The following is a 228,261-nucleotide window of genomic DNA, read 5'->3' as shown; positions in this document are numbered from 1 at the left end:
TTCGGCACGCCAGACCGAGCCGGCCGGCCAGGCCCGTCGCTCCCGGTCGGCGACCGAAAAGGTGGCCGGCAGCGCGGCGTCCGGCGTATGCAGCTGCAGCCGCTGCGCATCGAAGCGGGTCGAGATCAGGCCGTAATGGGCCAGACCGATTACCTGCAGCTCGACCGACTGCGAGCGGTTCTCCCAGGCCGGCGGCAGCATGTCATCCAGCCGCAGCCGGATGCGCAGCGCGCTCAATGCCAGTCCGGCGCACAGAGCGACCAGCAGGCCGGTGCGCCAGCCAGGCCAGCGACCGGACAGCGCCAGTACGGCCACGGCTGCCGGCGCATGCCACGGCAGCGGCGCCGGCAGCCACGGCGGGATGGCCATGCCGAGCGTGAACAGCAGCAGGGGATACATGCCGTGCTCCGGGCAGAAACATCGCTCCATTTCACGCCAGCGATCGCCGCCCGCCTAATCGGCTTTGCCTGCACTGTGGCTTTCCCGTCACAATGCCGGCCTTACGCCATTCCCGCCTCCCCCATCATGTTCCACGGTCTGTATGCCCTTCCCGACGCCGACGCCGCGCGCGCCGACGACCTCGCCGCCCGCTTCGCGCTGCCGCGCCTGAGCGCGCCGCCCGCCGACGGCTACTGGCTGGCGCTCGGCGACACGCGGCTGGAACTGGTGACGGCCCATGGCCATGGCGCGGTCTACGCCGATTTTGTCGAGGGTGCCGCCCGGCACCGGCGCGAGCACGGCGGCGGCAGCGGCCAGCCGGTGGCGCGGGCGATCGGCATCAAGGGCGGAAATCGTCCGAGCGTGGTCGATGCCACTGCCGGTCTTGGCCGCGACGCGTTCGTGCTGGCCACCCTGGGCTGCGAGGTCACGCTGCTGGAACGCTCACCGGTCGCCGCCGCGCTGCTCGACGATGCGCTGTCGCGCGCCGCCGCCGACCCGGCCACCGCCGCGATCGCGGCGCGCATGCGGCTGGTGCATGCCGATGCCGCCGACTGGCTGGCCGCGCTGGACCCGGCGGTGCGCCCCGATGTGGTCTACCTCGATCCGATGTTCCCCGATACCGGCAAGAGCGCGGCGGCCAAGAAGGACATGCAGGCCTTTCAGGTCGTGATCGGTGACGATACCGATGCCGGCAAGCTGGTCGCCGCCGCACGCGGCGCGGCGAAAAAACGGGTGGTAGTCAAACGGCCGCGCCTCGGCGTGCAGCTCGGCGACGACAAGCCGTCGACGCAGCTGGTCGGCAAGAGCACCCGTTTCGATCTCTATACGCCGTCGCGCTGAACCGTCCGGCCGACGCGGTCGAGGCGGAATGATGCCAGCGCCCAGGCCCACAGCTCGTCCAGCCCGGCGCAATCGGCCGGCGGCCGGTGATTCAGCCGGCACAGCGCCCGGCGCAGCTCGTCCGCGGCATGGTCGATGGAAATGGCCGGCGCCAGCGTCTGCTTGGACAGTTTCTCGCCCTCGGCATTGCACACCAGCGGCAAATGGGCATGGCGGGGTCGCGAATGGCCGAGCGCGTCGATCAGCACCAGCTGACGCGGTGTCGAATCGAGCAGGTCGGCCCCCCGGACCACGTCGGTCATGCCCTGTGCGTGGTCGTCGACCAGCACCGCAAGCTGGTAGGCCCAGAAACCGTCGGCACGCTTGAGCACGAAATCGCCGACCTCCTGCGCCACGTCCTGCTGCTGCAGGCCGAACACGCGATCCTCGAAGCTCACCTCGCCCGCCGGCACCCGCAGCCGCCAGGCGCGCGGCTGGCGACCGGCCGGCAGCCCGTCACGGCAGGTTCCGGGATACACATGACCGTCCACGCCGCGTCGGGCGACGGCGGCAATCTCCTTGCGCGTGCAGGCGCACGGATAGGCATCGCCGCTGGCGACCAGTTGCGCCAGCGCAGCGGCGTAGCGCGGATGGCGGTCATGCTGGTAGACCACTTCGCCATCCCACTCGAAGCCGAAGGCTTCCAGCGTGCGCAGGATGTCGGCGCTGGCACCGGGCATTTCGCGCGGCGGGTCGAGGTCTTCGATCCGCACCCACCACTCGCCGCCCTGGACGCGGGCATCGAGGTAGCTGCCGACGGCGGTCAGCAGGGAGCCGGCGTGCAGCCGGCCGGTCGGGCTGGGGGCGAAACGCCCGCGGTAGGCGGGCGTCATCGGCTGCCGCCCCCGTTCACCCGGGGACGAAGGCAACGGCAGCCGCCACGCGGGCGGCTACACTGTCTGGGAAGGTGAGTCACTTTAGTTGTTCCGGTCACGGCGTGCGGCAGGATGCCCGCACGCGAGAACGTAAAGGATACGCAACCATGGCCTATGTCGTCACCGAAGCCTGTATCCGCTGCAAGTACACCGACTGCGTCACGGTCTGTCCGGTCGACTGTTTCCACGAAGGGCCCAATTTCCTCGTCATCGACCCGGACGAGTGCATCGACTGCATGCTGTGCGTGCCGGAATGCCCGGTGGACGCCATTTATGCCGACGACGATGTCCCGGCCGACCAGCGCCACTTCATTGCGCTGAACGCCGAACTGGCCGCCAATCCGAAATGGAAACCGATCACGCTGCAGAAGCCGCCACTGCCCGACGCCGCGCAGTGGGCACAGGTCAGGGACAAGTTCGACCAGCTCGACCGCGGCTGAGACTCACTGGCCGACAGTGAATGGCAGGCGGTATTCGTGCCCGTCTACCACGAAGCTGCCGATCCAGTCGCTGGAGCCGGTCACGCAGACCGGCAGCGTGATCCTGGCGCGCCAGCGACCGTCTCCCGCCGGCACGAAGCGGTAGCGGGCAACGCCCATGCTCATGCCGACCATGTCGAAACCGGCGGTCGGCGTCGCGTCGGCGCCGGCGATCTCGACCACGAACGGCGCGCTGTGCTGTGGCGGCGACACGAAGGTCAGGGTTGCGCCGCTGTCCCCCAGCGCACAGGCCTGCGCAAGATCCGGGCAGCGCAGTTCGACCGCAGCGACCGTGTCGGTGCGGTTGTGCCACCAGTACCAGGCGACACCGGCCTTGATCAGCGCCAGCACGATCAGGGCCAGCGCGACCAGCAGCAGTTTGCGTCTCGGAACCGGGCCGCTCATCGCCAGGCACTCCGCATGCAGGCGACGCCGTGCGCGCCCGCTTCGCGGGCACGATCGAGGTCCGTGACGGACAGACCGCCGAGCGCGTAGACCGGCAAGGGCCAGCGGCCGCCGGCCAGTTCGGTGAAGCGGTCCCAGCCCAGCGGCGGCAGGTCCGGGTGCGAGGGCGTCGGCTGCACGTGGCCGAGCATCACGTAGTCCAGTCCCAGGCCGACAGCCTGTTCGATATCGGCCTGACCGTGTACCGAGGCGCCGACCCAGTCACCGGCCGGACGCGCGTCGAGCGCATGCAGCTGGCGGCTGTTCAGGTGCAGGCCGTCGAACGGCCCCGCATCGCTGGCCCCGGCCAGCAGCACCCGTCCGCCGTGCGGGCGGATCAGGGCGGCCAGCTCGGCGGCCAGTGCATGCTGCTGTGCGGTACTCCAGCCGGGTTCGCGCACCACGATCAGCCCGAATGCGGCCGGGTCGGCCGCGACGCGGGCAATCACGGTGTCACGGCCAAGTTCCTGCGCGCAGGTGATCGCCAGCGTGGCCGGCAGTGACAGCGCGCGAAAAATCGGCGTATTGGCCGGCAGCACCGGCGACACGCTCAGCGCATCGGCTGCCCGTTGCCAGGCCCAGGTCTGCCCTTCGCGCGCCTGCGGCTCGCCGCTCCAGCCGGTCACCCGGTGGAAGTCGAGCCGGACATCGGCGTGTTCATAGTGAAAATGCTGGGTCAGCCACGGTGTGGCGTGGGTGACGGTCAGGCCGAGTTCCTCGTCCAGCTCGCGGCACAGCGCCGCGTACGGGGTCTCGCCGGCTTCGATCTTGCCGCCGGGAAACTCCCAGTACCCCGCATACGGCTTGCCTTCGGGGCGGCTGGAAAGAAAAAAGCCGCCGTCGGGCCTGACCAGCACCCCGGCGACGACCTGTGTCCATTTGCGCATGCTGCTTACTTGCCCTCGAGCCGGCGGCGCTCGTATTCGCGCAGCCGCAGGTAAACCGGTTCCGGCACGTACTGGTGGATGACGTCTTCCCAGCCCTTCGGGCCGACCAGTCCGCGCACCATGGTCGAGCTGACCTCGGCGTATTCGCGCGGCGGCAGCAGGAAGATGGTGGTGATGTTCGGATACAGGTCCGAATTCACATAACGCATCGCACGTTCGTATTCGTAATCGCTTGCGGTACGGATGCCGCGCACGATGTAGTTGGCACCGATGGATTGTGCGTAATTGACCAGAAACTGGTTGTCGAACAGCTCCACCCGCAGGTTGTTGTACTGGCGGGTGGTCTCGCGCAGCATGGCCGCGCGGTCCTCGGCGCTGAACGTGCAGAACTTGTCCGGGTTGACCCCGATGGCAACGACCAGTTCGTCAAACAGCTCGACCGCCTGCTCGATCATCCACAGGTGACCATTGGTCACCGGGTCGAAACTGCCCGCATAGACGGCGCGCTTCAATGGACGCTTTCCTTTATGTGACATACGCAACAATCTGCAAAATGTAATCGCTTCACAGGGTCAGCGGCAAAGAATTTTTTGCATTGCGTCATAAGACGCCAGCCGGAAAACCCGAAAGGAATGCCGTCAGCCGCGCCGCAACGCGGCACGCAGGGCGGGAGAATCGGGAAAGGCCTGGTCCTGGGACGGCAGCGACCACCAGGCCCCGCGACGTTCCAGCGCCACAACGAGGCGGGCGCCGACCTGCGGCGCGCGATCGCCGCCGAAGCCGCTGATCTGGATCACGTCCCCGCGCCGCAGCGGCGCGCGAAAGACTTCGTCCACGGTCGCCCAGATCGTCCATGACGGACCGTCGCGGCGAACGGCATCGAGGCGAACGGCCACGACGGCGTCGGCGCCGACATTGAGCAGCTGCCCCGCCTGCGGTGGCGGCAAGGCCTGCGCCGGCAGGGCCAGCCCGCCAGCCAGTGCGGCAATCAGCAGCATGAATCGGGCGCGAGTCGCTATCATCGATCAATCTCCGGGGGACGTCAGGGTCGTGCCGGCAGTTCCCGGCGACGACGGATTCCGCATTATCACGGAGGACGCGGATACAGACAAAGCAGGCTTCCGGACTGCTCATGGGCAGGAGGCAGGTGGTCAGCGCAGCGCCGGGACTCGGGATGGCGTGCAAACGGCAGCCCGCCGGATGGAATTCCGTCCTTTCCGTCCCCGCCGTCGCAGGGCCAGGACCAGTCCGGACCGGCGCTTCCCCCCTGCCGTTTTCTGCTGACGGTGACCCGGCTTCACGCAAAGGGTAGGCAGTCGCGTCATTTTTCACCACAATCCGTCTCTGTCCGATGCGGTCGCCCTGAACACAGGCCTCATCCCATGACATTATCGTGACAAATCCGTTCCGCGCCCGGCACTCTGGAGGAAAGCTATGTTAGATGTCTCGCAGGCCATGCGACGCTGTTGTCTCGCCGTCCTGTCGACTCTGTCCACCCCGGTTTTCGCCGACGATTTGTCCACTGCCCCCCTGACCACATGGATCTCGCTGTCCGCCGTTCTCGCCCTGCTGCTGGCCGCCACGCTGCTGTACCTGCGCCACCAGGGGCAGCGGCTGGGCGATTTGCAGACCAACCATGACGCGCTGATCGAGCAATCGCTGGCCGGCATCTACATCGTGCAGAACGAAATTGTCGTCTACTGCAACCCGCGCGCGGCCGACATGCTCGGCTATACCCAGGACGAAATGACCGGCCTGCCGACTTCCGCGCTGCTGGACGCGGAAGAGCGCGAACGGGTCCGCCTCCAGCTGCAGCGCCGCCGGCGGGACCAGATCATCGACATGCGCTTTCAGCTCCGCCTGCGTCATCGCAATGGCCGCCGCATCGACACCGAGGTCCACAGCCGGCTCGCACCATACCGCGGCGCCGACGCCACCATCGGCATCATGATCGACGTCAGCGACCGGACCGAGGCCGAGCACAAGCAGCGCCTGTCCGACATCGTGTTCGACAACGCCGCCGAAGGCATCCTGCTGACCGATGGCGATGCACGCATCATCGCCGTCAACCGCGCGTTCACCCGCATTACCGGCTACGAGGCCGACGAGGTGGTCAACCGCCGTTCGCGCCTGTTCCGCGTCGACCACATGGGCCGGGCGATCAACCGCCAGATGCTGCAGTCCCTGGATGAGCAGGGCTGCTGGCAGGGCGAGTTCCTCGATCGCCATCGCAATGGCCGCCTGTATCCGGTCCGGCTGTCGATCAGCGCCGTGCATGACCCGGAAGGCGAGCTGATCAACAACGTCTGCGTATTCAACGACATCAGCCAGCACAAGGACGCCGAGGACCGGCTGGTCTTCCTCGCCACCCACGACCCGCTGACCCGGCTGACCAACCGCGCCGAATTTCTCACCCGGCTGCAGACCACCTGCGAAGGGACATCGGCCACGGCATTCGCCCTGCTGTTCATCGATCTCGACCGCTTCAAGCTGGTCAACGACGGCTTCGGCCACAGCGGCGGCGACGACCTGCTGCGCGTGATCGCCGCCCGGCTCAACTATGCGGTCGGCAAGGATGCGCTGCTGAGCCGGGTCGGCGGCGACGAATTCACCGTGCTGACCAATACCGGCGATCGCGCGAAGCTGGCGCTGCAGGTCGAGCACCTGCTGGACGAACTGGCCCAGCCCAGCGTGCTCGACGGCAAGGAACTGACCGTCACCGGCTCGATCGGCATCGCCGTCTACCCCGAGGATGGCCACAACGCCCAGACGCTGCTCCGCCATGCGGAAGTGGCGATGTACCGTGCCAAGACCGCCGGCAAGAATACCTATGCGTTCTTCAATGCCAGCATGGTCAGCCAGGCCAGCGAGCGGCTGACCATGGAAAATGCGCTGCGCAACGCCATCACCCGCCAGCAGCTCGAACTCCACTACCAGCCGCAGGTCGATCCGGACTCCGGGCTGATCGTCGCGGTCGAGGCGCTGGCGCGCTGGCACCACCCGGAATGGGGCATGATCCCGCCGTCGCGCTTTATCCCGCTGGCGGAAGAAACCGGCCTGGTGCTGGTGCTCGGCCACTGGGTGATCCGTGCCGCCTGCGAACAGATCGCCCGCTGGGACGCCGCCGGCATTCGCGTGCCCCGGGTGGCGGTCAACCTGTCCGCACGCCAGTTTGCCGACTCCTCGCTGTGCCAGGTCCTGACCGACGCGCTGACCAGTGCCGGCATCGCCCCGCAGCGGATCGAGCTGGAAGTGACCGAAAGCGCGCTGATCGAACAGCCCGACGCGGCGGTCGCCCTGCTGAACGAATTGAAAGCACTGGGCGTGCATCTGGCACTGGACGACTTCGGTACCGGCTACTCCAGCCTGTCGCAGCTGAAGAACCTGCCGCTCGACGCGCTGAAAATCGACCGGACCTTTATCGACGGCGTGCCGAACGACCCGAACGATGTCGCCATTACCGAGGCCATTGTCGCCATGGCCCGGAAGCTGGCGCTGACCGTCGTGGCCGAGGGGGCGGAAACCATCGAACAGCGCGATTTCCTCGCCGCCTGTGGCTGCGATCTGATCCAGGGTTTCTACTACAGCCGGCCGCTGCCGCCGGAAGCGCTCGCCGCCTATATCCGCAGCGGCACCTCGCGGCACAGTGCCACCCGGATGGATCTCTGAGCAACGGCCAGCCGCAGCACGTACAATGCCGGCTTTACCGCCCGGCGGGGCCCCGCCCCGCCGGCCATCACGCAGGATCGTCCGCCCATGTCGCAGAAAAAACTCATTCACGGCTTCCACGCCGTCAACGCCCGGCTGTTCCAGTCGCCGAAAAGCCTGGTCGAGCTGTTCGTCGCCGCCGGCCGTGACGACCGTCGCATGCAGGACGTGCTCGACAAGGCCGCCAGCGAGAACGTGCGCGTGATCAGCGTCGATACCGCCCGGCTCGACGCCATGACCGGCCGCGCGCGCCACCAGGGCGTGGCAGCGGTCATCGACGTCAGCCACCGCATCGTCAATGTCGACGACGTGCTCGACACGCTGAACGAACCGCCGCTGCTGCTGATCCTCGACGGCGTGACCGACCCGCACAATCTCGGTGCCTGCCTGCGCGTGGCCGATGCGATGGGCGTCCACGCCGTCATCGCGCCGAAAGACCGCTCCGCCGGCCTGAACGCCACCGTCAGCAAGGTGGCATGCGGCGCGGCCGAGGTCGTGCCGTACGTGCAGGTGACCAATCTGGCCCGCTGCCTGCGCGACATCAAGGACCGCGGCATCTGGATCGCCGGCACCGACATGGACGCCAGCACCGACCTCTACCACTGCGATGCCGCCGGTCCGCTGGCCTGGGTCATGGGCTCGGAAGGTGAAGGCATGCGCCGCCTGACGCGCGAACATTGCGATCTGCTGGTCAGCATCCCGATGTTCGGCACGGTGGAAAGCCTGAACGTGTCGGTCGCCACCGGCATGGTACTCAGCGAATCGCGCCGGCAGCGCGTACTGGCCGCCGGCTGAGCCATACTGAAGCCATGAAACGCCTTCTCGATCCCGTCATGCTGCTGGCCGCCATCGTGTGGCTGGCGGCGCTGGCCATCGCGCCCGACGCGTTTGCCGGCATGCAGCCGATGCCCCGCGCATCGGTGTCGACGCAGATCGGGCACCCCCAGGCCGCCGGCCGCTGCCACAGCCCGTCGGCCATGGCGGCGGACGACACCACGCCGTCATCCTGCGCGCCCCATGCCGGTGGCGGCACCCACGCCTGCTGCCCGCAGGCGGTACCGATGGCGGGCGGCATGGCCGTCTCGCTGCCCTTCACCCCGCAGCGGCGCACGGCCCCGACCCCGCCGCTGCGCTCGCGCGCGCTGCCGCCGCCGGACGAACCGCCCCGCGCCTGATCTTTCCTGCCTGCCACTGCCTGCCGTCCTGACGGCAGGGATTCGACTCTGAAAGGAATGATCATGCAAAGACGCACTCTCCTCGCCGCCCTGGCGAGCGCCCCGCTGTGGCCGCTGGCCGCCCGCGCCAATCCGCACGCCGGTCACGGCATGCCGATGCACGACAGCATGCCGATGAACGGCATGGCCGCCATGCATGCCCCCTCGTCGTCGCCGGACGCCCTGCCGCCGGCGGGGCAGCCACTGGCTACCCTGCCCCGGCTGGCCAACCGCAGCACCGAGGCCGGCACGTTCAGCGGCGTCATCGATATCGCGGAAACCCGGCATGCACTGCTGCCGGGTGCGCCGACCCGGCTGTGGAGCTACAACGCCGGGCCGCTTGGCCCGCTGATCGAGCTGAATGCCGGCGACCGGGTCGCCATCACGCTGAACAACCGCCTGCCCGAAGAAACGACCGTGCACTGGCACGGTCTGCCGGTCGATCCGCGCGTCGATGGCCATCCGCGCGATGCCATTGCACCGGGCGGCTCGTTCCGTGCCGGATTCACCCTCCCCGACGACCTGTCCGGCACCTTCTGGTATCACCCGCATCCGCATGGCCTGACTGCGCGCCAGGTGGCGATGAGCCTGGCCGGTCCCGTCATCATCCGCCATCGCAACGATCCGTTCGCCGGCCTGCCGGAGTCGCTGCTGGTCATCAGTGACCAGCGCTTCGATCGCGACAACCAGGTGGCCGCGCACACGCCGGCCGACTGGATGGACGGCCGCGAAGGCGAAGTGGTGCTGGTCAACGGCCAGTACCGGCCGCGACTCGATGTCGCGCCGAACGAAACCCGCCGCCTGCGCGTGCTCAATGCCTGCGCGGCACGCTATCTGCTGCTGTCGCTGCCCGGCGCGACCCTGACCCGGGTCGGCACCGATGGCGGCGCGCTGGCCCGGCCGGAAACCGGTCTGTCGCAGTTGCTGCTGACCCCGGGCGAACGCACCGAACTGCTGGTGACCTTCCCGGCCCGGGTCGGCCAGTCGCTGCAACTGGTTTCGCTGCCGTATGCGCGCGGCAAGATGATGCAGCCGGAGCAGACCGCGGCACTGCCGCTGATGACCGTCGCCGTCGCCGACCGTGCGCCGGCAGCGGCCTTCAGCCTGCCGGCGCAGCTGGCGACGATCGTGCCACTGGGCCGGCCGGACATCCGCCGCCGCGTTGTGCTGTCGGAGCGGCCGATGGACCACCGCATGGCCGGTGGCGGCATGATGGCCATGATGAAAAACATGTTCCTGATCGACGGCAGAACCTACGACATGAACCGTGTCGACCTGAGCGGCAAGGTCGGGCAGATCGAGGAATGGGAGGTGGTCAATGACAGCCATATGGATCATCCGTTCCATCTGCATGGCGGCCAGTTCCAGCTGATCGCCCGCAACGGCAAGCCACAGCCGCCGAGCTGGCGCGATACGGTCAATCTGGCACCGCGCGCCAGCCTGACCCTGCGCGTGCGCTTCGACACCCCGGGCGAGCGCCTGTACCACTGCCATATCCTCGAACATGAGGATCTCGGCATGATGGGCACGCTGGCCGTGCACGCGTAAACCGGAAACGGCTGAACTTCCCCGCGCGGGAGTCGATAAACTACCGGGAAGGCCGCCTGCGCGGCGGCCTCTCCCGATACCCGTCGTCCGCCCCGGGGTTAGCCGCGGACCGCCCGGACCAGTACAATCCCGGCACCTGACTCTGACCGCCCGCCATGCTACCGATCCAGCCCACCCTGACCATCCGGGACTTGTCCCCGGGCCAGCTCGGCCAAGTCCTTCGCGACGTCCGGCCGATCCTGGAGGTCAATCCGACGCCGGCCCGCCTGCCCGACCTGAAACCGGGCGAGCAGGTATCGGCACGCGTGGTGGACAACCTCGCCGGCAACCGTTTCCTGGTGCTGGTCAAAAACCAGTTACTGACCCTGAACCTCGGCCGCGGCCAGATGCTGGCGGCCGAACCGGGCGCCACGCTGAAACTGACCGTGGCGCAGGTCACGCCGCGGCTGTCATTCCGGCTGGAAAGCGAACCGGTCCAGGAGCAGAGCGACCGCCAGCTGTCGCGGGTGACCCTGTCCGGCGCCTCGCGCTATCTGGGTGCCCTGCTGACCCAGGCCAGTCGTGGCGCCGAACCGGCTGTGCGCGAACCGTTGCTGCCGCAACCGGGCCAGCGCCCGGCGGCCGGCGGCGCCAATGCCGCGCCAACGCCGGCAGCCACGCAACTGGGGCCGATCATGCTGGCCAACGGCCAGGTCAACACCCGGGCACTGGCCGGCGCGCTGCAGCAGATGCTGTCCGGCAGCGGCACCTTCTACGAGGCGCATCTGGCCGAGTGGGTGCAGGGCAAGCGCACGCTGGAGCAGGTCCGGGCCGAGCCGCAGGCGAAGCTGGAACTGCCGAAGGCCACACTGGCACTGCTGCACCAGCAACGCACAGACGACGATCCGGCCCAGGCCACCGGCAAGGCCGGCGATGAGGTCGACAGCGCCCGCCACCAGAACGCCAATGCCGCACTCGGGCAACTGGTCGCACGCCAGCTCGACACACTGGAACACCGCCAGGTGCTGATGCAGGGCGCGGCCTGGCCGGAGCAGCCGTTCGAGTGGCTGATCGAGGAAGACAAGACCGCGCCGGACCGCGAAGCCGACGGCCGCGAGGAGGCCCCGCGCCGCTGGGTCAGCCGGCTGGCGCTGAACCTGCCGTCACTCGGCGCCATCGAGGCACGCATCACGCTGGACGGTCAGGGTGTACAGATCCGCATGGATGCGCTCGACCCGCGCACGGCAGCCCGCATCGCCGCCGAGCGCGACCGCCTCCAGCATCAATTGAGCGAAACCGGACTTACCCTGCTGCAGTACTCCGTGAACCGGGAGGCAACATGAGCCGCCGCGACGCCGAACGCCAGAGCGCCGTGGCGCTGGCCTACCGCCAGGGCTCGGTCGCGCCGCGCGTGGTGGCCAAGGGCCGGGGCGAGATGGCCGCCCGCATCATCGAACGCGCCAGGGCGTCCGATGTCTTCGTCCACGAGTCGCCGCAACTGGTCAATCTGCTGATGCAGGTCGATCTCGACAGCCAGATCCCGTCCGAGCTGTACCAGGCTGTGGCGGAAGTACTCGCCTTTGTCTACTACCTGGAACGGCAGGCGGCCGGTGCCGACGAAGAAAACCCGCCGCAACTCCCCGACTGGATATCTCCGCCGACGACCCCATGATGTACTGGTCCGATGCGCGGTCGCGGGCGACCGCATCGGTATAATCCCCGCTTCGTCCGCCCCACCCGGTCCAGAATCGCAGCCCATGTCGTCAGTCCTTCCCGTTCCCGGTCAGAAACACTCCCTTGGTCATCTGCCTCCCGGCGCCGACAGCGCCCGGCTGGCGGCCATCGCCCGCGATGGCGGGCGCCCGCTGCTGGTCCTGACCGCCGACGCGCACAGCGCACGCCGGCTGGCCGACGAAATGCTGTTCTTCGCGCCGTCATTGCGGATCGCCTATCTGCCGGACTGGGAAACCCTGCCGTACGACCACTTTTCGCCGCACGCCGATCTGGTGTCGGAACGACTGGCGACACTGTGGAAACTGCGCCAGGGTCAGGCCGACGTAGTGGTCGCCTCGGCCGCCACGGCGATGATGCGGCTGTCGCCGTTCGAGTACCTGGCCGGACGCACCTTCTTCCTCAAGGTCGGTGACACGCTCGATGTCGAGCGCCTGCGCGCCGACCTGACGCGGGCCGGCTATACCCATGTGACCCAGGTCTATGCGCCGGGCGAGTTCTCGATTCGCGGCGGGCTGGTCGACCTGTTCCCGACCGGCAGCAATCTGCCGTACCGCATCGACCTGTTCGGCGACGAAATCGAAACCCTGCGGACCTTCGACGTCGACACCCAGCGCACCGTTTACCCGGTGCAGGACATCCGCCTGCTGCCGGCGCGCGAGTTCCCGACCGACAACGACGGCGTCACCACCTTCCGCCAGCATTTCCGCGAAACGTTCGAGGGTGATCCGTCGCGCTGCCGGCTGTACAAGGACATCTCGGCCGGCAGCGTGCCGGCCGGCATCGAGTACTACCTGCCGCTGTTCTTCGACACCACCTCGACGCTGTTCGACTATCTCGGCGACAACGCCGCCATCGCCATGCACGCCGACACGCTGGCGACCGCCGAGGGCTTCTGGCGCGAGGTACAGAGCCGCTACGACCTGCTGCGCGGCGAAACCGCCCGCCCGTGCCTGCCGCCGGACCAGCTTTATCAGCGCCCCGATGCACTGATGAGCGCGCTGAAGCCGTATCCGCGGCTGGCCATCGACACCGAAGGCGCGCTGCCGGACGATGTCGCCCTGCTGCCGGACCTGAACGTCGACCGCCGCGCCGACGTGCCGGTCGCCCGCCTCAAGCAGTTCGTCGACAGCACCGACACCCGGGTACTGCTGATCGCGGAAAGCCTGGGCCGGCGCGAAACCATTTACCAGTTGCTGGCCGAATACGGGCTGAAGCCGACCCCGCTGGACAGCCTGGCCGACTTCGTCGACGGCAACGTCCGTTGCGCGCTGCTGGCCGGCACGCTGACGCGCGGCTTTGTCGACCGCGCGGCCGGTCTGTCCTTCATCACCGAATCCGACCTGTACCAGACCGTGGCACGCACGCCGCGCCAGCAGCGCAAGCGCAGCAACACCGACGCCATGCTGCGCGATCTGGCCGAGGTCAAGGTCGGCGATCCGGTCGTGCATGAAACCCACGGCATCGGCCGCTACCTGGGGCTGGAGTCACTCGATCTCGGCGAAGGGCTGACCGAGATGATGACCATCGAGTACGCCGACAGCGCCAAGCTGTACGTACCGGTGGCGCAATTGCACATGATCAGCCGTTACGCCGGCTCGGCCAGTGACAATGTCCAGCTGACCCGGCTCGGCAGCAGCCAGTGGGACAAGGCGCGCAAGCGCGCGGCCGAAAAGGCGCGCGACACCGCGGCCGAACTGCTGAATCTGTACGCCCAGCGTGCCGCCCGCGCCGGCCACGCCTTCACCATCAGCCCCAACGACTACGACGCCTTCGCCGCCGGCTTCGGCTTCGAGGAAACCGCCGACCAGCAGGCCACCATCGAGGCTGTCATCGCCGACATGAGCGCGGAGAAGCCCATGGACCGGCTGGTCTGTGGCGACGTCGGCTTCGGCAAGACCGAAGTCGCGTTGCGCGCCGCCTTTATCGCCGCCATGGCCGGCCGCCAGGTCTCGGTACTGGTACCGACCACGCTGCTGGCCGAACAGCATGCACAGAGCTTTGCCGACCGTTTTGCCGACTGGCCGGTCAAGGTCGCCGAACTGTCGCGCTTCCGCTCGGCCAAAGAGCAGAAGGCCACCCTGGCCGGGCTGGCCGACGGCTCGGTCGACATCGTCATCGGCACCCACCGGCTGGTCCAGCCGGACGTGGTGTTCAAGCGCCTGGGGCTGGTCATCATCGACGAGGAGCACCGCTTCGGCGTGCGCCAGAAGGAACAGCTGAAACGGCTGCGCGCCAATGTCGACGTGCTGACGCTGACCGCAACGCCGATTCCGCGCACCCTGGCCATGTCGCTGGAGGGGCTGCGTGACTTCTCGGTCATTGCCACGGCGCCAAGCCGCCGGCTGTCGGTCAAGACCTTCGTCAGCCCGCTGTCCAATGGCGTGATCCGCGAAGCCGTGCTGCGCGAACTCAAGCGCGGCGGCCAGGTGTTCTTCCTCTACAACGAGGTCGAAACCATCGAGAACATGCGCGAGAAGCTGGTCGAGCTGCTGCCCGAGGCCCGGGTCGGCGTCGCCCACGGCCAGCTGCGCGAGCGCGAGCTGGAACAGGTGATGCGCGACTTCAACCAGCAGCGCTTCAACGTGCTGCTGTGCTCGACCATTATCGAAACCGGCATCGACATCCCGAATGCCAACACCATCCTGATCCACCGCGCCGACAAGTTCGGTCTGGCGCAGTTGCACCAGCTGCGCGGCCGGGTCGGCCGCTCCTACCACCAGGCATATGCCTACCTGCTGACACCGGAGAACATCAGCCGCGATGCGCAGAAGCGGCTGGAGGCGATCCAGGCGATGGAAGACCTCGGCAGCGGCTTCTACCTGGCCATGCACGATCTGGAAATCCGCGGCGCCGGCGAAGTGCTCGGCGAAGGCCAGTCCGGCGAAATGCAGGAAGTCGGCTTTGGCCTGTACACCGAGATGCTGAAGGCGGCGGTCAAGGCGCTGAAGAAGGGCCAGGAGCCCGATCTCGACCAGCCGCTGGGCGTGACGACCGAGATCAATCTGCACGCCCCGGCACTGCTGCCGGACGACTACTGCCCGGACGTTCATGAACGGCTGGTGCTGTACAAGCGGCTGGCCAGTTGCGACACCGGTGCCGACATCGACGAAATCCACGAGGAGCTGATCGACCGCTTCGGCCTGCCGACACCGCCGGTCAAACTGCTGATCGACAGCCACCGCCTGCGCCTGCTGGCGCGCGATCTCGGCGTCAGCCGCTGCGACGCGTCGGACACGGCGATCCAGCTGACCTTCTCCAGCCAGACGCCGGTCGAGCCGATGAAGATCATCGGTCTGATCCAGAGCAAGCGGAACTACAAGCTCGCCGGCCAGGACAAGCTGCGGGTCGAAGCCACGCTGAACGACCCGGCCATGCGTGCGGTGCGGGTCAAGGAACTGCTGAAGGAACTGGCGGCGTAACGCCACCAGCGCCCTGCACGGCTACGCCGCCGCAAACACCCAGCAGTCGTTGGCCGGAAACTCGACCCAGTACTCTCCGGCCTCTCGTGGCATGTGGCCAAAGGCGCGGAAGCGCAGATCGCCACGGTCGAACAGATACTCCCAGCGGTCGCCGAGGTACATGGCCGTCACCAGCCGGGCGCGGACCCGGTTGTCTCCGGGGCCGTCAGCCACGCTGACGCGTTCGAGCCGGATCACCGCCTGCGCACCGGCGCCGACGGTGACATGGTCGATCGCCTGCCCGGACAGCTCCCAGTCCGCGCCGGCAATGCGCACCCGGTGGCCATCGACCGCGGCCACCCTTGCTGTCAGCTTGTTGTTGCTGCCCATGAACTCGGCGCTGTACAGCGATTTCGGCGTGGCATACAGCTCGGCCGGCGTGCCCTCCTGCTCGATGCGGCCGTTCTTCAGCAACAGGATGCGATCGGACATCGCCATCGCCTCGGTCTGGTCATGGGTCACGCACAGCGCCGACAGCCCGAGTTCGATGATCAGCGCGCGCAGCCAGGCACGGGCCTCCTCGCGCAGCTTGGCGTCCAGGTTGGACAGCGGCTCGTCGAGCAGGATGACCGGCGGGTTGTAGACCAGCGCACGGGCAATGGCGACCCGCTGCTGCTGGCCCCCCGACAACTGGAACGGAAAGCGCCCGGCCAGTTGCGCCAGCCCCAGCTGCGTCAGCACCTGGTCGACGCGCTGGCGGATTTCGGCCGTGCCGACCCGGCGCAGTTTGAGGCCATAGGCCACGTTGTCGAATACCGAACGGTGCGGCCACAGCGCATAGAACTGGAACACCAGCCCGAGTGCGCGCTGCTCGACCGGCAGGTTGTGCGCACTGGCGCCGTCATACAGCAGTTTGCCATCGAGCAGGATCTTGCCATCCGACGGTTGTTCCAGCCCGGCCACGGCGCGCAGCAGCGTGGTCTTGCCGCTGCCGGACGCGCCGAGCAGCGACACCACTTCTCCGGCCTTGAGCTGGAATGACACGCCATTGAGAATCGGATGGGCGTCGTAGCTCAGGTGCAGATTTTCGACAACAAGCTTAGTCATGAAGTTTCACTCCGAAACGCAGGGCGACCGCCAGACCGGCGCCGACCATGGCAATGTTGATGACCGACAGGGCCGCGACCTGATCGACCGCGCCGGTTGCCCACAGCGACACCAGCAGCGAACCGATCACCTCGGTGCCCGGCGACAGCAGATAGACCGCCGTCGAGTATTCCCGCTCGAAAATCATGAAGATCAGCAGCCAGCTGGCCAGCAGCCCGTAGCGGATCAGCGGCAGCGTGATATCGCGGCTGGTTCGGCCGCGGCTGGCGCCGACGCTGCGCGCGGCCTCCTCCAGTTCGGGCCCGACCTGCATCAGCGCGCCCTGGACCAGCCGCATCCCGTAGGCCAGCCAGACCACGGTGTAGGCCAGCCAGATCGAGAACATCGAGTTCCGCAGCTCCTTCAGCCCCGGCACGAACAGGAACACCCACAGGAAGGCCAGGCCGGCGAGGATGCCCGGCACTGCGCGCGGCAGCAGCACGATGTAGTCGAGCAGCCGGCTGCCGCCATCGGCACGCCGGTGGCCGGCAAAGCCGATCGCGGTATACGCGGCCACCGCCACCAGCCCGCCGATCACGCCGACCCCCAGGGTATTGGTGATGGCGCGCACCATATTGTCCTGCTCGAACAGGTCGGTGAAATTGGACAGCGTCAGCGAGTCGAGCAGCGATACGCCATCGCCCCAGTGGCTGACGAAAGCGCGCAGCACGATGCCGGACAGGGGCACCAGCACGGTCACTGCCAGCCACAGGCCGATGATGGCGAATGCCAGCCAGCGCCAGTTGCCGAGCGGCAGCGGCTGCTGGCGTGCGGCCTTGCCCTTGATCGACACATACTTGCTGGCGCTGCGCAGCAGCCGGCGCTGCAACAGCACCAGCGGGAAAGTGGCCGCCACGATGCACATCGCCACCGCCGCCATCAGGTGATAGGACGGAATGCCGAGCTTGTTGGTCAGCTTGTACAGATAGGTCGCCAGCACCAGGTGCCCCTCGGGGTCGCCGAGCACCAGCGGCAGGCCGAAAATCTCGAAGCCGAGGAAGAACACCAGCACACCGGAGAACATCAGCGAGGGCATCACCATCGGCAGGCTGACATCGCGCGCCACCCGGAACGGCGTCGCTCCGGAGATTCTCGCCGCCTCCTCGACATCGGCGCCGAGATTGCGCAGCGCGGCCGAGGCATACAGGTACACGTGCGGAACATGGGTCAGGCCGGCGATCAGCGCAATGCTGGACAGGGTGTAGATGTTCCACGGCACATCGCCGAACAGATTGCGCCACCACAGCGAGTAGAAGCCGACCGGACCGGTGGCGACCACATAGCCGAATGCCAGCACCATCGGCGACACGAACACCGGCGTCAGCAGCAGCGGTTCCAGCCAGCGACGGCCGGGCAGATTGGTGCGCACCATCAGGAAGGCCAGCAGCCCGCCCAGCGGCACGGCGATGACCAGCATGCCGGCGGCAATGGCGACCGAATTGCCCAGCGCCGACCAGAAGTCCGGGTCATCGAAAATGAAACGGTAGGCATCGAGACTCAGTGTCTTGTCCGGCATGAAGAACGGTGCGGACAGCAGGCTCTGGTACACGATCAGCGACAGCGGCATCAGCACCGCCACCAGCACTAGGCCGATGGTCAGCCAGCGCGAGGGGGTCAGCTGCCGCAGAACGGGCGGCAGGCGCAGCGGGGCCTGCGCAGGCGCCAGGGTCGGCGCCGACGGGAGAGGGGAAGTCATGGGTGTGTTCCTGGTGGACGCCGCCGCGGGCATCCGGCCGCGCGGCGGGCGTCGATCGGTGTTACTTGGCGAGAGCCTGCTTCCAGGTCTTCAGGAATTCCAGACGCTTGGCCTGATCCAGATACACCAGCAGTCCGGTGCCGACCTGGATCGGCTTGAGGCTGTTGCCAAGCTGGCGCGTCAGGCCCGCCATCGACGTCTCGCCGGTCACGTCGGCACGGATGGCAAACAGGTCGGCCTGGTTGGCGAGCAGGGTCTGTCCGCGCTTCGACAGCAGGTAGTCGGTCCACAGCCGCGCCGCATTCGGCGAGCGTGCGCTCTTCGAAATCACCGACAGCCGGCTGACCACCAGCGTGTAGTCCTTCGGATACACATAGCCGATCGACGGGTCCTTCTTGGCCTTGGTGAACGCATAGGAGCCAATGATGTTGTAGCCGATCAGGTTCTCGCCGGACGAGATGCGTTCCAGCATCGCCCCGGTACTCGACTGCACCTTGAGACCGGTCGCCCCCAGCGCGCGGATCAGATCCCAGGTGGCATTGCCGGCCACGCGGTAGTCCTGGGTCAGGTAGTTGAAGCCGACGCCGGACTTCTCGATATCGTAGGTGGTGACCTTGCCGGCGAATTTCTTCGGATTGGCGCGGACAATGCGGGCCAGATCGGCATGGGTCTGCGGAATTTCGGCAGCGGTCAGCAACCGCTTGTTGTAGACGATGGCAATCGGCTCGAAGGTGGTGCCATAGGCAAGGCCCTGGTAATGCGCCCAGCCCGGCAGGTTTGCCACTTCCGGCGACGCATAGCTGGCGGCAAAACCGTCATTGACCAGCTTGACCTGCAGGTCCATCGCCGAACTCCACAGCACGTCGGCGGAGCCGCCGCCTGCGGCAGCCCCGCTGATGAAGCGGTTGTACAGCTCGGTGCTGTTCATGTCGTTGTATTCGACCCGGACGCCCGGATAGAGCGCTTCGAAGTCCTTGATCAGCGGGCGGACGGCGGCGGTATCGGTCGTCGAGTAGACCACGACCTTGCCTTCCTTGCGCGCGGCGGCAATCTGGTTGCTGTAGCTGGCCGGATAGCCGGGCGGCAGCGGATCGGCCAGGGCAGTGGCGGCGGTACAGGCCAGCGCAGCGGCCAGCGCGAGTTGCTTGAATCGCTTCATGCAGAATCTCCTTGTGGGCTGACGACCGGCCGCCGTTGTGCCCGGCGATCGCGGCCCCGGCGGCACCAGCGCCGCCCGGAATGTCAGTTGTGTGACACGAGAATAGGCAGTCGCCGCTTTCGATTCGCTTTCAACCCGGCCCGCCTGCGGATTATTTTCATTGTGCATTGCGGGAGTCGCTACACTGGATTTCCCGTTTTTCCATCGCTCCGTCACCATGCGCATCCTGCTTGTCGAAGACCACCTGCCACTGGCCGAATCGCTGACCCGCGCCCTGAGCCAGGCCGGCTTCAGTGTTGACTGCATGCACAACGGCGCCGACGCCGACCATGTACTGCACACCCAGGACTACGCACTGGTCATCCTCGATCTGGCGCTGCCGCGGCTGGACGGCTGGGAAGTGCTGCGCCGGCTGCGCGCACGTCGCAACCGGGTGCCGGTCATGATCCTGACCGCACACGGCGCGGTCGGCGACCGGGTGCGCGGGCTGGACCTCGGTGCCGACGACTACCTGCCCAAGCCCTTCGAGCTGGCCGAGCTCGAAGCGCGCGCCCGGGCACTGATCCGCCGCAGCCATGGCCAGGAAAGCAATGTCCACCACTGCGGCCCGCTCAGCTACGACAGTGCCGGCCGCCAGTTCACGCTGGCCGGTGAGCGACTGCAGCTGACGCCGCGCGAACATGCGGTACTGGAAGTGCTGATCCTGCGCGACGGCAAGGCGGTCAGCAAGGACACGCTGTCGGAGAAGATCTTCGGACTGGACGAGTCCAGCAGCGCCGATGCCATCGAGATCTACATCCACCGGCTGCGCAAGAAACTCGGCCACGCCCCGGTCGCCATCGTCACCCTGCGCGGCCTCGGCTATCTGCTGGAAGCGAAATGACACTGTCCAGCCTGCGCCTGAAGCTGGCGGTCTGGCTGCTGCTGCCACTGCTGGCCCTGCTCGGTTTCGACGCCTGGCTGACCTACCAGCGCGCCATGGGCACGGCAAACATGGCTTTCGACCGCACGCTGTTCACCTCGGCCAAGGCCATCGCCGAGGGGGTGCGGCTGGATGGCGACCGCCTGCAGGTCGATCTGCCCTATCTGGCGCTGGAGCTGTTCGAAGCCAATTCCCAGGGGCGGGTGTTCTACCGGGTGGCCGAGGGCAACGGCAGCACGCTGACCGGCTACGCCGACCTGCCGCTGCCGGCCGGCAACGGTCCGCCCGACTTCCGCCCGCAGTACTACGAAGCCCCGTTTCGCGATGACACCCTGCGCCTGATCGCGCTGCGCCAGCCGGTCTACGACGTCAGCCGCGGCAGCCATCGCAGCGTGTGGGTGCTGGTCGGCGAAACCCCGGAACTGCGCCGCCAGCTCGCGCGCGAAATCCTGATCGGCTCGCTGCAGCAGGAAGTGGTACTGGTCTCACTGGCGCTGGCCATCGTGCTGTTCGCCATCGGTCATGGCCTCAAGCCGCTGGACCGGCTGTCGGCAGCGCTCGGCGCGCAGCGGGGCGACAGGCTGCAGGCACTGGACACCCGCGATCTGCCGACCGAAATCCGCCCGCTGGTCACCGCGCTGAATCGGCATGTGGAACGGATGCAGCAGATGCTGAGTGCGCGCCGGCGCTTCTTCGACGATGCCGCCCACCAGCTGAAGACACCGCTGGCCGTCATCCAGGCCCAGACCGAACTGGCACTGCGCGAACAGGACCCGGCCGTGCTGCATCAGCGGCTGCGCGGCCAGCTGCACACGCTGCATCAGGCCTCCCACGGCGTCCAGCAACTGTTGTCGCTGTCACGACTGGAGCCGGACAGCGGTCTGGTGGCCACCAGCGAGCCGGTCGATCTGGCGGCGCTGGCGCGCGACGTGGCACTGGAATGGTCGCCGGTCGCCCGCCGGCATGGCATCGACCTCGGCTACGACGGCGCGCAGCACGCCTGGATGGAGGGCCAGCCGGCCCTGCTGCAGGAAATGATCGGCAACCTGATCGACAATGCCATCCGCCACGCCGGCCCGCGCCTCACCGTCGCCGTCACCACCAGTTCCGACGGACCCCGGCTGGCCGTGATCGACAACGGCCCCGGCATCGCGCCGGCCGAACGCGACAAGGTCTTCAGCCGTTTCTACCGCGTGGCCGGCACCCGGGCCGACGGCAGCGGACTGGGGCTGGCCATCGTGCGCGAAATCGCCCACCGCCATGCGGCCCGCATCCGGCTCGACGATACGCCAGGTGGCGGGCTGACGGTGCACGTCAGCTTTGCCGGTCATCCTGCGCCGCCCTGACCCCTGCGGCCGACAATGGCAATCGGCATGCAATCCGGTCCGGACATGGCACAATGCGCGGACCTCAATCCAAAAGTCATTACGCCATGCGCCGTCTGCTCGCCATTGTCCTGTTCGCCACCTGCCTGATCCGCCCCGCGCTGGCCGCCACGCCCAGTGTCGAGTCCATCGACACCCTGCTGGATGTCACCGGTGCCAGACAGCTGGCCGTGCAGATGTCCGACCAGGCCGGCCAGGTGCTGGAAAACATCAACCAGGAGCTGATCACGGAAATGCAGCTCGATGCCGACCAGCAGAAAGCACTGCGCCTGTATGCCAGCAAGTCGCTGGAAACGATCCGTACCGAACTGAGCTGGGAGGCGCTGCGCCCTGGCTATGTGAAGCTGTACCAGGAAGTGTTCACCCAGGACGAGATCGACCAGCTGATCGCCTTCTACCGCACGCCGACCGGCAAAATGCTGACCACCAAAATGCCGGAAGTCTCGAAGCGGACCACGGCGCAGATCCAGGAGCGCATGAGCGTCATCGTGCCGCGCCTGCAGGCCGCGCTGGCCGAGTCGGTCAAGCAGATGCAGGAAGACAAGGCCGCCCGCAAGCACTGAGCGTCATCGCCGGCCCACGCAATAACGCCACCCCGAGGGGTGGCGTTTCTGTGTCAGGACATGGCAGTTGCCCGCTTACACCTTGTCGTACAGCTTGCCGCCGCCCTTCTTGAACTCGATGGCCTTGGTCTCCATGCCCTGGCGCAGCGCGTCCTGTTCGGCGATACCCTGACGGGCGGCGAAATCGCGCACGTCCTGGGTGATCTTCATCGAGCAGAAGTGCGGGCCGCACATCGAGCAGAAATGCGCGACCTTGGCACTGTCCTTCGGCAGGGTTTCGTCATGGAACTCGCGGGCGCGGTCCGGGTCGAGGCCGAGGTTGAACTGATCTTCCCAGCGGAACTCGAAGCGGGCCTTGGACAGCGCATTGTCGCGGATCTGCGCGCCGGGATGGCCCTTGGCCAGGTCGGCGGCGTGCGCGGCGAGCTTGTAGGTGATGATGCCTTCCTTGACGTCGGCCTTGTTCGGCAGCCCCAGGTGCTCCTTCGGCGTCACGTAGCACAGCATCGCCGTGCCATACCAGCCGATCTGCGCGGCACCGATCGCCGACGTGATGTGATCGTAGCCGGGGGCGATATCGGTGGTCAGCGGGCCCAGGGTGTAGAACGGCGCTTCGTCGCACCATTCCAGCTGCTTGTCCATGTTCTCCTTGATCAGCTGCATCGGCACATGGCCCGGGCCTTCGATCATCACCTGCACATCATGCTTCCAGGCAATCTGCGTCAGTTCGCCCAGTGTCTTCAGTTCGGCCAGTTGTGCCTCGTCGTTCGCATCCTAGACCGAGCCCGGACGCAGGCCGTCGCCAAGACTGAAGCTGACGTCGTAGGCCTTCATGATCTGGCAGATATCGTCGAAGCGGGTGTACAGGAAATTTTCCTGATGGTGGGACAGACACCACTTGGCCATGATCGAGCCACCGCGGCTGACGATGCCGGTCATGCGGTTGGCGGTCAGCGGCACGTGGGCCAGGCGCACGCCGGCGTGGATGGTGAAATAGTCGACCCCCTGCTCGGCCTGCTCGATCAGCGTGTCGCGGAACAGCTCCCAGGTCAGGTCCTCGGCCTTGCCGTTCACCTTTTCCAGCGCCTGATAGATCGGCACCGTGCCGATCGGCACCGGGCTGTTGCGGATGATCCACTCGCGCGTTTCGTGAATATGCTTGCCGGTCGACAGATCCATGATGGTGTCCGCCCCCCAGCGGATGCCCCAGGTCATCTTGTCGACTTCCTCGTTGATCGACGACGTGACGGCCGAATTGCCGATATTGCCATTGATCTTCACCAGGAAATTGCGGCCGATGATCATCGGTTCGACTTCCGGGTGATTGATGTTGGCCGGGATGACGGCGCGGCCGCGGGCGATCTCGTCGCGCACGAATTCCGGCGTGATCTCGGCCGGAATGCTGGCGCCGAAGCTTTCGCCCGGGTGCTGGCGGGTCATGAAGGCCGCCATTTTTTCGCCCTGCGGGCCGCTGGCGCGCAGGCTTTCCAGATACTCGCGGCGACGCAGGTTCTCGCGGATGGCGACGAATTCCATTTCCGGGGTGACGATGCCCTGGCGCGCATAGTGCATCTGGGTGACATTGCTGCCGGCGCGGGCGCGGCGCGGCGTGCGCACCAGTTCGAAGCGCAACGGATCGAGACTGGCATCGGCCAGCCGGCTGCGGCCGAAGGCGCTGGTCAGTTGCGCCAGCCGCTCGGTGTCACCGCGCTCGTCGATCCACGGTGCACGCAGCTCGGGCAGCCCCTTGCGGATATCGATGCGCGCATCCGGATCGGTATAGAGCCCGGACGTGTCATAGACCGTCACCGGCGGATTGGCTTCGACGCCACCGTTCAGCGTGGTATCGGTCAGGCTGATCTCGCGCATCGGCACACGCAGGTCGGGACGCGAGCCCTGCACATAGATTTTCTTCGACGCGGGCAGCGGCTGGATGGCGGCCTGGTCGACATGGGCGTCGTCGGCACGGAAATCGCGGGCGGTCATGGGCAGTTCTCTCTCGGTTTCTGGGTGGCGTTCAGGCCACCCGGTTTGCAGACGCCAGCAGTTCGCGATGCGCTGTCGCGCGGCCGGCCGGGCGTCGGAATGGCGTTACCACCAGGCATGGAAATGATGGACCGGGCCGATACCGTGTCCGACCTGCAGCCGGTCGGCCGCTGTCAGCGCCTCGGTCAGCCAGTGCTTGGCGTCGTGAACGGTCTCGGCCCAGTTGCGTCGCTGCGGCCGCAGCGCCGTCAGCGCGGCGGACAGGGTGCAGCCGGTACCGTGGGTATTGCGGGTGACAACGCGTACCGCCGGGAAGCGTTCGGCGCCATCGCGGGTCACCAGCCAGTCCGGGCTGTCCGCCGTGTTCTCCAGATGACCGCCCTTCATCAGCACCGCGTCAGCCCCCAGCGCCAGCAGGCGCTCGGCCTGGGCCAGCATGCCGTCCTCGTCGCGCACCACCGGCTCGCCCAGCAGCGCGGCGGCCTCCGGCAGGTTCGGGGTGATCAGCGATGCCAGCGGCAGCAGTTCGTCGCGCAGCGCCGCCACGGCATCGGCGGCCAGCAGCGGATGGCCGCCCTTGGCGATCATCACCGTATCCAGCACCAGCCACTTCGGCCGGTACTGGCGAACGCTGGCAGCAACGGCATGGATGATGTCGGCCGTGGCCAGCATCCCGCACTTGGCGGCGTCGATGCGGATATCACTGAACACGGCGTCAAGCTGGGCGGCGACAAAGGCCGGCGGCACCGCGTGCACGCCGGTGACACCGCGCGTGTTCTGCGCGGTCAGCGCGCTGATGACCGACAGGCCATAGGCGCCAAGCGCGGAAAAGGTTTTCAGGTCGGCCTGGATGCCGGCGCCGCCGCCGGAATCGGAGCCGGCGATGGTCAGGGCATGCGGAATGAAGGCGGGATGTTCGGGCAGGGACATCAGGACTCGCTGGCGGACGGGGTGGCGGAAACGTGGCTCAGCGCCCGCAGGGCGGCAGCAGCGGCACGCGGGTCGGCAGCGGCACAAATGGCCGACACCACGGCAATGCCGTCGGCACCGGCCGCATAGACGGCAGCAGCATTCGCGGGGCCGATGCCGCCAATGGCGACCGCCGGCAGCGTTTTCTGCCGCATCAGTTCGCCAAAACCGGCCAGGCCGATCACCGGCGACGCATCCGGCTTGGTGCCGGTCGGGTAGACCGGACCGACGCCCACATAGTCGACCACCCCGGCGTCGACGGCGGCCAGCTGGGCGGCGTTCGACGCCGACAGGCCGACAATGCGCGACGGACCGAGCAGGCGCCGGGCTTCTGCCGCCGGCAGGTCCTGCTGGCCGACATGGACGCCGTCGGCGTCGACCGCCAGCGCCACATCGACCTGGTCATTGATCAGCAGCGGGACATTGGCACAGCGGCACAGCGGCAACAGCGCGCGCGCGGCGTCGACCCACTGCCGTTTCTTCCACTGCGGCGCACGCAGCTGCACCATGGTGACGCCGCCTTCCAGCGCGCTCTCGGTCACCCGGCACATGCCGTCGATGCCGCCGCACAGGTCGGGGTCGAGTACCAGATAGACGGTCAGATCGAGTTCGCGCCTCATGCCGGCAACCTCCGTTCCAGGGTCGGGGCATCGAGTCCGGCCAGCGCATCGAGCAGCGCCACGGCGAAACTGCCGGGACCGGCGGCCTGTTCGGCAGCCTGCTCGCCGGCAATGGCCATCCATGCGCAGGCACTGGCGGCGGCATGCAGCCGGTCCGGCGCCCCGGCCATGCTGGCGGCGACCAGCGCCGACAGCGAGCAGCCGGTACCGGTCACCCGTTGCAGCAGCGGGTGGCCATTGGCGACCGACAGCAGTCGTTCGCCATCGGTAATGTAGTCGGTGGCACCGGTCACCGCGACGACGGCGCCGGTCCGGCGCGCCAGTGCCACGGCGGCACTGACCGCCTCGTCGCTGCCGGCGGTGCTGTCGACGCCGCGGCCGCCATGACCGAGTCCGGCCAGCGCGATGATTTCCGACGCATTGCCGCGGATTGCCGCCGGCGCAAACGCCAGCAGCTCATGGCTGAATGCCGTGCGATAGGCCAGCGCGCCCACGGCGACCGGGTCCAGTGTCCACGGCGTACCGGCCTCGGCAGCGGCGCGAACCGCCAGCAGGATCGCCTCGGCCTGGTGCGAATCCAGCGTCCCGACATTGACCGACAGTGCCGAGGCCACGGCGGCGAACGCGGCAACCTCTTCGCGGGCAACCACCATGGCGGGCGCACACCCGCACGCCAGCAGCACATTGGCGGTAAACGGGGTGACCACGGAATTGGTCAGGCAATGGACCAGAGGCGCCGCGGCGCGGACACGGGCGATCTCGTGCGCGGCACGGGAGGAAGTGAGTGGCGTCGATTCCGACATGCGGTCCCTTCGGGCAGCATGACAGCGGAAGCGCGAGCGGCGCACGGGCGAAAGCCGGCGCGGCATCGTGACCTCCCTACGCTGGCATGACCCAGATCAGGTGATTGCGGGACTATCTCAGCCGACGACAAACGCCGTCGACACCCCGAGTCACGGTTGAAACGAGCGCCGATTGTGCGGCCAGCGGCGCGGGCCGTCAATGCACTGCCGGCGCCGGCCGTCGTCGCAGCGGCCTCAGTCGGCCGGGCTTTCCAGCGCTTCCAGATCGATGCGGATGCGGATGGTGTCACCGACGAAGGGCAGGCCATACTTCATGCCGAACGCCGAGCGCCTGAACTCGGTCGTGACCTTGGCGCCACAGGCATTGCGGCCCCAGTACGGATGCCGGCCGCAAGTCAGCCGCTCGATTTTCAGCGCGACCGGCAGGGTGATGCCGGTCAGGGTCAGCTCGCCGTCCGCGGCCACCGGCTGATCCTTGTCGAAGCGCAACTGCGTGGAATGAAAGCGCAGCACCGGATACTGGCTGACCTGGAAGAAATCCTTGCTGCGCAGTACGGTATCGCGCGCCGGCAGGCCGGTGTCGATCGACGCGGCGTCGATGCTCACCTCGATCTCGCCGCGCTGCGCCTCGCGGTCGAGCACGATAAAGCCCTGGGTCCGGTTGAAGCGCCCGATCAGTTCGGAAAAGCCGAAATGGCTGACGGCGAAAGTCGGATAGCTGTGCGTCGATTCGATGTCATAGCGCACCGGCGCGGCCGCGGCCGCCAGTGGCAGCAGGCAAAACAGCAGCGCGTATTTCATGATGGTCTCCGGGCGACAACGATAAGTGAGTTATACCGTTGCCGCCCGCTGCCTGTCAGCGCATGGCGAAAAATTCGCGATGGAAATGCGCCGGAGGCAGGCCAAGCGCGGCCAGTCCGTTCTGCAACTGCTCGGCAAACGGGGCCGGTCCACAGAACCAGACCGGCGGCCGCTCGCCATCCCGCCAGCCGCTGGCGATATGCGTGGCATCCAGCCGCTGACCGTCGCCGGCAATGCACAGGTGCAGGTTCACGCCGGCAGCCCGGCAACGCGCATCGAGATCCGCCGGCCACATCTGTTCGCGGCTGCGGCAGCAATAGTAGAAATCGACCACTCCCTGACTGCCGCCTTCGCGGGACAGCGCCTCCAGCCGTGCCAGGAACGGCGTGATGCCCACGCCACCGGCCACCCACACCTGCCGGGCCGGACCGCTGAAATCGAAGCCGCCATACGGGCCTTCGACCTCGACCGGCTGGCCGGGGCGAATCCGGTCCGACAGTGTTCCGGTGTAGTCGCCGAGCGCCTTGATGCCGAAGCGCAGCCGGCCGTCCTCACGGGTTGCCGATGCAATCGAGAACGGGTGAGCACCCTCGGCCGGATCGAAGGTCACGAAAGCGAACTGACCGGCCGCGTGAGCGAATGCCTGCGAGTCCAGATCGACCTCGACCTCCAGCATGCCGGCCGCCGGGGCATGCCGCACCGCGACCACCTGGCCGGCATGACGACGCTGGCGGCCGATACGGCCGGACAGCGACAGCAATGCCGCCACCGAGCCCGCCAGCGCACAGGCCAGCGTCCACAGGCCGGCCGGCTGGCTCCACCACGCCGACGGCATCAGTTCAAGCCCGTGCAGCACGAAGGCAATGAACACCAGCGGAAACACCTTGTGCACGTAGCGGAACCAGCGGTACGGCACCAGCTTCAGCAGCGCGATCAGCAGCAGGGCGGCAACCAGATACAGGCCCCACTCGCCGATGCCCTTGGCCAGTTCGTGCAGCAGCGCCGGTTCGCCACCGCCGCCCTTTTTCGCCGGACGGAACAGCCAGCCGGCCTGCACCATCCACTTGGGAAATTTTTCCGCGCCCCAGTGCAGGAACAGCAGCACGGCACAGCCGATGCCGGTCCACTTGTGCAGCCGGTAAATACGGTCCAGCCCGCCGACCTGGCGCTCGAGCCAGCGCGAACGCACGGCCAGCACCAGGCTGAAGGCCATGGCGGAGAACAGTACCAGTCCGCTCAACAGCACCGCCTGCTTGCGCCAGGCCCAGAAATCAGCCGCCATCAGCACGGACCAGTCCACACTGCCCGCCCACATCGCCACACTGATGGCGATCAGTCCCGCCAGCCACTTGCCCATGGGATCCTCCCGTCGGTCATCTCATTGTTGATGCCGACATTAACGCGCGGGGGATTTAACCATGGATTAATCGCGCGCCGTCTCAGCAGCCGGTCAGACCCGCCATGTCCAGCAGATTGAAGCCGGACGGGGTATCGACTTCGACCTTGGCCGTGACCGTGCGCGCCTTGTCATCGACGATCCCGGTCGGCGTCAGCGTCAGGTGGACGCTGACCATGCCGGTTGCATCGACGAACGACTGCCGTTCGCGCTGACCACCCGGCAGCGTGTCGCCGTCAGCCGACTTGCGCTTCAGCTTCAGCAGTTCCTTGCCCAGACGGATGCGCGCATCCCCGCTCTGGCTGACCACGAACAGCGTGCCGCCCTTGGGCTGGGTCAGCGTCAGCCCGCAACCCTTGACATCGATGTCCTTCGCCGCCAGCGGCATCACCTGCGCGGAAGGCCCGCTGTCGGGCGTGCTGGCGCAGGCGCCCAGCAACAATACGGTCAGGGACAGGCAGATTCGCGATAGCGGCTTCATGGACAGCTCCGGTTTGACAGCAAACCCGGATTTTCGCACAGCCGGGAAACGAAGAGCAGACGAGCGAAGCGAGGTTTCCCCGCGGCGGCGGGGACGGAAGGGGCAGGATTCAATCGGGCAGACTGCCGTGCTCACGACAGCTCCTGTCAGTCGGGCGTGCACCGACGCCACGCTGACCGTCGGAGCCCACCCTTGCCAGCAGTCTGAAACGAAGAAAGCCCCAGTCGGAGGCTTTCCCAGACTGCCCGCGAAGAACGGACGAGCGTAGCGAGGTTTCCCCGCGGCGGCGGGGACGGAAGGGACAGGATTCAAACAGGCAGACTGCCGTGCTCACGGCCCATTCTGTCAGTCGGGCGTGCACCGACGCCACGCTGACCGTCGGAGCCCACCCTTGCCAGCAGTCTGAAACGAAGAAAGCCTCCGGTCGGAGGCTTTCTCTGTACTGCCCTGCCGCCTTACTTGCCGGCGGCGGCTTCCCTGGCCAGGTACAGCCAGGTTTCGACCACGGTATCCGGGTTCAGCGAGATGGTCTGGATGCCTTCATCCATCAGCCACTTGGCCAGATCCGGGTGATCGGACGGGCCCTGACCGCAGATGCCGACATACTTGTCCAGCTTGTTGCAGGTGCGGATCGCCATCGACAGCATGGCCTTCACTGCCGGGTCGCGTTCGTCAAAGGTCGACGCAATCGGGCCACCGGAGTCGCGGTCCACGCCCAGCGTCAGCTGGGTCATGTCGTTCGAGCCGATCGAGAAGCCGTCGAAATGCTCGAGGAACTGTTCGGCCAGCACGGCATTGGTCGGCAGTTCGCACATCATGATCAGGCGCAGGTCGTTCTTGCCACGCTCAAGGCCGAAGCCCTTCATGATGTCGACCACGGTCGACGCTTCATTCAGCGTGCGAACGAACGGGATCATGACTTCGACGTTGGTCAGGCCCATCACGTCGCGCACCTTGCGGATCGCACGGCATTCCAGCTCGAAGCAGTCGCGGAATTCCGGAGCGACGTAGCGTGCGGCACCGCGGAAGCCCAGCATCGGGTTTTCTTCATGCGGTTCGTAGCGGCTGCCGCCGATCAGGTTCGCGTACTCGTTCGACTTGAAGTCGGACATGCGCACGATCACCTTCTTCGGGTAGAACGCGGCAGCGATGGTGGCGATGCCTTCGGCGATCTTGTCGACATAGAAGTCGACCGGGCCGGCGTAACCGCCGATGCGATCGGTGATGGTCGCCTTCAGGTCAGCCGGCAGGCTGTCGAATTCGAGCAGCGCCTTCGGGTGGATGCCGATCTGGCGGTTGATGATGAATTCCATCCGTGCCAGACCAACGCCATCGTTCGGCAGCTGGGCGAAATCAAACGCCAGTTCCGGGTTGCCGACGTTCATCATGATCTTGACCGGGCTCTTCGGCATCGAATCCAGTGCCAGATCGATGATTTCGATGTCGAGCAGGCCGTCATAGATGTTGCCGGTGTCGCCCTCGGCGCAGCTGACCGTCACCTTCATGCCTTCCTTCAGCACGCTGGTGGCGTCGCCGCAGCCGACCACGGCCGGTATGCCGAGTTCGCGGGCGATGATCGCCGCGTGGCAGGTACGGCCGCCACGGTTGGTGACGATGGCGGCGGCGCGCTTCATGACCGGTTCCCAGTCCGGGTCGGTCATGTCGGTCACCAGCACGTCGCCGGCCTTGACGCTGTCCATTTCGGACGCATCGCGCACCAGACGCACCACACCCTGGCCGACCTTCTGGCCAATGGCGCGGCCTTCGACCAGCACGGTGCTCTTGTTCTTCAGGCGATAGCGGCGCAGCGTATCGACACGGCCTTCCTGCGACTTCACCGTTTCCGGACGGGCCTGCAGGATGTACAGCTTGCCGTCGATGCCGTCACGGCCCCACTCGATGTCCATCGGACGACCGTAGTGTTTCTCGATGATCAGCGCGTAACGGGCGAGTTCTTCGATCTCGGCATCTTCCAGCGAGAACACCGCACTCTGTGCCGGATCGACATCAATGGTGCGCACCGAGCGGCCGGCCTGCGACGCATCGGTGAATTCCATCTTGATCAGCTTGGAGCCGCGGTTCTTGCGCAGGATGGCCGGGCGGCCGGCGCGCAGCGTCGGCTTGTGCACGTAGAACTCGTCCGGGTTCACGGCGCCCTGCACCACGGTTTCGCCCAGGCCGTACGACGACGTGACGAACACGACGTCCTCAAAGCCCGATTCGGTGTCGATGGTGAACATCACGCCGGCGGCGCCACAGTCCGAACGGACCATGCGCTGAATGCCGGCCGACAGCGCGACCACGTCGTGGGCAAAGCCCTTGTGGACGCGATACGAGATGGCGCGGTCGTTGTACAGCGACGCGAACACATGCTTGATGGCGTCCATCACGTGTTCGAAGCCACGGATGTTGAGGAAGGTTTCCTGCTGACCGGCAAACGAAGCGTCAGGCAAATCCTCGGCAGTCGCCGACGAGCGGACAGCGACCGAGATGTCGCTGCCGGCATCTGCCAGCATCTTTTCGTAGGCGGCCCGGATCTCGTCTTCCAGCTTGGCAGGGAACGGGGTGTCGACGATGAGCTGACGGATCTGCTTGCCAACGCGGGCGAGCTCGGTCACATCATCCACATCCAGTTTGGCCAGCGTCTCATTGATGCGATCGGACAGGCCGTTATGGGCGAGGAAATCGCGATAGGCCTGTGCGGTCGTCGCAAAACCACCGGGGACACGCACGCCGGACTCCGCCAGTTGGCTGATCATCTCGCCAAGCGACGCGTTCTTGCCGCCAACGTGTTCGACGTCGGTCATGCGCAGCTTGTCGAACCAGACAACGTAATTCTCTGCCATTACTGAAAATTCCTGTTGGGAGGGGTGGGAATCGGTAAAGGCCGGATTCTAGCCGAAAGATGACAAAAAAAATATTGCTCTGCCGCAGCGCAGCACGTTCGCGGCGACAGGCGTACAGTCCGGCCCAGCACAATGACGACGTTCTGACCGCCGCCGGCAACATGCATCGCTAGCGTTTCGCGGCGCACGGCGTTCGTTATACTCCCGACCATCGCCACACGGAGATTGTTTCCATGCCGCACCGTCGTTCCGCCTTCTTCATCTCCGACCGGACCGGTATCACCGCGGAGTCCCTGGGCAATGCCCTGCTGACCCAGTTCGACATGCTGGAGTTCAAGCGCGAGACCATACCGTTCATCGACACGATAGAAAAAGCCGAAGAAGTCGCCCGCCATATCTGCGCACGGGCGGAGAGCGACCAGCACCAGCCGATCGTGTTCATCTCGGTGGTCAATGCCAAGGTGCGCAGTTCGCTGCACGTCGAGGACAGCGCGCTGGTCATCGATTTCTTCGACTCGTTCATCGGTCTGCTGGAAACCGAGCTGGGTCACAAGGCCACGCAGACGGTCGGCAAGAGCCACGGCATCGTCGACAACGAGCAGTACGACCACCGCATCGAGGCAGTGAATTTCTCGCTGAACCACGACGACGGCGTCAAGCTCAAGGACCTCGACGAGGCCGACGTGATCCTGGTCGGCGTGTCGCGTTCGGGCAAGACCCCGACCTGCCTGTATCTGGCGCTGCAGTACGGCGTCAAGGCCGCCAACTACCCGCTGACGCCGGAAGACCTGGACAGCCCGACGCTGCCGCGCATCCTGCTGCCGTTCAAGCAGAAGATTTTCGGCCTGACCATCGATCCGCAGCGCCTGCACCACATCCGCAGCGAACGCCGGCCTGACAGCCGCTATGCGTCGATCGACAACTGCCGGCGCGAAGTCAACGAAGCCGAGTCGATGTTCCGCCACCACGGCGTGCCGTTCATCAGTACCACGCACAAGTCGATCGAGGAGATCGCCAGCACCATTCTGCACAAGACCGGCATCTCCCGTCGTTTCTGACGGTTGACAAGCCGGGCGGCGGGCGCGACGATGCGGCCATGACTACCGCATTGCAACGCACGTTCCATTGGTGGCGCCGTCCCTGACAGCGGCGTGCGTTTTCGTGCATCAAAAACCATGCCGCCGCGAAAGGCGGCATTGTTTTTTTCCCCTCTCGCGGCGGCTCCCCCTTTCTACCCGGAGCAAGCCCATGACAGATTCCCGCCCCATCGTCCTGACCGGTGACCGGACCACCGGCCCGCTGCACCTCGGCCACTACATCGGCTCACTGGTCAACCGCGTCGCGCTGCAGGACAGCCATCGCCAGTTCCTGCTGCTGGCCGACGCGCAGGCGCTGACCGACAACATGGGCAACTACCTGAAAGTGCGCGACAACGTGCTGCAGGTCGCGCTCGATTACCTCGCCGTCGGCATCGACCCTGCCAAAAGCACGATCTTCATCCAGAGCCTGGTGCCCGAGCTGTCGGAGCTCGCGTCGTACTACCTGAATCTGGTGACCGTCGCCCGTCTGGAACGCAATCCGACCATCAAGGACGAGATCCGCCTGCGCGGCTTCGAGCGCGACATCCCGGCCGGTTTCCTCACCTACCCGGCGGCACAGGCCGCAGACATTACGGCGTTCAGGGCCACCGTGGTGCCGGTCGGCGAGGACCAGATCCCGATGATCGAGCAGACCAATGAAATCGTGCGCCGCTTCAATGCCAGTGTCGGCCAGGAAATCCTGGTCGAGTGCAAGGCCGTGGTGCCCAGGGTCGGCCGCCTGCCCGGCTTCGACGGCAAGGCCAAGATGAGCAAGTCGCTCGGCAATGCACTGCCGCTCGGTGCCAGCCCGGATGCGATCCGCCAGGCAGTGAAGATGATGTACACCGACCCCAATCACCTGCGGGTCGAAGACCCGGGCCAGGTCGAGGGCAATGTGGTGTTCACCTATCTGGACGCGTTCGAACCGGACACGGCCATGGTCGAGGACCTGAAGGCACGCTACCGTCGCGGCGGCCTGGGCGACATGGTGATCAAGAAACAGCTCGAAGCCCGCCTGCAGGCACTGCTGGAACCGATCCGCACCCGCCGCGAAGACTATGCGCGCGACCCGGCCCAGGTGATGGCCATCCTCAAGGACGGCACCGCCCGCGCCCGCGAGGCCGCCGCGCAGACGCTGGGCGACGTCAAGCGCGCCATGGGACTCAACTACTTCTGAGCCAGCGCTTTCAGCCCTTTGCAGTGACCGGCGCCACGGCGCCGGTCGGGCTGTCATACACCGCCAGATCCAGTTCACCCTCGCTGCGGGCGACCAGCACCGCGGCCAGGGTATCGCCGGAAACATTGGTCGGGGTATTGGCCATGTCGATGATGCGGTCGACGGCCGCAATGGCGGCGATGACTTCCAGCGGCAGCCCCACCGAGCCCAGAACCATGCTCATCACCACCAGCCCGGTGCCGGGCACGCCGGCCGCACCGATGGCCGACAAGGTGGTGGTCAGCACCACGGTCACCTTCTGCATCAGACTCAACTCGATCCCGTAGGCATTGGCGGCAAAAATCGCCACCGCCCCCAGATAGGTCGCCAGCCCGTTCATGTTGATGGTCGCCCCCAGCGGCAGCACGAAGGACGCAATGCTGTTGTGGACGCCGAGCCGCCTTTCCGCCGTGTCCAGCGCCAGCGGCAGGGTCGCGTTCGAACTGGTGGTCGAGAAGGCGAACAGCTGCACCGGCAGCATTTTCTTCAGGAACGGCCAGGGCCGCAGTCCGGCCAGCATCAGCAGCAGGCTGTAGCACACCGTCAGCAGCAACAGGCAGGACAGCCAGATCGAGCCGACCAGGGCCGCCAGTTGTTCGATGACGGCAAAGCCGTTGTCCGCGGTCACATAGGCCATCAGCGCGAAGACGCCGTAGGGCGCAAACGCGAGCACCATGCTGATCAGCCGGAACACGACCTGGTTCAGCGAATCGAACAGGCGCCGGACCGGCTCCCCCGCCTCGCCGGACAGGTTGATCGCCATGCCGAAGAACAGCGCAAACACGATCACCTGCAGCACATTGCCGTCGACGAAGGACTTGAACGGGTTGGCCAGAAACAGGTTCAGCATCGTGTCGAGCATCGACGGCGGCGTCGGTACGCTGCCGGCCGTGCTGCCGAGGCTGTAGTTCAGCCCGGCGCCGATATTGAGCAGATCGGCCAGCAGCATTGAACTGCTGGCAGCGAACGCCATGGTCAGCATGTACAGGAACAGGGTCTTGCCGGCCACGCGCCCCATCTGGCGCACATTCTTCATCGCCGTCACGCCACAAACCAGCGAGACGAAAATGACCGGCATCACCACCATGCGGATCAGGGTGATGAATATCGTGCCGACCGGCTGCAACAGCCGGGCCGACTCGCCCAGCGCCAGGCCGGCCAGAACGCCCAGCAGCAGCCCGATCAGGATCTTGTGCCACATCTGCAGCGGAAAGGGGATACGCGCGACCATCTGCCTCCGGAAGTATCAATTGCGAACAACCGGTAATTCTTTGGTCAAAAACATCGCCAAGTCAAACAACAACAGTTTAATTTATTGCATTCGCGCATTTTTTAACGAATTTGCACCGAATCAATACAAAAAAGGAGGCCGAAGCCTCCCTTGTGTGCAGGAGCGGGTCGAACCCGCCCGGCTGACCGGTCCTACTTCAGCTTGATCTCCGACCACATGCGGTTCAGGTCGCGACGCTGCTTGGTGTTCAGGTCCTTCAGCTGCTGCAGGCGCCCCAGCGATGCCTTGTCCGGGAAGATGGCCGCGGTTTTTGCCAGGTCCTTCTTCACATAGGCCATCGCTGCCTGGTTCGGCGAACCGGTGCCCATCTCGTTCGACAGCTCGGCGCCGTTCTTGCCTTCCAGCATGAAGTTGATGAACTTGTACGCCAGGTCCTTGCGCGGCGCGTCCTTCAGCACCACGAAATTGTCGATCGACATCGTGTTGCCTTCCTTCTGCAGACCGAAGCCGATCTTGAACGGGCGCCGGGCCTTCAGCGCATCCTGTTCCGCCTGGTACAGGTCGTTCGAGTAGCCGAGCGCGACCCACATGTTGCCGACCGTCAGTTCCTTGATATAACTCTGGTTGTTGAACGCGGCCCAGTACGGCTTCGCCTTCAGGATCACGTTGCGGGCAGCGGCCCAGTCCTTCGGATCGGCCGAGTTGGCCGACTTGCCGAGATACATCAGCGCAGCAGCCATCAGTTCGCGCTGCGAATCGAGCACGATGACCTTGCCCTTGATCTTCGCCAGCACCGCCGGATCGAAAATCAGCGCCCAGCTGTTGACCTTGTCGGCCACGCCGGCCTTCTTCAGCGCGGTTTCGTTGTAGCCGAGCACCGTGGTCGTCACTGCGTACGGGATCGAGTACTGGTTCTTCGGATCGAAGAAGCCGCCCAGATAACCCGGGTTCAGGTTCTTGAAGTTGCTGATCTGCGCACGGTCGAGCGGTTGCGCCGCTCCCTTGCCGATCAGCGTCTGCACCGCGAAGCCGGTCGGCACGACCAGGTCGTAGCCCTTGGCGCCGGCGGCGAGCTTGGCGAGCATTTCTTCATTGTCGCCGTAGTAGTCCTGCACCAGCTTGCACTTGCACGACGCCTCGAAACGCTTCGCCGTCGCATCGGACAGGTAGTTGTTCCAGTTGTAGAGATGCAGTTCGTTCGCGGCAAAAGCAGTCGAGCTTGCCGCGAGCGACGCGGCCATCACCAATTTTTTCCACATGTACATTTCCCCCTTGCATTGGGTGGAAGGAAAACCGCGCGGCGTCGTGGCCGCCGCACGGGGCGACAGCGGGCCTTTTTCACCCCGCGCCCGTCAGGGGCGAAGCGGCTTGTTGTGACGATCACCGGTTTCCCGACGCTCGCGTTTGTAGCGGCCCTTGAAAACGGGGTGTCCTGTCTGGCCACCCCGTGTACTGCACCGGCCCGCAGCGGGGCCGAATCGTCATCCGTCAGGCGTTGGTCTTCATGGCCGACGGAGACAGTTTGGTCGCGATTGCAATCAGCGCCAGCGTCAGCAGCATCAGCAGCGTGCTGATCGCGTTCACTTCCGGCGTCACGGCAATCTTGATCATCGAGTAGATCTGCAGCGGCAGCGTCGAGGCACCGACCCCGGCTACAAAGAAGGTGATGACGAAGTCGTCGATCGACAGCGTGAACGCCATCAGCGCACCGGCGATGATGCCGGGCAGGATCTGCGGCAGCGTGATCAGCCGGAACGCCTGCCACGGCGACGCGCCGAGGTCGCGTGCGGCTTCGACCAGGCTGTCATCCATGCCCTGCATCCGCGCCCGCACCACGATGGCGACAAAGCCGATGCTGAACGCCACGTGGGCAATGATGATCGACACCAGGCCCAGTGTCATGTTGATCAGCACGAAGAAGATCAGCAGCGACACGCCAGTCAGCAGCTCGGGAATCGCAATCGGCGTCAGCACCAGGAACGGCAGCAGCCGCAACCTGAAGCGATGCATGGCGATGCCGGCCAGCGTGCCGAAAATGGTGGCGAAGAAGCTCGACACCAGACCGATCATCAGCGAGTTGCCGGCCGCCTTCAGCATGGCCGCGTCCTCGAGCAGCATCACGTACCACTTGGTAGTGAAGCCGACCCACTCCGCATTGAGCTTGGAGTCGTTGAACGAATACACGACCACGATCACCAGTGGCAGGTACAGGAACAGGTAGGCCGCGAACGCCGCGCCCCACAGCCATAGCGATTGCTTTCTAGCCATGTTTCTTCTTTCCTCCGCGCGCCACCGCCATGCCCAGCCCGGCGATGACCAGCACGCCGACCGTCAGCATGATCGACAGCACCGAACCGAATGGCCAGTCACGCGTTTCCAGGAACTGCTGCTTGATCAGGTTGCCGATCATGATGCCTTCGGTACCGCCAATGATGTCCGGAATGGCAAACATGCCGAGCGCCGGAATGAACACCAGCGCCCCGCCGGCATACACGCCGGGCAGGCTCAGCGGCCAGGTGATGCGCCAGAAGCGCTGCCAGGCCGACGCCCCCAGATCCTGCGCCGCATCGAGCAGCGCCATGTCGTGCTTTTCCAGATTCGCGTACAGCGGCAGCACCATGAACGGCAGGTGCACGTAGACCAGGCAGAGGATCACCGCGAACGGCGTGAACAGCAGCGACACCGGTCCGGCGCCGAATACTGCCAGCACGGCATTGATCGCCTTGGTGAACGCCGACGACGGGCCAAGGATGATCATCCACGCATAGATGCGGATCAGGAAATTCGACCAGAACGGCAGGATCACCAGCAGCAGCAGCAGGTCGCGGTATTTCTTCGAACTGCGGGCGATCAGCCACGACAGCGGATAACCGATCACCACGCATGCCACGGTGGTCACGGCAGCGTACAGCGCCGATTTCAGGAACAGCTCCAGATACAGCGGTTCCTCGAACAGCCGGCTGAAGTTGTCCAGCGTGAAGAAGTCGTGCCAGTTGTCGCGGTTGATCAGCACGGTGGTCACACCGGCGTCGTCCGTGCTCCACAGCGGATACAGCCCGCCGTAGTCGCCCGGCCAGCGGAATGCCGCCAGCGCCATGATCACCGACGGGACCAGGAAGAACACGACCAGATAGACGAGCGGCGGCCAGCTGAGCAGCCACTTGCCCAGATTCCTTTTAACCCAGTTCATTGCTTACTCCGCCAGGAAGCTGCCGGCGTCGTAACGCCAGGTGATCTCGACCGGATCGTCGTCATCAAACAGTTTGGCCAGGCCGGGTGCCGAGTTCGGCAGCATGGCCTCGATCTTCACGCCATCCCCGACCTCGACGATGTAGATGGTCACGTCGCCAAGATACAGGCAGTCATGCACGCGGCCCTTGAAGTGCGCTTCGCCATCGACGCCGCCCGGCAGTTCGCGGTCGAGCTTGATCTTTTCCGGGCGCATCGAGAACCAGCCCTTCTGGCCAACGGTCAGACCGTCGCGGGCCAGGGCCTTCATTTCCCCGCAGCCGTTGATGGCGATGGTCATGGTGCCATCACCGTGCAGGGCGACGATCTCGCTGGCCAGCACGTTGCACTGACCGATAAAGTCGGCCACGAAGCGGTTGTTCGGGTACGAATAGATGGTTTCCGGGATGTCGAGCTGTTCGACCTTGCCGGCGTTCATCACCGCGATCCGGTGCGACAGCGCCAGCGCCTCGCCCTGATCGTGGGTCACGTAGACGAAGGTCACGCCGACTTCCTTCTGCAGGTCGATCAGTTCGATCTGCATCTGCTCGCGCAGCTTGGCGTCCAGTGCGGACAGCGGCTCGTCGAGCAGCAGCAGGCGCGGACGGTCGACCAGGGCACGGGCGATCGCCACGCGCTGACGCTGGCCACCGGACAGCTCGTGCGGGAAACGGGCGCCAAACTGGGTCAGGCGCACGTCCTCCAGCAGTTCGTCGACCTGGGCCTGCAGCTTGTCGGCCGGCCACTTGGCCATCTTGAGCGGAAAGGCGATGTTGTCGCGCACCGTCATGTGCGGAAACAGCGCATAACTCTGGAACACGGTATGCACCGGGCGCTTTTCCGGCGGCACGGTCGACACATCCTGGCCGTCGAGCAGGATCTGCCCGGCATCGGGTTGTTCAAAGCCCGCGAGCATCCTCAGCAAGGTGGTCTTGCCACATCCCGACGGACCCAGCAGCGTGAAGAATTCGCCCGCTTCCACCGAGATGCTGACGCCATTGACTGCAGTAAAGTCGCCAAACCGTTTGACGACGTTGCGGATCTCAAGCAGAGCCATGTTTTCCCCCGCCCAAAAAGGTCGAAATTGTAGGCAAAAACCCCCGCGGATGAAACCGCAAATTTATTGCAATTCCATTGATTTACACTTTATTTTCCCATTACCCCATGGATTCGCACATTTTTCCTGCCGCGACACCCTGCCGGACGACGCCAGAGCACGAATCGCAGGCCGGAAATGCACGGCGTGCTCAGCCCTTTTCGTACAGCGGCCGGCCCGCCTCGATCCAGCCACCGGCCTGGCGCATGGTCAGCCGGTACAGTGCACAGTTGTGCTCGCCCAGCCGCTCCAGGTCCGCACGCGCCATCCGCTCGAACGCCGCACGGTCCTGCGCCGGCACCGCCACCTCGTCCACCGCCTGCGACAGCGCAACGCGGTCGCGCACCACCCTGCGCACGACCTCGCCGGCCTGCTCGCGGTACCCGGCCCGGAACGGGTCCGGCTGGCCGATGGCAGCCATCAGGGCCGCATACTTGCGAATCGAACGACGATAACTGCGGGTGAACAGCTCGCCAGCGGCGGACGGGTCCTGCTGCTCGCGGATCGCCACCATCGCCTGCGCGTAGTCATGCGGGGCCACGTCCAGAAACGCCTGCGGCGCACAGTTGCACAGCATCAGCGGGATATTGGCGGCCAGCCGGCTGGTACGCTCGTTGCCATCCTCGAACGGCAGCAGATAGGCCAGCGACACCCAGAGGAAAAAGGCGGCTTCCACCGGGTTGCGGGTACGCCGCGCCTTTTCCAGGATCTGCTCGAACATCTCGCCGAGCAGCAGCGGCGCATGCGACGGAATGTACACGCTATCGCCGATGCAGATCACTTTCTCGCGAATCGTGCCGAGCCCGTCCTCGTCGGCCAGCAGCCCCTGCATCAGTACCGCGTGCAGATTGCGCACCACCAGCGTGGTCATGCCGTAGCGCGGGACGCTGTCGACCAGGAACTCGATGGCCGCCTTGTGGTTGAGCAGCATGATCGTGTCGCGATCCAGCACGTCGGGCCGGACCGCCCGGAACAGCGCCTCCGTGGCCGGCAGCGTGTGCCGACCGCCATCGAGCCGGGATGACGAGCAGGACAGATCGGTCAGCAGCGGACCGAGCACGGCGCTGGCATAGGTGCCGGCCGGCTGCCGCCCCGTCAGTCTCGCCTCGTCGTACAGGGTGCCGGCCAGGCTTTCCGGCAGCAGGAAGGTCTGGTTAGGCTGGTAGTCGTCGATAAAGCGCCGCTGGAAGGCGACCGGAGCGCGCGCACCGGGCGATGCCGGCAGGCGGTAGCGGGTCGCCGCAGTCCGCCCGTGCCGTTCGACCAGGCCCTCGTCGACCAGGCGGTCGAGATAGCGGCGAACCGTCGCGGCGGATGCGCCGACCTGGAAAACGATTTCCCGGGGCGTGACATCGGGATGGCCTGCCGACGCCAACTGGTGCAGCAGACCGAGGATCGTGTTACGGAGATGGACCTTGGCCATTATTCACTCGAAAATGATGCAAAACCGGCGCGACCCCCATCCTAAACCAGAAAGCATGAAAAACAAAAAATTGCTGCAAACCTGAGCGAAAATTGAGCGCAGATTGCCGCAACAGGAAAAGTGCCGGGCGGCGACATGACGCTGCCCGGCCGGTCCGGTGGCTCAGCCGTCCCACTCGCCGGTGGTAAAGAAGCGCTGATAGCGCTCGACCCACGGCGCAATGTCGATCCCCTGCGCGGCCAGCCAGTCCGGATTGAAATAGCTGTCCAGATAGCGTTCGCCGGAGTCGCAGATCAGCGTCACGATCGCGCCTTCACGTCCGTTGCGGTGCATCCCGGCCGCCAGTTCGCAGACGCCGAACAGGTTGGTGCCGGTCGACCCGCCGCATTTGCGCCCGAGCACCGACTCGAGAAAATGGATGGCACCGTAGCTGGCCGCATTGCGCACCTGGATCACCCGGTCGACGACTTCGGGAATGAACGATGGCTCGACGCGCGGCCGGCCAATCCCCTCCACCCCAGAGCCGCCTTCGCAGGTCAGGTGGTCGTCGCCGGTGTAGTAGCTGTCGTAGAACACCGAATTTTCCGGGTCGACCACACAGATCTGCGTCGAACACTTCTGGTAGCGCACATAGCGGCCAAAGGTCGCCGAGGTGCCACCGGTACCGGCGCCACAGACGATCCAGTCCGGCACCGGGTGCGGCTCCAGCGCCATCTGATGGAAGATGGTGTCGGCGATATTGTTGTTGCCGCGCCAGTCAGTAGCGCGTTCGGCATAGGTGAACTGGTCCATGTAGTGGCCGTTCAGTTCCTGTGCCAGCTGGCGCGAGACGGCGTAGATCGACTTCGGATCGTCGACCAGATGGCAGCGCCCCCCCTGAAACTCGATCGCCCGCACTTTCTCCGGCGAGGTGCCGCGCGGCATCACGGCAATGAACGGCAGGCCGAGCAGCCGGGCGAAATACGCCTCGGAAACTGCCGTCGAACCGCTCGACGCCTCGATGATGGTCGTACCTTCGCGCACCCAGCCATTGCACAGCCCGTACAGGAACAGTGAGCGCGCCAGCCGGTGCTTCAGGCTGCCGGTCGGGTGGGTCGACTCGTCCTTGAAATACAGGTGGATGCCCGGCAGCGCCGGAATGGCGAGCGGAATCAGGTGCGTATCGGACGAACGGTTGAAATCCGCTTCGATCTTCGACAGCGCGGCATTGACCCAGGCGTTCATGATTCAGCGTTCTCTTATATTTCAAAAAACGCTATTCTAATACCCGTCAACGCAATTGGTAGTAATGAATGCACGCCGTTTGTCCGACGTCGTGCCGGCCGCCGGCCGCTGGCGGTCAGCCATAAAAAACGGCGCAGGAATGCGCCGGAAAGGACAACACGAGAGGAACCGAATATTCGGTTGACGGACCGGCGCAAGGCCGGCCCAGGGCGGTGTTCGGCGAGCATTGCGAACAGGTCCGGCAGCCCACCGTCCCTGCCCTGTCGCCGGCACCGCCGTTGAATCAGAACTTCATGCCAACGCCGAGACCGAACACCCACGGGTTGATGTCCAGGGTGCCGAGCTTGACGCCATTGATCGCGCCGCTGGTGCCACGCACGTCGGTGCTGATCCACAGCTTCTTCACGTCGACGTTGATGAACACATTCTTGGCGATCGGGAAGTCGGCACCAACTTGCAGTGCACCACCCCAGCTGTTGCGGTCCACGTCAACGCGGCCCACTTCGGTGTTCAGGCCGACATTGTAGAAGCGGGTGTAGTTCACACCGGCGCCCACGTACGGACGGAACACATCGTGTTGCGGCATGAAGTGCCATTGCAGGGTCAGGGTCGGCGGCAGCACGCTGACCTTGCCGATATCGCCGCTACCACCACCAAGGGCGGTACGGTTGGCCGAAACCTTGTGACGCGACGTACCCAGGATCAGTTCGGCGCCGATGTTGTTGGTGATCATGTAGGTGAAGTCGAGTTCCGGGACGGTTGCGTCCTTGACATCGGCATCAAGCGGGTTGCTCAGCAACCCGGAGGTGCTGACGTCCGGGTTCACATTGATCGCACGGAAACGGGCAATGATGTCGCCCGCATCGGCCATCGCCACCACCGGCGCGAACGCCGCCCCCACCAAAAGCGCAATCGCCAGTTTTTTCATGGCTTTATCTCCAGGATAAGTCTGCAAAAAAAGAAGTGTCGTGCCGTCGCAAAACGGCTTTTTTCTTAATATTCGCGCAATCTACCCCATGGTTTTCAAAACGGAAACATCCCATGCGCACATCATGGTCCTGATCTGCGATTGTTCTGATCCCAGTCAAATACAATTCTGTTTTCCGGCGCACCGGCCGCCGATTTCTGCCTTCGCCGGCGGCAGCGGCACGGCGTGAATTGACACACCCGCACCCGAGCGCCTAGCCTCCCGCGCATTCCGAAATGACACCATTCCCATAAGGTTCGGCATGCAATACCGAGATCTGCGCGACTTCATCACCACGCTGGAACAGCGCGGCGAACTCAGGCGCATCAGCCACCCGGTCTCTCCGCGACTGGAAATGACCGAAATCTGCGACCGCACGCTGAAAGCTGCCGGGCCGGCGCTGCTGTTCGAACACCCTGAACATGACGGCCGGCGCTACGACTTCCCGGTGCTCGGCAACCTGTTCGGCACGCCGCAGCGGGTGGCGCTGGGCATGGGCGCGGACAATGTGCTGGCGCTGCGCGAGATCGGCAAACTGCTGGCGATGCTGAAGGAGCCGGAGCCGCCGAAGGGGCTGCGCGATGCGTGGGACAAGTTCCCGCTGTACCGGAAGGTGCTCGACATGGCGCCGAAGCAGATCCGCCATGCGCCCTGCCAGCAGATTGTGGAAGAAGCCGGCGACGTCGATCTCGGCCGCCTGCCGATCTGGCACTGCTGGCCCGGCGATGTCGCTCCCCTGGTGACCTGGGGCCTGACCGTCACCCGCGGCCCGCACAAGAAGCGGCAGAATCTCGGCATCTACCGCCAGCAGGTCATCGGCCGGAACCAATTGATCATGCGCTGGCTCGCCCACCGCGGCGGCGCACTGGATTTCCGCGACTGGCGCCGGGTGAATCCGGGCCAGCCGTATCCGGTCTCGGTCGTGCTTGGCTGTGATCCGGCAACCATCCTCGGTGCGGTCACGCCGGTGCCGGACACGCTGTCGGAATACCAGTTCGCCGGCCTGCTGCGCGGCGCACGCACCGAGCTGACCACTTGCATCGGCAATGACCTGTCGGTACCGGCCTATGCCGAGCTGGTGCTGGAAGGCGCGCTGACCCCGGCCGAACCCGGCCATGCCGGTGTCAGCGAGCACGGCATTCCGGTCAAGGAAATCGACGGCTATCTGCATGCGCTGGAAGGCCCGTACGGCGACCATACCGGTTACTACAACGAGCAGGACTGGTTCCCGGTCTTTACCGTCGACCGTATCACCCGACGCGAGAACGCGCTGTACCACAGTACCTATACCGGCAAGCCGATCGACGAGCCGGCCGTGCTCGGCGTGGCGCTGAACGAAGTGTTCGTGCCGATCCTGCAGAAGCAGTTCCCGGAAATCGTCGACTTCTACCTGCCGCCGGAAGGCTGCAGCTACCGGATGGCGGTGGTGTCGATCAACAAGCAGTATGCCGGCCATGCCAAGCGGGTGATGATGGGCTGCTGGAGCTTCCTGCGCCAGTTCATGTACACCAAGTTCATTGTCGTGGTCGACGACGACGTGAACACCCGCGACTGGAAAGAAGTGATCTGGGCCATCACCACCCGCATGGACCCGGTCCGCGACACGGTGCTGGTCGACAATACGCCAATCGACTATCTGGACTTCGCCAGCCCGGTTTCCGGCCTGGGGGGCAAGATGGGACTGGACGCGACCAACAAGTGGCCGGGCGAAACCGCGCGCGAATGGGGCACGCCGATCGTCATGGATGCGGCGGTCAAGGCACGGGTCGACGCCATGTGGCGCGACCTCGGCCTCTGAGCTACAGCATCAGCCGCGCCCCCGAGTGCGGATTGTGCTTTTTCATCGCCGGCACCATCGCTGCCAGGTCCAGGCCAACGGCAGCGCCGGCGGCCTGCGCCCGCTCAGTCAGCGCATCGAAGCGCAATGCATTGCCGGAAAGGCCACCCAGCGCGAAGGCGACGATATTGCCGTGCGTTTCTGCCGGCAGCGTCAGCACCTTGCCGTCGAACGCCAGCCGCATCGCCTCGACATGCTCGTGGAAGCGCGGATGGCGGCTCCACAGGTTCACCGCCAGCACCCCGCCTTCGCGCAGCGCCATGCGGCAATCGTGCAGGAACGGCTCCGCCACCATGGCGGTAATGATGTTGCGACCATCGAAGGCATCGATAACGATGACGTCGAATGCCTGTGTCTGCCGGCTGACATAGTCGATGCCGTCGTCCACCACCACCTGCATGCGCTCGTCGTCCGGCAATGCGAACTGCGAGCGGCACAGTGCCACCACCTGCGGATTGATCTCGACCGCGACGTTCTCCGCCCGCGGCAGCCTGGCATGGCAGAAACGCGGCAGCGAGCCGCCGCCGAGCCCGACATGCAGGATGCGGCGCGGATCGGGCTGGAACAGCAGGAATGCCATGGTCGCCCGGGTATAGGCCAGCACCAGATCGCACGGGTCCTTGACCCGCATGGCCGACTGCATGGTGTCGGAGCCGAGATACATCGCCCGGATGCCGTCGGCCTCGCTGACCATCACCTCGGCCAGGTCCGCCTGCGCGGGGCGCGCCTTGCGCCGCCGCAACGCCAGGAAATCACTCACCACAGCCCCCGGCAACGCGCGTATCGAGAATATTGATGACCGGCCGGCGCACGGTGGCCGGCGCCGCCTCCTCGTCATCGAACACCGGAGCGGTCGGATCGCTGAAGGTTTCGCTGTCGAACGCGGTGTCACCGCCCTCGTCCGGCAGGGCTGCGCCGACACGCAGGCCGGCGAAATCGTACAGCCGGGTATCGGCCAGATGCGAGGGCACCACATTGCGCAGGCTGCGGAACATGTTCTCGATCCGGCCGGGGAAGCGACGGTCCCAGTCGTTGATCATGTCGCGGATCACCTGCCGCTGCAGGTTCGGCTGCGAGCCGCACAGATTGCACGGGATGATCGGGAACGCCTTCTGCTCGGCGTAGCGGATCAGGTCCTTCTCGCGGCAGTAGGCGAGCGGGCGGATGACGATATGCCGGCGGTCGTCGGAAATCAGCTTCGGCGGCATCGCCTTCAGCTTGCTGCCGTAGAACATGTTCAGGAACAGCGTGTGGACAATATCGTCGCGGTGATGGCCGAGGGCGATCTTGGTCGCGCCCAGCTCGTCGGCCACCCGGTACAGGATGCCGCGCCGCAACCGCGAACACAGACTGCAGGTGGTCTTGCCTTCCGGCACCAGTCGCTTGACGATGCTGTAAGTGTCTTCCTCGATGATGCGATACTCGACCCCGAGCGATGCCAGATAGCGCGGCAGCACGTCTTCGGGGAAGCCCGGCTGCTTCTGGTCGAGGTTGACCGCCACCAGCGAGAAATCGATCGGCGCGGACTTCTGCAGCCCGAGCAGGATGTCGAGCAGCGCGTAGCTGTCCTTGCCGCCGGACAGACAGACCATGACACGGTCGCCCGGTTCGATCATATTGAAGTCGTTGATTGCGTCGCCGACTTCGTGCCGCAGCCGTTTGGCGAGTTTGAGCGCGTTGCGCCCGGCTTTCTGCGCCGGCGTGTCCGCCGCGGAGAGTGAGGTATCAGTCATGTCCAGCCACCAGCAAATTCAGCGAATTGCGCGATTTTACCGTGAAACCGCTGGTCGCGCCGGACCGTTCCCCTTGACGTCGACGACGGCTGCGCGCCTAATTTCGGGTATCATCGAATAATTACTCTAATTTTCTCCTTGCCAAGAAGACCTATGACCGAGACCCCGTTATCCCCGTTGGTACTGAAAAGCCATTCGCTCAAGCCCGTTGTCCAGGGGGGCATGGGGGTGGGTATTTCCGCCCACAGGCTGGCCGGTACCGTGGCGCGGGAGGGTGCGGTCGGCACCATCGCCAGTGTCGACCTGCGTCACCTGCACGAGGACCTGGTCGAGGAATCGAAGCATGCGACCGGTACCGAGGACTATGACCGTCTGAACCTGATTGCGCTCGACCGCGAGATCAAGCAGGCGCTGACCTTGGCCGACGGCAACGGCATGGTGTCGGTCAACGTGATGAAGGCGGTCGACGCCCACGCCAAATATGTGCGCCAGGCGTGCGAGTCCGGCGCCCAGGCGATCACCATGGGCGCAGGGTTGCCGCTGGACCTGCCTGACATGACCGCCAACCACCCGGACGTCGCCCTGCTGCCGATTCTCAGCGAATCGCGCGGCATCGGCATCGTGCTCAAGCGCTGGATGAAGAAGAACCGCCTGCCCGACGCCATCGTCATCGAGCACCCGGGTCACGCCGGTGGTCACCTCGGCGCCGCCCGCAAGGAAGACGTCAATGACGCCCGCTTCGATTTCGCCCGCGTGCTGGAAGAAACCTTCGAAGTGTTCAAGAGCCTCGGCCTCGAACGGGAAAAAGTCCCGCTGATCGTCGCCGGCGGCATCAACAGCTTCGAGAAGGTCAAGCACTACCTCGGCCTCGGCGCCAGCGGCGTCCAGGTCGGCACCGCCTTCGCCGTCACCACCGAGGGCGATGCGCACGACAATTTCAAGAGCGTGCTGGCCGGTGCCAAGAAGGAAGACATTGTCGAATTCATGAGCGTGGCCGGCCTGCCGGCACGCGGCGTGATGACGCCGTTCCTGAAAAGCTACCTGAAGCGCGAATCGACCCTGCAGGCCAATGCCAAGGCCGATCCGGCCCGCTGCACCCAGGCACTGAACTGCCTGTCGGTATGCGGCCTGCGTGACGGCCTGTCCAAGGTCGGCCAGTTCTGCATCGACCTGAAGCTGGCCGCTGCCTACCGCGGTGAAGTCAGCAAGGGCCTGTTCTTCCGCGGCTCGGAAGCGCTGCCGTTCGACAGTGCAATCCGCTCGGTCAAGGAGCTGCTCGACTACCTGACCACCGGCCTGCGTCCGGCCGACCTGCCTCAGCGGGCCTGAGCGCCAGATACCGGGGGGTGCCGGCGCACGTTGAGAGTGCGGCAGGCTTCCGGCCTGGCTCCGGCCCCCGCCGTCCCCGCAGCAGCAAAGAGACCTTGCTGACGCTTTTCCATGTCGGGCCGCAAGGTTTGCGGACAGTCTGAAAGACGCCCCAGGCGTCTTTTTTCATGCCCGCGCCCATGGATTCCCCCTCCCCGCGATGGCGGCGGAACGGTACACTTTCGGCATGGAATTCCTAAGCTGTGATCCGTCGACCGGCGAAACGGTCTACACCCGCCCCGGCTGGTCTGTCGACCGGCTGCAACAGGCGATATCCCGACTCCGGCAACACCAGCACGCCTGGCGCGGCCGGCCGATTGACGAGCGCGTCGCGCGCATCCGCCGGCTCGGCGAACTGATCGAGGCCAATGTCGACCGGCTGGCGCCGGTAATCACGCTCGAAGTCGGCAAGCTGATCCACGAGGCGCGTGCCGAGCTGGAAAAGACCGCCCGCCTGTGCCACTACTACGCCGATCTGGCCCCGACCCTGCTGCTGCCGCAGACCATCCCGACCAGCGCCAGCCGCTCCGGCGTCAGCTTCGAGCCTCTGGGACTGGTATTCGCGGTCATGCCGTGGAACTACCCGGTCTGGCAGGCGCTGCGCTTCGCCGTGCCGGCGCTGGCCGCCGGCAACGGCTGCCTGCTGAAGCCGGCCCCGACCGTGCCACAGTCGACCGCGCTGCTGCTGGAGCTGATGCAGGAAGCCGGCATCCCGGTGTTCGATGTGGCATGGATCGATGTCGATGCAGTCGAGGCCGCCATCGCCGGCTGCGATGCCGTCGCGTTCACCGGTTCGACCCGCACCGGCCGCCTGATCGCCAGCCTGGCCGGCAAACACATCAAGAAGACCGTGCTGGAACTGGGCGGCAGCAACCCGGTGCTGATCCTGCGCGATGCCGATCTGGCCACGGCCGCCCAGGAATGCGCAATGAGCCGCTTCCGCGATGCCGGCCAGTCGTGCAACGCCGCCAAGCGCCTGATCGTGGTGCCGGAAATCGCTGACGACTTCCTGCAGGCGTTCATGGCCGAAGTCACCCGGCTGACGCCGGGTGACCCGCGACAGCCCGGTACCACGCTGGCCCCGCTGCACCGCGCCGATCTGCGCGACCAGTTGCATGACCAGGTCACCGATGCCTGTCGGCACGGCGCCCGCTGTCTGAGCGGGGGGCAAGTGCCGGACGGTCCCGGTTTCTACTATCCGGCCACGGTGCTGGACCACGTCAGCCCGGCCTGTCGCATCTATCATGAAGAAGCGTTCGGTCCTGCCGCCAGCATCCTGCACGCCGAGAACGAAGCCAATGCGGTCCGGCTGGCCAACGATACCCCGTTCGGCCTTGGCGCCGCAGTCTATAGTCAGGATCTGCCCCGAGCCGAACGACTGGCACGCGATATCGAGGCTGGCAGCGTGTTCATCAACCGCCATACCAGCTCCGACCTGCGCCTGCCCTTTGGCGGCGTCAAGGCGTCCGGCTACGGGCGGGAGCTGTCCGAGTTCGGGCTGTATGAATTCGTCAATGTAAAGACATTCTGGCAACGATGAGCACTCTGACTCGCGCGGCCGATATCGTCGGCGCCGCCCATCTGCTGACCGACACGGCCGATACCGCCGCCTATACCACCGACTGGCGCCAGCGCTTCCATGGCCGGCCACTGGCAGTCGCCCTGCCTGCCACCACCGGGCAGGTCGCCGCCCTGGTGCAGCTGAGTCGCGACACCGGCACGCCGCTGGTGCCGCAGGGCGGCAATACCGGTACCGTCGGCGGCGCAACGCCGGATGCCAGCGGCCGGGCCCTGGTCATCGTACTGCGGCGCATGAACGCCATCCGCACCGTCGACCGCGACAATGCGACCGTGACTGCCGAGGCCGGCTGCACGCTGGCCGAGGTCCAGGCCGCCGCCGCCGGACACGGCCTGCTGTATCCGCTGAGCCTCGCCAGCGAGGGCAGCTGCCAGATTGGTGGCAATCTTGCAGCCAATGCCGGCGGCCTGGCCGTGCTGCGCTACGGCAACACCCGCGAGCTGACACTCGGTATCGAGGCGGTGCTGCCTGACGGCCAGGTCATTCATGCCCTGAAGGGGCTGCGCAAGAACAACAGCGGCTTTGACGCCAAACAGCTGTTTATCGGCACAGAAGGCATTTTCGGCATCATCACCGCAGCCACACTGAAGCTGTATCCGCAACCGAATGCCCGTGCGACCGCACTGGTCGGCATCGACTCCCCGGCAGCGGCCGTTGCCCTGCTGCACGAACTGCATGATCGCTTCGGCGACCGCCTGACCACCTTCGAGCTGATTTCCGGCCAGTGCCTGAGCCTGGTCGCCCACCATGTTCCGGAGGTGCGGCTGCCGTTCGATTGCGCCTGGTCAGTGCTGTTCGAACTGTCCGACGGCGGCGAGCAGGCCGCGCTCGACGCACAACTGTTCGACTGGCTCGATGGCCGCGACGCCTTTGTCGATGCCGTGCTGGCGCAAAGCGGGCGGGAGCGGCGCGAACTGTGGCGGCTGCGCGAGGAGATTTCCGAAGCACAGCGGCGCGATGGCCCGAGCATCAAGCACGATATCGCCGTGCCGGTTTCGGCAATCCCCGCCTTTCTCGACAGTTGCGGCCGGCAGCTGGAAACGGCTTTCCCCGGCTGCCGCATCGTCACCTTCGGCCACCTCGGCGACGGCAATCTGCACTACAACATCAGCCACACCCGACCAGGCAACACCGCGCTGTTCGACGACGAGCAGCGCGTGAACGAAATCGTCTTCTCGTGTGCCTATGCATTCGACGGTACGCTGTCGGCCGAACACGGCGTCGGCCAGTTGCGCCGGCACTGGCTGGCCCGCTTCCACGACCCGGCCTCGATGAGCCTGATGCGCACGCTGAAAACCGCGCTCGACCCAGCCGGCCTGATGAACCCCGGGAAACTGCTATGAACATGTTGCGCTGGCCCTACCCGCACCTGATCGCCCATCGTGGCGGCGGGCGCTTCGCGCCGGAAAACACCGCCGCCGCCCTGCTGGCCGGCTCGGTGTTCGGCTACCGGATGGCGGAATTCGACGTCAAGCTCAGCAGCGACAATATCGCTTTCCTGCTGCACGACGATACGCTGGACCGCACCACCAACAGTTGCGGCCCGGCGGCAGACTGGCGCTGGGCCGAGCTGGCCACCCTTGATGCCGGCAGCGGTTTCGATCCCCGCTTTGCCGACGAGCCGCTGCCGACGCTGGCCGATGCCGCGCGCATCTGTCTTGAGCACGGCATCCACGCCAATGTCGAGATCAAGCCCTGCCCCGGCCGCGAAGTGCAGACCGGCAAGCTGGTCGCCCAGGAATGCCTGCGCCGCTGGGGACGCGCCACCATCCCGCCGCTGCTGTCGTCATTCTCGGCTGACGCACTGTCAGCCGCGCGCGAGGCCGCGCCACCGCTGAACTATGCCTGGCTGATCGAGGACACGCTGCCGTCCGACTGGCTCACCACTGCGCAACAGCTCGGCGTGATCGCACTGGACATCGACCACACCCTGGTCGATGCCGACCTTGTCACAGCCATCCACGACGCCGGGCTGGCCCTGATGTGCTGGACCGTGGACGACCCGGCGCGGGCCGCCAGCCTGTTCCGGCTGGGCGTGGACGCCATCTGCACCGATGCGCTGGATGCACTGCAGCCCTGAGAGGGCATCGCCATTCCCTCCGAAAGCAAGAGCGCTGCCCGGCCAAAACCGGACAGGCTTGATATGCTGTTCATTTCACCCCCGACAGACAAAGCAGACTAGTGAAACTCGCCACCTGGAACGTCAATTCCCTGAAAGTGCGCCTGCCGCACGTCATCGACTGGCTCGCCGACAACCCGGTCGACGCGCTGTGCCTGCAGGAGCTGAAGCTCGACCAGGACAAGTTTCCGGTCGCCGAACTGGAAGCCGTCGGCTATCACGCCGCCTGGTCCGGGCAGAAGACCTACAACGGTGTCGCCATCCTCACCCGCGCCCCGCAGCAGCCGCAGGACGTGATCGCCGGCATTCCCGGCTATGACGACCCGCAGCGCCGCCTGCTCGCCGCCACCGTCGGCGACGTGCGCGTCATTTCGGCCTACTGCGTCAATGGCGAGTCGCTGAGCAGCGACAAGTATGCGTACAAGCTCGACTGGTATGCACGGCTGGCAGATTTCGTTGCCGACGAGCTGAGCCGGCATCCGCGGCTGGCGCTGGCCGGCGACTTCAATATCGCACCGGACGATCGCGATCTGTACGATCCGGCCGGCTGGGCCGGTCAGGTGCTGTGTTCGGACGCGGAGCGGGCCGCCTTCCAGCGCCTGCTCGGTCTGGGACTCAGTGATGCGTTCCGGCAGTTGAACGACGAGGCCGGCTGCTACTCGTGGTGGGACTACCGCCAGGGCATGTTCCGCCGCGACAAGGGGCTGCGCATCGACCATGTGCTGCTGTCGGCGCCGCTGGCGGCCGGACTCGACGCGTGCGTGATCGACAAGACGCCGCGTCGCTGGGAGCGCCCCAGCGACCACGCGCCTGTCGTCGCCTCGTTCTAGCGGAACAGGGCGAAGTCGATGCCGGCCGGCCGGCCACTGATGATGTCGGCCAGCAGGCGGCCGGACCCCGGGCCCTCGGTCCAGCCGAGCGTGCCGTGGCCGGTATTCAGGAACAGGTTGCCATAGCGGCGCACCCGGCCGATCAGCGGCACATTCGATGGCGTCGACGGCCGCAGTCCGGTCCAGTACTGCGGCCGGGTGTAGTCCGCCGCATCCGGGAACAGCGCCTGCGCCCGGGTGGTCAGCGCCGCGCAGCGCACCGGGTCCAGGTGACTGGAGTAACCGCTGAGTTCTGCCGTGCCGGCCACGCGCAGGCGGTCGCCAAGCCGCGAGAACACGATATGGTGGGATTCGTCGGTGATGCTGAGCTGCGGCGCCCGCGACGGGTCGCTCACGGCAAAGGTGGCCGAATAGCCCTTGGTCGGATACACCGGCAGGTGCACGCCCAGCGGCTGCGCCAGCAGCGGTGAATGGCTGCCCAGCGCCAGCACGTAGGCATCGGCATGTTCGCTGCGATAGAAGCCGTCCGGCCCGGTCACCGACACGCCGGTCAGTTGCTGCCCGTCATGCTCCAGCGCATTGATGCGGGTGTTGAACAGGAAGCGGACCCCGTTGTCGGCACACAGGGCAGCCAGCTTGCGGGTGAACAGACCGGCGTCGCCGCTCTCGTCGTCCGCACAGTAGGTCGCGCCGGCCAGGGTCGGTGCAACGTTCGCCAGCGCCGGGTCGAGCGCGGCCAGTTCCCCCGGCTCGACCAGGCGGCGGTCGATGCCGAACGGGCGCATCCACTCGGCGCATTCGGCGGCGTGGTCCAGTTCCTTGCGGGTCTGGTACAGGCAGACAATGCCCCGGGTGCACTGGTCATAGTGGATGCCGGTTTCCTCACGCAGCGCCTGCAGGCTCTGCCGGCTGTACAGGCCGAGCGCCAGCATCTGGCTCATGTTCCGCCGCAGGCGGCTGTCGCGGCACTCGAGCAGGAAGCGCACGCCCCAGTCCCACTGCCGCGGGTCCGGCTTCGGCCGGAACAGCAGCGGTGAATCAGCCCGCCCCAGCCAGCGCAGGATCTGCAGCGGCGCGTCCGGCGAGGCCCACGGCACCGACTGGCTGACCGAGATCTGGCCGCCATTGGCAAAGCTGGTTTCCAGCGCGGCGTCGCCCTGGCGGTCGATCACGACCACCTCGTGCCCGGCCCGGGACAGATACCAGGCTGTGCATACGCCGACCACGCCGGCGCCCATCACGATGACTTTCATTCCTTGTCCGTAAACCTTGTCCGCGTTACCGGGGGGCACTGCCCGCCGCCGGCTCCAGCGAATACACGGTCTTGCCGCGCAGACGGAAGCGCGGATTGGCCTGGTGGAAATTCTCCGAGTGGCCGACAAACAGCAGGCCATCCGGGCGCAGCAGCGGCGCAAACTTGTTAAGGACTTCCAGCTGGGTCGCGCGATCGAAATAGATCATCACGTTGCGGCAGAAGATGGCATCGAAGCCGCTCTTCAGTCCCCAGCTCACCGGTGATTCGATCAGGTTGATGCGGCAGAAGCGCAGGCGCTCGCGCAGCGCCGCCTTTGCCTTGCCACGGCCATCGGGCAGGCGGTCGAAGTAGCGGGCCGACAGCCCCGGCGGCAGCTTGGCCAGCACGTCGGCGGCATACACGCCTTCCGCTGCCGTCTTCAGCACCTGGGTATCCAGGTCAGAGGCGACCACTTCGATGCGCGGCGCCCGCGCCATGCCGGAGACGGCTTCCAGCGCGGTGATGGCGATCGAGTACGGTTCCTCACCGGTCGACGCCGCGCTGCACCAGATGCGCAGCTCGGTGGCGCCGGCGGCCGCACGGGCCTTCAGGTGTTCGGCCAGCAGCGGGAAATGATGCTCTTCGCGGAAGAAGTAGGTCAGATTGGTCGTCAGCGCGTTGACGAACAGCTCCAGTTCGCTACGACCGGCCGGCGATTCCAGCAGATCCAGGTAGACGGCAAAGCCGCCGAGCCCGAGGCTGCGGATGCGCTTGACCAGCCGGCCATAGACCATGTCCTTCTTGCTGACGTTCAGCGAAATGCCCGCATAGTGGCGAATGGCGTTGCGGATGCGTTCGAAATCACGCTCGGTAAAATCGAACTCACGCGAAAAAGCGGACGAGGCGGACGGCAGGGAAGAGGCATTCATACAGGCGGTTCGATCCCGGTTAGACAACGATCACAAACGAAAAGCCCAAGCAAGCTTGGGCTTTGCTAAAGGGAATATCGACCACGAATGATATCCCCTTGATGTCCAGTCAGTAAGAGGCTTACACCGAGAACGACGACCCGCAACCGCAGGTCGAGGTGGCATTCGGATTCTTGATCACGAACTGCGAGCCCTCGATGCTTTCCTGATAATCGATTTCCGCGCCGACCAGATACTGGTAGCTCATCGGATCGATCAGCAGCGTGACGCCACCCTTCACGAACTGGGAGTCGTCTTCGTTGGCGATTTCGTCAAAAGTGAAACCGTACTGAAAACCGGAGCAACCGCCGCCGGTCACGAAGACGCGCAGCTTCAGATCAGGGTTGCCTTCTTCTGCGATCAGTTCGCTCACCTTGGACACCGCGCTGTCGGTAAAAACGAGCGGCAGCGGCATTTCGGTTACAGCGTTCATGTGTTCCATCTCCAGTAAACGTCAAGATGGATTATCCGCTGTCGATCTGGCAAAAGCAACGAGGCCGGCAGTAGGGTTTTGCCATCAGGACAACGGCTTAGCGCCGTAGCCCCGATGGTGCCCCGGCTCAGGGCATCAGCGGCACGATATCCAGCCCGGCCGCCTCGTCGAAGCCGAACATCAGGTTCAGGTTCTGCACTGCCTGCCCGGCCGCGCCCTTGACCAGATTGTCGATGACGGACAGCACCACCACGGTATCCCCGCCCTGCGGCCGGTGCACGGCAATGCGGCACAGGTTGGCGCCGCGTACCGAACGCGTTTCCGGGTGACTGCCGGCCGGCAGTACGTCGACGAACGGTTCATCGTGATAGCGCAGCTCGAACAGTGCCTGCAGGTCGATGTCCCGGTCCAGCCGGCCGTACAGCGTGGCGTGGATGCCGCGCACCATCGGCGTCAGGTGCGGCACGAAGGTCAGCCCGACCGGCGCGCCCGACACCCGCGACAGGCCCTGACGGATTTCCGGCAGGTGGCGGTGCCCGGCAACGCCATAGGCCTTGAAGCTGTCGGTCGACTCGGCAAACAGCGCGCCGACCTCCGCCTTGCGCCCGGCGCCGGACACGCCGGACTTGCAGTCGGCGATCAGCGTCGCGGTATCGATGACGCCAGCCTCGATCAGCGGCAGGAAGCCCAGTTGCACCGCCGTCGGGTAACACCCCGGGTTGGCAATCAGCCGCGCATCGCGGATGGCCTCGCGGTTGACTTCCGGCAGCCCGTACACGGCCTCGGCCACCAGCGACGGCGCAGCATGCGTCATGCCGTACCACTTTTCCCATTCAGCGATATCGCGAATGCGGAAGTCGGCAGCCAGGTCGATCACGCGCACGCCGGCATCGAGCAAGGCCACCGCCTCGTTCATGGCGATGCCGTTCGGCGTGGCGAAGAACACCACGTCGCACTGCGCCAGCCCGGCCGACTCCGGCGCCGAAAACGCCAGATCGACCCGGCCGCGCAGGCTCGGGAACATGGCATCGACTCGCAGGCCGGCTTCCTTGCGCGAGGTAATGGCTTTCAACTCGACCCCGGGGTGCCTGGAAAGCAGGCGCAGGAGTTCGACTCCGGTATACCCGGTGCCGCCGACGATGCCGACCTTGATCATCTGATGTCCTTGAAAAGTAAATTTGCGTCGTAAAAAAGCAATAGTAACGCGCAATCGGCAATGAAAAAAGCCACCCGGAGGTGGCTTTTCTGGTGTCCCGCATTCTGCGAGCGATTAACGCTTGGAGAACTGTTTGCGGCGACGGGCCTTGTGCAGACCGACTTTCTTCCGTTCAACTTCACGAGCATCGCGAGTCACGAAGCCGGCGGCCGACAGGGTCGGCTTGAGTTCGGTCGAGAAGTCGATCAGAGCACGGGTGATGCCGTGACGCACAGCACCGGCCTGACCGGTTTCGCCACCACCGACGACGTTGACAAGGATGTCGAACGAGTCGAGATGTTCGGTCAGGGTCAGCGGCTGGCGGATCACCATGCGGCCGGTTTCGCGGGCGAAGTATTCGTCAACCGGCTTGCCGTTGACGGTGATCTTGCCCGAACCCTTGATCATGAACACACGTGCTACCGCGCTCTTGCGGCGGCCAGTGCCGTAGTAGTATTTGCCGTTCATTTACTGAGCCTCAGATTCAGATTGCCAGCGCCTTGGGCTGCTGCGCGGTGTGCGGGTGCTCGGTACCAGCGTACACCTTGAGTTTCTTGATCATTGCGTAACCAAGCGGACCCTTCGGCAGCATGCCCTTGACGGCTTTTTCCAGAACGCGCTCAGGGAACTGGTTTTGCAGTTCGGTGAAGTTGCGCTCGTAGATGCCGCCCGGGTAGCCGGTGTGACGGTAATACTTCTTGTCGAGTGCCTTGTTGCCGGTCACACGCAGCTTGTCAACGTTGACGACTACGATGTAGTCGCCGGTATCGACGTGCGGAGTGTATTCCGGCTTGTGCTTGCCACGCAGGCGGTGGGCGATCTCGGCGGCCAGGCGGCCGAGCACCAGGTCAGTAGCGTCGACGACGAACCAGTCGCGCTTCACCTCATGCGGCTTGGCAGAGAAGGTCTTCATGGATCTCTTCCAGTCGAAATTCTTGAAAGCTGCCGATTCTATACAGCCGCCCTGCCACTGTCAAACCGCGACGAGAGAAGGAAACAGGGAAATTGCCCGAAAAATCGCGGGCTTGCGGGCGATCGCCCGTCAACGCCGCCCGCTGGGCGCTTTCGCGACGCAACATCGTCGATACCGCAGCATGACCGCCCCGGAATGGCGGGAAAAAAAAGCGCAACCGGCGTTGCCAGCTGCGCATAAGTTCCACCTAAATAAGGAGGATGGAGGAGACAACACCAAAACGCCATATTGCATGGAACGTCTTGATGCACTGCAAATTATGGTAATGCCTTACGCACTTGGCAAGGCTTTTTTGTGCAGTGCAGTATAACTGTCTCCGTTTCACCGGATTCGTGCCCTTTGCCGGCTCAGACCCGCCTGGCCTCCAGCACGCCGGGCACGTCCTGCACCCGCGCCAGCACCCGTTGCAGATCCGCCACCTGCCTGACTTCCAGCGTGAACCGCATGCGGGCGTGGTGGTCGCGGCTCAGCGTGTTGACCGCGGTGACATTGAGTTTTTCGCGCGACAGCACATCGGAAATGTCGCGCAGCAGGCCGGAGCGGTCCATGGCCATGACTTCGAGGTCGATGGCGAACACGCTGCCTTCCTGACGCCCCCAGTCGGCGGCGATCAGCCGCTCGGGCACGCTGGCCGACAACCGCTTCAGGGTGACGCAGTTGGCGCGATGGATGGACACCCCGCGTCCGCGGGTCACGAAGCCGACCACCGGGTCCGGCGGAGCCGGCTTGCAGCATTTGGCCAGTACCGTCATCAGGTTGTCGACGCCCTCGATCAGGATGCCGCCGGCGTCATGCTCGGCCCGGCTCTTGTGCACCAGGTCTTCCGGCGCCATCTCGCCCGGCGTTACCGGCACGAAGGCATTGATCGCGTTCTGCACCGCGCGCATCGACAGCTCGCCATGACCGAGCGCGGCGTACATCTCTTCCGGATGGGCAAAATTCAGCCGGTCGGCCACAGCCTCGATATTCGGGTTGACCGCCGGCGGCAGCTTGGACAGTTCCTTCTCGAACAGCGTGCGCCCGGCGTCGATCGCCACGTGCGCGTTCTGCTGGCGAATGTACTGGCGGATCTTGCCGATCGCCTTGGAGCTCTTGACCCAGCCATCGTGCAGCCAGTTGATCGACGGCCCGCCTTCCTTGACCGTCATGATCTCGATGCGCTGGCCGTTTTCCAGCGGCGTCGACAGCGGCACGATCTGGCCGTCGATCTTCGCCCCGCGGCAGCGGTGGCCGAGGTCCGAATGCACGGCATAGGCAAAGTCGATCGGCGTCGCACCGGCCGGCAGGCTCAGCACCCGCCCCTGCGGGGTCATCACATAGATGGTGTCGGAGAACAGCGCAGTCTGGAAGGCATTGGCCAGCCCTTCTTCCTTCTCGCCGACTTCTTCCCGCCAGTCGAGCAGCTGGCGCAGCCAGGCGATCTTGGCCTCGTACTGCGCATCGCCCTGCCCGCCCTCCTTGTAGCGCCAGTGCGCAGCCACACCGAATTCGGCATGCTCGTGCATGTCGAAGGTCCGGATCTGCACTTCGACCACCTTGTCCTGCGGGCCGATCACGGCGGTATGCAGGCTCTTGTAGTCGTTCGCCTTCGGGTGGGAGATGTAGTCGTCGAACTCGCCGGGAATCGGCTGCCAGATACTGTGAATAAGACCGAGCACGGTATAGCAGTCGACGGTACGGTCGACCAGCACCCGCACGGCGCGGATATCGTACAGCTCGCTGAAATCCAGATGCTTCTTGCGCATCTTCTTCCAGATCGAATAGATGTGCTTCGGCCGCCCGGCGACGTCGGAATGGGTAATGCCGGCCTTCTGCAGTTCCTGCCGCAGGGTCGACAGCACATCCTCGATATACTGGATGCGCTCGACCCGGCGCTCGTCGAGCAGCCGGGCGATCTTCTTGTAGTTGTCCGGTTCCAGGTGACGGAAAGCCAGATCTTCCAGTTCCCACTTGATCTGCCAGACCCCGAGGCGGTTGGCCAGCGGCGCGAAGATATCGTAGGTTTCCTGGGCGATCAGCCGGCGGGAACGTTCGTCCGCTACTTTGGACAGCCAGTGCATGGTCTGGGTGCGCCAGGCCAGCTTGATCAGCACGATGCGGATGTCGGCCACCATCGCCAGCAGCATCTTGCGCATGACCTCGGCCTGCTGCGAGCGCGCCTCGGGCGACACGTGCTCGTCGCGGCGGCCCAGCTCGGCAATGCGCGACAGGCGGCCGACACCGTCGACCAGATCGGCAATCTCCTTGCCGAATTCCCGGGTCAGCCATGGCAGGCAATCGTCGCGATACTGGGGTGCACCGGCCAGCAGGGTGGCGGCGATGGTCGAGGCCGGCAGGTTGAGGTCGGCGATGATCGCGGCGGACGACACCGCATGACCAAAGGCATCCTCACCGGTCAGCGGGATGATTTTGCCGGCGTACAACTCGCGGGCGGCGCGGAAGGCGCGTTCGAGGACCACCAGCTCGTCGGGAGACAGTCCGGACTTGACTCCGGCCAGCCAGGCGTTGGGATCGGCGGCATCGGCTAAAGAATCTGCAAGCGGGCGTGTGACGGAAACCATAGAGTGCTTATGCGTATCCTGCGCAAATCAGGCATTGGCCCTGGGTACAACGCAGCCGGCCGGTGCGGGCGCCGTTTCCGGTCGCGCCGCAAGCCCACCACGTTAGGTAAAAAAGGTTGCCATTGTAGGACGGGAATCCCGCTTCCGGCAGTTTAATCCCTTTGGCGGTTCATGGCCCGCACCACGCCAGACGGTGTCAAAACAGCATGCCGGATGGCGCATCAAGCAGGCGGCGTACCGGCGCCGGCAGGCCCATGGTCAGCGCTTCCGCCGGCAGGAACCAGCCCTGCCGCCCATCCTGCCGTTCTCCGTGTGCGGCAACCCGTACCGGCAGCGGCAAGGCCAGCAGGCGGAAATGGGTGAACACATGCTCGATTTCGTGCCAGGCCGGTTCGATCTGATCGACTTTAAAATCATACTGCGCGGCAGCTGCGTCGACGGCATCGCTGGACGCCAGCTCCGGCAGGCTCCACAGCCCGCCCCAGATGCCGCTTTCAGGCCGCCGTTCCAGCAGAACGCGTCCGCGGCTGTCCCGCGCCAGCAGCCACACCGCATCCCGTGTCGGCTGCGCTTTCTTCGGTCTGGGCGTCGGCAGGCTGCCGACCCGGTCATCCCGCAGCGCGACACAGTCGGCCGCCAGCGGACAGCGGCCACAGGCCGGCTTGCCCCGGGTGCAGACCAGGCTGCCCAGGTCCATCAGGCCCTGGGTATAGGCCACCATATCGGCCGATGCCGCAGGCAGCAGCGACTCCGCCAGCGTCCACAGCCGGTTTTCGACCGCCTTTCCGCCGGTAAAGCCTTCGATGCCGCCCCAGCGTGCCAGCACGCGACGAACGTTGCCGTCCAGAATCGCGCGCCGCTCACCCCGGGCAAACGCGCAGATCGCCGCCGCGGTCGAACGGCCGATACCCGGCAGATCGAGCACCTGCTCGAAGCGCTGGGGAAATACGCCCTCATGCTCGGTCACGATGCGCTGCGCCGCCTTGTGCAGATTGCGTGCGCGGCTGTAGTAGCCGAGTCCGCTCCACAGCGCCAGCACTTCGTCCAGTGCCGCACGGCCCAGCTCGCCCACGGTCGGGAAGCGCGCCATGAAACGCGGGTAGTAATCGAGCACGGTTGCAACCTGGGTCTGCTGCAGCATGATTTCCGACACCCAGACCCGGTACGGGTCGGCGACCTGCCATGGCAGCCCGCTGCGGCCGTGCCGGCGCTGCCAGTCAACAAGACGGGTGGCGAAGGCGCTCATGATTCAATCCCCAGTGCGCGCAACAGGCCGCGCGCCTTGTGCCGCGTCTCGTTCAATTCACGTTCCGGATCGGAATCGGTGACGATGCCGCCGCCGGCCCGGAAGCGCAGCCGGTCGCCTTCGCGCATGAAGCTGCGGATCAGGATATTGCAGTCGAGGCTGCCGTCACGATTGATGTAGCCGAGACTGCCGGTATAGGCGCGGCGCGGCGCGGTTTCCAGTTCGCGGATGATCTGCATGCAGCGCACTTTCGGGCAACCGGTGATGGTGCCGCCGGGAAACAGGGCGCGAAATACGCCGGCCGGTCCGACCGCATCACGCAGGCGGCCGCGCACGCTGGATTCAATATGGTGGACAGTCGCGTAACTGGCCACGCTCATCAGCTCGTCGACCTCGACACTGCCCGGCACGCAGACCCGGCCCAGATCGTTGCGTTCAAGGTCAATCAGCATCACATGCTCGGCGCGCTCCTTGCGGTCGGCAATCAGCCGCGCCTTCAGCGCGGCGTCCTCGACCGGATCGGTCGCGCGCGGATGAGTGCCGGCAATTGGCCGGGTGTCGATGACCCGTTGCGGCGACACCCGGGCCAGCCGTTCCGGTGACGAGCTGACGATCTGCCAGTCGCCAAAATCGGCCAGTGCTGAGAACGGCGCCGGATTGGCCTGGCGCAGTGCGGCAAACACGTCGGCCGCACTGGCACCGGCATTCAGGCGGGCACGCCACTCGCGCGACACATTGACCTGGAAGACATCGCCTTCACGAATATAGTGTTTGATGCGTTCGACCGCATCGACATAACGCCCCGGCGCATCCTCCTCCAGCGCCAGCAGCTGCAGCGGGGCGGGCTGCCAGGCCGGCGCCGCGTCGACCTGTGCGGCCAGCTCGGCCAGTTGCGCAGCAGTTTCCGCCACCAGCGTCGCCGTGCCGGCGGCACGGTCGACCACGATGGCGGCAGGCACGCGCACCAGCGCCGCCAGCGGGAAGGCATCGGCAATCGGTGCCGGCACGCGGGGCTCGAAGGTGTGCAGCATTTCGTAGCCGAGATAGACGAACCAGCCACCGACAAACGGCAGGCGCGGGTCCGGCCGTTCGATCGCCCGCAATTCCAGCGCGGCCAGATCGGCGAGCAGGCGGGCGCCGTCACCATCAAAATACAACTGCTGCGCCTGCGGCAATGCGAACAGAATATCGAAGCCGCTGTCGGCGGACGACTGCAGCAGGAAAGGAAATGACTGCGGTGCGCCAGCGGTCAGCGCGAGCAGGTCCGGCACGGCCGGCAGAGAACGGGTAAGCAGCATGTCCTCATCCACGATGGCAGGCCCTGAAGAAAACGGCCGAGCCTATCATGGCATGCGCTGCTGTCAACGGCTGCGGACGCATGCCGTCAAGGCAAACGGCACCACAAAGGGTGCCGTCAGTCTGCCCGCACCTCCCGCGATGAAGAGCGGATGGGCGAAGCGGGGGCGGAGGGTGCCGGGGTCACGGTGCCCGCCTTTATCCGCTTACAGGCCGGCGTCGGCGCGCAGCGCGGCGGCCTTGTCGGTTGCTTCCCAGGTGAATTCCGGCTCTTCACGGCCGAAGTGACCATAAGCGGCGGTCTTGGTGTAGATCGGGCGCAGCAGGTCCAGCATCTGCACGATGCCCTTCGGGCGCAGGTCGAAGTGGCGCTTGACCAGTTCGACGATCTGCTCGTTCGGGATTCGGCTGGTGCCGAAGGTGTCGACCGAAATCGACGTCGGCTGGGCGATGCCGATCGCGTAGGACACCTGGACCTGGCACTGGCGGGCCAGACCGGCGGCGACGATGTTCTTCGCCACGTAGCGACCGGCATAGGCGGCCGAGCGGTCGACCTTGGACGGATCCTTGCCCGAGAACGCGCCGCCACCGTGCGGCGCAGCGCCGCCGTAGGTATCGACGATGATCTTGCGGCCGGTCAGGCCGCAATCGCCCATCGGGCCGCCAATGACGAAACGGCCGGTCGGGTTGATCAGGAATTTGGTGTCGCGGGTCAGCATTTCAGCCGGCAGCACCGGCTTGACGATGTCCTCGATAACCGCTTCGGTCAGCATGGCATGATCGATATCCGGCGAGTGCTGGGTCGACAGCACCACGGTGTCGATCGACTTCGGCAGGCCGGTCTCGCTGTCATAGACGCAAGTGATCTGGCTCTTGGCATCCGGACGCAGCCACGACAGGCGGCCGTCCTTGCGCAGTTCGGCCTGACGCTGCACCAGACGGTGCGCGTAGTAGATCGGGAACGGCATCAGCGTTGGCGTTTCGTCGCAGGCATAGCCGAACATCAGCCCCTGGTCACCGGCACCCTGGTCGAGATCGAGGCCCTGGCCTTCATTCACGCCCTGGGCGATATCGGGCGACTGCTTGTCGTAGGCGACCAGCACCGCGCACCCCTTGGCATCGAAGCCGAGATCCGAGCTGTTGTAGCCAATGCGACGGATGGTGTCGCGGGCGACCTGGATATAGTCGATGTTCGCATGCGTGGTGATCTCGCCGGCCAGCACTACCAGCCCGGTATTGACCAGGGTTTCGGCCGCGACACGCGCGTGACGGTCCTGGGTAAAGATCGCGTCCAGGATCGCATCGGAAATCTGGTCGGCGACTTTGTCCGGGTGTCCTTCGGAAACGGATTCAGAGGTAAAGAGGTATTCGCTCACAAGGATTTCCTGAAATCGGGAGATCGGAACGTTTAGAATACGTGGTTTGATTCGTATCCGTCACGCTCCCCTATCATGTCAAACCTGCTCTCTGCCCTGGTCTGGCTGATCAGCCGTCTCCCGCTGGGTGCGCTTCAGCGCATCGGTTGGGTCAGCGGAAGACTGGCACTCGTCCTCTCTCCGCGCTTCGGACAGAAAACCCGCAACAGTCTGAAACTGGCGGGTTTCGCAGAAAATGCGCCCGATTATAGGCGTTTAATTCGCGACAGTGCAGCCCATACCGGCATGTCGGCGCTGGAGCTGGCAGCGGCCTGGTGCCAGGACACGCGCCGGGTCGCCGGCATGGTCCGTGCGTGCCAGGGCTGGGACGCGGTCGAGGCGTCGATCGCCGCCGGTCGCGGTCTGCTGTTCATCACCCCGCACCTCGGCGCCTACGACATCGCCGGCCGCTATCTGGCCAGCCGGCTGCCGGTGCCGCTGACCGCCATGTTCCGTCCGCCCAAGGTCAAGTGGCTGCAGCCGCTGATGCAGCGTGGCCGGATCCGCGACAACGGCAATACCGCACCGGCCACGCCGGCCGGCGTGCGCCAGATCATGAAGGCGCTGAAGCACGGCGAGGCGACCATCGTGCTGCCGGACCAGGTGCCTGGCAGCGGCGAAGGTCTGTGGGTGCCGTTCTTCGGCCAGTGGGCCTACACCATGACGCTGGCCTCGCGCCTCGGCGAGATGAAAGACGTCGACACCTATTTCTTCTACGGTCGCCGGCTGCAGATCGGCGAAGGCTTCGAGGTCCGCATCCGGCCGCTGAGCGTGCCGTTCACCGGCGACCGCTACCAGGACACCCGCCGCATCAATGCCGAGGTCGAGGCGCTGGTGCGTGAAGCGCCCGAACAATATTTGTGGGGCTACAGTCGTTTCAAACACCCGGCCGGCGCCGACGAGCGCCCGACCACGGACGTCCCTCTGGAGTAACCGCCACGTGCGTTTTGCCTTTTTCATTCTCTGGCTGCTGCATTTTCTGCCGCTGTCCGCCATCAATGCCATCGCCCGGCCGGTCGGCTGGCTTGCCTACCACCTGGTCGCGCCGCGTCGCCGCGTCGGCCGCCGCAACCTGGAGGCCTGCTTTCCCGACTGGACCCCGGCTGCACGCGACCGCCTGCTGCGCGATCACTTCCACGCCATGGCGCGCTTCATGCTCGAATACGGCATCGTCTGGTACTCCCCCGATGCACGCTTCAGGGAACTGGTCAGCTACAAGAACCTGCACTACCTGACCGACCTGAAGGACGAGAACGTCATCATCCTGTACCCGCACTTTGTCGGTTTTGAAATGTGCGTCTACCGACTGAACCAGGATGTGCCACTGGTCAGCATCTACGCGCGGCAGAAGAACGAAGTGCTCGACCGGCGCATCTACCAGGGCCGGCAGCGCTTCAGCAACGCCAAGATCATTTCCCGCACCGAAGGGCTGCGCCCGCTGCTGAAGGCGATGAAGGACCACACGCCACTGCTGTACCTGCCCGATCAGGACATGGGCGCCAAGGAAGCGGTTTTCGTGCCATTCTTCGGCGTACCGGCAGCCACCATTACCGCGATGAGCCGCATCGCCCGCCTGACCCGGGCCAGGATCGTGCCGGTCATCCCGCGCCGGGTCTCGCCGGACCGGTACGAACTGGAAGTCTTCCCACCGTGGGACGACTTCCCGTGCGGCGACGAGACCGAAGACGCCGCCCGCATGAATGCGTTTATCGAAGCGCGCGTCCGCGAGCAGCCGGAGCAGTACTTCTGGCTGCACAAGCGCTTCAAGACCCGGCCGGACGGCGACAAGCCGTTCTACTGACATCACGCCCCGCAAAACGGAAGCCGCCATGATCGACCTGTACTACTGGACCACCCCGAACGGCCACAAGATCACCCTGTTCCTCGAGGAAACCGGTCTCGACTACACCATCAAGCCGATCAACATCGGCGCCGGTGAGCAGTTCGCGCCCGACTTCCTCGCCATCGCCCCGAACAACCGCATTCCGGCCATTGTCGACCACGCACCGGCCTTCGGCCGCGGCCCGGTCAGCGTGTTCGAATCCGGTGCGATCCTGATGTACCTGGCGGAGAAAACCGGCCAGCTGCTGCCGGCCGACCCGCACCGGCGGCTCGCCGCGACCGAATGGCTGTTCTGGCAGATGGGCGGCTTCGGGCCGATGCTTGGACAGAATCACCATTTCAGCCAGTTCGCACCCGAGAAAGTGCCGTACGCCATCGAGCGCTACCAGAAGGAAACCGAGCGCCTGTACGGCGTTCTCAACCGGCGTCTGGCACTGCACGAGTTTCTGGCCGACGAGTTCTCGATCGCCGACATCGCCTGCTACCCGTGGGCCGTGCCGCACCAGAAGCAGCACATCGATCTGGCCGACTATCCGCACGTGCAGCGCTGGTTTGACGCCATCGCCGCCCGACCGGCCACGGCCCGTGCCTACGCCCTGGCCGAAAAGGTGAATCCCGCCCGTTAGCTCTTGTATTCAAACCCGATAAGTGGCTATTGAAAACCGTTCTCACTCATGCAAGAATGAGAACGTATTTCATTCACTGGGTGACCTCCATGTACGTGTGCGTGTGCAAAGCGGTAACCGATCGCCAGATACACAGGGCAGTCGAGAACGGTGCGTCCACCTTGCGCGAACTGGCCCAGGATCTCGGCGTCGCCACCCAGTGTGGAAAATGCGCGAAATGCGCCCATTCGGTGCTGTGCGAAGCGAAAGCGCAACAGCAATCGTCACGCCAGACTGTTCTGCTGCAACCCATGGGCGCCCGCCTGCCACTGGCTGCCTGATCCCGCCCGCGCCCCCCATTCCTGTGCCCGCACTGACCCTTCGTGAGTGCGGGCATGGCTGTGTGTGCCGTAATGACTGATAATGCATGCTGGATTTCCGGATGGGAGAACACTATGCAAGGCAACCCGCAAGTCATTGCCGCCCTCAACGGCGTGCTCAAGTACCAGCTCACGGCGATCAATCAGTCATTCCTGCATGCCCGCATGGGCCGCAACTGGGGCTACAAGCTCCTCGACCGCGCCGAATACAAGTGGTCGATCAAGGCGATGAAGCACGCCGACGAAGTGATCGAACGCATCCTGTTCCTCGACGGCCTGCCCAACCTGCAGGAACTCGGCAAGCTGTTCATCGGTGAAACCGTGCCGGAAATGCTGTCCTGTGACGAGAAGCTGATCCACGGCGGCCTGGCCGACATGCGCAAGGCGATCGCACTGGCGGAAAGCGAGCAGGACTACGTGACCCGCGACATCGTGACCGAGCTGCTGGAAAGCGAAGAAGAGCAGCTGGACTGGACCGAAACCCATCTGGGCCTGATCGGCGCCGTCGGCCTGCCGAACTTCCTGCAAAGCCTGACCGGCGACAACGAATAAGGAGAACACCATGCAAGGCAGTGCAAAAGTCATTGGCGCCCTCAACCACCTTCTGGTTGGCGAGCTCGCCGCACGCGACCAGTACTTCATTCACTCCCGCATGTATGAGGACTGGGGCTACGGCAAGCTGTTCGAGCGCATCGAGCACGAAATGCAGGAAGAAACCGAGCATGCGGCCTGGCTGATCCGCCGCATCCTGTTCCTTGGCGGCACGCCGGCCATGGTGCCGTCGGCACTGAATATCGGCAGCGATGTGCCGTCGATGATGAAAAGCGACCTCGAACTCGAATACCAGGTCGTCCGCGATGTCCGCGCAGCCATGGGGACCTGTGAGCAGGAACATGATTACGTGAGCCGCGACATTCTGCTGAAGATGCTCGACGACACCGAAATGGACCATGCCCGCTGGCTGGAACAGCAGCTGCGCCATATCGACCAGATGGGTCTGGAAAACTATCTGCAGTCGAAGATCTGAAACGCAGTCATGGAAAAAGCGCCCCGCGGGGCGCTTTTTTCAACTCCGCCAGAGGCGGACAGGTCAGCCCAGGCGCATGCCACGGCGGTGCCAGAAATGGCGGCCGACAAAGCCCGGGAAAGCGAACACCAGGAACAGCGCCAGATTGGTTACATAGAACTGCCAGTTTTGCGGATGCACGGCCGATTGCCGGGCCTCGAGACCATAGGCCAGTACGGCGACCACGCCGAACATCACCAGCAGTTCCAGCGCCTGCCAGCCGGCATGCTTGGCCCTGGCCAGCGTCACGACGCCAAACAGTTTCCTGGAGACAAAGGGAAGATTCGCCGCCAGAAAGGCAACCAGCAGCAGCGCGACAACGTTCCAGTTCATCGGGGGCAGCCCAAAATGAAAGCAGCCGCCATCATGCCATAGACGGCGGCGTTCGGTGAGACGGGATCAGGCGGCGCCGAGGTTGCGGCCACCGCCGACAATGCTCTGCTTGCCGCCATCGCGGCCATAGGACAGCGTGCTGCCCTCGGACGACATCAGCGCCGAAAGCGCCTGATTGACATTCAGCAGGCGATCCGAGATCAGCTTGCCGTTCAGGTCATTGGCGGCACGGGCTTTTTCCGACACCAGTTCCAGGTGCTGCCAGATCGACAGCAGTTCCAGCCGGTCGGACAGCCAGCGGTACAGTGCCGTACGGCTGTCGATGCCGAAGGCGCGCAGTGCCTCGGCACGCAGACGGGCACTGTGATCGATCTGCTCAAGCAGCTCCAGCTTGCCGGAGGCGAACTTCTCGATATCGGCGATGTTGCCGCCGATCAGCGCACGCTGCTCTTCATCCAGCAGTTCGAGCATCTGTTCGAACTGCCGGGTTTCGGCAACGACCAACTCGGTCAGTGACTGGATCTGGGTATCGGTCATGAAGTGGACAACTTACAAAAAACGGAACGCTGTCAGCCCTGACTCTGCGTGGACAGCAGTTCCTGCGAGCTGCGGACCAGACCGTCGGCGATGCCTTCCGGATTGATCTTGTACTCGCCATTCGAAATGGCGGCTTTCAGCGACGCAACCTTCGCAGCATCAAAAGTCATTTCGCCGGCGCCGTCCTGGGCCAGCGACTGAATCTGGCTGGCAAGCGGGTTGATGGCCACACTCTCGCCGGCAGCAGACGGCGTCGTCAGCGACGGCTTGACCGGCTTGCTTCCGGCGTTGCCGCTCGGGGGTGCAGTATGCACCATGTTGGATTGGATTTTCATCGCATTGAGTCCGTGTATCGCCCTTGTTACAGCAGTTATCGGCGGATTGTCATCCAGCTTTAGCCTTTATTGTCTTGCCGTTACACAGTAGATCATTTCTTCAATACCTGATGGCAACGCTGCCGTCCGCGCGTGCCGTCCCGCGCAGAATCCGGCCGTTCGGCATGCGCACGCCGACCGACTGGCCCTCGCTGCCGGCGGTCATTGCCACCCCCTGCGCGGACACATTGAATGCCGGGTTGTCCGCCACGATGCGGACCGGCTGCCCCTGGCGAACAACCAGCGGCAGGGCCAGCATTTCCCGCCGCAGCATGAGGCCCGGCACGACCGTGCGCGCCATCGGCTTGCCGACCACGTCCTCGATCCGGGCGAACGCGCCGAGCGGCACATTGCCGTCGCGCGATTCGACCAGCTCCAGGTCCTCGGCGACCAGCTTCTGCCCGGTGGCCACCGTGCGCTTGATCATGACCACGGTCTGGCTCGGAATCGCCCGCACCGGCAGCCGGATCGACCACTTCGGTGACACGCAGGAAATTTTCACTCCACGGGCGGCCTCGCGGCCGGGACCATCCCAGGCATAAACCGGCGACGGGCAGGCAGGCAGGCCCAGCCTGCGGTCAAGCTGACCGTAGCTGAGCCGCACCGCCGCGCCCTGCCAGCCCTGCAGCGCGAACGCGCGCGCCTGCGCCTCGATCAGGGCGATGTCCTGGCGCGAGGCCAGGACCGGAAGCGCCGGGAAAACCGACAACAACAGAAACAGCGACAATCTGGACATGCGCGGATTGTAGCGTTCGAGCCGCCGCAGACTCAAACCCGCGACGGCCGGTCAGGCGTCGATGTGTTCGGACAGGTAGCGCTTGATCAGCTCGGCACTGGCATCGACCACCTCGACCCGCTTCGGCAGGGCTTCGATATTGTCCAGCCCGGCCGGTCGAGCCGGCTTGCGCCCCAGCGCCTCGACGATGGTGTCCTCGAACTTCGCCGCCTGCGCGGTTTCCAGGCACACCATCGGCACGCCGCCCTCCCGCCATTCCTCACCGACCTTCAGCCCGTCGGCGGTATGGGTGTCGATCACCACGCCATAGCGGGCATCGGTGCGACGAATGGTCTCCAGCCGGTCGGCATGCGTGCTCTTGCCGGACAGGAAGCCGAAGTCGGCAATGCGGGCGAATGCCGGCGTGCCGGCCAGATCGAACCCTTCACCGGCATCCACCCGCGCCCACATCCCGGCTACGGCCTTCGGATCGCGGCCGACCAGATCGAACACGAAGCGCTCGAAGTTGCTGGCCTTGGAAATGTCCATCGACGGGCTGGACGTGATATGGGTATCGGCCGTGCCACGCGGACGGTAGCGGCCGGTACGGAAGAATTCGTCCAGCACGTCGTTTTCGTTGGTGGCAACCACCAGGTGGCGGATCGGCAGCCCCATCATCCGCGCAATGTGACCGGCGCAGACATTGCCGAAGTTGCCCGACGGCACGCTGAAGCTGACCTGCTCGTCGTTGCCGGCCGTGGCGGCGAAATAGCCCTTGAAGTAGTACACCACCTGCGCCACGACCCGCGCCCAGTTGATCGAATTGACCGTGCCGATCTTGCGCCGGGCCTTGAACACGTGATCCCGGCTGACGGCCTTGACGATATCCTGGCAGTCGTCGAATACGCCGCGCACCGCCAGATTGTGAATGTTGTCATCCTGCAGGCTGTACATCTGCGCCTGCTGGAACGGGCTCATCAGACCGTACGGGCTGAGCATGAACACGCGGATATTGTGCTTGCCGCGCATCGCGTACTCGGCGGCCGAACCGGTGTCACCGCTGGTGGCGCCGAGAATGTTCAGCGACTCGCCGCGCCGGCCGAGCACGTACTCGAACAGGTTGCCGAGGAACTGCATCGCCATGTCCTTGAACGCCAGAGTCGGGCCGTTGGACAGTTCGAGAATGCACAGGCCCGGTTCCAGCACTTTCAGCGGCGTGATGTCGGCCGAGCCGAACACGTCTTCGCGATAGGTGTCGAGCACGATGCGGCGCAGGTCGTCGGCCGGAATGTCGTCGGCAAACAGGCGGATGATCTCGAAGGCCAGTTCCGGGTAGGACAGCGCACGCCATGTGTCGAGCGTCGCCCGGTCCACTTGCGGGTAGCTTTCCGGCAGGACCAGCCCGCCATCCGGGGCCAGGCCCATCAGCAGGATGTCGGAGAAAGGGGCCGGCGCCATGCCGCCACGGGTGCTGATATATTTCATGATGTCTGACTAAGGTTTGGGCTGCGGCAGCGCCAGCCCGAGGATGACGAGCGAACGGCGGACACCATCGAGTTCCGCCACATCGGGAAAGTGACCCCAGGTACTGAAGCCCCGGCGCTCGAACAGCGCCATGCTGGGGGTATTGTGCGCGAAGATGAAGCCGAGCAGCGTGCGGATGCCGAGCGCCGGACAGGCTTCGAGCGCGTAGTCGAGCGCCAGCCGGCCGAGACCGCGGCCGCGCGCGCTTTCGGCCAGATAGATGCTGACCTCGGCCGTCGCCGCGTAGGCCGGCCGGCCGTAGAACGCGCTGAGGCTGATCCAGCCCAGCATGACGCCGGCGGCGTCCTCCAGCACCCACAGCGGATAACGCGCCGGCGAATGGGCGTCGAACCACGGCTCGCGCGATGCGACCGTCACCGGCTCGGTATCCGCCGTCACCTGGCGGGACGGCACCGTGCTGTTGTAGATGTCAACGATGCCGGGAAGGTCGGCACGCACCGCGTGCCGGACACGCATCCCGGCGCCGGTGTCAGCCATTGAGCGCCTCCATGCGCAGCCGCACCACCTTGTCGGTCACGCTGGCGAGCGCCTCGATGCGCGCAATCGCCGACTGCACGCGTCGTTCGACCACGCGATGGGTCAGCAGCACGATCTCCGCCTGACCGTCACGCTCGCTGCCCTTCTGGATCAGCGCTTCGATCGAGATCGACTCGTCGGCAAGGATATGGGTCAGTTCGGCCAGCACGCCCGGCTTGTCGATCACGCACACGCGCAGGTAATAGCTGCTTTCGACAGCCTCGATCGGCAGCAGCGGCAGGTCGGCGATCCGGTCCGGCTGGAAGGCCAGGTACGGGACGCGGTGTTCCGGGTCGGCCGTGGCCAGGCGGGCGATGTCGACGATATCCGCCACCACCGCGCTTGCGGTCGGCAGGGCGCCGGCGCCGGCGCCGTAGTACAGGGTCGGGCCGACCGCATCACCCTTGACCAGCACCGCGTTCATCACGCCATTGACGTTGGCGATCAGTACGCTTTCCGGAATCAGCGTCGGGTGCACGCGCAGCTCGATGCCGGCAGCGGTACGGCGGGTGATCCCCAGCAGCTTGACCCGGTAGCCGAGTTCCTCGGCGTAGCGGATGTCCTGCGCGGTCAGCGTGCTGATGCCTTCGAGATAGCACTTGTCGAACTGCATCGGGATGCCGAAGGCCAGCGCCGCCATGATGGTCAGCTTGTGGCCGGCGTCATGGCCCTCGATATCGAAAGTCGGGTCGGCTTCGGCATAGCCGAGGCGCTGTGCCTCGGCCAGCGCATCGGCGAACGGCAGCCCCTTCTCGCGCATCTCGGTCAGGATGTAGTTGGAGGTCCCGTTGATGATGCCGGCGATCCATTCGATATGGTTTGCCGCCAGCCCTTCGCGCAGCGCCTTGATGATCGGGATGCCGCCGGCCACCGCGGCCTCGAACGCGACCATCACGCCCTTTTCGCGCGCCCGGGCAAAGATTTCGTTGCCGTGCTCGGCCAGCAGCTTCTTGTTGGCCGTGACCACGTGCTTGCCATGATCGATGGCGGTCAGCACCAGGTCCTTGGCGATGCCGGTACCGCCGATCAGTTCGATCACGATGTCGATATCCGGATGGGTCGCGACCACGCGGGCATCGCTGACGATCTCGATGCCGTCGCCGACAATTTCGCGCGCCCTGGCAATATCGAGATTGGCCGCCATTTTCAGCACGATCGCACGCCCGGCACGCCGGCTGATTTCTTCCGCATTGCGTTTGAGAACGGTCGCGGTGCCGCCGCCGACCGTGCCGACGCCCATGATGCCTACATTGATCGGCTTCATCGTCACTCCTGCTATCGATTGTATGTTCCGGGAATAGTCGCCGAATATGCCACACATTGGGCATGTCGCGCAGTGCAGCACACGCCCCCGTTCGCCAAATTGTGCAAAAGGGTGGCGCGGTTCCGGAACGATCGATCAGGGGGCTAGGACGGGAAGCCCTTGAACGGCTGGCGCCGCAAGCGGTCGCGGTAAGCGCATTCGCGCTCGTAGATGGTGCGGTTGTGGACGTCCTTGATCTTCTTCACCAGCACGCGGCCGCTGAGGGTGAAGTAGTAGACCTTGCGCGGATAGCAGTCGAGCAGGTCCTCCGCCAGCACCGGAACGCTCTCCTCGGCAAGAAAGCGCCGGACGAAATCGACATTGCGCTCGCCGATATTGGATTTCAGCATCCCGCGCAGCACGCTGCCGCCGCCGAATACCTTGGCCTCGAAGCGCCGCCGGTCGCCGCCGAGCCGCACCATTTCGTCGATCAGCACTTCCATCGCATGCTGGCCATAGCGTTCGGGCAGATTGGTCAGCGCGTCCTGATCGGACACGCCATCGGGCAACGAAAAGTGATTCAGCCCGGCCACGCCGGCCACCGGATCGCGCAGGCACACCGACACGCAGGACCCCAGCACCGTCACCAGCAGCATGTCGCGATTGGTGGCAATGAACTCGCCCGGCAGCACCTTGGCCGCCTCGAGCTGGAAATTGGCGTCGTAGTAGGAGGCTCCTGGCATGGCTGCACTGGTCTTGGTATTGCCTGTGTTCATGGTGGTCTCGCATGTGGCCGCAAGCGGACACCGGGCCGGAGACCGGTCCGCGGCTGCGGGAAGAACGGTCACTGCCGCCCTGCCGGCAAGGCAATGACATCCGTATGTCTTGTCTAGATATAGACCAGTGGAATCCCGCTGCGCGATCCCTTCGCGGTGCCCGCTTGCATTCAGTCGTCAGCCAGCGGCAGGGACAGCACGAAACACGCCCCCGGTGCATGGCGCGCATCCAGCCGCAACTGTCCGCCCTGCTGCTGCGCCACCCGGGCAGCAATGGCCAGCCCGAGACCGGTACCCTCGCTGCGCGTGGTAAAGAACGGCTCGAAAATGCGCGAGGCGATCTCGGCCGGCACGCCCGGTCCCTGGTCGCTGACGGCGAATTCGACGCCGGCCTCTCCGCGGCGGACCGCCAGTGAGACCTCGCTGCCCGGGGACGAGTAGGCGAACGCATTCTCGATCAGGCTGACCAGAGCGCTGACCAGCGCCCTGGCATCGGCCCGTACCCGCGTCACGCCCGTGTCCTGCCGGCAGGCAAACGTCACGGCGCGGGCGCGGGCTCCGGCCAGCACCGCATGCTCGACCTCGTCCAGCACGTCGGCCACGGCGACGTCGTGCAACTCGAACGCCTCGCCGCGCACATAGCCGAGCGTGTCGCGGATCAGGCCTTCGAGCTGGCGCAGACGGTCCAGCGCCTTGCCGGCAAAGCGTTCCCGGTCTTCCCGGCCCAGTGGTTCGCGGGCCAGATTGGCGGTGTAGAGCATGGCGGTGGCCAGCGGCGTGCGCAGCTGATGCGCCAGCGATGCCGCCATCTGCCCCATCGCCACCAGTCGCTCCTGATCGGCCAGTTGCCGCGCTAGCGCCTGCTGGCGCGAGATGTCGTGCAGCAGCACGATGGTCGAACCGTCCGGCAGCGGACGCTGCTCGACAATGACTTCACGCGGCGCGGCCCCGGATGGCAGCAGCCAGGCGTCACCGACATCCGCCGGTGTCATCGCGGCCGATACCTGCGCCCAGTCCAGTCCGGTCCAGTCGGCCCCGGCCATGTCCTGCGCCGCCGGATTCTGCCGCAGCACGGTGCCGTCTGCCGCCAGCTCGACCACGCCGGCCGGCAACGCATCGAGCAGCAGCGCCAGCCGCTCGGCCAGACTGGCACGCTGCGCGCTCTGGCTGGCCAGCGCCAGATTGGCCATCTCCAGTTGCGCCGACAGGGTCGCCAGTTGCTTCTGCAGATCGGAGTACGCGTGGATCAGTTCACCGGACGCGCGGCTGAACAGACCGAACGCCTCTTTCAGCTGCTGCACGTCAGGAGAATTCTCCTGTGGACCGAGTTGATGATTCTCATGGCTCATGGCAGCCCCTATGACAGCACTAAGGGAAATGTGGTAGTAATCTACTCAGGAAATGTTCCGCACAACTGCGAGAAAAATCCTAACGAACGTCTAGAGTCACTTATGATTCTGCAGTTGTTGTCGATAGTATTCCTGACAGCCCCCCGGGCTGGCGATTTGAATTTGCAAAGATGAGCGGAGCACCTTGTGTCTGAACTACTGAAAAGCATTGACGCGCGAACCAAACTCGCGGGTGCAAACAAGCTGGAGATCCTGCTTTTCTCGCTAGGGGTCGACCAGCGGACCGGCCGTAAGGAAACTTACGGCATCAATGTATTCAAGGTCCGTGAAGTGATGCGCACCCCCGAGATCACGACGGCGCCGGAAATGGCCAGCTCGGTCGAAGGCATGGTCAGCCTGCGCGGTCACCTCGTTCCGGTCATCGACCTGGCGAAGTATACCGGCGTGATCACCGAGAAGACCCCGGAAGTCATGATCGTGACCGAGTACAACGGCCACACCCAGGGCTTCCTGGTCGAGGCGGTCGATACCATCCTGCGCCTGGACTGGTCGGCGATGCGCGTGCCGCCGGAAATGATCTCGAACCGCATGGGCGGTCTGGTCACCGCCGTGACCGAGCTCGACAACAATAATCTGGTGATGATGATTGACGTCGAGCGCGTACTGGCCGAGACCACCGATATCGACGACTCGTTCCAGTTCGTCAATATCGAGCCGATCAAGGAATCGCGGATGGTGTTCTTCGCCGACGACTCCGCCGTGGCCCGCAAGCAGATCGAGAAGACGCTGCAGGCGATGAACGTGAATTACGCATACGCAATCAACGGTCGCCGCGCCTGGGAAGAGCTGCAGCGCATGGCCAGTCAGGCCGAGCAGGCAGAGAAGCCGTTGAAGGATATGGTGAACCTGGTGCTGACCGACGTTGAAATGCCGGAAATGGACGGGTTCCTGCTGACCAAGATGATCAAGAGCGACCCGCGCTTCGCCGGCATTCCGGTGCTGATGCACTCGTCGCTGTCTGGTCAGTCGAACCAGCGTTTAGGCCAGTCGGTCGGTGTCGACGACTATGTGTCGAAATTCGAGCCGCAGAAGCTGTCGCTGAAGATGCGCGAATTGCTGAAGCTCTGACCCTGCTACGAGAATAATGGCCATGCAAGACATATCCCTGATCGATAACATCGATGCGCGCACCAAGCTCGCCGGCTCGAACAAGATGGAAGTCCTCCTGTTCTCGCTCGGCACCCGCGAAACCTTCGGCATCAACGTGTTCAAGGTGCGCGAAGTGTCGCAGACGCCGGAAATCACCAAGTCGCCGAACATGCCGTTCGGTGTCGAGGGCGTGATTTCCCTGCGCGGCAACATCATCCCGGTCATCTCGCTGGCCCGCTTTACCGGCGCGCAGGATGCGGACACCCACAAGTACGAATCGATGATCGTCACCGAATTCAACAAGAGCACGCAAGCGTTCCTGGTGGAGTCGGTCGACCGCATCATCCGCATCGACTGGGACCGGATGAAGGCGCCGGACAACATGATGCCGCAGGGACAGGCCATGATTACCGCCGTCTCCGAACTGGACGACGGCAAACTGGTTTCCATCCTCGACGTCGAGCAGATCCTGGCCAGCGTCGTCGGTGAAACCCGCATCCCCGACATTCCCAAGGCCGGCACCGGCAGCGACGAATTCATTTTCTTCGTCGACGACTCGGTGGTCGCCCGCAAGGAAATCACCCAGGTGCTCGACAAGATGGAAGTCAAATACCATCAGGCCACCAATGGCCGCGAGGCCTGGGAACGACTGCAGGCCTTCGCCAACCGTCCGTGGATGGATGGCGCCACGCTGCACGACACACTGAAACTGATCCTGGTCGATGCCGAAATGCCGGAAATGGATGGCTACGTTCTGACCCGGCACATCAAGGGCGACAAGCGCTTCGCCAATATTCCGGTGGTCATGCACTCGTCGCTGTCGTCCAATGCCAACCGGGCGATGGGCTCGAGCGTCGGCGTCGACAACTACGTCGCCAAGTTCGAACCCGCGCTGCTGGCGGAAACGATGTTGCCGTACCTGCAACGCTGAGCGCAGCATTCGCAGTGAGCGCCGCCATCGTTACGATCCGGCTCGACCCACGGTCTACCAGACAGAACCGGCTCCGGGCCCATGACCGGCAGCTTTGACAAAGCCACACATACGCAGGACAACGCCCCATGATCGAGGCAGCAGACAAGAACACACGCTTTCTGGTCGTCGACGATTTCTCGACGATGCGACGCATCCTCCGCAATCTGCTCAAGGAGTTGGGTTTCACCAACGTCGATGAAGCCGAGGACGGCCAGGCCGCGCTGCACAAGCTCAGAAGCCAGACATTCGATTTCGTCGTGTCCGACTGGAACATGCCGAACATGACTGGCATCGAGCTTCTGCGCAATGTACGCGCCGACGCCCAGCTCAAGCATCTCCCCTTCCTGATGATTACGGCGGAGGCGAAGCGCGAGAACATCATCGAAGCGGCCCAGGCCGGCGCTTCGGGCTACATCGTCAAACCCTTTACCGCTGCCACATTGGAAGAAAAGCTGGGCAAAGTCTTCCAGAGCGTGGCCAAGTAAGCAGAAAACCGAGGGAGGCTACGTGCCGGATAATCACTTGGAAAACGGCGATTCGCCCGAACTCGAGGCCCTGTTCGATCGTGTCGCTCACGACACGCATGTACAGGAAGCCCCGGCCGCGCCGATCGCTGCCGTCGTGCCCGCCCCATCAGCAGATGGCGACAGCGCCGAATTGCAGGCACTGTTTGACAGTGTCGCCGCCGCACCCGTTGCGCCACCCGTCGTACCGACGCCCGCCCCCGACCTGAGTGCCGCCGGCGACAGCCCGGAACTCGAAGCGCTGTTCGACAGCGTGGCCGCCAGCGTGGCCCCGGTCGCGCCCCCGCCCCCGGTCGTCGCGCAGGTGACCGCCGCCGGCGACAGCCCGGAACTCGAGGCGCTGTTCGACAGCGTGGCCAGCCAGGCCGCGGTCAGCGCAGACGCGCCAGCCGCTGCGGCACCCGTTGCCTCCGCTGACAACATGTATTCGCGAGTGGGCCAGCTGACCCGCAAGCTGCATGATGCGCTGCACGAACTCGGCTACGACAAATCCCTCGAACGCGCCGCCAGTGCCATTCCCGACGCGAAAGACCGGCTGTCCTATATCGCCACGCTGACGGAAAACGCCGCCGAGCGCGTGCTGAACGCCACCGACCGCGCGCAACCGCACCAGACCCGTCTGGAGAGCGGCGCCGCCGCCCTCGCCAGCGACTGGGACAAGGTGTTTGCCAACCAGTCGTCGCTGGAAGCCTTCAAGGCACTGGCGAAGTCGACGCGCGGCTACCTGGCCGAAGTGCCCGAACATACGCATGCCACGTCTTCCGAGCTGATGGAAATCGTCATGGCGCAGGACTTCCAGGATCTGACGGGTCAGGTGATCAAGAAGGTCGTGGAGATGGTCCAGCACATGGAGCAGGAACTGCTGTCGTTCCTGATGGAATACCAGCCGGAAATCAAGCCGGACCCGACCGAGCTCCACTCGCTGGAAAACGGCCCGGTCGTCAATCCGGCCAACCGCACCGACGTGGTAACCGACCAGAAGCAGGTCGACGACCTGCTGGCAAGTCTGGGTTTCTGATGCATACTGCATACACAACACTTTTCTCGCAGAGGCTGTCATGAGCGACTTCGCCGGAATGGAAGAACTGCTTCAGGATTTCCTGACAGAGTCTCTCGAATTGCTGTCCGATGTGGACAACAAACTGGTTGAACTGGAAAAGCGTCCCAACGACAAGGGACTGCTGAACGACATTTTCCGGGGCTTCCATACCATCAAGGGCGGTGGCGGTTTCCTGAACGCCACCCCGCTGGTGAATCTGTGCCACCGCACGGAAAACCTGTTCGACAAGCTGCGCAATGGTGAGCTGACGCTGTCCAGCGAGATCATGGACGTGATCCTCGACGCCACCGGCGTGGTTCGCGACATGTTCAGCTACATGGCGCAGGGCCGCATGCCGTCGCCGGCCGATCCGGCCATCCTGTCCAATCTCGACGCCGCACTGGCCGGACAGACGCCTGCCGTTGCGGCAGCAGCACCGGCAGCGGCCCCGGCAGCGCCGGCCGCCCCGGGCGAGCCGAACTGGCAGCAGCTGTACCAGGCCGTCGTCGTACCGGCAGACAGCGTCGCGCAGATTGCCGGTGGCGGTACGGCCGTCGTGCCGACCTCGGCCCCGGTGGCGCCAGCCCCCGCTCCGGCACCAGCCCCGGTGCCGGCCGCCCGCGATCGTGCGCCGGCCAAGGCCAATACCCAGGTCGCCGCACCGCAGGAAACCACCATCCGGATCGATACTCACCGTCTCGACCAGGTGCTGAACCTGTCCGGTGAAATCGGCCTGACCAAGAACCGCCTGACCACGATCCGTACCGAGATCATGCAGGGCAACCTTGGCACGAACACGCTGCGCGCACTTGATGAAGCGGTCAGCCAGCTCGACCTGCTGGTCGGTGACCTGCAGAACGCGGTCATGAAGACGCGGATGCAGCCGATCGGCCGCCTGTTCCAGAAGTACCCGCGACTGGCCCGCGATCTGGCCCGCCAGCTCGGCAAGGAAGTGGAACTGGTGCTGTCCGGTGAGGAAACCGAACTCGACAAGACCATGATCGAGGATCTGAACGATCCGCTGGTCCACCTGGTGCGCAACGCGGTCGACCACGGTACCGAATCCACCGAGGAGCGCATTGCCGCCGGCAAGCCGGTCAAGAGTATCGTGCAGTTGTCCGCCCGTCAGGTCGGTGACCACATCGTCATCGAAATCGTCGACGACGGTCGCGGCATGCGTGCCGACATGCTGCGCAAGAAGGCCGTCGACAAGGGCCTGATCGACAGCGAAACCGCACAGGCACTGGACGACAAGCAGGCTCTGCAACTTATTTTCCTGCCCGGCTTCTCGACCAAGGACCAGATTTCCAGCGTCTCCGGCCGTGGTGTCGGCATGGACGTGGTGCGGACCAACATCCAGCGCCTGAACGGCCGCATCGACATCACCTCGGTGCCGGGCGAAGGCACCCGCCTCAGCGTCTCGCTGCCGCTGACGCTGGCCATCCTGCCGGTGCTGGTGGTCAAGGTCTGCCAGCAGGCCTTTGCCGTGCCGCTGGCCATGGTGCGCGAGATCATCCCGATCGACCCGAACAGCATCCAGGAAGTCTCGGCCCGCCCGACCATCGTCGTCCGCGACGAGATCCTGCCGGTGCGCGGTCTGGCCGACCTGCTCGGCTGGCCGGCAACCCAGGAGCCGGCATTCGGCGTACTGATGCAGTCGGCGGAGAAGACCTTCATCCTCGCCATCGACGCTTTCGTCGGTCGGGACGATGTGGTGATCAAGCCGCTGCAGAACATCCGTCCGAAGGGGGTGGCCGGTGCCACGCTGTCCGGCGATGGAGCCGTGGTGCTGGTGCTGGACATGGAAGGTCTGCTGTCGGCCGAGTCCAAGGAAAAGGGCGGCCATCTGAGCCCGGCCCTGCTCGACCTGGCCATCTGACCGGCCCCGGGAGATCACCGCTTCACCGGCGATCTCCCGGCCGTTTCCCCGTCCCGCACCGCTGCGGGACGCTGTCGTTTGCCTTCCCGTGATTTCAGCAGAGTCGCCATGCAACCCTCCCCGGCCTTTATCGGTCGCCAGCCGGTCCTGAACCGGAACCAGCAGATCATCGGTTACCAGTTGCTGTTCCGCCCGGTAGCGACCGGGTCGATGCCGGCGGCCGACGACGAACCGGCCAATGGTGCCCACGTGCTGGTCAACACCCTGTCCAGCATGGATGCGGCGGCACTGATCGGCAACAAGTTCGCCTTCATCAAGGTCGGACAGGGTCTGCTGGTCAGCGAATTCCTGGAACTGCTGCACCCGCGCCGCGTCATTCTCGAGCTGTGCCCGTCGCTGCCGGCCAGCGCCGAAATGCGCCGCCGCGTCATGCATCTGCGGCAGCACGGCTTCGGGCTGGCACTGGACGACTATCAGCCCGGCGGCGAGCAGGACAGCTTCCTGCCGGCCATCAATTATGTGAAGCTGAACCTGGCGAGGCTTGGCCAGGAACGGCTGGAAAAGACCGCCGCCACGCTGCGACAGCACCCGGTGATCCTGATCGCCGAGCAGGTCGAGAGCCATGATGACTTCCGCTGGTGTCGCTCGATCGGCATCGACGGTTTCCAGGGCCACTACTTCACCCGCGCCGAAACCCTGAACAACCGCAGCGTCCACCCGCAGCTGGCCAATATCATCAACCTGCTGAACATGCTGCGCGGCAACGCCGACCTGGACGAGATTGAACTCGGTTTCCGCCAGGACGTGGCAATGAGCTACAAGCTGTTCCACTACATCAATTCGGCCGGCTTCGCACTGGTCAACGAAGTCGCTTCGTTCCGCCAGGCCGTCACCCTGCTCGGCTACCAGAAGCTCTACCGCTGGCTGACATTGCTGCTGGTCACGGCCAGCGAGGAAGTCGGCGCCCCGTCGGCCCTGCTGAAAACCGCTGTCACCCGTGGCCGTTTCATGGAGCTGCTGACGCGCAATATCGGCCACGGTCATGAAAGCGACAACGGCTTTATCGTCGGCATGTTCTCGCTGATCCATGTCCTGCTGGAAATGCCGCTCGAGTCGGCACTCGACAATCTGCTGCTGCCGGAAATCGCCCGCCATGCGCTGCTGGAACAGTCCGGCTGGCTGGGTCAGCTGCTGCAGCTGGTCATTGCCTGCGAAGATCCGGCGCTGCGCGATGTGCAGGTGCTGGCCGAAGCGCTCGGCCTGTCGGCCCAGACCCTGAACAGCGCCCATGTCGCCGCGCTGGGCTGGGTGGAAGAGCTGCGGATTTAACCGGACAGGTGCCGGGGCCGGCGAGCCGGGCCGGCAATGTGCTACGCTACGCGCTGTCCGTCATCGCCACACACACGTCCCTGTGCCCTGCGGGACGTTTTCGTTTCCACGCGGCCGGCCCGACCGGCGGCGTTCTGTTCAGCTGCCCCGATAATGAATCTGATCGCGCTCGATACCTCGACCGAATACCTGTCCATCGCCGTCCGTTTTGACGGCGTGGTCCACGCCCACCACAGCCATGTCGGCCAGAAACACGCCGAAGCAACCCTGCCGCAACTGGCCGAACTGCTGGCCGAAGCCGGACGGCCGCTGGCCGACGTCGATGCCATCGTGTTCGGTCAGGGACCGGGTTCGTTTACCGGACTGCGCATCGGCTGCGGCCTCGCGCAGGGACTGGCCTTTTCCTGTGCAAAATCGCTGATCGGCATTCCGACGCTCGACGCACTGGCAGCAACGGTCGATGCGCCGTGCGTGCTGGCCTGTCTGGATGCGCGGATGGGCGAGGTCTATGCAGCCGGTTACGACCGCCGCGACGGCAGCCAGCCGATCCCGATGGGCCTGTATGCCCCGGATGCCCTGCCAGTGATCGACGGCATGCGCTGGGTCGGCGCCGGCAGCGGGTTCGATGCCCATGCCGAGGCGCTGGCAAGCCGGCTTGGCAACACACTGGCGGCCATCGAGCCCGGGCGTCAGCCATCGGCGCTGGCCATGCTGGCACTGGCCGACAGTGGCCGCTATCCGCTGGTTCCGCCCGAGCGGGCCGAACTGCTGTACCTGCGCAACAAGGTGGCACTGACCACCAGCGAACGGGAAGCGCGATGAATCCGCAGTTCCGGCCGGCGACCGATGCCGACACTGAGCGGCTGGCAGCCATTGCCGCCGGCGCCCGGGACGGCGCCTGGACGCGCGGCCAGATCGCCGGCTCGCTGCACGGCGGCAGTCAGGTGCTGGTGACACAGATTGACGCCGACATTGTCGGTTTCGCCGTGCTGCAGACCGTGCTCGACGACGCCGAGCTGCATGACATAGTCATTGCCCGTGACTGGCAGCGCCGCGGTCTCGGTCGTCAGCTGCTCGATACCGTACTCGCCGCAGCCCGCACGGCAGGGGCGACCCGACTGCTGCTTGAAGTCCGTGCCGGCAACGGTGCGGCACTGGCGCTGTACACCGCCCGCGGCTTTGTCCGCTGTGGTGTGCGCCGCGACTACTACCGTACCGATAACGGCCGTGAAGACGCCATCCTGATGGAGATCGCCCTGTGAGCCGCCGCGACTTGCTGTTGAAGGAACTGGGACTGACGGTGTGGCGCCAGCGCCCCGGCCGTGCCGCCACCGCTGCCGAGCCGGATGACGACGTGCAGCCGGACGCCATCGGCACGCCCGCGCCGGTCGTTACGGCCGCTGAAACCGCCATGCCCGCCGCGCCCGCAGAGGTCCCCGACCTCCCGGTCATGCCGGAAACCCGGCACGAAGCGCCGGCCCTGCGCGACTGGGCGGATCTGGAGCAGCAGGTGCCGGCATGCCAGCGCTGTTCACTGAACGAAACCCGCACCCGGACCGCGCTCGAGCGCGGCAATCGGCAGGCTGCGTTGATGATTGTCGGTGAAGCGCCCGGCGAGCAGGAAGACCGCCTTGGCCAGCCGTTCGTCGGTCCGGCCGGCAAGCTGCTGGACGCCATGCTGACCGCCACTGGCTGGGACCCGGAGCGGGATGTCTATATCGCCAACGTGCTGAAGTGCCGGCCGCCAGGCAACCGCAACCCGCAGCAGGCGGAAATGGTTGCCTGTGTCGATTATCTGGCCGACCAGTTGCGGCTGGTCCGGCCAAAGCTGATCCTGTGCGTCGGCCGCATTGCCACCCAGGCACTGCTGGACAGCGAACAGGCGATCTCGCGGCTGCGCGGACAGGTTCACCACTGGCACGGCGTGCCGCTGATCGTCAGCTACCACCCGGCCTATCTGCTGCGCAACCTGCCGGACAAGGCCCGCGCCTGGCAGGACCTGTGCTTTGCGCGCAAGACCCTGGCCGGGTTGATGGCCGCCGGCTGACGCGCCCGCCTCAGTCCAGCGTCGGCAGCACGTCCGGCGCCAGCATCACCTGATTCTTGCCGCCGACCTTGGCCTTGTACATGGCATGGTCGGCGCGCTCGATCAGGTCGAGCTCGTTTTCGCCCGGCATCCAGCGGGCGACGCCGGCCGAGAAGGTGATCACCACATGGTCTTCATGGGCCATGAAGAAGGTCTTGGTCAGTTCGCGCTGCAGGCGCTCGATGATTTCACAGCCGCTTTCCGCGTCGGTCCCCGGCATCAGGATGATGAATTCCTCACCGCCGAAGCGCGCCACACCGTCACTGGGGCGCACGCGCGACTGCACCACCGATACCACATGTCGCAGCGCATCATCGCCGACCAGGTGGCCGTAGTGGTCGTTCAGCTGCTTGAAATTGTCGATATCGATCAGCGCCAGCGACAGCGGCGAGCGTTCGCGCTGCGCCCGGTCACTTTCGCGCGAGAACAGCTCATCCAGCCCGCGCCGGTTCAGGGCGCCGGTCAACTGGTCTTCCTTGACCCGGGCACTGGCTTCGACCAGCTCGCTTTCCAGCTGGCGGATGCGTTCGTTGACCACGCCGACCTGCAGCCTGGCGTCCACCAGCTCGTCACGGGCATTGACCAGGTCGAGGTGGACAGCACGCGTGTCGGCCATCAGGCTGTCGACGATGCCATGCAGCGCCAGCGGGTCCCGGCTGGCATTGATCGCTTCGGCATAGCCGCTGAAGCGGGTCTGGTATTCATCAGTGTTTTCGGACAGCAGGCTGACGCGGTGGATAAAGCTGTCGAGCATGTGCCGCATCGAATCGGTCGCCTCGTCGAGGCTGTGGCGCAGCAGGCCCTGGCGATAGACCGCTTCCTTCAGTCCGGCCTCGACCTGATACAGCTTGCGCATCGACACCGGCGAATCGGCCAGCAGCGCACGCACGGCGCTGATCTGGCCCTGCACGTGCGCGTCAGAGCCGATAAAGTCGACCAGATTTTCCAGCAGCAGGTCCAGAATGCGGGTAATGGCGGTGGTCAGCCGCTCGTCCTGCTGGGTCGCCAGTTCCAGCCGGATCCAGAAACGCTTGAGCCGGCGCGACACCATGACCAGATCCTCGTCGCGCTCGCCGCTGTCCAGTCCCTGCGCCAGCTGGACCAGTTCATGCTGCAGCTCCGGATAACCGGCCAGGCGCGGATGCACCCCCAGCGTCAGCGCTTCGCGCAGCGCGGCCAGACAGGCCTGCACGGCCGGGCTCGCCTCGGTGGCCGCTCCGCCGGCAGCCGGCACCGCATCGATGGCGTCGAACAGCAGGTCGCCATCGGCGCTCTGCACTGCCGCGCCCATGCTCCAGCTGCTGACCAGTCCCTGCAGCTTGTCATACAGCTGCGCCGGCCGCGCGCCACGGCTGGCCAGCACCCGGTCCAGCGTATCGCGCTTGTGACTCTGGGTCACCGCCAGCGGCATGTCCCAGGCCCGGATCAGACCGCGCAGCAGCGCGCTCCAGTCCTGGCCGGCCAGTTGCTGCTCGATCAGCATCTGCATCAGTTCGAGCAACTGGTCTGCTGCTTCATCCCACTGCTGCCGTTCGATCTGCTGCTGCAGGCGGCTGAAGCGCGGCGCCAGATCGATGGCACCGGGCAACAACTCCATGCGGGCCAGCAATGGCGCCGACAGCGGAGCCACCGGCGCCGGAAACTCGCCGATTTCGTCGTAGACGCGCTGATAGTTTTCCGGCGTGGGCGGAAGCTTGCGCGCAGCAAGCGTCAGCAGGGTTTCACGGGCTAGCTCGGTAGGCGTCATTAACGGAAAATTTCACAAGCATGTGGACAGACGATTATAGGGGAGTGTCTTCATGCAAAGCGGTTTCCGACAGCGAAAAACACTCTGGCGCGACGGACTGCAGCAAGAGACTCAACGTCCGGACGGACGGCCCAGCACCTGGAAAAAGACTTCGCCGGGCTTGACCATGCCCAGCTCGTTGCGGGCACGTTCCTCGACGGCTTCGTGCCCCTGTTTGAGGTCGCGGACATCGGCCGCCATCGCCGTATTGCGCGCGAGCAGCCGCTCGTTCACCGTCCGTTGCTCGGACAGCTGGCTTTCGATCTGCATGACGCGGATCCAGCTGCCCTTGCCGAACCACATGGGCCACTGCAGGACGAGGATGCCGACGACAAGAATGAGGGTGACGGAGCGCATGGGCGTTGAAGAGGCACCACCGTATTCCGGTGGTGCCTGCAGTGACATTACTTCAGATGATAGAACGCGGCGCGGCCCGGGTAGTACGCGGCAGCACCGAGTTCCTCTTCGATGCGCAGCAACTGATTGTATTTCGCCATGCGATCGGAGCGCGACAGCGAGCCGGTCTTGATCTGCATGCAGTTGGTCGCCACCGCCAGATCGGCAATGGTGCTGTCTTCGGTTTCACCCGAGCGATGGCTCATCACGCTGGTGTAACCCGAACGCTTGGCCAGATCCACCGCCTTCAGCGTTTCGGTCAGCGAGCCGATCTGGTTGATCTTGACCAGCAGGCTGTTGGCGATGCCCTGGCGGATGCCTTCGCCGAGGATCTTCGGGTTGGTGACGAACACGTCGTCGCCGACCAGTTGCACGTCACGGCCCAGCTTGTCGGTCAGGATCTTCCAGCCGGCCCAGTCGTGCTCGCTCATGCCGTCCTCGATCGAGATGATCGGGTAGTTCGATGCCAGCGTGGCCAGGTAGTCGGCGAAGCCTTCGCTGCTCAGTTGCAGCCCTTCGCTGGCCAGATGGTACTTGCCGTCCTTGTAGAACTCGGAGCTGGCGCAGTCGAGTGCCAGCAGCACGTCTTCGCCCGGCACATAGCCGGCCGCATCGATCGCGTCGAGCACCATCTTCAGCGCGTCTTCATTGCGGGCCAGGTTCGGTGCAAAACCGCCTTCGTCGCCAACGGCGGTCGAATGGCCGGCCTTGTTGCACAGCTTCTTCAGCGCATGGAACACTTCGGCGCCGCAGCGCAGCGCTTCGCGGAAGCTGCCGGCGCCCACCGGCATGATCATGAATTCCTGGATGTCGAGCGTGTTGTTCGCGTGCGCGCCGCCATTGATGACGTTCATCATCGGCACCGGCAGGCTCATCGGACCGGCGCCGCCGAGGTAGCGGTACAGCGGCAGCCCGGCTTCCTGGGCTGCGGCCTTGGCGGTCGCCACCGAGACGGCCAGGATCGCGTTCGCGCCGAGGCGACCCTTGTTGTCGGTGCCGTCCAGCGCCAGCATGGTCTGGTCGATATAGCCCTGGTCGGCGGGATCGAGGCCGATCAGCGCTTCGCAGATTTCACCGTTGACATGCTCAACCGCCTTCAGCACGCCGCGGCCGAGGTAGCGTCCTCCGTCACCGTCGCGCAGTTCGAGCGCTTCCTTCTCGCCGGTCGAGGCACCGGACGGCACCGCCGCACGGCCCATCACGCCGCTGTCGAGCCATACATCGCACTCGACAGTCGGATTGCCGCGCGAATCCAGCACTTCCCGGGCGATCACATCAACGATCGAACTCATCAAGACTCCCCTTCAATTTCGGACGTAGTTGTAGAGCAACACAGTATTTGCGGCAGCCGCCCACCCGGAGTGGTACAGGCTGCCGCATCAGCAAACGCCCTCGCAAACGCGAAGGCGGAGAATACAAACCGGCCGGCATGACGCCGGCCCGTTCCGGTATTGCCGACCGGCAACACCCTGATACCCGATTACAGACCGGTCTCGGCCAGCGGACGGGACTTGACCAGGCGGTCAAGCTCGACCAGCGTGGCCAGCAGTTCATACAGCCGCGGCAGCGGCCAGGCGTTCGGCCCGTCCGACATTGCCCTGGACGGCTCCGGATGGGTTTCCATGAACAGCCCGGAGATGCCGGCCGCAACGGCGGCACGCGCCAGCACCGGCACGAATTCGCGCTGGCCACCGGAACTAGTGCCCTGCCCGCCCGGCAACTGCACCGAGTGGGTCGCGTCATACACGACCGGGCAACCGGTATTGCGCATGATCGCCAGCCCGCGCATGTCGGACACCAGGTTGTTGTAGCCGAACGACGCACCGCGTTCGCACACCATCACCGTATCACCGTCATGGCCGGCTTCACGCGCCGCGTGACGGGCCTTGGCCACCACATTCAGCATGTCGCCCGGGGCGAGGAACTGCCCCTTCTTGATGTTCACCGGCTTGCCGGTCGCAGCGACGGCGCGAATGAAGTCGGTCTGCCGGCACAGGAAGGCCGGCGTCTGCAGCACGTCGACCACGCTGGCGGCGATCGGCGCCTCGGCTTCGGTATGCACATCGGTCAGGATCGGCACGCCAACCTGCTTGCGGACCTTCTCCAGAATGCGCAGCCCTTCGTCGATGCCGTAACCGCGGAACGACTGGTCCGAACTGCGGTTGGCCTTGTCGTAGCTCGACTTGTAGATGAACGGAATGCCGAGGCTGTCGGCAATTTCCTTGATCTGCCCGGCTGTGTCGATGGCGAACTGCTCGCCTTCGATCACACACGGCCCGGCAATCAGGAACAACGGCTGGTCGAGGCCAGTTTCGAATCCGCACAGTTTCATGGATAGCGTCCTTGTCGGTACGGCACGGCCGCCTCGCAGTCGAGAGCGGCCCCGGGGTGCCGGATTAGCGGTTCTTTTCCGCCTGGTAGGCCAGTGCGGCTTCGATGTACGCGGTGAACAGCGGGTGGCCGTCACGCGGGGTCGAGGTGAACTCGGGGTGGAACTGGCAGGCGAAGAACCAGCGGTGATCCGGCAACTCGACGGTTTCCACCAGTTGCTCGGCACCGGTCGAACGGCCACTGATCTTCAACCCGGCGGCTTCGAGGCGCGGCACGTAGTAGTTGTTCACTTCGTAGCGGTGGCGATGACGTTCGACAATGGTGTCCGCGCCATACACCCGTGCCGCCAGCGAGCCCTGCTCCAGCCGGCATTCCTGCCCGCCCAGACGCATGGTGCCGCCGAGGTTCGAGTTTTCGTCGCGGGTTTCGACCTTGCCGTCGTGGTTCACCCATTCGTCGATCAGCGCCACAACCGGGTATTCCGTTTCCGGATCGAACTCGGTCGAATTGGCACCGGCCAGGCCGGCCTTGTCGCGTGCGTATTCGATCAGCGCGATCTGCATGCCGAGACAGATGCCGAGATACGGGATGTTGTGCTCGCGGGCGTAACGGACCGCCTTGATCTTGCCTTCGACACCGCGCTTGCCGAAGCCGCCCGGCACCAGGATCGCATCCATGCCGCGCAGTGCGGCGCAGCCGTCGCGCTCGACTTCTTCGGAGTCGATGTAGTTGATGTTCACTTCGCTGCGGGTGTGGATGCCGGCGTGCTTCAGCGCCTCGGACAGCGACTTGTACGATTCGGTCAGGTCGACGTACTTGCCGACCATGGCAATATTGACCGAACGCGACGGGTGCTCGATCGCATCGATGATGCGGTCCCAGGCCGACAGGTCGGCCTTCGGCAGATCGAGCTGCATGTGCTCACAGATGATGTCGTCGATGCCCTGGGCATGCAGCATCGCCGGCACCTTGTAGATCGAATCGGAGTCGTAGCAGCCGATGACGGCGTTTTCTTCCACATTGCAGAACAGCGCGATCTTGCGCTTTTCGTCGTCCGGCAGTTCGCGGTCCATCCGGCACAGCAGGATGTCCGGCTGGATGCCGATCTCGCGCAGTTCCTTCACCGAGTGCTGGGTCGGCTTGGTCTTGATTTCGCCGGCGGTGGCAATGAACGGCACGTACGACAGGTGGACGTACAGCGTGTTCTTGCGGCCGAGATTCGAGCGCATCTGGCGGATGGCTTCCAGGAACGGCAGCGACTCGATGTCGCCGACCGTGCCGCCGATTTCGACGATGGCGACGTCGACATTGCCGGCGCCTTCGCGCACCTTGAGCTTGATCTCGTCGGTGATGTGCGGGATCACCTGCACGGTCCCGCCGAGATAGTCACCGCGGCGTTCCTTGCCGATGACGGCCTCGTACACCTGCCCGGTGGTGAAGTTGTTCGACTTGCGCATCTTCGACTTGATGAAGCGCTCGTAGTGGCCCAGATCAAGGTCGGTTTCGGCCCCGTCCTCGGTCACGAACACTTCGCCGTGCTGGAACGGGCTCATCGTGCCCGGGTCGACGTTGATGTAGGGGTCCAGCTTCAGCATGGTGACTTTGAGACCACGCGATTCGAGGATAGCCGCAATGGACGCGGCGGCGATGCCTTTACCCAGTGAGGAGACAACGCCGCCGGTAACAAAGATGAACTTGGTCATGGGAATACAGACTCAACGGAATCCGGGATTGTAGCCGTAAAGCGCGGGCCACTCAATTGACAGCTGGTCAACACATTGACTTTAGACGACAATCGGAACCGCCCGCGCGTCGTGTTGCGAACCGCCGGGCTACAGTCCCCGTCCCGAGACCCCCGCCGCAACACCTGCTCTGGCAAAGGCTTGAGCAGGCAGGTCTTTTTATGCTATAAAGCCCGCTTTTACCGGATTCTGGAGATTTAACATCATGGCGCGAGTTTGCAAAGTGACCGGCAAGCGTCCGATGGTGGGCAACAATGTTTCCCACGCCAATAACAAGACCAAGCGTCGGTTCCTGCCGAACCTGCAGTACCGTCGCTTCTGGGTTGAGAGCGAGAACCGCTGGGTTCGCCTGCGCGTGTCGAACGCTGCGCTGCGCACCATCGACAAGGTCGGCATCGAAGTCGTGCTGGCCGATCTGCGCGCTCGCGGCGAATTCTGATTTCGCCTCTCCCCAAGTTTAGTTAAGGAACGCCACCATCATGCGTGACAAGATCAAGCTGGAATCGACCGCTGGTACCGGTCATTTCTACACCACGACCAAAAACAAGCGCACCATGCCGGAAAAGATGGAAATCAAGAAATTCGATCCGGTTGCGCGCAAGCATGTGATCTACAAGGAAACCAAGCTCAAGTAATTGAGCGGGTTGCCGAGTGGATTCGGCTCACACCACCTCTCGGCAGGTCACGCCCATTCGTTGGGAATTGCCCGGCCGGTCGGGTAAGAAAAACCGCCCCTGCAGCGATGCGCGGGCGGTTTTCATTTTGTGCGGTGACGGACGGCTCAGTGCCCGGCCTCGCGGCGCTTGACCGGGCGATGCTCGCGATAGATGGCGGCCCGGCTTCAGGCAGCTCCAGTGGGTCATGCATGACCACCATCCTGATGGCCGCCGGGACGCTGGCCGACCGCGATGGCCGCAAGCGCCTGTTCCTGACCGGCATCGTCGCCTTTGCCGCGACATCGCTGGTATGCGGCCTGACCGCAAGCGCCCCGGTCCTGATTGCCGCACGCTTCCTTCAGGGCCTGAGCGCGGCACTGATGCTGATCTGCCAGGTCGCCATCCTGTCCAGCCAGTTCCGGGCCAGGCGCGAGCGTGGCCGGGCCTTCGCCTGGTGGGGCATCATTTTCGGCATCGGCCTGGGCTTCGGCCCGATCATCGGCAGTGCCATCCTGACGCTGGCAAACTGGCGATGGGTCTTCCTGGTCCATGTCGTTCTGGCCGACGTCACGCTGTTCCTGGCCCGGGCCGGCGTGCGTGAATCGCGCGACCCGCACGCCCTCAGTCCGGACCTGGCCGGCATCATCAGCCTGTCGGCCGTGAGTCTCGCCGGCATCGGCCTTGGCCTGACCAACACACCGGTCAGCAACACCATTACTGCGGCAGTACGCAGCGAGCGCGCGGGCATGGCGTCCGGCGTGGACATGAGTGCACGCATGACATCGCTTGCCTTCAACATTGCCCTGATCGGGTTCATTCTGGTGGAGGACGCCATGAGCAGCCTGCGCGACACGCTGAAAATGCAGGATGGCGCCGGACTGCGCCTGTTCGCGGAAAAGATCATTGCGGCCGCCGACCCGACGGCACAGGCAGCCCTGCTGGCGCAGTCGACGGTTCCGGGCGACGCAGTCCACGCCGCCCTGGCATCCGGCTTCGGCTGGGTCATGAGCTATGGCGCCGGCAGCGCCTTCCTGCTGTCACTGGGCAGCCTCATCCTCTTTGCCCCCGGCAGGACAGCGAGACACCCCGGGTGCCCCCGCCCCTGCGAGCAGGCCTAGAAACCCGGCACCGCAGCCGCCGCAGTCAGCCGGACGGGCACCGACGCTTCTCACGGCGCAGGTGCCCGAAAGGTCACCACGAAGAACGGACGAGCGCAGCGAGGTCCCCTCGCGGCGGCGAGGGCGGAGGGTGGCGGGGTAAAACAGGGGACTGCCGTGCTCCACAGCCCCCGCAATCAGTCGGGTGTGCACCGACGCCACTCCCCCCTCCGGTGCACATCCCCCAGGGTCACAACGAAGAACGGACGAGCGCAGCGAGGTCCCCTCGCGGCGGCGAGGGCGGAGGGTGGCGGGGTGAAACTGGGGACTGCCATGCTCCACCGCCCCCGCAATCAGTCGGGCGTGCACCGACGCCACTCCCCTCCCCCGCGCTCATCAAAGGCGGCAGTCAAAACCGGTACTGGCCCTTGACCCACCAGGTCCGGCCCGGCTCGTTGACGCGGCTGGTCTGCTCGTAACCTGCCACCATGGCACCGGCCTTGCTGACCGACTCGGCATAAGTGCGGTCGAACAGGTTGTCGATACCGGCCGTCAGTTGCAGGTTCTTCAGCGGCTTGTAGCCGGCATTGATCGACAGCGTGGCAAAGCCCGGCGTCGTACCCAGGTCGCGACCGATGATGTTGCCGGTACCGATGTCGACCCGGTCCTGCGCCGACACCACCCGCCACAGACCGCCAGCAGACCAGCGGTCATTGTCGTAGTTCAGCGTCACCCGACCTTCCAGCGGCGGCGTCTGCCCCAGCGGGCGGCCTTCGCTGTCGTTCTCGGCCCAGACATAGGCCAGCGCACCACCCAGCGTCCAGCCGGGCAGGAAGCGCCATTTCACATCGGCCTCACCGCCACGACGGTTGGCGTCGACATTGCGTGCCGTGGTCTTGGCCGCGCGATAGTCGACCAGGATGTAGTCATCGATGCGGCCGGCAAACAGCGACAGCGACGCGGACAGACTCTCGCCCTGCCACAAGGCGCCCACGTCGAGCTGGTTCAGCGTTTCCGGCTTCAGATCGAAGCGCGCATTGCGTTCCCAATAATCGGCGCCGCGCTCGGCGTGACCAAAGCCGGCATACAGCGTCAGCGGATCGGTGAAGCGCTGTTCGAGACGAATGAAGCCGCTGTCCAGATTGTTGCGCTGGGTCACCCCGTAGTTCGGATTGGCCGTGCCATTCACGAGCTGCTTGTCGTCGCGGGCCTCGTCGCGATCGCGGCGCAGGCCGGCGATCAGCCGGGTCCGGGTAGCCAGCGGGTACGACAGCTCGCCATACACGCCGCGCCGTTCCAGCGACATGTCGGCCGCGTACGGCTTGTCGTGGTAGTCGGCGCCCATCATGCCCATGCGGCTGCGGTGCTGGTCATCCTGCCAGTCGAAACCGACATCCAGTTCGCCTTCGCCAACGGCAAACTGGGTATAGGCGCGGCCACCGGTCACGGTGCGGTCCGGATTCATCGCTGCCTGCTTCATCTTCGGCGTGCTGCGGAAAGTGTAGTTGTCCATCACGTGGTCGACGTAGCTGCGGAACACCTGCACCCCGACCTTGTTCAGCCAGCTGGTGAGGTTGCGCTGTTCGAACTTGAGATTCCACGCATTGCGATCGAATTTGCTGCCGTCCATGCCACGGTCGGCGTAGGCAGCCTCGGCGCGGCTGATGTCATAGCTGGCTTCCAGCGTGGTGTTCTCGGTCGGCGTGATGCCGATCGTCAGCGAACCGGCGCGGCGCTTGCTTTCGCTGTGCACCGCATTGCCGTTGCCGTCGTGGTAATCATCGCTGTCATTGGTCTGGGTGCTGATGCGCACATAGGCCTGCGAGCTGCCGGCGGAGAAGTTCAGCCCGGAGTCGACCCGCCCGTCACGACCGACCAGCAGACTGGCCTGCCCCTCGACGCCCGGCTCGACAAACGCCGGCGCTTCGCGCTCGAACAGCACCGTACCGGCAAAGGCGACCGGCCCGTGCTTGACCGTCTGCGGCCCTTTCAGCAGCGTCACGCGGTCAAACGTTTCCGGGTTCAGGTACGCGGTCGGCGGGTCCATGCGACCGCCGCAGCCGCCATACAGGCCGGTGCCGTCGGCCTGGATATCCAGCCGCCCGCCACCAAGACCGCGAAACAGCGGGTCACCGCCGCTGCCGCCCTTGCGGGTGACATTGAAGCCGGGAATCGCTTTCAGCAGGCCGGCGCCATCTGCCGCCGGCGCCGGCTGATAGGTCGCTCGCGGGTCCAGCGTCACCGTCAGCGGTGCCGTGGTCGGCGCGGCCGTCACCACGACCTCGTCCAGTTGCGTCGCCGCCCCCGCCTCGGGGGAATTTGCAAAAACAGCCGGCGAAACAGCCAAGCCGATAAGAATAGTCTGATTCCGTAAAAACATGACGACATCAATCCGAATAAGAACGGCCGCATGGTAAGCCCATGCGGCCGTTCATCCCTGCGACATAGCGTCGCAGCCGGACCGGTTTCATGTCATTGCGTTGACCGGTATCAACCGGGCTACAGCCCGAGCCGCTGGCACAGCGTCGATACGCTGCCGGCAGCATTCAGCGTATAGAAGTGCAGGCCCGGCGCGCCATTCGACAGCAGCCGGTCGCACAGCTCGGTCACCACATCCAGCCCCAGCGCGCGGATCGAGGCGACATCGTCGCCATAGGCCTGCAGCTTCAGCCGCAGCCAGCGCGGAATTTCGGCGCCGCACAGGTCGGAGAAACGGGCCAGCTGGCTGAAGTTGTAGATCGGCATGATGCCCGGCACGATCGGGATGTCGACGCCGCGCGCGCTGGCTTCGTCGACGAAGGCGAAGTAGGCGTCGGCATTGAAGAAATACTGGGTGATCGCCGAGTTGGCACCGGCACGGACCTTGCCGGCGAAGGCATCGAGGTCGGCACGGGCATTGACCGCCTGCGGGTGATAGTCCGGGTAGGCCGCCACCTCGATATGGAAATGATCGCCGTGGGTATCGCGGATAAACGAAACCAGCTCGTTGGCATAGCGGAACTCGCCGACTTCGCCCATGCCGGACGGGATGTCACCGCGCAGCGCCACCACGTGGCGGATGCCCTTCTCGCGGTATTCGTCGAGGATGGAGCGGATATTGTCCCGGGTCGAGCCGATGCAGGACAGGTGGGGGGCGGCGGCATAGCCGGCGTCACGGATATCGAGCACGGCACGCAGGGTGCCCTCGCGCGTGGTGCCACCGGCGCCGAACGTCACCGAGAAGAAGGCCGGCTTGAAGTGGGCCAGCTGCTTGCGCGCCGTGGCCAGTCTGGCATGCCCTTCTTCGGTCTTGGGCGGAAAGAACTCGAAACTGATGGTGGGTTTGACCGACGACATACCTGAATCTCTGCGAATGATTGCACTTGTCCTGAACTGTGCCTAAAGCGCCCGCCATAGACAAGGCATCCGTTCGCATAACGATATGGCAGGCCGACGCAAAAACGCCCGCGGGAGCGATCCCGCGGGCGTCTGTCGGTTGCTGGCAGCGCTTACATGCCGCCCAGCGACTGGCGCATGGCTTCCAGGCAGGCGGCGTACAGGCCGTTCGGCAGCACGCCGAGGACCAGCAGGGCCAGGCCGTTCAGGCCGAGCACCAGTTTCATGTCGCCACCGATGGTGAGCTTGTCGCCACTGCTGGTGTCGGTCGCGTCGTCAAAGTAGACCACCTTGACCACCCGCAGGTAGTAGAACGCACCGATCAGCGACATCATCACGCCGACCACGGCCAGCCACAGCAGACCGGCGTCGACGGCAGCCTTCAGCACCGCAAACTTGGCGTAGAAGCCGACCATCGGCGGGATGCCGGCCATCGAGAACATGGCAAACAGCACCAGCAGCGCGTACCAGGCATTCTTCTGGTTCAGACCCTTGAGATCATCCATGGTTTCGCATTCGAAACCGGCCCGCGACAGCGCCACCAGGATGCCGAAGCTGGCCAGCGCGGTCAGCATGTAGGTGATCGCGTAGAACAGCGCGGCGGTATAGCCGGACGGGCTGGCCGCCAGGATGCCGATCAGCAGGAAGCCCATGTGCGAGATGGTCGAGTAGGCCAGCATGCGCTTGATGTTGGTCTGCATGATCGCGGCCAGGTTGCCGAGTACCAGCGAGGCCACGGCCAGGATGACCAGCATCGGCTGCCATGCCACCGCTGCCGGCGCCAGGGCCTGGGCCAGGAAGCGGAAGGTGAACACGAAGGCCGCCAGCTTCGGCGCGGAGCCGATCAGCACGGTGACCGCCGTCGGCGCCCCCTGGTACACGTCCGGCACCCACATGTGGAACGGCACGGCGCCGAGCTTGAACGCGAGGCCGGCAATGATGAACACCAGACCGAAGCTGACCAGGGTGGTATTTGCCTGACCGGCGCCGATGGCGTGCGCCACGTCACTGATCTGCAGCGAACCGGTTGCGCCGTACACCATCGAGATGCCGTACAGCAGCAGGCCGGACGCCAGCGCGCCAAGCACGAAATACTTCATCGCCGCTTCGGTGGCCGGAATCGATTCGCGCGACATGGCGATCATGGCGTACAGCGACAGCGACAGCAGCTCCAGACCGATGTACAGGGTCAGGAAGTGGCTGGCCGACACCATGACGAACATGCCCAGCAGCGAGAACAGCCCGAGGGTAAACAGTTCGCCCTTCAGGAAGCCGCGGTCATGCGCATACTGCCGCGCATAGACGAAGGTGGCACCCACGGCGACCAGCAGCCCCAGCTTGGACAGGCTCGACACCGGGTCGGCAATGTACATGCCGCTGAAGGTCAGCACCGGGTACGGGACCCAGGACGCGACCACGGCGACGGCGGTGCCGATCAGGGTCAGCATCGACAGTGCATAGGTGACGCCGCGGCGTTCGCTCTTCACGAACAGGTCGATGATGAGGATCGCCAGCGCCGCGCACAGCAGCACGATCTCCGGCAAGGCCGGCATCAGATTCAAATCAGCCCAACTCATTTGATGTGTTTCCTTGTTGCGGGTTGGCGACTTACATCAGCTTGCTCTGAGCCACGTGGCTCAGAAGATCGTTGACGCTGGTGTGCATCACCTCCACGAACATCTGCGGATAGAGGCCCATGCCGAGCACCGCGATGGCCAGCACCGCCAGGATCAGGAACTCGCGCTTGTTCACGTCTTTCAGCTCGGCCACCTTTTCGTTGGCAACGTCACCGAAGATCACCCGCTTGTACATCCACAGCGTGTAGGCAGCGCCGAAGATCAGCGTGGTGCCGGCGAAGAACGCGAACCAGAAGTTGACCTGCACCGCGCCCATGATGACCATGAACTCGCCGACGAAGCCCGACGTGGCCGGCAGGCCGGCGTTGGCCATCGCAAACAGCAGCGCGAACGCGGCATAGATCGGCATCTTGTTGGCCACACCGCCGTAGTCGGCGATATTGCGGCTGTGCAGGCGGTCGTACAGCACGCCGATGCTCATGAACATGGCGGCGGACACGAAGCCGTGCGAGATCATCTGCACCAGCGCGCCTTCGACTGCCCACTGGTTCAGCTGGCCGTCAGGCGTGAACATGAAGAAGCCCAGGGTGACGAAGCCCATGTGCGCGATCGACGAATACGCGACCAGTTTCTTCATGTCGGTCTGCACCAGCGCCACCAGGCCGATATACACCACCGCAATCAGCGACAGCACAATCATCAGCCACTGCAGTTCGCGCGCGGCATCCGGCACGATCGGCAGCAGGAAACGCAGGAAGCCGTAGGCGCCGAGCTTCAGCGTGATGGCGGCCAGCACCATCGAACCGCCGGTCGGGGCTTCCACGTGCGCGTCCGGCAGCCAGGTGTGCACCGGGAACATCGGCACCTTGACCGCGAACGAGAAGAAGAAGGCCACGAACAGCAGGATCTGCGCCGTCATCGACAGCGGCACCATGTGGAACTTCAGGATCTCGAAGCTCCCCTGGGCCTGGAAGTACAGGTAGATGAACGACACCAGCATCAGCAGCGAGCCGAGCAGCGTGTACAGGAAGAACTTGATCGACGCATACACGCGACGCGGTCCGCCCCATACGCCGATCACCAGGTACATCGGGATCAGCATCGCTTCGAAGAACACGTAGAACAGCACGGCGTCCAGTGCGGCGAACGCACCGTTGATCAGCCCGGACATGATCAGGAAGGCGGCGAAGTACTGCGCGACGCGCTTCTCGACCACCTGCCAGCCGGCCAGCACCACCAGTACGGTAGTGAAGCTGTTCAGGATGACCAGCCACATCGAGATGCCGTCGACACCCAGATGGTAGTTGATGTTAAGACTGGCGAACCACGGGGTGAACTCCTCGAATTGCATGCCGCCATGCAGTGGCGTGAAATCGAAGTACAGCGGCAACGACAATGCGAAGCCAGCCAGTGCACCGACCAGCGCGATGACTCGCGCCAGCGATGCGTTCCGGTCCCCTCCGGTAGCCAAAGTCAGCAACCCGGCCACGATCGGGACCCAGATCACCAGACTGAGCAGATTCTCACTCATTTTCGAACCTAGCTTTTCTTTCTAAATCGTCTACAGGTCTTAGAAGCCGACCACGAATAGGGTGAGCAGCACCAGCACGCCGATGACCATGGCGGTGGCGTAGCTGTAGATGAAGCCCGTCTGCACCTTGCGTACCACCGCGGCCAGCGAACCGACCACGCGGGCCGAGCCGTTGACGATCAGTCCGTCAATCAGGGTCTGATCGCCGATCTTCCAGAAGCCGGTACCGAGCAGGCGCGAGCCCTTGGCGAATACGGCAAAGTACAGATCGTCCATGTAGTACTTGTTGTCCAGCAGGGTGTAGATCGGGCTGGCGGCTTTGCGGATCGCGGCGGGAATCTGCGGCGCGACCATGTAGAACACGTAGGCAGTTGCCACCCCGGCGATGGCCAGCCACAGCGGCAGCGTCGACAGGGCATGCATGCTCATCGCCGCCGCGCCATGGAACTCTTCGGCGATGACGGACATCGCAGGGTGGAGTTCGGCGTTGACGAAGATGGCCTGCTTGAAGAAGTCGCCATACAGCATCGGTTCGATGGTGAAGTAGCCGATCAGCAGCGACGGGATCGCCAGCAGCACCAGCGGCAGCGTCACGACCCACGGGCTTTCATGCGGCTTGTCGTTCGGGCCCAGACCGTGGTGATGCTCGCCGTGGTCGTCGCCATGATGGTCATGGTGGCCCTTCTGCATCCAGCGTTCCTTGCCATGGAAGACCAGGAAGTACAGGCGGAAGCTGTAGAACGCGGTGACGAACACACCGGCGATGACGGCGAAGTACGCGAACTGCGCGCCCGGCAGCGTCGAGGCATGCACGGCCTCGATAATCGAGTCCTTCGAGTAGAAGCCGGAGAAGAACGGGGTGCCGATCAGCGCCAGCGAACCGATCAGGCTGGTGATCCAGGTAATCGGCATGTACTTGCGCAGGCCACCCATGTTGCGCATGTCCTGATCATGGTGCATGCCGATGATCACGCTGCCGGCGGCCAGGAACAGCAGCGCCTTGAAGAACGCGTGCGTCATCAGGTGGAACACGGCGACGTTGTAGGCCGAGGCGCCGAGCGCGACGGTCATGTAGCCGAGTTGCGACAGCGTCGAGTAGGCGACGACACGCTTGATGTCGTTCTGCACGATGCCGAGGAAGCCCATGAACAGCGCCGTGATCGAGCCGATGACCAGCACGAAGGACAGCGCGGTATCGGACAGTTCGAACAGCGGGCTCATGCGGGCGACCATGAAGATGCCGGCCGTCACCATGGTGGCGGCGTGGATCAGCGCCGAGATCGGCGTCGGGCCTTCCATCGAGTCAGGCAGCCACACATGCAGCGGGAACTGGGCCGATTTGCCCATCGCGCCGATGAACAGCAGGATGCAGGTCACGGTCATCAGCGACCAGTCGGTGCCAGGGATCAGCTGGATGGTCGCGTCCTTCAGTGCCGGCGCGTTGGCAAACACTTCGGTGTAGTTCAGCGAACCGCCGAAGTAGTACAGCACCATGCCGATGCCGAGCGCGAAGCCGAAGTCACCGACCCGGTTGACCAGGAAGGCCTTCAGGTTGGCGAAGATCGCGGTCGGACGCTTGAACCAGAAGCCGATCAGCAGGTAGGACACCAGGCCCACCGCTTCCCAGCCGAAGAACAGCTGGACGAAGTTGTTGCTCATCACCAGCATCAGCATCGAGAAGGTGAACAGCGAGATATAGCTGAAGAAGCGGTTGTAGCCGGGGTCTTCCGCCATGTAGCCGATGGTGTAGATGTGCACCATCAGCGACACCGAGGTCACCACGACCATCATCATCGCCGTCAGCGAGTCGATCAGGAAGCCGACCGAATAGGTATGGCCGGCAACGGTCAGCCAGGTGTAGACGTCACCGTTGAACGGTTGCGCGCCGTTCAGGATGCCGCTCAGAACGCTGATCGAACCGACGCACGACACGGCCACCCCGAGGATGGTCACCATGTGTGCGGCGCGCCGACTGATCGCCCAGCCGAACAGGCCGGCAATCGCGGAACCCGCGAGAGGCGCCAGCGCGATCAGCAGATAGAGGCTTTTCATGTCCATTTTTTTGTCTCTATTCCCTGTGTGCTTAGCCCTTCAGGCTGCCCAAGTCTTCAACGTTGATCGTGTTCAGGTTGCGGAACAGCACAACCAGAATCGCCAGACCGATCGCGGATTCCGCCGCGGCCACGGTCAGGATGAAGAACACGAAGATCTGCCCTGCCGTATCACCGAGGTAATGCGAGAAGGCGATGAAGTTGAAGTTGACCGCGAGCAGCATGAGTTCGATCGCCATCAGCAGCACGATCACGTTCTTGCGGTTCAGAAAGATGCCGAGCACGCTTACCGCAAACAGAACCGCGGCCAGCACGAGGAAGTGCGTCAGTGTGAGCATGTGTTTTTCCTCCCTTTCGCGCCTTAGGCGTTGTTGTCGGTTGTCGGCGCGTCTTCGGCGTCGTCGCGCTTTACGGCCGCCATCTTGACGAGGCGGACGCGGTCATCGCGTTTGACCACTACCTGGGTAGCCGGATCGACCCACTTGGTTTCCTTGCGCTGGCGCTGGGTCAGCGCAATCGCGGCAACGATACCGACCAGCAGCAGCACGGCGGCCAGCTCGAACGGATACAGGTAGGTGGTGTACAGCTGCAGGCCGATGTCGCGGACGTTGCTGTAGTCGGCAGCCAGCGGCGCCGGCGCTTCGAGTCCGAGCTGGGCATTCGGGCCGCCGAGCACGTAGACCATCTCGGCGATCAGCACGACGGCCACCACCAGCGCGAACGGCAGATGCTTCCAGAACCCTTCACGCAGCTTGTCGAAGTTGATGTCGAGCATCATGACCACGAACAGGAACAGCACCATCACCGCGCCGACATAGACCAGCACCAGCGCGATGGCCAGGAACTCGGACTGCAGCAGCAGCCAGTGGCCGGCGGACACGAAGAAGGCAAGCACGAGGTTGAGCGCCGCGTGCACCGGGTTTTTCGAGGTAATGACCCTCACCCCGGCGAACAGCAGCAGCGCGGACAGCGCGTAGAACAGAATCAGCTGGAACGTCATGCTTTCCCCTTAGCGGTATTTCGCGTCGAGTTCGCGGTTCTTGGCGATCTCGGCCTCGTAGCGGTCGCCGACGGCGAGCAGCATCGGCTTGGTGTAGTAGAGGTCGCCGCGCTTTTCGCCATGGTATTCGAGGATGTGCGTCTCGACGATGGAGTCCACCGGACAAGATTCCTCGCAGAAGCCACAGAAAATGCACTTGGTCAGGTCGATCTCGTAGCGGGTGGTGCGGCGCGTGTTGTCCTCGCGCTTTTCCGACTCGATATTGATCGCCATCGCCGGGCAGACGGCTTCGCACAGCTTGCAGGCAATGCAGCGCTCCTCACCGTTCGGGTAGCGACGCAGCGCGTGCAGGCCGCGGAAACGCGGGCTGATCGGGGTCTTTTCTTCCGGGTACTGCACGGTGATCTTGCGGGAGAAGAAGTGGCGGCCGGTAACCGCCAGCCCCTTCACCAGTTCCGTCAGCAGGAAGGTCTTGAAAAAGTTCTTGATCATGGTCTTTTCTCCCGCCTCAGTTCCAGATGGACAGCGGGCTCATCATCCACACACCCACCAACACCAGCCACACCAGGGTCACCGGGATGAACACTTTCCAGCCCAGACGCATGATCTGGTCATAGCGATAGCGCGGGAAGGTGGCGCGGAACCACAGGAAGCAGAACAGGATGAATGCGATCTTCAGCACCAGCCAGTGGAAACCGCCAGCGCCCAGGAACGGAACCGATGCCGGGAACGGCGACAGCCAGCCGCCGAGGAACATCAGCGAGGTCAGCATCGCGATCAGGATCATGTTCGCGTATTCGGCCAGGAAGAACACCGCGAAGGCCATGCCCGAGTATTCAACGTGGAAGCCGGCAACGATTTCCGATTCGCCTTCCGCAACGTCGAACGGCGCGCGGTTGGTTTCGGCCACACCCGAGACCAGGTAGACCACGAACATCGGGAACAGCGGCACCCAGTTCCACGACAGCAGCGAACCGCCTGCCATGCCGTGGCCCTGCTGGGTAACGATGTCGACCAGGTTCAGCGAGCCGGTCACCATCAGCACGCACACCAGGGCAAAGCCCATGGCGATTTCATACGACACGATCTGCGCCGCGGAGCGCATGGCGCCGAGGAATGCATACTTCGAGTTCGAGGCCCAACCGGCCACGATCACGCCGTACACGCCGATCGACGTGATGGCCATGATGTACAGCAGGCTGGCGTCGATATTGGCCAGCACCAGTTCCGGCGAGAACGGGATCACCGCCCAGGCGGCCAGTGCCGGTCCGATCGACAGCAGCGGACCGAGGATGAACAGGCCCTTGTTGGCCTTGGTCGGGAAAATGATTTCCTTGGTCAGCAGCTTCAGCGCATCGGCGATCGGCTGCAGCACACCCTTGATGCCGACGCGGTTCGGGCCGATCCGCAGCTGCATGTAGCCGATGACCTTGCGCTCGGCGAGCGTCAGGTAGGCCACGCAGCCCATCAGCGGCAACACGATGACCACGATCTTCAACAGCGTCCAGGCGGCCAGGCCGAGGTCCTGACCGAGCAGGCTTTGCAGGAGTTCCACGGCTTACCCTCGCTTCAGTTCAATGGTGTCGAAGAAACCGCCGAGCGCGGCCGTTTCCGCCAGCGCGGCCGCCAGGCGGACCACGCCGGGCGGGACGCCGGCATCGGCCTCGATCGTCACCCGGGCTTCGCCACCCTGCTGGACCGCCAGCGCTTGCGCGCCGTGTTCCAGACCGAGTTGCGCCAGCGTGTCCGGATGGACGCGGGCCAGGGCGGCTTCACGCGCTTCGCGGGTCTGCTGCAGGCTCGGGGCGCGGCGGACCAGCGCATCGGTCGCATACAGCGGCACGTCGGCCAGGCGTTCCAGCCCCGCCGCTGCCGGCACGGCCAGCGACACGGCAACGCCGTTCACGCCATTGTTCAGGCGGGTGGCAAGGTCGCCGGCGACTTCGAGCGCTTCGACGCGAACGTCTTCGGCCGTCTCGTAGTCGAAGCCGGCGGCACCGAGCAGATTGCCCAGCACGCGCAGTACCTTCCAGGCCGGACGGGTTTCGCCCAGCGGACGCACCACGCCGTTGAAGGTCTGCAGGCGGCCTTCCATATTGATGAAGCTGCCGGCGGTTTCGCTGAACGGCGCGATCGGCAGCAGCACGTCGGCGTATTCGAGCAGTTCCGGCGTCCTGAACGCGGTCAGGGCGGCAACCATCTTCGCATTGGCCACGGCGGCGCGCGCCTGGCGGGCGTTCGCGGTGTCAAAGTCGAGTTCGGTATTCAGCAGCACATAGGCCTGACGCGGCTCGGACAGCATTGCACCGGCATGACGACCGCCCGTTGCCGGGCGGCAGACCAGTTCGGCGCCGACCGAGTTGGCAGCCTGGCCGAGCACACCGGCAGTGGCGCCGCTCAGGCGGGCGATGTCGTTGGCCAGCGCCAGCAGTTCGGCGAAGCGCGGATGATGTTCGGCCTGGGCACCCAGCAGCACGGCGGCATCGCCTTCGGCGGCGATCAGGCTGGCGGCAATGGCGCGGGCATCGTCATCGGCTTCGATATTGCGCACGTCAACGGTCGGCGAGGCATCTTTGGCTTCGGCCACGGCACGCAGCACGCGGGCCAGCGTGTCGACCAGCGCCGACGGCTTGACCACGGTCTTGACCCGGGTGTCGCACAGCAGCGCGTCGTCGGCCAGCGCAAGCACATTCAGTTGCGTGCCCTTCTTCACCGCCTGGCGCAGGCGGGCAGCGATCAGCGGCTGCTCCTTGCGCAGATTCGAGCCGATCAGCAGCGCAGATTTGAGCGTGCTCAAACTGGCGACGCTGCGGCCGAGCCACAATGCGCCCTGCTGTTTTCCGTCGGCACGGAAGTCGGCGCGGCGGCCACGGGTATCGACGTTGCCGGTCCCGAGCGCACTGGCCAGTTTTTTGACCAGCAGCAATTCTTCCAGCGTCGAATGGTTCGAGGCCAGGAAACCGATGGCGTCGGCGCCGTCGCGGGCGACGATGTCCTTCAGCGCATGCGACACATAATCGAGTGCGCCGGCCCAGTCGGTCTCAAGCCATTTGCCATCCTGCTTGACCATCGGACGGGTCAGGCGGTCGGCGCCATTCAGGGCTTCGTACGAGTAGCGGTCGCGGTCGGCGAGCCAGCACTCGTTCAGTTCTTCGTTTTCCAGCGGCAGGACGCGCTTGACCTCATGGCTCTTGACCTGAACGATCAGGTTGCTGCCGAGGCCGTCGTGCGGGCTGACCGAACGGCGACGCGACAGTTCCCACGGCCGGGCGCTGTAGCGGAACGGCCTGGAGGTCAGGGCGCCGACCGGGCACAGGTCGATCACGTTGCCGGAGATTTCCGAGTCCACGGTCTTGCCGAGGAACGGCAGGATTTCCGAGTGCTCGCCACGGTTGGCCATGCCGATTTCCTGCAGGCCGCCGATTTCCTCGGTGAAGCGGACGCAGCGCGTGCAATGGATGCAGCGGCTCATTTCTTCGGCCGAGACCAGCGGACCCATGTCCTTGCCTGCGACGCTGCGCTTCTCTTCCTGATAGCGCGACGCGCCGGCACCGTAGCCGACCGCCAGATCCTGCAACTGGCACTCGCCGCCCTGGTCACAGATCGGGCAGTCGAGCGGGTGGTTGATCAGCAGGAATTCCATCACGCCCTTCTGTGCCTTGGTGGCCAGATCGGAATGCGTGAACACCTTCATGCCGTCGGTCACCGGGGTGGCACAGGCCGGCAGCGGCTTCGGCGCCTTTTCCACTTCGACCAGGCACATGCGGCAGTTCGCAGCGATCGACAGCTTCTTGTGGTAGCAGAAGTGCGGGATGTAGGTGCCGACGGAGTGGGCGGCTTCCATCACGGTGCTGCCTTGCGGCACCGTCAGTTTCTTACCGTCAATTTCGATTTCAAGCATCGCTCAACACCATTTGTGATTCACCAGCGGCTTCTTGTGTTCGATCAGGTACTCGAACTCATTGCGGAAGTGCTTGGTGAAACTGCGAACAGGGAACACGGCGGCATCAGCCAGCGCACAGATGGTGCGACCTGCCATGTTGTTGCCGACCGAATCGAGCAATTCAAGATCGCCCGGACGGCCTTCGCCGTTGGCGATGCGATGAATCACGCGGTAGAGCCAGCCGGTGCCTTCACGGCACGGCGTGCACTGGCCGCACGATTCCTCGTGGTAAAAATAGGCCAGACGCTCGAGCGCCCGGACCATGCACACGTCCTCGTTCATGACGATGACCGCGCCGGAACCGAGCATCGATCCCGCCTTGGCGATCGCGTCGTAGTCCATCGTGCAGTTCATCATGATCTCGGCCGGCAGCACCGGAGCGGACGAACCACCCGGGATCACCGCCTTGAGCTTCTTGCCATCGCGCATGCCGCCGGCCATTTCCAGCAGTTCGGCGAACGGCGTGCCGAGCGGGACTTCGTAGTTGCCGGGGCGGTTGACGTGGCCGGATACCGAGAACAGCTTGGTGCCACCGTTGTTCGGCTTGCCCTTGTCGAGGAAGTTCTGCCCGCCGTCGCGCATGATGAACGGCACCGACGCGAACGATTCGGTGTTGTTGATCGTGGTCGGCTTGCCGTACAGGCCGAAGCTGGCCGGGAACGGCGGCTTGAAGCGCGGCTGGCCCTTCTTGCCTTCCAGCGATTCGAGCAGCGCGGTTTCCTCGCCACAGATGTAGGCGCCGTAACCGTGGTGACCGAACAGGTCGAAGCAGAAATCGGAACCGTTGATGTTGTCGCCGAGCAGGCCGGCCGCGCGGGCCTGGTCCAGTGCGGCTTCAAAGCGCAGGTAATCCTCGAACACTTCGCCGTGGATGTAGTTGTACGCGCGTTTCACGCCCATCGCATAACCGGCGATGATCATGCCCTCGATCAGCGCATGCGGATTGAAGCGCAGGATGTCGCGGTCCTTGAACGTGCCCGGTTCGCCCTCGTCAGTGTTGCAGACCAGGTACTTGTCGCCCGGGAACGAACGCGGCATGAACGACCACTTGAGGCCGGTCGGGAAACCTGCGCCGCCACGGCCGCGCAGGTTGGATCCCTTGACCTCGGCGATCACGTCTTCCTGCGGGATCTTGCTGTCGAGGATCTTCTTCAGCGCGACATAGCCGCCGCGCTGCAGATACGCGTCGAGCGTCCAGCAGTTCGGATCCGAGGTGTCCACGCCGTCGAAAATGACGCCGGAAGTGTAGACGGCCATTATTCGAACTCCGCCAGTTTCTTGTCGATGGCTTCACGATTCATGAAGCTGCACATCTTGTGGTTGTTCACCAGCATGACCGGTGCGTCGCCACAGGCGCCCATGCACTCCCCTTCCACCAGCGTGAACTTGCCGTCGGCGGTGGTCTCACCATAACCGATACCGAGCTTGTGCTTCAGGTAGTCGCCGGTGTCCACACCACCCGACAGCGCACAGGGCAGGTTGGTGCACACGGTCAGCTTGTACTTGCCGACCGGCTTGAGGTCATACATGTTGTAGAACGTTGCGACTTCGTAGGCGGCGACCGCCGGGATGCCGAGGTAATCGGCAACGAACTCGATCAGTTCGGTGGTCAGCGCGCGCTCCGCCGGCGTGCTGCCGGTGGCGTGACGCTCGGTCTGCGCGATGCGCAGCGCCGACATGACGGCCGAACGGGCCTGGTCGGCCGGGTATTTGGCGACCTCGCGGTCGATCTGCTTGAGGGCTTCTGGCGACAACATCAGCGGTCAATCTCCCCGAATACGATGTCCTGCGTGCCGATGATCGACACCACGTCGGCCAGCATGTGGCCGGTGGACATTTCGTCCATGCCGGCGAGATGCGCATAGCCGGGGGCGCGGATCTTCAGACGATAGGGTTTGTTTGCGCCGTCGGAAACGAGATAGATGCCGAACTCGCCCTTCGGGTGCTCGATGCCGCAGTAGGCTTCGCCTTCCGGCACGTGCATCCCTTCGGAGAAGAGCTTGAAGTGGTGAATCAGCTCTTCCATGTTGGTCTTCATCGACTCGCGCGACGGCGGCGCAACCTTGTGGTCGTCGGTGATGACCGGGCCCGGATTCTTGCGCAGCCAGTCGACGCACTGCTTGATGATGCGGTTCGACTGACGGAATTCTTCGATACGGACCAGGTAGCGGTCGTAGCAGTCGCCGTTGACGCCGATCGGGATGTCGAAATCCATGCGATCGTAGACTTCGTACGGCTGCTTCTTGCGCACGTCCCAGGCGATGCCCGAGCCACGCAGCATCGGACCGGTAAAGCCCAGTGCCAGTGCACGCTCCGGCGATACCACGCCGATGCCGACCGTACGCTGCTTCCAGATCCGGTTGTCGGTCAGCAGCGTTTCATATTCGTCGACACAGGCCGGGAAGCGGCGGGTGAAATCGTCGATGAAGTCGAGCAGGCTGCCCTGACGATTTTCGTTCAGGCGTGCCAGTTCGCGATCATTCTTAAGCTTGGAGAAAGTGTACTGCGGCATCGTGTCCGGCAGGTCGCGATAAACGCCGCCCGGACGGTAGTACGCCGCGTGCATCCGCGCGCCGCTGACGGCTTCGTAGCAGTCCATCAGGTCTTCGCGTTCGCGGAACGCGTACAGGAACAGCGTCATCGCGCCAATGTCGAGCGCGTGGGCGCCGATCCACAGCAGATGGTTCAGGATGCGCGTGATTTCGTCGAACATCACCCGGATGTACTGGGCGCGCAGCGGCACCTCGACCCCGATGAGTTTTTCGATCGCCATCACATAGGCGTGCTCGTTGCACATCATCGACACATAGTCGAGACGGTCCATGTACGGCACGCTCTGGATGAAGGTCTTCTGTTCGGCCAGCTTCTCGGTGCCGCGATGCAGAAGCCCGATGTGCGGGTCGGCACGCATGACGACTTCGCCGTCGAGTTCGAGCACCAGCCGCAGCACGCCGTGAGCGGCCGGGTGTTGCGGACCGAAGTTCAGCGTGTAGTTACGGATTTCAGCCACCGTAGTTCTCCTCGCGGATGATGCGCGGCGTGATTTCACGCGGCTCGATGGTCACAGGCTGGTAGATGACGCGGCCTTCGGTCGGGTCGTAGCGCATTTCCACATGCCCGGAAACCGGGAAGTCCTTGCGGAACGGGTGGCCGACGAAACCGTAGTCGGTCAGGATGCGGCGCAGGTCCGGGTGACCGTCAAAGACGATGCCGAACAGGTCGAACGCTTCGCGCTCGAACCAGTTGAGGCCCGGCCAGATGTCGACCAGCGACGGCACGACCGGGAAACTGTCGTCTTCAGCGAAGAAGCGCACGCGAACGCGCAGATTGTGCGCGACGGACAGCAGGTGGAGCACGACCGCGAAACGGGCGCCGTCGTAGGCGCCGTCCTTGTAGGTGCTGTAATCCATCCCGCACAGGTCGATGCACTGTTCGAAACCGGCTTCGTCGCGCAGCAGGCGACAGGATTCGACGATGGAGGAGGCTTTGCAGACGAGCGTCAGCTCGCCGAGGGCAGTGGTCGCCGACACAAGCCGGTCGCCAAGAAGCGATTCGGTCTGCGCCTTCAACGCGTCCAGGTACGATGCCATGGGCGTTTACCTTTTAACGGGCGATGGTACAGGTACGTTTGATCTTGCTTTGCAGCTGAATGATGCCGTAGAGCAAGGCTTCGGCCGTCGGCGGACAGCCGGGCACGTAAACATCCACGGGAACGATGCGATCGCAACCGCGTACCACCGAGTACGAGTAATGGTAGTAGCCGCCGCCATTGGCACAGGAACCCATGGAGAGTACCCAGCGCGGCTCGGCCATCTGGTCGTACACCTTGCGCAGGGCCGGAGCCATCTTGTTGCACAGGGTGCCGGCGACGATCATCAGGTCGCTCTGGCGGGGACTGGGCCGGAAGATGATGCCGAAACGGTCAAGGTCGTAGCGCGCCGCGCCGGCCTGCATCATTTCCACAGCACAGCACGCCAGGCCGAACGTCATCGGCCACAGCGAGCCGGTGCGGGTCCAGTTGATGACCTTGTCGGCCGACGTGGTGATGAAGCCCTTTTCCAGTACGCCTTCTATTCCCATTCCAGCGCTCCTTTTTTCCACTCGTAGATAAAACCGACCACGAGAATCGCGAGGAACACCAGCATGGCGACAAAGCCGAACATGCCGATTTCCCGCAGCACGACGGCCCACGGGAACAGGAAAGCAATTTCGAGATCGAACAGAATGAAAAGAATGGCCACGAGGTAGTAGCGGACATCGAACTTCATGCGGGCGTCTTCAAACGCCTCGAAGCCGCACTCGTAAGGAGAGTTTTTTTCCGGGTCAGGACGGCTGGGAGAGATCAGCTTGCCCAGAAGCATTGCAACGACACCCACCACGACGCCAATAATGACGAACATGAGGATGGGAAAGTAGTTCTCCAACATTTCCCGTGTTACCCCCAAAAAAAAGGGAGCCTGGCTCCCTTTATTTGCACACCGGTCAATCCGGCTTTGATTTTTGGTGCCGACAGTGAGACTCGAACTCACACAGCCTATGGCCACTACCCCCTCAAGATAGCGTGTCTACCAATTCCACCATGTCGGCATCAGAAAAACTTGTCAGTCCGGAATTTTTCCGTTCTGCACAGGATTCTGATTGTTTGTCGCGCCAGCCGGAGCAGTCGACGGCGCAACAGTCTGTTCAATCGGTTTGGCCATCACACCGAGGTCTTGCTGCTTGCTGCCGCTCGACAGCAGCACAAGGGCCAAACACGTCGCAAAAAAGATCGTCGAAAGGACGGCGGTCGTGCGACTGAGGAAGTTCGCAGAACCGGTCGCACCGAACAGGCTGCCGGAAGCCCCACTCCCGAAAGCTGCACCCATGTCCGCGCCCTTGCCGTGCTGCATCAGAACCAGCACGATTACCGCGAAGGCCGAGATGAGATTAACGATCCAAATCAGCGTCTTAAGAATTTCCATATTCTATCTATTCAGCTGCCGCATGACAAATATTTTTGCACTGCAGCGGATCCAGAAATGCCCCGCCAACCAATGCACCATCTACTTGCGGCAGCGTGAAAATTTCCACGACGTTATCAGCCTTGACTGACCCGCCGTAAAGGAGCGTGATGTTACACGAACCCCCGACGATGTCAAAGAGTTTCCGCCGTATTGCCTCATGCATTTCCGCCACCTGGGCGACCGTTGCGACCTGTCCGGTACCGATCGCCCAGACCGGTTCGTACGCGACCAGAACCGACTCGCGACCACGCAGTGCATCAGCCACTTCATCCAGTTGCGCAAGCACGGTTTCGACCGGATGACCGGCCTGGCGATCCGCCAGTGACTCACCGACACAATACACCGGAAGCATGCCCGCATCGTAACAGCACAACAGTTTTTGTGTCAGTGTTGTAGCCGACTCGGCAAAGTACTGCCGCCGTTCGGAATGGCCGACCAGCACATAGCGGCAGCCGACATCGGCCAGCATCGCGGCGGACGTTTCGCCGGTGAAGGCCCCGTCGTTCGCGAAACGGCTGACGTCCTGTGCCGCCAGCCCCATGTTGCGGCCGGCCAGCAGGGCGCCGACCTGCCCCAGATAGGCTGCCGGCACCGCGACCGCCACGTTGACTGCGTCGCATGCCGGGTCGGCCAGAAGTTCGGACAGCAACGCCGCATTCTTCGCCAGACGGCCATTCATCTTCCAGTTCCCGATCACGAGCTTGGTCATCGTTGCGATCTCTCCTGCATCAAAGGCAAATTCAGTAAACCGCGCATTATATAGATGAGTCCCTCCCTGCTTGCAAAGAGTGCGCCGGGGCGACGGCGGCATTCCACATTGCACATGACGGCAAAGTTGTAATATTTCTGAAAAGGCCACCGCCTACCATGCGTTTCACCTCAACCTGGTTCTCCACGGGAGCTCAACCGATGAAACTGACGATTCGCCTGGCCGCATCAGCCGCCCTTGCCAGCAGCTTCGCCACCGCCTACGCCGCCGACATCACTGGCGCCGGCGCCACCTTCCCCTACCCGCTGTACGCGAAATGGGCTGAAGCCTACAAGGCCAAGACCGGCAACGCGATGAACTACCAGTCGATCGGCTCCGGTGGTGGCATCAAGCAGATCAAGTCGAAGACGGTCGATTTCGGCGCCTCCGACATGCCGCTGAAGCCCGAAGAACTGGAAAAGGAAGGCCTGACCCAGTTCCCGACCGTGGTCGGCGGTGTGGTGCCGGTCTTCAACGTGCCGGGCGTCGCCGCCGGCCAGATCAAGTTTACCGGCCCGCTGCTGGCCGACATCTACCTGGGCAAGGTCAAGAAGTGGAATGACCCGGCCATTCGCCAGTTGAACCCGAGCGTGAAGCTGCCGGACCAGGTGATCACCGTGGTACGTCGCTCCGACGGCTCCGGCACCACTTTCGTCTGGACCAACTACCTGTCCAAGGTCTCCAGCGAGTGGAAGCAGAAGGTCGGCGAAAACACGGCCGTCAACTGGCCGATCGGTGTGGGTGGCAAGGGTAACGAAGGTGTTGCCAACTATGTGACCCGCATCAAGGGTGGCATTGGCTACGTCGAATACGCGTATGCGAAGCAGAACAAGATTTCCTACGGCGCGCTGAAGAACAAGGACGCTCACTTCGTCGTTCCGAGCGAAGACAGCTTCAAGGCGGCCGCCGCCAACGCCACCTGGAGCCCGAAGGACGGCTTCTACCAGATCCTGACCGAACAGCCGGGCAAGGGTTCGTGGCCGATCACCAGCGCCACTTTCATCCTGATGCACAAGAAGGCCGACAAGCCGACCCAGTCGGTCGAAGCGCTGAAGTTCTTCGACTGGGCCTATGGCAACGGCGGCAAGATCGCGCTGGATCTCGACTACATCCCGCTGCCGGACAATGTCCAGAAGATGATCCGTGACAGCTGGAAGAGCCACATTACTGACGCTGCCGGCAAGCCGGTCTGGAAGTAAGCGCCGGACGCGGCGCAGCCCGATGACACATCGTCATGCGCCGCGTTGAGCCGCCTGGGCCGGGGAGGTATGCTTCCCGGCTTTTTCGCTGCACTGTTCTGCCGATTGCAACACCCCGCGCCCGTCGCGGAGCCGGTTCCGCCCTGTTGCCTCGGCCCGCGGGCCCTGTGCGGCTTCCGTCCAACCTGATGACAGGCTCTTTGAGAACCCTATGGACCTCAGCCAATTCGAACGCCAGCTGGCCACCCAACGGCGGCTGGATCTGGTCTTCCGCACCGCCACCCGATTTTTCGCCTTTCTGGTCCTGGCCCTGCTGCTCGGCATTCTGCTGTCGCTGGTCATCGGCGCCATGCCGTCGATCGACAAGTTCGGCCTCGGTTTCCTGACCAGCCGCACCTGGGACCCGGTCAACGAGGAGTTCGGCGCACTGGTGCCGATTTTTGGCACGCTGGTCACCTCCTCCATTGCCCTGCTGATCGGCGTACCGGTCAGTTTCGGCATCGCGCTGTTCCTGACCGAGCTGTGCCCGGCTGCATTCAAGCGCCCGCTCGGCATCGCCATCGAACTGCTGGCCGGCATTCCGTCGATCATCTACGGCATGTGGGGCCTGTTCGTGTTCGCCCCGTTCTTCGCCGAGCACATCCAGCCCTGGATGCTGGACAATCTCGGCCCGATCCCGATCATCGGTGCGCTGTTCCAGGGACCGCCGATGGGTATCGGCATTTTCACCGCCGGCCTGATCCTCGGCATCATGGTGATCCCGTTTATCGCCTCGGTCATGCGTGACGTGTTCGAGGTGGTGCCCCCCATGCTGAAGGAATCGGCCTACGGCCTCGGCGCCACCACCTGGGAAGTCGTCCGCTACGTCGTGCTGCCGTATACCAAGACCGGTGTCATTGGCGGCATCATGCTCGGCCTCGGCCGCGCGCTCGGCGAGACCATGGCGGTGACTTTCGTCATCGGCAATGCGTACCAGATCTCCCCGGCCCTGTTCGAAGCCAGCAACTCGATTGCCTCGGCGCTGGCCAACGAATTCGCCGAAGCCGATGGCGAGCTCTACCTGTCCTCGCTGATTGAACTCGGTCTGATCCTGTTCTTCATCACTTTCGTCGTGCTCGGTTGCTCGAAACTGCTGTTGCTGAAGCTCAAGCAGTCCGAAGGCAAGCAAAGCTGATCCGGAGCGATATCCCATGAACAAAGCGCTCTATCAACGTCGCCGCCTGCTGAACCTGTTCAATCTGGCCATGTCGATGGCGACCGTCGCCTTCGGCCTGTTCTGGCTGGCCTGGATTCTCTACACGCTGCTGTCGCACGGGCTGGCCGGCATCACGCTGGACACCTTCACCAAGGTCACGCCACCGCCTGGCTCGACCGGCGGCCTGGCCAACGCCATCTACGGCAGCCTGCTGATGACTTTCTTCGGCACGCTGATCGGCACGCCGATCGGCATTCTGGCCGGGGTCTATCTGGCCGAATTCGGCACCCGTGGCTGGCTGGCTCCGGCGACGCGCTTCATCAATGACATTCTGCTGTCGGCACCGTCCATCGTCATCGGCCTGTTCATCTACGAGGTGTACGTCGTCAGTGTCGGCCACTTCTCGGGCTGGGCCGGCTCGCTGGCGCTGGCGCTGCTGGTGATCCCGGTTGTGGTCCGCACCACCGAGAACATGCTGCGTCTGGTGCCGAACAGCCTGCGCGAGGCGGCAGCGGCACTGGGTGCCCCGCAGTGGAAGATCATCATGCAGGTCACGCTGCGCGCGTCGAAGACCGGGGTGCTGACCGGCATTCTGCTGGCGATTGCCCGCATCTCCGGCGAAACCGCTCCGCTGCTGTTCACCGCGCTGAACAACCAGTTCTGGAATTCGAACATGAATGCGCCGATGGCCAACCTGCCGATCGTGATCTTCCAGTTCGCCATGAGCCCGTACGAGGACTGGCACACGCTGGCCTGGGCCGGCGCGCTGCTGATCACCTTCAGCGTCCTCGCCCTCAACATCGTCGCCCGCGTACTCGGCAGCAAGAACGCATTGAAATAAGGCCCCGAAATACCATGATCGACAGCAATACCATCAAGCTCCAGGTCAAGGACCTGAACTTCTACTACGGTGCCTTCCACGCGCTGAAGCATATCGACATGACCATCCCCGAAGGCAAGGTCACTGCGTTCATCGGCCCGTCCGGCTGCGGCAAGTCGACCCTGCTGCGCACTTTCAACCGCATGTTCGAGCTGTATCCCGGCCTGCGCGCCGAAGGGGAAATCCTGCTCGACGGCAAGAACCTGCTGGCCAGCGATATCGACGTGAACCTGCTGCGCGCCAAGGTCGGCATGGTGTTCCAGAAGCCGACTCCGTTCCCGATGTCGATCTACGACAATGTGGCCTTCGGCGTGAAGCTGTACGAGCGGATGAACAAGAGCGAGCTGGACGAACGGGTCGAATGGGCGCTGCGCAAGGCGGCCATCTGGGAAGAGGTGAAGGACAAGCTGAACCAGTCCGGCAACTCGCTGTCCGGCGGCCAGCAGCAGCGGCTGTGCATCGCCCGCGCGGTCGCCTCGAAGCCGGAAGTGCTGCTGCTCGACGAACCGACCTCGGCGCTCGACCCGATCTCGACTGCGCAGATCGAGGAACTGGTGCACGAGCTGAAAGAGAACTACACCATCGCCATCGTCACCCACAACATGCAGCAGGCGGCCCGGGTGTCGGACTACACGGCCTATATGTATCTCGGCGAGCTGATCGAGTTCGGCCACACCGATTCGATCTTCACCACGCCGAAGCAGAAGGCGACCGAAGACTACATTACCGGCAAGTTCGGCTGACGACCCGCGGCTTCGCACTCCAGCCGGCCCCGCAGGCCGGTTTTTTCATGCCTGTGAGGACCTCTCTTGCAACACAGGGGCCGCGTTGTCCACGGCATTGCAGGCAGGCGTTTTGCTGGAGGTGCATTGTGACAAGCAAGATCATTGAATCACTGCGCAGCGATCTGGAAGCGCTGCACGCAGCGGGCGCAATCAGCAAGGTGACAATGCGCGAGTTCGACACGATCTGTCCCTCCCCGGTGAAGGCGTTCAGCGCCAGCGACATCAGGCATCTGCGCGAGGTGCTGAAATTCAGCCAGCCAGTGTTCGCACATCACCTGCACACCTCGGCATCGACCGTCCGCAAGTGGGAGCAAGGTGAGACCCGGCCGGCCGGGCCGGCGCTCAAACTGCTCAACATTATCGCCAGCAAGGGTCTCAAGGCCATTCCCTGATCGCAATGGCAGGTGCCTATGGTGCCTTGCCCCCGCTGGGCGTGTCGAAGAACAGCGTGTAGTAGAAATCCAGCGCATTGTCGTCACCGGCCCGCGCCACGGCGGACCAGCGGCGCGACAACTGGTAGGTCAGTTTCACCGTCTGGGTCGCATCGGCCAGCCCCTGTTCGTAGCTCAGGTACAGCTTGTCGGACAGGCGCTTGCCGAGTGTCACCACCTGGGTCGTCACCGAGTCCGATTCGCCGCCGCGGTACGAGAAGCCGCCGGTGCTGCCGGTGGTCGACGACGTGGTCCGGCTTGAGACCGAAATCTCGTCCAGGCCGACCGCGTTGGCAATCTGCTGCTGCACCGGCACCGCATCGGCATCGGACAGCAGCACGCTGGCGGCGGTGAACAGCACATCGGCATCCTCACTGCCGCCGCTCAGCGTCGGCTTGCCAAGTACCAGCCACGCCAGTTTCTCGGTATCGGACACGTTCGGGCTGGAGACCAGCCGCACCAGCGGCCGGTTGACCGTGCCGGACACCTGCACCCCGGCTTCGACCGCCAGCCCCTTGCGCACGGCAAGAATATCCAGGCCCGGATTGTCGATCGGCCCCTGGAAGGTCACGACGCCATGGTCGATGCTCAGGTTCTGGCCATAGGCGCGATAGGCGCCCTCGGTCACCCGCACGGCGCCGGTCGCCGCCAGCGGCTCGGTCGGCGTTGCCCGCACCCGGATCGCTCCACCCAGCGAGGCATTCAGCCCGCGCCCGGACAGTTTGAGCCGGCTGCCGAGGTCGATCATCACGTCCAGGAAGTACGGATAGGTCTTGCGCTTGCGGGCTTCGGCCTCGGTGCGCCCGACCACGATCACGTCATCTCCGAGTTTCAGCTTGTCGCCCTTCGGAATGTCAATCCGCCCCTTGTCGACATTCAGCTTGCCGTCGATCACCACCCCGCGCGGTTCCAGCCGGGCCTGCAGCCCGCCGGACACGGTCAGGTTGCGTTCCGGTCGCGCCAGCGCGTCAAAGTGCTCGAACTGCAGCGCCAGCAGCCCTTCGGACAGTTCCCGCTCGCTGAAACCCAGCCAGCCGGAACCAGTCATCTTGCCGCGGCCACCGGTGAACTCCAGCCCGGACAGCAGCAGGCGACGATCGGCCAGCGTGACATGGAACTGGCCATCGCGCGCCGCCACGCCCAGCTCGGCATCGCGGTAACTGAGGCCGGCCCCATCAAAGCTGCCGCTCAGCCGTCGCGCCTTGCCGCTGCCGCTCGCGCGCAGATCCAGCGCCAGCCGGCCATCGACGGTGGACGTCGGTCCGGCGAACACGCTGGCCCATTTCAGGGATGGCATATTGGCGCTCAGGTGGTAATCGGGCATGCCCATCTCGGCCCAGCGCCAGACGCCGTCACGGCGCGGCACCCGGCTTGTGGCTTCCAGATCGGCCTGACCGAACTGGGTCGACCGCAGCGAGGCCCGGGCCTGGATCCGGTCGCCGGCCAGCTCGCCATCCAGACGCGCGGCGCTGAGTGCCAGCGCGATCGGTCGCGCCAGATCACGATCGGTCACGGTCAGGTCGCCCGCGCTGCGTTCGATGCGGAAGCGTCCCTGCAGTCGCTCGGCAATGCGGATATCCCAGTCGGCGCCCAGCACCAGATCGGTCCGTACCGGCGGCGGTGACGGCAACTTGCCCAGCCACTGGCCGACGTCGACCCGTGTCGCCGAGCCCCGGCTGACAATAACGCCACCGGGCGCCCAGCGCGTTTCGGCCAGGTCCAGCCGTGCATCGAGCACGCCGATCTGCAGACGCCCGATATGCCCCTGGTCGGCGGCCAGGTCCAGCTCGGCCGGCGCGGCCAGTGCCAGACGCCAGCTGCCCCGGTTTTCCAGTTGTTCGACCCGGCCACGCCAGCGCAGCGCCTTGTCGTCCAGTCCGCCGCGCAGGGCCAGCATGGCATCCAGTTGCTGATCGGCAATCCGGCCGCGCACGGCGGCGCGCAGCCGGTGCACCTGCCGGCTGCCGTCCAGGTCGATCGTGGCACTGTCGATGCGCTGGCCAGCCGCCTCGATACCGGCGGCATTCAGCTTGAGCAGCAACGGCGCCGTGGCCGCCCGCGCCACTTTGGCGCTCAGGTCCAGATGGCGCACGCCGATGCCGAACGGGGTGGCGACGCCGTCGGCTTTCAGCGTGGCATCGACTTGCGGCGCATCCAGTGTGCCAACCAGCCGGCCCTGCCCCTGCGCCTTGCCGGCAAAGCCCTTGCCGAACGAGGCCAGACGTGGCGCGTCGAGGCGGAAGTCCAGCACGTCACCCCGGCGACCGAAGGCCCCCTTGGCCGCCAGCCGGTTGCCGGCAGCCAGCAGGCCGATATCGACATCGGACAGGCGGGCATCCTGCCAGGTCAGCTTGCCCTTGCCGGTCAGCGACTCGCCAGCCAGCCGGCTGTCGAGCAGATCGAGGGCAAGCTTCAGTGTCAGCGGCGTGATGGCGCCATCGACATTCAATCGGGCGTTCAGGTCGGTTTGCGGGACTGCAGGCGAGTAACGTGACAGGTCCAGATGCGCCATGGCCGCCCTGGCAGTGAAGCGCTGATCGTCAACCAGCGACAGCTGCCCGCTGGCATCGAGCCGGCTGTTGCCTTCATGGAAGGCGATTTTCGGAATCCGCAGCTGACGCGCGGCACCGATGCCGCTCAGCGCCACCTCCATGTCCAGCCGGCGCGGCCCGTCTCGCAGCGCTGCGCGCATGGCCGGTTCGGACAGGGTGCCGCGCAGTGACAGGGTGCCGTCGATCGCGCTGTGATAACTGTCGACCACTTCGGCGGCATCAATGCCGGCCAGCGAGACATCGAGCGCCAGCTTCTGCTCGCGAATGCCACCGCCAAGCGTGATCCGGCCCCCGGCGGCATCGACATGGCTCGGCTGCAGCTGCAGCGACTGTGCATCAATGGTGAATGCCAGCCCCGCCGAACTCAGCGGCAGCCGTTGCGCAGAAAACGAACCCGGCTGCGCATTGGTCAGCGTCATGCGGCCTGCCGCGCGCAACTTGCCCGGTTGCGGCGCGATATCGGCCGCCAGCGTCAGCAGACTGTGCGGTGCGCTGGCCAGGAATTCGGCCAGGTCGAGATGATCGACCCCCAGCTGGACCTGGCGCACGCGCTGGTACGGCAGGGTGGCGAACGGGGCCAGGGTGGCCACCAGCGAACCACTGGCACTGCCGGCGGCAAACGCGCCGCCGACATGCAGCTCGGTCAGCGAGCCGGTCAGTGCCAGCCGCGTGTCGATCGGTTTTTCCACCGGCGCCGGCACCTGGCCCAGGGCAAACAGGCTGGCCGTCAGCGCAAACGGCTTGCGACCATCCAGCGTGGCTTCACCATGCGCCTGCGCCCATGGCGTGCTCAGCGTATCAATCACCAGCCGGTGACGCCGGCCATCACTGTCCAGCCGCAGTGACAGCTGGCTCATGACCGGGGCAGCGGTCGACGACAGCGCCAGCGACTTCAGGGTGAACGATTGCAGGCTGACGCCCAGCGGCAGGGTCAGCGACGCCGGCGGCGGGCTCGGCGGTTCGTCCGGGCTGGGCCGCAGGTCCAGCTTCAGCGCTCCCAGCGCCAGCGTGTCGATCCGCAACTCGCGCTGCCACAGCGCGCGAGGCTGCCAGTCCAGCGTCAACCGGCTCAGGTCGACGTCGGTGTAGCGGGTGTGGACCCGGATATCGGTCAGGGTAAAGCGCGACAGCAAGTCGCCCTGTGCACCGCCGATCGACAGCGTGTCGCCGGACAGGCGGCTGGCCCAGCCGGCCAGACGCTGCAGGCCGGCACTGTCGCGGGCACTGAACGCCAGTCCGGCCACCAGCAACGGCGGCAGCACCAGCAATACGGCAATGGCACCCAGCAGCCACGGCCAGAGACGGCGGCGCCGGGCAGGCGCGGCTGCCGGGGATTCGGTCGGGGGCGGCGGCGGAAGGGTCGGCATCAAAAGCTCATGTCCAGCGAGAAGTGGAGCCGGATCCTGGCGTCACGCTGGCCATAGGCCAGGTCAAGAGCCAGCGGTCCGACCGGGCTGCTCCAGCGCGCGCCAACGCCATAGCCGACGGCAAAGTCGAAATTCTGCCAGTTTTCGGCCGCGTTGCCGGCATCGGCAAAGACGGCGGCGGCCCAGTCCTTGATCACCGGATACTGGTACTCGGCACTGACCACGCCCAGCACCCGTCCGCCCACGATGGCATTGCCTTCCTTGACGCCGAGATCCTGATAGCCGTAGCCGCGTACCGAGCCGGAGCCACCGGTACGGAACAGCACGTCGTTGGGCACGTCGTTGCCGTCCCGGGCAAAGACCTGACCGACTTCGCCACGCAGGATCATGCGCCCCATCTTCTTGCCCAGCGGCAGGTACCACGCGCCCTTGCCGTAGCTGCGGATGAACGAGGTATCGGTCAGTACCCCCTCAACCGCCCCGGCCAGCTCGACCCGCCATGCATAACCCCGGCGCGGATTCAGCGGATTGTCGAGGTCGCGCCTTGTCCAGGCCCAGCCCAGCATCAGCGCTTCGCGGTAATTGCTGCCTGGTTCGCTGTCGATCGAGGCCCGTTCGCCGACGTAGGTCAGGGAAATGCTGCGATCGATATCCCTGCTGGTACGCGAACGGCTGACGCCATAGCGATACAGATCGGTGGTCAGGTTGTTCGCGTCTTCATGTTCATAGCGGGCAAAGCCGCCCCAAGTGTACAGCTTCTCGTCCAGCGGCAACGCCAGTTGCACGCCAGCCGACTGCTTGTCACGTTCCAGCCGCGCGCCGGCATCGAAGATCCAGCCGCGATCGAGCACATTCACGTGGCGATAATTCATTTCGCCGCGCTCGCCGGAGTCGGTACTGTAGCCAAGACCAAAGCTGACTTTCTGCTGCGGTCCCTCGACCACATCGACATTGACCGGCGCCGCATCGGCGGTGGCCGGGTCCAGATCGGCACGAACGAAGACACTGGCGAAATACGGGGTGTTCTGCAGCCGGGTCTGGAAATCGAGCAGGGTCTGCTGCCGGTACGGGTCCCCTTCGGAGAAGCCGGCCAGTCGTTCGACGATCTGGCGCGGGTAGCTGTTGAGTCCGGTGACCGACAGCGCGCCAAGCGCATAGCGCGGCCCGCTGTCGTAATGTGCGGACAGTTGCGCCTTGTCGGTACCCGGGTCGACCACCGCCCGGCTTTCCGCCAGCTTTGCCGTCGGATAGCGGTCTGCCAGCAGGGTCAGCAACGCGGCCTTTTTCGAACCGTCCCAGCCGGGCTGGCTGAAAGTTTCGCCTTCCTTCAGTGTCCATGCCCGCAGGGCGCGGCGCTCGCGGCGCTCGATATCGTCGTCATTGCGGATCGGGCCGTCGAGACGCAGGTCGACCTTGTCGATGACGACCGGCTCGCCCGGCTCGACCGTCAGGGTGATTTCGGCCGGCGTACTGCCGCTGGCCGGGGTGAAGGCCGTCTCGATCCGGGGGTTGAAATAGCCACGAGTCGACAGCAGGTCCTTCGCATCAGCCGGCATTGCCTGGTACAGCCGTTCGAGCTGTTCGGGCGTCATATCGTCGTATTCACGCCATTTCATGACGTCGAGATGCTCGGCCAGCAGATCGCGGACATCACCCGGGGCCGTGACGGCGACCTCGTACACCGGCGCGGCGACTGCCGGCACGGCCAGGACGAGCGAAACGACAAAAAGGGGAATCGGCGATCGTGCCATGCGCAGGAAAGGGAAGTGGCAGGATAGCTAAAAATACAGGCCGATGGCCAAGCGGTCAAAGACACGGCGCAATCCCGGGCCAGATAGCGTCCGCAATTCCGGCTTGACAGCGGGCTGCGCCTTCGACCACACTGGGTGTCATGAACTCCGTGACTTTCCAGACTTATTCCTTTTATTGGTACCGCACCTCCCCGGGGCGGCTACCGCGTTAAGTCACGAGCAACAGATTTAACCGACATGAATGCCGCCGCGGTCAGGCGGCGTTCGTGTTTTCAGGCAGTGGCGAATACTCCAGACCGCGCGGTTCACAAAAACCGAAGTGGAGCACGCCATGACCGACCCCATCCTCACCCGGCTGATGACGCCGGCAACACCGCAGGCCCTGTCCCGATTACGTGCCAATCCGGCCCGCACCGTACTGATCGACGATGCCGCGTTTCTTGACCAGGCCCCTGACCGCGTCAGCGAGTGCCGCGCCCGTCTGCTCGGCACCGTCACCCACCTGATTACCCTTGGTCTGCACCAGCCGGATCACCATGCACTGGCCGCAACCAGCCGCCTGCCCGAGCTGTACACGCTGACCCATACCCTGCGCGCCCGCCTGCCCGGCCTGGCACCGGCCACCGCCCGCCTGGCCGCAGCCTCGCTGGTCGCCGGCGGCCTGCCGGCCGACGAATGCGAACGCCTCGATGTCATTGACGTCCTGAGCGCAGCCGGTATCGACCTGCCGGAAGGCGAAGCCTTCCACCTGCTGTCGCTTGACGCCCTGCCCCCCGCCGCCCTGGCCTTCGATGCCGCCGACGCCCTGTCGCTGCTCGAAGCCGGCCGCACCCGCCTGACCCGCTGATTTTCCGGCCGCCGCCCCGGTCATGGCGGGGCGGCGGCTGTTTCCGTCTTCACACCACTCGTATCAAGGATCACCTGATGACCCGCTCGCAATGGGGTTCCCGCCTGGGCTTCATTCTCGCCGCTGCCGGTTCCGCCGTCGGACTTGGCGCTATCTGGAAATTTCCGTTCGTCGCCGCGCAAAATGGGGGTGGCGCCTTCCTGCTTATCTTCCTTGCCATTACCTTTACCCTTGGTCTTGCGCTGATGCTGGCAGAAATGTCCATTGGACGCGCCACCCAGCAAAGCATCGTCGGCGCCTTGCGGACACTGAAAGGCGGCGGCTGGCCGGTGCTCGGCTATCTCGGCGTGCTCGGCGGTTTCGTTGTTTTCAGTTTCTACAGTGTGATCGGCGGCTGGACCATCGCCTACTTCGTCCGCGCCCTGCAGGGTGACATCATCACCCGCGACACGGTGCAGCTAGGCCACATGCTCGACAGCTTCATTGCCGATCCGGTCTGGCCGATCGCCGCGCTGAGCGCCTTTATCGGTCTGACGCTGGCGGTCGTGCTCGCCGGCGTGCAAAAGGGCATCGAGCAGATGAGCAAGCTGCTGATGCCCTTGCTGTTCCTGCTGATGCTGGCGCTGATCGTCCGCGGGCTGACCCTGCCCGGTGCGATGGCCGGCCTGCTGTACTTTGTGCGTCCGGACTTCAGCAAGGTCACGGCCGACATGCTGATCAGCGCGCTGGGCCTGTCGTTCTTCTCGCTGTCGCTGGGCAATGGCACGCTGCTGGCCTACGGCTCCTATCTGCCGAAGGAGGTGCGCCTGGCAAATTCGGCCGCCTGGGTGGTGGGCCTGGCCACGCTGGCATCGCTGCTGGCCGGGCTGATGGTGTTGCCGGCCGTGTTCGCCGTCGGGCTCGACCCGCAGGCCGGCCCCGGGCTGACTTTCATGACCATGCCGGCGGTGTTCGCCACCCTGCCCGGTGGCCAGGGCTTCGCCATCGCTTTCTTCGCGCTGCTGATCGTCGCCGCGCTGACGTCATCGGTATCGATGCTGGAACTGGTGTCCTGCTTCCTGATCGATGAGTTCCATCTCAGCCGCCGCAGCGCGTCGTTGCTGGTGTCCGCACTGGTGTTCTGCTTTGCCGTGCCGGCTTCGCTGTCGTTCGGCATGCTGAACGGCGTGCGGCTGGGTGACAAGACAATCTTCGACTGCATGGACTTCCTCGCCTCGAACATCCTGATGCCGGCCGTCGGTGCCGGGGTCGCACTGTTCACCGCCTGGATTTCCTGGCCACGACTGGCGAACGAGCTGGCCGGCCCCGGCCAGCGGCCCCTGTGGCTGCACGGCATGTGGCTGCTGTGCGGCCTGGTCGCCCCGGTCGCCATCGGCATTATCTGGATCAACGGTCTTTGAGACAGTCAGGGAGGGCCGCCCCTCCCTGACCCGCGTCAACATGCACAGCCGGATTTGTTTCAAAACTATGACAAAATGATAAAATGATTGATTCACTTTACCCCATCCGTATGGCGCTTGATGCCTGGCCGTCTGCTTCCCCTGTTCTTGCTCGCGTTCTGCAGCCTGCTCCCCTGTCTGTTCATGCTCGGTCATACCGGCAACAGTGTGGTCCTGAAAATTTACGTGACCAGCATCACCATGCTGCTGCTGTGCGCCCTGCTGTGGCGGCATAGGCTGACCCAGCCCCTGTCGTTGCTGCTGTGTGCGCTGCTTGCCGCCAATTTCGGTCTTTCGCTGTTCAGCTACAGTCTCTACCAGGCGCCGTTTAATGATGGTTTCGCCCTGAGCATCCTTGAAACTCACCCTGACGAATCCTTCGAGATGCTGGCGATGTACTGGCCTTACCTCGCCGTCACCACCGTATCCGCCATCGGCCTGATGCTTCTGACCCGGAAACTGTCCCGCCGTCTGCCGACACGTGTACTGCAGGCCGGCTCACTGCTGTTCGCCGCTTTCATGTCGGTCACCTACGCCAAGGCGGCGTACCACGATGACTCGTCCCAGCCCCGGCGCTGGGTACCCAGTGCTTACCTGATGGAAAAAAGTGCACTGTTCAATGCCAGCTACTTCATCGCGGCATTGAATGACAGCCAGTTGATCGGGGAAATCAGCCAGCGCAAGGTCCGGCACCACATCGAGCAGCGGCCTACCGGCATCGATACCTATGTAGTCGTGATCGGTGAATCGGCCCGGCGTCAGAGCATGAACCTGTACGGCTATCCCCAGCCCGACACGCCGCAGGCCAATGCCCAGCGGCAAAACATGCTGCTGTTCAACGATGCCATCGCTGCCGCGCCGCTCACGGTACTTGCCGTGCCACTGTCGCTCAGCATCGCATCGCCGGCCCGCTTCGAACTGCATGACTACGCCGACAACATCATCGGCCTGGCGGGTGAGGCCGGCTACCGGACCTACTGGCTCAGCGCGCAGGACGCCTACGGCAGCTATGCCAATGCCGTCACGGCCATTGCCCTGAATGCCCGGGAAAAAGCCTGGGTCTCCGGCGACCATGACTTTTCCCTGCTCCCCCATCTGGACAAGGCACTGCAGCAGCCGGGCCGAAAGGTCATCTTCCTGCATCTGATGGGCAGCCACAGTTCGGCCTGCAAGCGGTTTCCGTCCGGGGCTGCCACACTGCACGAGCAAGGCGCCTACGACAGCTGCTACGTGAATTCGATCCGCTATACCGATTCCCTGCTCGGGCAGGTCTTCGCACGGCTGAAAGGCCAGCGGGCCTCCGTGCTGTACTACTCGGACCATGGTCAGGAAAGAACCCCGGACAATGGCGGCACCTATTATCACGGCGGCGAGTATCCCAGCCAGGAGGCCTATCGCGTCCCGCAGTTCATCTGGTACAGCGACGCCGTTCCGCGTGACCGGACCAGGACCGGACAGGTCAATGCGCCGTATTCGACCGCGGACAATTACTACCTGATGATGAACTGGCTCGGCATCCGGACCGGCGTCAGGGATTGTGCGTCACCGCTGTCGGACTGCTACGCGCCACCATCGTCCATCACCGTATTGAATGCGGCCAGACGCAAGCTGGACTATCACCGGCTGCCGGACAATGTCCGCCTCGCCCGGGCCGCACGCTAAGCCTGCATGCTGACCCAACACGACAAAGGGACCCGCGGGTCCCTTTGTCGTTGCTGGCTGCGTGCCCCTTACACCTGGAAGCGCGACACCGTTTCCCGCAGGCGCGAGGTCAGCTGATGCAGTTCGACGGTAGAGGTCGCCGTCTCCTTGGCCACCAGTGCATTGCTGGCTGCGCCTTGCGCGATCCGCTCCACATGCTGGGCGATATCGTTGCTGGCCTGGCTCTGCTCCTGCAGCGAGTGCGAGATATCGTTGACCACGCCGACCACCGAGGCGGAACTGGCACGGATGCGCCCGATCGCCTCGCCGCCCTGCCCGGCCAGTTGCACCCCGGTCTGCGCCCGCTTCACCGCATCGGCAATATTGTTGCGTGACGCATCCGACGTGGTCTGGATCGCACCGATCATGTTGCCGATTTCCTGGGTCGCCTGGGTCGTGCGCTCGGCCAGCTTGCGCACTTCGTCGGCCACCACCGCAAAGCCGCGACCGCTTTCACCTGCCCGTGCCGCTTCGATGGCGGCATTCAGCGCCAGCAAATTGGTCTGGTCGGCCACATCGCGGATCACGCTCATGATGCTCTTGATCGATTCGGTCTTCTCGGCCAGTTCGCGGATCGAATCCGATGCAACTTCCACTTCCTGGCTGATGCGGGTGATCTCGTCCACCGTGCCGTTGATGACCGTCGCGCCCTGCTCGGAAATTTCGCCCGAGGCCGCCGACTGCTCCCGCGCCAGCTGCGCGTTGTCGGCAATATGGGTGATGCTGGTGGTCAGCTGCTCGATGGCGGCGGCCATCGCTGCCGCGGCCTGGCTCTGGTTCTCCGAGTTTTCGGCATTGACGTCGGCATGCTTCTCGATTTCACCGGCCATCTGTCCGAGACTGTCGGCACTGTTGATGACGTCGGAGATCAGTGTGCGCAGCTTCTTCTGCATCCCGGCAATCGACGCCAGCAGGCTGGTGGTGTCATTGGCGGCCAGTTTCACCGGGTAACCGAGGTGGCCGTCGGAAATGGCGTGGACGATTTCGGCGGCATAGGCCGGCTCGCCACCCAGGCTGCGGATCACCCGCCGCGAGATCATCAGGCCGGCGGCCAGCAGCGCGCCGGTCAGCAGGGCGATAATCGGCAACAGCTCCAGGGCGCTCTTCCAGAATGCCGCGTCCACGTCGTCGACATAGACGCCGGTACCGACCACCCACTTCCATTCCGGCGTGGTCACCACAAACGAGACTTTCGGCACCGGCTTGTCGGCGCCCGGCTTGCCCCAGACATACTCCATGCGGCCATGATTCTGTGACAGCGCATTGCGGAACATGTCGCCCATCGGCTGGCCGTCCGGCGTCTTGACCTTCTCGATGCTGGTGCCGAGCAGTTCCGGACGCGGCCCGATCGCCGCATAGTTGAAGTCCTTGTCGAGCATGAAGATATAGCCGGTCTGCCCGTCATAGCGCTGTGCCGACACGGCAGCCTTGGCCTGGCGCTGGGCCTCGGCCAGCGGCAACCGGCCGCTTCTGGCCTCGTTCTCGTAATACCCGACCAGCGTGACCGCGGCCTCGACCAGGTTGCGGGTCTTGGCAACCCGGTCCTCGAGCATGGTGTCACGCTGCCCCTTGAGCGCAATCACGCTCAATATCACCATGCCGGCGCAGGCCAGTCCGACCAGCGCGCCCAGCTTGGCGCGCATGGATAATTCTCGTTTCGCCGACATAATTTTTCCCCTTGATTCTTTGTCGTGTTCTGCATGGAGCGGTTCGCCCACAACGAACCGGACCTTGATCCGGCGCATTGCACGGCAGGCAAAAATGGTTGCCAGCCTGAGATACATCGGACCCGGCTCGGGTTTATTTAATCTGGATGCCGATTATTCACTAAAAATTAAAGGCTGGCGCGACATGTTCTGTCGCGCCAGCCTCATGATGCCGGCCTGTCGACCAACGGCAGGCCGGCCAGCCTCAAGTCAGGGGGAAAACCGCTTACTTCATCGTCGGCATGGAGAACTCGGCCGTCAGCCGTGCAGGCCAGCGCGAGGTCACCGTCTTCATCCGCGTATAGAACCGTACGCCTTCGTGGCCATGCACGTGGTGATCGCCAAACAGCGATGCCTTCCAGCCGCCGAAGCTCATGAATGCCATCGGCACCGGAATCGGCACATTGACCCCGACCATGCCGACCTGGATGCGACGGGTGAATTCGCGCGCCGCGCCGCCGTCGCGGGTAAAGATGGCAGTGCCGTTGCCGAATGGGTGGCCGTTGATCAGTCCGATGGCCTCGTCCAGCGACCCGACCCGCACCACGGCCAGCACCGGGCCGAAAATTTCTTCCTGATAAATGCTCATGCCCGGTGTGACATGGTCGAACAGGGTGCCGCCGACAAAGAAGCCATTCTCGTGACCGGCCACCACATGGCCACGGCCATCAACCACCAGCGTCGCCCCCTCGGCCACGCCGGCCGCGATATGGCTTTCCACCCTGGCCTTGTGCTCGCGGGTGACCAGCGGTCCCATGTCGGCGTCAGCCTGGCTGCCCGGGCCGATCTTCAGCGAACGGGTCCGCCCGGCCAGCTCGGCAACCAGTGCATCGGCCGCATCACCGACCGCCACCGCAACCGAAATTGCCATGCAGCGCTCGCCGGCCGAACCGTAGGCCGCCCCCATCAGCGCGTCGGCGGTCTGGGCAATGTCGGCGTCCGGCATCACCACCAGATGGTTCTTCGCCCCGCCGAGCGCCTGCACCCGCTTGCCGGCGGCAGTGCCGCGGCTGTGGATGTAACGGGCGATCGGTGTCGAGCCGACAAAGCTCACGGCCGCCACGTCGGGATGGTCAAGCAGCGCGTCGACGGCGGTCTTGTCGCCATGCACGACGTTGAACACGCCATCGGGCAGACCGGCCTCGTGCAGATAGTCGGCCAGTTTCAGTGCGGCTGACGGATCACGCTCCGATGGCTTGAGCACGAAGGTATTCCCGCAGGCCAGTGCGACCGGAATCATCCACAGCGGCACCATGGCCGGGAAGTTGAACGGCGTGATGCCCGCCACCACCCCCAGCGGCTGGCGCAGATTGTAACTGTCGACCCCGGTGCCGACCTGATCGCAGTATTCACCCTTCAGCAGTTGCGGGATGCCGCAGGCGAATTCGACCACCTCCAGCCCGCGCGTGACCTCGCCCAGCGCATCCGGCACGGTCTTGCCATGCTCGGTCGAGATCAGGGCAGCCAGGGCCGGGGCTTCGCGTTCCAGGATCTCCTTGAACCTGAACATCACCCGCGCCCGCTTCAGCGGCGGCGTTTCCGCCCACGCCGGCCACGCCGCCTGCGCGGCGGCCACCGCCGCGTCGACATCGCCCGCATCGGCCAGGCACAGCCTGGCAGTCACTTCACCCCAGGCCGGGTTGTACACGTCGCCGCGCCGCACGCCGCGGCCGGTCGTCCGCTGGCCGGCAATGTAATGGGGGATTTCCTGCATGGTTTTCTCCACGATTCCAGTGTTCTCAGTTGATTTCACGCAGCACGTCACCAATGGTGGCGAACAGCCGTCCGATCTCGGCGCTGTCGATGATCAGCGGCGGCGAGCAGGCGATGACGTCGCCGGTAAAGCGCACCATCACGCCCTTTTCCCAGCATTTGAGGAACACATCATAGCCGCGCGCGCCCGGCTCGCCGGGTCGCGACTCCAGTTCGATGCCGGCCACCAGGCCGAGGTTGCGGATGTCCTTGACGAACGGCGCGCCGCGCAGGCTGTGCGCCGCTTCCTCGAACGCCGGCGCCATGCCGGCGCTGCGCTCGAACAGTTGCTCGTCCCGGTACAGTTTCAGTGTGGCGATCGCCGCCGCGCAGGCCAGCGGGTGGCCGGAGTAGGTGTAGCCGTGCGGGAATTCGATGGCGCGCTCGCCGACGGCCGCGGCCATGAACGCATCGTGAATGGCCGGTTTGACCAGTACGGCACCCATCGGCACCGCGCCATTGGTCAGCCCCTTGGCGCAGGTCAGAATGTCCGGCACCACATCGAAGCGCTGCGACGCCCACGGCGCGCCCAGGCGGCCGAAGCCGGTAATGACTTCATCGAAAATCAGCAGGATGCCGTACTTGTCGCAAATCTCGCGCAACCGCTTCAGATAGCCCTTCGGCGGCAGAATCACGCCGGTCGAGCCCTGCATCGGCTCGACGATCACCGCGGCAATGGTCGACGGATCATGCAGGGTGACGATGCGCGACTCCAGTTCGTCGGCCAGCTCGATGCCGAAGGCCGGCTCGCCACGGCTGAACGCGTTGCGATCGATATCGAGCGGATGGCGCAGATGGTCCACCGCAGCCAGGCCGACCGGGAAGTGCTTGCGGTTGCCGGCGATGCCGCCGACCGCCACACCGCCGTAGTTGACGCCGTGATAGCCGCGCTCGCGGCCGATCAGCTTGACCCGCGCCGCATCGCCGCGTACCCGGTGATAGGCCTGGGCGATCTTCAGCGCCGTATCGGCGGCTTCCGAGCCGGAGTTGACGAAGAACACCTTGTCCAGCCCCGCCGGCGCCATGCCGGCCAGCGCGGTCGCAGCCTCGAACATCTGCGGATGGCCCATCTGGAATGGTGGCGCGTAATCGAGCACGGCAGCCGCACGCTGGATCGCCTCGACGATCGGGCGCCGGTTGTGGCCGGCATTCACGCACCACAGGCCGGAGGTGCCATCCAGCACCTTGCGGCCGCTGTCATCGGTGTAATACATGCCGTCGGCCGCACACAGCAGGCGCGGACTGGCCTTGTAGTGGCGGTTGGAAGTGAACGGCATCCAGAGCGCGTCGAGGTCGGCGGGTTTCATGTTTCTCTCTCTCATGTCGGTTTGCGCTGCGATGGCGCGGGCATTGCCCGCTCAGCGGCTGCCGGGGCAATGCCTGCAATCTAGGTTGCATGCCGGGACAAAAACAGAGACAGTTCGCACAAATTGCAACGGTACTGTACTGGCCAATCCACCATGACACTCGAACACTACGTGCTGCCGGAGATGGCGCATGCCACGCTGGTCGAACGCGTCATCGCCCTGTTCGACCAGGCGATCAAGGCCCGGCGGCTGTCACCCGGCCACCGGGTGCCGTCGATCCGCAAGCTGGCGGGCGAACTGGCCATCAGCCCGTTCACCGTGACCGACGCCTATCAGCGGCTGGTCGCGCGCGGCCTGCTCGAGTCACGGCGCGGTTCCGGCTACTTTGTCGCCGGCGGCCGCCCGGTCAGCACGCCGGCCGACCCGCCGCCGGTGCGCGAGCTGGCCATCGATGCCTACTGGCTGTCGCGCAATGTGTACGAGTCCGGCGACATGCTGCTGCCGGTCGGTGGCGGCTGGCTGCCGTCGGCATGGTTCGAGGCAGTGCCGCTGGCCCGCGCCCTGCGGGCACTGGCACGCGACGGCATGCCGACCACGCGCTATGGCCAGCCGCAGGGCTGGCTGCCGCTGCGCGAGCATATCGCCGACCGGCTGGGCGATGCGGAGATCACCGCCAGCCCGCGCGATATCGTACTGACCCACGGCGCCAGCCAGGCGATCGACCTCGCCGCCGCCGTGCTGGCGCGGCCCGGCGATACCGTGCTGGTCGACGACCCCGGCTACTGCAACCTGATTTCCTGCCTGCAACTGCGCGGACTGAACGTGATCGGCGCGCCGTGGACGCCACAGGGACCGGATCTGGCCGAACTGGCCCGCCTTGCCGCCCTGCATCGTCCGCGTGCGTTCTTCACCAATCCGTGGCTGCAGAATCCGACCGGCTGCTCATACACGCCGGCCACGGCATTCGGCGTGCTGCGACTGGCTGGCGAATTCGACTTCACCGTGGTCGAGGACAATGTGTCGGCCGATTTCGTTTCCGGCCGGCAGACAGCGCTGGCGGCCCAGGGCGGGCTCGGGCGGGTGATGTATATCGGCAGTTTCTCGAAGACGCTGTCCCCGGCGCTGCGGGTCGGCTTCGTGGCCACCGACCGCGCCCGGGCCGACGAGCTGGCGCACGTGAAGATGATCACCGGCCTGACCTCCAGCGAATACGGTGAGCGCATGGTGCTGAGTCTGCTGGAGGATGGCAGCGCCCGCCGTCAGATCGAGCGCCTGCGCGCCAGGCTGGCCGAGGCGCAGCCGCGCGCACGCGCCAGGCTGGAAGCCGCCGGCTATGAGTGCTTCGGCAGTGAATCGGGCGGCATGTTCATCTGGGCACGCCGGCCGGGCCACGATCCGGTCGCCCGGGCCGAGCACGCCGGTCGGGCCGGGGTGCTGCTGGCGCCGGGACGGCTGTTCCGCCCCGGCCAGACCGGCAGCGAATGGCTGCGTTTCAACGCGGCGTACTGCCTTGATGCACGGCTGGATGGCGTGTTGTGAGCGGCGTCAGCATCCGTCGCAGCTAGTTGGCAAGAAAACGATTGATCTCGGCCAGATCCTGCGTCTCCAGCTGGCCGACCGACTGCGCCAGTTGCAGTCGCGACAGCAGGTACGCGTACTTTGCCTGCGCCAGGTCGCGCCGGGCCTGGAACACGCTCTGCTCGGCATTCAGCACGTCGAGGCTGGTCCGCACGCCAACATCGCGACCAAGGCGGGTCGAGGCCAGCTGGGTTTCCACCGACTTGACCACGTTCTGCCGCGCCACCACCTGCGAGGCGCCGGCGGTCACGCCCAGATAGGCAGTCCGGACCTGCTGCTCGGCGGTGCGGCGGCTGGTCTCCAGATCCTCGCGTGCGGCGTCGCGCAGCGCGGCTTTCTCCCGCACCTGCGACTGCACGCCACCACCGGCAAACAGCGGGATGGTCAGGGTCAGACCGACGCTGTTGCCCTCGGTCTTGTTGCCGCCGAACAGCGGCGACAGGTTGCTGTCGTTTTTCTGCCACCCGGCATTGAGGTTCAGGGTCGGCAAGTGACCGGCCCGGCTGACGTCGATGCTCTTGTCGGCGATCAGCACCTGCTTGCGCCGCACCGCCACGTCGAGGTTGCCGCCATCGACGCGACTGATCCACGCGTCGACATTGGCCGGCGACGGCGTTTCCAGCGGCAGCTTCGGCGCCAGCGGTTTCAGCGAGTCACCGGGCAGGTTGGTCAGCAGCAGGAAGGCGTTGCGCTTGATGGCGAGGTCGTTCACCGCCTGGATTTCCACCGCCACCGCATTGTCGAAGTTGGCCTGCGCTTCATTGGTGTCGACGATGGTCGCGCTGCCGACTTCAAAACGCTTTTTCGCCTCGGCCAGTGACTGGGCAAAGGCGTCCTTCGCGCCCCGGGTATAGGTCAGCGTGTCTTCCGCCAGCAGTACGTCGAAATAGGCGCGGGCAACGCGGACGATCAGGTCCTGGTCGGCGGCTTTCAGCTGGTCGTCAGCGATCAGCGCCTGCTGTTCACCGATCGAGTAGCCGGCGAACCTGGCCCAGTCGAATACCGTCTGCGTCAGCTGGATGCCGCCGACACGGGTGGTGTAATCGGGCAGGCCGTTCGGGGTCTTCGGGTAGTTGCGGGTCGCGCTGTAGCTGCCATTGATCTGTGGCAGCAGCGGCGCCCGGCCCTGCACGCGCGCCTCGACGCCCGCTTCACGCCGGGCACGGGACGAGGCAATGCCGGAATCGTAGTCACGCGCGGCCCGCCAGGCATCCATCAGGTCGGCGGCACCGGCGCCGGTCGTCGTCACGGCGATCATCAGCGCCAGCCAGCGCGGGGAAAAACTCGTTTTCACTCCAGTATCCTTCTGTGTTGCATTTGCACACGAATCCCTTGTCTCAGTCAGCGGCCGGTGCCGGCCGCGGCACCCGGTACCAGGCCGCATACAGCGCCGGCAGGAACAGCAGCGTCAGTACGGTCGCCACCAGCAGCCCGCCCATGATGGCGACCGCCATCGGCCCCCAGAACGTGCTGCGCGTCAGCGGCACCATGGCCAGGATCGCCGCCGCGGCCGTCAGCATGATCGGCCGGAAGCGGCGGACCGTACTGCCGATCACGGCCTCCCACGGCGCAATGCCCTCGGCAAGGTCATGCTCGATCTGGTCGACCAGGATCACGCTGTTGCGCATGATCATCCCGGCCAGCGCAATCACGCCGAGCATGGCGACGAAGCCGAACGGCGCACCGAACAGGATCAGCGTCAGCGACACCCCGATCATGCCCAGCGGCGCGGTCAGCAGCACCATGACCGTGCGCGAGAAGCTCTTCAGCTGCACCATCAGCAGTGTCACCACGATCAGCAGCATCACCGGCGCGATGGTGCCGATGGCCTGCTGCGACTTCATGCTCGACTCGAGCGAACCGCCAAGCTCGATATGATAGCCGGGTGGCAGCGTTTTCCCGAATGCCTGCATGGCCGGCCACAGCGCCAGCGACACATCGGACGCCTGGACGCCGTCGCGCACGTCGGCCCGCACCGAGATGGTCGGCTGCCGGTTGCGCCGCCAGACGATACTCTCCTCGGGTGCATAACTGATGTGCGCAACCTGCGATACCGGCACGAAACGCCCGCTGGCAGTCTGCACGGTCAGGCCGCCGAGTGCGGCCACATCATGTCGCTCGTCGGCGGACAGCCGCACCATCACGTCGATGCTGCGGTCGTTGTCGCGGAAGTCGGTGACGGCGGCACCGGAAATCTGCATCGCCAGCTGTCGCGCCAGCGCCTGCGAGTCGATGCCGAGCGCCCGCGCCCGGTCCTGATCCACCGTCAGCCGCATCGCCTTGACCTGCTCGCCCCAGTCATTGTTGACGTGCCGGGTATCGGTGTGCGCCCGCACCTTCTGTTCGACCTGGGCCGCAATGCGACGCAGCTCGACCGGATCGTCACCCATCACCCGGAACTGCACCGGATAGCCGACCGGCGGGCCGTTCTCCAGCCGGACCACCCGGCCGCGCACCAGCGGAAAGTCGGTCTCGAACGCGCGTTCAAGCTTCTTCTTCACCGCTTCACGCGCAGCGAGATCGCGGGTCATCACCATCAGCTGCGCATAGTTCAGGTTCGGCTGCTGCTGGTCCAGCGGCAGGTAGAAGCGCGGCGAGCCATTGCCGACATAGCTGGTGACCGACAGCACGTGCTCGTCATTGGCCAGGCGCGCCTCGACCGCCTTCACTTCGCGCTCGGTCGCCGCATAGCTGGCCCCCTGCGGTAGCCACAGGTCAACCAGCAGTTCGACCCGGTTCGAGGCCGGGAAAAACTGCTGCGGCACGAACAGCCTGAACGCGACCAGCGACAGCACGAAGGCCGCCAGCGTCAGCGCAATGACGGTCTTGCGGTATTCCAGGCACCATTCCAGCGTGCGCCGGAAGCGCAGGTAGAACGGCTTGCGGTACACATCGACGTGCGGCGCGTCCTCGCCATTCTTGTGTTCCTTCAGCAGCAGGAAACCGAGGTACGGCGTGAACAGCACGGCGACAAACCACGAAATCACCAATGCCAGCCCCACCACGGCAAACAGGCTGAACGTGTATTCACCGGCATTCGAGCGGGCGAGGCCGACCGGCAGGAAGGTCGCCGCCGTGATCAGCGTGCCGGTCAGCATCGGGAAGGCCGTGCTGGTGTAGGCAAAGGTCGCGGCACGGAAACGGTTCCAGCCCTGCTCCAGCTTCAGCGACATCATTTCCACGGCGATGATCGCATCGTCGACCAGCAGGCCCAGCGCGATGATCAGCGAGCCGAGCGAGATGCGCTGCAGGTCGATGCCGAACGCCAGCATCGCCAGGAAGGTGATGGCCAGCACCAGCGGGATCGACAGCGCGACCACGACGCCGGTACGCAGGCCGAGGCTGACAAAACTGACCGCCAGCACGATGGCCACCGCTTCAAGCAGGGAACGCATGAATTCGCCGACCGCCTCATGCACGACTTTAGGCTGGTCGGACACGGCATGGATCTCGATGCCGTGCGGCATGGTGCGCTTGAGGTCGAGCACGAAGGCATCCAGTGCCTGGCCGAGCTTGAGCACGTCGCCGCCCTGCTTCATCGAGATGGCCAGGCCGAGCGCCTCCTTGCCGTTGAAGCGCATCTTGAAGGTGGCCGGGTCGACATAGGCGCGTCCGACCCGGGCGATGTCGCCGACGGTGAACGATCGCCCGCCGGCGGCAATCGGCGTGCCGGCCACGGCGGCCACCGAGTCGTACGGACCGCTGACGCGGACGAAAATGCGGTCGCTGGCCGTTTCGTAAGTGCCGGCCGGCTCGACGCTGTTCTGCTTCGCCAGCGCTTCCCACACCGTCGACAGGTCGATGCCGAGGTTGGCCAGCCGGGCAGTGTCGATATCGACATAGATCTTCTCTGCCTGGTCGCCGACGATCTGCACCTTGGCCACATCCGGCAGCCGGGTGGCGGCCAGCCGGGCGTACTCGACGTAGCGGCGCAGCGCCTCGGGGCTGAAGCCGTCCGAGGTGAACGCATACAGATTGCCGAAGGTATCGCCGAATTCGTCATTGAAGAACGGCCCGCGCACGCCGGACGGCAGGCCGCCCTGCGCTTTCAGGTCCCCGATCTTCTTGCGTACCTGATACCAGGCATCAGTGACGGCACGGCCGCGCACGTCCTCGCGCAGGCTGACGATCAGCTGTGCCTCGCCCGGCTTGGAGTAGCTGCGCACGAAGTCCAGCTCGGGCATTTCCATCAGCTTCTGCTCGACACGGTCGGTCACTTGCTGCTCGACCTCGCTGGCCGTCGCCCCCGGCCACACCACCTGCACCAGCATGGCCTTGAAGGTGAACTCGGGGTCTTCCTTCTGGCCGAGATGGGCATAGGCCCAGACGCCGGCCATCAGCAGCACCACGATCAGGTAGCGCGTCAGCGGCGCATTGCTCAGCGCCCATTCGGACAGATTCGGACCGCGCATCATGGCTGGCCACCGCTGGCCGTCGCCTTGTCAGTGCCGACCTGGGCCAGTGCCGGCTTGCCGGGGCGCGGCGACGGATCGAGCCGCCTGACGCGCATGCCGTCGCGCAGCAGGTGAACACCGGCCGTCACCACGGTTTCGCCGGCCCGCACCCCGCTGGCCACGGTCACGGTCTGGCTGTCGATGCCGGCCAGCGTTACGGCCCGTTTTTTCACCCGCAGCGTCTTGCCGTCCAGCACCCACACCGCATGCCGGCCCTGCTCGTCGAGCACGGCAGTCAGCGGCAGGCGCATCTGCGCCGGCTGGTCGCGCCCGGTCACGAACACGGTCGCGCTCATGCCAAGCTTGACCGCGTCGTCGGCGGCGGGAATCGACAGCCGCGCCTGATAGGTCCGCGAGACCGGATCGGCCACCGGCGCCAGTTCGCGCAGGGTCGCCGGATAGCGGCGCCCGTCATTCCACAACTGCACGCTGTAAGCGCTTGCGGTGCGGAATGCGGCCAGCCGTGCCTCCGGCACATTGACCACGGCTTCGCGCTCACCCGGCACGGCCAGGGTCACGACGGTCTGGCCGGCCTGCACCACCTGGCCGGGTTCGGCGTCGATGCGACTGACCACGCCATCGCGTTCGGCGGTCAGCGTCGCATAGGCGCGGCGGTTCTGGCTGACGGCCAGGTCGGCACGCGCCTGTTTGACCTTTTCACGGGCAACCACCACCCCGCTGGCGCGGCGGTCGAATTCGGCCTGGCTGATGAAGTGCTGGGCCAGCAGGCCCTGATAGCGGGCCAGATCGGTTTCCTGCTGGCGGTAGTCGCTTTCCGCCGCCGCCAGTTGCGCCTGTCTGGCGGTCAGTTCCAGGCCAAGGTCGGCCGGATCGAGCCGCAACAGCGGCTGACCGGTGCGAACCATGGCGCCGGGGTCCACCAGCCGTTCGGTCACCTTGCCGGCCACGCGGAAGCCTTGCGGCGATTCATGCCGGGCCCGGATGTCGGCAGCAAAGCGCTGGGTGGCAGCAACGGCATCCTCGCCGACGACAGTGGTGCGGACCGGGCGGATTTCTTCTTCAACGGCAGGTCGGTCCTTGCAGGCCGCCAGTATCAGGCTGGCCAGCAGGACGGGAATGAGCAGGGTTCGCTTGGGCATGGTGTCTCAGCCGCGGGTGCAGAGGCCGCGGGTCAGCAGGTCGTGGATATGGTCGATATGGCGCACCATATCGATCGGTTCGGCTTCGAAACGGGCGAACGAGTGTTCCCACAGCAGGGCCATCACCAGCGGGGCCAGCACGATCTGGACCGTTTCATCGAGGTCGAGATCGGCGCGGAACTCGCCGCTGGCCATGCCGCGCGTCAGCAGTGTGCGCAACAGCGCCCGGGCACGCAGGATGACTTCGTCGTAATAGAAGCGCGCCAGGTCGGGAAAGTTGCACGCTTCGGCCACCATCAGCTTGACCAGCCCGCTGCTCTGGCTGGCCTGCACGTCCTCATTCCAGCGCTGCATCAGCAGGCGCATCTGCGCGGCGACCGGACCGGCGCCGTTCTCGGCCGCCGCCTCCAGCCGGGTGATATTGGCCAGCAGGCCGTTGCGGACTACCGCTTTCAGGATTTCGGCCTTGTTCTCGAAATACAGATAGGGCGTGCCCTTGGTCACGCCGGCGGCGCGGGCGATGTCCTCAAGCTTGGTCGCCTTGTAGCCATGTTCGATAAACAGGATCTGTGCAGCGGCCAGGATCTCGTCCGGCCGCGCGTCCTTGCGCCGGTGCCAGCGTGTGCCATTCTGGTTTTGCATGGTCGGAAACGTCCGTCATGAATCACGATGACGCGGGAGACTACCGGCATTTTTCCCTGTTGTGCATAAAAAATAAATACTGGTTCATTAATTGATGCAGCAATCTGCGCTCCTCGGGCAGACACGAGTTGCCGGGATACGGCTAGAATTTGCATTTTTGCGACAGCAAGGATTCGCCATGCCATTCGATGCCCAGGAGCAGGCCGCCATTCTGGCCGAGGCCCTGCCGTATATCCGCCAGTTCAGCGGCAAGACGCTGGTCATCAAGTACGGCGGCAATGCCATGACCGACCCGGCGCTGAAGGAAGGCTTTGCCCGTGATGTGGTGATGCTGAAGCTGGTCGGCCTGAACCCGGTCGTCGTCCATGGCGGCGGCCCGCAGATCAATGACCTGCTGACCCGCCTCGGCAAGCACGGCGAATTCGTCGCCGGCATGCGCGTGACCGACAGCGAGACCATGGACGTGGTCGAAATGGTGCTCGGCGGTCTGGTCAACAAGGAAATCGTCAATCTGATCAATCAGGCCGGCGGCCATGCCATCGGACTGACCGGCAAGGACGGAGGCTTTATCCGCGCCCGCAAGCTGTATGTCGCCGCCGACGGCAACCCGGCCGTGGATATCGGTCAGGTCGGCGAGGTCGACTCGATCGACCCGGCCGTGGTCGCCCTGCTGTACGAGAAGGACTTCATTCCGGTCATCGCCCCGATCGGCGTCGGCCCGGATGGCGCGGCATACAACATCAATGCCGATCTGGTCGCCGGCAAACTGGCCGAAACGCTGCACGCGGAAAAGCTGGTGCTGATGACCAACACTCCGGGCGTACTCGACAAGGACGGCAAGCTGCTGACCAGCCTGACCCCGGCACAGGTCGACCTGCTGTTCGCCGACGGCACGCTGCACGGCGGCATGCTGCCGAAAATCAGCTCGGCACTGGACGCGGCCCGCAACGGCGTGAACTCGGTGCACATCATCGACGGCCGGGTCAAACATGCGCTGTTGCTGGAAATTCTCACCGCAGCCGGCATCGGCACCATGATCCGCGCCGCTTGATCCGGGCCGGCGGGCGCGGGCGCACTATAGTGGAAACACCCCTACTGTCCGACAGGAGACCACCATGAGCGCCACCGCCCGCCAAATGCTGAAAGAGAAACACACCGCCGCCCTGATCTCGATTGCCCCGGATGCCAGTGTGTTCGAAGCCCTGCAACTGCTCGCCCAGCGCGATATCGGCGCCGTGGCGGTCATGGACAACGGGCGGCTGGTCGGCATTTTCTCCGAACGCGACTACGCCCGCCGCATCGTGCTGCAGGGCCGGACGTCGAGCAATACGCTGGTGTCCGAGATCATGACCGCGCGGGTCCACGTGATCAGCCCCGACCGCACGGCCGAGCAGTGCATGGCGCTGATGACAGCGGAACGCATCCGCCATCTGCCGGTGGTGGAAAACGAACAGGTAATCGGCATGATCTCGATCGGCGACGTGGTGCATGCCACCATTGCCGACCAGCAGATCGCGATCGACTCGCTGAGCAAGTATGTGATGGGGTGCAGCCAGCTCGGCTGTCAGTAGCGCCAGCGCGTTGCACATTGCAGCGCGCCCCGCTCCGCTCCTATCATGTCGCCCCGCCCATTGCGGCCGCCGTCGTCCCCGTCGGCGGCCTTTGTCTGCCGTATGCCCCCGATCTGGATCTTCGACCTCGACAACACCCTGCATCACGCATCACCCGGGGTGTTCCCGCATATCAACCGCATGATGACCGCCTATATCATGCGTCACCTGGATATCGCCGAGGACGAGGCGCAGCGGCTGCGCGCCGCCTACTGGCGCCGCTACGGCGCGACGCTGACCGGGCTGGTCCGCCACCATGCCGTCGACCCGCTGCACTTCCTGCAGGCCACCCACCCGATTGACGAGTTGCTGCCACTGGTCCGGTTCGACCCGCAGCTGCAGCGCACCTTTGCCCGCCTGCCCGGCCGCAAGGTGCTGCTGTCCAACGGCCCGTCGTGGTACTGCGCCGGTATTCTCGAACGACTCGGCATCGACCGGCATTTCAGTGCCCAGTTCGCCATCGAGTCGGCCGATTTTCTGCCCAAGCCCGATGTGCGCGGCTACCGTGCCGTGCTGGCCCATCTGCGCGCTCCCGCATCACGCTGCATCATGGTCGAGGATGCACGGGTCAACCTGCGCACGGCCAAGCGGCTCGGCATGCGCACGGTATGGATCGCACCCGGCCAGGTAGCGACACCGGGCTATGTCGACCATCGCATCGCTCATATCGCCCAGTTGCTCGGACTGCCCATGCCCCCCGCAACGAAGAACGGACGGGCATAGCGGGATTCACCCGCGGTGGCGGGGCAGGACGGCAGCCCTCAGCCCACACCGGCCGGGCTAGCCGGTCTGCTCTGCTCGCGGATGGCGGAAGTGTGACCACAGAGTGCGCCACAGCGCCAGCATCAGGCAGACCATGGTGGCCCATGGCCACCAGCGCGAGGCAAAGTCGGCCAGCGCATTGAGATTGCGCAGGTGGCCCTCGTTCCAGCGGAACAGCGCCAGTTCCTCGCCACTGTCGCCGGCCTCGGCCAGCGGCCACAGCTCGGTCAGCCAGACGCTGCCGGCCAGCGCCAGCAGGGCCAGCAGCAATTGTCCGCCGCGCGGCAGCCGGGTGCACAGCCAGGCGGCCAGCAGGCCCGACACCAGCCCCAGCGCCACGTTGTGGTTCATCCAGGCGAAGAATGCCATCGGCTTCAGCAGCATGCCGGCAGCCAGCATCTTGACCAGCCAGGCCGCAAAAAGAAACAGCAGCACCGCGCGCAGCTGGTAACGGCGGCGCGACAGGAAGGCGGTGATGAACAGCAGGATGGCGGTCAGGTGCAGCATCGCCCCGCCCGCCTCCAGCAGCATCAGGAACAGTGCCGGATCGGTCAGCGGCGACAGGAAAGGCTGCGGCAGGCCGCGTGGCATCACCACGACGCCGAACAGCGGTACCGCCGGATTGATCTGGGTCAGGAACCAGACTGCCAGCAGCATCAGCGCATAGTCCGCCGTCGAGTCGGGCACGAACCAGCGATAGCGCCGTGCCAGCAGCCAGGCACCAATGCGCCGGCACAGCGGCAGGGTGGCAATGGTGGCACCGATGGCGCCACCGGCAGCATTGCAGATCAGGTCGAGGTTGGACGAGACGCGGTTGGGCAGGAAGTTCTGCGTCAGCTCCACCGCAAAGCTGGTCGCACTGGCGGCGATGCAGGCAAACAGGAACCCCAGCCAGCGCCGGCGTGACATTCGCGCCAGGGCAAAGCCGTATGGCAGGTAGGCCAGCACATTGACGACATTGTCGAAGTCGCGCTGGTAGTAAGGCAGCGGGTAGGTGAGGAAATCGAGCAGCGGCTCGCCGCTCCACTCCCAGCCGGAAAACGGGTACAGGCTGACGACGACGATCACTCCAAGCCAGATCAGCGCAAACCAGCGCGACACCAGATGCCGGGCCGGTTGCAGCAGGTGCAGACCGTAATCAGACATGTGCGGAAACATCCATCATTGCCAGACTCCGCCGTCAATGCACCGCACGCAGGCGCATGTACACCACGCCGGGCAGCAGCAGCGCACCGGCACTGGCCCCCGCCCGCACCTGGCGGAACACGTACTGCCCCCTGTCACGGCTCAGCAGCAGGGTCGTCGGCGTGCCGCCATCGTCCAGTCGCAGGCTGTCGCCGCGGGTTTGCGCCAGACAGTCGCCGGCCAGGCACAAACGGTAGTGGCGGAACTTGTTGGTGCCCTGCAGCGAGCCATCCGGATGGAAGGTGACGATCTGTCCGGTGCCACGACCGCGCGCGGTCAGCACTTCCCAGCGCCCTGGAAACATCGCCGCATTGGCTGCGGCGCGAAAGGCACCGTCCGTCCCGGCCGCCACATCGCCAGCCGGAACGAAGCGTGCCCCGCCCGGCGACATCAGTTGCCCCCCGGCCAGCGGCCACGCCTGCTGGTCGATCAGCAGCCGCTCGCCATCGCGCTGCCAGCGGACCGGCGTCCAGCGCTCGCCATCTCCGCGCTCGGCGCGGCCATCCGGCTGCAGCAGCAGCTCGGCTGCCGGCTGCGACGCCAGCGCCTGGCGTGGCGAGCCGGTCTGACGCAGCGTGTCCAGCGCACTCTGGTTGATCCAGCGTGATGCCACCGGGGGCGGAGCGACCGGGGCCGGTTCCACCTGCGCCGGTGCCACGCCCGAGCAGGCGGTCAGCAACAGCATCGAGGCAAACGGCAGGGACAGAAGGCGAAAGGACATGGCTGGCTTTCCGGGTCAGTGGATTGGGGAACGAACGCCCATTGTCCCGCAACTCTCCCGTCGCGGCGAGGCGGTTCCCGAAAGGAAAAGGCCGGCGGAGACTCCACCGGCCTTGGCAAGGACCTGATCCTGACCGATGCTACGCGGCCATTTCCAGCATCAGGCTGTTGACGCGGCGCACGAAGCTGGCCGGGTCATCGAGCTGGCCGCCTTCGGCCAGCAAGGCCTGGTCGAACAGCACGCGGGCCAGCTCGCCGAAGCGGGTGTCGCTCTGCTCCGCGTCCAGCTTCTTCACCAGCGGGTGGGCCGGGTTCAGTTCCAGCACCGGCTTCTGGTGCTCGATTTCCTGTCCGGCCGACTTCAGCAGCCGTTCCAGATGGGTGCTCATGCCGTGCTCGCTGGCGACCAGGCACGCCGGCGATTCGGTCAGACGGTGGGTCACGCGGACTTCACGCACCTGTTCGGTCAGCGCCTTGCCCACACGCTCGATCAGCGGCTGCAGGGTTTCCTCGACCTGTTTCTGCGCTTCCTTCTCGGCCTCGTCCTCGAGCTGGCCCAGGTCGAGTTCGCCCTTGGCGACCGATACCAGTGCCTTGCCGTCGAACTCGGTCAGATGGCCGGTTACCCATTCGTCGACGCGGTCGGACAGCAGCAGCACTTCCACGCCCTTCTTGCGGAACACTTCCAGGTGCGGGCTGTTCTTCGCGGCGGCAAAGCTGTCGGCGGTGATGTAGTAGATCTTGTCCTGCCCGTCCTTCATCCGCGCGACGTAGTCGGCCAGGCTCACGTTCTGCACATTGCTGTCATTGCTGGTCGACGCGAAACGCAGCAGCCTGGCGATGCGGTCCTTGTTGGCGAAGTCCTCGCCAATGCCTTCCTTCAGCACATTGCCGAAGGCCTGCCAGAAGGTCGCGTACTTGTCCGCCTCATTGCTGGCCAGGTCTTCCAGCACGCCCAGCACCTTCTTCACGCAACCGGCGCGGATGGCGTCGATATCCTTCGAGCCCTGCAGGATTTCGCGCGACACGTTCAGCGACAGGTCGGCCGAGTCGATCACGCCCTTGACGAAGCGCAGGTACAGCGGCATCAGCTTGTCGGCGTCGTCCATGATGAACACGCGACGGACGTACAGCTTGACGCCGTGCTTGCGTTCGCGGTCCCACAGGTCGAACGGTGCCCGCGACGGGATGTACAGCAGTTCGGTGTATTCCTGGCGGCCTTCGACGCGGGCATGAGTCCAGGCCAGCGGGTCTTCGAAATCATGGGCGACGTGCTTGTAGAACTCGCGGTACTGCTCGTCGCTGATCTCGCTCTTCGGCCGTGCCCACAGCGCGGACGCCTGGTTGACCGGCTCGAACACGGCAGCGGGCGCCGGTTCGTCACCGTCAGCAGCTTCCGGCGTGCTCAGCATCTCGATCGGGATGGCGATATGGTCGGAGTACTTGCGCAGGATGCTGCGCAGGCGCCAGTCGTTCAGCAGCTCACCCTCGTCTTCGCGCAGGTGCAGCACGATCTCGGTACCGCGGCCGGCCTTGTCGACCGCCTCGATGCTGTACTCGCCTTCGCCGGCGGATTCCCAGCGCACACCGGCATCGGCCGGCAGACCGGCACGACGGGTGGTCAGCGTGACCCGGTCGGCGACGATAAAGGCCGAGTAGAAACCGACGCCGAACTGGCCGATCAGGTTGGCGTCCTTGCGGGCGTCGCCGGTCAGGCTGTCGAAGAAGGCACGGGTGCCCGATTTGGCGATGGTGCCGATATGTTCGATCACCTCGTCGCGGCTCATGCCGATGCCGTTGTCGGCAATGGTCAGGGTGCGGGCGTCGGCATCGAAGGTAATGCGGATCTTCAACTCGGCGTCGTCTTCATACAGTGCCGGGTTGGCGATGGCTTCGAAACGCAGCTTGTCGGCAGCGTCGGACGCGTTGGAGACCAGCTCGCGCAGGAAGATTTCCTTGTTCGAGTACAGGGAATGGATCATCAGCTGCAGCAGCTGTTTGACTTCGGCCTGGAAGCCCAGAGTTTGCTTCTCGCTCATAGGTCGCTCTTGCATCGGAGTAGGGTTGCCAATGCACAGGCAGATGGGAACGGAAGACCCCGTTTTCAATAGGGCCGGATCCGCGGCGATGAATATGCCGTCAGACTGTCCGTCAATCCCCCCGCGAAAAACGACTGAGACCGTTGCTGCCCACCTTCATGAGCAGTCTGGCGGTAGCGAATACGCCATCATTGCAGTGTGGCGGCGATGGCCGCGGACTCGCGCCGCTTTGCCTGCCGCTGCGCCGACAGCACGATGGCGGCCACGATCAGCCCGCCGCCGATCAGCATGCGTACAGTCGGTGTTTCGCCGAACAGCCACCAGGCAATGGCGATGCCGTAAACCGGTTCCAGCGCAAAGATGGCAGCGGCCGTGCGCGCATTCAGCACCGCCAGGCTGGTGACGAACAGACCGTGGGCCAGCCCGGTGCACAGCACGCCGAGCAGCGCCAGCCACAGCCAGTCGGCCGCGCCCAGCGCCGGCAGGCCGGTCGCGGCAAACGGCAGCACGCACAGCAGCACGGCGCAGTTCTGCCACCACGCCACCACCAGCGGCGCGACACGTGCCGCGATCACCCGGTTGCTGAGTGACAGCAGCGCAAACAGCAAGCCGGACAGCACGCCCCAGGCCAGCCCCGCCAGCCCGCTGCCGGCCTCGAACGACGGCGTGACCAGGATCAGGCCGAAGGTCACCACGGCGACCACGGCCATCTCGTCACGACGGATGCGCTCACGGAACAGCAATCCTTCCAGCAGCACGACCAGCGCCGGAAAACTGGCGAAACCGAGTGTGGCCAGTGCCACGCCCCCGGTCTGTACTGCATGGAAAAAGGTCAGCCAGTGTCCGGCCAGCAACACGCCGCCGAGCGCCAGCCAGGCCAGGCTGCGCCGCGACACGTTCTGCCACGGCCGCTGGCCGGCCCAGACCGAAGCGGGTGCCAGTGCCAGCAGCGCAAACAGCGCGCGGCCGCAGACAATGACCACGGCCGGAGCGGCCACCAGTTTGCCGAAGATGCCGGTCAGACCGAACAGCAGCGCGGCGACATGCAGCATCGACAAAGCAAGGCGGGGCGTCATGGCAAGGCTTCCGGAACGGGAAACGGCCAGTCTAGTGCGGGTACGGCCGGTCGGTCTGTCGCGCCACTATTGTCGTTTGCCGGCAGACTCGCGTCGGCGGATATCGCGCGGCGTCAGGCCATGCGCGCGTACCAGTGCGGCGGTAAACGCGCTTTGCGACGCGTAGCCGACCCGGGCGGCGACCTCTCCGACCGCCAGTGTCGTCTGCTGCAGCAGGTCGATGGCCAGCGCCAGCCGGTGGCGGCGCACATAGTCCATCGGCGTCAGTCCGGTTTCGGTCAGAAAGCGCTGATGCAGGCGCGACACCGACAGCCCGGCCAGACGGGCCAGATCGGCAACCTGCAGCGGTCGCGCCGCACAACGGTCGATATGGGCGTCAATGGCCGCCAGCGGCAGCGCACCCGGCGCCTCGGCCGGCCGGCTCAGGCCGGACAGCAGCAGGGCGGCGGCATGGCTGCCGAGAGTGCTGTCGTGCAGTGGCTGGGTCGACAGCCAGCGCACCAGACCGTCGAGCCCGGCCGGCAGTGACAGCACGCGCGGCTGGTCGAGCAGGCGCTGGCCGGCATCGGCTTCCGGCCCGAGCGCGGCACCGAGCCAGATGGCGTCGGCCGGCAGATCGGCCACCAGACACAGTCCGTCGCCGGCATAGGCGTGGCGGCAGGCGGGCGGGATGACCGCCGCCTGGCGCTCGCCGACGCAGCCGCCGTGCCCGTCGAGTTCCAGCCGCAGGCCACCACGGAGGCCAAACACCAGCTGGGTGTGATCATGGTCGTGCACGCGCACTTCCGCATCGTAGCGGCGGATGGACAGGACGGGGGTCATGGCGGGCACTCCGGAAAAACCGGCACCCAGCTTACCGCGGCCGGACGCCGGCCACCATTCAGTCGAACAGGCGGACGATCAGCGCGCCATCAGCCGGGCCGCCGAGATCCATCCAGACGCGGATGCCGTTGCCGGCGGCCACGTCGAGCGGGCTGCCATCGTCCTTGTGCAGCGCGGTGATGGTCAGCGTGCGGTTGCCGGCCCGATGAACGATCTCGATCCGGTCGCCGACGGCGAAGCGGTTCTTTACGTCGACCAGCGCACGGCCGTCGGCCGCGATCTCCAGCACTTCGCCCACGTACTGGCTTTTCTTCGCCTGCGAATGGCCGGTCAGGTAGTTCTGGTAATCCTGGGTCTGGTGGCGTTCGAGGAAGCCCGGGGTATAGCCGCGATTGGCCAGGCCATCGAGGTCGGCCAGCAGCGACAGGTCGAACGGCCGGCCGGCCGCCGCATCGTCGATGGCCTTGCGATAGGCCTGGGCCGTGCGCGACACGTAATAGACCGATTTGGTGCGGCCTTCGATTTTCAGTGAATCGACGCCGATCTTCACCAGTTTCTCGACCTGCTCGATGGCGCGCAGATCCTTGGAATTCATGATGTAGGTGCCGTGCTCGTCCTCAATGATCGGCATCAGTTCGCCGGGACGGCTGCCCTCTTCGATCAGATAGGTGCGATCGGCCAGCGGGTGGCGCTCGGCCCCGCCGCAGGCGGCGAAGTTCCGGTTTGCCTCGTCCATGGCCTGGCCGAAATCGAACTGGATGCGCTGCACGTCGCCGGCGTCGTCGTCGCGGGTATCGTGCATCTTGTAGTCCCAGCGACAGGCATTGGTACAGGTGCCCTGGTTCGGGTCGCGATGATTGAAATAGCCGGACAGCAGGCAGCGTCCCGAGTAGGCGATGCACAGTGCACCGTGAACGAAGACTTCCAGTTCCATGTCCGGGCAGGCCTGGCGGATCTCGGCGATTTCGTCGAGACTCAGCTCACGCGACAGGATGACCCGGGTCAGACCCATTTTCTGCCAGAACTTCACGCCCATCAGATTGGTGGTATTGGCCTGCACCGACAGATGGATCGGCACCTCCGGCCATTTCTCGCGCACCATCATGATCAGGCCCGGATCGGCCATGATCAGGGCGTCCGGCTTCATGGCAATGACCGGCTCCATGTCGGCCATATAGGTTTTGAGCTTGGCGTTGTGCGGCAGGATATTGCTGGCGACAAAGAACAGCTTGCCGCGTGCATGCGCTTCATCGATCCCCTGCCTGAGTTCGTCCAGCTTGAATTCGTTGTTGCGCGCGCGCAGCGAGTAGCGCGGCTGGCCGGCGTACACGGCATCGGCGCCGAAATCGTAGGCAGCGCGCATCTTGGCGAGGTTGCCGGCGGGCAGCAACAGTTCGGGAGCGTTGGTGGTCATGGCGGGAAACGGCGAAAACGGCAGAAAAGACAAGGCCCGCAAGGCTTGCGGGCCGGCTCGATCGCGCGGAGTATCCGCGCCAGGCGCGCAGGCGTCAAGCGCAGCCCGGCAAAAACCCGTACGCAAACAGGGGTTTAGCCGCGCCGGCCGAGCAGTGCCACCAGCGACACGGCCTGCAGCAGAAAGCCCGCGGCCATGGCCGGCAGCGCGAACACGCGCCAGGCGCCCCACTCGGGGGTCTGCAGGGCCGCGCCGCTGAAGCCGAACAGCAGCGTGCCGACGAGAAAGGCCAGCACCAGCAACAGTCTGGGCAGGCGGGACAGGCGCAACATCAGTGTTTTCATCAGGCGGGGATCAGCCGCGAGGCGGATGCCGGATCAGGCCGGCCCGCTCGCGCGCGGTCTCAGGGTGAGCAGGACCACGATTGTAGCCGAGACCGCCTGGCGCGCAGCCTGTCGGCGTTCACGATTGCATGGGACAATGCCGTTTTGCTGCACACTGACCCTGAAATCATGCCGATACCGTTTTCCCGTGCGCCACGCTGCCGGGCAAACCGTCCCGCCGGGTCTCTGCCCGGCGTTGCCGCTGCGACACTGCTGTGCCTGCTTGCACCGTCCGTTCTCCATGCCGCCACTCCCGCTGCCCCGCCAGCAAACAGGGTGTCCCCCGCCAGGCCGGCATGGCGGCTGGTTACCGATTCCGTCACCCTCCGCACCCGCGCCCTGAAACTCGATGCGCGGATTCCGCGCGTCATCGGCCTGAGCGACAGCACACGACAGCGCATCAACCAGGCGCTTGAACTGCCGCTGCGCGCCGATATCGCTGCCGTCCGCCATGACTATCGCGCCGAGCCTGCCGGCCGCAACGGCCGGGGCACGCCGGACGAATTCCTGTATGACTACACCGCCAGGCCCAATCCGCGCGGACTGGTCAGCGTCAGTCTGGTGTCGTGGAGCTATACCGGCGGTGCGCACGGCAACGGCAATCTGGCCACCCGTCACTTCGACAGCAGCACCGGCGCACCGGTCAGCCTGCCCGGCCTGTTCAAACCCGGTGTGCAGTGGAAGCCGCGCGTGATGGGCGAACTGGCGCTTCAGATCCGGGCCCGCAACGCCGATGAACGCAAGAAGGCGCCAGAGATGCCGGCCGACTGGCAGCCGTTCGAAATGCCGCGGGACCTGAATGCGCAGCAACCATTCTGGTTCTCGCCCGCCGGCGATCTGGTACTGGCGTTCGGGCAGTATGAAGTCGCCGCGTACGCTTATGGCATGCCACAATTCACCATTCCGGCAGCCCGCATCGCCGATCTGCTTGCACGCTGATTTACCTTCATCCACGACGACTCAGGAGCTTGCCATGCTGTTCCATTCCCAACTTCTCGGCCAGGTCGACATCGACGAGCATTCCGTCCTCACCCTGGCCGCCCCGCTGGCCGGGCTGGAGGACTGCACGCGCTTCAAGCTGTTCCATGACGAAGGGACCGACGACACGTCGCGCCATGTGTACTGGATGCAGTCACTCGACAATCCGGCGGTCACGTTCAGCCTGACCGATCCGGCCTGCTTCGGCATCCGCTACGAACTGGATCTGGAAAACGAGCGCGACGCGCTGCAGCTCGAACGGGCCGAGGATGCCGTGGTGCTGGTCATGGTCTACAAGGACGTGCAGCAGGCAACGCATCCGGCACTGGCGCCGCTGAAGGCAAACCTGTCCGCTCCGCTGGTGATCAACACCGCTTCGCGGCGGGCACTGCAACTGCCGGGGCTGATCGTCGATGTGTGCATGCGCCGGGTAGGCTGAAGACTGCGCCGCCTTTGTACAGGAAAAGGCGGCGCCCTCAGACGGACTGGCAGCAGGCGCCGCCATGCGGCGGATCGGTGACCGGCTCATCCCGCCAGCGGTTCGCCAGCCACTCCATTTCGGCAAACAGCCGGTTGCGACGGCTCTGGCGGCGAAGCTCGACCACATACGGGGCCAGGGCGTCCCAGTCGCGAATCAGCAGCGAGCGCTTCATCCGCTTGTACACCCCTTCATCGAAGGCGCCCTCCCGGATGCCGGCGGCAATGAATTCATACTGGTTCAGCACCGCCAGGATCGTCCGGTTCTGCTCCGCATGGTCGACCAGGTCCCGGCAGGCAAACGGGGTGAAATTCACCTGATCCTCATGCATGCCGGCAAAAACGGCACGCGCCGCTTTCAGCTCCGCATCACGGTTTTCGTTGATCACCACATCGACCGTGGCCCGGCGCCGCGCCTGGACCTCGTTGCGGTCGGACTGGATTCTCAGCAGCCGCAATTGACGCGCGGCGTACAGGCACAGGCCGGCCGTGGCCACGGCGGACAGGAAAACGGCTCCTGTATGGAGCCAGAAGCCGAGGGTTTCGCCAAGGTAAAGTGCGACATCCGTCGCCCGGGAGGAAGACATCCGCCAGGCGCCCCCTTACAGGTCCCAGCCTTCATCGGGCACCAGGCTGACAAATACACGCATGATTCTCTCCTTGTGGAATGAAACCGTCGCGGACAACCCGACCGCACGATGAGTCTAGACGGCTTCTTCCCGCGGTGACAAATCCGGCGCAAGAGCGGCGGATGCCACGGACAAAATCCGTGGCATCCGCGCCACTTCAGTCGAAGTGCAGCTTGCCGTCCTTCGCGTCGACCACGATCACCGCTTCCGGCAGGTACTTGCCGGCCAGGATCGCTTTTGCCAGCGGGTTTTCGATCTCGCTCTGGATGGCCCGCTTCAGCGGTCGCGCCCCGTATACCGGGTCGAAGCCGGCTTCGGCGATCAAGGCCAGTGCGGCGTCGGTCACCTGCAGGTTCAGGTCCAGCTTCGCCAGACGGCGTTCCAGCAGCTTCAGCTGGATGCCGGCGATCGACTTGATCTGGCTGGAATCCAGCCCGTGGAACACGACGACCTCGTCGATGCGGTTGATGAACTCGGGGCGGAAATAGGTCTTCACCTCGGCCATCACCGCCAGCTTGATCAGCTCGTAGTCGTCCTGCTCCATCGCCTGGATCTGCTGGCTGCCAACGTTCGACGTCATCACGATCACGGTGTTCTTGAAGTCGACAGTCCGGCCCTGGCCATCGGTCAGCCGGCCATCATCCAGCACCTGCAGCAGGATGTTGAACACGTCCGGGTGCGCCTTCTCGATTTCGTCGAGCAGGATCACGCTGTACGGCTTGCGGCGGACCTGTTCGGTCAGGTAGCCCCCCTCTTCGTAACCGACATATCCCGGTGGCGCACCGATCAGGCGGGCGACCGAATGCTTCTCCATGTACTCGGACATGTCGATGCGGATCAGGTGATCCTCGCTGTCGAACAGGAACGAGGCCAGCGCCTTGCACAGTTCGGTCTTGCCGACACCGGTCGGGCCGAGGAACAGGAACGAGCCATACGGCCGGTCCGGATCGGACAGACCCGAGCGCGAACGGCGGATCGCGTCGGACACCGCCCGCACCGCCTCATGCTGGCCGACCACGCGGGTATGCAGCACGTCTTCCATCCGCAGCAGTTTGTCGCGCTCCCCTTCCAGCATCTTGCTGACCGGGATGCCGGTCGCCCGGCTGACCACCTCGGCGATTTCCTCCGCGCCAACCTGGGTCCGCAGCAACTGGTTTGGCCGCTGCAGGCTGCCCTCGCCCTTTTCCGCCGCTTTCAGCCGCGACTCCAGCTCCGGCAGCTTGCCGTACTGCAGCTCGCTGGCCTGGCCAAAATCGCCACGGCGCTTGGCATCCTCGATCTGGTTGCGCAGCTTGTCCAGTTCGTCCTTGATCGACTGGGTGCCGACCACCTGGGCCTTTTCCGCCTTCCAGATTTCCTCGAGGTCGGAATATTCCTTGCTCAGCCTGTCGATTTCTTCCTCGATCAGCTGCAGGCGCTTCTTCGAGGCCTCGTCGGTTTCCTTCTTGACCGCCTCGCGTTCGATCTTCAGCTGGATCAGCCGCCGGTCGAGCTTGTCCATCGATTCCGGCTTGGAGTCGATTTCCATCTTGATCCGGCTCGCCGCCTCGTCGATCAGGTCGATGGCCTTGTCCGGCAGGAAGCGGTCGGTGATATAGCGGTGCGACAGCTCGGCCGCCGCGACGATGGCCGGGTCGGTAATGTCGACGCCATGGTGGATTTCATACTTTTCCTGCAGACCGCGCAGGATGGCGATGGTGTCCTCCACCGACGGCTCGTTGACCATGACCTTCTGGAAGCGGCGCTCCAGCGCGGCATCTTTCTCGATGTACTTGCGATATTCGTCCAGCGTGGTGGCGCCGAGGCAGTGCAGTTCGCCGCGCGCCAGCGCCGGCTTCAGCATGTTGCCGGCATCCATCGCCCCTTCCGCCTTGCCGGCGCCGACCAGGGTGTGGATCTCGTCGATAAAGATCAGCGTATTGCCTTCATCCTTCGACAGTTCCTCCAGCACGCTCTTCAGCCGCTCCTCGAACTCGCCGCGGTACTTGGCGCCGGCCAGCAGCGAGGCCAGGTCGAGCACCAGCAGGCGCTTGTTCTTCAGCGACTCCGGCACTTCGCCATTGACGATGCGCTGGGCCAGCCCCTCGACGATGGCGGTCTTGCCGACGCCCGGCTCGCCGATCAGTACCGGGTTGTTCTTGGTACGCCGCTGCAGCACCTGGATGGCACGGCGGATTTCATCGTCGCGACCGATCACCGGGTCGAGCTTGCCTTCGCGCGCGCGTTCGGTCAGGTCCATCGTGTACTTGGCCAGCGCCTCGCGCTTGCCTTCGGCATCCTGGCTGCCGACATTCTCGCCACCGCGCACTGCGTCGACGGCGGCGACCAGCGCCGCTTTCTGGCCGCCGAACTGCTTCAGCAGCCGGCCGGCCTCGCCCTTGTCGTCCGCCAGGGCCAGCAGGAACAGCTCGCTGGCGATGAACTGGTCGCCGCGCTGCATGGCGGCCTTGTCGGTCAGGTTCAGCAGGTTGCCCAGATCGCGGCCGACCGTGACTTCGCCATCGTTGCCGCTGACCTTCGGCAGGCGCGCCATCGCGTCCTTCAGCGCCGGCTTCAGCGCGCCGACGTTGACGCCGGCACGCGCCAGCAGGCTGACCGCGCCGCTGTCGGCATCGTCGAGCATGGCGGCGAACAGGTGGACCGGCTCGATGGCCGGATTGTCATTGGCGAGCGCCAGACTTTGCGCGTCGGCGATCGCCTGCTGGAATTTGGTTGTGAGTTTGTCAAAACGCATGACTGCCCCTTTCAACAACGGATGACCGATACATGGGTAGGGTTTTCGGGCATTTCAAGGCCACGGGCAGCGATCTGCCGCACAAACAGGCAAACCGGGCCCGCCATGCACCCGGCCCGGCCTGCCTTCATGCTAGACGCGAAACTGTTCGACTTCCGAGCGCAGGTCGGCGGCCAGCCGTTCCAGTTGCCGCGCGGTGCTCGCGGTGTAGGCCGCAGCGGCATCGTTCTCGCCCGCCATGCGCACCACACTGTCGATACGGGTACCGATATTGCGCGTGGTCTGTGACTGCTGGTCCAGGCAGGCGTTGATATGGTCGATGATCTCCGCCACGCCCACCACCTGGGCACGGATGGCGTTCATGGTCTCGCCCACCCCGTGCGTGGTCTGCACCCCGCTCTCGACCTGACGCACCGACTGGCGCATCACACCGGCGGCCTCTTCGGCCGACTGCTGGATCGCGGCAATCATGCGTCCGATTTCCACCGTCGCCTGACCCGATCGTTCGGCCAGCTTGCGTACCTCGTCGGCAACCACGGCAAAGCCGCGTCCCTGCTCACCGGCGCGCGCTGCCTCGATCGCCGCATTCAGCGCCAGCAGATTGGTCTGGTCGGCAATGTCGCGAATCACTTCGACGATGGAGCGGATCTCCTGTCCACGCGCCTCCAGCCCTTCGATGGTGGTGGTGGCATTGCCCAGTGCCTCGGCGATGCGGCCGACCTCGGCCACGGCAGTGTCGATCGCCGTCTGACCGGATACGGCCGCATCAGCCGCCGCACGCGACGCCCCCATCGCTCGGCTGGTCTCGCCGCAGATGGTGTCGTTGTCGGCATTCAGCTGGCTGACGGCGGCGGACATCGCCTGTGCGGCGTCGTTCTGCTCCCCGGCCCCCCGAGCCAGCTGCTCGGCATTGTCGGCCATGCCGTGCACGGCCGTGCTCATTTCCCCGGTGCCCTGATGCGTCGCCACCACAGCCTGGCGGAACGACCCGAGCAGGCCGTTCAGAGCCCGGGCAATGTCACCGATCTCGTCGCGTCGCGACTCCGGCAGCCGCTGGCCCAGATTGCGCTCGGCCCCCATTTTTGCCACGGCATCGACCAGCTGGCGTACCGGGCGGGTGACCAGGAAACGTGCCGACAGTGCAACCGACAGACCGACCAGCAGCAGCATGACCAGCGCACCGCCGGCCACCCAGCCGAGCATGGCCCGGTTGTCGGCGGCCAGCTCATCGACCCGCTCCATGCTGACCAGCGTCCAGTGCCAGTCCGGATAGCTGGCGTAGCGCACCAGATGCTCGCCCCCCTCGGCCAGCGTGACACGGGTTTCACCGTCCTTGCCCAGCAGCGGGGCGTAGACCGGCTGGCCGTCGACATCCTTGTCGCCGAGCGCGGATTCGCCCATCCGCGTCGGATGCTGCAGGAAGTGGCCGCGCTGCCTGTCTTCGCCGGCGTCAATAATGGCCAGCATGCCGCTGTCGCCTATCCTGACCTTGCGGATGCGGGCCAGCAGTTCGGACATGCCGAGATTGACGTCGATGCCGACCTGGGTCGCACCGATGACCTTGCCGCTGCCGTCGCGCAGCGGGTTGTAGCTGGTGATGTACGGCTTGCCGTAGAACGCGTCCTGGCCGACATACGGCGAGCCGTCGAGCAGACGACGCCAGGCCGGATCGCCATGCGGCATTTTTTCACCGAGCGCACGGCCGCCATCGTCCTTCAGCAACGAGGTCGACACCGATACGAAATCGTCACCGTCGCGCACATAAATGGTCGACACATTGCCGGTGCGCAGCAGAAAGCGGTCAACCTGCTCGCTCTGGTTGTTCAGCAGATGGCCGCCCAGGGTCAGACCCGGCGCCTGACCGCCAGCGGGCAGTGCCACCGCCTGGCCACTCAGCGCAAACACGCCGGACAGCTCGCTCTGGAACGCGCGGTCGAATTGCTGGGCCGACAGCTTCAGCGCCCGGTGATAGGCATCGATCATGTTCAGTGCGTCGCTGACCAGCTGGGTCTGCACTTCGCCGGAGCGGCGCAGCAGCAGGCGGTCCATCTGCACCGACAGGACGGCGACCGCCGCACCGATCAGCACCGCCAGCAGCAACATCTGCACGACGATCAACTTGCCACCGATGCGTAAACGGTTGAGTGGATACATCGGCGTTTCTCCCTGATTTGTTATGGGTTTTATGGCACGGGCACGGCCGGGCAGCGAAAACGGCCGCGTCCTGTGCGGTGGACAGCAGTATTGACGTTTGAATAAGACATGCGCAACTAGAGACTGTATGTTTGTGTCGCTATTGCGGATGACAGCCCATTGCCGCTACGCTGGGCGGCCGTCATATCCACTGTCCAATCCCATGCAGAACCGATCCGCCCGACTGTATGCCGCCGCCGCGATCCTGATCTGGGCATCTCTTGCCGCCCTGGGCGTCAAGCTCGCTCATCTGCCGCCGTTCCTGCTGGTCGGTGCCACGCTGACCTTCGCCGGCCTGATCACGCTGCCGACCCTCCGTCAGTGGCGGGTGCCGGCCTCGACCTTCGCCATCGGCGTCGCCGGCCTGTTCGGCTACCACTTTTTCCTGTTCGTTGCCTTCCGCAATGCACCGCCGGTCGAAGCCAATCTGCTGAACTACCTGTGGCCGCTGCTGATCGTGCTGCTGGCGCCGCTGCTGCTGCCTGGCACCCGGCTGACCCGCCGCCATCTGCTGGCGGCCGCCACCGGCTTTGTCGGTGCCATGCTGGTCGTCAGCAAAGGGCATGCCGGATTCGATAGCAGTTATCTGGGTGGATATGGCGCCGCCGCTTTTGCCGCGCTGCTGTGGGCCAGCTATTCGCTGCTGACGCGCCGGGTGCCGCCGTTCCCGACCGCGGCGGTCGGCGGGTTCTGCCTGGTGTCCGGCCTGCTGTCGCTGAGCTGCCACTTTCTGCTCGAACCGGCCACGCCGCTGCAGGCTGGCGATCTGCCCTGGATCCTGCTGCTCGGCGCCGGGCCGATGGGCGGCGCCTTCTTCCTGTGGGACAAGGCGATGAAAACCGGCGACGCCCGCGAGATGGGCCTGATGGCCTTCCTGACGCCGCTGCTGTCCACGGTCATCCTGGTGCTGGCCGGTGGCGGCACGCTGGACAGCTGGGCACTGGCTGGCGGGCTGCTGATCGTCGGTGGTGCACTGGCAGGCACACGACCGACGGCCAGCGCCTGAGACAGGCATGAAAAAACCGGCCATGGCGGCCGGTTTTTCTGATGGCAATCCCGGGCGGGATTACAGGTAATTCAGCAGCGACAGGCCCTGGGTCTTGGTGAACGCCGCCATCGAGCCCTGCAGGGCCAGCTGAGCCATGGCCATGTCGCTGACCGCCTTCGGCAGGTCGAGGTCTTCGAGCTTGCTCAGCGTCGCGGCATAAGCAAGCGACAGGTCGCCGTTGCCATTGCGGGTCGCCTCGGTTTCATTCATCCGCGAACCGACAGCGGCATTGGCCGTGGTCACCCGGGTCATCGCGCTGTCCAGGCCGCCAATGGCGCTCTGCAGGTCGGCCGTGAAGTTGTAGCCCGGGGTGTCGGTGCCGAGCTGCAGGGCCTTGTGCAGGGTATTGACCGCATCAAACAGGCTGCCGCCGCCTACCGAGCCGAACACGCTCGGACCGGTATCGGTCACCGGCACCTGCCGCGTGGAGGAGATCGGAATGGTCTTCTGGCCGTCATTGCCGTTATAGGTGACGTTCCAGCTGTCCCAGGTCATGCTGCCGCTGGTATTGGACACTTGCTGCGACACATACGGCGGCGTGGTCGAGTTGGTGCCGGAGAACAGGTACTGACCATTGCCGTCGACCTGGTTGGACGCGCCGATCAGCTGGCCGAACATGCCCTGCAGCTGGGCGTCGATCTGCTTCAGGTTGGCCGCGCTGTTCTGGCCGCTGCCGGCCTGGATCGCCAGCGTCTTGATCTGCGAAATCAGTTCGGTAGTCGACTGCATCGCTTCGTCGCTGAAACTCAGCGCCGAATCGGCGGCATTGGTGTTCTTGATGAACTGCTCGTTGCGCCCGTCAGCCTGACGGATGTCGAGAATGCGTGAGGCCGCGACCGGATCATCGGACGGCGTGTTGACCCGCTTCATGGTCGACAGTTGGGTCTGCATCTGGCTCTGCAGCGCCTGCTGGTAGCTGACGTTGCTGCCACCGAGAATATAGTTGGTTGCCGTACTGATACGCATGATTCATTAGCTCCCGCTATTAGCCGCCGACCGCATTCAGGATGGTGTCGAACAGCGTCCCGGCGGTCTGGATCACCTTGCCGGATGCCTGATAGGCCTGCTGGTACTTGAGCAGATTGATGGTTTCTTCATCCAGGTTCACGCCGGATACGCTTTCCCGCGCCAGCGTCACCTGCTTCAGCGAGTTGGTTTGCGCATCGTTCATGACCTTGGTTTCATTGGTGATGCTGCCGACCGAGGTCACCGTCTGGCCCAGCGCGCCCTGAAGGGTCATGGTGCCGGTAGCGCTGCCATTCGTGCCCTGCACCAGGTTGGCGGTCTGCAGGTTGGTGAACTCCAGCAGGTTGCTGTTGTCGGCTTTCTCGGTAAAGCTGGTGTTCTTGCCGAGCTGGAACGTCCCGCCACCGGCCAGTGTGCCGTTCATGGTGAGGTTGACGCCGGTCTCCTCGGGCGGGGTGCCGTTGCTCATGATCTTGTAGCCGCCGGTCACGCCCGGGCGGGCGACAACGGTATAGCCGCTGTAGCCCGCCGGCGCGGAGATGCTCAGACCGGTCGCCGTGTAGTTGATGGTCAGCGAGGCGACGCCGGCCATCAGGTCGTCGGCCAGGGTGTTGTCCTGGGCGGTGGCGCGGCTGATCGAGGTGGCGCTGACCGTGGCGGCGCCGGTCGTGCCGGTGGCCTTCAGCGGCGATGCGGCAGCAATCTTGTCCGGCTGGGTAATGGCCAGCGACAGCGCGTTGATCGCGTCGCTCTCGAAGGCCGAGCGGGTCGCATCATCCATGCCGCCATTGGCGAACGTCTTGCTGTAGCTGTCGAGCAGCGCCGCGTTGGCAGCCGGCGTCGCCGCACTCCACGGCGGGAAATTGAAGTTCAGCGTGAACATGTCGGTACCCTGGGCACCATTCTTGTCCAGACCGGCCTTCTGCTGATTGTTGAAGTTGATCGCCATGCCGAGCGCCGTGGCGCCGAGCTCTTCCTGCGACTGCACCAGCGTCTTGCGCACGCTGAGCGCGCCGCCGAGCGAGCCGCCGGTCAGCAGGTCGGACGGCAGGGGCGAACCATCCTTGTAGCCGATCTGCAGATCCTTGCCCGAGCCCGGCATCACCTGCAGCTCGAACGGGGTCCCGCCGAGCACCATGCTCTGGCCGCTGCCGATGAACACGTTGACCTTGCCGCTGTCACTCGGCACCGACGAGGCTTTCACGTACTTGTTCAGTTCGGTGATCGCCTGGTCGCGCTGGTCGATCAGGTCCAGCGGCTGCTGGGTATCGCCCTGCCACAGCTGGCTGATCTGCTGGTTCAGCGACGCAATCTGCTTGGCCAGCGCATTGATCTGGGTAACCGACGACTTGACCTCGGTATTCACGCCATTGCGCAATTCCTCGATCCGGTCATTGGCGGCCTTGAAGCTGTTGACCATCGACGACGCCTGGTCGAGCATCGCCTGCCGCGACGGCACCGAGTTCGGGTCGGTCGCCAGGGTCTGGATCGCGCTGAAAAAGGTCTGCAGCTGGCTGGACACGCCGGTCGACGAGTTCGCCAGCGTGGAATCGAGCTGGTTCAGGTAGCTGAGCTTGCTGCTGTAATAGTTGCTCGCCGAGGTCGCCGTCTGCACCTGCTTGTTGAGAAAGCCGTCGTACACCCGGCGCACATCGGTCACCTGCACGCCGTTGCCCGGATAGCCATAGCCAGCCGATTGCGGGTACAGGGTCTGCTGGATGATGTCCTTGCGGGTGTAACCAGCGACGTTCATGCCGTTGATGTTCTGCCCGGTGACGCTCATGCCGGCTGCAGCCGAATTCAGGCCGGACAGACCAATGTTGAAGAGGCTCATAATGGACTCGGTCTTTCTCGTATGACTGTTCTATCGACCGCGCAAACGCACTCTTGACCCGGATTGCGGATCAGGAACGGGTGCCGGTCGCGACGCGGGCCAGCTTCTCGGCGTAGGCCGGGTCGGTGGCATAGCCGCCGCGCGCCAGGCCGCGGGCAAAACTCACCGCATCGGCGCCGGTATTCAGTGCGCCGGCGTAGCGCGGATTGTTCTGCAACAGTTTCGCGTAGTCGGCAAACGCTTCGCCGTAGTTGTCGTAGGCACGGAAGCGTTCGACCTTCTTCTTCGGCGAGCCGTTTTCGTATTCGGTAGTGACGATGTCGGTGGTCTTGCCCTGCCAGCTGCCACCGGCCTTGATGCCGAACAGGTTGTGGCTGTTGCTGCCGTCGGCATTGCGGATATTGCGCTTGCCCCAGCCGGACTCCAGCGCGGCATGGGCGACCACCAGGTTCGGCGTGACGCCGAGATTTGCGGCAGCCTGGCGCGCATGCGGTGCAATCTGCTGGACAAAGTCCTCGCGGCCGACCGGAGCGGCCAGCGGGGCTTCCAGCGCGTCGAGCGCACGCATCGGTTCGTAGCGCTTTTCCTCGCCCTGGGCGCGGCTCAGCGCGGCCTGCAGTCGCGGCGAAATCACCGAATTGAACTTGACCGGCTCGGCATTGCGCGTGACCGGCGCATCGGCATCGGCAGCCTGGCCGGACGCCTTCAGGATCTGCTGGTACAGCGCCTCGCCAAGCCCCATGCCACTGCCCTTGGCCATTGTCTGTGCCAGTTGCTGGTCGGCCATGCCGCGGTAGGTGTCCAGCGCATTGCTGTCCTCCTCGCCGTCGAAGCGGGTCTCGCGCATGGTCTTCAGCAGGGTCTGCAGGAACAGCGCCTCGAATTCGGACGCCGCCTTGCGCGCGGCGACCTTCGGGTCATCCTTGGCCAGGACCTTCAGGTTGCCCAGCCGCTGGGTATCGTAGGCCAGGCCGATATCGGCCTGGCTGATCGGCGTCGACGCCATCAGATCACCTCCAGTTCGGCACGCAGTGCGCCGGATGCCTTCATCGCCTGCAGGATGGACAGCAGATCCTGCGGCGTGGCGCCGACCGCATTCAGCGCGCGCACGATCTCGTTCAGGTTGGTGCCGCGCGGCACGCTGACCAGACGACCGCCATCGCTCTGGATGCTGGTACTGGTCTGGTTGGTCGTGGTGGTCTGCCCCTGGCTCAGCGCATTCGGCTGGCTGACTTCCGGCGTCGACTGTACGGTAACCGTCAGGTTGCCGTGGGCGACGGCGCACGGTTCGACGCGCACGGTCTGGTTCATCACCACCGATCCGGTCCGCGCGTTGACGATCACCCTGGCCACCGGCGACGACATCGCCACATCCAGGTTTTCCAGCTTGCCGAGGAAGGCGACGCGCGCATTCGGGTCGGCCGGCGCCCGCACGTCGATACGGCCGGCGTCGACGGCGCGGGCCACCGAGCCCATCGCCCCGTTGATGGCGTTCACCACCCGGCTGGCATTGCTGAAATCGGCGGTCTTCAGCTCAACCGCAACGATATCGTTCTGACCGACGGTGGTCGGCACTTCGCGTTCGACCGTGGCGCCATTCGGGATGCGGCCACCATTCAGCTGGTTGATCTTGGTACTGGAACCGCCGCCACCGGCGCCGACGCCACCGACCATGATATTGCCCTGTGACATGGCATAGATCTGCCCGTCGGCGCCCTTCAGCGGTGACAGCAGCAGCGTGCCGCCGCGCAGGCTCTTGGCATCGCCCATGGCGCTGACGACGACGTCGATCTGCTGGCCCGAGCGCGCAAACGGCGGCAGTACCGCCGTCACCATCACGGCGGCGGCGTTCTTCGGGTCGATCTTCTGGTCCGGCGGCACCATCACGCCGAGCTGGTTCAGCATGTTCGACATCGACTGGCGCATGAACGGTGACGAGTTGGCCTTGTCACCTGTACCGTCGAGACCGACGACCAGGCCGTAGCCAACCAGCTGGTTGACGCGCATGCCGCCGATATTGGCGATTTCTTTCAGCCGTTCGGCGTGAACGGCCGGGGTCGCCAGCACGATGAGCGCCAGCGACAGGGAAGCGAGGAGGCGGGAGGCGTGGGTCATCAGAACGGCGAAATGGTCAGGAAGAAGCGGGTCAGCCAGCCAGGCTGCGAGAACAGGTTGTTGTTGCCCTGGTTCTGCTGCTCGACGCGGGCGTCGGCCAGGCGGGTTGACGAGATGTAGTAGCCCTGCTGCAGGCCACGGTCACGCGAATACGGCTTGATGTCGCGCGGATTGACCACGCCGGACAGGCGGATGAATTCGAGTTCGCCGTTGATGCGCACCTGCTTTTCGCCACTGATCGACAGGTTGCCGTTCGGCAGCACGTCGATGACCGTCGCGGTGATGGTGGACATGAAGCTCGACGACGCCGCCGCCTGGCCACTGCCCTTGCTCGATGCGCTCAGCGAACCGGAGGTGTTCAGCGGATTCAGGTACTCGTTGGAGAACGGCAGGTTGAAGCCCGGGATGTTCATCTTGGCGTCGACGCCCTTGCTGCCCTGCGACGATTCCTGCTGCTTGGTCGTGGTCGATTCCTCGATCACCACCGTCAGCGTGTCGCCGACCTGGCGCGGGATGCCTTCCTCGAACAGCGGCCGGTTGCCGGCAGCCTGGAAAATCGCGCCGTTGCTCGGCCGCGACAACGGCTGCTGCTGCGGACGCGCCGTCAGCGGTTGCTGGACGATGCTGCCGGGCGGCAGCGCGCACGCGGCAAGCAGCGCGCATACGGCGCCGGTGGTCAGGGAGCGGCAAATGTTCATTCGGATACACTTCACAAGGCAAACCCGGAGATTGTCGCGCAACTCCAAGTCGCTGACAAACCTCGCCTTCCTGCCCGTGCACGGGCCGGCGGCGATGCCGGGATTGAGGAACATGACGGGGAACAGGCCCCGTGGCGGCCGGTTTCGGCCACGCGAACGGGTCGCGTGGCAAAACCCTTCCTCTGCTTTGTCGACCATCCGGCCCGCCGGTTTAGGCGGCAGCCGCAAAAAAACCGGATCAGAGCTGCGCCAGACGCTGCAGCATTTCATCGCTGGTCTTGACGCCGCGCGAGTTCAGTTCGTACGAACGCTGCGCCTCGATCATGTTGATCAGTTCTTCGGTCACGTTGACGTTACTGGCTTCGAGATAGCCCTGCATGATCGTGCCCAGACCATCTGCCGTCGGGTTGCCGGTCGTCGGCGTGCCGCTGGCAGCGGTTTCCAGATACATGTTGTTGCCGATCGACTCCAGACCCTGCGGGTTGATGAAGTCCGAAATCTGCAACTGGCCGATCTGCTGCGGCGCCGTCTGGCCCGGCATTTTCACCGTCACGATGCCGTCGCTCGATACCGAGAAGTTCTGTGCGCCCTGCGGCACGGTGATCGCCGGGTCGACCAGGAAGCCCAGCGACGTGACCAGCTGGCCCTGATCGTTGGTGTGGAAAGTGCCGTCGCGGGTATAGGCGATGGTGCCATCCGGCTGCTGGACGTTGAAGAAGCCGCGGCCGTTGATGTCGAGGTCGAAGCTGTTGGACGTCTGCTGCGGGTTGCCCTGGGTGAAGATCCGCTCGGTCGCGACCGGCGTGGCACCGGTACCGACCAGCAGGCCGGTCGGCAGCATGGTGTTCTGCGAACTCTGCGAGCCCGGCTGGCGCACGACCTGGTACATCAGGTCGTTGAAGTTCGCCCGGCCCTTCTTGAACGCGGTGGTGTTGGTGTTGGCCAGGTTGTTGGTCACCACATCGAGCTTGAACTGGCTCGAATCCATCCCGGTCTTGGAAATATAGAGGGAGCGTAGCATCGGAATCCCCGGCAAGCGCGCCGTTGCCGGACGCGCTCACTGTATTAAGCGGTTTTAGTTGTTCACGGACATCAGTTGCGTGGCACGCTGGGCGTCCTGGTCGGCAGTCTGCATCAGCTTGACGCTCATGTCGAAGTGACGCGCATGGCTGATCATCTTGGTCAGCGAGTCGACCATGCTGACATTGCTCTGCTCGATGACCCCGGTCTGCACCCGCACGCCGTCGTCGGCCTGGGCCGGCTGGCCGTCATTGCGGCGGAACAGACCGTCGGTCCCCTTGTAGAACTCGCCGTTGGTCTCGCCGACCAGCTTGATGCGGTCGAGGATATCCACCGTGCGCGGGGTCTGGTCGGTCTGCACCGACGACACCGTGCCGTCCTCGCCGATCATGATCTTGGTGTTCTGCGGCACGGTGATCGGGCCGCCACCTTCGCCAAGAATGACCCGGCCCAGCGGCGTGCGCATGATGCCGTTCTCGTCGACGACGAAACCGCCGCCCCGGGTATAGGCTTCCTGCCCGGTCGAGTCCTGCACCGCAAACCAGCCCCGCCCCTTGATGGCGAAGTCCTGGTCGTTGCCGGTGGTCATCATCGCGCCTTCGCTGCTGTCGTGACCGATGGTCGAATCGACGCTGTACGCCCGTGTCGGCGTCCCGTCGCCGACGACCGGCAGCGCGCGGAACGCGCTGAGTTCGGCCTTGAAGCCCGGCGTATGCACATTGGCCAGATTGTTCGCCGTGACCTGCTGTTGCAGTTCCACATGCTTGGCGCCATTCATGGCGATATACAGCATCTTGTCCATGCGTCAGATCCGCTTTTCGGTTAGCGCAGCGAAATCAGCGTCTGCATCAGCGCGTCTTCGACCTTGATGGTCTGCGCGTTGGCCTGGTAGTAACGCTGCGCGGTAATCATGTTGACCAGTTCGCCGGTCATGTCGACGTTCGAATCTTCCAGCGCCTGCGACTGGATCAGGCCGACGTTGGTGCTGCCCGGCTTGTTGATCACGGCGTTGCCGGACGTGTACGACTCGATCCAGCGGTTGCCGCCGATCGGCTGCAGACCCTGCTGGTTGGCGAAGTTCGCCAGTGCGACCTGGCCCAGCGTCTTGCTCTGGCCGTTCGAGTAGCGCGCAGTCACCGTACCGTCCTTGGCAAACAGCAGGTTGGTCATCACCGACGGCGCATACCCCTGCTGGGTCGTGCTGTTGACGGCAAACTCTGTACCGTACTGGGTGGTGCCGGTGAAGTCCAGCTTGATAGCAAGACTGGCAGCACCCAATGAACCTGAATAGGAGCCGAAGTCAAGCGGCGGTGCAGAGGTAGCCATATTCCCTAAATTGTCAAACGTCAACTTCGCAGGGCTAGGAGTAGGAGTGAGGGTTGTCTTGATGCCATTTGGGTCGGTGATTTCAGCGTGTACATCCCAGCTTGCTACAGATGGGGTACCTGATGCCCCTTTGTAAACATAGTAGGTAGACAGCGTCAACGGATTGCCAAGACTGTCGTAAATCTGTGTCGACGTCGTGCTGTTGTACATGTCTGGAGTAGGGTTAGCGGCATTGAACGCCACCGTCGGCACCGTCGCGCGCGAATCAAGGTTCAGGCCGAATTTGACTGGGCTGTTGTTCCAGTCGCTGGGACGCGGCGCGAGCAAGCTGGTATCGACCTTCATGCGCGACATCGAGCCCTTGAGCACGCTGCCGGCCGAATCAACGCCCCAGCCCATCAGGAAGTCGCCATTGTTGTTGATGTAGCCCTCGCGGTCGATCTGGAACTGGCCGTTGCGGGTGTAGGCCGTGCCATTGGCGTTCTGCATGACGAAGAAGCCGTTGCCGGAAATGGCCAGGTCGAGCTGGTTGCCGGTGGTGGTCACCCCCCCCTGCTTGAACTGCTGGGCGATCGCGGTGGTCGACACGCCGATGCCGTTCTGGGTCGCGGCCACGCCGTAGAAGTTGGCGGCGAACATGTCGGCGAACTCGGCACGCGAGCCCTTGTAGCCGACGGTGGAGGCGTTGGCGATGTTGTTGCCGATGGCGCCGAGCTGATTGTTCGCGGCGTTGATGCCGGCCAGACCGTGTTGGAAAGCCATGATGAATCCCTTGTAAACCTGATATTCGGTAAATGCGTAACGCGTGGACGGTCGTGACCGCTTACATCAGTTCGCGGACCTTGCTGATATCGACGTTCTCGCCGGTCGACAGTGCCAGCAGGACATTGCCGTCCTTCCAGGTCAGCGCATCGACGCGCGAATAGGCCAGTGCCGTCGCCGTGGTCGCCGCGCCGCCCTTGGTGGCGCTGACGCTGAACGTGTAGTTGCCGGAATCCAGTTGCGTGCCATCGCTGGTCTTGCCGTCCCAGACGAAGTGGGCGGTGCCCGCTTCCTGCGCGCCCATGCTGACCTTGTCGACCAGGTTGCCCTTGCTGTCGTAGACCGACACCACGACGGCATCGGCGCCGTTCGGCAGCTCGACGGCACCGGCCGACGAACCGCTCTTGGTGCCGTCCTCGGCCGTCTTGACCGTCAGCGGCAGGCCGGACCCCGGGGTCAGCGCGACGTGACCGATCATGCCGGCGGCCGCGAAGCTCTGGCTGGCGGCATAGGCCGACGACAGCGAGGTCATGGTGGTGTTCAGCTTCTCGATCCCTTCGACCGTACTCAGCTGGGCCATCTGGCTGGTGACCTGCGAGTTGTCCATCGGGTTCAGCGGATCCTGCGACTGCAGCTGGGCCATCAGCAGTTTCAGGAACTGGTCCTGGATCGCGCTGGAACCGGATTTGGTCGTCGTGCTCGACGTATTGAACTTGTCGTACGGGTTGGTGGTAACGGCGGTGGTCATCTGGGTTCGCTCCGGGATCAGGCTTGGCCGATGGTCAGCGTCTTTTGCAAGAGCTGCTTGGTCGTGTTCATCATTTCAACGTTGGTCTGGTACGAGCGCGATGCGGAAATCATGTCGGTCATTTCTTCGACCGGGTTGATGTTCGGCATGGTCACGTAACCGTTCTTGTCGGCCAGCGGGTTGCCCGGGTCGTAGCTCATGCGCGGCGGCGACTGGTCTTCGACGATGGCGGTCACTGCCACCTTGGCGATTTTCGGTTCGGCGCTGTCGACCGGGATCGGGGTGAACACGATGCGCCGGGCCTTGTACGGCTCGCCGTTGCTGGACACCGCACTGTCGGCGTTGGCCATGTTGCTGGCGACGACGTTCAGGCGCTTGGACTGGGCCGTCAGCGCGCTGCCGGCGATATCGAGGACGCGACTAAGCGACATGATTATTGACCCTTGATGGCGTCGGACAGACCGCTGATCCGACGGTTGAGGAAAGTCAGCGTGGACTGATAGTGGATGGAGTTGTCCATGAAGGCGGAGCGCTCCTGGTCCATGTCCACGGTGTTGCCGTCAATCGACGGCTGTACGGCCTGGCGATACTGCACTTCCACGCCGTCGCTGCCGCTGGTCTGCTTGCCGCTCAGGTGGCGGCCATCGGTGCGGTTCATGCCCAGGCTCGACTGGGTACCGGCCAGCTCGGCCTTCAGTGCCGAGGCGAAGTCGAAGTCGACCGCCTTGTAGTTCGGCGTATCGGCGTTGGCGATGTTCGAAGCAATGACCTCGTTGCGCCTGGCGCGCAGGTCGAGTGACTTCTGCTGCAGTTCGAAATGTTTGGCGATCTTGTCGAGCATGGGTATCCGCTGCGATGACAGTATGAACGGGACACATTAAAGCAGGTTTCGTGCCAGATGCAACCCGGCGTATCGGGCCAGCCAGCCCCCTGATTTTGCTGGGTTTTCAAACGCGACAAAAATCCGGCACAGCGAATGCCGCAGTGCCGGACGTGCCAACGGCAAATCTTGCCGCCCCGCTTTCCGGGCGGAGCCGGAACGACAACGCCCGGCGCAGGATGCGCCGGGCGTCATGCTGTCGCGGGCTGCGCGCGGCTAGCCGACCAGCAGTCGCGCGCTCTGGTAGAACACGAAGCTGACCACCCAGGCCAGGCCCAGCGACCACGCTACCGACAGCGTGGTGAAGCCGAAACTCTTCGACTCCTTGTAGATCGCGGCCACGGTGGCGACGCACGGCACATAGATCAGCGTGAACAGCATGAAGCTGTAGGCCGAAATCCAGTCGATGTGGCGGACGACCACGTCACCGAGGTTGTTCTCCTGCACGCCATAGATGACCGCCATCGAACCGAGCAGGATTTCCTTGGCGACAAAGCCGAACATCAGCGCCACCGCCAGCCGGTCCTCGATGCCGATCGGTGCCAGCAGCGGCCGGAAGAAGTGCCCCAGCGCCTCGGCAAAGGTCGGACCGTTCGCCCCGATATGGAAGGTGGTCAGCGCCCAGACCAGCACCACGCCGATCAGGATCATGGTCGATGCCAGCTTCAGGAACGCCCGCACTTCGCCCCAGGCACGCAGCAGCAGATGACGTGGCGTCGGCAGCCGGTACGGCGGAATTTCCAGCACGAACAGCTCGTGACTGTGGAAACCGCGCTTGAACAGCCAGGCCGACAGCATGGCGACGGCAAAGCTGACCAGGTACAGGCTGAACAGCACCCACGGCGCGGCCAGCGGCGAGAACATCGTGGTGGAGAAGAACAGGAATACCTGCAGCCGTGCCGAGCAGACCGAGAACGGGATGGTCAGCATCGACAGCAGCCGCATCTTGCGGTCGCGCATGATGCGCGTCCCCATGATGGCCGGCACATTGCAGCCGAAGCCCATCAGGTGCATGACGAAGCCGCGGCCGTCCAGGCCAAGCCGGCTCATCATTGCGTCCATCAGGAAGGCGGCGCGGGCCAGGTAGCCGGCATCCTCGACAATCGCCATCAGCACGAAGAACACGAACACCAGCGGCGCAAAGGTCAGCACCGTGGTCATGCCGGTCCAGACCCCGTCGAGCAGGAAGCCCGACAGCCAGGACGGCGCACCGGACAGCAGCGGGTCGAGCACCGCGCCGCGCAGGGCGCCCAGCCCCTCGTCCAGCCCGTCCTGGATCGGCGTACTGATCAGATAGGTCAGCTGGAACAGAATGGCCATCAGCACGAAGAACAGCGGCAGGCCCAGCCACGGATGCAGCAGCCAGCGATCGACCTTCTCGGTCGTGCTTTCGGACAGCCGGGGCGGCACATGGAAGGTGGCGTCGGCCAGCGCACGCTGCGCCAGCGACCAGGCGACGGCGTCGCTTTCGTCGGCCAGTTGCGGCGGCAGCACCGCATGACGGGCCTCGTCGCTGCCATTGGCCAGCCGGGCCAGCGCCTCCAGCACGGCCGGCCAGTTCTCGCCGCGCCGCGCGCTGGTCATCAGCACCGGCGCGCCCAGTTCCTTCGACAGCCGGGCCTCGTCGACGGTGATGCCGAGCTGGCGCGCCTCGTCCGACATGTTCAGCAGCACCAGCAAGGGCACGCCGGTCGCGCGCAGCTGCAGCGCCAGCCGCAGCTGCCGGTCGAGCTGGGTCGCATTGAGGATGACGACGAAGGCGTGAAAATCGCTGTCGGTCAGCATCTGCCGCACTACCGCCTCGTCCTCGGCATAGCCGGACAGGTCGTTGATGCCCGGCAGGTCGATCAGGTCGACCATGTGGCCGCCAAGCAGGATTTTGGCGCGGGCGATCTCGACCGTCAGTCCCGGCCAGTTGCCGACCCGTTGCGACAGCCCGGTCAGGCGGTTGAACAGCGTGGACTTGCCGGTATTCGGCAGACCGATCAGGGCGAAGCGCTTCATAGCGGCGTCACCTCGATCTGGCGCGCCACGTCACGGCGCAGGATCACGTCCGTGCAGCCGATACGGACCAGCAGCGGTCCGCCCAGTACCGCACGACGCACGACCTGGATATGGGCGCCGGTTTCGATACCGAAACAGCGCAGGCGGCCCGCTGCGTCCCGGGGAAGATTCAGCGCCGAGACCGCGGCCGGGGTGGCGGGGGCAAGCGCAACAAGCGATGACATGGCAATTCCGACAGAAAGAGGTGGGATGGGACACATTCTCATTATCAGCAAACACTGATGCAATCGTGTGACAGTCCGGAGTTGACCCCGGTCAAGCTTTGCAGGATGACGACCGCGCTGGCGCGTGGATGTCATCAGGCAATGCCACGCCCAATGACATCAACATTGCCGGATCGGTGCTAGACACGCACGACTGCATGCGGCCGAGCGTACTGCCAGATGCAGACCCCGAGCGCGACCAGGTAGAAGGCCAGAAAAATCAGTACGGCCAGCGCCACGCCATGGGTCAGCGCCAGCGACCAGCCAAAGGTCTTGGGAATGAAAAAACCGCCGAATGCCGCCATCACCGACGACACGTTCATGGCAGCCGTACCGGCACGGCTGCCGTCCGCATAAGCGGTATTCACGTCCAGTCCTTCACGCGCAGCCCGCCGGCCGGCCTCGATCAGGAACACTTTCGGCGCCATCTGGTAAGACGAGCCATTGCCCAGCCCGGCCGCAGTGAACAGCACCAGCGACACGCAGACAAAGGCAGTGAAATGCCCCGCGTCGCTGCTGGACGGCAGCGTCAGCAGCAGCGCCACCAGCGACAGCGCCATTACCGCATAGGCACCGCAGGTCACCACGCTGCCGGCAATCCGGTCGGACAGCCAGCCGCCGAACGGGCGCGCCAGAGCTGCCAGCATCGGGCCGACGAACAGGTAGCCGGTGACGTCCTCCAGCGGGAACATGCGACTGGTCAGCAGCGGGAAAGCGGCGGCGAAGCCAAGGAAAGTGCCATAGGTGCCCATGTACAGCAGGCACACATACCAGGTATGCGGGATGCGGATCACGTTCAACTGGTCGCGCGGCGTCAGCCGCACGCCGGCCATATTGTTGCCGTAGCGCCAGGCGGCCCAGGCCCCCAGCAGGATCAGCGGCACCCACATGAAACCGGCGTTCTGCAGCCACACCTGGCGCACTTCCTCGCCATGGCCCCAGATCTGCGGTGCGCCGGCCAGATGGCCGAACAGCGGCACGCTGATCGCCAGCGGAATCAGCAGTTGCGCGACCGAGACGCCGAGGTTGCCGATGCCGGCATTCATCCCCAGTGCGTAGCCCTTGCGCGCGGCCGGAAAGAAAAAGCCGGTATGCGACAGGTGCGACGCCGAGGCACCGCCGCCGAAGCCGCACAGTGCCGCCATGGCGAACAGTACCCAGAACGGGGTGGAGATGTCCTGCACCACGAAGCCGACGCCGATCGCCGGCAACAGCAGGATCAGCGTGGACAGTGCCAGCCAGGTTGCGCCGCCGACCCAGGACCACACCATCGAGTAGACGATGCGCAGCATGGCGCCGAACAACGGCGGCGCCGCCACCAGCCAGAAGCGCTGGTCGTCGGACAGCTGGAAACCGACCGCCGGCAGATTGATGACGACAATGCTCCACATCATCCAGACATTGAAGTTCAGATGCAGGGCGAAAATGGAGCAGACCAGATTGCGGCGGGCGACGAAACGGCCGCGCGTCAGCCAGAAATCCAGGTTCTCGGGGTACCAGCGGGTCAGCGTCGCAGCCATGTCATCGGATGCCCTCGGCATTCATCAGCAATTGGATTCGCGCGATTGTCGTCGCACACGGGCAGATGCACCAGTCTTTCTCCGGATAAATGTCGCATTGCCGGACATGCACGGCTATCCCCTTGGCAAAGTCCCGGCTTTGCGTTCAGATACGCGCTTCTCCGCTTTCTGGCTGTTGCCCGTGTCCCTGCTGCATCGCGCGTCCTGTCTGCTGCTGTCCCTTCTTGCCGTGCCGGCCCTGTCCGCCCCCCTGCCCCCGCTGGGCCCGATCGATGCCGGCACGCTGGCGCTGTGGGTCGCGCCACTCGACGGCGGGCCGCCGGTCTACACCCATCGCGCCGACGCCGCGGTCAATCCGGCATCAACCATGAAGCTGGTCACCAGCTTTGCCGCCCTGGACACACTGGGCCCCGATTTCCACTGGCAGACCGGTCTGTACAGCAGTGCGCCGGTCAATGGCACCAGCCTGGCCGGCGATCTGTACTGGCGCGGCAACGGCGACCCGGCGTTCGATTTCGACGCCCTGGCCGACCTGACCGGACAACTGCGCGATCGCGGCATCCGCCGTATCGACGGCGCCCTGCTGCTGGACAAGTCGGCGTTCACCTCGCTGGGCAGCTCCAGCGAGCAGGACCCGGACGAAGGGCGCACCTATCAGGTCGGCCCGGACCCGCTGCTGACCCAGTACAAGACCGCCGCCGTCCGCCTGTACGCCGGCGACAGCGGCTGGCAGGTCGTGCTCGACCCGCCGCTGCGCGGCATCGACACCCGCAACCGGCTGACCCTGACCCCCGGCGCCTGCACCGGCGGTGTCGGCCGCCATGTCAGCGCCAGCGCGCAGGAACGCAATCTGGTGCTGAACGGCAAGGTACCGGCCGGCTGCGACGGCAGCGTGCTCTATGTGCCACTGCTCGACCACGACACCTTCCAGGCTGCCGCTTTTGACGCCGTCTGGCAGGAGCGCAGCGGTCAGACCGGACTGCCGGTGCGGCGCGGCAACGCGCCGGCCGATGCACGCCTGCTGGCCAGCCACGAATCCCCGCCGCTGTCCGAGGTGCTGGTCGGACTGAACCACTACAGCAACAACGTGATGGCACGTCAGGTGTTCCTGACCCTTGGCGCCCGCGACGGCAATGGCGGCGATACCGTGCGCAATGCCGAAGCTGCCGTCCGCGCGGCGCTGACCCGCCACGGCATCGACAGCCGCGCCTTCGTGTTCGAGAACGGCGCCGGTCTGTCGCGCCGCGAGCGGGTAACGGCCGGCGCCCTCGGCGAATTGCTGCGTGCCGCCCAGCGCGCGCCGTTCTGGGGGGAGTTTGCCGCCCTGCTGCCGCGCCCCGGAGGCGCCGGCACCCTGCACCAGCGCTTGCCGGCACTGGCCGGCCGCGCCCGCTTCAAGACCGGCACGCTGAATGACGTGCATGCCCTGGCCGGCTACCTGGATGCCGGAGGCCGCCGCTATGCGCTGGTCGCCATTGTCAATGCGTCGGGCATTCGCAACAGCGCACTTGATTCGCTAGTTGAACGCATCGCCGCCGCACTGGACGCACAGCAGGTTCAAGACCGCCCCGTCGCGGGCCGATAAGGCCGGAGCCGCCTTGCATTTCCGGCGGCAACCGCCATCGTTAACAGGGCGCCGGCCCTCTCCGGCCGGCATCCTGTTCAGCACACTGTAAGGAACGCCAATGCGGCGCCTGTTAAGCTTGTCACTGCTGTTGCTGCTGCCCTTGCTGGTGCAGGCGCAGAATGTGACCTGGTACATCAGCCCCGGACGTTCACTCGCCTTCATCAAGCCGGCGTGCAGCGAAGAAGACCTGCTGCGCGACTATGGCAACTGGAACGTGGAGCGAACCACCATCCCGCTCGACGGGGCATCCGTCCCCGCCACCGTGCTGTTTCCGCACGATGACGCCAAGCGCGTCGTCCTGCTCTGGCATGACGACGCCGCGCGCCGGCAACTGAAGGCGGCCATCCTGCGTGGCAACCATTCGTTCTGGCGTCTGCCCGGCAATGTGACGCTCGGCACTCCGTACCGCAAGCTGGTCGAAACCAATGCCCGGCCGGTCGGCGTCAGCGCCTTCGGCGAGCAGGGCGGCGTCCAGGTCAGCGACTGGCAGAACGGCCAGTTTGCGCGTTTCGACCGCTTCCTGGATGTCCGCCTCGACGGCTATCCGGCAGCCCCCGTCAACGGCAAGTCCCGGCCGCTGACCCACAATACGATCAACGAGATACGCGTTTTTTTCCCCGAACCCAAATAAGCGACCCCATGCAGCCCGTCACCCTGTACGCCACCGCCACCTGTCCCTACTGCCATCGCGCCGAGCAATTGCTGGCGCAGAAAGGCGTGGCCGATGTCACGCTGATCCGCGTCGACCTCGATGCCGACGCGCGCCAGCGCATGGTGACCGTGACCGGCCGCCGCACCGTGCCGCAGATCTTCGTCGGCGACACCCACGTCGGCGGCTACGACGACCTGGCCGCCCTCGAGCGCGCCGGCAAGCTGGACCTGCTGCTGGCCGGCGCCTGAACGCACGCGGCCCCCGTCCGGGCGTGTTGGCATATCCGCCACAACAGCCTGTGCCGCGTGGCACTCGGCGCGGCTTTCTGCGATCATTCGCCCCAGTGTCAACTTACGTTTTCGAACGACTCAACGAAAGATCATCATGAGCGAACAGCAGGATCAGCTGGATCAGCAGCCCGTTTTCTCCATCGAAAAAATCTATGTCAAGGATCTGTCGCTCGAGATTCCCCATGCACCGGGCATCTTCCTTGAGCGCGCCCAGCCGGACATCGACATGCAGCTCGGCACCTCGGCCCAGCAGCTCGAAGACGGCATCTATGAAGTGTCGATCACCGTCACCGTGACCGCCAAGGCGGAAGAAAAGGTGATGTTCCTGGTCGAAGCCGGCCAGGCAGGCATCTTCCAGATCCGCAACGTCCCGGCAGAAGACCTCGAACCGATCCTCGGCGTCGCCTGCCCGAACATCCTGTTCCCGTACCTGCGCGAAACCGTGTCCGACATCGTCAACCGCGCCGGCTTCCCGCCGGTCCTGCTGTCGCCGATCAACTTCGACGCCCTCTTCGCCCAGCAGCGCGCCCAGACTGCCGAAGCGAGCAATGAAACCCACTAAGACCACCCGCGTCACCGGTATTGCCGGCCTGACCAGGTTGTCCCTGTTTGCCGTGCTGGCCCTGGTGGCCGGCGCGGTGCAGGCGCTGGAATTCCGTTCGGTCAAGGACACCGGCGTGGCGTTCTACGACTCGCCGAGCCTGGCCGGCCGCAAGCTGTTCCTGGTCAGCCGCTACTATCCGGTGGAAGTGCTGACCCGGCAGAACGAATGGGCGCGCATCCGCGATGCCAGCGGCGCAATTGCCTGGGTCCAGTACGCCAGCCTGTCGCCGACCCGCACCGTGGTGGTCACCGCGCCGGAAGCGGTGATCCGCACCAGCCCCGACGTCAAGTCGTCGGTGTCGTTCAAGGCGACCAGGGACGTGGCACTGCAACTGCTGGAGCCGCCGAAATCCGGCTGGGTGAAGGTCAGGCATCGTGATGGCGTCAGCGGTTACGCGCCGCTGGCCGCGCTGTGGGGACTGTAATGACCGGACAGACCGCTTCCCGGCTGGCGGTACTGGGCGCCGGTGCCTGGGGCACCGCGCTCGCCATCGCCTTCTCCCGCCAGCAACCGACGGTACTGTGGGCACGCCATGAAGCCCAGGTTGCCGACATGGCGGCCCGGCGCGAAAACGCGCGCTACCTGCCTGGCGAACCGTTTCCTGATGCGCTGGCACTGACGTCGGACCTGGATGCAGCGCTCGAACATGCCGACCTGATCCTGATCGCCACGCCGATCGCCGGCCTGCGCGCCACGCTGACCGCCGTCTGCGAGCGTCGGCCGGTGCCGCCGCCGGTCCTGTGGGCCTGCAAGGGCTTCGAGGCCGACAGCGGCCTGCTGCCGCATCAGGTCGTCGCCGGCATCCTGCCGCCCGGCGTGCCCTATGGCGCACTGTCCGGCCCGAGTTTTGCCCGTGAAGTCGCCCGGGGTCAGCCGACTGCCATCACGCTGGCCTCCGATGACAGCGCCTTCGCCATTGCCACTGCCGCCCGCCTGCACTGCCCGCGCTTCCGCGTCTACGCCAACGACGACCTGATCGGCGTCGAGGTCGGCGGTGCGGTCAAGAACGTCATGGCCATCGCGGCCGGCGTCAGCGACGGACTCGGCTTCGGTCACAATGCCCGCGCCGCACTGATTACCCGTGGTCTGTCTGAAATCACCCGGCTGGCCACCGCACTGGGCGGCAAGCCGGCCACGCTGATGGGACTGGCCGGGCTCGGCGATCTGCTGCTGACCACGACCGGCGACCTGTCGCGCAATCGCCAGGTCGGTCTGAAACTGGCCGAAGGCAAGCCGCTGGAGCAGGTATTGCTCGAGCTGGGCCATGTCGCCGAAGGCGTGCCGACCACGCGCGAAGTCCAGGCCAAGGCCGAGCGCCTCGGCGTCGACATGCCGATTACCGCCGCAGTCTGCGCGATGCTGTTCCATGGCAAGGCCCCGATGCAGGTCGTGGAAACCCTGCTCGGCCGGGCGCCAAAGGTCGAAAACCCCTGATGGACAATCTGAACGACGCCGCTTCCGCGGCGTCGTTTCCAGCAATGGTTTTCATCTGAGCGTCATCTGCGTCATCCACTCCGGCTGGGCTTCCAGCGCCAGCGCCACCTCGCTCCAGTCAAAACTCCCGCCGGTGTCCGGCAGTCGTGCCGAGTACTGCACGACATCGAACGGGTCAGCCACCAGCACCGCCGGCGCGGTCAGTCCGGCGAACGGGTGTTCGACCACCATTACGCCATAGTCGCGATGGAAATCGCGCCCGCGCAGGGTCGACAGCAGCACCACGCCATGCCAGCCGCGCTGTGCCGCCACCCGCTTCAGCGTCAGCGGCGTATCCGCACTGACCACGATCAGCACCGGTGCCACCAGTGCCGGCGCACTCGCTGCTGGCACACTGCTCGCCACCAGTTCGTCGACCAGCCGCGCGCTGTCCTCCAGCTCGACCGACAGCACGGTCATGATCACCTTGATCCGGTCGCGGAAGCTCTCCAGCGAAATATCGTTGAAGTGCTCGTTGACCAGCATGAAGCCGGGCAACTGCATGCCGGCCTGCGGCAGATCACCGGCAACATGAACGGTATCGCTGCGGCAATACAGCAGATTGAGATTCACGGAACACCTCCCCTTATTCGCTCCGGTGCGATTTCAGTGTAGGCAGGCCGGGTTTCATCCCATCAGGGTGCTGGATGGACGGTAGCGAAAACGGCGGCGGATGACGCACCGCCCGATTGGCGGGTCGGTAACGTTCCCTCTTGCCCTGCGGCCAAACTGGATACATGATCCATATATGATTCATATATGGTGACCAGTATGGGTATTGTGAATATCGACGATAATCTGCACGACCAGTTGCGCAAGGCAAGCGCCGTATCGTGCCGATCGATCAATGCGCAGGCAGCGTTCTGGATCAAGGTGGGCCTGCTGTGCGAGATGGATCCGACGCTGAGTTTCAATGAAATCATTGCTCGCGAACTGCGCGCCGCCGGCGTCGAGGCGCAAGCGGTCAAGGTGGCGGCAACATGATCAAGCGACCGGAAGAAATTGCCCTGCTGGCGGAATCCGGCCGCTTGCTGGCCAGCGTGTTTGCCCGGCTGGATCAACTGGACCTGGCCGGCATGTCCACCCTGCAGGTCAATGATCTGGTCGACAGCTTCATCGTGAATGAACTTGGCGCACGGCCGGCCAGCAAGGGACAGTACGGCTACGCCTACGCCCTGAATGCCTCCCGCAACCATGTGGTCTGCCACGGCGTACCGGCCGCGACCGAGATCCTGCAAAGCGGGGATATCGTGAATTTCGACATCACGCTGGAGAAAAACGGTTATATCGCCGACTCCAGCAAGACCTGTCTTGTCGGAGAAGTGTCACCGCAGGCGAAGCGACTGGTGCAGGTGACCTGCGAAGCCATGTGGAAAGGCATCAGGGCCGTGCGTCCGGGTGCCAGACTGGGCGATATCGGCCACGCCATCGAGCGGCATGCGCGGCGGAACGGCTATTCGGTCGTCAGGGAATACTGCGGGCATGGCATCGGGCGGGACATGCACGAACCGCCCGAGGTACTGCACTGGGGAAAGCCGCACGCCGGTCTGCTGCTGCAGGAGGGCATGGTGTTCACCATCGAACCGATGATCAACCAGGGCCGGCGTGACGTGGAAACCGAAAGCGATGGCTGGGCAGTGGTCACCTGCGACGGACAGCTGTCTGCCCAGTTCGAACATACCGTTGCCGTCACCCGCAACGGAGTCAGGGTCCTGACCCTGCGTGCCGGAGAAAAGGGGCCGGACTGAACTGACAAAGAGCCGTGGATGGCGGGGAAAACAAAAAAACGGCTGCCGGTGGATGTTCTCCATCGGCAGCCGTTGCAGCAAGGCGCTCCTCAGCGCGTGCGTACCAGTTGCCAGGCACGACCGAGGTAGCCGACCGAACCGAACCCGCTCCACACATGAACCATGCGGGTGAACGGGAAGATCAGGAAGAAGGTCATGCCGAAGAAGATGTGCAGCTTGTACGCCAGGCTGACGCCGCGAATGTAACCGGCGGCACTGCTGTCGAAAGTCACGATGGCCTGGGCCCAGTCGCACAGCAGCAGCATGACGCTGCCGTCCATGTGATGACTGCTGGCGAAAATCGTCGACAGGCCGAGCAGCAGCGTGAACAGCAGCCACGGCAGCAGGATCCGGTCGCGCATCGGCGTGACCGCCAGCAGACGCTCATTGCCGAAGCGACGCACCAGCAGGATCAGCAGGCCGATCAGCGCCACGCCGCCCATCACGCCACCGGCGACCATGGCGATCAGCTGCTTGGTCTCTGCCGCCATGAACGGCGCGTACAGCGCATGCGGCGTCAGCAGGCCGACCAGGTGACCAAAGAACACGCCGAGGATACCGACGTGGAACAGCGGGCTGCCGATGCGCAGCGCGCCACGGTGCAGCAACTGGCTGGAATCGGACTTCCAGGTGTATTGCTCGCGGTCGAAGCGGATCAGGCTGCCGAGCAGGAACACGGCCAGCGCAATGTACGGGTAAATCCCGAACAGGAAGTTGTGCAGGTAATCCATCATTCACTCCTCAGGGACGCGGGGTCGCCGCAGCGGCGGTCCGGCGGGGGTGGAAGTTCAGCGGGCTGACCCCGGACGGGTCGGCGGCGGGTTTAAGCAGTGGCTCGGTGCCATCCGCACCCGGTCCGAAGGTCTCCAGCATTTCATCCATGTCGCGAATCGGCGGCTCGGCCAGCGGCAGCGGCGCGACCGGCGACAGCTGCGCCAGCGCATCCAGTACACAGGCATACGGGCTGTCATTGCCGGCCAGCTTGCCGGCGACATAGGCCACCACATGCACGGCATCGCCCAGCAGCACATCCGCTACGGCCGGCTCGACCACGCCGAGCAGTTCCAGGAACTGCGGCAGGTAGTCGGGCAGTTCGTCGACCGCCGGTTCGAGCCCGTGCTTGCGGTACTCTTCGATCAGGTCGACCATCGCCTGGCCGCGATCGCGGCTTTCGCCATGGATATGCTCGAACAGGTGCAGGCTGTGGACCGGCACGCGGTCGAAGGTGGCAACATAGGTCTCTTCGAGCTCGATCAGGTCGTGCCCGGCCAGGTGCGCAAACAGCGGGCGCAGCTGCGCCTTCACCGCCGGCTGCGCGTCCAGCACCGCATCGAGTTCCGGCAGCGCGTCGACCAGCTCGGCGCTCGGGTAGCTCAGCAGCGCGGACATCACGCGAAAGTGATCAGTCATGATTTCTCCCGTCCTCAGGCCGCATCGCGCTTCTTGCGCGACCTGGGCATATCGACATGGATCACCGAGCCCTTCTTGCGGCTGCCGAACAGGCTGGGTTCGGACACGCCATCCGAGCAGCCGTTGCCGAAGCTGAAGCCACAGGAGCCCTTCTCGTTGAAGCTGTCCTCGACGATTTCCTTGTGGCTGGACGGCACCACGAAACGGTCCTCGTAGTTGGCGATCGCCAGGGTCTGGTACATGTCGTCGGCCATCGCCGGCGTCAGCCCGACCTGCTTCAGCACGGCGGTGTCGTCAACCTTGTCCACCGTCTTCGAGCGCATCCAGGCGCGCATCGCCAGCATGCGGTCGAGCGCACTCAGCACTGGCGCTTCCTTGCCGGCCGTCAGCAGGTTGGCCAGGTAGCGAACCGGAATCCGCAGGCTCTTGGTGTCCGGAATGATGCCGTTCATGCCCATCACGCCGGCTTCGGCCGCCGACTGGATCGGCGACAGCGGCGGGATGTACCAGACCATCGGCAGCGTGCGGTATTCGGGATGCAGCGGGAAGGCGATCTTCCACTCCATCGCCATCTTGTAGACCGGCGAGCGCCTGGCCGAGTCGATCCACGACTGCGGAATGCCCTGCTTCAGCGCTTCCTCGGCAATGCCGGGGGCGTTCGGGTCAAGGAAGCAGCCCAGTTGCGCCTCGTACAGATCCTGTTCGTCCTCGACCGAGGCGGCGGCTTCGATCCTGTCGGCGTCGTACAGCACCACGCCCAGATAACGGATGCGGCCGACACAGGTTTCCGAGCACACCGTCGGCTGACCCGCTTCGATGCGCGGATAGCAGAACGTGCACTTCTCGGCCTTGCCGCTCTTCCAGTTGAAGTAGATCTTCTTGTACGGGCAGCCGGACACGCACATGCGCCAGCCACGGCACTTGTCCTGGTCGACCAGCACGATGCCGTCGTCCTCGCGCTTGTACACCGAGCCGGACGGGCAGCTGGCCACGCAGGCCGGATTCAGACAGTGTTCGCACAGCCGCGGCAGATACATCATGAACGTGTTCTCGAAGGTCGAGTACATGTCCTTCTGCACCCCTTCGAACAGCGCGTCCTTGCTGCGCTTGGCGAACTCGCCGCCAAGGTCGTCTTCCCAGTTCGGGCCCCACTCGATCTTGTCCATCTTCTTGCCGGTAATGACCGACACCGGACGTGCGGTGGGCGGCGTTTCCGACAGCGGCGCGTTCTGCAGCCGCTCGTAGTCGTAGGTGAACGGCTCGTAGTAGTCGTCGATCTCGGGCAGATTCGGGTTGGCGAAAATATTGGCCAGGATCTTCAGCTTGCCGCCCTGACGCGGCTCGATGCGGCCATCGTCGCGGCGGCGCCAGCCACCCTGCCATTTTTCCTGGTTTTCCCATTCTTTCGGATAACCGATGCCGGGCTTGGTTTCGACGTTGTTGAACCAGGCGTATTCGACGCCGTCGCGGCTGGTCCAGACATTCTTGCAGGTGACCGAACAGGTGTGGCAACCGATGCACTTGTCCAGGTTCAGCACCATGCCGATTTGGGCTCTGATCTTCATTTGCGATTCCTTGTACGGAAGGGCGTCAAGGGGCGCCGGTACGTATGCACAGTGTGCAGTCCGGCGGCGCCCGCCACCATTCGCCGCTCGCGCTAGTCCTTCCGGGACTCCTGTCCGCCGGAAGAACTAGTCGCGATCAGGCGGCGGTCAGGCCTCTTCCTTGAGCGGGCCTTCCAGCCAGTCGACATTCTTCATCTTGCGCACCACGACAAACTCGTCGCGGTTGGCGCCGACCGTGCCGTAGTAGTTGAAGCCGTAGCTGAGCTGGGCATAGCCACCGATCATGTGCGTCGGCTTGGTCACCGTGCGCGTCACCGAGTTGTGAATGCCGCCACGCTTGCCGCTGACCTCCGCCCCCGGCACGTTCACGATCTTTTCCTGGGCGTGGTACATCAGCGTCATGCCTTCCGGCACGCGCTGGCTCACCACCGCACGGGCCGTCAGCGTGCCGTTGGCGTTGAACACCTCGATCCAGTCGTTGTCGACGATGCCGGCCTTGCGCGCATCGACCTCGGACACCCACACGTGCGGGCCACCGCGCGACAGCGTCAGCATGCGCAGGTTGTCGGAGTAGGTGCTGTGGATGCCCCACTTCTGGTGCGGCGTGATGAAGTTCAGCACGATCTCCGGATTGCCGTTGCCATGCTGGCCCAGCACCGAACGCGTGGTCTTCAGGTCGATGGCCGGCTTGTAGACGCAGAAGCCCTCGCCGAAATCACGCATCCACTTGTGATCCTGGTAGAACTGCTGGCGACCGGTCAGCGTGCGCCACGGGATGTACTCGTGGACGTTGGTATAGCCGGCGTTGTAGCTGACCTCCTCGCTTTCCAGACCGGACCAGGTCGGCGACGAGATGATCTTGCGCGGCTGTGCCTGCACATCGCGGAAGCGGATCGAATCGTGTTCGCGACCGATGGCCAGGTGGGTATGGTCGCGACCGGTGATCTTGCTCAGCGCATCCCAGGCCTTGACCGCGACATGGCCGTTGGTTTCCGGCGCCAGCGACAGAATCATCTCGGCGGCGTCGATGGCCGTATCCAGCCGCGGCTGGCCTTGCGACACACCCGGCTCGGTCACGGTCTTGTTGATGCCGCGCAGGATGTCGATCTCGTGACCGGTCTTCCAGGCAATGCCCTTGCCGCCGTTGCCGACCTTCTCCAGCAACGGGCCGATGGAGGTGAACTTGCGGTGGATGTCGCCGTAGTTGCGCTCGACCACCGTCATCGCCGGCATGGTCTTGCCCGGCACCGGTTCGCACTCGCCGAGCTTCCAGTCCTTCGGATCGAAGGCCTGGCCCAGTTCCTGCGGCGTGTCGTGCATCAGCGGCGTCAGCACCAGATCCTTGCGGGTACCGATATAGTCACCGGCCAGTTCGCTGAACTTGGCGGCGATGCCCTTGTAGATTTCCCAGTCGCTCTTCGACTGCCACAGCGGCTGCACTGCTTCCGACAGCGGATGGATGAACGGGTGCATGTCGGACGTGTTCAGATCGTCCTTCTCGTACCAGGTAGCGGTCGGCAGCACGATGTCGGCGTACAGACAGGTGGTCGACATGCGGAAGTCGAGCACCACCAGCAGGTCGAGCTTGCCTTCCGGCGCCGGGCGGACCTTGATGTCGTGCGGCTTGATGCAGTCGGCCTCGTTGCTGAGCACCGCGTTCTGCGTACCGAGCAGATACTTCAGGAAATACTCGTGCCCCTTGCCGCTGGAACCGAGAATGTTCGAGCGCCAGACAAACAGGTTGCGCGGGAAGTTCTGCGGATCGTCCGGATCATGGCAGGCCATGTCCAGGCTGCCGTTCTTGAGCCGGTCGACCGCATACGCGATCGGGTCGCGACCGGCGGCCTCGGCGGCGGCAGTCACGTCGAGCGGGTTGGCGGACAACTGCGGCGCACTCGGCAGCCAGCCCATGCGTTCGGCCTTGGCGTTGTAGTCGATCAGTGTCATCGACTGCATCTCGCCACCGGCGGTCGGCGCAAGGATTTCATTCACGCCGAGTTTTTCGTGCCGCCACTGGCCGGTATGGGCATAGAAGAAGCTGGTGCCGTTCATCTGCCGCGACGGACGGTGCCAGTCGGCGCCGAACGCCAGCGGGGCCCAGCCGGTCTGCGGGCGCAGCTTTTCCTGGCCGACATAGTGGGCCCAGCCGCCACCGGACTGGCCGACGCAACCGCACATCACCAGCAGGTTGATGATGCCGCGGTAGGTCATGTCCATGTGGTACCAGTGGTTCAGACCGGCGCCAACGATGACCATGCTCTTGCCATGGGTGCGATCGGCGTTGTCGGCGAACTCCCGCGCCACCTGGATCACCAGTTGCGGATCGACACCGGTATGCTTTTTCTGCCAGGCCGGGGTGTACGGTACGTCGTCCTGATAGCTCAGCGCGACATTGCCGCCGCCAAAGCCGCGGTCGATGCCATAGTTGGCCAGCATCAGGTCATAGACGGTCGCGACCAGCGCTTCTTCGCCATCGGCCAGGCGCAGCTTGCGCACCGGCACATTGCGGTCGAGCATCTCGTCGTGTTCGCTGCCGAAATACGGGAAGGACACCGCCACCATGTCGTCGCGGCCGTGTTCCAGCGACAGCAGCGGATCGATATCGCGCGGCGTGCCGCCGTCCTTCATTTCCAGGTTCCAGCGGCCGACCTTGTCGCCGCTTTCGCCCCAGCGGAAACCGATCGAGCCGTTCGGCGCGACGATTTCGCCGCTGCGCTCGTCAAAGCACAGCGTCTTCCATTCCGGGTTGTTGTCCTCGCCCAGGTTGCCGTCCAGATTCGACGCGCGCAGGAAGTATCCCGGGATCAGTTTGCCGTCCTTTTCCTCGATGCGGACCAGCATCGGGAAGTCGGTGTACTGCTTGCCGTAATCGCGGAAATATTCGCTCTTGCCGGTCTTGTGGAATTCGTTCAGCACCACATGGCCCATTGCCAGCGCCAGCGCGGCGTCGGTGCCCTGCTTCGGCGCCAGCCAGATGTCGCCGAATTTGACCATTTCGCCGAAGTCGGAGCTGACGGCGACCGTCTTGGTGCCCTTGTAGCGGACTTCGGTATAGAAGTGCGCATCCGGCGTCCGCGTCATCGGAACGTTGGAACCCCAGACCATCAGGTAGGTACTGTTGTACCAGTCGGCCGATTCGGCCACGTCGGTCTGCTCGCCCCAGACCTGCGGGCTGGCCGGCGGCAGGTCGCAGTACCAGTCGTAGAACGACAGCGGCACGCCGCCGATCAGCGACAGGTAACGCGAACCGGACGCATACGACACCATCGACATGGCCGGAATCGGCGAGAAGCCGATCACCCGGTCAGGACCGAAGCGCTTGACGGTAAACGCGTTGGCGGCAGCGATGATCTCGTTGGTTTCTTCCCAGTTCGAGCGCACGAAGCCACCCAGGCCGCGTACCTGCTTGTAGGTCTTGCTCTTGGCCGGGTCCTGGCTGATCGCCTCCCAGGCTTCGATCGGTCCCATGGTCTTGCGTGCCTCGCGCCACAGTCGCGCCAGGCGACCACGGATCATCGGGTGCTTGACCCGTTGTGCCGAGTACACATACCAGGAATACGACGCACCGCGCGGACAGCCGCGCGGCTCATGGTTCGGCAGGTCGGGACGGGTACGCGGGTAGTCGGTCTGCTGGGTTTCCCAGGTAATCAGGCCGTTCTTGACGTATACCTTCCACGAACAGGAGCCGGTGCAGTTCACGCCATGGGTCGAGCGCACGATCTTGTCGTGCTGCCAGCGGCTGCGATATCCGTTTTCCCAGGTCCGGTCTTCGTCGACGACGGCGCCGTGACCATTGGAAAAGGTGCTTTTTGTTTTGCTGAGGAACTTCAGCCGGTCGAGAAAGTGACTCATCTTGCCTCCGTGCGCATTCGCCGAACGACACCGCCACAGCAGGCCGTCCAATGACTTTGATGACGAACAGAAGGCTACGCGGGCCGGGCGCCAGCGATAACTGGCCGGACGGTGGTCCGGGCCAAGGCAAGAGAACTAAACGGGACTAGACCGAAAGAGCTATGGCATGCGGTCTGCCCATGGCGGGCATGGCAAAAGGAGGTCCCCGATGGTCTGGACAGCCGGGAATTCCGCCACCGGGAACGGACAAGTAAAGCAGCGGCCTGCCCCGCAGGCGCCACTCACGCTGCAGCAGTCACTGCGCGGCCAGACGCCGCGTCGCCCGCTCGACCCGGCGCGCCTCGACCCGCATCGCCGCCAGGGTATTGGCGACAAAGTCCAGATGCGTCTCTGCCGCAGCGCGGGCACGGGCCGGGTCCCGGCCGTCGATCGCATGCCAGATCGCCCGGTGCTGGGCCAGCAGATCGCTGGCCACCGGCTTGATATTGAACAGATTGGCGATGTTGTCGTGGATATTGCTTTGCAGCATGCCGAGCAGGCTGGTGGTCAGGTGGGCGAGCAGCACATTGTGCGCCGCATCGGCCAGCGCACTGTGGAAGGCGACGTCGGCCGTCGACTGCAGCACCAGGTCACCGGTCGCGTAGCTGGCTTCCAGCTCGGCGAACAGCTGCGCCAGCCGGGTCCGGTCGGCATCGGTCGCCCGCACCGCCGCCAGCGCGGCGACTTCGCCTTCGAGCATGCGCCGGAACTCCAGCACGTCGTCGCGCAGATCGACATGCTGGCCAAGCAGCTCTTCCCACGGGCCGCTGAAACTGCGCTCCAGCCGGTCGGTCACAAAAGTGCCGCCGCCCTGCCGGCTGTCGACCATGCCGCGCGCAGACAGTTGCTTGATGGCTTCGCGCAACGAAGCGCGCGATACGCCGAACTCGTCGGCGAGTTGCCGTTCCGGCGGCAGACGATCACCGGGCTTGTACACGCCATCGAGGATGCTGGCCTCCAGCTCGCGCACGATCGCATCGGCCAGCCGGGGCACGTTGATGGGCAGATGACTCATTTTTTCTCGCATTTTCAGCCACAGGCGGCGCGAAGCCGACCAGTCGGTCCGACGCCCGTCGCGTGGTGGCGCATTGTAACGACATATCCGCACCCCGACGAGGGACATTGAAATTGGTCTTACCTTTACATAAACAATAACTTATTCACTGCCAAATGGGGTAGATCCCGATTGACAAGACCCTGCGAATCTTAATAGATTGCCAAACCAGAATAAATAATTGGTCATACCAATTAGCCAACCACAGAGGAACCTATCATGACGGCAAGCTGTCCCCGGCCGCAGGACGTGTATTTCTTCGGCACCTGCCTGCTGGACCTGTTCCTGCCGGATGCCGGCGTCGATGCCGTCGCCCTGCTCGAGCGCGAAGGCATCCGGGTCCACTATCCGCAGGGCCAGAGCTGCTGCGGACAGCCGGCCTACACCACCGGGGTGCCGGACGAGGCGCGCGAAGTGGCCCGGGCGCAGCTGGGGCTGTTTCCGCAGGACTGGCCGATCGTGGTGCCGTCCGGTTCCTGTGGCGGCATGATCAGGCATCACTGGCCAACGCTGTTCGCCGGCGACCGCGACGAGGCCCTGGCCTGTACGCTGTCGGCCCGCGTGGTCGAGCTGTCCGATTTCCTGCTCAATGTGCTCGACTGGCATCCGCAGGACCAGGGCGCGCCGGCAAAAGTCGCGGTCCACACCTCCTGCAGTGCGCGCCGCGAGATGGGCACCCACCTGAACAGCTGGGCGCTGGTCGACCGCCTCGCCAACGTCGAGCGCGTGGTCCATGGCCATGAGTCGGAATGCTGCGGCTTCGGCGGTACCTTCAGCATCCGTCACCCGGATATCGCCGGCGCGATGGTCGAGGACAAGGCCGCCTCGCTGCAGCAGAGCGGCGCCACCGAGTTCGTCACCGCCGACGCCGGCTGTCTGATGAACATCAACGGCAAGCTGTGCAAGGACAATGCCCCGTTCAACGGCAAGCACCTGGCCACCTTCCTGCTCGAACGCACCGGAGGCAAGGCATGAGCGCACGCAACAGCATTCTCGGCAAGCTGCGCGCCGCCCCGGCAGCCGCAGCGGTCGAACCCGATATTGCGGCGTTCTACGCCGCCCGCCTGCAACGCCCGCTGACGGCGATGATTGCCGAATGGGCGATGATGATGCGTGCCGTGCGCACCGAGGTGGTGTTCTGCCGCGAACCGGACTGGGACGCCGCACTGGTGCGCGTAGTCAGCGACAAACAGATCGGCCGCCTGCTGCTGGCACCGGCGACGGCGCACGGCAAACGGGCGATGGACACCCTCGCCGCACAGCCGAAGCCGCCGCGCATGCACGGTTACGACCGCGCCATCGACGAATGGAAGGCCGAACTGTTCAACGAGGTCGATGCCGGCTTCACCAGCGTGCGCGCCGGCATCTGCAGTACCGGCAGCCTGATCGCCTGGCCGACGCCGGACGAGCCGCGCACCATGAGTCTGGTGCCACCGGTCCATATCGCGCTGTTCGACGCCAGCCGCATGTACGACACCCTGTACCAGGCCATGCAGGTCGAAGGCTGGAAAAACGGCCTGCCGACCAACTCGCTGCTGATCTCCGGTCCGTCCAAGACCTCGGACATCCAGCAGACCGTCGCCTACGGCGCCCATGGTCCGCGCGAACTGATTGTATTGTGCGTGCTGCCGACTGACGTTTCCGTCAACGACGTGGAAGGAACCGCGCAATGAACGCCCAGCCGATTACGGTCTATCCCGGCACCGCCTTCCGTTCACGTTCGCACGAGGCGGTGAACGATCCGCTGTTGCGCCAGAGTTTCCGTGGTGCGATGGACTTCCTGATGAGCAAGCGCGCGGCCATGTTCCCGGACGAGGCCGAGCTGCAGCAGCTGCGCACGCTGGGCGAAGCCATCCGCCAGCGCTGCCTGGCCAAACTGCCCGAACTGCTGGAAACGCTGGAAGCCAACCTGACCCGCAACGGCGTCCAGGTGCACTGGGCGGAAACGCCGGAAGAAGCGAACTCGATCATCCAGGGCCTGATCGCCCGCCGTGGCGGCAAGCTGGCGGTCAAGGGCAAGTCGATGGTCAGCGAGGAAACCGAGCTCAACCATCATCTGGCCGAACACGGCATCGAGGCGATCGAATCCGACATGGGCGAGTACATCGTCCAGCTTGCCGGCGAAAAGCCCAGCCACATCATCATGCCGGCGATCCACAAGACCAAAGAGCAGATTGCCGGCCTGTTCCATGAACACATTCCCGACACCCCGTATACCACTGACGTCGACGAACTGATCCAGATCGGCCGCCATGTGCTGCGCGACAAGTATGTCAGCGCCGACGCCGGCATTTCCGGGGTGAACTTCGCCGTGGCCGAGACCGGCACGCTGTGTCTGGTCGAGAACGAAGGCAATGGCCGCATGTGCACGACGGTGCCGCCGATGCACATCGCCATCACCGGCATCGAAAAAGTGGTCGAGCTGCTGGCCGACGTGCCGCCGCTGTATACGCTGCTGACCCGCTCCGCCACCGGCCAGCCGGTGACCACCTACTTCAACATGATCTCCGGCCCGCGCAAGCCCGGCGAGCTCGACGGCCCGGAAGAAGTCCACCTGGTGCTGCTCGACAACGGCCGCAGCCAGGCCTACGCCGACGAACAGCTGCGCAAGACGCTGCAGTGCATCCGCTGCGGCGCGTGCATGAATCACTGCCCGGTCTACGCCCGCGTCGGCGGTCACGCCTACGGCACGGTGTACCCGGGTCCGATCGGCGAAATCATTTCGCCGCACCTGCTCGGCCTGGAAGCGACCGCCAGCCTGCCGACCGCCTCCAGCCTGTGCGGCGCCTGTGGCGAGGTCTGCCCGGTCCGGATTCCGATTCCCGACCTGCTGATCCGCCTGCGCACCGAGGCCATCCGCGATCCGCACGAGCACCCGGCCCATCCGCTGCGCGGCCAGGGCGCAGGGCGCGATACGCGCCAGCTCGCCGCCTGGCGCCTGTGGCGCTTCATTCTCACCAGTCCCGCCCGCTACCGGGTGTTCAGCTGGCTGGCGACCCGTTTCCGCATGCTGACGCCGGCAAAGCAGCTGGGCTGGACCCAGAACCACGTTCCGCTGAAGCCCGCTGCCCGGACCCTGTCCGAGCGCATGGCCAACCGTCGTTAAGGAAGCCGATCCGATGATGTCCGCCTCGCATCAGGCGTTTTACACCGCCGTCCGCCAGTCGATCCCCGACGAACGGCTGATTACCGACCCGACCCGCACCCTGGCCTACGGGACCGACGGCAGCTTTTACCGGCTGGTGCCGAAGATCGTCATCCGCGCCGAAAGCGAAAGCGAAATCCGCACCGTGCTGCGCGAGGCGCATGCGGCTGGCGTGGCCGTCACCTTCCGCGCCGCCGGTACCTCGCTGTCCGGTCAGGCGGTCAGCGACTCGGTGCTGGTCACGCTGGGCGACAACTGGAACGGCCAGCAGATCCTCGATGGCGGCGCGCGCATCCGGCTGCAACCGGGCGTGATCGGTCAGCACGCGAACAACACCCTGGCGCCGCTGGGCCGCAAGATCGGCCCGGACCCGGCATCGATCGCCACCGCAAAGATTGGCGGCATGGCGGCCAACAACTCCAGCGGCATGTGCTGCGGCACCAAGCAGAATGGCTACCACACGCTGTCGGCAATCCGGGTCGTGCTGCCGGACGGTGCCGTGCTGGACACCGGCGACGCCCTCAGCGTTGCGGCCTTCCGCGAATCGCATGCCGTCCTGCTGGCCGGGCTGGCGCAGCTGGCGGCCGACATCCGCGCCAACCCGGCGCTGGAACAGAAGATCCGCCACAAGTACCGGCTGAAGAACACCACCGGCTACGGCATCAACGCCCTGGTCGACTTTGATGACCCGGTCGACATGCTGGCCCACCTGATGATCGGCTCGGAAGGCACGCTGGCCTTTATCAGCAGCATCACTTACGACACCGTGCCGGATCATCCGCACAAGGCCAGCTCGCTGACCCTGTTCCACGATCTCGATGCCTGCTGCCGTGCGGTGACGGCGCTGCGCGAGCAGGCGCCGGTCGACGCGGTCGAGCTGATCGACGCCAAGAGCATCCGCGCCGTGCAGGACAAGGCCGGTCTGCCGGACTTCCTCTACGGCGAGATTCCCGATGCAGCCGCCGCGCTGCTGATCGAAACCCGCGCGCCGAGCGCCGCCATCCTCGCCGACCAGTGCGCGGCCATCAACGGGCTGGTGGCCGGATTTACCCCGGCGGCGGAAAGCGGTTTCGCCACTGATGCCGGCGTCACCGCCATCTACTGGTCGGTGCGTTCCGGGCTGTTCCCGGCGGTCGGCGCGGTACGCCCGGTCGGCACCACGGTGGTGATCGAGGATGTCGCCTTCCCGATCGAGCACCTGGCCGATGGCGTGCGCCGGCTCAACGTGCTGTTCGAGCGCTATGGCTATCACGAGGCGCTGCTGTTCGGCCATGCGCTGGAAGGCAATCTGCACTTCGTCTTCACCCCGAGTTTCGACACCGCTGACGAAGTCCGCCGCTACAGCGACTTTATGGACGCGGTCAGCGAACTGGTTGCGGTCGAATTCGGCGGGTCGCTGAAGGCCGAGCACGGCACCGGCCGCAACGTTGCCCCGTTCGTCAGGCTGGAGTGGGGCGGCGATGCCTACGACATCATGCTGACCATCAAGCGCCTGTTCGATCCGCATGGCGTACTGAACCCGGACGTGATCATCAGCGCCAACGAGCAGGTCCACCTGCAGAACCTGAAGGCGATGCCGGCCGCCGACCCGCTGGTCGACCGCTGCATCGAATGCGGCTTCTGCGAACCGGCCTGTCCGAGCAACGGCCTGTCACTGACGCCACGCCAGCGCATCGTGCTGTGGCGGGCGATCAACGACCTGCGCCGCAGCGGCGCCGACGCCGAACGGCTGGAAGCCTTCGAGCGCGACTACCCGTATTACGGCATCGACACCTGCGCCGCGACCGGCATGTGCGCGACCCGCTGCCCGGTCGGCATCAACACCGGCGAGCTGATGAAAAAGCTCAAGGGACCGACGCGCAGTCCGGGCATGGCGACCTGGTCGGCCACCCACATGCGCACGCTGACCGCTGCCGCCCGTACCGGGCTCGGCGCCTTCCATGCCGCCCGCAGCGTGCTTGGCGACGACACTGCCATCGGCGCCACCCGGCTGGCGCACAAGCTGTTCCCGACCATCCCGATCCTGCCGGCGTCGACGCCGCGCCCCGCCGCCGCCCTGCCGGCCCCGGCCGCGCATGGTGAGCCGGTCGTGTACTTCGTCAGCTGCGTGAACCGCACCCTGGCCGAGGGTAGCCACGGTCGCGACAGCGTGGCCGCCAGCACCGTCAGCCTGTTCGCCAAGGCCGGCCTGCGCGCGATCTACCCCGAGCAGCTGGCCAGCCTGTGCTGCGGCCAGCCCTTCGATTCCAAGAACGCCACCCAGGCCGCCAACCGTGCCAGCGCCGACACCAATGCCGCGCTGCTGGCCGCGTCACGCAATGGCGAAATTCCGGTCTATGTCGACAACGGACCGTGCGCGCTGCGCCTGCTCGATGCGCAGAAAGCCGGCCTGGTCGACCCGCGACTGAAGCTGTACGACGCCGCCAGCTTCCTGACCGAGTTCGTGGTACCAAAGCTGGACTTCCCGCACAGGGTCGCCAGCCTGGCGGTCCACGTACCGTGCAACGCCAGCAAGATGGGGGTCGGCCCTCAGCTGGTGGCGCTGGCCCGGCAGTGCGCCGAGCGGGTGACCGTGCCGGACATCGCCTGCTGCGGTTTTGCCGGTGACAAGGGTTTCACCACCCCGGAACTGAACGCCAACAGCCTGAAACGGCTGAAGCCGGCCATTGGCGGCTGTGATTCCGGCGTGTCGATGAGTCGTACCTGCCAGATCGGACTGACGGCGCACGGCGACATCGAATACCAGAGCATCGAAGCACTGCTCGACCAGTGCAGCTGTACACGGCAGACCGATACTCTCCCTGCCTGACGATAACAAGAGGCCTCGCGCCCCGCCACTACACGACCTACAAAGGAGAACACTGCCATATGGCATCAGAGTCATACCCGGACAGCCGCTGACGACGTCACCCGATGACGAACACGTCGACTGCCGCCACACAAGATCACAACAGGCGGCTTCAACGACTTAAATGACCAAATGACTGCGCTGCGCGGCCCTGCCCCGCAGCCAGGGAGAAATTTTCAAGATGCAGACCTGGACGCAAATCTACGAGCCGCTCGGCAGCCTCGGCCTTTCGGCCGCCGTCGCCGTGCTGCCGATCGTGTTCTTCTTCATCGCGCTGGCGGTACTGCGCATGAAGGGGCACATCGCCGCCACCCTGACCACGCTGATCGCTCTGGCCGTGGCGATTTTCGCCTACAACATGCCGGTCGGCATGGCGCTGGCCTCGATCGGCTACGGCTTCCTCTACGGCCTGTGGCCGATTTCGTGGATCATCATCACGGCCGTGTTCCTGTACAAGATCACGGTCAAGACCGGTCAGTTCGAGATCATCCGCGCGTCGGTGGTATCGATCACCGATGACCAGCGGCTGCAGATGATTCTGGTCGGCTTCTCGTTCGGCGCCTTCCTGGAAGGCGCGGCGGGCTTCGGCGCACCGGTGGCCATCACCGCCGCGCTGCTGGTCGGCCTGGGCTTCAACCCGCTGTACGCCGCCGGCCTGTGCCTGATCGCCAACACCGCACCGGTGGCCTTCGGCGCGATGGGCGTGCCGATCATCGTCGCCGGCAAGGTGACGGGCATCGATCCGCACCTGATCGGCCAGATGGCCGGTCACCAGTTGCCGCTGCTGTCGCTGCTGGTTCCGTTCTGGCTGGTGTTCATGATGGACGGCCTCAAGGGCATCCGCGAAACCTGGCCGGCCGTGCTGGTGGCAGGCGCCACCTTCGCCGTCACCCAGTTCCTGACCGCCACCTACCTCGGGCCGGAACTGCCGGACATCACCTCCGCCCTGGTGAGCCTGGTGTGCCTGACCGCCTTCCTGAAGGTCTGGCAGCCGAAGAACACCTTCTCCTTCGCCACCATGTCGGTGTCGGCAGGGGGCGCCGCGACGCTGGGCGGCAGTAGCGCCAGCCGTCCGAAGGCCGACAAGCCGAAGCTGCAGTACACGATGGGTCAGGTCATCAAGGCCTGGTCGCCGTTCATCATCCTGACCGCCGTGGTGACCATCTGGAGCCTGAAGCCGTTCAAGGCCCTGTTCGACAAGGATGGCGTACTCGCCGGCCTGACCATCAAGTTTGAAATGCCGTACCTGCACAATCTGGTAATCAAGGCCGCGCCGATCGTCGCCGAAGCCAAGCCGATGGATGCGGTGTTCAAATTCGACGTGATCTCCGCCACCGGTACCGCCATTCTGCTGACCGCCCTCATCTCGATGCTCGTGCTGAAGATGAAGCCGGCCGATGGCCTGAAGACCTTCGGCGAAACGCTGAACGAACTCAAGCGCCCGGTGTTCTCGATCGGCATGGTGCTGGCCTTCGCCTTTATCGCCAACTACTCGGGCCTGTCGTCGACGCTGGCCCTGGTGCTGGCCGGTACCGGCGCGGCGTTCCCGTTCTTCTCGCCGTTCCTCGGCTGGATGGGCGTGTTCCTGACCGGCTCCGATACCTCGTCCAACGCGCTGTTCGGCTCGCTGCAGGCCACCACCGCGCACCAGATCGGTGTCCACGACACGCTGCTGGTCGCCGCCAACACCACCGGTGGCGTGACCGGCAAGATGATCTCGCCGCAATCGATCGCCGTGGCTTGCGCCGCCGTGGGCCTGGTCGGCAAGGAATCCGACCTGTTCCGCTTCACGATCAAGCACAGCCTGCTGTTCGCGACCGTGATCGGCATCATCACCTACCTGCAGGCCTACTACTTCACCTGGATGATTCCGGGCTGAGCGTAGCTGGCTGACGCAGAAAGCGCCCGACGGATTCTCGCCGTCGGGCGCTTTTTCATGGCGGCCCTTCGACGGCCGGCACGGCGGCCACATGCATCGGCACCGGTCCGCCGGCCTGCCCGGCGGCATCGCGCGGGATCCACGCTCCCTGGCGACTGCCCAGCGCTGCGAAATCCGCCTGCCGGTACAGCAGGTCGAGCACACGTTGCACCGCATCACCGCTCAGGGTGTCGCGTGCCACCAGCAGCGCCGGCACCGCCAGTGTCGCCACTGCCTGCCGCTGCCCGTCATAGCTGTCGGCCGGAATGGAAAACGCCAGATACACCGGATTGTCCCGCCGCATCGCCTCGATCACCGCGTCGTCCAGGGGCAGCAGACGAATGCGCTGGCTGCGCGCCAGCACGGCCAGATCGGCGGACGGCACCCCGATGGTGTGAATGATGGCATCGAGCCGGCCCGCGGCGAACAGGGTCAGCGCATCGCGCAACGCCATCGATTCGGCCTTCAGTCCATTGGCCGCGGTCAGGCCATGCCGGCGCAGCACTTCCACCACCGTCTGCCGGGCGCCGGAGTCGGTCGAACCGATCGCCACCCGTCGCTGGCGCAGGTCGGCGATCCGGTACACGGGCAACCCGTCACGCACGATGACATGCACCGCCTCCGGATACAGCCGCGCCAGCAGGCGCAGCCCGCCATCCGGCCGCCGCCCGCTGAACACGCCCTCGCCCCTGGCGGCCGCCAGCAGCACGTCGGCCTGGACAATGGCGACGCCGACCGTCCCGTCATCCAGCAGTTCCAGGTTCGCCACGCTGCCACTGGTGGCGATATTGACCACTGCCGGTGCGCTGCCACGCACGGTCGCCATGGCCTCGCCGATGCGCCAGTATTCGCCGCCGCGTTCGCCGCTGGCCAGGGCAAGTCCCTGCTGCAGCCGGGCCAGCCGGTTCTCGATATTCTGCAGTGCGGAGCCCAGCTCCTCTTCGACAATGCGGTCCGATGCCGGTCGCGCCGGCCCGGACAGCGCATGTACGGCAGTCGACAGCGCATGGGTCAGCCGCTCGACGGTGTCGGGCGGCACCGGCCTGCCCGCTGGCGGCATGGCTCTCTCCGCCACCGGCGTGGCCACGACCTGCCAGCCCTTGCCGGCACGGCGATAGCTGATGCGGCCAAAGGCGCGCAGCGTATCGCCGGCCCAGTTGCCACCGGCGCGCACCCCGTACAGCCCGCGCGGACCGCAGCCGATCAGTTCGGCCAGCCGGGCCACATTGTGCGTCCGCCAGGCGCCGAAGTCGTATGGCTGGCCCAGCCGGAGCGCGACGCGAAAGTAGACCACCCGCTGCGCGGGAGCCATGCGGTCCGGCGCACTGCCCAGCCGGTCCAGCGTCTCCACCACCAGCCGCCGCTCGCCAAAGTCCCGGTCAAGCCGCTGCTGCAGATCGTGGACGAGTTGTGCCGGTGGCGGTGACGGCGAACAGCCGGCCAGCAGCAGGAGCAGAAGCAGGCAGACGGGTTTCATGGCATCCGGAAGGCAGGCAGGGACAGAAAACCGGTCAGGACCAGCGCATTGACCAGGCTGACGCAGAACTCGCCAACCAGCGGCACGATCAGGAACGCCAGCGGCGACGGTCCGTAGTGGCGGGTGACCGCCTGGATGCCGGCCACGGCGGTCGCGGTCGATCCGACCATGAATCCGCAGAAGCCGGCCGACAGCACGGCTGCATCGTACTGCTGCCCCATGCAGCGAAAGCAGACCCGGATCGCGTAGAGGGTCGCCACGCCGGTCTGGATCACGAGCATCAGCAGCAGCGGGAAGGTCAGCCCGAGCTGTGCCCAGCGCTGCAGTGACAGCATCGACAAGGCCAGGAACAGGGACAGAAACAGCGCCGACAACATCTCCAGCGTCGGCCCGTGCACGCGGAACAGATGCAGGCGCGGCCCGGTGTTGCGCAGCAGCACACCGATCAGCAGACACCAGACGAAGGCCGGCACCTCGAAGGCGCGGTCGGCAAACTGCTGCGCCACAGCCGGGCCGCCCGCCACGCAGGCCAGCACCAGGGCCAGCGTGACCAGCACCCGCGCACCGTCGGGCCGCTCATGGTCGCCGGCTGCCGGGCTGGCACCTGGCAGCCGGTGACGCTTCATCAGCCAGCGCGCCACCGGCCCGCCCGTCAGCCCGCCGACCAGCAGCCCGAATGTCGCCATGCTCATGGCCACTTCCTCGGCGCCCTGCAGATTGAACTGGTCAAGAAAGCGTTGCGCATACGCCTCGCCACTGCCGTAGCCGCCAACCAGGGTGATCGAGCCGGTCAGCAGCCCCATTGCCGGCGGCAGATCGAACACCCAGGCCAGGCCGAGCCCGATCAGGTTCTGCAGCAGCACGTACGGCACGATCAGCGACAGGAACAGCAGCAGGCGCGGCCCGCCACGCCTCAGCAGCGTCCAGTCCGAGTCGAGCCCGACGGTAGAAAAAAAGGCCAGCAGCAAGGGCCCCCGCGCCGACGGATCCAGCACGATGCTGTGGCCTGAAACGGAAAAAAACAGGCTGACGAGCGCAACGAACACAATGCCGCCCGTTACCGGCTCGGGAATGTTGCAGCGGGCCAGAAGCCCGACACGACGGTTGATCGCCGCCCCCAGCAGCAGGATCAGCACGGCCATCAGCAGCGTTGTCACACTGTCCAGTTTCCACGACATTTGTCTCTCCCCTGCCACGCCAGCCCTGTCGTCCGGCCGTCGGCGACCGGATGCCATCGTCGTCGCCGGCCACCTCGCCCGGCGCTTTTTTCGCTTTAAGCCACCGGCCAGAACGAGGCAAGATCATGCCGGCGGACGGTCCGTGCGGCGCGCAGAAATGCACGCGCCAAACCCATGCCGCGAGTATGGAAAACCATGACGGGCCGGTCCGTTTTACCGGCGCGGCGCAGGGCGTACCGTTTGTCGGCCCGGGCATCGCAGCTGACGGCACGCGGATATTTTTACAGCGAGGGGACACACAAAGACGATCTGCCCGGCGAAGCGGGCGCCGGGCAGATCGCGGGATGGAGAAACCGGGGGTCAGTCGTCGAGCGCGTCCGGTGTCGGTGCCGGCAGGTCGGCGCTCGCATCATCGGCCGCTTCCAGCAGCCCGGCCGGCAGCGTCTTGTTCGGCTTGACGCCCAGCTCGCGCAAGCGCTCGGCCTGGCGCACCAGATTGCCACGTCCGGCCACCAGCTTGTTGCGGGCGGCATCGTACGACTTCTGCGTCAGCGCCAGCCGGCGACCGACCTCGTCCAGATCGCCGACGAAGCCGGCAAACTTGTCGTACAGCTGCCCGGCCTGGCGGGCGATATCCTGGGCATTGCGGGTCTGCTGCTCCTGCCGCCACAGGTTGGCGATGGTGCGCAGCGTTGCCAGCAGCGTGCTCGGGCTGACCAGCAGCACATTGCGCTGGTAGGCATCGGAGAACAGATTGCGGTCCGAGGTCACCGCCAGCATGAAGGCCGGTTCGACCGGCACGAACAGCAGCACGAAATCGAGCGATTTCAGCTGGTACAGGTCATGGTAGTTCTTGCCGGACAGCCCCTTGATATGGGCGTGCAGTGAATCGAGATGCTGACGCAGCGCCAACGCACGGCCGGCATCATCGTCGGCCTCGGTATAGCGCAGGTAGGCGTTCAGGCTGACCTTGCTGTCGATGACGATCTGCTTGCCTTCCGGCAGTTGCAGGATCACGTCGGGCTGGTGGCGGCTGCCATCCTCGCGATTGAAGCTTTCCTGGATGGTGTATTCCTCGCCCCGGCGCAGCCCGGACGACTCCAGCACGCTTTCCAGCACCACTTCGCCCCAGTTGCCCTGGGTCTTGTTGCCGCCCTTCAGCGCACGGGTCAGGTTGACCGCATCCTCGCTGATCTGCCGGTTCAGGTCGGCCAGCCGCATCACTTCCTGCTGCAGCGAGAAGCGCTCCTTCGATTCGCGCGCATAGCTGTCGCTGACCTGCTTCTGGAACTCGCCGAGCTTGTCCTTCAGCGGGCCGAGCAAGGCGCCGATGTTCTGCTGGTTCTGCTCGGTAAAGCGACGCGACTTTTCCTCCAGCAACTCGTTGGCCAGATTCTTGAACTGCTCGCCCATCTGCGAGCGGGCATCGTTCAGCGTCTGCAGTTTGTCGTCGTGCGCATTGCGCTCGCCTTCCAGCCGGGTCCGCAATTCGCTGAGTTCGGCCATCAGCCGGGCGACATCCTGCTCGCGGGTCGCCCGGGCCTGCTCGGCCGCGACCCGCTGCGCTTCCAGCTGCGGCAGCCGCGATGCCCGCTCGACCAGCTGCGCATGCTCGATGCGCAGGGTGTCGATTACCGCCTGGCTGGCGGCCAGATCCTCGTCACGGTTCAGCAGCGCCTCGCGCAGACGTGCGCATTCGGCCTCGCGCGACGTCACCCGCTCGCGGGCAGCGGCCAGTTCGGCCACGAAGTCGGCCTCCTGTTCGGCCAGCGCCTGGGCGGTGCGGCTGCGCAGGGTCAGGAAAACCGGCACTGCGCCCAGCAGCGCGGCGAGAAGGGCTATCAGCAGAACGGAAACGGCAGACATCGGACGATCGGGCGGCAGGAACAAGGCGCCAGCCTAGCATGGCCGGCCGCACTGCGGCGCACCGGCCCGACCGTTTATGTTGCATTGCCGCAAGCGCCATGGCCGGCCGGGGAGGATTGCCGGCCCGGCCTGATGCAGGATCACTGAAATATCCTTCCGGCCACGCCGATGGCGAGGGGATCGACCGGCCAGCCGTTCAGGAAAAACCGCCTGATAAATCATGCTAGTATCGCCGCTGTCCCCCTGATCCCGTCGCGCTTTCATTCATGCCGTATTTTTGTCGGGCAATCTGCCTGGCACGGCTGGCGGGGTTGATTCGTTTCACTTCCATCGGGAATGGTTTTTCCAGATGACGTCTTGCCTCATTGCTGCCCCCCGCCGCTGCACGCGGTCCTTTCCCCGCCGGGCCCTGGCCCTGTCCGCCATCGCCGCGCTGTCACTGACCGCCGTGGTGCCAGCCCATGCCGCACGCGCGACGCCGGCCACCCGGGCCGAGCCGACACCGGTCGAAGCGCTGAAGCCGGGCCAGTTCCTGTGGCATCCGGAATTCTCGCCGGACGGTCCGGTCACCATCGTTGTCAGCCTCGACGAGCAGCGTGCCTATGTGTATCGCAACGGCATCAGCATCGGCGTGTCGACCGTCAGCACCGGCAAGCCGGGCAAGGACACGCCGACCGGCGTGTTCACCATCCTGCAGAAAAAAGTGACCCACAGTTCCAGCCTGTACAACAGCGCACCGATGCCGTACATGCAGCGACTGACCTGGGACGGCATTGCCATGCATGCCGGCAACCTGCCCGGCTATCCGGCCTCGCACGGCTGCATCCGCCTGCCAATGGATTTCGCCAGGGCGCTGTTCAGCGTCACCGGCTTCCAGTCGACCACGGTCATCATCGCCAACACCCGGTCGGCGCCGAGCAATATCGGCAGCCCGGGCTGGCTGGCACCGACCGTGGTCGACGGCAAGCCGGTCGCACCGAACGAGGGGCGCGAGTTCTGGAATGATCCCGACCCGGCTTCCGGCACGCTGTCTCTGCTGGTCAGCCGTGCCGACCAGCGCCTGTACGCCTATCGCAACGGCCAGCAGGTCGGCGAGGCCGTCGTCGGCTTCGACGACAGTACCGGCAGCGGCAACACTTCGGTCTTCACGCTGCTGAACCAGCCGACACCGGGCATGTCCCTCGGCGAGGCCGCGCAGGCCCTGCGCTGGTCCACGGTCAGCGTCGGCGCGCCGGCGCGCGGCGACACCCCGGCCGCCGTACTCGGCACCGTCCATGTGCCCGAAGCGCTGGCCAGCAGGATCCTGTCCACCCTCGGCACCGGCAGCACGCTGATCGTGACCGACTGGCCGGCTTCCCGCGACAGCGGACGCGGCCAGGACATGACCGTCATCACCACCGATGAAGTCGAGGAGAGCCCGGCCGCCGCCACGCCGGTTCCCACCCGCTGATTCCATCCAGTCCGCCCCCTGAACCGGGTGCGGTTTTTTTTCTGGCTTTTTCTGGAGCGTTGCCAACATGACGCTGAGTCGTTGCAAGAAAACCCTGTTGTCCCTGGCCGGCATGGCCTCATTGCTGCTGCTGCCGCTGCAGGCCTCCGCCGGCGGCCTGCCGACGCCCGAGCAGTTGCAGCAACTGGCGCCGGACATCAGCCTGAACGTGCTGCAACTGGCCATGGGCGCGGTCAAGTGCGCGAATGCCACCCTGGGCGACAAGGAGAACTTCCTGACCGTCATCGACTTTTCCCGCCCGTCGCGCGAAAAGCGGCTGTGGGTGTTCGACCTGCGCGCCATGCGGCTGGTATTCGATGAATGGGTCACCCACGGCAAGAACAGCGGCGGCGACGTCGCCACCGACTTCTCCAACCAGCCGAACAGCTACCAGACCTCGCTCGGGCTGTACCGCACCGGGGAAACCTACTACGGCAAGCACGGCAAGTCGCTGCGGCTGGCCGGTCTCGAACAGGGCATCAACAGCAACAGCGAAGCGCGCGGCATCGTCATCCACTCGGCCTCCTATGCCGATCCGAGCGTGATCCCCAGCCTCGGCCGCCTCGGCCGCAGCGAGGGCTGCCCGGCCGTACGCCCGGCCGTGGCCCAGCCGCTGATCGACACGCTGCAGCAGGGCAGCTATGTCTTCGCCTACTACCCGTCGCAGCAGTGGATCAACAGTTCGCGCTTTCTGAACAACGACTACTGCCCGGCCGGTCGCGGCACGCAGCGCGCGGCGCTGTAGGAAGGTCGGTACCGGGGGCAGGGAGATGGGCCGGGGGCTGCGCAAGCCACTGCCCCTGACCTGCCGCCGGCGCAAAAAAGAAAGCCAACCCCGTGCAGAGGTTGGCTTTGCTGTCTGGTGGGCCCCCCGAGAGTCGAACTCGGCACCAACGGATTCTGGTTTGTGTGACTTTCGCCACTCCCCGGACTATGCCTTCACCATAGCTTTCGCCTTAGGTGGGTGCCGTCTAGTCTCTACACCTTCAACAGGACTTTCGACCTGAAGCTTGGCTCGGCATTGCCATACGCATCGCTGCGCTTAGGTTTCACCGAATTTGACACCATCCCATGCGCAGTTTCCACGCGCATGGCACAAATTTTATGAGTCCGCTGCTCTAACCAGGCATGAGCTAGAGGCCCGAAAACCGGATGGCCCGGCATCAAGCCGGGCACGGCGTGATTCTAGCATACGTGTCGGCAACATGCGTTTCGCGCGGGCCGGTGGCATGCGCCATCCGCATCAGGTACGGAAATGCCCGACCAGTTGCTGCAAATCGGTCCCCAGCCGCGCCAGTTCGACGCTGGAAGTGGCAATCTCGACACTGGCCTGCGCCGACTGGTCGGTGGTTTCGCGCACGTTCAGGACGCTGCGGTTGACCTCCTCGGCCACACAGCTCTGCTGTTCTGCCGCGGTGGCAATCTGCGTGCTCATCAACTGGATGTCGGCCACCTGGCGGGTGATCGTCGTCAGGGCCTCGCCGGTATTGCGCACGCCATCCACCGTGGCCCGGGTCTGGGCCACGCTGGCCTGCATCATGCGCGCGCTTTCCTCGGTAATGTGCTGCAACCCGGTGATCAGCGCATCGATCTCCTCCGAAGACTGCTGGGTGCGCAGCGCCAGCTTGCGCACCTCGTCGGCAACCACGGCAATGCCGCGACCGGCCTCGCCGGCCCGCGCGGCTTCGATGGTCGCATTCAGCGCCAGCAGATTGGTCTGTCCGGCCACTTCCTTGATCACCTCGAGCACGCCGGCAATGCGTTCGCTCTCACGGTGCAAGCGGGTCAGTGACGCCGCCGACTGACCGACCTCGCCGGCCAGTGCCTCGATCTGCGTGACCGCCTGCCGCGATACGGCCAGCGCGCTGCAGGCCTCGTCATCGGCCTGACGGGCAGCCAGCGCGGCCTCCTCGGCGCTGCGCGCCACCTCGCGCACGCTGGCGGTCATCTGGCCCATGGCCGTCGCCACCATGCCGGTTTCGTTCTTCTGGCTGTCGATGCCGGCCCGGGTCTGGCTGGTGATGGTGGCCAGCTGGGTGGCGGACGCTGCAAGCTGGTGCGAGCCGCCCCGGATCTGGCCGATGACCTCGCGCAGCCGGTCGTTCATGTGCCCGATGGCGCGCAGCAACTGCCCGAGCTCATCCGTGCGCCGGCTATGCAGCTCCACCGTCAGGTCACCACTGGCGATGCGCTCGGCGGCCAGCAGCGTCTGCTGCAGCGGCCGGGTAATCTGGCGTCCGATAAGCCAGGCGATCAGTCCGCCCAGCAGCAGGGCCAGCGCGGTAACGGCAAGCAGCACGATCTGCACCTGATGCACGCTGACGGCGGCCCGCGCTTCTTCGGCCAGATACAGCGTGTTGATATCGGCCTGCAACGTCGACAACAGCGCATTCGGCCGGATGACCGCCTGCGGACCGGCACCGGTCGCATCCAGAGCGCGCTGGCGGGCGTCGACATAGCGGTCGAGGGCGCCGCGCAGGTGATCGATCGCCGCCAGGTCTTCCCGTGGCCAGCTGCCGTTGTCGATCTCCGCCCTCACCGCCATCAGGGCCTGGCGCAGGGTCTGCACATGCTGGTCCTGGGCCGCGCGCCGGGCCGGATCCGCCGTCAGCGCATAGGCGTAGTTGGCTTCCCGCGCGTAAACGGTCTCGTCGAACAGCGCACCAAGCCGGTTGATGCGTGTCAGCGACTGCCCGTCACTGCGCAATCCGTACAGCCCGGTCAGGGCCAGCAACACGGCCAGTGCCAGCAGCAGGCCAAAGCCCAGTGCCAGCTTGCGGCTTACGGTCAGGTTTTCCAGCGAGAATCTGCCAGCCATGTCGACATGCTCACTTTGCAAAAAAATTACAATATTTGCATAGTTTGGTGAGTAATGCCTTGATTGAAAAGTCAATAATCCTGACCGGATTACCGGGAAAACCCGCCTGCGCGCCGTGGCATCAGGGCATTCCCGTGTCCGCGCCCCCGGGCAGACATGAATGAAACAGGGGATTGCCGTGTGTCGGCAATCCCCTGTTTCCGTGTGCAGCATGGCGACGGCCATGCCGACCGCCGCCCCGGCCCGCCTTACGGCGTGCTCGGATCCGCGTCGAGGAAGCTGCGCAGGCGTTCCGAACGGGTCGGGTGACGCAGCTTGCGCAGGGCCTTGGCTTCGATCTGGCGGATACGCTCGCGGGTGACGTCGAACTGCTTGCCGACTTCTTCCAGCGTGTGGTCCGTGTTCATTTCGATGCCGAAGCGCATGCGCAGCACCTTCGCCTCGCGCGGCGTCAGGCTGTCGAGCACTTCCTTGGTCGCTTCCTTCAGGCTCGAGTACATGGCCGCGTCCGACGGAGCCATGGTCTGCAGGTCTTCGATGAAGTCGCCCAGATGCGAATCGTCGTCGTCACCGATCGGCGTTTCCATCGAGATCGGCTCCTTCGAGATCTTCATGATCTTGCGGATCTTGTCCTCGGGCATTTCCATGCGCTTGGCCAGTTCGGCCGGATCCGGCTCCAGGCCGGATTCCTGCAGGATCTGACGGCTGATCCGGTTCATCTTGTTGATCGTTTCGATCATGTGCACCGGGATACGGATCGTGCGCGCCTGGTCGGCGATCGAACGGGTGATGGCCTGACGGATCCACCACGTCGCATAGGTCGAGAACTTGTAGCCGCGACGGTACTCGAACTTGTCCACCGCCTTCATCAGGCCGATGTTGCCTTCCTGGATCAGGTCGAGGAACTGCAGGCCACGGTTGGTGTACTTCTTGGCGATCGAGATCACCAGACGCAGGTTGGCCTCGATCATTTCGCGCTTGGCCTTGCGGGCCTTCGCTTCACCGGTGGCCATCTGCCGGTTGATTTCCTTGATTTCCTTGATCGGCAGCATCGTGCGGTCCTGCAGATCGCACAGCTTCTGCTGCTTTTCCATCACGGCGTGCTTGTAGCGTTCCAGCGTCGACACGAACGGCTTGCCGCTCGAAATCACGTCCTCGACCCACTGCGGGTTGCTTTCGTTGCCCGGGAAGGTGGCGATGAACAGGTCACGCGGCATGCGGCACTTGGTCACGCAGATGTCGAGGATCTCGCGCTCATGGCGACGGATCTCGTCCACCTCGGTACGCAGCATGTCGCACAGGCCTTCGACCTGGCGGGCAGAGAAACGCACCAGCATGAAGGCATCGGTGATTTCCTGCTGCACTTCCAGGTACTGCTTCGACTGCGGGCCATGCTTTTCCAGCTGCTTGATCAGCTTGTCGAAGTTCTTCTGCACGCCGCTGAAGTGTTCCAGCGCCTGACGACGGAGTTCCTCGAGGTTGGCGCCGGCCACGGCCGCAGCGGCCTCGGCGTCGTCTTCCTCTTCTTCTTCCTCGTCGACTTCCTCGTCACCTTCGGTTTCGGCGGCGGCGAGCGCTTCCTCGGCCTTGGTGGCTTCGGCCAGCGCAGCGGCGGCGGCGGCTTCCGCCTCCGCGTTCGGGTCGATAATGCCGTCGATGACTTCGTCGATGCGGATTTCTTCCGCTGCCACGCGATCGATCTGGGCAAGCAGGTCCCGGATGATGCCCGGGCAGGCGGAAATCGCCTGGATCATGTGCTTGAGGCCGTCTTCGATACGCTTGGCGATTTCGATTTCGCCTTCACGCGTCAGCAGCTCGACCGTCCCCATTTCGCGCATGTACATGCGCACCGGGTCGGTCGTGCGACCGAATTCGGAATCCACGGTCGACAGCGCGCTCTCGGCTTCTTCCACCGCGTCTTCGTCGGCGACCACCGGTGTCGAGTCCGACATCAGCAGTTGCTCGGCATCCGGCGCTTCGTCGTACACCTGGATGCCCATGTCGGTGATCATGCCGATGATGCTTTCGATCTGCTCGGCATCGAGCACGTCCTCGGGCAACGAGTCGTTGATCTCGGCATAGGTCAAAAAGCCGCGCTCTTTGCCCTGAACGATCAACTGCTTGAGCCGCTTGCGGCGCTCTTCGGTGTTGTCCTGGGCTGCCGCCGGATTCTTCGCGTCAGAATCTTTGTTGCTGTTGGGAGTGGCCGCCATTGTGCAATCCTGCAAAATTGAGCTGGAAAAACATCAAATTGTATCAGATTTCTCGTCTCACGTCAGGACGTGGGACGAATCCGCACGAGCAAGTCAAGCAGCTCGCGCTTTTCATCCGGACTCAGGCCCTGCTCGGCATCTTTCTGCTTGAGCCGGTCAAAGCGTTCACCCGCGATTCGTGCACCGAGCTGGTCGATCGCCCCGGCAAATTCCTCCGCCGGCGGCGCCTGCAGCGCAGCCGGATCGACCAGCAGCTCGGCAACCAGCGGCTCGATGCGCTGGCCAAGATCAGTATCGCGCAAGCGCTCCAGCAGACCTGCACTGTCGCTTGCGCCTGTTGTCTGGATGAAACACACCAGTTCGCCCAGCAGCTGGGCATCGCCGGCCAGTTGCGCCGGCGGCGGCAATACGGTGTCGCGGGCCAGCGCCGGGTCGAGCATCAGCGCGCGCAGCAGCCAGCGCGGCAGCGACACTTCCACCCGCCGGCTGCCGATTGCCTTCGAGCGCACGCCCTGCCGCCCGCTCAGGCCGCGCCGCAGCCCCCACAGGCGGTCGAGTTCGTCGACGTCGAGGTGGGCCATCTCGGCCAGCTTCTTGCGCAGCAGGATGGACAGCGCCTGGGCCTTGACGGCCAGTGCCAGCGGCTTGGCCAGGTTCAGGAACTCGGCCCGTCCCTCGTCGCTGCCAAGGTCCACCCGCTGCGACAGCTCGCGCGTCAGGTAGGCCGACAGCGGCACGGTTTCGGCATCCAGTATCGCCTCGAAACCTTCACGCCCGTATTCACGGATATAGCTGTCCGGATCGTGTTCGCTCGGAAGGAACAGGAAGTCGACCCGTTTTCCGTCACGAAGTTCCGGCAATACGTTTTCCAGCGCCCGCCATGCGGCACGCCGGCCGGCCTTGTCGCCGTCAAAGCAGAAAATGACCCGGTCGGCATGGCGGAACAGCTTGTGCACATGGGTGGCCGTGGTCGCGGTGCCCAGCGTGGCCACCGCGTACGACACCCCGTGCTGCGCCAGCGCCACCACGTCCATATAACCTTCGACCACCAGCACCCGGTTGACCTCGCGGATCGCCTCGCGCGCCTCGAACAGGCCGTACAGCTCACGCCCCTTCTCGAACAGCGGCGTCTCCGGCGAGTTCAGGTACTTCGGCTCCCCCTTGTCGAGGATGCGGCCGCCGAAGGCGATCACCCGTCCGCGCACATCGCGGATCGGAAACATGACCCGTTCGCGAAAACGGTCGTAGCGGGTACCGTCATCGCGGACGATCAGCAACCCGGCCTCGTCCAGCTTCGGGTCCAGGTAGTCGGAAAACACCGCCTGCAGGCCGTTCCAGCCCGCCGGCGCATAGCCAAGCCCGAAGCGGCCGGCGATTTCACCGGTCAGCCCGCGGCGCTTCAGGTACTCGACCGCCACCGGCGACGACTTCAGCTGCTGCTTGTAGAAGCGGGCCGCCTCGACCATGACCTCGGACAGCGAGTCGACGGTCCGGCGGGTTTCCGCCTCTTTCGCCGCCAGCTCGGCCGCGACCTGCGGCACCTGCATGCCGGCCAGCTGCGCCAGTTCCTTGACCGCATCGACAAAGCCGTAGCCGGCATGTTCCATCATGAAGGTGATCGCCGTGCCGTGGGCGCCACAGCCGAAGCAGTGGTAGAACTGCTTGGTCTGGCTGACCGAGAACGACGGCGATTTCTCCTTGTGGAACGGGCAGCAGGCCATGTAGTCGCGCCCGGCCTTCTTCAGCGGCACGTAGCGCTCGACCACATCGACGATATCGGTGCGCGACAGCAACTGGTCGATGAAATCCTGCGGGATCATGCCCGGCGCCCGGCTCAGCGGCCGGCCAGCGCGGACTTGATGCGGGCCGACACGGCGCCCATATCGGCCCGACCGGCCAGTTGCGGGCGCAGCACGCCCATGACCTTGCCCATGTCGCCCATGCCGGCGGCAGCGGTGGCGGCGATCGCGTCATGGATCAGTGCATCGATCTCGGCATCGGTCAGCGGCTGCGGCAGGTAGGCGGCGAACACATCCATTTCCGCCTTTTCCTTGTCGGCCAGATCCTGGCGGCCGGCCGCTTCGTACTGCGACACCGAGTCGCGGCGCTGCTTCATCTGCTTGTCGATCACGGCGATGATCGCCGCGTCGTCCATGTCCGCGCGCTCGTCGACTTCCTTCTGCTTGATGGCGGCCAGCAACAGGCGGATCGCGCCCAGCCGGGCGGTGTCCTTGGCCTTCATCGCGGTTTTCATGTCTTCGGTAATGCGTGCTTTCAGCGTCATGGCGATCTCGATCATTCAACAATGAGGACAATGTGGGGCCAATGCAGCGCGACGACAAGACGACGGTCATCGCTGATTTTGCCAGCCCGGAAACGGCGAAACCGCAAGCTTGCGCTCGCGGTTTCTTGCTTTGCTTCTCGCGGTACCGAAAAAATCAGTAGAGCTTCGGCGGCAGCATCTGGCTGCGCAGGCGCTTGTAGTGGCGCTTTACGGCAGCAGCTTTTTTGCGCTTACGCTCTGCGGTCGGCTTCTCGTAGAACTCGCGGGCGCGAAGTTCGGTCAGCAGACCGGTTTTTTCGATGGAGCGCTTGAAGCGGCGCATTGCCACTTCGAACGGCTCGTTCTCTTTCACGCGAACGCTAGGCATGAAGAATCACCAATCCTTTGGATGTGTTTGATCAAAATAAAACAACCGAAGAATTCGGCTGAGTCCGTAATTGTAGCCGGGCACCGTCCAAAATGTAAAACATTGTTTTTTCAGACGGTCCACGAGCTGCGCCCGCGCTAGTTGCCGCTGCCGATGCGGCCGTCAACCGGCGAGCTCGGGCTGGCCTGGTACGGCTTCTTCGCCATGCGCCCGGCCAGCCAGGCTTCGCGCCCGGCCTCGACCGCCAGCCTCATTGCCCGCGCCATCCGCACCGGCTCGCGCGCGGTGGCAATGGCGGTATTCATCAGCACGCCGTCACAGCCGAGCTCCATGGCGATGGCCGCATCGCTGGCCGTGCCGACCCCGGCGTCGACCAGTACCGGCACCTTGCATTCGTCGATGATGATCTGCAGGTTCCACGGATTGAGAATGCCCATGCCGGAACCGATCAGGCTGGCCAGCGGCATGATCGCGCAGCAGCCGATCTGTTCCAGCTCGCGGGCAACGATCGGGTCGTCCGAGGTATAAACCATGACGTCGAAGCCTTCCGCCACCAGCACTTCGGCCGCCTTCAGCGTTTCGCGCACGTTCGGGAACAGCGTTTTCGGGTCGCCCAGCACTTCCAGCTTGACCAGCCGGTGGTCGTCGAGCAGTTCGCGCGCCAGCCGCAGCGTGCGCACGGCGTCGTCCGCGCTGTAGCAGCCGGCGGTATTCGGCAGCAGCGTGTAGCGGTCGGCCGGCAGGGCGTCGAGCAGGTTCGGCTGGCTCGGGTCCTGACCCAGATTGACGCGACGAATGGCCACGGTAACGATCTCGGCACCGGACGCATCCAGCGCCCTGGCGGTTTCGTCGAAGTCCCGGTACTTCCCTGTGCCTACCAGCAGGCGCGAAGCGTAGCTGCGGCCGGCGATAACGAGTGAATCCATGCTGTCCTCGGAATGAAATGGGCGAATGCGGGTGCGGCGGCTGGTCAGCCGCCGCCGACGGCGACGACGATCTCGACCGCATCGCCACTGGCCAGCGCCGTGTCGGCATGGCGGCTTTTCGGCACGAGTTCGCCATTGACCTCGACCGCCACGCGGCGTTCCCGCAAGGACTCATGGGCCAGCAATGTCGCCACGGTCTGCGGCGCAGACACTTCGCGCCGGACACCGTTGACGGTAAGCACCAGGATATTCATGGGTAGTGTGACTTGGCGGACGATGGAAAGCGGGAAAGTGTAATCACCGGTGCAGCGCAACCCAAGCGTTTTGTCGCCGTGCCGGCTCAGCCGCGCACGGCGCGCTCGACCAGCGGCTGCGCCAGGATGTGGTTCAGCACTTCGTTCAGGTGCTGGGCGCTTCCGACCTGCAGGCGGAAATGAATCTGCACATAGCCTTCGCCATGGTGCGCGTCCTGCATGTCGACGCTCTCGATATTCGCCCCGCCCTCGCTGATGGCGGCGGCAACGCTGGCCAGTGCGCCACGCGCACTCTGCGCCAGGATGGTCACCGGCACGCTGAACAGGCGCGGCGTGCGGATTTCCCACTCGGCATCCAGCACCCGGTCCGGGTCGAGCCGTTTGAGCTGGGCGCAGTCGCGGGTGTGCAGCACCATGCCCTGGCCCTTGGTCAGCGCGGCGGCGATGCGTTCGCCCGGCAGCGGCGAGCAGCAGGCCGCGTACTGGATCGAACTGCCCTCGTTGCCGCGAATCACCAGCGGTCCGCTGCGCGCCGGACCACCGAGCACTTCGCCGGCCAGTTCCAGCAGCCGGGCCGCGACGACCATCGCCTGCTGCTTGCCGGCGCCAATACTGGCCAGCACGTCGGTCGACTTGACGTTCTTGTCGCCGACTTCCTTCAGGTACGCACTCCACACGCCATCGGACAGCACGAACGGCTGCGCGGCCAGCGAATGGATCGACTGCTTCAGCAGGCGGTCGCCCAGCACGCGCGCTTCCTCGCGATGCAGGGTCTTCAGATAGCTGCGGATCGCCGAGCGCGCCCGGCCGCTGACGACGAAGTTCAGCCAGCTCGGGTTCGGCTTCGAGTGTGCGGCGGTGATCACTTCGACCGTGTCGCCGTTTTTCAGCTCGGTGCGCAGCGGCACCAGTTCGTGATTGACCTTGGCGGCGATACAGCGATGGCCGATGTCGGTGTGGACCGCATAGGCGAAATCGACCGGTGTCGCCCCCTGCGGCAGCACCAGGATCTTGCCCTTCGGCGTAAACACGTAGACCTCGTCCGGGAACAGGTCGATCTTGATGTGTTCGTAGAACTCGACCGCATCGCCGGTTTCGGCCTGGATGTCGAGGATGTCCTGCAGCCACTGGTGGGTGCGCTGACGCGCCGCGTCCATGGTCGGGCCACCGGACTTGTACATCCAGTGGCTGGCCACGCCGGTTTCGGCGATCTTGTGCATTTCCCGCGTGCGCACCTGCACTTCGATCGGCGTGCCGTACGGACCGAACAGCGTGGTGTGCAACGACTGGTAGCCATTCGACTTCGGAATGGCAATGTAATCCTTGAACTTGCCGGGAATCGGCTTGTACAGCCCGTGCAGCGCGCCCAGCGCCAGGTAGCAACCGGGCACGTCGTTGACGATGACACGGAATGCGTAGATGTCCAGTACCTCGGAGAAGCTCAGGTGCTTTTCCTGCATCTTGTGATAGATGCTGTACAGGTTCTTTTCGCGGCCCCGGATGGTAGCCTCGATATTCGCTTCCAGCAGCTTGCGCGCCAGCGACTGCATGATCTTGCCGACCAGTTCGCGCCGGTTGCCGCGCGCGGCCTTCACCGCCTTGGACAGCACGTGATAGCGGTTCGGGTACAGGTGCTTGAAGCACAGGTCCTCGAGTTCGCGGTACACCTTGTTCAGGCCGATGCGGTTGGCGATCGGGGTATAGACGTCCAGCGTTTCCTGGGCAATGCGCCGGCGTTTTTCCTCGCGCATCGAATCCAGCGTGCGCATGTTGTGCAGCCGGTCGGCCAGCTTGATGATGATCACGCGGATGTCGCGCGCCATCGCCAGCACCATCTTGCGGAAGTTTTCCGCCTGGCGCGATTCCTTGCTCTGGTATTCGAGCCGCTCCAGCTTGGACAGCCCGTCGACCAGTTCGGCCACCTGCTTGCCGAAACGCTCGGCCAGCGTCGCCTTGGCAACGCCGGTGTCCTCCATGGTGTCGTGCAGCAGCGCAGCAGCCAGGCCCTGCGCGTCCAGCTTCCATTCGGTGAGGATCTGCGCCACCGCCAGCGGATGGGTGATGTACGGTTCCCCGCTCTTGCGGGTCTGGCCGGTATGCGCGTCGCGCGCGAACTCGAAGGCCGTACGCAGGAACGGTACGTCGTCCGGCTTCAGGTAGGTCGCGGCAGTGGAAAGCAGCGCTTCCGCCTGGGCATTCACCATGGCGTCATAGTCGATGGTGTGGGCGTCGGCGCTGTTCATGCTGTTATCGTTCGCGGTCGGTGATCAGCTGCGGGCGCGGTCGAGCAGTTCGCGACCGACATGGCCGGCGGCGATCTCGCGCAGGGCCACCACGGTCGGTTTGTCCTTGGCGCCGTCGATCAGGGTCTGGCCGCCGTTGGCGATCTGGCGGGCGCGGTAGGCCGCGGCCAGCGTCAGGTCGAAGCGGTTCGGGATGCGCTTGAGGCAATCGTCTACAGTTACTCGTGCCATCTGTTTGTCCTGTTCGTGTCGTGTAAGGGTGGGCGGATCAGTCCAGCGACTGCATGGCGGCGATCTGCCGGCCACGGCGCTCCATCTGCTGCAGTTGCGTCAGGCGCTCGGCGCGAACCACGGACACCAGGTCCCTGACCGCTTCATCGAGTTCTTCATTGACCACAACATAATCGAATTCGGCCACATGGTCGATCTCGCTGCGCGCGGCGGCGAGCCTTTTCTGCATGGTGGCCTCGTCGTCCTTGCCCCGGCCGCGCAGGCGGTGCTCCAGCACTTCGACCGACGGCGGCAGGATAAAGATCCCGATCGCTTCCGGAAACGTGCGCCGTACCTGCTGCGCGCCCTGCCAGTCGATTTCCAGCAGGATGTCGCGTCCGGTCGACAGCTGCTCGCGGATCCAGGTTTCGCTGGTGCCGTAGTAGTTGCCGTAGACCTCTGCGTATTCGAGGAAGTCGCCACGGTCGATCATCGACTCGAACGTGGCCCGGTCGACGAAATGGTAGTGACGGCCGTGCGTCTCGCCGTCCCGCGGTGCGCGCGTGGTATAGGACACCGAGAGCTGCACCTGCTTGTCGGCTGCAAGCAGGGCTGCGACCAGCGTGGTCTTGCCGGCGCCGGAAGGCGCGGTGACGATGAAGATATTACCGCTCTGCATGGGATTGGAAGGCAAGGATTCGAAATTGTCGAATTTTCCAGATTATCACAAAAGGCCATCGCCGCCGACACCGGCCGCCATGCCGATCACATGATCCAGCGCAGTCCCGTGCGATAACAGCGCGTTGGCGCAGGCATTTTTTGCGTAGAATACGCGCCTTCCTCCTTATCCAAACCTTATGGGATGCGCCGAGATGGCTTCTCTCGATTCGTTTTTCAAGCTGAAGGAACACGGCACGTCGGTCAAAACCGAAGTGATTGCCGGCCTGACCACCTTCCTGACCATGGCCTACATCATCTTCGTCAATCCGGCGATCCTGTCCCAGACCGGGATGGACTTCAACGCCGTGTTCGTCGCCACCTGCATTGCCGCCGCCCTCGGCACCATGGTGATGGGGCTGGTGGCCAACTACCCGATCGCACTGGCTCCGGGCATGGGCCTGAACGCCTACTTCACCTTCGCCGTGGTCAAGGGCATGGGCGTACCGTGGGAAACCGCGCTGGGCGCGGTGTTCATTTCCGGCGTGATCTTCGTCGCCATCACCAGTCTGAAAATCCGCGAGCTGATCGTCAATGCGATTCCGCATTCGCTGAAGCTGGCGATTTCGGCCGGTGTCGGCCTGTTCCTCGCCATCATCGGTCTGAAGGGCGCCGGCGTGATCGCCGCGTCGCCGGCCACCATGGTCACGCTCGGTGACATCCAGTCGCCGAGCACGCTGCTGGCGGTGTTCGGTTTCATCGTCATCGTCGCACTCGAATACCGCAAGGTGACCGGCTCGATCATCATCGGCGTGCTGCTGGTCACGCTGCTGTCGGTGCTGCTGAACCTGACCGAATTCAAGGGTGTGTTCGCCGCACCGCCGTCGATCGAACCGACCTTCATGAAGATGGACCTGGCCGGCGCTTTCCACAGCGGCCTGATCGGCGTGATCTTCATCTTCTTCTTCATTGACCTGTTCGACACCACCGGCACCCTGGTCGGCGTGTCGCACCGCGCCGGACTGCTGGACAAGAACGGCCGCCTGCCGCGACTGCAGAAGGCGCTGTTCGCCGACTCCACCGCCATCATGGCCGGCGGCATCCTCGGCACTTCCAGCGTGACCGCCTATGTCGAATCGGCAGCCGGCACCGCCGTCGGCGGCCGCACCGGCCTGACCGCCGTCGTCGTCTCGCTGTGCTTCCTGGCGGCGCTGTTCCTGTCGCCGCTGGCCGGCACCGTTCCGGCCTTCGCCACCGCGCCGGCACTGTGCTATGTCGCCGTGCTGATGGCACGCGGCCTGTCGGAAATCGACTGGGACGACCTGACCGAATCGGCGCCGGCGGTGATCACTGCCGTTGGCATGCCGTTTACCTACTCGATTGCCGATGGCATCGCGTTCGGTTTCATCAGCTATACCCTGATCAAGATCCTGTCGGGACGTTACCGCGACATCACCCCGACCGTGGTCATCATTGCGGCATTGTTCGCGGTCAAGTTTGCGTTCTTCCACTGACCACCACACTACCGACGGGACTACCATCGTCCGCTGCGCCCGCCACCAGGCGGGCGCCAGACAGCTGGAAAATTTTTATGGCCGAGTTGCAACACCTCACTTACGCCGACTATATCAAGGCGCATATCCGCACCGTTTCCGACTGGCCGCAGCCAGGCGTGCAGTTCCGCGACATCACGCCGCTGCTGCAGGATCCGAAAACCTTCCGCGTACTGGTCGATATTTTTGTCCATCGCTATATGGACCAGCGCGTGGACATGGTGGCCGGGCTCGATGCGCGCGGGTTCATTCTCGGTTCGGTCGTTGCCTATGAGCTGAACGTCGGCTTCGTCCCGATCCGCAAGAAGGGCAAGCTGCCGTTCACCACCATCGCCGAGCAGTACGAACTCGAATACGGCAGTGCCACGGTCGAGGTCCATGCCGATGCCTGCACGCCGGGTCAGCGCTTCGTCGTCATCGACGACCTGATCGCCACCGGCGGCACCATGACCGCCGGGGTCAAGCTGCTCCGCCGGCTCGGTGCGGACATCGTCGAAGCCGGCGCCATCGTCGATCTGCCGGAACTCGGTGGTTCGCAGGTGATCCGCGATGCCGGTATCCCGCTGTTCACCGTCTGCGATTTCGCCGGCCACTGATTCGCCCGCTCCCCGGCGCGGATGACGCCGGGGTCCCCTGTCCAGAACCAAAGATGGTCAGACCACCGCCTCATACAGGAGAGCGAGAATGCAGCAAACTCCCCCCACTACCACGCCGCCGGCCGCCGGGCCGGAAGGGCTCCACCGCAGCCTGAAGGCCCGGCACCTGACCATGATCGCCATCGGCGGTTCCATCGGCACCGGGCTGTTCGTCGCCTCCGGAGCATCGGTGGCCCAGGCCGGCCCTGGCGGCGCACTGGTCGCCTATGCGCTGATCGGCCTGATGGTCTATTTCCTGATGACCAGCCTCGGCGAACTGGCGGCCTACATGCCGGTTTCCGGCTCGTTCGCCACCTATGGCGAACGCTACGTCGACCCGGGCTTCGGCTTCGCGCTCGGCTGGAACTACTGGTTCAACTGGGCGGTCACCATTGCGGTCGAACTCGCCGCGGCCCAGATCGTCATGCATTACTGGTTCCCTCACGTTCCCGGGATGTACTGGAGCGTGATCTTCCTCGCGCTGATGTTCCTGCTGAACTTCATTTCGGTGAAGGGCTTCGGCGAAGCCGAATACTGGTTCGCGATGATCAAGGTCATTACCGTCATCGTCTTTATCGGCGTCGGTCTGGCCATGATCTTCGGCGTGATGAGCGGCCACACGTCGCCGGGACTGAGCAATTTCTTCATTGCCGACGCCCCGTTCGCCGGCGGACTGCCGGCCATGGTCGGCGTGGCGATGATCGCCGGCTTCTCGTTCCAGGGCACCGAACTGATCGGCGTTGCCGCCGGCGAATCGGAAAACCCGGAAAAGAACATTCCGCGCGCCATCAAGCAGGTGTTCTGGCGCATCCTGCTGTTCTATGTGTTCGCCATCTTCATTATCGGCGCCCTGCTGCCGTACACCGATCCGCTGCTGCTGAAGAACGACGTGACCGACATCGGCACCTCGCCGTTCACGCTGGTCTTCCAGCGCGCCGGGCTGGCCTTCGCCGCCGGGCTGATGAACGCGGTGATCCTGACCGCCATCCTGTCGGCCGGCAACTCCGGCATGTATGCGTCGACCCGCATGCTGTACAACATGGCCACCAACGGCATGGCGCCGAAGATCTTCGCCCGGCTGTCCAGCGGCGGCGTGCCGCGCAATGCGCTGTATGCCACCACGGCCATCGGCATGCTGTGCTTCACCTCGTCGCTGTTCGGCGACCAGGTGGTCTACCTGTGGCTGCTGAACACGTCCGGCATGTGCGGCTTCATCGCCTGGCTCGGCATCGCCATCAGCCACTACCGCTTCCGCAAGGGCTTCCTGCTGCAGGGCCACTCGCTGGACGAACTGCCGTACCGCTCGCCGTACTTCCCGTTCGGCCCGCTGTTCGCGTTCTTCCTGTGCATGGTGATCACGCTGGGACAGAACTACGAGGCCTTCCTCGGCAACCGGATCAACTGGAGCGCGATCGTCGCCACCTATGTCGGCATTCCGCTGTTCCTCGCCATCTGGTGGGGCTACCGGATCAAGCACAAGACCCGCTTCGTCAAGTACAGCGAAATGTCGTTCCCGACCAGCGCCCACGAGCGTTCCGGCGACAAGCACTGACAGCAGCTGCAAAAAGCCCCCGGCCAGACAGGCCGGGGGCTTTTTCGTTGCCTGGGCAACCGGGGTCAGGACTCGGAGGTGTCCTCGCCGTGGCGGTGCTTCTCCGCGGCCATCCACACATAGATCGGCAGGCCCAGCATCAGCAGCAGCATGCCCCACATGATGGTTTCCGCCCCGGCGCCATACAGCGCCCAGACCGAATAGGCGAAGCCCAGCGAAGCAATGGCCACCGCACGGCCGACATGGCGCGCCGGCTTGCGGCCGGTGGCGATGAACAGCAGCTCGGCCGCAGCGGCAAACGCGTACGGCAGCAGGGTGGTCATGGTCGCCAGCAGGATGATGAAGTTGAAGATTTCCACCATGCCGCGGCTGCCGGAGTAGTTGCAGATCAGCAGAATGGTCACCAGTACCGACGACACCAGCAGGCCGAAGGCCGGCACCCGGCGCTTGCTCAGCTGGGCGAAACGTTTCGGAAACAGTCCGTCGCGCGCGGCGGCGGCCGACACGTGGCACGGCATCAGCGACCAGCCGTTGATTGCGCCGAGGCAGGACACGGCCGCACCGATGCCGACCACGGTATAGGCCCAGTCACCCCACATCACCCGGGCGGCATCGGCCATCGGCGCCGGCGAACTGGCAAGCTGGTCGTGCGGCAGCACGCCCATGACCGCAACGGTCACGCCGATATAGACCACGGCAGCGATCAGCGTGCCGATCAGTGTGGCGCGCGGGATGGTCTTTTCCGGGTTTTCAACATCGCCGGCCGGCACCGCCGCCGATTCGAGACCGAGGAAGGCCCACAGCGTCAGTGCGGCGACCGAGCTGATGCCCTGCCCGACCGGCAGGTTGTTCGGATTGAAAACCAGGTTGTCGGCATCGAACCAGAACAGGCCGAGGGTCGCGATGGCCACCAGCGGCAGCAGCTTGATCACGGTGGTCACCACCGCCACCCCGCCGGCGCTCTCGACCCCGCGCAGATTGATGCAGGTCACCAGCCACACCAGGCCGATCGAGCACAGACCGCCGGCGTAATGGTTGCTGGCCAGGATCGGGAAAAAGCCGGACAGATAGCTGGTGAAGGCGACCGCAATGGCGGCATTGCCGGCCCACAGCGCAATCCAGTAGCCCCAGGCGATCCAGAAGCCGGCAAAGCTGCCGAACGCATCATGCGTGTACGCATACGGTCCGCCGTCGCGCGGCATCCGCGCCGTCAGGCTGGCAAACACCAGCGCAATCAGTACCGCCCCCATCGCCGTCAGCACCCAGCCCACGATCGCCATCCCGCCATACGGTGCCAGTGACGATGGCAGCAGGAATACCCCGGACCCGATCATGTTGCCGCAGACCAGTGCAATGCACATCCACAAGCCGAGGCCCTGTTTCTTCTCAGCCATCATTAGCTTTCTCTGATTTACCTACCCAGAGGGTAATGGCATTGCCGCTCGTTTTCCAACAAAAAATGCACAGAAAGTAAAAAAGCCGGCATGTCATAACATGCCGGCCCGGACTGTCCATCCACCCCTAACCCGCGAAGAACGGACGAGCGAAGCGAGGTTTCCCCGCGGCGGCGGGGACGGAAGAGGCAGGATTCAATCAGACAGACTGCCGTGCTCACGGCAGATCCAGTCAGTCGGGCGTGTACCGACGCCACTGCTGCCGTCGGTGCCCACCTTCATGAGCAGTCTGGGCCGGCATGTCATAACATGCCGGCCCAGCTTCTCCTGCCGCGATTTTTCCCTGCTTATGCTGCCGGTTTGGTGTCCCTGGACAGGAAGAAGGCATCGGAGAAAAACGCGTCTTCCGGCAGCCCGCGCTCGCGGATAAAGCTGCCGTGCGCCGCCTCGACCATGACCGGCGCGCCGCAGGCGTAGATCTCGTGGCCGGACAGGTCACTGAAGTCGTCGAGCACCGCCTGGTGAACGAAACCGGTCCGGCCGGTCCAGCCGTCCGTCGCCAGCGGTTCGGACAGCACCGGCACATAGCGGAAGTCCGGCAGCCGGGCTTTCCACGCTTCCGGCAGCGCCGGCATGTACAGGTCGGCCAGGGTGCGCGCGCCCCAGTACAGCACCATCGGCCGCGTCACGCCGATATGGATCGCATGCTCGATAATGGCCTTGACCGGTGCAAAGCCGGTGCCGCTGGCCAGAAACACGATCGGCTTGTCGGAGTGTTCCTGCAGGAAGAAGCTGCCCATCGGCCCCCGGAAACGCAGGATTTCCTTTTCCTTCATCTGGTGGAACACGTACTCGGAAAAAGTCCCGCCCGGCATGTGGCGGATATGCAGTTCCAGCAGGCCGTCCTCGTGCGGCGCATTGGCCAGCGAGAAGCTGCGGGCCTTACCATCCTTCATCAGGATGTCGATGTACTGGCCGGCGAGAAACTGCAGCCGTTCGGACACCGGGATCTTCAGCTTGAGCACGGCGACGTCGTGAACACGTTCGATTTTTTCGACCCGGCACGGCAGGGTCTTGATCTGGATGCTGCTGGCCGCTTCGACCTCGCGCACCGAGACGGTGACATCGCCGACCGGCTCGGCACAGCACAGCAGTGCCATTCCGTCCTGGCGTTCGGCATCGGGCAGCGCCTTGGCCTGGTGCGGACGGTGGCTGACCTCGCCGGACAGCACCTTGCCCTTGCAGGCGCCACAGGCGCCGTTGCGACAGCCATACGGCAGCGCCACGCCCTGGCGCAGTGCGGCCTCGAGAATGGTTTCCTGCGCTTCGACCGTCAGACAGCGGCCACTCGGTTGCAAAGTCACTTGGGACATAAACGATCCAGATGCGGTGCGGACAGCGGGTGACGCGGCAAACCCCACGCATCACGGCGACAGCCATCCGGGCTGATTGCGATAAAAAAGCCCCGTGTTCGGCGGTGGCGTTGGCGACCGGCTACAATGCCGGCATGCCCGATTTCCCGACCCTGCTCGTCGTCGGCGCCGGCGATGTCGCCCGGCGCGCGCTCCCTCGTCTGACCGGCCGCTACCGCGTGCTGGTGGTTCACCGCCGGGCGGAACAGGCCACCATGTGGCGGGCACTGGGCGCGCAGCCAATCCGCGCCGATCTCGACGATCGCGCGTCGCTGGAGCGGCTGGCCGGGCTGGCCGACTGCGTGCTGTACACCGCGCCGCCGGACGAATCCGCCAGTGGTGACAGCCGGGTCGCGCGGCTTGCCAACGTACTCAAAAGGCGGGCAAGCATACCACGCCGGATAGTCTATATCAGCACCAGCGGCGTGTACGGCGACCGCCACGGGGCGCCGACACCGGAAACGGCGCCATGCCGTCCGGACTCGGCGCGCGGCATGCGCCGGCTGACGGCAGAACGGCTGTGGCGACAATTTGCCCGCCAGACCGGTGCCAGCGTCACCATACTGAGGGCACCGGGCATCTATGCCGGTGACCGCCTGCCGCTGGCACGGCTGCGCGCCGGCACGCCGTGCGCGATCGCCAGCGAGGACACGCCGGCCAACCGCATCCATGCCGACGATCTGGCCCTGCTGTGCGTGGCCGCGCTCGAACGCCATGGTGGCATTCGCTGCTACAACGTCTGCGACGACAGCCAGCTGGCCACCGGCGAGTGGCTGGATGCCATCGCCGACCGTTACCGGCTGACCCGCCCGCCGCGTCTGCCGCATGCCGAACTGGCCGCGGCCGTGTCGCCGGCGCAATGGTCGTTCCTGCGCGAGTCTCGCCTGCTGCTGAATGCGCGCATGCATGCCGAACTGCCCGTTGCCTTGCGCTATCCGACCCTGGACGCCTTTCTGGCGTCCGCTGATGCCACCATCGAACTGGTCGCCGGCGCGGCCGCCGGGTAACATCGCCGGCTTTGTCATTCCCCGCGTCCCGCCACATGGAAAATCCCGACTTCCAGCGCCATATCAAGAGCTTCGTCCTGCGTCAGGGGCACCTGACCCCGGGACAGAAGCGCGCCTACGACACGCTGTTCCCGCGTTTCGGCATCGAGTACACCGGCCAGCCGCTGGACCTGGATGCCGCCTTTGGCCGCCAGGCAGCGAAAATCCTCGAAATCGGCTTCGGCATGGGCCAGGCCAGCGCGGAAATCGCCGAGCGCCATCCCGAACAGGATTACCTGGGCATCGAGGTTCACGGACCCGGTGTCGGCAGCCTGCTGAAGCTGGTCGGCGAGAAGCAACTGGAAAACATCCGCGTCATCCGCCATGACGCGGTCGAAGTCGTGCGGGAAATGCTGCCGGCCGACAGCCTGGACGGCATCCATATCTTCTTCCCCGACCCGTGGCACAAGAAACGCCACAACAAGCGCCGGCTGGTGCAGCCCGAGTTCGTCGCCCTGCTGGTATCGCGACTGAAGCCGGGGGCCTACCTGCACCTGGCGACCGACTGGGAAGACTACGCCATCCAGATGCTGGACGTGCTGTCCGCCAATCCGGATCTGGTCAACACCGCCGCCGGTTACGCGCCACGCCCCGACTACCGGCCACTGACCAAGTTCGAGCAGCGCGGCCTGCGCCTCGGCCACGGGGTCTGGGACCTGGTGTTCCGCCGGAAACCACTCGTCAGTCCGCAATGACAGTCATGCAACCCCTGCCTAGATCTAGATAAAGACCAGGCAGAGAGTGCTACCGGACACCACGGTACGGCCTCGCTCCCCGCCGGCCAGCCGTGGAGATCATGATGCCTGCAGTTCAGAATGCCCAGTCCCCGGCTACCCGCCCGCGCCTGACTGCGGCGGTGTCACCCGCCCCGCTCACGCGGGTCGGCATGCATGGTCAGCTGGTAGACCGGATCGGCACCCGCCAGTGGTATCACCTTGGCAATGGCGCACGCAGCTACGACCCGGTTTCCCAGCGTTTCCTGCGTCTGGACCCGCACAGCCCGTTCGGCAGGGGCGGTATCAATGCGTATGCATTCTGCAGCGGTGATCCGGTCAACCGGCGCGATCCATCCGGCTATTACGTGCTTGGCACCACCACCGACATCACTGGCTACATTGCCAACGCCACCGGCATCCTGGCCAGTCTGGCCGGCATCATCCTCAACTTCATGAGTGGCGGCACGCTGGCCCTCATCATCGCCTCGGTCGGCCTTGTAGTGGCAGTGACAGGCATGTCGCTGCAAAGCGCCGGCAGCGCACTGGGAGCGGACTCCGCACTGGGCAATGCTCTGTCGCTGGCCGGCAATATCCTGGTCGCCATCGGCAACACCATCGGTTTTGCCACGGCGGTTCATGGCATCAAGGCGATGGTCGCCCTCCACAAGATACAACTGAGACAGGCGAATCTCGCGGCACTGCAGCACTTGCGGCGCAGACCCGCACGAACGGTGTCCATGCTGTCAGAAAGGTTCAGCACCACGCGGCAGTGGGTCTCGCAGCATTTCCACAGATTACCCCCCCGGCACGCGCCATTCAGAACGCGGTCTGCCCCGGCATCGGTGCCGGTGTCATCTGGCCAGAGCAATGCGGCATTCCATGCCGAGACCGCTGCCGGGTCCCTGTTTGAACTCAACGTGCGGGGTCTCCAGTTCACCAGCGGGCTGCCGCGCTCCCTATCCTGGCACAGCAGCCTCTCACAACTGCCAGGCACTCTGGTCTGAGCGCGGCAGCAGGCGCTCGATGGCATCGACAAGCGCTGCCGGCCTGGTCGCAGGCGCATAGCGATCGACCACCGCGCCCTGCGGGTCGACCAGAAACTTGGTGAAATTCCACTTGATGCGCTCGGTGTTCAGCACGCCGGGCTTCTCGTGCGTCAGGTAGGCGTACAGCGGATGCGCCTGCGCGCCATTGACATCGATCCTGGCAAACATCGGAAAACTCACCCCGAAGCGGGTGGTGCAGAACTGGCCGATTTCCGCCTCGTTGCCCGGCTCCTGTCCGCCGAACTGGTTGCATGGAAAGCCGAGCACGCTGAACCGGCGGTCATGGAAACGCTCTTGCAGCGCCTGCAGGCCAGCGTATTGCGGGGTAAAACCGCACTCGCTGGCGGTGTTGACGATCAGCAGGACCTGGCCCGCATAGTCGGACAGTTTCTGCTCGCTGCCGTCGAGACGCACGGCGGAAAAATCATGGACACTCGGCATCGCTGCTCCTTGGCAATGGGTCACAGGGTATAATCCCTACCAATCTACTCAAGTTATCCCCTGGCCGCTGCATGTTCAATCCCAGCCGTGACGAAGCCCGCCGTTTCCTGTTCGATACCTGGCAGAAGCACCATGCCGGACAGCCGCTGACCGACCTCGAACGGATCGCGCTGGCCATCGAACTGGAACACCCCGAATACCAGCCGATGCTGGCCGACCCCGACCGCTACCTCGACCGCGACTGGCGTCCGGAGGGCGGCGAGACCAATCCGTTCCTGCACATGATGATGCATCTGTCGATCGAGGAGCAGGTGTCGATCGATCAGCCCGCCGGCGTCCGCGATCTGGTCGACCGCCTCGCGGCCCGGCTCGGCACCCGTCACGATGCCCAGCATGCGGCGATGGACGGTCTGGCGGAGATGATCTGGCTGGCCCAGCGCAACGGCAGCATGCCGGACCCGAACGTCTACCTGAACGTGCTGCGCCGCCGGATCGGCGAGGGCGAAGCCTTCGACCTCGCCCGGCCGGGCGACGAACCCTGAACCGATGGAGAACGGCATGACCGGTGAGCGCTGCCCGTGGTGCGGGACCGACCCGCTGTATATCGCCTATCACGACGAGGAATGGGGGCGCCCGGTCCACGATGACCGCAAGCTGTTCGAGATGCTGATCCTGGAAGGCGCCCAGGCCGGTCTGTCGTGGATCACCATCCTGCGCAAGCGCGACGGTTATCGCCGCCGCTTCCATCAGTTCGACCCGCAGCGGGTCGCCGCGATGAGCGACGAGGAGCTGGAGGCCGCACTGCAGGACCCGGGCATCGTGCGCAACCGGCTCAAGGTGGTCAGCGCCCGCCGCAATGCACGGGTCTTCGTCGCCATGCAGGCCGAGCACGGTTCGTTTTCCGACTGGCTGTGGTCGCACGTGGACCGGCAGCCGGTCGTCAGCCGTTTCACCCGCTACACCGACGCGCCAGCCTCGACCCCGCTGTCTGACCGGATCAGCAAGGCGCTGAAAAAAGCCGGCATGAATTTCGTCGGCAGCACGGTCATCCAGGCGTACCTGCAGGCAGTCGGCGTGGTCAGCGACCACCAGGCCGATTGCCCCTCGCACCCGGACCACGTCCGGCCACCGTCGGTCTGAGGACAGCGCCAGTCCATTCGTCGGGAATTGCAACCGGCGCCAGACCAGCCCTTACTATGCAGGAAGAAGGAAACGTTCAGACACCAGTCCATCGACCGCGAATTGATGTGCGGCCAGGAACTCCACGAGGAGGAAACGCCATGCCATCACGTCCCCCGTCTCCGGCAGCGGCCAGGGCAGCAGCGCAAGCCGTCAGAATCTGGAAAAAGCGTCCACGGCTCGGCCTGCATGGCATGCTTTCAGACTATGTCGGCAACAAAAATTACTACCATATGGGTAATGGTGTACGCAGCTACGACCCGATGATTCAGCGCGTCCTGCAACCGGACCCATTGAGCCCGTTCGGGACGGGAGGCATCAATCCCTATGCATTCTGTCTGGGCGACCCGGTCAACAATCGTGATCCTTCCGGTTATTCAGCGATTTCCAACACCGGAATCGCCCTCGGCCTGGTCAGTCTGGTCCTCTCCATTGCCACCTTTGGCACGGCATCCATACTGGCCAGTCTGGGGCTGGCGCTGGCGATCATCTCCGTCGCTACCGGCGCGGCCTCCAATCTGCTGGCCGGCTCAAGCCCTGGACAGGCAGCAACGCTGGGAAGGGTATCCTACGGCCTGGGGGTCGCCGCGAGTCTGGTTAGCCTGGTCCTGGGCGCCATCGGTTTCGGCGCATGGCGGTTGGGCAGACATCTGCGGAAAAACCCCGATTTTGACATGTCACTGAGAGTCTGGAACAAGGGGCCGGGCGTACAGACAGTCGGCATCCATGGCTCACCCCATGCGACGATCGCCGCAAACAAGCTGTTGCGCGCCCCCCAACTGGCCAGACGTATCCGCCCGCTGCTCGACGCCGACACGGACACCGTGTTGCTGGGGTCGTGTCACGCAGGCCAGGGCAACAGCATGTCCTCCGTCGCCCAGGTTGTCGCAAACCGGCTGGGCAAGACTGTCGTGGCCGGCAAGGGAACCGTTTCACCCGAGTACCTCTGGAAGACGTTCACGCTGCACAAGCTGCCGTACGAGGACGTCCGGGTCTTCCAGGCTCAGGGCATGTGGACCTCTGCGCGCACCAGCCTGGTCAATACGGTCCGGTTCGAACAGCAGAGCGCAGCGATTTACCTGAGGCAGCTGTACGCACGCCATTGATACGGCGTCAGCGGCTCAGATCGTCTTCGAGTAGCGGGCGTGGGTCTGTTTCTCGCGCAGATAGCGGTCGAACACCATGGCAATGGTGCGGATCAGGAAACGCCCCTGCGGCGTCACGGCGATCCACTCGTCATCCAGCTCGACCAGTCCGTCAGCCTCGTATTCGGCCAGCCGGGCCATTTCCGGCGCGAAATACTGCTTGAAGTCGATGCCGAAACCCTCGCCCATCGCTTCCATCGACAGCGAGAAGCGGCACATCAGCGCCTGAATGATTGCCCGGCGCAGCAGGTCGTCGGCACTCAGCAGCAGACCGCGGACGATCGGCAGCCGGCCTTCGTCCAGCATCGCATAATACTGTTCGAGGTCTTTTGCGTTCTGGTGATAGCTGGCGCCGACCTTGCCGATGGCCGAGGTCCCGATGGACACCAGATCATGGTCGGCATGGGTCGAGTAGCCCTGGAAGTTCCGTTGCAGCCGTCCCTGGCGCAGGGCCACGGCCAGATCGTCGTCCGGCAGGGCGAAGTGGTCCATGCCGATGAATTCGTAACCGGCATCGGTCAGCATCTGCACCGCCATCTGCAGAATGTCGAGCTTGACCTCGGCCGACGGCAGATCCGCTTCGTTGATGCGCCGCTGCGGCATGAAGACCGTCGGCAGGTGGGCGTAGTTGTACAGCGCCAGCCGGTCCGGACGGATGCTGAGCACCGTCTCCAGCGTACGCCGGACCGAGTCAACGGTCTGGTGCGGCAGGCCGTAGATCAGATCGAGGCTGACCGACTTGAAGCCGGACGACCGCGCGGCGTCGATGACCGTCAGCGTCTCCTCGACACTCTGTACCCGGTTGACGGCCTTCTGCACCTGCAGATCAAAATCCTGCACCCCGACCGACATGCGGTTGAAGCCCTGGGTCGCCAGCAGCCGCACCGTGTCGGCGCTGACCTTGCGCGGATCGATCTCGATCGAGTATTCGCCAGTGGGCAACAGGTTGAAATGGCGACGGATCGCGTCCATCAGCCGCTGCATCTGCTCGTCGGACAGGAAGGTCGGCGTGCCGCCGCCGAAGTGCAGCTGGATCAGGTCCTGGCGCGGCCCCAGCCCTTCGGCATGCAGCGCCAGCTCGCGTTCGAGATAACCCAGATAGGTATCCGCACGCGTCTTGTCCTTGGTAATGACCTTGTTACAGGCGCAGTAGTAGCAGACTGTATTACAGAACGGTATATGAGCGTATAATGATACTGGCTTGGCGCTGGCGCCGATTTGCCTTTGCTCAAGGCAGTGGCGATAATCTACGCCGTTGAATTCGGTGGTAAAACGGTCTGCCGTCGGATACGAGGTGTAGCGAGGACCGCTGCCGTCGAGGCGTTCGATCAACTCTCGGTCGAAAATGAACTGGGCGGGAGCCACGTTGTCGTGAATTGCTGTCGTCATAAATGGATAAACCTCTCAGGCAGTGAACCACTTTGCCTGAATCGTGCAGGGGCGCCTTTGATAGTCGTCAAGCCTGGCATGATAACAACCTGAACGGATCATCATGGCCGAACACAATCCGCTTACTGCCCACACGCTGAAGATCTCCTGCTCGAACTGCAGTCTTCGCGAATTGTGCCTGCCCATCGGACTCAATCGCGAGGAGATGAGCCAGCTCGACGCCGTGATCCGGCAGAGCCGGCGCCTGAAGCGCGGCGAGTACCTGTTCCGCGCCGGCGAGGCGTTCAAGTCCATGTTCGCCATCCGGACCGGCTTTTTCAAGACCTGCATTTCCAGCCATGACGGCCGCGAGCAGGTCACCGGTTTCCAGATGTCCGGCGAGCTGCTGGGCCTGGATGGCGTCTCCAGCAGCCTGCACGGCTGTGATGCGATCGCGCTCGAGGATGCCGAGGTCTGTGAACTGCCGTTCTCGCGCATGACCAGTCTCGGTCGTGACATCCCGACCCTGCAGCATCATTTCTTCCGGTTGATGAGCCGTGAAATCGTCCGTGACCAGTCGGTCATGCTGCTGCTCGGCAACATGAAGGCGGAAGAACGTCTGGCCGCCTTCCTGCTCAACCTGTCCCAGCGCTTCTCCGCCCGCGGCTTCGCCGCCAACGATTTCATCCTGCGCATGAGCCGTGAGGAAATCGGTTCCTTCCTCGGTCTGAAGCTGGAAACCGTCAGCCGCACGCTGTCGAAATTCCAGGCCCAGGGCTGGATCATTGTCGAACACAAGCACATCCAGCTGATTCAGCCGGAGAACCTGAAGACCCTGGTCGGCGGCTGCCAGCAGAGCATGCCGATCGCCACCACCTGAACCCGGTTCAGAACAGTCCCAGCGACAGGCCGAGCGCCAGCGTCGCACCGACCTCGGCCGCGCGCTCCAGCGCGGCCTGGTCGGGCTCCCCATGCACGATCAGCGGCTCGCAGGCCGGCGTCAGCGGATAGCCGCGCGCAATGCGTTCGATCGCGACTCGCGCCCCGCTGCCGTCATTGCCGGCACAGATCAGGATCGCATACGGCAATCCTTCCACCCGCCCCTGGGCCGGGTAGAACGTGCGATCGAAAAAATCCTTCAGCGTGCCGGCCATGTAGCCGAAATTTTCCGGCGTGGCGACAATCAGGCCGTGACAGGCCAGCAGATCGTCGATGCCGGCCTGCTGCGCCGGCAGCAGCCGCACGTCGATCTCCCCCTCGCCCGCCTCACTGGCCGCCGCCGCCGCCGCCCGCGCCAGCTGCAGGTTGCGCCCGGTCTGACCGGCCCACAGGATCAGCAGCTGCTTCATCATTCCTTCTCCCCGCCATCCAGCGCCGCGATGCGCGCCATCAGGGTGGCCAGCCGGCCGGGCTCCGGCCAGTGCGCCGGCACCACGAAGCCGCGCGACACTTCCTGCCAGTCGTCATCGTCGACGGCCTGCATTTCCGCCACCATCAGCGCCTCTCTCCTGCCCGCCAGCCGCGCCTGCAGCTCGGCGGCGGTCTGCACGTCGGCCCGGCCAGCCCGGGCCGGGGACAGCCAGTCGAGCCGGAGCAGGTGCAGATAGCGGCTGTCGGCCGCCCGTGCCGGCCAGGCCTCCCCCTGATGCCGCCACCAGTGCACCGGTTCGCCGCTGCCGGCCGGCCGGAACAATTGCCCGCGCAACACGGTAAAGGCCGGGCAGCCGGCGAAACCGGGCGGGAGGGTCGCCGCCGCACGCGCATCGCCGGCCAGCGCCAGCTGGCGCACCAGTTGCGCACGTTTCAGCGCCAGCGCATCGCGCAGGTCGGTCCCGGCCCAGCACTGCGGCGCGACTTCCAGATAGAACTTGCACGCCATTTCGACATGGAGCGGCCGTCCGTCCAGCCGCAGCAGGAAATCGAACTCACCAAGGGTATGCGCCTCGACCCGCACCGCGCGGTTGGCCGCCACCAGTTCAAGCTGCGCACTCCGCTGTGCCAGCCAGAAGGCCAGCAGCGCCTCGGCATGGGCGCCAAGGCGCCCGGTGCGCCGGGCCGCCAGCCAGTCCAGCAATACGGCAGGGCGGCGGTCCAGTGCCAGCAGCCGTTCGGCAGCCCGCGGTCCGGCCAGCAGGGCCCGGTCGAACTCGACACCGCTGTCCCACGGCGACGGCCCGAGCAGCAGTGACGCCAGTGCCCGCACCGCCGGTTCGCGCAACGAGGCCAGCAACGGCAGCAGGCGGGGATCGGCGGCGCAGTTCACGCGACTCAGTCGTGTCGGTACGGGTCCGGCCCGCAGCGGCGTTCGATCTGCTTCAGCATGCCGCGCAGGATATCGATCTCCTGCCGCTCCAGGCTGGCGCGGTCATACAGGGTGCGCAAGCGGCGCATCAGCCGTTCGCCATTGCGCCGGTCATAGAAACCGATACCGTCGAGCACCCGGTCGAGATGACCATAGAACCCTTCGACCTCTTCATGACTGGCCAGTTCGGCATTGGCCCGCAAATGATCAAGCGGAAATGCCAACTGGCTGAACAGCTCATAGCACATGACCTGTACCGCCTGGCCGAGGTTCAGCGAAAAATAGTCCGGGTTGCCGGCAATGGTGACCAGCCGGTTGCAGCGCGCGACCTCGTCGATCGACAGTCCGTAGGTTTCGTTGCCGAACACCAGTGCAACCTCGACCCCGTCGCGGGCCGCCGCCAGCAGCTCGGCACAGGCGTCGCGCGGCGCGGCCAGCGGCGTGGTCAGCTCGCGCTTGCGGCTGGTCAGCGCACAGGCGATGGACACGCCTTCCAGCGCGGCATCGAGCGTGCCGGTCACCACGGCGTTCTCCAGCACATCGGCCGCGCCGGATGCCAGCGTGGTCGCCTCGGCATCGGGAAAACGCTTTGGCTCGACCAGATACAGGCGGGTCACGCCCATGGTCTTCATCGCGCGCGCGGCGGCGCCGATATTGCCGGGATGGGAAGGACGCGCCAGAACGACGCGCACATTACGCAAAAAATCAGGGACTTCGGGTTTCGACATTGAGAAAACTGCGTTAAAATTCCGGCCATCAAAAGGCCCGGAACATCCAACTGTCCGGGTCTTTATCGTTCCTTAAACCCGGACTATCCAGACGCGCGGCGGCAAGAATTCGCGGCGCGCCCCCTTTGCCAGAGAGGCTCCCATGCATCCGATGCTGACCATCGCGGTCAAGGCCGCGCGTCGCGCCGCCAACATCATTCAACGCGCGTCGAACAACCTCGACCTGATCCGCGCCGAGCAGAAACAGCACAACGACTTCGTCAGCGACGTCGACCGTGCGGCCGAAGCGGCCATCATCGACATGATCCGGGATGCCTACCCCAAGCACGCCATTCTAGCCGAGGAATCGGGCGGGGCCTCGCTGTCCGACGCCGAATACCTGTGGATCATCGATCCGCTGGACGGCACCACCAACTTCCTGCACGGCTATCCGCAGTATTGCGTATCCATCGCCCTCGCGCACAAGGGCCAGATCCAGCAGGCCGTGGTCTACGATCCGA

Annotated in this window: 207 protein-coding genes, 1 tRNA gene, 1 pseudogene and 1 riboswitch (2 of these 210 running past the window's edge); of the genes and pseudogenes, 80 read left to right on the top strand and 129 right to left on the bottom strand. The window is 64.8% G+C overall.

Annotated elements, in window-relative coordinates; all coding sequences use genetic code 11:
• Window positions 1-399, bottom strand: the beginning of a protein-coding gene (locus ACYVG8_RS16515) for a DNA internalization-related competence protein ComEC/Rec2 (RefSeq protein ID WP_460746328.1). Its footprint begins 1,845 nt before the window's first position; 399 of the gene's 2,244 nt are visible here — the first part of the coding sequence; its start codon is at window positions 397-399; its stop codon lies beyond the left edge, outside the window.
• Window positions 400-525: 126 nt separating this feature from the next.
• Here ACYVG8_RS16515 and ACYVG8_RS16510 point away from each other — a divergent pair, with 126 nt between their 5' ends.
• Window positions 526-1,281: a class I SAM-dependent methyltransferase gene (locus tag ACYVG8_RS16510; RefSeq protein WP_460746326.1), complete on the top strand. Its 756-nt coding sequence runs from the start codon at window positions 526-528 to the stop codon at window positions 1,279-1,281.
• Here the strand turns inward: ACYVG8_RS16510 and gluQRS are convergent.
• Window positions 1,263-2,153 (bottom strand): tRNA glutamyl-Q(34) synthetase GluQRS, encoded by an 891-nt coding sequence (gene gluQRS / locus ACYVG8_RS16505; protein ID WP_460746325.1) that lies wholly within the window; start codon window positions 2,151-2,153, stop codon window positions 1,263-1,265. The two genes, ACYVG8_RS16510 and gluQRS, sit on opposite strands and share 19 nt — an antisense overlap.
• Before the next feature lie 149 nt (window positions 2,154-2,302).
• Between gluQRS and fdxA the strand changes: the two genes are divergently transcribed.
• Complete coding sequence (fdxA, locus tag ACYVG8_RS16500) at window positions 2,303-2,635, top strand: ferredoxin FdxA (protein ID WP_107888748.1); 333 nt, start codon at window positions 2,303-2,305, stop codon at window positions 2,633-2,635.
• Window positions 2,636-2,638: 3 nt separating this feature from the next.
• Here fdxA and ACYVG8_RS16495 read toward each other — a convergent pair whose 3' ends face one another.
• The 4 genes from ACYVG8_RS16495 to ACYVG8_RS16480 form a co-directional block, all read right to left on the bottom strand.
• Complete coding sequence (locus ACYVG8_RS16495) at window positions 2,639-3,079, bottom strand: hypothetical protein (protein WP_281660071.1); 441 nt, start codon at window positions 3,077-3,079, stop codon at window positions 2,639-2,641.
• Window positions 3,076-4,005 (bottom strand): Nudix family hydrolase, encoded by a 930-nt coding sequence (locus ACYVG8_RS16490; RefSeq protein ID WP_460746324.1) that lies wholly within the window; start codon window positions 4,003-4,005, stop codon window positions 3,076-3,078. The genes ACYVG8_RS16495 and ACYVG8_RS16490 overlap by 4 nt, the downstream gene beginning before the upstream one ends.
• 5 nt (window positions 4,006-4,010) lie before the next feature.
• Window positions 4,011-4,541 (bottom strand): pantetheine-phosphate adenylyltransferase, encoded by a 531-nt coding sequence (gene coaD, locus ACYVG8_RS16485; RefSeq protein ID WP_107888750.1) that lies wholly within the window; start codon window positions 4,539-4,541, stop codon window positions 4,011-4,013.
• 102 nt (window positions 4,542-4,643) lie between these two features.
• Window positions 4,644-5,027: a hypothetical protein gene (locus ACYVG8_RS16480; protein ID WP_146744993.1), complete on the bottom strand. Its 384-nt coding sequence runs from the start codon at window positions 5,025-5,027 to the stop codon at window positions 4,644-4,646.
• Window positions 5,028-5,439: 412 nt separating this feature from the next.
• Between ACYVG8_RS16480 and ACYVG8_RS16475 the strand changes: the two genes are divergently transcribed.
• The 7 genes from ACYVG8_RS16475 (at window position 5,440) to mfd (ending at window position 15,607) form a co-directional block, all read left to right on the top strand.
• Window positions 5,440-7,674 carry a putative bifunctional diguanylate cyclase/phosphodiesterase gene (locus ACYVG8_RS16475; protein ID WP_084299770.1) on the top strand — a complete coding sequence of 745 codons (2,235 nt, stop codon included), beginning with the start codon at window positions 5,440-5,442 and terminating at the stop codon, window positions 7,672-7,674.
• Between the two features lie 87 nt (window positions 7,675-7,761).
• Window positions 7,762-8,508 carry a 23S rRNA (guanosine(2251)-2'-O)-methyltransferase RlmB gene (gene rlmB / locus ACYVG8_RS16470; RefSeq protein ID WP_107888752.1) on the top strand — a complete coding sequence of 249 codons (747 nt, stop codon included), beginning with the start codon at window positions 7,762-7,764 and terminating at the stop codon, window positions 8,506-8,508.
• A gap of 14 nt (window positions 8,509-8,522) precedes the next feature.
• Complete coding sequence (locus ACYVG8_RS16465; RefSeq protein ID WP_460746322.1) at window positions 8,523-8,888, top strand: hypothetical protein; 366 nt, start codon at window positions 8,523-8,525, stop codon at window positions 8,886-8,888.
• A gap of 63 nt (window positions 8,889-8,951) precedes the next feature.
• The gene (locus ACYVG8_RS16460; RefSeq protein WP_460746320.1) at window positions 8,952-10,475 is read left to right on the top strand and encodes a multicopper oxidase family protein; all 1,524 of its coding nucleotides are present in this window, start codon (window positions 8,952-8,954) and stop codon (window positions 10,473-10,475) included.
• 155 nt (window positions 10,476-10,630) lie between these two features.
• Entirely contained in the window at window positions 10,631-11,797 is a 1,167-nt protein-coding gene (gene fliK, locus ACYVG8_RS16455; RefSeq protein WP_107888754.1) for a flagellar hook-length control protein FliK, read from the top strand.
• A complete protein-coding gene (locus ACYVG8_RS16450) occupies window positions 11,794-12,126 on the top strand; it encodes an EscU/YscU/HrcU family type III secretion system export apparatus switch protein (protein WP_028497926.1) in 333 nt (110 codons plus the stop codon). Before fliK ends, ACYVG8_RS16450 begins: the two co-directional genes overlap by 4 nt.
• An 85-nt stretch (window positions 12,127-12,211) precedes the next feature.
• Complete coding sequence (gene mfd / locus ACYVG8_RS16445; RefSeq protein ID WP_460746319.1) at window positions 12,212-15,607, top strand: transcription-repair coupling factor; 3,396 nt, start codon at window positions 12,212-12,214, stop codon at window positions 15,605-15,607.
• Between the two features lie 21 nt (window positions 15,608-15,628).
• On the opposite strand, the gene ACYVG8_RS16440 is transcribed toward mfd, so the two are convergent.
• The 3 genes from ACYVG8_RS16440 to ACYVG8_RS16430 all read right to left on the bottom strand — a co-directional run bounded on the left by ACYVG8_RS16440 (window position 15,629) and on the right by ACYVG8_RS16430 (window position 19,587).
• Window positions 15,629-16,693 carry an ABC transporter ATP-binding protein gene (locus ACYVG8_RS16440; RefSeq protein ID WP_460746317.1) on the bottom strand — a complete coding sequence of 355 codons (1,065 nt, stop codon included), beginning with the start codon at window positions 16,691-16,693 and terminating at the stop codon, window positions 15,629-15,631.
• The gene (locus tag ACYVG8_RS16435; protein ID WP_112691899.1) at window positions 16,686-18,428 is read right to left on the bottom strand and encodes an ABC transporter permease; all 1,743 of its coding nucleotides are present in this window, start codon (window positions 18,426-18,428) and stop codon (window positions 16,686-16,688) included. The genes ACYVG8_RS16440 and ACYVG8_RS16435 overlap by 8 nt, the downstream gene beginning before the upstream one ends.
• A gap of 61 nt (window positions 18,429-18,489) precedes the next feature.
• Window positions 18,490-19,587, bottom strand: coding sequence for an ABC transporter substrate-binding protein (locus ACYVG8_RS16430; RefSeq protein WP_460746315.1), 1,098 nt, complete (start codon window positions 19,585-19,587; stop codon window positions 18,490-18,492).
• Between the two features lie 217 nt (window positions 19,588-19,804).
• Here ACYVG8_RS16430 and ACYVG8_RS16425 point away from each other — a divergent pair, with 217 nt between their 5' ends.
• The 3 genes from ACYVG8_RS16425 to ACYVG8_RS16415 all read left to right on the top strand — a co-directional run bounded on the left by ACYVG8_RS16425 (window position 19,805) and on the right by ACYVG8_RS16415 (window position 22,457).
• On the top strand, window positions 19,805-20,470 hold the full coding sequence (locus tag ACYVG8_RS16425) for a response regulator (RefSeq protein WP_107888756.1): 666 nt from the start codon (window positions 19,805-19,807) through the stop codon (window positions 20,468-20,470).
• On the top strand, window positions 20,467-21,855 hold the full coding sequence (locus tag ACYVG8_RS16420; protein ID WP_460746312.1) for a sensor histidine kinase N-terminal domain-containing protein: 1,389 nt from the start codon (window positions 20,467-20,469) through the stop codon (window positions 21,853-21,855). The genes ACYVG8_RS16425 and ACYVG8_RS16420 overlap by 4 nt, the downstream gene beginning before the upstream one ends.
• Before the next feature lie 86 nt (window positions 21,856-21,941).
• Entirely contained in the window at window positions 21,942-22,457 is a 516-nt protein-coding gene (locus tag ACYVG8_RS16415; RefSeq protein ID WP_028497932.1) for a DUF2059 domain-containing protein, read from the top strand.
• 75 nt (window positions 22,458-22,532) lie between these two features.
• On the opposite strand, the pseudogene thiC reads toward ACYVG8_RS16415, so the two are convergent.
• From thiC to ppsA, 8 genes and pseudogenes are all read right to left on the bottom strand, one after another.
• A pseudogene (gene thiC / locus ACYVG8_RS16410) lies at window positions 22,533-24,326 on the bottom strand (phosphomethylpyrimidine synthase ThiC).
• Window positions 24,327-24,548: 222 nt separating this feature from the next.
• Window positions 24,549-25,373: a bifunctional hydroxymethylpyrimidine kinase/phosphomethylpyrimidine kinase gene (gene thiD, locus ACYVG8_RS16405; RefSeq protein WP_028497934.1), complete on the bottom strand. Its 825-nt coding sequence runs from the start codon at window positions 25,371-25,373 to the stop codon at window positions 24,549-24,551.
• A complete protein-coding gene (gene thiE / locus ACYVG8_RS16400) occupies window positions 25,373-26,032 on the bottom strand; it encodes a thiamine phosphate synthase (protein WP_460746311.1) in 660 nt (219 codons plus the stop codon). The genes thiD and thiE overlap by 1 nt, the downstream gene beginning before the upstream one ends.
• Complete coding sequence (thiM, locus tag ACYVG8_RS16395) at window positions 26,029-26,835, bottom strand: hydroxyethylthiazole kinase (RefSeq protein ID WP_460746309.1); 807 nt, start codon at window positions 26,833-26,835, stop codon at window positions 26,029-26,031. Before thiM ends, thiE begins: the two co-directional genes overlap by 4 nt.
• A gap of 56 nt (window positions 26,836-26,891) precedes the next feature.
• A riboswitch (TPP riboswitch) is annotated at window positions 26,892-26,993 on the bottom strand.
• A gap of 76 nt (window positions 26,994-27,069) precedes the next feature.
• Window positions 27,070-27,636, bottom strand: a complete 567-nt coding sequence (locus ACYVG8_RS16390; RefSeq protein ID WP_107888762.1) for a YceI family protein — start codon at window positions 27,634-27,636, stop codon at window positions 27,070-27,072.
• A gap of 55 nt (window positions 27,637-27,691) precedes the next feature.
• A complete protein-coding gene (locus ACYVG8_RS16385) occupies window positions 27,692-28,993 on the bottom strand; it encodes a ferredoxin reductase family protein (RefSeq protein WP_107888763.1) in 1,302 nt (433 codons plus the stop codon).
• Between the two features lie 82 nt (window positions 28,994-29,075).
• Window positions 29,076-29,513 carry a hypothetical protein gene (locus ACYVG8_RS16380; protein ID WP_028497939.1) on the bottom strand — a complete coding sequence of 146 codons (438 nt, stop codon included), beginning with the start codon at window positions 29,511-29,513 and terminating at the stop codon, window positions 29,076-29,078.
• Between the two features lie 455 nt (window positions 29,514-29,968).
• Complete coding sequence (ppsA, locus tag ACYVG8_RS16375; protein WP_028497940.1) at window positions 29,969-32,359, bottom strand: phosphoenolpyruvate synthase; 2,391 nt, start codon at window positions 32,357-32,359, stop codon at window positions 29,969-29,971.
• Window positions 32,360-32,592: 233 nt separating this feature from the next.
• On the opposite strand from ppsA, the gene ppsR reads away from it, so the two are divergent.
• Both ppsR and trpS read left to right on the top strand, forming a co-directional pair.
• Window positions 32,593-33,417, top strand: a complete 825-nt coding sequence (ppsR, locus tag ACYVG8_RS16370) for a posphoenolpyruvate synthetase regulatory kinase/phosphorylase PpsR (protein WP_028497941.1) — start codon at window positions 32,593-32,595, stop codon at window positions 33,415-33,417.
• Between the two features lie 190 nt (window positions 33,418-33,607).
• Window positions 33,608-34,615: a tryptophan--tRNA ligase gene (gene trpS, locus ACYVG8_RS16365; RefSeq protein ID WP_460746308.1), complete on the top strand. Its 1,008-nt coding sequence runs from the start codon at window positions 33,608-33,610 to the stop codon at window positions 34,613-34,615.
• A 10-nt stretch (window positions 34,616-34,625) separates the two neighbouring features.
• Here trpS and ACYVG8_RS16360 read toward each other — a convergent pair whose 3' ends face one another.
• From ACYVG8_RS16360 to ACYVG8_RS16325, 8 genes are all read right to left on the bottom strand, one after another.
• A complete protein-coding gene (locus ACYVG8_RS16360; protein ID WP_460746306.1) occupies window positions 34,626-35,885 on the bottom strand; it encodes a dicarboxylate/amino acid:cation symporter in 1,260 nt (419 codons plus the stop codon).
• Between the two features lie 191 nt (window positions 35,886-36,076).
• Window positions 36,077-37,144 carry an ABC transporter substrate-binding protein gene (locus ACYVG8_RS16355; protein WP_028497944.1) on the bottom strand — a complete coding sequence of 356 codons (1,068 nt, stop codon included), beginning with the start codon at window positions 37,142-37,144 and terminating at the stop codon, window positions 36,077-36,079.
• A 229-nt stretch (window positions 37,145-37,373) separates the two neighbouring features.
• On the bottom strand, window positions 37,374-38,153 hold the full coding sequence (locus ACYVG8_RS16350; RefSeq protein WP_051528625.1) for an ABC transporter permease: 780 nt from the start codon (window positions 38,151-38,153) through the stop codon (window positions 37,374-37,376).
• Window positions 38,146-39,075: an ABC transporter permease gene (locus ACYVG8_RS16345; protein WP_028497946.1), complete on the bottom strand. Its 930-nt coding sequence runs from the start codon at window positions 39,073-39,075 to the stop codon at window positions 38,146-38,148. The genes ACYVG8_RS16350 and ACYVG8_RS16345 overlap by 8 nt, the downstream gene beginning before the upstream one ends.
• 3 nt (window positions 39,076-39,078) lie before the next feature.
• Window positions 39,079-40,170: an ABC transporter ATP-binding protein gene (locus ACYVG8_RS16340; protein ID WP_036385064.1), complete on the bottom strand. Its 1,092-nt coding sequence runs from the start codon at window positions 40,168-40,170 to the stop codon at window positions 39,079-39,081.
• A gap of 190 nt (window positions 40,171-40,360) precedes the next feature.
• A complete protein-coding gene (locus ACYVG8_RS16335) occupies window positions 40,361-41,632 on the bottom strand; it encodes a Fic family protein (protein WP_460746304.1) in 1,272 nt (423 codons plus the stop codon).
• Between the two features lie 162 nt (window positions 41,633-41,794).
• Window positions 41,795-42,856, bottom strand: coding sequence for a PLP-dependent cysteine synthase family protein (locus ACYVG8_RS16330; protein WP_460746303.1), 1,062 nt, complete (start codon window positions 42,854-42,856; stop codon window positions 41,795-41,797).
• 283 nt (window positions 42,857-43,139) lie between these two features.
• Complete coding sequence (locus ACYVG8_RS16325) at window positions 43,140-43,784, bottom strand: OmpW/AlkL family protein (protein ID WP_028497950.1); 645 nt, start codon at window positions 43,782-43,784, stop codon at window positions 43,140-43,142.
• Window positions 43,785-44,085: 301 nt separating this feature from the next.
• On the opposite strand from ACYVG8_RS16325, the gene ubiD reads away from it, so the two are divergent.
• Entirely contained in the window at window positions 44,086-45,621 is a 1,536-nt protein-coding gene (gene ubiD, locus ACYVG8_RS16320; RefSeq protein ID WP_107888767.1) for a 4-hydroxy-3-polyprenylbenzoate decarboxylase, read from the top strand.
• 1 nt (window position 45,622) lies between these two features.
• On the opposite strand, the gene ACYVG8_RS16315 is transcribed toward ubiD, so the two are convergent.
• Window positions 45,623-46,420 carry a polyamine aminopropyltransferase gene (locus ACYVG8_RS16315; protein ID WP_051528626.1) on the bottom strand — a complete coding sequence of 266 codons (798 nt, stop codon included), beginning with the start codon at window positions 46,418-46,420 and terminating at the stop codon, window positions 45,623-45,625.
• Entirely contained in the window at window positions 46,413-47,393 is a 981-nt protein-coding gene (gene ttcA, locus ACYVG8_RS16310) for a tRNA 2-thiocytidine(32) synthetase TtcA (protein WP_107888769.1), read from the bottom strand. Before ttcA ends, ACYVG8_RS16315 begins: the two co-directional genes overlap by 8 nt.
• A gap of 153 nt (window positions 47,394-47,546) precedes the next feature.
• Here ttcA and ACYVG8_RS16305 point away from each other — a divergent pair, with 153 nt between their 5' ends.
• The 5 genes from ACYVG8_RS16305 (at window position 47,547) to xth (ending at window position 53,289) form a co-directional block, all read left to right on the top strand.
• A complete protein-coding gene (locus ACYVG8_RS16305) occupies window positions 47,547-48,722 on the top strand; it encodes an NAD(P)H-dependent flavin oxidoreductase (protein WP_028497954.1) in 1,176 nt (391 codons plus the stop codon).
• Between the two features lie 226 nt (window positions 48,723-48,948).
• The gene (locus ACYVG8_RS16300) at window positions 48,949-50,301 is read left to right on the top strand and encodes an NAD-dependent succinate-semialdehyde dehydrogenase (protein WP_460746300.1); all 1,353 of its coding nucleotides are present in this window, start codon (window positions 48,949-48,951) and stop codon (window positions 50,299-50,301) included.
• The gene (locus ACYVG8_RS16295) at window positions 50,298-51,683 is read left to right on the top strand and encodes an FAD-binding oxidoreductase (protein ID WP_460746299.1); all 1,386 of its coding nucleotides are present in this window, start codon (window positions 50,298-50,300) and stop codon (window positions 51,681-51,683) included. Before ACYVG8_RS16300 ends, ACYVG8_RS16295 begins: the two co-directional genes overlap by 4 nt.
• Complete coding sequence (ugpQ, locus tag ACYVG8_RS16290; protein ID WP_028497957.1) at window positions 51,680-52,420, top strand: glycerophosphodiester phosphodiesterase; 741 nt, start codon at window positions 51,680-51,682, stop codon at window positions 52,418-52,420. The genes ACYVG8_RS16295 and ugpQ overlap by 4 nt, the downstream gene beginning before the upstream one ends.
• Window positions 52,421-52,521: 101 nt before the next feature.
• Window positions 52,522-53,289, top strand: coding sequence for an exodeoxyribonuclease III (gene xth, locus ACYVG8_RS16285; protein ID WP_028497958.1), 768 nt, complete (start codon window positions 52,522-52,524; stop codon window positions 53,287-53,289).
• On the opposite strand, the gene ACYVG8_RS16280 is transcribed toward xth, so the two are convergent.
• The 6 genes from ACYVG8_RS16280 to rplM all read right to left on the bottom strand — a co-directional run bounded on the left by ACYVG8_RS16280 (window position 53,286) and on the right by rplM (window position 58,032).
• Complete coding sequence (locus ACYVG8_RS16280; RefSeq protein ID WP_028497959.1) at window positions 53,286-54,542, bottom strand: D-amino acid dehydrogenase; 1,257 nt, start codon at window positions 54,540-54,542, stop codon at window positions 53,286-53,288. The genes xth and ACYVG8_RS16280 overlap by 4 nt on opposite strands.
• A 25-nt stretch (window positions 54,543-54,567) precedes the next feature.
• Window positions 54,568-55,452, bottom strand: coding sequence for a CheR family methyltransferase (locus tag ACYVG8_RS16275; protein ID WP_051528627.1), 885 nt, complete (start codon window positions 55,450-55,452; stop codon window positions 54,568-54,570).
• Window positions 55,453-55,573: 121 nt separating this feature from the next.
• Window positions 55,574-55,924: an iron-sulfur cluster insertion protein ErpA gene (erpA, locus tag ACYVG8_RS16270; RefSeq protein WP_028497961.1), complete on the bottom strand. Its 351-nt coding sequence runs from the start codon at window positions 55,922-55,924 to the stop codon at window positions 55,574-55,576.
• 127 nt (window positions 55,925-56,051) lie between these two features.
• On the bottom strand, window positions 56,052-57,080 hold the full coding sequence (argC, locus tag ACYVG8_RS16265; protein ID WP_107888771.1) for an N-acetyl-gamma-glutamyl-phosphate reductase: 1,029 nt from the start codon (window positions 57,078-57,080) through the stop codon (window positions 56,052-56,054).
• A gap of 114 nt (window positions 57,081-57,194) precedes the next feature.
• Window positions 57,195-57,587 carry a 30S ribosomal protein S9 gene (gene rpsI / locus ACYVG8_RS16260; RefSeq protein WP_028497963.1) on the bottom strand — a complete coding sequence of 131 codons (393 nt, stop codon included), beginning with the start codon at window positions 57,585-57,587 and terminating at the stop codon, window positions 57,195-57,197.
• A 16-nt stretch (window positions 57,588-57,603) separates the two neighbouring features.
• A complete protein-coding gene (rplM, locus tag ACYVG8_RS16255; protein WP_028497964.1) occupies window positions 57,604-58,032 on the bottom strand; it encodes a 50S ribosomal protein L13 in 429 nt (142 codons plus the stop codon).
• Here rplM and ACYVG8_RS16250 point away from each other — a divergent pair.
• Window positions 58,031-58,402, top strand: coding sequence for a hypothetical protein (locus ACYVG8_RS16250; RefSeq protein WP_146744995.1), 372 nt, complete (start codon window positions 58,031-58,033; stop codon window positions 58,400-58,402). The genes rplM and ACYVG8_RS16250 overlap by 2 nt on opposite strands.
• 37 nt (window positions 58,403-58,439) lie before the next feature.
• Here the strand turns inward: ACYVG8_RS16250 and ACYVG8_RS16245 are convergent, their stop codons facing one another.
• The 4 genes from ACYVG8_RS16245 to metK form a co-directional block, all read right to left on the bottom strand.
• Entirely contained in the window at window positions 58,440-60,653 is a 2,214-nt protein-coding gene (locus ACYVG8_RS16245) for a RelA/SpoT family protein (RefSeq protein ID WP_107888772.1), read from the bottom strand.
• A gap of 196 nt (window positions 60,654-60,849) precedes the next feature.
• A complete protein-coding gene (gene mutY, locus ACYVG8_RS16240) occupies window positions 60,850-61,899 on the bottom strand; it encodes an A/G-specific adenine glycosylase (protein WP_460746295.1) in 1,050 nt (349 codons plus the stop codon).
• Complete coding sequence (locus tag ACYVG8_RS16235; RefSeq protein ID WP_460746294.1) at window positions 61,896-63,197, bottom strand: aminodeoxychorismate synthase component I; 1,302 nt, start codon at window positions 63,195-63,197, stop codon at window positions 61,896-61,898. Before ACYVG8_RS16235 ends, mutY begins: the two co-directional genes overlap by 4 nt.
• A 204-nt stretch (window positions 63,198-63,401) precedes the next feature.
• Complete coding sequence (gene metK / locus ACYVG8_RS16230) at window positions 63,402-64,571, bottom strand: methionine adenosyltransferase (protein WP_028497968.1); 1,170 nt, start codon at window positions 64,569-64,571, stop codon at window positions 63,402-63,404.
• A gap of 75 nt (window positions 64,572-64,646) precedes the next feature.
• On the opposite strand from metK, the gene ACYVG8_RS16225 reads away from it, so the two are divergent.
• The 6 genes from ACYVG8_RS16225 to bfr (ACYVG8_RS16200) all read left to right on the top strand — a co-directional run bounded on the left by ACYVG8_RS16225 (window position 64,647) and on the right by bfr (ACYVG8_RS16200) (window position 68,464).
• Entirely contained in the window at window positions 64,647-65,543 is an 897-nt protein-coding gene (locus tag ACYVG8_RS16225; RefSeq protein ID WP_028497969.1) for a lysophospholipid acyltransferase family protein, read from the top strand.
• Between the two features lie 7 nt (window positions 65,544-65,550).
• Window positions 65,551-66,411 (top strand): lipid A biosynthesis lauroyl acyltransferase, encoded by an 861-nt coding sequence (locus ACYVG8_RS16220; RefSeq protein WP_028497970.1) that lies wholly within the window; start codon window positions 65,551-65,553, stop codon window positions 66,409-66,411.
• Between the two features lie 28 nt (window positions 66,412-66,439).
• Window positions 66,440-67,078, top strand: a complete 639-nt coding sequence (locus ACYVG8_RS16215) for a glutathione binding-like protein (protein ID WP_051528628.1) — start codon at window positions 66,440-66,442, stop codon at window positions 67,076-67,078.
• Window positions 67,079-67,167: 89 nt separating this feature from the next.
• Entirely contained in the window at window positions 67,168-67,398 is a 231-nt protein-coding gene (locus tag ACYVG8_RS16210) for a bacterioferritin-associated ferredoxin (protein ID WP_028497971.1), read from the top strand.
• A gap of 114 nt (window positions 67,399-67,512) precedes the next feature.
• Entirely contained in the window at window positions 67,513-67,989 is a 477-nt protein-coding gene (gene bfr / locus ACYVG8_RS16205; RefSeq protein WP_028497972.1) for a bacterioferritin, read from the top strand.
• Window positions 67,990-67,999: 10 nt separating this feature from the next.
• On the top strand, window positions 68,000-68,464 hold the full coding sequence (gene bfr / locus ACYVG8_RS16200; RefSeq protein WP_028497973.1) for a bacterioferritin: 465 nt from the start codon (window positions 68,000-68,002) through the stop codon (window positions 68,462-68,464).
• A 63-nt stretch (window positions 68,465-68,527) separates the two neighbouring features.
• Here the strand turns inward: bfr (ACYVG8_RS16200) and ACYVG8_RS16195 are convergent, their stop codons facing one another.
• The 9 genes from ACYVG8_RS16195 to ACYVG8_RS16155 all read right to left on the bottom strand — a co-directional run bounded on the left by ACYVG8_RS16195 (window position 68,528) and on the right by ACYVG8_RS16155 (window position 75,843).
• Window positions 68,528-68,836: a DUF2818 family protein gene (locus ACYVG8_RS16195; RefSeq protein WP_028497974.1), complete on the bottom strand. Its 309-nt coding sequence runs from the start codon at window positions 68,834-68,836 to the stop codon at window positions 68,528-68,530.
• Between the two features lie 66 nt (window positions 68,837-68,902).
• Window positions 68,903-69,373 (bottom strand): flagella synthesis protein FlgN, encoded by a 471-nt coding sequence (locus ACYVG8_RS16190; protein WP_028497975.1) that lies wholly within the window; start codon window positions 69,371-69,373, stop codon window positions 68,903-68,905.
• Window positions 69,374-69,405: 32 nt separating this feature from the next.
• A complete protein-coding gene (gene flgM / locus ACYVG8_RS16185; protein WP_233495152.1) occupies window positions 69,406-69,708 on the bottom strand; it encodes a flagellar biosynthesis anti-sigma factor FlgM in 303 nt (100 codons plus the stop codon).
• A 100-nt stretch (window positions 69,709-69,808) separates the two neighbouring features.
• Entirely contained in the window at window positions 69,809-70,483 is a 675-nt protein-coding gene (gene flgA / locus ACYVG8_RS16180) for a flagellar basal body P-ring formation chaperone FlgA (protein ID WP_146744996.1), read from the bottom strand.
• 51 nt (window positions 70,484-70,534) lie between these two features.
• Entirely contained in the window at window positions 70,535-71,947 is a 1,413-nt protein-coding gene (gene thrC / locus ACYVG8_RS16175) for a threonine synthase (protein WP_460746290.1), read from the bottom strand.
• Between the two features lie 9 nt (window positions 71,948-71,956).
• Window positions 71,957-72,484: a GNAT family N-acetyltransferase gene (locus ACYVG8_RS16170; RefSeq protein WP_233495153.1), complete on the bottom strand. Its 528-nt coding sequence runs from the start codon at window positions 72,482-72,484 to the stop codon at window positions 71,957-71,959.
• Window positions 72,477-73,787, bottom strand: coding sequence for a homoserine dehydrogenase (locus ACYVG8_RS16165; RefSeq protein WP_028497980.1), 1,311 nt, complete (start codon window positions 73,785-73,787; stop codon window positions 72,477-72,479). Before ACYVG8_RS16165 ends, ACYVG8_RS16170 begins: the two co-directional genes overlap by 8 nt.
• Before the next feature lie 143 nt (window positions 73,788-73,930).
• Entirely contained in the window at window positions 73,931-74,542 is a 612-nt protein-coding gene (gene cheD, locus ACYVG8_RS16160) for a chemoreceptor glutamine deamidase CheD (protein WP_084299777.1), read from the bottom strand.
• A 170-nt stretch (window positions 74,543-74,712) separates the two neighbouring features.
• Window positions 74,713-75,843 carry a sensor histidine kinase gene (locus ACYVG8_RS16155; RefSeq protein ID WP_028497982.1) on the bottom strand — a complete coding sequence of 377 codons (1,131 nt, stop codon included), beginning with the start codon at window positions 75,841-75,843 and terminating at the stop codon, window positions 74,713-74,715.
• Window positions 75,844-76,077: 234 nt separating this feature from the next.
• Between ACYVG8_RS16155 and ACYVG8_RS16150 the strand changes: the two genes are divergently transcribed.
• The 9 genes from ACYVG8_RS16150 to ACYVG8_RS16110 all read left to right on the top strand — a co-directional run bounded on the left by ACYVG8_RS16150 (window position 76,078) and on the right by ACYVG8_RS16110 (window position 84,831).
• Complete coding sequence (locus tag ACYVG8_RS16150) at window positions 76,078-77,019, top strand: chemotaxis protein (protein ID WP_028497983.1); 942 nt, start codon at window positions 76,078-76,080, stop codon at window positions 77,017-77,019.
• Between the two features lie 16 nt (window positions 77,020-77,035).
• Complete coding sequence (locus tag ACYVG8_RS16145) at window positions 77,036-77,971, top strand: chemotaxis protein (RefSeq protein WP_107888775.1); 936 nt, start codon at window positions 77,036-77,038, stop codon at window positions 77,969-77,971.
• Between the two features lie 128 nt (window positions 77,972-78,099).
• A complete protein-coding gene (gene cheY, locus ACYVG8_RS16140) occupies window positions 78,100-78,498 on the top strand; it encodes a chemotaxis response regulator CheY (protein WP_028497985.1) in 399 nt (132 codons plus the stop codon).
• A 37-nt stretch (window positions 78,499-78,535) separates the two neighbouring features.
• Window positions 78,536-79,555 carry a protein phosphatase CheZ gene (gene cheZ, locus ACYVG8_RS16135; protein ID WP_233495154.1) on the top strand — a complete coding sequence of 340 codons (1,020 nt, stop codon included), beginning with the start codon at window positions 78,536-78,538 and terminating at the stop codon, window positions 79,553-79,555.
• Window positions 79,556-79,595: 40 nt separating this feature from the next.
• Entirely contained in the window at window positions 79,596-81,455 is a 1,860-nt protein-coding gene (locus ACYVG8_RS16130) for a chemotaxis protein CheA (protein WP_028497987.1), read from the top strand.
• Window positions 81,456-81,563: 108 nt separating this feature from the next.
• Complete coding sequence (locus ACYVG8_RS16125; protein ID WP_460746287.1) at window positions 81,564-82,784, top strand: EAL and HDOD domain-containing protein; 1,221 nt, start codon at window positions 81,564-81,566, stop codon at window positions 82,782-82,784.
• Window positions 82,785-82,937: 153 nt separating this feature from the next.
• Entirely contained in the window at window positions 82,938-83,606 is a 669-nt protein-coding gene (tsaB, locus tag ACYVG8_RS16120; protein ID WP_460746286.1) for a tRNA (adenosine(37)-N6)-threonylcarbamoyltransferase complex dimerization subunit type 1 TsaB, read from the top strand.
• Window positions 83,603-84,046 carry a ribosomal protein S18-alanine N-acetyltransferase gene (rimI, locus tag ACYVG8_RS16115; RefSeq protein WP_460746284.1) on the top strand — a complete coding sequence of 148 codons (444 nt, stop codon included), beginning with the start codon at window positions 83,603-83,605 and terminating at the stop codon, window positions 84,044-84,046. Before tsaB ends, rimI begins: the two co-directional genes overlap by 4 nt.
• Entirely contained in the window at window positions 84,043-84,831 is a 789-nt protein-coding gene (locus tag ACYVG8_RS16110; protein ID WP_460746283.1) for a uracil-DNA glycosylase, read from the top strand. Before rimI ends, ACYVG8_RS16110 begins: the two co-directional genes overlap by 4 nt.
• A 10-nt stretch (window positions 84,832-84,841) precedes the next feature.
• Here ACYVG8_RS16110 and ACYVG8_RS16105 read toward each other — a convergent pair whose 3' ends face one another.
• From ACYVG8_RS16105 to ACYVG8_RS16085, 5 genes are all read right to left on the bottom strand, one after another.
• Complete coding sequence (locus ACYVG8_RS16105; RefSeq protein ID WP_028497992.1) at window positions 84,842-86,617, bottom strand: GGDEF domain-containing protein; 1,776 nt, start codon at window positions 86,615-86,617, stop codon at window positions 84,842-84,844.
• A gap of 111 nt (window positions 86,618-86,728) precedes the next feature.
• Window positions 86,729-87,013: a cell division protein FtsB gene (ftsB, locus tag ACYVG8_RS16100; protein WP_028497993.1), complete on the bottom strand. Its 285-nt coding sequence runs from the start codon at window positions 87,011-87,013 to the stop codon at window positions 86,729-86,731.
• Window positions 87,014-87,060: 47 nt separating this feature from the next.
• A complete protein-coding gene (gene eno, locus ACYVG8_RS16095; RefSeq protein WP_028497994.1) occupies window positions 87,061-88,344 on the bottom strand; it encodes a phosphopyruvate hydratase in 1,284 nt (427 codons plus the stop codon).
• A gap of 188 nt (window positions 88,345-88,532) precedes the next feature.
• Entirely contained in the window at window positions 88,533-89,384 is an 852-nt protein-coding gene (gene kdsA, locus ACYVG8_RS16090) for a 3-deoxy-8-phosphooctulonate synthase (protein WP_028497995.1), read from the bottom strand.
• Window positions 89,385-89,448: 64 nt separating this feature from the next.
• Window positions 89,449-91,086 (bottom strand): CTP synthase, encoded by a 1,638-nt coding sequence (locus ACYVG8_RS16085; RefSeq protein WP_028497996.1) that lies wholly within the window; start codon window positions 91,084-91,086, stop codon window positions 89,449-89,451.
• 244 nt (window positions 91,087-91,330) lie between these two features.
• On the opposite strand from ACYVG8_RS16085, the gene rpmB reads away from it, so the two are divergent.
• The 3 genes from rpmB (at window position 91,331) to ACYVG8_RS16070 (ending at window position 92,899) form a co-directional block, all read left to right on the top strand.
• Entirely contained in the window at window positions 91,331-91,564 is a 234-nt protein-coding gene (rpmB, locus tag ACYVG8_RS16080) for a 50S ribosomal protein L28 (RefSeq protein WP_028497997.1), read from the top strand.
• Between the two features lie 40 nt (window positions 91,565-91,604).
• A complete protein-coding gene (gene rpmG / locus ACYVG8_RS16075; protein WP_028453358.1) occupies window positions 91,605-91,760 on the top strand; it encodes a 50S ribosomal protein L33 in 156 nt (51 codons plus the stop codon).
• A gap of 230 nt (window positions 91,761-91,990) precedes the next feature.
• Window positions 91,991-92,899 (top strand): MFS transporter, encoded by a 909-nt coding sequence (locus ACYVG8_RS16070; protein ID WP_460746281.1) that lies wholly within the window; start codon window positions 91,991-91,993, stop codon window positions 92,897-92,899.
• A 388-nt stretch (window positions 92,900-93,287) separates the two neighbouring features.
• On the opposite strand, the gene ACYVG8_RS16065 is transcribed toward ACYVG8_RS16070, so the two are convergent.
• From ACYVG8_RS16065 to tpiA, 19 genes are all read right to left on the bottom strand, one after another.
• Window positions 93,288-95,258 carry a TonB-dependent copper receptor gene (locus ACYVG8_RS16065; protein ID WP_460746279.1) on the bottom strand — a complete coding sequence of 657 codons (1,971 nt, stop codon included), beginning with the start codon at window positions 95,256-95,258 and terminating at the stop codon, window positions 93,288-93,290.
• A 119-nt stretch (window positions 95,259-95,377) separates the two neighbouring features.
• Window positions 95,378-96,214: a methylenetetrahydrofolate reductase [NAD(P)H] gene (metF, locus tag ACYVG8_RS16060; protein WP_028497999.1), complete on the bottom strand. Its 837-nt coding sequence runs from the start codon at window positions 96,212-96,214 to the stop codon at window positions 95,378-95,380.
• A gap of 152 nt (window positions 96,215-96,366) precedes the next feature.
• A complete protein-coding gene (gene nuoN, locus ACYVG8_RS16055; protein ID WP_028498000.1) occupies window positions 96,367-97,830 on the bottom strand; it encodes an NADH-quinone oxidoreductase subunit NuoN in 1,464 nt (487 codons plus the stop codon).
• 31 nt (window positions 97,831-97,861) lie between these two features.
• Window positions 97,862-99,361, bottom strand: a complete 1,500-nt coding sequence (locus tag ACYVG8_RS16050; protein WP_028498001.1) for an NADH-quinone oxidoreductase subunit M — start codon at window positions 99,359-99,361, stop codon at window positions 97,862-97,864.
• Window positions 99,362-99,400: 39 nt separating this feature from the next.
• On the bottom strand, window positions 99,401-101,419 hold the full coding sequence (nuoL, locus tag ACYVG8_RS16045) for an NADH-quinone oxidoreductase subunit L (RefSeq protein WP_107888784.1): 2,019 nt from the start codon (window positions 101,417-101,419) through the stop codon (window positions 99,401-99,403).
• 25 nt (window positions 101,420-101,444) lie between these two features.
• Window positions 101,445-101,750: an NADH-quinone oxidoreductase subunit NuoK gene (nuoK, locus tag ACYVG8_RS16040; protein WP_028498003.1), complete on the bottom strand. Its 306-nt coding sequence runs from the start codon at window positions 101,748-101,750 to the stop codon at window positions 101,445-101,447.
• 23 nt (window positions 101,751-101,773) lie between these two features.
• Window positions 101,774-102,412 carry an NADH-quinone oxidoreductase subunit J gene (locus ACYVG8_RS16035; RefSeq protein WP_460746277.1) on the bottom strand — a complete coding sequence of 213 codons (639 nt, stop codon included), beginning with the start codon at window positions 102,410-102,412 and terminating at the stop codon, window positions 101,774-101,776.
• A gap of 9 nt (window positions 102,413-102,421) precedes the next feature.
• The gene (nuoI, locus tag ACYVG8_RS16030; RefSeq protein ID WP_199489725.1) at window positions 102,422-102,901 is read right to left on the bottom strand and encodes an NADH-quinone oxidoreductase subunit NuoI; all 480 of its coding nucleotides are present in this window, start codon (window positions 102,899-102,901) and stop codon (window positions 102,422-102,424) included.
• Window positions 102,902-102,920: 19 nt separating this feature from the next.
• Window positions 102,921-103,967 (bottom strand): NADH-quinone oxidoreductase subunit NuoH, encoded by a 1,047-nt coding sequence (gene nuoH, locus ACYVG8_RS16025; RefSeq protein WP_051528632.1) that lies wholly within the window; start codon window positions 103,965-103,967, stop codon window positions 102,921-102,923.
• Window positions 103,968-103,970: 3 nt separating this feature from the next.
• On the bottom strand, window positions 103,971-106,313 hold the full coding sequence (gene nuoG / locus ACYVG8_RS16020; protein WP_107888785.1) for an NADH-quinone oxidoreductase subunit NuoG: 2,343 nt from the start codon (window positions 106,311-106,313) through the stop codon (window positions 103,971-103,973).
• Window positions 106,314-106,316: 3 nt separating this feature from the next.
• Entirely contained in the window at window positions 106,317-107,612 is a 1,296-nt protein-coding gene (gene nuoF / locus ACYVG8_RS16015; protein WP_028498008.1) for an NADH-quinone oxidoreductase subunit NuoF, read from the bottom strand.
• Complete coding sequence (gene nuoE, locus ACYVG8_RS16010) at window positions 107,612-108,112, bottom strand: NADH-quinone oxidoreductase subunit NuoE (RefSeq protein WP_028498009.1); 501 nt, start codon at window positions 108,110-108,112, stop codon at window positions 107,612-107,614. The genes nuoF and nuoE overlap by 1 nt, the downstream gene beginning before the upstream one ends.
• Window positions 108,112-109,365, bottom strand: coding sequence for an NADH-quinone oxidoreductase subunit D (locus ACYVG8_RS16005; RefSeq protein WP_028498010.1), 1,254 nt, complete (start codon window positions 109,363-109,365; stop codon window positions 108,112-108,114). Before ACYVG8_RS16005 ends, nuoE begins: the two co-directional genes overlap by 1 nt.
• Window positions 109,358-109,945 (bottom strand): NADH-quinone oxidoreductase subunit C, encoded by a 588-nt coding sequence (locus tag ACYVG8_RS16000; protein WP_028498011.1) that lies wholly within the window; start codon window positions 109,943-109,945, stop codon window positions 109,358-109,360. Before ACYVG8_RS16000 ends, ACYVG8_RS16005 begins: the two co-directional genes overlap by 8 nt.
• A gap of 13 nt (window positions 109,946-109,958) precedes the next feature.
• Window positions 109,959-110,435, bottom strand: coding sequence for a NuoB/complex I 20 kDa subunit family protein (locus tag ACYVG8_RS15995; RefSeq protein WP_028498012.1), 477 nt, complete (start codon window positions 110,433-110,435; stop codon window positions 109,959-109,961).
• Window positions 110,426-110,782, bottom strand: a complete 357-nt coding sequence (locus ACYVG8_RS15990; RefSeq protein ID WP_028498013.1) for an NADH-quinone oxidoreductase subunit A — start codon at window positions 110,780-110,782, stop codon at window positions 110,426-110,428. Before ACYVG8_RS15990 ends, ACYVG8_RS15995 begins: the two co-directional genes overlap by 10 nt.
• Window positions 110,783-110,856: 74 nt before the next feature.
• Window positions 110,857-110,942, bottom strand: a tRNA-Leu gene (locus ACYVG8_RS15985).
• 14 nt (window positions 110,943-110,956) lie between these two features.
• Complete coding sequence (gene secG / locus ACYVG8_RS15980) at window positions 110,957-111,316, bottom strand: preprotein translocase subunit SecG (protein ID WP_028498014.1); 360 nt, start codon at window positions 111,314-111,316, stop codon at window positions 110,957-110,959.
• Window positions 111,317-111,323: 7 nt separating this feature from the next.
• The gene (gene tpiA / locus ACYVG8_RS15975) at window positions 111,324-112,067 is read right to left on the bottom strand and encodes a triose-phosphate isomerase (RefSeq protein ID WP_028498015.1); all 744 of its coding nucleotides are present in this window, start codon (window positions 112,065-112,067) and stop codon (window positions 111,324-111,326) included.
• 200 nt (window positions 112,068-112,267) lie between these two features.
• Here tpiA and pstS point away from each other — a divergent pair, with 200 nt between their 5' ends.
• The 5 genes from pstS to ACYVG8_RS15950 all read left to right on the top strand — a co-directional run bounded on the left by pstS (window position 112,268) and on the right by ACYVG8_RS15950 (window position 116,557).
• Window positions 112,268-113,305, top strand: a complete 1,038-nt coding sequence (gene pstS / locus ACYVG8_RS15970; RefSeq protein ID WP_028498016.1) for a phosphate ABC transporter substrate-binding protein PstS — start codon at window positions 112,268-112,270, stop codon at window positions 113,303-113,305.
• Between the two features lie 211 nt (window positions 113,306-113,516).
• A complete protein-coding gene (gene pstC, locus ACYVG8_RS15965) occupies window positions 113,517-114,479 on the top strand; it encodes a phosphate ABC transporter permease subunit PstC (RefSeq protein ID WP_107888787.1) in 963 nt (320 codons plus the stop codon).
• 16 nt (window positions 114,480-114,495) lie between these two features.
• Window positions 114,496-115,341: a phosphate ABC transporter permease PstA gene (gene pstA / locus ACYVG8_RS15960; RefSeq protein WP_036385077.1), complete on the top strand. Its 846-nt coding sequence runs from the start codon at window positions 114,496-114,498 to the stop codon at window positions 115,339-115,341.
• Window positions 115,342-115,355: 14 nt separating this feature from the next.
• A complete protein-coding gene (gene pstB, locus ACYVG8_RS15955; RefSeq protein WP_028498018.1) occupies window positions 115,356-116,123 on the top strand; it encodes a phosphate ABC transporter ATP-binding protein PstB in 768 nt (255 codons plus the stop codon).
• Window positions 116,124-116,251: 128 nt separating this feature from the next.
• On the top strand, window positions 116,252-116,557 hold the full coding sequence (locus ACYVG8_RS15950) for a helix-turn-helix domain-containing protein (protein ID WP_107888788.1): 306 nt from the start codon (window positions 116,252-116,254) through the stop codon (window positions 116,555-116,557).
• A gap of 16 nt (window positions 116,558-116,573) precedes the next feature.
• On the opposite strand, the gene ACYVG8_RS15945 is transcribed toward ACYVG8_RS15950, so the two are convergent.
• Window positions 116,574-120,515, bottom strand: coding sequence for a translocation/assembly module TamB domain-containing protein (locus tag ACYVG8_RS15945; RefSeq protein ID WP_460746273.1), 3,942 nt, complete (start codon window positions 120,513-120,515; stop codon window positions 116,574-116,576).
• A complete protein-coding gene (locus tag ACYVG8_RS15940) occupies window positions 120,515-122,266 on the bottom strand; it encodes an autotransporter assembly complex protein TamA (RefSeq protein ID WP_112691914.1) in 1,752 nt (583 codons plus the stop codon). Before ACYVG8_RS15940 ends, ACYVG8_RS15945 begins: the two co-directional genes overlap by 1 nt.
• A 331-nt stretch (window positions 122,267-122,597) precedes the next feature.
• Between ACYVG8_RS15940 and ACYVG8_RS15935 the strand changes: the two genes are divergently transcribed.
• From ACYVG8_RS15935 to ACYVG8_RS15925, 3 genes are all read left to right on the top strand, one after another.
• Complete coding sequence (locus ACYVG8_RS15935; protein WP_028498021.1) at window positions 122,598-123,113, top strand: hypothetical protein; 516 nt, start codon at window positions 122,598-122,600, stop codon at window positions 123,111-123,113.
• Window positions 123,114-123,190: 77 nt separating this feature from the next.
• Window positions 123,191-124,513 carry a sodium-dependent transporter gene (locus tag ACYVG8_RS15930; protein ID WP_107888791.1) on the top strand — a complete coding sequence of 441 codons (1,323 nt, stop codon included), beginning with the start codon at window positions 123,191-123,193 and terminating at the stop codon, window positions 124,511-124,513.
• Window positions 124,514-124,633: 120 nt separating this feature from the next.
• The gene (locus ACYVG8_RS15925) at window positions 124,634-126,214 is read left to right on the top strand and encodes a phosphoethanolamine transferase (RefSeq protein ID WP_107888792.1); all 1,581 of its coding nucleotides are present in this window, start codon (window positions 124,634-124,636) and stop codon (window positions 126,212-126,214) included.
• Between the two features lie 68 nt (window positions 126,215-126,282).
• Here ACYVG8_RS15925 and ACYVG8_RS15920 read toward each other — a convergent pair whose 3' ends face one another.
• The 3 genes from ACYVG8_RS15920 to aptA form a co-directional block, all read right to left on the bottom strand.
• Window positions 126,283-127,896 carry a methyl-accepting chemotaxis protein gene (locus tag ACYVG8_RS15920; RefSeq protein ID WP_233495155.1) on the bottom strand — a complete coding sequence of 538 codons (1,614 nt, stop codon included), beginning with the start codon at window positions 127,894-127,896 and terminating at the stop codon, window positions 126,283-126,285.
• Window positions 127,897-128,185: 289 nt separating this feature from the next.
• Entirely contained in the window at window positions 128,186-129,673 is a 1,488-nt protein-coding gene (locus tag ACYVG8_RS15915; protein ID WP_107888793.1) for a CoA-acylating methylmalonate-semialdehyde dehydrogenase, read from the bottom strand.
• Window positions 129,674-129,698: 25 nt separating this feature from the next.
• Complete coding sequence (gene aptA, locus ACYVG8_RS15910; RefSeq protein WP_028498025.1) at window positions 129,699-131,018, bottom strand: omega-aminotransferase AptA; 1,320 nt, start codon at window positions 131,016-131,018, stop codon at window positions 129,699-129,701.
• A 153-nt stretch (window positions 131,019-131,171) separates the two neighbouring features.
• Here aptA and ACYVG8_RS15905 point away from each other — a divergent pair, with 153 nt between their 5' ends.
• A complete protein-coding gene (locus tag ACYVG8_RS15905; RefSeq protein ID WP_107888794.1) occupies window positions 131,172-132,557 on the top strand; it encodes an aminotransferase-like domain-containing protein in 1,386 nt (461 codons plus the stop codon).
• A gap of 22 nt (window positions 132,558-132,579) precedes the next feature.
• On the opposite strand, the gene ACYVG8_RS15900 is transcribed toward ACYVG8_RS15905, so the two are convergent.
• Genes ACYVG8_RS15900 through ACYVG8_RS15885 form a run of 4 tightly spaced genes read right to left on the bottom strand, consistent with a single transcriptional unit; the run spans window position 132,580 to window position 138,792 of the window.
• On the bottom strand, window positions 132,580-133,890 hold the full coding sequence (locus ACYVG8_RS15900) for a TolC family outer membrane protein (protein ID WP_158537384.1): 1,311 nt from the start codon (window positions 133,888-133,890) through the stop codon (window positions 132,580-132,582).
• A 43-nt stretch (window positions 133,891-133,933) separates the two neighbouring features.
• Window positions 133,934-137,011, bottom strand: a complete 3,078-nt coding sequence (locus ACYVG8_RS15895) for an efflux RND transporter permease subunit (RefSeq protein WP_107888796.1) — start codon at window positions 137,009-137,011, stop codon at window positions 133,934-133,936.
• Entirely contained in the window at window positions 137,008-138,150 is a 1,143-nt protein-coding gene (locus ACYVG8_RS15890; protein ID WP_107888797.1) for an efflux RND transporter periplasmic adaptor subunit, read from the bottom strand. Before ACYVG8_RS15890 ends, ACYVG8_RS15895 begins: the two co-directional genes overlap by 4 nt.
• A 6-nt stretch (window positions 138,151-138,156) precedes the next feature.
• Window positions 138,157-138,792 (bottom strand): TetR/AcrR family transcriptional regulator, encoded by a 636-nt coding sequence (locus tag ACYVG8_RS15885; RefSeq protein WP_107888798.1) that lies wholly within the window; start codon window positions 138,790-138,792, stop codon window positions 138,157-138,159.
• Window positions 138,793-138,970: 178 nt separating this feature from the next.
• On the opposite strand from ACYVG8_RS15885, the gene argB reads away from it, so the two are divergent.
• The 3 genes from argB (at window position 138,971) to ACYVG8_RS15870 (ending at window position 141,125) form a co-directional block, all read left to right on the top strand.
• A complete protein-coding gene (gene argB / locus ACYVG8_RS15880) occupies window positions 138,971-139,843 on the top strand; it encodes an acetylglutamate kinase (protein WP_028498030.1) in 873 nt (290 codons plus the stop codon).
• A gap of 64 nt (window positions 139,844-139,907) precedes the next feature.
• Window positions 139,908-140,363 carry a CBS domain-containing protein gene (locus ACYVG8_RS15875; protein ID WP_028498031.1) on the top strand — a complete coding sequence of 152 codons (456 nt, stop codon included), beginning with the start codon at window positions 139,908-139,910 and terminating at the stop codon, window positions 140,361-140,363.
• A gap of 102 nt (window positions 140,364-140,465) precedes the next feature.
• Complete coding sequence (locus ACYVG8_RS15870; protein WP_281660697.1) at window positions 140,466-141,125, top strand: pyrimidine 5'-nucleotidase; 660 nt, start codon at window positions 140,466-140,468, stop codon at window positions 141,123-141,125.
• Between the two features lie 57 nt (window positions 141,126-141,182).
• On the opposite strand, the gene ACYVG8_RS15865 is transcribed toward ACYVG8_RS15870, so the two are convergent.
• The 7 genes from ACYVG8_RS15865 to ACYVG8_RS15835 form a co-directional block, all read right to left on the bottom strand.
• The gene (locus ACYVG8_RS15865) at window positions 141,183-142,310 is read right to left on the bottom strand and encodes a VanZ family protein (protein ID WP_460746270.1); all 1,128 of its coding nucleotides are present in this window, start codon (window positions 142,308-142,310) and stop codon (window positions 141,183-141,185) included.
• Window positions 142,311-142,344: 34 nt separating this feature from the next.
• A complete protein-coding gene (locus ACYVG8_RS15860; RefSeq protein WP_112691917.1) occupies window positions 142,345-143,070 on the bottom strand; it encodes a hypothetical protein in 726 nt (241 codons plus the stop codon).
• 139 nt (window positions 143,071-143,209) lie between these two features.
• The gene (htpG, locus tag ACYVG8_RS15855; RefSeq protein WP_028498034.1) at window positions 143,210-145,108 is read right to left on the bottom strand and encodes a molecular chaperone HtpG; all 1,899 of its coding nucleotides are present in this window, start codon (window positions 145,106-145,108) and stop codon (window positions 143,210-143,212) included.
• A 188-nt stretch (window positions 145,109-145,296) separates the two neighbouring features.
• Complete coding sequence (locus ACYVG8_RS15850; protein WP_028498035.1) at window positions 145,297-146,184, bottom strand: DMT family transporter; 888 nt, start codon at window positions 146,182-146,184, stop codon at window positions 145,297-145,299.
• 66 nt (window positions 146,185-146,250) lie between these two features.
• Window positions 146,251-147,006 (bottom strand): helix-turn-helix transcriptional regulator, encoded by a 756-nt coding sequence (locus ACYVG8_RS15845; protein WP_028498036.1) that lies wholly within the window; start codon window positions 147,004-147,006, stop codon window positions 146,251-146,253.
• A gap of 58 nt (window positions 147,007-147,064) precedes the next feature.
• Window positions 147,065-148,420 (bottom strand): prephenate-dependent tRNA uridine(34) hydroxylase TrhP, encoded by a 1,356-nt coding sequence (gene trhP / locus ACYVG8_RS15840; protein ID WP_460746268.1) that lies wholly within the window; start codon window positions 148,418-148,420, stop codon window positions 147,065-147,067.
• A gap of 134 nt (window positions 148,421-148,554) precedes the next feature.
• A complete protein-coding gene (locus ACYVG8_RS15835; RefSeq protein WP_028498038.1) occupies window positions 148,555-148,764 on the bottom strand; it encodes a hypothetical protein in 210 nt (69 codons plus the stop codon).
• A gap of 315 nt (window positions 148,765-149,079) precedes the next feature.
• Between ACYVG8_RS15835 and ACYVG8_RS15830 the strand changes: the two genes are divergently transcribed.
• Both ACYVG8_RS15830 and fliW read left to right on the top strand, forming a co-directional pair.
• Window positions 149,080-149,742, top strand: coding sequence for a DUF3298 and DUF4163 domain-containing protein (locus tag ACYVG8_RS15830; RefSeq protein ID WP_281660691.1), 663 nt, complete (start codon window positions 149,080-149,082; stop codon window positions 149,740-149,742).
• A gap of 34 nt (window positions 149,743-149,776) precedes the next feature.
• Window positions 149,777-150,220, top strand: coding sequence for a flagellar assembly protein FliW (fliW, locus tag ACYVG8_RS15825; RefSeq protein WP_028498040.1), 444 nt, complete (start codon window positions 149,777-149,779; stop codon window positions 150,218-150,220).
• Window positions 150,221-150,257: 37 nt separating this feature from the next.
• Here the strand turns inward: fliW and ACYVG8_RS15820 are convergent, their stop codons facing one another.
• The 3 genes from ACYVG8_RS15820 to ACYVG8_RS15810 all read right to left on the bottom strand — a co-directional run bounded on the left by ACYVG8_RS15820 (window position 150,258) and on the right by ACYVG8_RS15810 (window position 155,775).
• The gene (locus ACYVG8_RS15820; RefSeq protein WP_084299787.1) at window positions 150,258-150,845 is read right to left on the bottom strand and encodes a DUF4760 domain-containing protein; all 588 of its coding nucleotides are present in this window, start codon (window positions 150,843-150,845) and stop codon (window positions 150,258-150,260) included.
• Between the two features lie 199 nt (window positions 150,846-151,044).
• Window positions 151,045-153,621, bottom strand: a complete 2,577-nt coding sequence (gene clpB, locus ACYVG8_RS15815) for an ATP-dependent chaperone ClpB (RefSeq protein ID WP_028498041.1) — start codon at window positions 153,619-153,621, stop codon at window positions 151,045-151,047.
• Between the two features lie 132 nt (window positions 153,622-153,753).
• A complete protein-coding gene (locus tag ACYVG8_RS15810) occupies window positions 153,754-155,775 on the bottom strand; it encodes a methyl-accepting chemotaxis protein (protein WP_028498042.1) in 2,022 nt (673 codons plus the stop codon).
• Window positions 155,776-155,977: 202 nt separating this feature from the next.
• Between ACYVG8_RS15810 and ACYVG8_RS15805 the strand changes: the two genes are divergently transcribed.
• On the top strand, window positions 155,978-156,820 hold the full coding sequence (locus ACYVG8_RS15805; RefSeq protein ID WP_036385088.1) for a DMT family transporter: 843 nt from the start codon (window positions 155,978-155,980) through the stop codon (window positions 156,818-156,820).
• Window positions 156,821-156,880: 60 nt separating this feature from the next.
• Here ACYVG8_RS15805 and flgL read toward each other — a convergent pair whose 3' ends face one another.
• From flgL to ACYVG8_RS15735, 14 genes are all read right to left on the bottom strand, one after another.
• On the bottom strand, window positions 156,881-157,828 hold the full coding sequence (gene flgL / locus ACYVG8_RS15800) for a flagellar hook-associated protein FlgL (RefSeq protein ID WP_460746266.1): 948 nt from the start codon (window positions 157,826-157,828) through the stop codon (window positions 156,881-156,883).
• 19 nt (window positions 157,829-157,847) lie between these two features.
• Window positions 157,848-159,662, bottom strand: a complete 1,815-nt coding sequence (gene flgK / locus ACYVG8_RS15795; protein WP_460746265.1) for a flagellar hook-associated protein FlgK — start codon at window positions 159,660-159,662, stop codon at window positions 157,848-157,850.
• 70 nt (window positions 159,663-159,732) lie between these two features.
• Window positions 159,733-160,668 carry a flagellar assembly peptidoglycan hydrolase FlgJ gene (flgJ, locus tag ACYVG8_RS15790; protein WP_107888808.1) on the bottom strand — a complete coding sequence of 312 codons (936 nt, stop codon included), beginning with the start codon at window positions 160,666-160,668 and terminating at the stop codon, window positions 159,733-159,735.
• Entirely contained in the window at window positions 160,668-161,777 is a 1,110-nt protein-coding gene (locus ACYVG8_RS15785; protein ID WP_460746264.1) for a flagellar basal body P-ring protein FlgI, read from the bottom strand. The genes flgJ and ACYVG8_RS15785 overlap by 1 nt, the downstream gene beginning before the upstream one ends.
• Window positions 161,777-162,475: a flagellar basal body L-ring protein FlgH gene (locus ACYVG8_RS15780; RefSeq protein WP_028498048.1), complete on the bottom strand. Its 699-nt coding sequence runs from the start codon at window positions 162,473-162,475 to the stop codon at window positions 161,777-161,779. The genes ACYVG8_RS15785 and ACYVG8_RS15780 overlap by 1 nt, the downstream gene beginning before the upstream one ends.
• Window positions 162,476-162,713: 238 nt before the next feature.
• On the bottom strand, window positions 162,714-163,496 hold the full coding sequence (flgG, locus tag ACYVG8_RS15775; protein ID WP_028498049.1) for a flagellar basal-body rod protein FlgG: 783 nt from the start codon (window positions 163,494-163,496) through the stop codon (window positions 162,714-162,716).
• A gap of 54 nt (window positions 163,497-163,550) precedes the next feature.
• On the bottom strand, window positions 163,551-164,297 hold the full coding sequence (gene flgF, locus ACYVG8_RS15770) for a flagellar basal-body rod protein FlgF (protein WP_028498050.1): 747 nt from the start codon (window positions 164,295-164,297) through the stop codon (window positions 163,551-163,553).
• A gap of 20 nt (window positions 164,298-164,317) precedes the next feature.
• The gene (gene flgE, locus ACYVG8_RS15765; protein ID WP_460746261.1) at window positions 164,318-165,583 is read right to left on the bottom strand and encodes a flagellar hook protein FlgE; all 1,266 of its coding nucleotides are present in this window, start codon (window positions 165,581-165,583) and stop codon (window positions 164,318-164,320) included.
• A gap of 61 nt (window positions 165,584-165,644) precedes the next feature.
• Window positions 165,645-166,331, bottom strand: coding sequence for a flagellar hook assembly protein FlgD (locus ACYVG8_RS15760; RefSeq protein WP_028498052.1), 687 nt, complete (start codon window positions 166,329-166,331; stop codon window positions 165,645-165,647).
• 17 nt (window positions 166,332-166,348) lie between these two features.
• Window positions 166,349-166,762 (bottom strand): flagellar basal body rod protein FlgC, encoded by a 414-nt coding sequence (gene flgC / locus ACYVG8_RS15755; RefSeq protein ID WP_028498053.1) that lies wholly within the window; start codon window positions 166,760-166,762, stop codon window positions 166,349-166,351.
• 2 nt (window positions 166,763-166,764) lie between these two features.
• Window positions 166,765-167,172, bottom strand: a complete 408-nt coding sequence (gene flgB / locus ACYVG8_RS15750; protein ID WP_028498054.1) for a flagellar basal body rod protein FlgB — start codon at window positions 167,170-167,172, stop codon at window positions 166,765-166,767.
• A gap of 255 nt (window positions 167,173-167,427) precedes the next feature.
• On the bottom strand, window positions 167,428-169,215 hold the full coding sequence (gene feoB, locus ACYVG8_RS15745) for a ferrous iron transport protein B (RefSeq protein WP_028498055.1): 1,788 nt from the start codon (window positions 169,213-169,215) through the stop codon (window positions 167,428-167,430).
• Window positions 169,212-169,439: a FeoA family protein gene (locus ACYVG8_RS15740; protein WP_028498056.1), complete on the bottom strand. Its 228-nt coding sequence runs from the start codon at window positions 169,437-169,439 to the stop codon at window positions 169,212-169,214. The genes feoB and ACYVG8_RS15740 overlap by 4 nt, the downstream gene beginning before the upstream one ends.
• A 179-nt stretch (window positions 169,440-169,618) precedes the next feature.
• Complete coding sequence (locus ACYVG8_RS15735) at window positions 169,619-170,998, bottom strand: MFS transporter (RefSeq protein ID WP_028498057.1); 1,380 nt, start codon at window positions 170,996-170,998, stop codon at window positions 169,619-169,621.
• A gap of 181 nt (window positions 170,999-171,179) precedes the next feature.
• Here ACYVG8_RS15735 and dacB point away from each other — a divergent pair, with 181 nt between their 5' ends.
• From dacB to ACYVG8_RS15705, 6 genes are all read left to right on the top strand, one after another.
• Entirely contained in the window at window positions 171,180-172,583 is a 1,404-nt protein-coding gene (dacB, locus tag ACYVG8_RS15730) for a D-alanyl-D-alanine carboxypeptidase/D-alanyl-D-alanine endopeptidase (RefSeq protein WP_460746256.1), read from the top strand.
• Between the two features lie 100 nt (window positions 172,584-172,683).
• Window positions 172,684-173,256 (top strand): hypothetical protein, encoded by a 573-nt coding sequence (locus ACYVG8_RS15725; protein WP_281660686.1) that lies wholly within the window; start codon window positions 172,684-172,686, stop codon window positions 173,254-173,256.
• An 8-nt stretch (window positions 173,257-173,264) separates the two neighbouring features.
• Complete coding sequence (gene grxC, locus ACYVG8_RS15720) at window positions 173,265-173,525, top strand: glutaredoxin 3 (protein ID WP_028498059.1); 261 nt, start codon at window positions 173,265-173,267, stop codon at window positions 173,523-173,525.
• Between the two features lie 136 nt (window positions 173,526-173,661).
• Complete coding sequence (gene secB, locus ACYVG8_RS15715) at window positions 173,662-174,129, top strand: protein-export chaperone SecB (protein ID WP_028498060.1); 468 nt, start codon at window positions 173,662-173,664, stop codon at window positions 174,127-174,129.
• Window positions 174,116-174,595: an SH3 domain-containing protein gene (locus ACYVG8_RS15710; RefSeq protein WP_084299795.1), complete on the top strand. Its 480-nt coding sequence runs from the start codon at window positions 174,116-174,118 to the stop codon at window positions 174,593-174,595. Before secB ends, ACYVG8_RS15710 begins: the two co-directional genes overlap by 14 nt.
• Window positions 174,595-175,605, top strand: coding sequence for an NAD(P)H-dependent glycerol-3-phosphate dehydrogenase (locus tag ACYVG8_RS15705; RefSeq protein ID WP_036385098.1), 1,011 nt, complete (start codon window positions 174,595-174,597; stop codon window positions 175,603-175,605). The genes ACYVG8_RS15710 and ACYVG8_RS15705 overlap by 1 nt, the downstream gene beginning before the upstream one ends.
• 51 nt (window positions 175,606-175,656) lie before the next feature.
• Here ACYVG8_RS15705 and ACYVG8_RS15700 read toward each other — a convergent pair whose 3' ends face one another.
• Window positions 175,657-176,217 carry a thioredoxin domain-containing protein gene (locus tag ACYVG8_RS15700; RefSeq protein WP_112691923.1) on the bottom strand — a complete coding sequence of 187 codons (561 nt, stop codon included), beginning with the start codon at window positions 176,215-176,217 and terminating at the stop codon, window positions 175,657-175,659.
• A gap of 186 nt (window positions 176,218-176,403) precedes the next feature.
• On the opposite strand from ACYVG8_RS15700, the gene ACYVG8_RS15695 reads away from it, so the two are divergent.
• The gene (locus ACYVG8_RS15695) at window positions 176,404-176,628 is read left to right on the top strand and encodes a ParD-like family protein (RefSeq protein WP_460746252.1); all 225 of its coding nucleotides are present in this window, start codon (window positions 176,404-176,406) and stop codon (window positions 176,626-176,628) included.
• Window positions 176,625-177,392 carry a type I methionyl aminopeptidase gene (gene map, locus ACYVG8_RS15690; protein ID WP_460746250.1) on the top strand — a complete coding sequence of 256 codons (768 nt, stop codon included), beginning with the start codon at window positions 176,625-176,627 and terminating at the stop codon, window positions 177,390-177,392. The genes ACYVG8_RS15695 and map overlap by 4 nt, the downstream gene beginning before the upstream one ends.
• Window positions 177,393-177,481: 89 nt before the next feature.
• Here the strand turns inward: map and narI are convergent, their stop codons facing one another.
• The 5 genes from narI to ACYVG8_RS15665 all read right to left on the bottom strand — a co-directional run bounded on the left by narI (window position 177,482) and on the right by ACYVG8_RS15665 (window position 185,312).
• A complete protein-coding gene (gene narI, locus ACYVG8_RS15685; protein WP_028498066.1) occupies window positions 177,482-178,162 on the bottom strand; it encodes a respiratory nitrate reductase subunit gamma in 681 nt (226 codons plus the stop codon).
• 10 nt (window positions 178,163-178,172) lie between these two features.
• On the bottom strand, window positions 178,173-178,841 hold the full coding sequence (gene narJ, locus ACYVG8_RS15680) for a nitrate reductase molybdenum cofactor assembly chaperone (protein WP_028498067.1): 669 nt from the start codon (window positions 178,839-178,841) through the stop codon (window positions 178,173-178,175).
• Between the two features lie 14 nt (window positions 178,842-178,855).
• Window positions 178,856-180,406 (bottom strand): nitrate reductase subunit beta, encoded by a 1,551-nt coding sequence (narH, locus tag ACYVG8_RS15675; RefSeq protein WP_028498068.1) that lies wholly within the window; start codon window positions 180,404-180,406, stop codon window positions 178,856-178,858.
• A gap of 147 nt (window positions 180,407-180,553) precedes the next feature.
• Window positions 180,554-184,258: a nitrate reductase subunit alpha gene (locus ACYVG8_RS15670; protein ID WP_460746249.1), complete on the bottom strand. Its 3,705-nt coding sequence runs from the start codon at window positions 184,256-184,258 to the stop codon at window positions 180,554-180,556.
• Window positions 184,259-184,553: 295 nt separating this feature from the next.
• On the bottom strand, window positions 184,554-185,312 hold the full coding sequence (locus ACYVG8_RS15665) for an FCD domain-containing protein (RefSeq protein WP_028498070.1): 759 nt from the start codon (window positions 185,310-185,312) through the stop codon (window positions 184,554-184,556).
• A gap of 258 nt (window positions 185,313-185,570) precedes the next feature.
• Here ACYVG8_RS15665 and ACYVG8_RS15660 point away from each other — a divergent pair, with 258 nt between their 5' ends.
• From ACYVG8_RS15660 to ACYVG8_RS15640, 5 genes are all read left to right on the top strand, one after another.
• Window positions 185,571-186,326 carry a (Fe-S)-binding protein gene (locus ACYVG8_RS15660; RefSeq protein WP_028498071.1) on the top strand — a complete coding sequence of 252 codons (756 nt, stop codon included), beginning with the start codon at window positions 185,571-185,573 and terminating at the stop codon, window positions 186,324-186,326.
• Window positions 186,323-187,024 carry a LutC/YkgG family protein gene (locus tag ACYVG8_RS15655; RefSeq protein WP_028498072.1) on the top strand — a complete coding sequence of 234 codons (702 nt, stop codon included), beginning with the start codon at window positions 186,323-186,325 and terminating at the stop codon, window positions 187,022-187,024. Before ACYVG8_RS15660 ends, ACYVG8_RS15655 begins: the two co-directional genes overlap by 4 nt.
• Window positions 187,021-188,457 (top strand): LutB/LldF family L-lactate oxidation iron-sulfur protein, encoded by a 1,437-nt coding sequence (locus ACYVG8_RS15650; RefSeq protein WP_028498073.1) that lies wholly within the window; start codon window positions 187,021-187,023, stop codon window positions 188,455-188,457. The genes ACYVG8_RS15655 and ACYVG8_RS15650 overlap by 4 nt, the downstream gene beginning before the upstream one ends.
• 13 nt (window positions 188,458-188,470) lie before the next feature.
• Window positions 188,471-191,305, top strand: coding sequence for an FAD-binding and (Fe-S)-binding domain-containing protein (locus ACYVG8_RS15645; RefSeq protein ID WP_460746247.1), 2,835 nt, complete (start codon window positions 188,471-188,473; stop codon window positions 191,303-191,305).
• Window positions 191,306-191,525: 220 nt separating this feature from the next.
• Entirely contained in the window at window positions 191,526-193,223 is a 1,698-nt protein-coding gene (locus ACYVG8_RS15640) for a lactate permease LctP family transporter (protein WP_028498075.1), read from the top strand.
• 55 nt (window positions 193,224-193,278) lie between these two features.
• On the opposite strand, the gene ACYVG8_RS15635 is transcribed toward ACYVG8_RS15640, so the two are convergent.
• From ACYVG8_RS15635 to ACYVG8_RS15625, 3 genes are all read right to left on the bottom strand, one after another.
• Entirely contained in the window at window positions 193,279-194,739 is a 1,461-nt protein-coding gene (locus ACYVG8_RS15635) for a TAXI family TRAP transporter solute-binding subunit (RefSeq protein WP_107888817.1), read from the bottom strand.
• Window positions 194,736-195,917: a sodium/glutamate symporter gene (gene gltS / locus ACYVG8_RS15630; RefSeq protein WP_460746246.1), complete on the bottom strand. Its 1,182-nt coding sequence runs from the start codon at window positions 195,915-195,917 to the stop codon at window positions 194,736-194,738. The genes ACYVG8_RS15635 and gltS overlap by 4 nt, the downstream gene beginning before the upstream one ends.
• A gap of 360 nt (window positions 195,918-196,277) precedes the next feature.
• A complete protein-coding gene (locus tag ACYVG8_RS15625; RefSeq protein ID WP_028498078.1) occupies window positions 196,278-197,783 on the bottom strand; it encodes a DNA recombination protein RmuC in 1,506 nt (501 codons plus the stop codon).
• Between the two features lie 349 nt (window positions 197,784-198,132).
• Here ACYVG8_RS15625 and ACYVG8_RS15620 point away from each other — a divergent pair, with 349 nt between their 5' ends.
• Window positions 198,133-199,233, top strand: coding sequence for a L,D-transpeptidase (locus ACYVG8_RS15620; RefSeq protein ID WP_051528637.1), 1,101 nt, complete (start codon window positions 198,133-198,135; stop codon window positions 199,231-199,233).
• Between the two features lie 67 nt (window positions 199,234-199,300).
• Window positions 199,301-200,017 (top strand): murein L,D-transpeptidase catalytic domain family protein, encoded by a 717-nt coding sequence (locus ACYVG8_RS15615; protein ID WP_028498080.1) that lies wholly within the window; start codon window positions 199,301-199,303, stop codon window positions 200,015-200,017.
• A 498-nt stretch (window positions 200,018-200,515) separates the two neighbouring features.
• Here ACYVG8_RS15615 and ACYVG8_RS15610 read toward each other — a convergent pair whose 3' ends face one another.
• From ACYVG8_RS15610 to gmk, 10 genes are all read right to left on the bottom strand, one after another.
• Window positions 200,516-202,090 carry a methyl-accepting chemotaxis protein gene (locus ACYVG8_RS15610; RefSeq protein WP_460746244.1) on the bottom strand — a complete coding sequence of 525 codons (1,575 nt, stop codon included), beginning with the start codon at window positions 202,088-202,090 and terminating at the stop codon, window positions 200,516-200,518.
• Between the two features lie 248 nt (window positions 202,091-202,338).
• The gene (rpoD, locus tag ACYVG8_RS15605) at window positions 202,339-204,303 is read right to left on the bottom strand and encodes an RNA polymerase sigma factor RpoD (RefSeq protein WP_028498082.1); all 1,965 of its coding nucleotides are present in this window, start codon (window positions 204,301-204,303) and stop codon (window positions 202,339-202,341) included.
• Between the two features lie 62 nt (window positions 204,304-204,365).
• On the bottom strand, window positions 204,366-206,123 hold the full coding sequence (gene dnaG / locus ACYVG8_RS15600; protein ID WP_028498083.1) for a DNA primase: 1,758 nt from the start codon (window positions 206,121-206,123) through the stop codon (window positions 204,366-204,368).
• Window positions 206,124-206,137: 14 nt separating this feature from the next.
• The gene (locus tag ACYVG8_RS15595) at window positions 206,138-206,587 is read right to left on the bottom strand and encodes a GatB/YqeY domain-containing protein (protein WP_028498084.1); all 450 of its coding nucleotides are present in this window, start codon (window positions 206,585-206,587) and stop codon (window positions 206,138-206,140) included.
• Window positions 206,588-206,741: 154 nt separating this feature from the next.
• The gene (gene rpsU, locus ACYVG8_RS15590; RefSeq protein ID WP_028498085.1) at window positions 206,742-206,954 is read right to left on the bottom strand and encodes a 30S ribosomal protein S21; all 213 of its coding nucleotides are present in this window, start codon (window positions 206,952-206,954) and stop codon (window positions 206,742-206,744) included.
• A 137-nt stretch (window positions 206,955-207,091) separates the two neighbouring features.
• Window positions 207,092-207,880, bottom strand: a complete 789-nt coding sequence (locus tag ACYVG8_RS15585) for a thiazole synthase (RefSeq protein WP_028498086.1) — start codon at window positions 207,878-207,880, stop codon at window positions 207,092-207,094.
• A gap of 44 nt (window positions 207,881-207,924) precedes the next feature.
• Complete coding sequence (thiS, locus tag ACYVG8_RS15580; protein WP_199489709.1) at window positions 207,925-208,134, bottom strand: sulfur carrier protein ThiS; 210 nt, start codon at window positions 208,132-208,134, stop codon at window positions 207,925-207,927.
• An 86-nt stretch (window positions 208,135-208,220) separates the two neighbouring features.
• Window positions 208,221-210,377: a RelA/SpoT family protein gene (locus ACYVG8_RS15575; RefSeq protein ID WP_028498088.1), complete on the bottom strand. Its 2,157-nt coding sequence runs from the start codon at window positions 210,375-210,377 to the stop codon at window positions 208,221-208,223.
• A 24-nt stretch (window positions 210,378-210,401) separates the two neighbouring features.
• Window positions 210,402-210,608 carry a DNA-directed RNA polymerase subunit omega gene (rpoZ, locus tag ACYVG8_RS15570; RefSeq protein WP_028498089.1) on the bottom strand — a complete coding sequence of 69 codons (207 nt, stop codon included), beginning with the start codon at window positions 210,606-210,608 and terminating at the stop codon, window positions 210,402-210,404.
• 37 nt (window positions 210,609-210,645) lie between these two features.
• Window positions 210,646-211,266: a guanylate kinase gene (gene gmk / locus ACYVG8_RS15565; protein WP_107888821.1), complete on the bottom strand. Its 621-nt coding sequence runs from the start codon at window positions 211,264-211,266 to the stop codon at window positions 210,646-210,648.
• Between the two features lie 178 nt (window positions 211,267-211,444).
• Between gmk and ACYVG8_RS15560 the strand changes: the two genes are divergently transcribed.
• The 3 genes from ACYVG8_RS15560 (at window position 211,445) to ACYVG8_RS15550 (ending at window position 214,984) form a co-directional block, all read left to right on the top strand.
• A complete protein-coding gene (locus tag ACYVG8_RS15560; protein ID WP_373280108.1) occupies window positions 211,445-212,758 on the top strand; it encodes an NCS2 family permease in 1,314 nt (437 codons plus the stop codon).
• 77 nt (window positions 212,759-212,835) lie between these two features.
• The gene (locus tag ACYVG8_RS15555) at window positions 212,836-213,393 is read left to right on the top strand and encodes an adenine phosphoribosyltransferase (RefSeq protein WP_028498092.1); all 558 of its coding nucleotides are present in this window, start codon (window positions 212,836-212,838) and stop codon (window positions 213,391-213,393) included.
• A gap of 88 nt (window positions 213,394-213,481) precedes the next feature.
• Window positions 213,482-214,984: an amino acid permease gene (locus tag ACYVG8_RS15550; protein WP_051528638.1), complete on the top strand. Its 1,503-nt coding sequence runs from the start codon at window positions 213,482-213,484 to the stop codon at window positions 214,982-214,984.
• A 65-nt stretch (window positions 214,985-215,049) separates the two neighbouring features.
• Here ACYVG8_RS15550 and ACYVG8_RS15545 read toward each other — a convergent pair whose 3' ends face one another.
• Both ACYVG8_RS15545 and ACYVG8_RS15540 read right to left on the bottom strand, forming a co-directional pair.
• Window positions 215,050-216,381 (bottom strand): amino acid permease, encoded by a 1,332-nt coding sequence (locus ACYVG8_RS15545; RefSeq protein ID WP_199905531.1) that lies wholly within the window; start codon window positions 216,379-216,381, stop codon window positions 215,050-215,052.
• Window positions 216,382-216,725: 344 nt separating this feature from the next.
• Window positions 216,726-217,751, bottom strand: a complete 1,026-nt coding sequence (locus tag ACYVG8_RS15540) for a CDP-6-deoxy-delta-3,4-glucoseen reductase (protein ID WP_028498094.1) — start codon at window positions 217,749-217,751, stop codon at window positions 216,726-216,728.
• Between the two features lie 110 nt (window positions 217,752-217,861).
• Between ACYVG8_RS15540 and ACYVG8_RS15535 the strand changes: the two genes are divergently transcribed.
• From ACYVG8_RS15535 to ACYVG8_RS15525, 3 genes are all read left to right on the top strand, one after another.
• Window positions 217,862-218,797 carry an NAD-dependent epimerase/dehydratase family protein gene (locus tag ACYVG8_RS15535; protein WP_460746240.1) on the top strand — a complete coding sequence of 312 codons (936 nt, stop codon included), beginning with the start codon at window positions 217,862-217,864 and terminating at the stop codon, window positions 218,795-218,797.
• 35 nt (window positions 218,798-218,832) lie between these two features.
• A complete protein-coding gene (gene trmB / locus ACYVG8_RS15530) occupies window positions 218,833-219,531 on the top strand; it encodes a tRNA (guanosine(46)-N7)-methyltransferase TrmB (protein ID WP_460746239.1) in 699 nt (232 codons plus the stop codon).
• 101 nt (window positions 219,532-219,632) lie between these two features.
• Window positions 219,633-220,556, top strand: coding sequence for an RHS repeat-associated core domain-containing protein (locus ACYVG8_RS15525; protein WP_107890276.1), 924 nt, complete (start codon window positions 219,633-219,635; stop codon window positions 220,554-220,556).
• On the opposite strand, the gene ACYVG8_RS15520 is transcribed toward ACYVG8_RS15525, so the two are convergent.
• Window positions 220,530-221,039, bottom strand: coding sequence for a glutathione peroxidase (locus tag ACYVG8_RS15520; protein ID WP_028498097.1), 510 nt, complete (start codon window positions 221,037-221,039; stop codon window positions 220,530-220,532). The two genes, ACYVG8_RS15525 and ACYVG8_RS15520, sit on opposite strands and share 27 nt — an antisense overlap.
• 71 nt (window positions 221,040-221,110) lie before the next feature.
• On the opposite strand from ACYVG8_RS15520, the gene ACYVG8_RS15515 reads away from it, so the two are divergent.
• The 3 genes from ACYVG8_RS15515 (at window position 221,111) to ACYVG8_RS15505 (ending at window position 223,324) form a co-directional block, all read left to right on the top strand.
• Window positions 221,111-221,581, top strand: coding sequence for a DUF1841 family protein (locus ACYVG8_RS15515; RefSeq protein WP_028498098.1), 471 nt, complete (start codon window positions 221,111-221,113; stop codon window positions 221,579-221,581).
• 16 nt (window positions 221,582-221,597) lie between these two features.
• Window positions 221,598-222,179 (top strand): DNA-3-methyladenine glycosylase I, encoded by a 582-nt coding sequence (locus ACYVG8_RS15510; RefSeq protein ID WP_028498099.1) that lies wholly within the window; start codon window positions 221,598-221,600, stop codon window positions 222,177-222,179.
• A gap of 140 nt (window positions 222,180-222,319) precedes the next feature.
• Window positions 222,320-223,324 carry an RHS repeat-associated core domain-containing protein gene (locus tag ACYVG8_RS15505; RefSeq protein WP_460746237.1) on the top strand — a complete coding sequence of 335 codons (1,005 nt, stop codon included), beginning with the start codon at window positions 222,320-222,322 and terminating at the stop codon, window positions 223,322-223,324.
• Window positions 223,325-223,339: 15 nt separating this feature from the next.
• On the opposite strand, the gene hemN is transcribed toward ACYVG8_RS15505, so the two are convergent.
• Window positions 223,340-224,752, bottom strand: coding sequence for an oxygen-independent coproporphyrinogen III oxidase (gene hemN, locus ACYVG8_RS15500; RefSeq protein WP_051528640.1), 1,413 nt, complete (start codon window positions 224,750-224,752; stop codon window positions 223,340-223,342).
• A 103-nt stretch (window positions 224,753-224,855) separates the two neighbouring features.
• Between hemN and fnr the strand changes: the two genes are divergently transcribed.
• The gene (gene fnr / locus ACYVG8_RS15495) at window positions 224,856-225,611 is read left to right on the top strand and encodes a fumarate/nitrate reduction transcriptional regulator Fnr (protein ID WP_028498102.1); all 756 of its coding nucleotides are present in this window, start codon (window positions 224,856-224,858) and stop codon (window positions 225,609-225,611) included.
• Window positions 225,612-225,618: 7 nt separating this feature from the next.
• Here fnr and ACYVG8_RS15490 read toward each other — a convergent pair whose 3' ends face one another.
• The 3 genes from ACYVG8_RS15490 to ACYVG8_RS15480 are packed head-to-tail and all read right to left on the bottom strand — an operon-like array spanning window position 225,619 to window position 227,761.
• On the bottom strand, window positions 225,619-226,083 hold the full coding sequence (locus ACYVG8_RS15490; RefSeq protein WP_233495159.1) for a flavodoxin family protein: 465 nt from the start codon (window positions 226,081-226,083) through the stop codon (window positions 225,619-225,621).
• Window positions 226,080-226,994, bottom strand: coding sequence for a DUF1853 family protein (locus tag ACYVG8_RS15485; protein ID WP_460746235.1), 915 nt, complete (start codon window positions 226,992-226,994; stop codon window positions 226,080-226,082). Before ACYVG8_RS15485 ends, ACYVG8_RS15490 begins: the two co-directional genes overlap by 4 nt.
• Before the next feature lie 5 nt (window positions 226,995-226,999).
• A complete protein-coding gene (locus ACYVG8_RS15480; protein ID WP_112691929.1) occupies window positions 227,000-227,761 on the bottom strand; it encodes an RNA methyltransferase in 762 nt (253 codons plus the stop codon).
• Between the two features lie 142 nt (window positions 227,762-227,903).
• Here ACYVG8_RS15480 and ACYVG8_RS15475 point away from each other — a divergent pair, with 142 nt between their 5' ends.
• Window positions 227,904-228,261 carry the start of an inositol monophosphatase family protein gene (locus ACYVG8_RS15475; RefSeq protein ID WP_028498105.1) on the top strand. It continues 431 nt past the right edge of the window, so 358 of the gene's 789 nt are visible here — the first part of the coding sequence; the start codon lies at window positions 227,904-227,906; its stop codon lies off the right edge, out of view.

It is taken from the genome of Microvirgula curvata, from assembly GCF_054781615.1.
Note: the sequence above shows the minus strand (reverse complement) of the source record. Positions and strands in the feature narration are given on the sequence as shown.

Bases quoted from the DNA above. Each gene is read 5' to 3' on its own strand.
- ACYVG8_RS16510 (WP_460746326.1), top strand. From the start codon at position 526: ATGTTCCACGGTCTGTATGCCCTTCCCGACGCCGACGCCGCGCGCGCC.
- gluQRS (WP_460746325.1), bottom strand. From the start codon at position 2,153: ATGACGCCCGCCTACCGCGGGCGTTTCGCCCCCAGCCCGACCGGCCGG.
- fdxA (WP_107888748.1), top strand. From the start codon at position 2,303: ATGGCCTATGTCGTCACCGAAGCCTGTATCCGCTGCAAGTACACCGAC.
- ACYVG8_RS16495 (WP_281660071.1), bottom strand. From the start codon at position 3,079: ATGAGCGGCCCGGTTCCGAGACGCAAACTGCTGCTGGTCGCGCTGGCC.
- ACYVG8_RS16490 (WP_460746324.1), bottom strand. From the start codon at position 4,005: ATGCGCAAATGGACACAGGTCGTCGCCGGGGTGCTGGTCAGGCCCGAC.
- coaD (WP_107888750.1), bottom strand. From the start codon at position 4,541: ATGTCACATAAAGGAAAGCGTCCATTGAAGCGCGCCGTCTATGCGGGC.
- ACYVG8_RS16480 (WP_146744993.1), bottom strand. From the start codon at position 5,027: ATGATAGCGACTCGCGCCCGATTCATGCTGCTGATTGCCGCACTGGCT.
- ACYVG8_RS16475 (WP_084299770.1), top strand. From the start codon at position 5,440: ATGTTAGATGTCTCGCAGGCCATGCGACGCTGTTGTCTCGCCGTCCTG.
- rlmB (WP_107888752.1), top strand. From the start codon at position 7,762: ATGTCGCAGAAAAAACTCATTCACGGCTTCCACGCCGTCAACGCCCGG.
- ACYVG8_RS16465 (WP_460746322.1), top strand. From the start codon at position 8,523: ATGAAACGCCTTCTCGATCCCGTCATGCTGCTGGCCGCCATCGTGTGG.
- ACYVG8_RS16460 (WP_460746320.1), top strand. From the start codon at position 8,952: ATGCAAAGACGCACTCTCCTCGCCGCCCTGGCGAGCGCCCCGCTGTGG.
- fliK (WP_107888754.1), top strand. From the start codon at position 10,631: ATGCTACCGATCCAGCCCACCCTGACCATCCGGGACTTGTCCCCGGGC.
- ACYVG8_RS16450 (WP_028497926.1), top strand. From the start codon at position 11,794: ATGAGCCGCCGCGACGCCGAACGCCAGAGCGCCGTGGCGCTGGCCTAC.
- mfd (WP_460746319.1), top strand. From the start codon at position 12,212: ATGTCGTCAGTCCTTCCCGTTCCCGGTCAGAAACACTCCCTTGGTCAT.
- ACYVG8_RS16440 (WP_460746317.1), bottom strand. From the start codon at position 16,693: ATGACTAAGCTTGTTGTCGAAAATCTGCACCTGAGCTACGACGCCCAT.
- ACYVG8_RS16435 (WP_112691899.1), bottom strand. From the start codon at position 18,428: ATGACTTCCCCTCTCCCGTCGGCGCCGACCCTGGCGCCTGCGCAGGCC.
- ACYVG8_RS16430 (WP_460746315.1), bottom strand. From the start codon at position 19,587: ATGAAGCGATTCAAGCAACTCGCGCTGGCCGCTGCGCTGGCCTGTACC.
- ACYVG8_RS16425 (WP_107888756.1), top strand. From the start codon at position 19,805: ATGCGCATCCTGCTTGTCGAAGACCACCTGCCACTGGCCGAATCGCTG.
- ACYVG8_RS16420 (WP_460746312.1), top strand. From the start codon at position 20,467: ATGACACTGTCCAGCCTGCGCCTGAAGCTGGCGGTCTGGCTGCTGCTG.
- ACYVG8_RS16415 (WP_028497932.1), top strand. From the start codon at position 21,942: ATGCGCCGTCTGCTCGCCATTGTCCTGTTCGCCACCTGCCTGATCCGC.
- thiD (WP_028497934.1), bottom strand. From the start codon at position 25,373: ATGTCCCTGCCCGAACATCCCGCCTTCATTCCGCATGCCCTGACCATC.
- thiE (WP_460746311.1), bottom strand. From the start codon at position 26,032: ATGAGGCGCGAACTCGATCTGACCGTCTATCTGGTACTCGACCCCGAC.
- thiM (WP_460746309.1), bottom strand. From the start codon at position 26,835: ATGTCGGAATCGACGCCACTCACTTCCTCCCGTGCCGCGCACGAGATC.
- ACYVG8_RS16390 (WP_107888762.1), bottom strand. From the start codon at position 27,636: ATGAAATACGCGCTGCTGTTTTGCCTGCTGCCACTGGCGGCCGCGGCC.
- ACYVG8_RS16385 (WP_107888763.1), bottom strand. From the start codon at position 28,993: ATGGGCAAGTGGCTGGCGGGACTGATCGCCATCAGTGTGGCGATGTGG.
- ACYVG8_RS16380 (WP_028497939.1), bottom strand. From the start codon at position 29,513: ATGAAGCCGCTATCGCGAATCTGCCTGTCCCTGACCGTATTGTTGCTG.
- ppsA (WP_028497940.1), bottom strand. From the start codon at position 32,359: ATGGCAGAGAATTACGTTGTCTGGTTCGACAAGCTGCGCATGACCGAC.
- ppsR (WP_028497941.1), top strand. From the start codon at position 32,593: ATGCCGCACCGTCGTTCCGCCTTCTTCATCTCCGACCGGACCGGTATC.
- trpS (WP_460746308.1), top strand. From the start codon at position 33,608: ATGACAGATTCCCGCCCCATCGTCCTGACCGGTGACCGGACCACCGGC.
- ACYVG8_RS16360 (WP_460746306.1), bottom strand. From the start codon at position 35,885: ATGGTCGCGCGTATCCCCTTTCCGCTGCAGATGTGGCACAAGATCCTG.
- ACYVG8_RS16355 (WP_028497944.1), bottom strand. From the start codon at position 37,144: ATGTGGAAAAAATTGGTGATGGCCGCGTCGCTCGCGGCAAGCTCGACT.
- ACYVG8_RS16350 (WP_051528625.1), bottom strand. From the start codon at position 38,153: ATGGCTAGAAAGCAATCGCTATGGCTGTGGGGCGCGGCGTTCGCGGCC.
- ACYVG8_RS16345 (WP_028497946.1), bottom strand. From the start codon at position 39,075: ATGAACTGGGTTAAAAGGAATCTGGGCAAGTGGCTGCTCAGCTGGCCG.
- ACYVG8_RS16340 (WP_036385064.1), bottom strand. From the start codon at position 40,170: ATGGCTCTGCTTGAGATCCGCAACGTCGTCAAACGGTTTGGCGACTTT.
- ACYVG8_RS16335 (WP_460746304.1), bottom strand. From the start codon at position 41,632: ATGGCCAAGGTCCATCTCCGTAACACGATCCTCGGTCTGCTGCACCAG.
- ACYVG8_RS16330 (WP_460746303.1), bottom strand. From the start codon at position 42,856: ATGAACGCCTGGGTCAATGCCGCGCTGTCGAAGATCGAAGCGGATTTC.
- ACYVG8_RS16325 (WP_028497950.1), bottom strand. From the start codon at position 43,784: ATGAAAAAACTGGCGATTGCGCTTTTGGTGGGGGCGGCGTTCGCGCCG.
- ubiD (WP_107888767.1), top strand. From the start codon at position 44,086: ATGCAATACCGAGATCTGCGCGACTTCATCACCACGCTGGAACAGCGC.
- ttcA (WP_107888769.1), bottom strand. From the start codon at position 47,393: ATGACTGATACCTCACTCTCCGCGGCGGACACGCCGGCGCAGAAAGCC.
- ACYVG8_RS16305 (WP_028497954.1), top strand. From the start codon at position 47,547: ATGACCGAGACCCCGTTATCCCCGTTGGTACTGAAAAGCCATTCGCTC.
- ACYVG8_RS16300 (WP_460746300.1), top strand. From the start codon at position 48,949: ATGGAATTCCTAAGCTGTGATCCGTCGACCGGCGAAACGGTCTACACC.
- ACYVG8_RS16295 (WP_460746299.1), top strand. From the start codon at position 50,298: ATGAGCACTCTGACTCGCGCGGCCGATATCGTCGGCGCCGCCCATCTG.
- ugpQ (WP_028497957.1), top strand. From the start codon at position 51,680: ATGAACATGTTGCGCTGGCCCTACCCGCACCTGATCGCCCATCGTGGC.
- ACYVG8_RS16280 (WP_028497959.1), bottom strand. From the start codon at position 54,542: ATGAAAGTCATCGTGATGGGCGCCGGCGTGGTCGGCGTATGCACAGCC.
- ACYVG8_RS16275 (WP_051528627.1), bottom strand. From the start codon at position 55,452: ATGAATGCCTCTTCCCTGCCGTCCGCCTCGTCCGCTTTTTCGCGTGAG.
- erpA (WP_028497961.1), bottom strand. From the start codon at position 55,924: ATGAACGCTGTAACCGAAATGCCGCTGCCGCTCGTTTTTACCGACAGC.
- argC (WP_107888771.1), bottom strand. From the start codon at position 57,080: ATGATCAAGGTCGGCATCGTCGGCGGCACCGGGTATACCGGAGTCGAA.
- rpsI (WP_028497963.1), bottom strand. From the start codon at position 57,587: ATGAACGGCAAATACTACTACGGCACTGGCCGCCGCAAGAGCGCGGTA.
- ACYVG8_RS16250 (WP_146744995.1), top strand. From the start codon at position 58,031: ATGGATCTCTTCCAGTCGAAATTCTTGAAAGCTGCCGATTCTATACAG.
- rplM (WP_028497964.1), bottom strand. From the start codon at position 58,032: ATGAAGACCTTCTCTGCCAAGCCGCATGAGGTGAAGCGCGACTGGTTC.
- ACYVG8_RS16245 (WP_107888772.1), bottom strand. From the start codon at position 60,653: ATGGTTTCCGTCACACGCCCGCTTGCAGATTCTTTAGCCGATGCCGCC.
- mutY (WP_460746295.1), bottom strand. From the start codon at position 61,899: ATGAGCGCCTTCGCCACCCGTCTTGTTGACTGGCAGCGCCGGCACGGC.
- ACYVG8_RS16235 (WP_460746294.1), bottom strand. From the start codon at position 63,197: ATGCTGCTTACCCGTTCTCTGCCGGCCGTGCCGGACCTGCTCGCGCTG.
- ACYVG8_RS16225 (WP_028497969.1), top strand. From the start codon at position 64,647: ATGTCAAACCTGCTCTCTGCCCTGGTCTGGCTGATCAGCCGTCTCCCG.
- ACYVG8_RS16215 (WP_051528628.1), top strand. From the start codon at position 66,440: ATGATCGACCTGTACTACTGGACCACCCCGAACGGCCACAAGATCACC.
- ACYVG8_RS16210 (WP_028497971.1), top strand. From the start codon at position 67,168: ATGTACGTGTGCGTGTGCAAAGCGGTAACCGATCGCCAGATACACAGG.
- bfr (WP_028497972.1), top strand. From the start codon at position 67,513: ATGCAAGGCAACCCGCAAGTCATTGCCGCCCTCAACGGCGTGCTCAAG.
- bfr (WP_028497973.1), top strand. From the start codon at position 68,000: ATGCAAGGCAGTGCAAAAGTCATTGGCGCCCTCAACCACCTTCTGGTT.
- ACYVG8_RS16195 (WP_028497974.1), bottom strand. From the start codon at position 68,836: ATGAACTGGAACGTTGTCGCGCTGCTGCTGGTTGCCTTTCTGGCGGCG.
- ACYVG8_RS16190 (WP_028497975.1), bottom strand. From the start codon at position 69,373: ATGACCGATACCCAGATCCAGTCACTGACCGAGTTGGTCGTTGCCGAA.
- flgM (WP_233495152.1), bottom strand. From the start codon at position 69,708: ATGAAAATCCAATCCAACATGGTGCATACTGCACCCCCGAGCGGCAAC.
- flgA (WP_146744996.1), bottom strand. From the start codon at position 70,483: ATGTCCAGATTGTCGCTGTTTCTGTTGTTGTCGGTTTTCCCGGCGCTT.
- thrC (WP_460746290.1), bottom strand. From the start codon at position 71,947: ATGAAATATATCAGCACCCGTGGCGGCATGGCGCCGGCCCCTTTCTCC.
- ACYVG8_RS16170 (WP_233495153.1), bottom strand. From the start codon at position 72,484: ATGGCTGACACCGGCGCCGGGATGCGTGTCCGGCACGCGGTGCGTGCC.
- ACYVG8_RS16165 (WP_028497980.1), bottom strand. From the start codon at position 73,787: ATGAAGCCGATCAATGTAGGCATCATGGGCGTCGGCACGGTCGGCGGC.
- cheD (WP_084299777.1), bottom strand. From the start codon at position 74,542: ATGAACACAGGCAATACCAAGACCAGTGCAGCCATGCCAGGAGCCTCC.
- ACYVG8_RS16145 (WP_107888775.1), top strand. From the start codon at position 77,036: ATGGCCATGCAAGACATATCCCTGATCGATAACATCGATGCGCGCACC.
- cheY (WP_028497985.1), top strand. From the start codon at position 78,100: ATGATCGAGGCAGCAGACAAGAACACACGCTTTCTGGTCGTCGACGAT.
- ACYVG8_RS16130 (WP_028497987.1), top strand. From the start codon at position 79,596: ATGAGCGACTTCGCCGGAATGGAAGAACTGCTTCAGGATTTCCTGACA.
- ACYVG8_RS16125 (WP_460746287.1), top strand. From the start codon at position 81,564: ATGCAACCCTCCCCGGCCTTTATCGGTCGCCAGCCGGTCCTGAACCGG.
- tsaB (WP_460746286.1), top strand. From the start codon at position 82,938: ATGAATCTGATCGCGCTCGATACCTCGACCGAATACCTGTCCATCGCC.
- rimI (WP_460746284.1), top strand. From the start codon at position 83,603: ATGAATCCGCAGTTCCGGCCGGCGACCGATGCCGACACTGAGCGGCTG.
- ACYVG8_RS16105 (WP_028497992.1), bottom strand. From the start codon at position 86,617: ATGACGCCTACCGAGCTAGCCCGTGAAACCCTGCTGACGCTTGCTGCG.
- ftsB (WP_028497993.1), bottom strand. From the start codon at position 87,013: ATGCGCTCCGTCACCCTCATTCTTGTCGTCGGCATCCTCGTCCTGCAG.
- eno (WP_028497994.1), bottom strand. From the start codon at position 88,344: ATGAGTTCGATCGTTGATGTGATCGCCCGGGAAGTGCTGGATTCGCGC.
- kdsA (WP_028497995.1), bottom strand. From the start codon at position 89,384: ATGAAACTGTGCGGATTCGAAACTGGCCTCGACCAGCCGTTGTTCCTG.
- ACYVG8_RS16085 (WP_028497996.1), bottom strand. From the start codon at position 91,086: ATGACCAAGTTCATCTTTGTTACCGGCGGCGTTGTCTCCTCACTGGGT.
- rpmB (WP_028497997.1), top strand. From the start codon at position 91,331: ATGGCGCGAGTTTGCAAAGTGACCGGCAAGCGTCCGATGGTGGGCAAC.
- rpmG (WP_028453358.1), top strand. From the start codon at position 91,605: ATGCGTGACAAGATCAAGCTGGAATCGACCGCTGGTACCGGTCATTTC.
- ACYVG8_RS16070 (WP_460746281.1), top strand. From the start codon at position 91,991: ATGACCACCATCCTGATGGCCGCCGGGACGCTGGCCGACCGCGATGGC.
- ACYVG8_RS16065 (WP_460746279.1), bottom strand. From the start codon at position 95,258: ATGTTTTTACGGAATCAGACTATTCTTATCGGCTTGGCTGTTTCGCCG.
- metF (WP_028497999.1), bottom strand. From the start codon at position 96,214: ATGTCGTCGGTCAAACCCACCATCAGTTTCGAGTTCTTTCCGCCCAAG.
- nuoN (WP_028498000.1), bottom strand. From the start codon at position 97,830: ATGAGTTGGGCTGATTTGAATCTGATGCCGGCCTTGCCGGAGATCGTG.
- ACYVG8_RS16050 (WP_028498001.1), bottom strand. From the start codon at position 99,361: ATGAGTGAGAATCTGCTCAGTCTGGTGATCTGGGTCCCGATCGTGGCC.
- nuoL (WP_107888784.1), bottom strand. From the start codon at position 101,419: ATGGACATGAAAAGCCTCTATCTGCTGATCGCGCTGGCGCCTCTCGCG.
- nuoK (WP_028498003.1), bottom strand. From the start codon at position 101,750: ATGCTCACACTGACGCACTTCCTCGTGCTGGCCGCGGTTCTGTTTGCG.
- ACYVG8_RS16035 (WP_460746277.1), bottom strand. From the start codon at position 102,412: ATGACGTTCCAGCTGATTCTGTTCTACGCGCTGTCCGCGCTGCTGCTG.
- nuoG (WP_107888785.1), bottom strand. From the start codon at position 106,313: ATGCTTGAAATCGAAATTGACGGTAAGAAACTGACGGTGCCGCAAGGC.
- nuoF (WP_028498008.1), bottom strand. From the start codon at position 107,612: ATGGCCGTCTACACTTCCGGCGTCATTTTCGACGGCGTGGACACCTCG.
- nuoE (WP_028498009.1), bottom strand. From the start codon at position 108,112: ATGTTGTCGCCAGAAGCCCTCAAGCAGATCGACCGCGAGGTCGCCAAA.
- ACYVG8_RS16000 (WP_028498011.1), bottom strand. From the start codon at position 109,945: ATGGCATCGTACCTGGACGCGTTGAAGGCGCAGACCGAATCGCTTCTT.
- ACYVG8_RS15995 (WP_028498012.1), bottom strand. From the start codon at position 110,435: ATGGGAATAGAAGGCGTACTGGAAAAGGGCTTCATCACCACGTCGGCC.
- ACYVG8_RS15990 (WP_028498013.1), bottom strand. From the start codon at position 110,782: ATGTTGGAGAACTACTTTCCCATCCTCATGTTCGTCATTATTGGCGTC.
- secG (WP_028498014.1), bottom strand. From the start codon at position 111,316: ATGGAAATTCTTAAGACGCTGATTTGGATCGTTAATCTCATCTCGGCC.
- tpiA (WP_028498015.1), bottom strand. From the start codon at position 112,067: ATGACCAAGCTCGTGATCGGGAACTGGAAGATGAATGGCCGTCTGGCG.
- pstS (WP_028498016.1), top strand. From the start codon at position 112,268: ATGAAACTGACGATTCGCCTGGCCGCATCAGCCGCCCTTGCCAGCAGC.
- pstC (WP_107888787.1), top strand. From the start codon at position 113,517: ATGGACCTCAGCCAATTCGAACGCCAGCTGGCCACCCAACGGCGGCTG.
- pstA (WP_036385077.1), top strand. From the start codon at position 114,496: ATGAACAAAGCGCTCTATCAACGTCGCCGCCTGCTGAACCTGTTCAAT.
- pstB (WP_028498018.1), top strand. From the start codon at position 115,356: ATGATCGACAGCAATACCATCAAGCTCCAGGTCAAGGACCTGAACTTC.
- ACYVG8_RS15945 (WP_460746273.1), bottom strand. From the start codon at position 120,515: ATGCCGACCCTTCCGCCGCCGCCCCCGACCGAATCCCCGGCAGCCGCG.
- ACYVG8_RS15940 (WP_112691914.1), bottom strand. From the start codon at position 122,266: ATGGCACGATCGCCGATTCCCCTTTTTGTCGTTTCGCTCGTCCTGGCC.
- ACYVG8_RS15935 (WP_028498021.1), top strand. From the start codon at position 122,598: ATGACCGACCCCATCCTCACCCGGCTGATGACGCCGGCAACACCGCAG.
- ACYVG8_RS15930 (WP_107888791.1), top strand. From the start codon at position 123,191: ATGACCCGCTCGCAATGGGGTTCCCGCCTGGGCTTCATTCTCGCCGCT.
- ACYVG8_RS15925 (WP_107888792.1), top strand. From the start codon at position 124,634: ATGCCTGGCCGTCTGCTTCCCCTGTTCTTGCTCGCGTTCTGCAGCCTG.
- ACYVG8_RS15920 (WP_233495155.1), bottom strand. From the start codon at position 127,896: ATGCGCGCCAAGCTGGGCGCGCTGGTCGGACTGGCCTGCGCCGGCATG.
- ACYVG8_RS15915 (WP_107888793.1), bottom strand. From the start codon at position 129,673: ATGCAGGAAATCCCCCATTACATTGCCGGCCAGCGGACGACCGGCCGC.
- aptA (WP_028498025.1), bottom strand. From the start codon at position 131,018: ATGAAACCCGCCGACCTCGACGCGCTCTGGATGCCGTTCACTTCCAAC.
- ACYVG8_RS15905 (WP_107888794.1), top strand. From the start codon at position 131,172: ATGACACTCGAACACTACGTGCTGCCGGAGATGGCGCATGCCACGCTG.
- ACYVG8_RS15895 (WP_107888796.1), bottom strand. From the start codon at position 137,011: ATGATGCGCGGTCCGAATCTGTCCGAATGGGCGCTGAGCAATGCGCCG.
- ACYVG8_RS15890 (WP_107888797.1), bottom strand. From the start codon at position 138,150: ATGCCCAAGCGAACCCTGCTCATTCCCGTCCTGCTGGCCAGCCTGATA.
- ACYVG8_RS15885 (WP_107888798.1), bottom strand. From the start codon at position 138,792: ATGCAAAACCAGAATGGCACACGCTGGCACCGGCGCAAGGACGCGCGG.
- argB (WP_028498030.1), top strand. From the start codon at position 138,971: ATGCCATTCGATGCCCAGGAGCAGGCCGCCATTCTGGCCGAGGCCCTG.
- ACYVG8_RS15875 (WP_028498031.1), top strand. From the start codon at position 139,908: ATGAGCGCCACCGCCCGCCAAATGCTGAAAGAGAAACACACCGCCGCC.
- ACYVG8_RS15870 (WP_281660697.1), top strand. From the start codon at position 140,466: ATGCCCCCGATCTGGATCTTCGACCTCGACAACACCCTGCATCACGCA.
- ACYVG8_RS15865 (WP_460746270.1), bottom strand. From the start codon at position 142,310: ATGTCTGATTACGGTCTGCACCTGCTGCAACCGGCCCGGCATCTGGTG.
- ACYVG8_RS15860 (WP_112691917.1), bottom strand. From the start codon at position 143,070: ATGTCCTTTCGCCTTCTGTCCCTGCCGTTTGCCTCGATGCTGTTGCTG.
- htpG (WP_028498034.1), bottom strand. From the start codon at position 145,108: ATGAGCGAGAAGCAAACTCTGGGCTTCCAGGCCGAAGTCAAACAGCTG.
- ACYVG8_RS15850 (WP_028498035.1), bottom strand. From the start codon at position 146,184: ATGACGCCCCGCCTTGCTTTGTCGATGCTGCATGTCGCCGCGCTGCTG.
- ACYVG8_RS15845 (WP_028498036.1), bottom strand. From the start codon at position 147,006: ATGACCCCCGTCCTGTCCATCCGCCGCTACGATGCGGAAGTGCGCGTG.
- trhP (WP_460746268.1), bottom strand. From the start codon at position 148,420: ATGACCACCAACGCTCCCGAACTGTTGCTGCCCGCCGGCAACCTCGCC.
- ACYVG8_RS15835 (WP_028498038.1), bottom strand. From the start codon at position 148,764: ATGAAAACACTGATGTTGCGCCTGTCCCGCCTGCCCAGACTGTTGCTG.
- fliW (WP_028498040.1), top strand. From the start codon at position 149,777: ATGCTGTTCCATTCCCAACTTCTCGGCCAGGTCGACATCGACGAGCAT.
- ACYVG8_RS15820 (WP_084299787.1), bottom strand. From the start codon at position 150,845: ATGTCTTCCTCCCGGGCGACGGATGTCGCACTTTACCTTGGCGAAACC.
- clpB (WP_028498041.1), bottom strand. From the start codon at position 153,621: ATGCGTTTTGACAAACTCACAACCAAATTCCAGCAGGCGATCGCCGAC.
- ACYVG8_RS15810 (WP_028498042.1), bottom strand. From the start codon at position 155,775: ATGTATCCACTCAACCGTTTACGCATCGGTGGCAAGTTGATCGTCGTG.
- ACYVG8_RS15805 (WP_036385088.1), top strand. From the start codon at position 155,978: ATGCAGAACCGATCCGCCCGACTGTATGCCGCCGCCGCGATCCTGATC.
- flgL (WP_460746266.1), bottom strand. From the start codon at position 157,828: ATGCGTATCAGTACGGCAACCAACTATATTCTCGGTGGCAGCAACGTC.
- flgK (WP_460746265.1), bottom strand. From the start codon at position 159,662: ATGAGCCTCTTCAACATTGGTCTGTCCGGCCTGAATTCGGCTGCAGCC.
- flgJ (WP_107888808.1), bottom strand. From the start codon at position 160,668: ATGGCGTCGACGCCGATCAGCCAGGCCGATATCGGCCTGGCCTACGAT.
- ACYVG8_RS15785 (WP_460746264.1), bottom strand. From the start codon at position 161,777: ATGACCCACGCCTCCCGCCTCCTCGCTTCCCTGTCGCTGGCGCTCATC.
- ACYVG8_RS15780 (WP_028498048.1), bottom strand. From the start codon at position 162,475: ATGAACATTTGCCGCTCCCTGACCACCGGCGCCGTATGCGCGCTGCTT.
- flgG (WP_028498049.1), bottom strand. From the start codon at position 163,496: ATGCTACGCTCCCTCTATATTTCCAAGACCGGGATGGATTCGAGCCAG.
- flgF (WP_028498050.1), bottom strand. From the start codon at position 164,297: ATGGACAAGATGCTGTATATCGCCATGAATGGCGCCAAGCATGTGGAA.
- flgE (WP_460746261.1), bottom strand. From the start codon at position 165,583: ATGGCTTTCCAACACGGTCTGGCCGGCATCAACGCCGCGAACAATCAG.
- ACYVG8_RS15760 (WP_028498052.1), bottom strand. From the start codon at position 166,331: ATGACCACCGCCGTTACCACCAACCCGTACGACAAGTTCAATACGTCG.
- flgC (WP_028498053.1), bottom strand. From the start codon at position 166,762: ATGTCGCTTAGTCGCGTCCTCGATATCGCCGGCAGCGCGCTGACGGCC.
- flgB (WP_028498054.1), bottom strand. From the start codon at position 167,172: ATGCTCGACAAGATCGCCAAACATTTCGAACTGCAGCAGAAGTCACTC.
- feoB (WP_028498055.1), bottom strand. From the start codon at position 169,215: ATGAAGCGCTTCGCCCTGATCGGTCTGCCGAATACCGGCAAGTCCACG.
- ACYVG8_RS15740 (WP_028498056.1), bottom strand. From the start codon at position 169,439: ATGTCATCGCTTGTTGCGCTTGCCCCCGCCACCCCGGCCGCGGTCTCG.
- ACYVG8_RS15735 (WP_028498057.1), bottom strand. From the start codon at position 170,998: ATGGCTGCGACGCTGACCCGCTGGTACCCCGAGAACCTGGATTTCTGG.
- ACYVG8_RS15725 (WP_281660686.1), top strand. From the start codon at position 172,684: ATGCGGCGCCTGTTAAGCTTGTCACTGCTGTTGCTGCTGCCCTTGCTG.
- grxC (WP_028498059.1), top strand. From the start codon at position 173,265: ATGCAGCCCGTCACCCTGTACGCCACCGCCACCTGTCCCTACTGCCAT.
- secB (WP_028498060.1), top strand. From the start codon at position 173,662: ATGAGCGAACAGCAGGATCAGCTGGATCAGCAGCCCGTTTTCTCCATC.
- ACYVG8_RS15710 (WP_084299795.1), top strand. From the start codon at position 174,116: ATGAAACCCACTAAGACCACCCGCGTCACCGGTATTGCCGGCCTGACC.
- ACYVG8_RS15705 (WP_036385098.1), top strand. From the start codon at position 174,595: ATGACCGGACAGACCGCTTCCCGGCTGGCGGTACTGGGCGCCGGTGCC.
- ACYVG8_RS15695 (WP_460746252.1), top strand. From the start codon at position 176,404: ATGGTGACCAGTATGGGTATTGTGAATATCGACGATAATCTGCACGAC.
- map (WP_460746250.1), top strand. From the start codon at position 176,625: ATGATCAAGCGACCGGAAGAAATTGCCCTGCTGGCGGAATCCGGCCGC.
- narI (WP_028498066.1), bottom strand. From the start codon at position 178,162: ATGGATTACCTGCACAACTTCCTGTTCGGGATTTACCCGTACATTGCG.
- narJ (WP_028498067.1), bottom strand. From the start codon at position 178,841: ATGACTGATCACTTTCGCGTGATGTCCGCGCTGCTGAGCTACCCGAGC.
- narH (WP_028498068.1), bottom strand. From the start codon at position 180,406: ATGAAGATCAGAGCCCAAATCGGCATGGTGCTGAACCTGGACAAGTGC.
- ACYVG8_RS15670 (WP_460746249.1), bottom strand. From the start codon at position 184,258: ATGAGTCACTTTCTCGACCGGCTGAAGTTCCTCAGCAAAACAAAAAGC.
- ACYVG8_RS15665 (WP_028498070.1), bottom strand. From the start codon at position 185,312: ATGAGTCATCTGCCCATCAACGTGCCCCGGCTGGCCGATGCGATCGTG.
- ACYVG8_RS15660 (WP_028498071.1), top strand. From the start codon at position 185,571: ATGACGGCAAGCTGTCCCCGGCCGCAGGACGTGTATTTCTTCGGCACC.
- ACYVG8_RS15655 (WP_028498072.1), top strand. From the start codon at position 186,323: ATGAGCGCACGCAACAGCATTCTCGGCAAGCTGCGCGCCGCCCCGGCA.
- ACYVG8_RS15650 (WP_028498073.1), top strand. From the start codon at position 187,021: ATGAACGCCCAGCCGATTACGGTCTATCCCGGCACCGCCTTCCGTTCA.
- ACYVG8_RS15645 (WP_460746247.1), top strand. From the start codon at position 188,471: ATGATGTCCGCCTCGCATCAGGCGTTTTACACCGCCGTCCGCCAGTCG.
- ACYVG8_RS15640 (WP_028498075.1), top strand. From the start codon at position 191,526: ATGCAGACCTGGACGCAAATCTACGAGCCGCTCGGCAGCCTCGGCCTT.
- ACYVG8_RS15635 (WP_107888817.1), bottom strand. From the start codon at position 194,739: ATGAAACCCGTCTGCCTGCTTCTGCTCCTGCTGCTGGCCGGCTGTTCG.
- gltS (WP_460746246.1), bottom strand. From the start codon at position 195,917: ATGTCGTGGAAACTGGACAGTGTGACAACGCTGCTGATGGCCGTGCTG.
- ACYVG8_RS15625 (WP_028498078.1), bottom strand. From the start codon at position 197,783: ATGTCTGCCGTTTCCGTTCTGCTGATAGCCCTTCTCGCCGCGCTGCTG.
- ACYVG8_RS15620 (WP_051528637.1), top strand. From the start codon at position 198,133: ATGACGTCTTGCCTCATTGCTGCCCCCCGCCGCTGCACGCGGTCCTTT.
- ACYVG8_RS15615 (WP_028498080.1), top strand. From the start codon at position 199,301: ATGACGCTGAGTCGTTGCAAGAAAACCCTGTTGTCCCTGGCCGGCATG.
- ACYVG8_RS15610 (WP_460746244.1), bottom strand. From the start codon at position 202,090: ATGGCTGGCAGATTCTCGCTGGAAAACCTGACCGTAAGCCGCAAGCTG.
- rpoD (WP_028498082.1), bottom strand. From the start codon at position 204,303: ATGGCGGCCACTCCCAACAGCAACAAAGATTCTGACGCGAAGAATCCG.
- dnaG (WP_028498083.1), bottom strand. From the start codon at position 206,123: ATGATCCCGCAGGATTTCATCGACCAGTTGCTGTCGCGCACCGATATC.
- ACYVG8_RS15595 (WP_028498084.1), bottom strand. From the start codon at position 206,587: ATGACGCTGAAAGCACGCATTACCGAAGACATGAAAACCGCGATGAAG.
- rpsU (WP_028498085.1), bottom strand. From the start codon at position 206,954: ATGCCTAGCGTTCGCGTGAAAGAGAACGAGCCGTTCGAAGTGGCAATG.
- ACYVG8_RS15585 (WP_028498086.1), bottom strand. From the start codon at position 207,880: ATGGATTCACTCGTTATCGCCGGCCGCAGCTACGCTTCGCGCCTGCTG.
- thiS (WP_199489709.1), bottom strand. From the start codon at position 208,134: ATGAATATCCTGGTGCTTACCGTCAACGGTGTCCGGCGCGAAGTGTCT.
- ACYVG8_RS15575 (WP_028498088.1), bottom strand. From the start codon at position 210,377: ATGAACAGCGCCGACGCCCACACCATCGACTATGACGCCATGGTGAAT.
- rpoZ (WP_028498089.1), bottom strand. From the start codon at position 210,608: ATGGCACGAGTAACTGTAGACGATTGCCTCAAGCGCATCCCGAACCGC.
- gmk (WP_107888821.1), bottom strand. From the start codon at position 211,266: ATGCAGAGCGGTAATATCTTCATCGTCACCGCGCCTTCCGGCGCCGGC.
- ACYVG8_RS15560 (WP_373280108.1), top strand. From the start codon at position 211,445: ATGGGATGCGCCGAGATGGCTTCTCTCGATTCGTTTTTCAAGCTGAAG.
- ACYVG8_RS15555 (WP_028498092.1), top strand. From the start codon at position 212,836: ATGGCCGAGTTGCAACACCTCACTTACGCCGACTATATCAAGGCGCAT.
- ACYVG8_RS15550 (WP_051528638.1), top strand. From the start codon at position 213,482: ATGCAGCAAACTCCCCCCACTACCACGCCGCCGGCCGCCGGGCCGGAA.
- ACYVG8_RS15545 (WP_199905531.1), bottom strand. From the start codon at position 216,381: ATGATGGCTGAGAAGAAACAGGGCCTCGGCTTGTGGATGTGCATTGCA.
- ACYVG8_RS15540 (WP_028498094.1), bottom strand. From the start codon at position 217,751: ATGTCCCAAGTGACTTTGCAACCGAGTGGCCGCTGTCTGACGGTCGAA.
- trmB (WP_460746239.1), top strand. From the start codon at position 218,833: ATGGAAAATCCCGACTTCCAGCGCCATATCAAGAGCTTCGTCCTGCGT.
- ACYVG8_RS15525 (WP_107890276.1), top strand. From the start codon at position 219,633: ATGATGCCTGCAGTTCAGAATGCCCAGTCCCCGGCTACCCGCCCGCGC.
- ACYVG8_RS15520 (WP_028498097.1), bottom strand. From the start codon at position 221,039: ATGCCGAGTGTCCATGATTTTTCCGCCGTGCGTCTCGACGGCAGCGAG.
- ACYVG8_RS15515 (WP_028498098.1), top strand. From the start codon at position 221,111: ATGTTCAATCCCAGCCGTGACGAAGCCCGCCGTTTCCTGTTCGATACC.
- ACYVG8_RS15510 (WP_028498099.1), top strand. From the start codon at position 221,598: ATGACCGGTGAGCGCTGCCCGTGGTGCGGGACCGACCCGCTGTATATC.
- ACYVG8_RS15505 (WP_460746237.1), top strand. From the start codon at position 222,320: ATGCCATCACGTCCCCCGTCTCCGGCAGCGGCCAGGGCAGCAGCGCAA.
- hemN (WP_051528640.1), bottom strand. From the start codon at position 224,752: ATGACGACAGCAATTCACGACAACGTGGCTCCCGCCCAGTTCATTTTC.
- fnr (WP_028498102.1), top strand. From the start codon at position 224,856: ATGGCCGAACACAATCCGCTTACTGCCCACACGCTGAAGATCTCCTGC.
- ACYVG8_RS15490 (WP_233495159.1), bottom strand. From the start codon at position 226,083: ATGATGAAGCAGCTGCTGATCCTGTGGGCCGGTCAGACCGGGCGCAAC.
- ACYVG8_RS15480 (WP_112691929.1), bottom strand. From the start codon at position 227,761: ATGTCGAAACCCGAAGTCCCTGATTTTTTGCGTAATGTGCGCGTCGTT.